The following is a 230,686-nucleotide window of genomic DNA, read 5'->3' as shown; positions in this document are numbered from 1 at the left end:
CTCCGCCGGTGCCGCTGGATCGCGACGGCGTGCCGGTGCTGACGGCCGACCTCAAGGACCAGGAGACGATGGTCGAGACGGTGCACAACATCGACAAATACGTCGTCAGCAACGCACCGGCGATCAAGCAAGCGCTGCAGACGTTCGAAACGGAGACCGCCTCGCTGCAGGCCAAGACCGCCGCCTTCGACTCTGCGATCGACAAGGCCGAGGATGTCTTCAAGGGCTTCGATACGCTGGTCACCAAGATCGACGGAGCCATTCCCGGGTTCGCGGACGGCAATCCGGGCCAGCTGTTCGATCAGATCAAGTCCATGCGCGAGCTCGTCGACAGCTTCAAGCGCAAGTCCGCCAAGGTGATCGACGAGAGCCGCAAGACGCTGGTCGACATCAGCGACGGCGCCAATGCGATGAGCGTCAAGTTCGGCGGCCAGCCCGCGCCGGGACCACGCCGGGTGCCGGCCTCACGCTGAGGGGCGGACACGCCGCCCCTCGCGTTCGTTCAGTGGCTGATCATCCAGGGGCGCGCCGTCGGAAAGCCCTTGGCGCCGCTCCTGGTCTTGGTCATCAGCCGCGGCGATTTCTTCGGCGAGCAGCAGCCGCAGGCCGGCCCATGCTTGGCCTTGTACTCGGCAACCGTCTGCGGCGCGTGGCGGCTGCGCTCGTTGGTCGCGTGCGCCGTACGCCGCTCCGCCGGCATGCAGGCGAAGGCGGGCGCGGTGAGGATTACCCGCGGCGCCATGTCCTGGCATTGCGGACAGACCTGCGGCTCATCACATTCCGACATCGGGCGCATGTCGGTGAAGGGGCCGCATTCGTCACAGAGATATTCATAGACCGGCATTGTCTCGTCTCCTGCGCAACATCGTCTCTCTCGTCCGCGCGGCGGATGCGGGGCGGCCAAATACGCGGCCGTCCCGCATCCCGTCGCACAGGGAGAGGGTTATTTGTCCGGCGAGATCGGCATCTGGATATCGCCGGTGATGTGCTTGATCGGGCCTGCCGCCGACGGCATCACGTCGAAGTCGAAGATCTCGGTCGGCAGCCACAAGGTCGCGCAGGCATTGGGCACGTCGACCACGCCGGAGATGTGACCCTGCACCGGCGCGGTGCCGAGGATCGAATAGGCCTGGGCGCCGGAGTAGCCGAACTTCTTCAGGTACTCGATCGCGTTGAGACAGGCCTGCCGATAGGCGATGTGGACGTCGAGATAGTGCTGCTTGCCGGCCTCGTCGACCGAGATGCCCTCGAAGATCAGGTAGTCACGATAGTTCGGCGTGATCGGCGACGGCTTGAAGATCGGGTTCTTAATGCCGTACTTCGCGACGCCGTCCTTGATGACGTCGACCTTGATGTGCAGCCAGCCCGCCATCTCGATGGCGCCGCAGAAGGTGATCTCGCCGTCGCCCTGGCTGAAGTGCAGATCGCCCATCGAGAGGCCGCCACCGGGCACGTAGACCGGGAAGTAGATCTTCGAGCCGCGCGACAGGTCCTTGATGTCGCAATTGCCGCCATGCTCGCGCGGCGGCACGGTGCGGGCGCCCTCGGCGCCGATCTTGGCCTTGACGTCGCCCTTGGCCTGGCCGGCATGCGCGGTCGGTGCGAACGGCGGATTGGCGAGGCCCGGCACGCGGGTCGGGTTGGTCGCGATCAACGCCGTCTCACGCTCGTTCCAGGTCGCCAGCAGCTTCGGATCGGGCAGACAGCCAATCAGGCCGGGATGGATCAGGCCGGCGAAGTTCACGCCGGGCACGTGACGCGACGAGGTGTAGAGGCCCTTGATGTCCCAGATCGACTTCTGCGCCAGCGGGAAGTGGTCGGTCAGGAAGCCGCCGCCATTCTGCTTGGAGAAGAAGCCGTTGAAGCCCCACAGGCTCTCCTTCAGCGGACCGACGTCGAGCAGGTCGACGACCAGCAGGTCGCCCGGCTCGGCGCCCTTGACGCCGATCGGGCCCGAGAGGAAGTGCACGATCGACAGGTCGATGTCGCGCACGTCGTCGGCCGAGTCGTTGTTCTTGATGAAGCCGCCGGTCCAGTCATAGGTCTCGATGATGAAGTCGTCACCGGGGTTGACCCACTCCACCATCGGAATGTCCGGGTGCCAGCGATTGTGCACCTTGTCGTTCTCGTAGGCCGACTTGGTCAGATCGACCTTGATCAGTGTGTCAGGCATCAAGAGCTCCCCTTTACCTTTGCTTGGACGGAGTGGTTAGACGGACAGATATTTCGAGACCTGCGCGGCATCGACGGAGTCGCGCGGATCGTCGCGGACGATCTCACCGTTCTCGATCACCAGCACGCGGTCGGCGATGTCGAGCGCGAAGCTCAGCACCTGCTCGGAGACGACGATCGACAATCCCTTCTCGTCACGGATGCGCTTCAAGGTGCGCGCCATCTCCTTGATGATCGACGGCTGGATGCCCTCGGTCGGCTCGTCGAGCAGCAGCACCTTCGGCTTGGTGGCGAGTGCGCGCGCGATCGCGAGCTGCTGCTGCTGGCCGCCGGAGAGATTACCGCCGCGGCGGCCCTTCATCTCGAGCAACACCGGAAACAGCTCGTAGATGTCGCCGGGCACCTCGGACTCGCCCGAGACGACGAGGCCGGTCTCGATGTTCTCCTTGACTGTCATGGTCGAGAAAATCATGCGGCCCTGCGGCACATAAGCGAGGCCCTTGGCGACACGCTCGTAGCTCTTCAGGCCCGACAGCTCGGTGCCGTTCATGTCGATGGAGCCGCTCTTGGACGGCAGGATGCCCATCAGCGACTTCATCAGCGTGGTCTTGCCCATGCCGTTGCGCCCCATGATCGCAACGATCTCGTTGGGCGCGACCTTGACATTCAGGCCATGCAGCACCTCGCTCTGGCCATAGGCGACATGGAGATCGGAGATTGCGAGCATCAATGGCTCCTGCAAAGTGATGAATTGGGACGAGGCTGCAGCAACATCGGCAGTGCGCTCCCTCCCCCCTTGTGGGGGAGGGTTGGGGAGGGGGGTAGCCCCAAGCGATACTGCCGCCGTGGGCCCCCTCCCCTAGCCCCTCCCCACAAGGGGGAGGGGAACGCAGCGTCACTCGGAGCAAACAAGATCGCGATCATCGCTCAGTGCCCCAGATAGACTTCGACGACCTTGGGGTCGTTCTTGACCTTGTCCATCGTGCCTTCGGATAGGATCTGTCCCTGGTGCAGCACGGTGACCTTGTGGGCGATGTCCTCGACGAACTTCATGTCGTGCTCGATGACGAGCACCGAACGGTCCTTGATGATGCGGTTGAGCAGCTCGGCGGTCTTGGCGCGCTCGCTGACGCTCATGCCGGCCACAGGCTCGTCGAGCATCAGAAGGTCCGGGTTCTGGATCAGCAGCATGCCGATCTCGAGCCACTGCTTCTGGCCATGGCTGAGCTCGGCCGCCGAGGTCTTGAGACGATCCTTCAGGAAGATCATCTCCGCGACCTCCTCGACGCGATCCTTGACGACCGCGTCGCGCTGGAAGGTCAGCGAGCCGAACACGGTGCGGCCGCGCGGAAAGGATATCTCGAGATTCTCGAACACGCTGAGATCCTCGAACACCGATGGCGTCTGGAACTTGCGGCCAACACCGGTCTTGACGATCTCGTTCTCGCGCAGCTTGGTCAGCTCCTTGCCGCGGAACTGGATCGAGCCCGAGGTCGCTTTGGTTTTGCCGCAGATCAGGTCGAGCACCGTGGTCTTGCCGGCGCCGTTCGGGCCGATGATGACGCGGATCTCGTTCTCTTCGACGTAGAAGGAGAGATCGTTGACCGCCTTGAAGCCGTCGAACGAGACGGTGAGGGCTTCGACCGCGAGCAGGAATTCCTTGGGCTGATGACCGATGAGCATCGCTGTCTCCTCACTCTGCGGGGGCGCCGTTGGCGACCAGGCCGCCATTGCCGGGCTTCTTGCTGCGGGACGCCAGCAGCCGGTCGATGCGCGGCTGCACGTAGTCACCCCAGATTCCGGCCAATCCGTTCGGGAAGCCGAGAACCACGGCGATGAACAAGGCACCCAAGCCGAACAGCCAGAGCTGCGGGAAGGTCTCCGACAGGCTGGTCTTGGCGAAGTTGACGAGGAGCGAGCCATAGACCGCGCCGAAGATCGAGAGCCGGCCGCCGACCGCCGTGTAGATCACCATCTCGATCGACGGCACGATGCCGACGAAGGACGGCGACATGAAGCCGACCTCGAGCGTGAACAGCGCGCCGCCGACCGCGGCGAATACCGCCGCGGCGCAGAAGGCGAAGATCTTGAAATTGGCGACGCTGTAGCCGGAGAAGCGGACCCGGTCCTCCTGCTCCCGCATCGCCACCAGGATGCGGCCGAGCTTGGTGAGACGGATGAACTGCGCGACCAGGATGGCGGCGAACAGGAAGAACACCTCGACGAAGTAGAGGATGTATTTGGCGTGATCGGTGCGGATGTCCCAGCCGTGCAGGGTGCGCAGGTCGGTGATGCCGTTGATGCCGCCGGTGTAGCCCTGCTGTCCCACGATCAGGATGGTCATGATGGCCGCGATCGCCTGGGTGATGATGGCGAAGTAGACGCCGCCGACACGCCGCTTGAACATCGCAGCGCCGATGATAAAGGCGAAGATCGCCGGCACCAGGATGATCGCGGCGAGCGCGAACGGGAAGCTCTGGAACGGCTTCCAGAAGAACGGCAGCTGCGTCAGCTGATTCCAGTCCATGAAGTCGGGAATGCCAGGGGTCGACTGGATCTTGGTGTTGGCGACGCTGGAGGCCTCAAGCTTGAGGAACATTGCCATGCAGTAGCCGCCGAGGCCGAAGAACACACCCTGCCCCAGGCTCAGAATGCCGCCATAGCCCCAGCACAGCACCAGGCCGATGGCGACGAAGGAGTACGTCAGGTACTTCGCGACCAGGTTGAGGCGGAAGATGTCGACCGCCAGCGGCAGGATGACCACGAGCAGAAGCAGCAGAGAGACGAAGCCGATGAGCTCGGAGCGATTGAAGAAGCGCGTATTGATGATCATGACGGTGCTTTCTGATTCCCGATTCCTGCGCGTTCCGGCTATTTGCGGACCTTGAGGGCGAACAGGCCCTGCGGCCGCAGCATCAGGATGGCGACGATCGCCAGCAGAGTGAGCACCTTGGCCATCGAGCCGGACATGAAGAACTCCATCGTCGACTGCGCCTGGGAGATGGTGAAGGCAGAGGCGATGGTGCCGATCAGGCTGGCGGCGCCGCCGAACACGACGACCAGGAAGGTGTCGACGATGTAGAGTTGGCCGGCGGTCGGGCCGGTCGAGCCGATCATCGTGAAGGCGGAGCCGGCGACACCGGCGATGCCGCAGCCGAGACCGAAGGTGTAGCGGTCGACCTTCTCGGTGTTGATGCCGACGGCGCCGGCCATCACGCGGTTCTGCACGACGGCGCGGACCTGCTTGCCCCAGCGCGACAGGAAGAGGACATAGGCGACCACGATCGTGATCAGAATGGTCAGGCACATCACGAACATGCCGTTGATCGGAATCTGGATCGCGTCAGTCGCCTGCCAGGAGCCCATCATCCACTCAGGCAGTTCGACGCCGACCTCGCGCGCGCCAAACACCGAGCGATAGGCCTGCTGCAGGATCAGGCTGAGGCCCCAGGTCGCGAGCAGCGTATCGAGCGGCCGCTTGTAGAGCCGGCGAATCATCGCCCACTCGACCAGCATGCCGAGCGCTCCGGAGGCGATGAAGGCCAGCATCATCGCGACGAAGAAGTAGCCCGGAAACAACGACGGCAGGAAATGCTGGAAGGCGTTCGAGGTCATCCAGGTGACGTAGGCGCCGAGGATCATGAACTCGCCATGCGCCATGTTGATGACGCCCATCTGGCCGAAGATGATGGCAAGCCCCAGCGCCATCAGCACGTAGACCGAAAACAGGATGAGGCCTGCGAACCCCTGCATCGCGAAGATAGCCCCGAGGTCGCCGATGGAATAGTCACCGAACATGATCCGTCCTCTCGTGATGCGTGGTGTCGGTGCGCACTGACTTGCGATGCGCGTTGGCGCCCGCAGCATTGCCGCCGGTAAGGTCGTTCCCTCCCCCCTTGTGGGGGAGGGCCAGGGAGGGGGGTCCACACGACGAACTGTGGGTGGGGTACCCCCCTCCCCAACCCTCCCCCACAAGGGGGGAGGGAGCGCACTGGTTGTGCGGCAACGGCGTCGCTTCATCGGCCGTCGCAATGCGCGACTCGCGACTTACTGATAGCCCTTCGGGAACGGATCGGGCTCGACCAGGTCGGCGGTCTCGTAGATCAGCTCGTACTGACCGTCCGCCTTGGCGCGGCCGACGCGGGTCTTGGACCAGAGATGGTGGTTCTCATGGATCCGGACATAGCCTTCCGGCGCGCCCTTGAACTCGATGCCGGGCGAGGCGGCGGCGACCTTGTCGATGTCGAAGCTGCCGGCCTTCTCGACGGTCAGCTTCCACAGCCACGGACCGAGATAGGCGGCTTGCGTCACGTCGCCGATCACGGTCTTCTCACCCCACATCTTCTTGAAATCGGCGACGAAGGCCTTGTTGTTGGGGTTGTCGAGCGACTGGAAGTACTTCATGCAGGCATAGGCGCCCGCGATGTTCTCGCCGCCGATGCCGTCGATCTCGTCCTCGGTCACGGAGATGGTGAGCAGCGTCTGCTTCGACATGTCGATGCCGGCCGCCTTGAGCTGCTTGTAGAACGCGACGTTGGAGCCGCCGACGATGATCGCGTAGATCACGTCCGGCTTGGTCAGCTTGATCTTGTTGATGACCGAGTTGAACTGGGTGTGGCCGAGCGGGAAGTATTCCTCGCCGACGACCTTGCAGCCCTGCAGATGGCCCTCGATGTGCTTGCGGGCGATCTTGTTCGAGGTGCGCGGCCAGATGTAGTCGGAGCCGAGCAGATAGAAGGTCTTCGCACCCTTGGTCTTGTTGACCCAGTCGAGGCCGGCGATGATCTGCTGGGTGGCTTCCTGGCCGGTGTAGATGACGTTCTTGGACTGCTCGAGGCCTTCGTAGAAGGTCGGGTAGTACAGCATGCCGTTGTACTGCTCGAACACCGGCAGCACCGCCTTGCGCGAGGCCGAGGTCCAGCAGCCCATCACGGCGGCGCACTTGTCGTTGACCAGGAGCTTCTTGGCCTTCTCCGCGAAGGTCGGCCAATCCGAGGCGCCGTCCTCCTGGATGTACTTGATCTTGCGGCCGAGCACGCCGCCGGCGGCATTGATCTGCTCGATCGCGAGCTTCTCGGCCTGCACCGACCCGGTCTCGGAGATCGCCATCGTGCCGGTGACCGAATGCAGGATGCCGACCGTCACTTCGCTATCGGTGACTGCAAGTCCGGTGGTGTTGACAGCGGAGGTTGCGGGACCGGCGCCAAAGGACGGCCGCGGCATCATGGCCAGCGCCGGGATTGCGGCCATTCCCATCAGCAATTGGCGCCGAAGCGGCGACTTCAGGCCCTTTTTGGTTTCGTCTGACATGAGCACCCCATTCATTGGTTCGAGGACACGCGTTGGGTCAGACGAAGGATGGCGCGGTTTGTGCAACGCACGGATACGCAAGATTGCGTATACTGCACCGCAAAAGCGCGACGTAGGCTCTGCGTAGGTCTTGCGAGGGGCAGGCGAGTTGCGGACAAGCGCCCGCGGGTGAGGAGTTCGAAAGTGGCAGGGCGGCAGCGGATCGACCGCGTCAGGCGCCAGTACAACCAGTGGGTCGCCAACCAGACGTTGGAGGACTATGCGCTCCGCTTCACGGCCAAGAGCGCGCGGCGCTGGTCGGCCGCCCGCGTCGCCAACACCGCGCTGGGCGCAATCTCGTTCCTGGCGCTGGAGGCCATCGGCGGCACAATCACCTTGAACTACGGCGTGACCAATGCGACCGCCGCCATCCTGGTCGCCAGCGTGATCATCTTCTGCTGCGGCCTGCCGATCGCCTATCATGCAGCGAAATGCGGCATCGACATCGACCTGCTGACGCGTGGCGCCGGCTTCGGCTACATCGGCTCCACCATCACCTCGCTGATCTACGCCTCCTTCACCTTCATCTTCTTCGCCATCGAGGCGGTGATCCTCGCCTCCGCCCTCGAGATGTGCTTCGGCATTCCGCGCCCGGTCGGCTATCTCATCAGCGCCGTCGTCATCATCCCGCTCGTGACCTACGGCATCACGCTGATCAGCCGCTTCCAACTGTGGACGCAGCCGCTGTGGGTCGTGCTGCACGTCCTGCCCTTTGCCGCAATCGCCTATGCGAGCCCGCACTCCTTCGCCGATTGGCTGCAGTTTCCCGGCGAGCATGGCGATCCCATGGGCCATCTCGATCTGGCGCTGTTCGGGACCGCGGCGGCGGTCGTGTTCTCGCTGGTCGCCCAGATCGGCGAGCAGGTCGACTTCCTGCGCTTTCTGCCGCGCGATCGCCGCACGTCGAAACGGTCATGGTGGATTGCGCTGTTATCCGCAGGCCCCGGCTGGATCGTGCTCGGTGCGCTGAAGCTGCTGGCGGGCTCGTTCCTGGCCTACTTCGCGCTCAGCCATGGAGTCTCGGCCGACCGCGCCGCCGAACCGGCACACATGTATCTCGAGGCGTTCCGCTACGTGCTGGCCCGGCCGGACCTGGCGCTTGCGCTGACAGGTACCTTCGTGATCGTGTCCCAGATCAAGATCAACGTCACCAATGCCTATGCCGGCTCGATCGCCTGGTCGAACTTCTTCTCCCGCCTGACCCACAGTCATCCGGGACGCGTCGTGTGGCTGGTCTTCAACGTCGTTGTCGCGCTGCTGCTGATGGAGATCGGCGTCTACAAGGCGCTGGAGCAGACGCTGGCGCTGTACTCCAACATCGCCATCTCCTGGGTCGGCGCGCTGGTCGCGGACCTCGTGATCAACAAGCCGCTGGGCCTGCGCCCACCGCAGATGGAGTTCAAGCGCGCCCATCTCTACGACATCAATCCGGTCGGCGTCGGCGCGATGACGATCGCCACGATCGTCTCGATCTGCGCCTTCTATGGCCTGTTCGGTCCGACCGGAAAGGCGCTGTCGACTTTCGTCGCGCTCGGCGTCGCGCTCGTCACGGCGCCCGCGATCGCCTATCTGACCGACGGAAAGTACTATCTGGCGCGCAAGCCGAAGCGGAGCTGGCAGAACATCGAGCAGATCCAATGCTGCATCTGTGAGCATCATTTCGAGCCGGAGGACACCGCCTCCTGCCCGGCCTATGCCGGCCCGATCTGCTCGCTGTGCTGCTCGCTCGACGCTCGCTGTCACGATCTGTGCAAACCGCACGCGCGGGCGCAAGCCCAGGTCGCCGCGGCGCTTGGCGGCATGCTGCCGGGGTCGGTGCTCGCCAAGATCAACTCGCAGCTCGGTCACTATGTCGGTGTCTTTCTGACATCGGCCGGACTCGTCGCGCTGACGCTCGGCATGATCTATCTGGAGACCTCGGCGGCGCTGCCAGGATTCAAGGGCATCATCTCCGACGTGCTGTGGAAGGTGTTCTTCGCTCTCTCCATCATCATCGGCGTCGTGACCTGGCTGTTCGTGCTGGCGCAGCAGAGCCGTCGCGCCGCCGAGGCCGAGACACGCCGGCAGACGCAGCTGTTGATTCAGGAGATCGAGGCGCACAAGCGCACCGACGCCGAGCTGCAGCGCGCCAAGGAGGTTGCGGAGTCCGCCAACCTCGCCAAGAGCCGCTATGTCGTCGGCCTCAGCCACGAGCTGCGCTCGCCGCTGAACGCGATCTCCGGCTATGCGCAACTGCTCGAGCAGGACACGAGCCTCGCACCGAAGCCGCGGGACCAGGTCCGCGTCGTCCGCCGCAGCGCCGATCATCTGTCCGGCCTGATCGACGGCATCCTCGATATCTCCAAGATCGAAGCCGGGCGGCTGTATCTGTCGCGCGACGAGGTCCGTCTCAGCGAATTCCTCGACCAGCTTGTGGGCATGTTCCGATTGCAAGCCGCCGCCAAGGGCGTCGACTTCGTGTTCAAGCGGCCGGCGGTGCTGCCGCTGGTCGTCTACGCCGACGAGAAACGGCTGCGCCAGATCCTGATCAACCTGCTGTCGAATGCGATCAAATTCACCGCGGAAGGCAGCGTCCAGTTCGTCGTGCATTATCGCAGTCCGGTCGCGGAGTTCGAGGTGATTGATACCGGGCCCGGCATCCAGCCCGACGACCTCGAGCGCATCTTTGCGCCGTTCGAGCGCGGCGCGCTCGGGGCCGCTCAACCGCAGACCGGCACGGGACTGGGCCTGACGATCAGCCGCCTGCTCGCCGGGGTGATGGGCGGCGACATCAAGGTCGAGAGCAGGGTCGGCACCGGCAGCACCTTCAAGGTCAAGATCCTCCTGTCCGAGGTCACCAACCCGACGCGGCATGCGCCGGTGAAGGCGCCGGTCGCCGGCTATCTCGGACCGCGCAGGACGATTCTGATCACCGACGACGATCCCGTTCATCGCGACCTCCTGCGCGAGGTGTTGACGCCGCTCGGCTTCATCCTGCTGAGCGCGCCCGACGGTCCCGCCTGCCTCGCGCTCGCACAGCACTGCCAGCCGGACCTGTTCATTCTGGACATCTCGATGCCCGGCATGGACGGCTGGACGGTGGCCGAGACCTTGCGCAACAGCGGTCATCATCAGGCCCGGATCCTGATGACATCTGCGAGCGCGCTCGAAGCGCATGGCCGGCCGCTGGCGCAACCATTCCACGACAGCTACCTAATGAAGCCGATCGACATCCCAAGGCTGCTGGAGGCGATACGTCAATTGCTGAAGCTCGAATGGAGCTACCAGACCGACATCCCAGTGGCGCCGCCACGCTGGCGGCCGGACACCGGGTCCCGGCCCCCGCTCAACTATGTCGAGGAGCTGATGAGCCTCGGCCAGATCGGCTACATCAGGGCCATTCAGCTCAAGCTCGACGACATCAGCAACGCGCATCCGGAGCATGCCGACTTCGTCGCCCAGATGCGCACGCTTATCGACCGCTTCGATCTCGATCAGTACATGGCCACTCTGAAGACCTTGCATGCCTATGAGCACTGACAGCAGGAAGCGCGACGTCGCGCTGGTGGTGGACGACTCGCCGGAGACGCTTCGGCTGCTCACCGACGCGCTGGATGGTGCCGGCATGACGGTCATGGTCGCACTCGATGGCGCCGCGGCCATGCGCATCATCGACCAGATCACGCCGGACATCATCCTGCTCGACGCCGTCATGCCCGGCATGGACGGCTTCGAGACGTGCCGCAAGCTCAAGCGCGAGACGGGTCTCTCCAACGTCCCCGTCATCTTCATGACCGGGCTCGCCGATACCGAGCATATCGTGAAGGGACTGGAGGCCGGCGGCGTCGACTACGTCACCAAGCCGATCGCCGTCTCGGAGATGCTGGCGCGCATCCGCGTGCATCTCGCCAACGCCCGGATGACGCAGAGTGCGCGCGCCGCGCTCGACGTCTCCGGCCGCTTCCTGCTCGCCGTCAACCGCGAGGGACGGCTGATGTGGGCAACGCCGCAAGCGCAGAAGCTGCTGTCGGACAGTTTTGGCACCGCCGAGGAGCTCGTTCTTCCCGAAGCGCTGCGGCTCTGGCTGGATCAGGCGCAGAACGGCGGCGGGAAGGCCGCCGCTTCGATCCCCGATCATCCCGAATTGCGCCTCTATTACATGGGCGGAGCCGGGCCCAACGAGTTCCTGCTGCGGCTCGCCAAGGAGTCCTCCGGTGAGTTGCCCAAGGAATTCTCCAGCGAGTTCGGTCTCACCACGCGCGAGGGCGAAGTGCTGTCATGGCTGTCCAAGGGCAAGACCAACCGCGACATCGCGCAGATCCTGGGGCTGAGCCCGCGGACCGTCGACAAGCACCTCGAGCAGATCTACGCCAAGCTCGGCGTCGAGAACCGAACCGCCGCCGCGGCGATCGCGACGGGGGTGACGCGGCGGGAGGGATGAGACGGGCGGCGCACTCAGAAGCGCGCTCTGAAACTCGCTGTCGTTCCGGGCAAGCCCGCTGACGCACAGCGTCAACGGGCGCCGGCCCGGGACCCATACCGCGTGATCTCGCTTGGGGCAGGATGTAAGCTGGCGTCGTGCCTCACATATCCGGCTGTGGTTATGGATCCCCGCGTTCGCGGGGATGACACCGAGGTTAGAGCGACAGCGAGTACTCCACCCCTCGGCGCTCACCCATATACGAACGCCGGATCATCCAGATCGATCGCCGGAATCTGGTCCTTCTCGCTCCAATAATCCTGGCTGTGCTGCCACTCCGGCTTGTCGCCGCGCTTGGGCAGCAGATGCATGTTGCGCATCATGTAGCCGGGATTGAAGTTTTCCGGGTCGATCCATGGCAGCAGCGGCATGTTGTGATCCTCCGGGCGCAGCGCCGGCACGACCTTGCTCACGCCCTTCTCCTTCATGTGCGCGAGCAGGCGGCACACGAAATCCGCGACCAGATCGGTGCGCAACGTCCAGCTGGCGCGGAAATAGCCGAACACCCAGGCGAGATTCGGCACGCCGGTGAACATCATGCCACGATAGGTCACGGTGTCGGCGAAGTCGAGCGGCTTGCCGTCGATCGAGAATGCAATGTCGCCGAGCACGCAAAGATCAAAGCCGGTGGCAGTGATGATGATGTCGGCCTTGAGCTCGTCGCCGGACTTCAGCTTGATGCCGCCTTCGGTGAAGCGCTCGATCTCGTCGGTCACGACCGAGGCCTTGCCGCTCTTGATGCCCTCGAACAGATCGGCATCCGGCACGAAGGCGATGCGCTGTCGCCACGGCCGATAGCTCGGGGTGAAATGCTTGGCCGCCTGTTCGGGGCCGATGATGGCGCTGATCTGGCCGATCAGCTCCTTCTTGACCTGCTCGGGCTCCGTCAAGCAGCGCTTGGTGAACCAATCCTGCTCGAACAGGATCTTGCGCCTGACGATCTCGTGGATCCACTCCTCCTTGACATCAAGCCGACGCAACTCCTCGGCCAGCTCGATCGCGTTGCGGCCGATGCGGAAGTAGGTCGGCGAGCGCTGCAGCATCGTCACATGCGCGCATTTTCCGGCGATCGACGGCAGGATGGTCGCGGCCGTCGCACCGGAGCCGATGACCACGACCTGCTTGCCGGTGAGATCGAGATCCTCTGGCCAGAGTTGCGGATGCACGATGCGGCCCTTGAATTTCGCCATGTCCGGCCACTCCGGCGTGTAGCCCTTGGAGTGGCGGTAGTAGCCCTGGCACATCCAGAGGAAATTCGTGGTGAAGGTGACGGGCTGCTGATCCCTGCCCTTCACGGCTTGGACCGTCCAGAGATTGGTCGCGCTCGACCAGCTGGCCGACACGATGCGATGGCCGTAGCGGATGTGGCGGCCGAGATCGTTCTCTTCAATCACCTCGCCCATGTAGCTGAGGATTTCTTCCGCGGTCGCGATCGGCGGCCCGACCCACGGCTTGAAGCTGTATCCAAATGTGTGCAGGTCGCTGTCGGAGCGGATGCCGGGATAGCGGTGCGTCCGCCAGGTGCCGCCGAAGCCCTCCTGGCTCTCCAGGATCACGAAGCGCTTGTCGGGCATCTGCCTGGTCAACTGATAGGCGCTGCCGACACCGGAGATGCCGGCGCCGACGATGAGCACGTCGAAATGTTCGGTCGCGTGAGAGGACGCGGCCTCCCGGATGGGCGCGATGACGTTCATGGGAGTCCCTGGGCTTTGGTCTTGATGTTGTTTCCTCGCGTGACAGGCTGAACCCGATCACAGCGACGGTCAACCCATCGCGAAGCGCGGCGTCGTGAACGCTGCGCCTCAATTTCCGCCGAGCGGCATGCCCCACTGCCGCGCGGTCTGCACGACCCAATCGCGATACAACGTGAGCGGCGTGACGCCGGTCATGCCGCCGCAGCCATCGCCGAGATTTGGCCCGGTCGACCATGAGATGACGCCGATCAGCACCTGTCCTTGCGCCTGCGTCTCGAATGCAGGCCCGCCGGAATCCCCGGTGCAGCCACCGAGCCCGGACCGCACGCCTTGCGTCGCCGGATCGACCAGCCGGATCTGCAACGTGCCCGGCCTGCCTGTGGCCACCAGCGCCGCGCCGCGCACCACGCCCCCGCTCTTGCCGTCGCCGGGGACGGCGACACCGATGCCTGCGACCGTGAATGCGTTGCCGGCGGCAAGCGGCGGCTGCGGCACGCCGAGCGCCACCGGCACGCGCTCCTTCGTCGGCGCCTCCAATTCCAGCAGCGCGACATCGGCGGTGGCGCGATGCGCCAGAATGGCCTGCACGCTGAAGCTGGGATGCACCGCCACCCGCCGGACCGTCTTGAGAACCGGCCTGCGGTCGCGATCGTATTCCACGATGCGGTAATCGAGACCCGGCTGCACGCAATGCCCGGCGGTCAGCACCAGCTTCGGGGCAATCAGCGCGCCGCTGCAGAAATTGCCGCGCGAGCCGACGATCGTGACCACGGCGCGGCCGATGCCATCATTCAGCGCCGGCGCATTGCCGACGATGGCCAGGGCCTGGGACGGCGCCAGCAGAGCGGCGGCTGCAATGATTGCGTGAGACGGCTTCATCGCGGCAGCAATAGCGGCTGACGCCGAGGTCGCCAAGTGCGACCGAGGTCGCCAAATGCGGCATCCCATGCTAGCGATCATCCAGGGATCAAGGAAGGACGGGACTGACATGGTCGAGGCGGTGATCTTCGATTTCGGTGGCGTGCTGACGACATCGCCGTTCGAGGCATTCGCACGGTTCGAGAAGGAGCGCGGCTATCCCGTCGACATCATCCGCAACACCAATGCCGCCAACCATCTCGAGAACGCCTGGGCGAAATTCGAGCGGGCCGAGATCGACCTCGACACTTTCGACCGGCTGTTCGCCGAGGAGTCGCTGGCGCTGGGCGGCGCTGCGGTCAGCGGGCGCGAGGTGCTGCCGCTGCTCACCGGCGATCTCCGGACCGACATGGTCGAGGCGCTCCGCCGCATCAAGGCGGAGTGTAAGACCGGCTGCATCACCAACAATCTGCCGGCGAACGCAATCGGCAGCCAGGGCGGCCGCTCGTTGTACGTCGCGGAGGTGATGGCGCTGTTCGATCACGTGATCGAGTCGGCCAAGATCGGCCTGCGCAAGCCCGATCCCCGGATCTACCAGATGATGACCGAGACGCTCGGCGTCAGCCCCGCGGACTGCGTCTACCTCGACGATCTCGGCATCAACCTGAAGCCGGCGCGCGAGATGGGCATGACGACGATCAAGGTGGTCAGCGCAGCGCAGGCGATCGCCGAGCTGGAAGCCGCGACGGGTCTGAGCCTGCGCTGATCGTCATTGCGAGGCATCCTTGCGCCGAAGCAATCCGAAGGCTTCGTGGGATTCTGGATTGCGTCGCTGCCCTCGCAACGGCGCTGATCCTAATCGTTCGTCTGTTTGGCCCGCTCCGGAAATGCCGCCGCCAGTGCCGCGCCGTCGGCCCGCAGCACGCCGCGCTCGGTGATCAGCCCGCTCACCAGCCGCGCCGGCGTGACGTCGAAGCCGTAGTTTGCGACCGGCGATCCCGGCGGCACGATGCGCACGGTCTCGATACGGCCGTCGGCGGTGCGGCCGGTCATCTCGGTCACTTCCTGCGCACTGCGCTGCTCGATCGGGATCTGTCGTCCCTCGGCGACCGCGAAATCGATCGTCGGCGACGGCAGCGCGACATAGAACGGCACGCCATTGTCGTGCGCCGCGAGCGCCTTGAGATAGGTGCCGATCTTGTTACAGACATCGCCGTTGGCGGCGACGCGGTCGGTGCCGACGATGGCGAGATCGACCATCCCATGCTGCATGAGATGGCCGCCGGTGTTGTCCGGGATGACGGTGTGCGCCACGCCATGGTGCCCGAGCTCCCAGGCGGTCAGCGACGCGCCCTGATTGCGCGGCCTGGTCTCGTCGACCCACACATGGATCGGAATGCCGCGATCATGCGCGAGATAGATCGGCGCGGTCGCCGTGCCCCAATCGACGGTCGCAAGCCAGCCGGCATTGCAGTGGGTCAGCACGTTCACGATTTCGCCCGGCTTCTTGCGCGCCGCGGCCGCCTCGATCAGCGCGAGACCATGCGCGGCGATGCCCTGGTTGATCGTGACGTCCTCGCCGGCAATGTCGACGGCGCGGGAATACGCCGCATCCCGCCGCTCCGACGGCGCCAGCCGGCGAAGCATCGTGCCCATCGTGTCGAGCGCCCATTTCAGGTTGATCGCCGTCGGCCGCGTCGCGATCAGCATCTCGTAGGCGCGGTCGATGCCGGGATCGGAGCGGTCGTCGCGCATCGCCAGCGCCATGCCGAAGGCGGCGGTGGCGCCGATCAGCGGCGCGCCGCGAACCAGCATGCCGCGGATCGCGTCCGCCGCCTCCTCGCATGTCGTGATCTTCGCCACCACGAACTCGTGCGGCAACCGGCGCTGATCGATCGCGCAGACCGACCAGCCGTCGGAGTCGAGCCAGATGCTGCGATAGTGCCGGCCGTCCACCTTCATGTTCGATCCCCCTTCAACCGCGCAAGATACGGCCTGCGACCGCATCGAGCTTGTTCAGAAGCTCGGGATCGCGCGCCTCCGGCGCAGTGATCAAGGCGGTGTCGAGCGCACGGTCGGAGCCGATCGGGCACGGTTCGTGCTCGCGCGGAAACTCGCGGGCGAGCCGCGCCACCAGTGATTTCGCCTTGTCGGCGTTGGTGGTGAGCACGCGAATGATGTCCTGCACGGTGACGGCGTCGTGATCCGGATGCCAGCAGTCGAAGTCGGTCACCATCGCGACCGTCGCGTAGCAGATCTCGGCCTCGCGAGCGAGCTTCGCCTCCGGCATGTTGGTCATGCCGATCACCGAATAGCCCGACGCCTTGTAGGTTATACTCTCGGCATAAGTCGAGAATTGCGGTCCCTCCATGCAGACATAGGTGCCGCCGCGCGCGATCGCGATGCCTTCGGCCTCGGCCGCCGCCGCCAGGTGAATGCGCAACCGCGGTGAAACCGGATGCGCCATCGAGACGTGAGCGACGCATCCCCTGCCGAAGAACGAGCTCTCGCGCTTGTAGGTGCGATCGACGAACTGATCGACCAGCACGAAGGTGCCCGGCGGCAGCTCTTCCTTGAACGAGCCGCAGGCCGACAGCGACACCAGGCCGGTGACGCCAGCGCGCTTCAGCACGTCGATGTTGGCGCGGTAGTTGATGTCGGACGGGGACAGCCGGTGTCCCTTGTCATGGCGCGGCAGGAACACGATCGGCAGCCCCGCGATCGTTCCCCGGCGCAATGGCGCCGACGGCTCGCCCCAGGGGCTCGCGATCACCTCTTCGCGGGCATCTTCCAGTCCCGGCAGATCATAGATGCCCGAGCCGCCGATAATGCCAAGCACAGCCTTCGTCATGACGTCCCCATCTCCAACGGAGACGAGAATGCCAGCTTTGCGACGGATTGAAAACAGCGACGCGGGAAACCGCGGGGCGTGGCAGCCGGGTCAGGCGGCCTTGGCTGCCGCAAGCTGACCGCTCACCAGACGCTCCAGCGTGGCGACAGACTGGAAGTTCTCCGGCGTGATCAGCTCCTGCGGAATGGTGAAATCGAACTCCGATTCGAGCGCCAGCATCAGGTTGACCATGTCCATGGACGTCAGCCCGATGTCGACGAGCTTTGCATCCGCCGTCACGTCGGTAGAACTGGCGTTCTGCGCGAGGATATCGCGCACGAGCGCCATGATCCTGTGACTGACATCGACATCGAAACTCGGCATGGGGACCTCTTCACTCGCGGCTTGTTCCGGCACGTCGAATTTAATCGACGCTCGCGCAAGGAGATAACGCAATCCGGCGGCGAAAGAGTTACGCCGCATCCCCGTTCCAGGTCTGAACTCGTCTTAACGCTAACGGCTTGGCCCGAAATTCTCGGACCGAAACAACCAGGAATTAACCCCCACCCGTCGATCGCACAGCGTTTACCCTGAATTTCGTCGACGTATTTGAATCAAATCCATACCCTGCGTGCAGCCCAAAAAAGAAGGCGCAGTGCATCTGTCCTGATCTTGCGAGGACGCACGTGCCGATCTCTCAACGAGACAAAATCCGGAGTATCGATCGGTCATGACTCTCCAGGGAACCGCGCTTCGCAACCCGATCCCCGATGATGGCGAGAGCCTTCTGCTCGATCGCAGCTCCTTGTTCCTGCAGCGGACCGCCGCTGTTGCCGCGCAGGCCGCCGCGGAAGCCGACGAGGTCGACAGTGACGGCCGCTTCCCCAAGGCCGCAATCGATGCGGCACGCGAGCACAAGCTGCTCGGGATGCAGATCCCGGTCGAGTTCGGCGGCTTCGGAGCCTCGATCCACGACATCGCCGACGTCTGCTATGCGCTCGGCCGCGCCTGCGCCTCCAGCGCCATGATCTTCGCCATGCACCAGACCAAGGTCGCCTGCCTTGTGCGTCACGGCCGCGGCAGCGGCTACATGGAATCCCTGATGCGCCGTATCGCATCCGAGCAGCTGTTGATGGCCTCTTCCACCACCGAGGGACAGAACGGCGGCAACATCCGCGCCAGCGCCGCGGCCGTCGGCCACGACGGTAACCGCATCTCGCTGAAGCGCGACGCCACGGTGATCTCCTATGGTGCCGAAGCCGACGGCCTCGTCACCATTGCCCGTCGCGCCGACAGCGCAGCCGCCTCTGATCAGGTGTTGCTGGCGCTGACGACGGACGATTATACGATCTCGCGTACCCTTGGCTGGGAAACGCTGGGCATGCGCGGCACCTGCTCGACAGGATTCGCGCTGGAGGTGAGCTGTCCGTCCGACCGCATGTTCACCGAATCCTATGACCGCATCCACGGCCAGACGATGACGCCGTTCGCGCATCTCTGCTGGTCATCGGCCTGGGCCGGCATTGCTGCGGCCGCGGTGGAGCGCGCCCAGCGCTTCCTGCGCAAGGCCGCTCGCGGCGCCGGCGGACAGATGCCGCCGGCAGCTGCACATTACACCGCGGCTAAGATGGCGCTGGCCCGGCTGCGCGCAATGATCGTCACCAACATGGATGCCTTCGTCGCCCATGAATATGACGAGCGGGCGCTGAGCTCGCTCGACTTCCAATCCTCGATCACGCTGTTGAAGGTGCAGGCCTCGGAGCTTGCCGTTGAGACCGTGATGCATGCGATGCGCGCCTGCGGGCTCTCGGGTTATCGCAACGACGGCGAGTTCTCGATCGGCCGCCACCTGCGCGATGTTCTGTCGGCGCCGATCATGATCAACAACGACCGTATTCTCACGAACATTGCCACGGCCAATTTGATGAGCACGGTACCGGCCTCGCTCCATGAATGACCGCGCCGATCGCAGCCATTGCCTCCACCCAGGATTTGCACAATGACGATTCCCGTTCTCCCGCAGTCGCCCGAGATTGCGCCCCAGCCGGCCGACGCGCTCGATCATCTGACCGACGCCCTGTTCCACCGCATGGGCGCGGATGGCGTCTATGCACGGACCGCGCTGTATGAAGGTGTTGTGGAGCGGCTCACGACGCTCATCACGCGGCATCGTGAGCCCGGCACGGAGGTCATGCGCTTCCCGCCGGTCATGAGCCGGACGCAGCTTGAGAAGTCCGGCTATCTCAAGAGCTTTCCAAATCTGCTCGGCTGCGTCTGTGGCCTGCACGGCACCGAGCGGGACATCCACGAAGCCGTGGCACGTTTCGACAAGGGCGGCGACTGGACCACCTCGTTGTCGCCGGCCGACCTCGTGCTGTCGCCCGCAGCCTGCTATCCGGTGTATCCGATCGCGGCGAGCCGTGGTGCACTGCCGGTCGGCGGCCTACGCTTCGACGTCGCGGCCGATTGCTTCCGCCGCGAGCCGTCGCGGCATCTCGACCGCCTGCAGTCGTTCCGTATGCGCGAATATGTCTGCATCGGCACACCCGACGACGTCTCGGCATTCCGCGACCGTTGGATGGTGAAGGCGCAAACGATCGCCCACGATCTCGGGCTGTCGTTCCGCGTCGATCACGCCAGCGACCCGTTCTTCGGTCGCGTCGGCCAGATGAAGGCGGTCAGCCAGAAGCAGCAGGCGCTGAAATTCGAGCTCCTGGTGCCGTTGCGATCGGAAGAGCAGCCGACCGCCTGCATGAGCTTCAACTATCACCGCGAGCATTTCGGCACGACCTGGGGCATCGACGACGCCGACGGCGCGCCGGCGCACACCGGTTGCGTGGCCTTCGGCATGGACCGCCTCGCGGTCGCGCTGTTCCACACGCACGGCATCGATCCGACGCGCTGGCCGTCGCGCGTGCGCGACGCGCTGCTGGTGGAGCGTCAGCCCGACGTCGTCGGCTGACGTCCTACCGCCATCGTCGGGAGATCGGCAGGCAATCTCATGACCGCGCGCAAGCCGCTGATCCGCTGCCGGGAGATCGGGGAGCCCGATCTCGACGCGGTCGCCGATCTGCTCACGCGCGGATTTCCGCGGCGGTCCCGCGCGTATTGGGCCACGGGCCTGCACCGACAGACGACGCGTCCGGCGCCCGAAGGCTATCCCCGCTATGGCTATCTGCTCGAGAACGACGGCGCGGCCGTCGGCGTGTTGTTGCTGATCTACAGCAACCGGGGCACACCCGCGCAGCCGCAGATCTGGTGCAACCTGTCGAGCTGGTATGTCGAGCCGTCGTTTCGCAACTATGCGACGATGCTGACCCGGATCGCACAGCGTTTGCCTGAGGTGACCTACATCAACATCAGCGCCGCGCGCCAGACATGGCCGATCATCGAGGCGCAGGGCTTTCGTCCCTATTGTCACGGCTTGTTCTTTTCAGTGCCCGCCATGTCATTTGCCGGCCGCGGCGCGCAAGTGGAGCAGGTCGCCGCTGACGCCCAGGCGCTCGATGGACTTCCGCCCAGCGAGGCCGACCTGCTGATCCGCCACGCACGCTATGGCTGCCTCAGCATCGTGGTCCGGTCGAAGCATGGCCCGGTTCCGTTGGTGTTGCAGCAGCTCCGGGTCCGGCAAGGACGGTTCGCATTGCCGGCAATGCAGCTGATCTACTGCCGCGGCACCTCCGACTATGTTGCCTGCGCCGGCGCCGTGGGCCGTTTCCTGCTGCCGCGCGGACGCGTGTCCGTCGTCGTCGACGCCGACGGGCCGATTGCCGGGCTCTACGGCGTCTACACCGAACGCCGCGGCCGCAAATACATCAAGGGACCGGAGCCGGGGCGGCTCGGCGAGCTCAGCGATACCGAACTTCCCGTCTATGGGTCCTGACCTATGCCGCGGCCCTGACCCGGTGGGCATAGTCCCAGTACAGCCTGCGTGCGCGGCTGAAGACGGGACCGATTGGCAGCGTCCGGTCGTCGATGCGGATCACCGGCGCGACCTTGGCGAAGTTGCCCGACGAGAAGATCTCGTCGGCGTTCAGGAAATCGTCATATCGGAGCGTCGTCTCGACCACACTGACACCATCGCCTCGCAGCAATTCGATCACGCGCTGTCGCGTGATCCCGTTGAGGAAGGTTCCGTTCGGCACCGGCGTGAAGACAACGCCGTCCTTGACCATGAACACGTTGGCATTGCCGAACTCCGCGACGTTGCCGAGCAGATCCAGCATCAGGCAGTTGTTGAAGCCGCGCGAGGCCGCTTCGATCAGCGCGCGCGAATTGTTCGGATAGAGGCAGGCCGCCTTGGCGTCGACCGGCGCGCATTCGGCCGTCGGCCTTCGGAACGGCGACAGCGTGATGGCGTTGCCCGTCGGCTGCGGCATCGGCGCCTCATAGATGCACAGGCACCAATTGGTGGTGTCGGGATCGAACAGGACACCGCCGCCGGCGCCATGCTGCGCCCAGTACATCGGGCGGATGTAGAGCTCGGCTCCCGCTCCGAACCGCGCGATCCCTTCCCGCGCCAGCCCCATCCAGGTCTCGACGTCCACCACGGGTTTGAGCCGGAAATTGATCGCGGACTGATTCACACGCGCGCAGTGCCGATCGAGATCGGGCGTCACGCCTTCGAACGCGCGCGCCCCGTCGAACACGGTCGATGCGAGCCAGGTCGCGTGGGTCCGCACGCCCATGATCGGCGCATTGCCCTCGCGCCATTCGCCGTCGAAGAAGGTCCAGGTCTGCGAGTAGCTGACAGGCTTGACGATGTGGGTCATGGCGGCGCTCCCGTTCGGCATCGATCGTATCTGCACTTCTGGCTTGAAGATTTTAAGGATTTCCCCGCCGCGGCCTGCCGCTCATGATCGATTCACTGCTGATGGGCACAATGGTCGCTGCCTTGGTTAACTGGAGCTGTCATGCCGCTCGACCCTCGCGCCCAGCGCCTGCTTTCGATGGTAGCTGCCGCTATGCCGGAAAGCCGCCAGCATCCGAGTGTCGGGCAACGCCGGCAGTCGCTGGCCAAGCTGATGCAGTTCGCGCGGAACGACTGCGGCGCCGTCATCACGCGGGATGGCGATTTCTCCGGTCCCTCCGGGCAGCTTCGCTACCGCCTGTACACGCCGGCAGCGGGCCCGGACGATCTCGGGATGCCGCCTGGCTTCGTATACTTTCATGGCGGCGGTCTCGTGGCGGGCAGCATCGACACACACGACAAGGTCGCCGCTGCGCTTGCCGCCGCCTCGCGCTGCCGGCTGCTCTCGATCGACTACCGCCTCGCGCCCGAGCACCCGTTCCCGGCAGCGATCGAGGATGCGATCGCTGCCGTTCACTTCGCGATCGATCACGCGGCCGCACTCGGCATCGACGGCAATCGCATTGTGCTCGGCGGCGATTCCGCGGGCGCCACGCTCGCGGCCGCCGTTTGTCAGCAGGCCGCCGGCGACAGCCCTCTCAGAATCGCGCTGCAGTGCCTGATCTGCCCGGTGCTCGATTTTTCCAGCCCCTGGCCGTCGCGCGAGCTGTTCGGCACCGGCTACCTGATCAACAGGGCGACCTGGCAGGCCGACCTCGGCGACTATCTGGACGGCAAGACCGATGTCGCGCATCCACTGATATCGCCGCTGTGCCGCGAGACGCTGGCCGGGCTTCCGCCCGCCGTGATCCACACCGCGGAGTTCGATCCGATGCGTGACGAGGGCAACGCCTACGCGGCACGGCTCGCGGAAGCCGGCGTCACGGTCGCGCATGTCTGTCACGACGGCATGGTCCACAATTTCCACGCGCTCGGTGCGATCCTGCCGCAGGCCAAGGTCGCGCTGGAGCTGGTCGGGCAGCAGATCCGGTCGCTGCTGCGGGTTTCTTCTATGCGCTAATTCGAAGTTCTTCGGCCACATCTCGTTAGGGTTATTTCGTCGTTGTTGTCGCGAATTATTGCCCGCTTTACGCCTGCGCTCCTACAACGGCACCACTCGCCGAATACGAGCAGCTCGCCGCATTGATCGAAGCGAGCGTGGAGATCGCCGATGCGCAACGAGACGATTGCAATCCACGCCGGCTATGAGCCGGAGGCGACCACCAAGGCCGTCGCGGTTCCGATCTATCAGACCGCCGCCTACGCCTTCGACAGCGCCGACCACGGCGCCGCGCTGTTCAATCTCGAAGCCGAGGGCTATCGCTACAGCCGGATCTCCAATCCGACCACGGCGGTGCTCGAGAAGCGCGTCAGCGAGCTCGAGGGCGGCGTCGGCGCGCTCGCCGTCGGCACCGGACAGGCGGCGCTCCACTTTGCATTCGTCAACCTCGCCGATGGCGGCGGCAACATCATCTCGGTGCCGCAGCTCTACGGCACCACGCACACGCTGCTCGGTCACATCCTGCCGCGCCAGGGCATCACTGGACGCTTTGCCGACAGCGATGCGCCCGACGCCATCGAGCGTCTCATCGATGACAACACCAAGGCCGTGTTTGCCGAAACGATCGGCAACCCCGCCGGCAATGTCTGCGACATCGAAGCGTTGGCGAAGGTCGCTCATCGCAACGGCGTGCCACTGATCGTCGACAACACCGTCGCAACGCCGATCCTGCTGCGGCCGTTCGACTACGGCGCCGACATCGCGGTGCATTCGCTGACCAAGTTTCTCGGCGGTCACGGCACGACCCTGGGCGGCATGCTGGTCGACAGCGGCAACTTCCCCTGGAAGGATCACGCCGACCGCTTTCCCGCCTTCACGCAGCCCGACGCGTCCTATCACGGAATGGTCTACACTGATCATTTCGGCCGCAGCGCCTATATCCAGCGCGCGCGCAGCGTCTATCAGCGCACGATGGGCGCGGTGCTGTCGCCGTTCAATGCCTTCCTGCTGCTGCAGGGCATCGAGACCGTCGCGCTGCGCATGGAGCGTCACGTCGAGAATGCGCGCAAGGTCGCCGAATTCCTCCGCAACGATCCGCGCGTGGCATGGGTCAACTACACCGGCTTCGCCGACAGCCGCTATTACCCGCTGGTCCAGAAATATCTCGACGGTCGCGCGTCGTCGCTGTTCACGTTCGGGATCAACGGCGGCATGGAGGCCGGCAAGGCGTTCTACGACGCCCTGAAGCTGGTCACGCGGCTGGTCAATATCGGCGATGCGAAGTCGCTGGCCTGCCATCCCGCATCGACCACGCATCGGCAGATGCCGCCGGACGACCAGCGCAAGGCGGGCGTCCTTCCCGAGACGATCCGGCTGTCGATCGGCATCGAGCATGTCAGCGACATCATCGAGGATCTCGACCAGGCGCTCGCCCAGGCCTGCCCTCGCCCGCGTCAATTGGATGCGGCGGAGTAGAGCGATCAGCCGATGACCCTGCTGTTCGACCGACATCGCAGGATCGCGAGCCCTGCCCTCGCGCCCGCCGAGTTCGACGACCGGGGCCGGCGCCCGATCGAGCTTTCGATCGGCCTCGTCAACAACATGCCGGACAGCGCCTTGAAGGCGACCGATCTCCAGATCGCCCGCCTGCTGCAACAGTGCGCGCCGCGGCACGTCCGCATCCGCCTGCACTGCTTCTCGCTGCCCTCCATCATGCGCTCGCAGGCGGCGAGGCACCACGTCGCCCAGTCCTACGCCGACATCGGGTCGCTCGACCGGCTCGGCATCGACGGCCTGATCGTGACCGGCGCCGAGCCCGTCGCGGCGGCCTTGCGCGACGAGCCTTATTGGTCGGACCTCACCTCGGTCATCGACTGGGCCAGAACCAACACCCGCTCGACGATCTGGTCCTGTCTCGCGGCCCACGCGGCCGTGCTGCATCTCGACGACATCGAGCGGCAGCGGCTGGCGAGCAAATGCTCCGGCATCTTCGACTGCGAGAAGGTCCAGGACGACTGGCTCACGCACGGCATCCATTTGCCGCTCCAAGTGCCGCACTCCCGCCTCAACGCCGTCAACGAGCCGCTGCTGGCGGAGCGCGGCTACGACATCCTGACCCGGTCTGACGAGGTCGGCGTCGACATCTTCGCGCGCTCGATGCCAAGCCGGTTCGTGTTCTTCCAGGGCCATCCCGAATATGACGCGCTCTCCCTACAGCGCGAATACATGCGCGACATCGCGCGGTTTCTCGCCGGTCAGCGCGACGACTATCCGCGGCTGCCGAAATCCTACTTCAGCGCCGAGAGCGAGGCGGTGCTCAACGCGTTCGAGTGGCGGGCCAAGGAAAGGCGCGACCCGACGCTGGCGGCCGAGCTTCCGGGGTTGACGTTGCGGCCTGACCTCGCCGCCGAAAGCGCTGCACAGACGCTGTTCAGGAACTGGATCGCCCATCTCGGGCAGACCGGCTAACGCCAAAGTCCGCCCGATATCGGATCGATCGCGCATCGGCGCGCCTTCTGTTAGATTGGTGCGACACGCCTCCTCTGCAAGGTTCCGATGGCCCGACGTACCGGCAGCGCCGATCTTCCGCTCCATTCCGGACGCGTGCCGGCCTGGCTCGGCATGCGCATGGCCTCGCTTGGCGCCATCATCACCCAGGCGATCGTGCATCATTACGGCCGCGACGAATTCCTGGCGCGGATGTCGCATCCGTTCTGGTTCCAGTCGTTCGGCGCCGTGATGGGCATGGACTGGCATTCCTCCGGCATCACCACCAGCGTGATCGGCGCGCTGAAGCGCGGACTGAAGCCGCTGTCCGGCGAGCTCGGCATCTACGTCTGCGGCGGCCGCGGCGAACACTCGCGCAAGACGCCCGACGAGTTGCGCCTGCTTAGCGACCGGCTCGGCCTCGACGGCGAGGAGCTGGTGCGGACCAGCAAGCTGGTCGCCAAGGTCGACAGCGCCGCGGTGCAGGACGGCTTCGACCTCTATCTGCACGGCTTCTTCGTCACTGCGGACGGCAAATGGACCGTGGTGCAGCAGGGCATGAATGGCGGCACCCGCCAGGCCCGGCGCTACCATTGGCACTCGCGCGAGCTTGCGAGCTTCGTCGACGCGCCACACAGCGCCATCGATGGTCCCGTCCAGGGCGAAATCGTCAACCTCACCGACAAGCGCGCCGCGCCGTCGCGCAACGCCCAGCTCGAACTGCTCACCGAGCTTGGCCCCGACCGCGTCGTCACCGAGTTCGAACGGCTGAGCACGCCGGAGCCGGCGCAGGGCGTCCTGCCGCATCTGGTCATGCCTGCGCATCACGACGTCAGGCCGAAGGACGTGTTCGCCCGCCGGCTGCACGGCACGCTCGCGGCCGCAGCCGAGCGCGGTCCGGTCGACTTTCCCGACCTGCTGCTGACGCCGGGCGTCGGCGCCCGCACCGTGCGCTCGCTCGCCATGGTCGCCGAGGTCGTGCACGGCGCGCCCTATCGATTCAGCGATCCGGCGCGGTTCTCGCTGGCGCATGGCGGCAAGGACCGGCATCCCTATCCGGTGCCGATCAAGGTCTATGACGAGACCATCCGCGTGCTCAAATCCGCCGTCGGCAACGCCAGGCTCGGCCGCGACGAGGCGCTGTCGGCGCTGAAGCGGCTCGACGACCAGGCGCGCCGGCTTGAGCGCAGCGCGACCGGCCCCTCGCTCGACGCCTTCATCGCGACCGAGCGCGCCGCCTCGCCCGAGCTCGACGGCCGCTCGGTGTTCGGCTGGGAGCGCGACCTCATCCAGCGCACCGGCGAGGCGTAGCGGCATGCCGGCGCGCAGCGCGGGCGTGCTCGCGTTTCGCAGGACCGCCGACGGATTGGAAGTACTGCTGGTGCATCCCGGCGGACCGTTCTGGCGCAACAAGGATGCGGGCGCCTGGTCGATCCCGAAGGGCGAGTTCGGCGCCGACGAGGCGGCCGAGGCGGTGGCGCGGCGCGAATTCGCCGAGGAGCTTGGCACCGCGCTGACGGTGCCGCTCGTCCCGCTCGGCGAGATCAAGCAGCGCGGCGGCAAGGTGGTCGAGGCATTCGCCGCCGAGACCGATCTCGATGCCGCCGGCATCACCAGCAACGCATTCGAGCTCGAATGGCCGCCGCGCAGCGGCCGTATCCAGCGTTTTCCCGAGGTCGACCGCGCCGCCTGGTTCGACCTCGCCGAGGCGAGGGTCCGGATCAATCCGGCCCAGGCCGCACTGCTCGACCGTCTCGTGGCGATCGGCGGAGGGTGAGCTGTCACCATCCGCCGCCGGCGTCACGCCGCGCGGACGTTGCCGAGGAATCGTCCGGTCTGGGTCTTGAGCTGATCCGACTGACTGCCGAGCTGGGAGGCTGCGCTCAGCACCTGCGCCGCCGCGGCGCCGACCTGGCCGGATGCCTCGCGCACGCCGACGATGTGCTGCATGACCCCCTGCGTGCCCTGCGCCGCCTGCTGCACGCTGCGGGCGATTTCCTTCGTCGCCGCGCCCTGCTCCTCAACCGCGGCCGCGATCGCGTCGGTGATCTCGTTCATCTGGCCGATGGTCGCGCCGATCTCGCGGATGGCGTTGACGGTGGAGCCGGTGGCGTCGCGGATGGCTTCGATCTGGCTGGTGATCTCCTCGGTCGCCTTGGCGGTCTGCGCCGACAGCGCCTTGACCTCGTTGGCGACCACCGCGAAGCCCTTGCCGGCCTCGCCGGCACGCGCCGATTCGATGGTGGCGTTCAGCGCCAGCAGGTTGGTCTGGCCGGCGATGGTCTGGATCAGCGCCATGACCTCGCCGATCTTCTGCGAGGCGTGGACCAGCCGGTCGACCATCGCCTCCGTCCGCGTCGCCTGCCCGACCGCGTTCTGGGCGATCGACGACGACTGCGTAACCTGCTTGGCGATCTCCTGGATCGATGACGACAGTTGCTCGGCGGAGGCCGACACCGTCTGCACGTTCCTGGCGGTCTGCTCCGCGGCCGCGGCCACCTTCGCGCTCTGGTCGGTGGTGCCGGAGACGATGCTCGACATCGACTGTGCCGAGGTCTGCAGCTCGCCGGCGGCGGTCGCGGTGGTCTGGATCACGCCCCCGATCGAGCGCTCGAACTCGTCGGCGATCCGCACCAGCACCGTACGGCGCTCCTCGGCGGCCTGCTGCTTGGACTGCTCCTGCTCGGCCCGGAGCCGCTCGCTCTCAGCGAGATGCTCCTTGAAGATCTGCAGGCTGCGCGCCATGCGGCCGATCTCGTTCCGGCGGTCGGTGAACGGCACCTCGAAGCTCAGATTGCCCTTGCTCAGCTCGTCCATCACGGCGCAGGTGCGGTCGAGCGGAACGACGACGCTGCGTCCGAGCCAGAAGGCGACGATCGCGGCGACCAGCAGACCGGCAAGCGCGCCGAAGCCGGCCCACATCGCGCGCTGATAGACGACCGCATCGACGTCGTCGACATACACGCCAGCCTGGATCGCCAGCATCTTGTCTCCGCTGCCATAGGCGCCGACATAGGACATCTTCGGCAGCTCGGTCGTGCCCCCGGCACGCGGCACCTTGTACTCGACGAATCCACCGCCGGCGCGCGCCATGCGGACGATGTCCTGGATCAGGAGCTTGCCGGTGGAATCCTTGAAGTCCCAGCGGTTGACGTTGATGTATTTCGGGTTGGCGTGGACATAGGTCACGCCCGCATCCGACGATCCTGTTCCGTAGACGCCGAGATAGTCGTTGTATTGTCCCCATCGCATGGCGCCGATCGCGGCATAGGCCTGCTGCCGCGCCTGCTCCGGCGCCATCTTGCCGGCGGTCGCCGCGGCGTCATAATAGCTCAGCACCTTGACGGCGGACTCGACGAGGTTCCGGACCATGGTCTGCCGCTCCTCGAGAACGGTTCCGCGCAGCATCATGATCTGCATGGCGGAGACGGCGAACAGTGCGATCGACATCACGGCGATGATCGCCGCGAGACGCTGATAGACAGTCAGGTGTCGCATTTTCTGGTTCTCGTTGCGTGGACTGTATGCACGATACCAACCGTACATTAATGGTTTGCTATCCGTGCCGCCCGAACACCGGCGAACTAATTAGTTTTTGGACGAATCATGTCCACTCACGCGAACCCATGCCAGAGAACAACCAACGCGACCCGAGGTGGCGATCGCTCGAATTAACATGCGATATCAGAGGTATCGTCCAAGGGGACGGCCGGTTCCCTGCCAGTTCCGGTGGGTCAGGTGTCGAGTTCCCACGGAGTTTCGTCGTCGCGACGCGTCAGGCGCCCGAGCTTTGTGCAGCGAAGCCCTCACGTCATCGAGGGCGCAGGGAAGACCAGGCATCGGCTGATTCCTGCGGCCCCCGTGCGGAAAGGAATGCACGGGGCAGGAACCACAGGTTCAGCCGGGTTTGCCCGGCCTTCCCTGCGCAATGGTGTTACGGCTGCTTCGCACTCTCCCCGGGGACCGGCGTTCTTGCCCCCGTTTGCGACGACGCGCCAAAGGCGCCACGCAGGCATCAGCGTCGGGATGCCAGGACCATGCGACTTGACCGTCCGTGCCGGCGCCGCTCGTCAGTCGGCGCCCGCCCGTCCATCACATCCCACCCCAACGCTCCTGACGATGCGCAGCGCCCCTCGTCGATGAGGCGGGACGGCGATAGAGAGCCATAAATTCCGATAAAACGAAAGAACAAAATTTGTGCAGGCGGCCGTGGCTGCGGCGATCTCGTTGGAGCAACGGATGAACTTCGTGTTTTGGCGCAGGACGGATGCGGACTGGTTCGGCGCTCCCGCCGAGCCCATGACCGGCCCGACGGGCGACTCAGTCGAACGCCTCAGGACGAGACCGCCGCGCGCATCGGACGGCGCCGCCGCAGCAGCAGCAGGATGACCACGGCCGCGCAGGAGCAGGCCAGGCTCAGCGCCAGCGGCGCGTTGCTGCCGTAGCGGGTCAGGAGCTCGACCAGGATGGGCGCCGACACCGCCGACAGCAGGTTGAGCGGCAGTCCGATCTGGGCGGACGCCTTGGCGAACGCGGCCTTGTCGTAGAACACCAGCGGCATCGTGGCCCGCGCCACGGCGAGCGCGCCGCTGCCGAGGCCGTAGATCAGGATGAAGCCGCCGATCGCCGCGTGTGAGCCGTCGCTCAGCATCAGCAGCAGCATCGCCACCGGCAGCGCCAGGCCGGCGACGATCGCGGTGCTGATGCCGTCCCAGCGGCCGCCGCCGAGAAAATCGATGGCGCGGGCGCTGATCTGGATCACGCCCAGCATCGAGCCGAACCCGACCGCCTCGGCCGCCGAGAGGCCTTCGGCCTTCAGCAGTTCGATCAGCACCGCTCCCATCCCGAACGCGACGAAGGCGTTGAGGCCGGAGGCGCCGACCAGCAGATAGAAGGTGCTACGCGTCGGCGTCGATGCGGGGGCGGACGCTGCCGCATCCGAGGACGGCGGCAGATGATCGCGGACGCGCCGCGGCAGCAGGAACACGAACAGCGGCAGCGAGATCAAGAGCAGCAGGCCGGCATAGACGAGACAGGTGCTGCGCCAGCCGATATGTGCCGAGAGCGCCGAGGTGACCGGCCAGAAGATGCTGCTCGACAGGCCCGTGACCAGCATCAACGCCCCGATGGCGCTGCGCGCACGCAGGCCGGCGATCTCGTTGAGCACGATGTAGGAGGCGGTCGAGAGCGTGGCGCTGCCGGCCACGCCGAGCAGCAGCCAGGCGGCATAATAAGTGAGCGGGCCCTGCGCAGCCGACAGCAGTGCATAGCCGGGCGCCGCCAGCAGGGTGCCCGCGATCATCACCCGCCGGCCGCCATGCTTGACGAACGGCCGCGCCAGCAGCGGCGAGCACAGCCCCATCGACATGTACAGCACCGTCGTGCTGGCGAAGACCGCCGTCAGCTCCATCTCCAGATCCGCCGCCATGGCCCGGCCGATCACCGCCGGCAGGCTGAGCGTGCCCCAGGCGATGAGCTGCGTGACGGCGAGGACGATCAGGACGCGCAGGAGGGAGGGATCGGCGATGACGGGGGGCATTTCTGGGCGAGGGCACTACAGGAGAGGGCGCGCGACACGCGCCACAGTGCTGGTTTTAGAGCATTCGAGCCGCACGAGCCCCGCTGTTTCGGAATTGCGTCCCGTCACCGATGAGGGGGCTCGGACCACGTGCCGGCCATGACATGCGCCGGTCGCCGCCGGCGAAGCAGCAACAGCATGAGCGGGGCGACGGAGGAGCAAGCGAAGGTCACCCCGGCGACGCGTTGCCGCCATAGCTGGTGAGCAGCGCAGCCAGGACAGGCGCCCAGACGGCCGACAGCAGATTGAGCGGCAACGCGATCTGCGCCGACGCTTTGGCAGACGCCGCCTTGTCGTAGAACACGAGCGGCATGGTCGCCCGTGCCACCGCCAGCGCGCCGCTGCTGCTCCATCTCGATGATCCATCGAAGAACAGAGCCAGGAGCGGCCAACCACACCAAGCTCCGCTGTACTGCGTACGATAGCGTACCGACTATTCCACTTTGCATCCTATAAGCGCTGTTGCTGATAGCCTGTAAAATTTGTCCATGCGTTACCAACGTGCAACAGGACGCTCGATCAGCGAAGTTGGTCCACCTCATGAGAACCGCCTTGATTTCCGGCGCCGGGATCGCAGGGCCTGCGCTCGCATATTGGTTGAAGGCGGCCGATTTCGAGCCGACGCTCGTTGAGCGGGCCCCGGCCTTGCGCCAAGGTGGCTATGTCATCGACTTTTGGGGGCTTGGCTATGATCTCGCGGAGCGCATGGGTCTGCTCGGCGACATCAATCGCGTCGGTTATCATATGCGGGAGATGCGCATTGTAGACGGCGGGGGCCGGTCCGTTGCCGGATTCGGCGCAGCGATATTCTCGGAATTGACTGCCGGGCGCTATGTGACGCTCCAACGAAGCGACCTTTCCCGGCTGCTGTTTGAGAGATCACAGGGACAGGTCGAAAGCATCTTCGGCGATACGATCGTCGCCTTGGAAGAGCAGGCGGATTGCGTCCGGGTCCGGTTCGAGCGCGAGCGTGAACGACGATTCGATCTCGTGATTGGCGCGGACGGATTGCATTCGCGTACGCGCGCACTCGCCTTCGGACCGCAATCCAGGTTCGAAAAGCACCTGGGCTATGCCGTCGCGGCGTTCGAGGCGCGCGGCTATCGCCCTCGCGACGAGGATATTTATCTGATGTACGGACGACCGGGCCGGATGCTCGGTCGTTTCACGTTGCGCGACGATCGCACGCTGTTTCTGTTTGTTTTCCTTTCGACGAGAGAGGAGTTGCCCACCACGATGGATGCCCAGAAGGCGCTCCTCGACGACCTCTATCGGCACGATGGCTGGGAATGCTGCAAGATTCTGGCCGAACTCGAGCAAACTGAGTCGCTCTATTTCGACAGCGTCAGTCAGATCCAGATGCAAAACTGGTCCCACGGCCGCATCGCGCTGGTGGGAGACGCGGCATTCTGCGTCTCGCTGCTGGCCGGGCAGGGCTCGGCGCTGGCAATGATCTCGGCTTACGTCCTTGCCGGTGAACTCGCAGCTGCAGACGGGCAGTATCAACTCGCATTTCGGAGATACGAAACATTGTTGCGAAGCTACATCAATGCCAAGCAGCGTGGAGCCGAGCGCTTTGCCGGTGCTTTTGCACCGAAGACAGAGTTCGGGCTGCGATTCCGCAACTTGGTGGTCAAAGCGTTTGCTCTTCCCGGCCTGGCCAGGCTCGCTATCGGGCGTGACATCACAGATTCCTTGGAACTTCCGCAGTATAGTTGGCCATTGTTCAGCAGAAGGGCGATCGATTAGCACTTGCCCTGACGCTGCACTCTGCGTCAAAGCCGTCCAAGTCCCTGTTGCCCAGTGCGGACGGCGTCCGGAACGCTTTTATGGCCGACCAGTCCGTATCTTGCGATCCCCACCTTGAGCCATTTCGTGTGACCCGGATGCCCACAGGACTGACTTCCGACAATATCAAAGCGATCGCAGCCGGCGGCCGCAAATCGCTGCTGGAGGAACGGCGGGTGAGCCTGCTCGTTCTTTGTGGCCTCGCCTTGGTTATCGGGGTGATGACTGGACTAGGCGCGGTTGTGTTCCGCGCCCTGATCGGCTTCGTGCACAACGTCTCTTACAATGGCAGACTCAGTTTCGTTTACGACGCCAATATCAGCGAGGGTCCCAGCCGCTTTGGCGACTTCGTTCTGTTGTCCCCGATGGTCGGGGGCCTGATTGTCGTTTTTCTCGTGAGGCGCTTTGCTCCCGAAGCAAAGGGACACGGCGTCCCCGAAGTGATGGATGCGATCTTCTACAAGCGCGGCAATATCCGCGGCACGGTCGCCGTGATCAAGGCGCTGGCCTCCGCAATATCGATCGGTAGCGGCGCCGCCGTCGGGCGCGAGGGGCCGATCATCCAGATCGGCTCGGCGCTTGGTTCGGCCTTCTCTCAATTCATCGGACTCTCCACGCGGCAGAAGATAACGCTGTTGTCCGCGGGCGCCGGCGCGGGCATCGCCGCAACGTTCAACACGCCGCTTGGCGGTGTGCTGTTCGCCCTCGAAATTCTCCTGCCGGAAGTGTCGAACCGCACCTTCCTTCCCGTCGTCGTGGCGACGGGCGCTGCGACGACGATCGGGCGAATTCTCATCGGCCCGGACCCGGCCTTTGCGGTGCCGGACGTTCAATTTCCCATGGTTGCGTCGTTCAATCCGCAGGAGGCGGTTGCGTTCGTCCTGCTTGGAGTGCTGTGCGGCGCAGCAGCCTGGTCGTTCATTCGGCTGCTCGTTTTCATGGAGGATGGATTTCCGAAACTGTCCGGAAACGAGTACGTCCAGAACATCGTGGGCATGGCTGTGATCGGCCTGATGATGGTGGGACTCAGTCACGCGTTCGGCCATTCCTACGTCGATGGGGTTGGCTATTCGGTCATTCAGGACATCCTAGACCACAAGATGACCGCGACGGGTCTTCTTGCGCTGCTATTCGCGCTGAAGCTGCTCGCCACCACCGTCAGCCTTGGCTGCGGGGCCTCAGGCGGGATCTTCTCTCCCTCGCTCTATCTTGGCGCCACTCTTGGCGCGGCATTTGCGACCGGGACCAGTTCGATCTTGCCTCATTCCGGGCTGACGCCGTCCTCGGCCGCTATCGTTGGAATGGCGGCCATGGTCGGCGCGGGAACCGGCGGCGTGATGACGGCCATCGTCATGGTGTTCGAGATGACGCGTGACTACGCGATCATTGTGCCGGTGATCGTCGCGGTGGCGCTGGCTGCCGGCGTAAGGCGCGCGCTCGTCAATGAGACGATCTACACGGTCAAGCTGCGTCATCGCGGCCACCGTATCCCCAAGGAGCGGCATATCAATCTTTACCTGGTTAAGCAGGCGCAAGACATCATGGAGCGTCGCTTTATCGTAGCCAGGGCCGGCACAACGCTGAAGCAAGCCTTGCCCGCGGAAGATACCGATGACGCTCGAGCCATCGTCGTCGAGCGGGATGGCCGGATCGTGGGGCTGATTCCGCCGCGTTCGGGTCTGTGGATGGAATCTCAAACCAACCCTGACCTGTTTGTCGAAACCTTTGCCGAACGGCGGATGGTCATTTGTCGCGATCAGGACCTCCTGAGCCTGGTGTTTGCGAGACTCAAGCGCCACGGCGCCGGTGCCGCCATCGTCTTCCAGGGCGGCTCCCGCCCGCGGGTGAATGACATCGTCGGCATCGTCACCAAGCGTACGATCGCTGACGCGGTCATCGACAGCTACGAGGACTGATCCGCGCGGGGATCTGAAGCACGGCAGCCGCTGCGCCGATGCGCTCGACGCTCACAAGCAGCTACCGTTAATTCCGGCCGTTCTGCGCGGGCTCGCCGCCGCCACGGGGTCGTGGGCCGGCCCGACCGGCCCGGAGCGCATCTCCGAATAGTTGAACAGTCTCGGATGCGTTCAACTTTCAAGACGATTGGAAAGCTATGGCCGCCGCGGTGATCTACAGCCTCCATGTTTCGTGTTGCCGAAGGATCACCACATACAAAGTCAGTACGATAGCGTACGACTCCTCGCGGAGGTCATCTTCAAAGTCGCCTCAAGGAAGAGAGAAGTGAAGGTTGTGGGGACAGGGGGCGATTCGTGGACTCTTCAAGAGAAATTGCGTTGCGATTGCCGCAGGCATATTGCGAGTCATGTACGATGAGGACCCCTCACGTCCACGAACGGTTAGCCATCAACGGAACTCAAGTTGCACGTTCGGTCTGTTTCGCATGCAAGAGCGAGCGGCCAAAGGAACAACCGCAACAGCCGCGGTCGTAGCTCGCAACTTCACAAATAGGCCAGCACCGATCATTTCGGCGTGCGGCATTAGCAGGAGTCGCCAAGCCGACCGTCATACGGAGAAGCGCTCATGACCGCGAATGTTTTCGACGAGCACGAAGGCCGCGTGAGGTTCATCACTGCGATTGCCATGGAGGTGAAAGCCCTTACTCTGAGCGAATCCAGAGATGAGATGGTCTCGATGATCGATCCAGGCGCCGAAAAGTTGGTTTATGCCAAGGCTTACCAAGCCTGGGCTGATTGCAAGATCGAAGGGACGGCAGACGACATATTTGAGGCAGTCCAGGAAGTGCTGGACGTCTGAAGATGCGTCGTGTGAGCGAAATATCCTGAAGACTGTCATCCTCGGCATGGAAAAACGGAGAGCCACGGGAGCGCAACCCTGCGCAGTCTGCCGAAGGGCACCTACAAGATGACTCTCTGCCAGCTTTCGCCCCATCGACGCCGCGCGGTTCGGCCAAGACCGCTCTGAGCTTGAGCGAGCATCGCGAAGTTCACCTCCTGGATTTCTCCCGCCGACGTGTGCCAAACGGCCGGGGCTGCTCGGTCCACTCCAATGAGGTTGTGCGGGATGATCCGATCCCGTTGGCGACCTTGGGGGAAGACCGTCTGGATCGAGGAGAAGTTGAGCCTTCCGTTAAAGGACGGGAATTGGCTCGCCCCAAGCCGAACGTTCGAGTTCCGCCATGCAACGAGCGGACGCCGCCTATCGAAGGCCCGCCATAGCGCAGTTTGGCGTAGAAAATCGTGCAGCTGGCGGAGAGAGTGTCCGCGAATCAACGCAAGATATCGCTTTATTATCAACCGGTTGACTGATTTGTACGCTAGCGGTTCCACAGAATTACCCCCAACCACTCGGCGGATTGGAGCGGAAACAGACGGACAACCGCGGCCAAGTCTCACGAAGTGTAATCAGATCATCCCAAGCCGGTGACCTCGCTTGCTTCGCGTTCGGAAGGATTTTTGGAGCCTTATCTGGCCTTGTCCTCGCCGAGTTGCGTTCGGAGAGCGGACGGAGCGCGTTGAGATCGCCCGGGTCTACTACCGGACTTGGTACGGACGCTTTGGGGCGCAGCCTGCGCTGCCCACTCCTTGTCCGCGTGGGCACCGTTGAGATCACCGGTGGGTCCAACGAACTGGCCTGCCATGACGTCACAGACCTGTTGCTTAGACTGGGTCGAGCAGAGCAGTTTAATCAGGCAGCCCTCTACCTTCACCCGTTCCGTCGAGTCGCGCCACAGCGCGACCGAATAGGGCTTGCCGCCCTCAGCCTTGCAGATCTCACCCTCAGTCCGGCCCCGGGACGTCGGCTTCAATCCCAAAGATGAGTCGATGACCGAGTAGCGTGCGCGATCGCTTCTCTGGATCGGGAATATTACTGTCGCGGCCGGGGGCGACCTCTTTCATCGTTGGGACTCTTCAGCCAGGCGAGATAGCCACAGATCACGTCCTGTGCCGCTCCGCAGCGTTCAATGCGATCGCGGGCCCGCCCGTCTTCGATGGAGAATGTTCCGCTTGGGTCCGCAACACCTGCCGCCTGGGCTCGGCAGCAAAGAGCCATCGTCGCGGACAAGCGCGTCTTGCCGCGACGACCAGGGACAGACTCTCACCTACAGTAGACCATCTTCGGACGCCTTAGTCTCAAGGGATTGCGCGAACACAAAGTTGAAGGCAGAGTACACGTCGGCATTTGATCTTTTCAGTTGCTGGAGATTCAATAACTCATGGATGCCCCCCCGAATCAGATCACGCGCGCCAACTACCAGCCGTGGCTAAAAGCAGCTCTTGGAGACAGCTACACGCCGAGCGCGTTCTATGGCATAATGTTCGACTGGTACGATGCTCAACTCCGAAGCCCGTTGCCATCGGCGGTGTTTGCCGATCCTGAAAAACTTTACGTCAGAACTGACGTCGCTCTTCAGCAGACCATCGCACTTGAGGAAGCCGGCGAAATCGAACAAGGAAATACGATAGGCTTCGACGCCTACGGCCGAGTGAACGTGACGATCGACCTGCTTCTTGAGACCAATCTATACTTTTGCGGCAAGCCGATTGGCAAAGATGAAGGCGAAACGAAAGTCCGCGATACCGTGTTCGCCAGCGTCCGCTGCAAGATCGTTGAGAAGTGGGGAAGGGGCAATTATCTTTCCAGCATGGCTCAGACTGGCGGCGGCATCGTGCAAGACCTGCACGATGACTATTTTGTTCTGGTGCGCGGTAACGCGGTGGACGGATATTCCGTGTTCATGAGTTTTGTGGCACCCACACCGGGTCAGAGGACCGCAAGTGACAACCATTTTTCGATAATGATGATGAAAGGCGGTCCAAGTGGCGCAACCGACTTTAGGCAATCGCTGCGTCGTAGTGGACAAAGCTACAAGGCACTGGGGCTCGAGTTCGGTCGTAGGAATTTCGCATTCAACGCTGGCCGCTTTCGTACAGCCGAGAGCGGATTTATCGCCGCCGCGGCGCAATTGAGAGACACCGGAAACATTACGCCATAGCGTGGGGGACAAGCCAGCATCGGTGGCACTGCATTGATAGCGAGGATCACGCAGGGTTCCGAGAACAAACCGGAGCGCCACGCCGGGACAATCACGTTCCCCAACCACCACGCATTTTTCGAGGCTGAGCTTCGCAGCAAGAGAGGAACTCCCACACCGAGCGGTAGTCGACCTTCAGTCCGCGCCCATCGAGCTTGGCAACGAGCTCGGGGGCGAAATCGCCGGTTTTGATCCGCTGCGATAACCACGGCGCATGCTCCCCGAAATCGCCTTCGGCTTGTGGCCGCCCAACTGACCGGGAGCAATGCTGCGGTCTACTCCACCCGCCGCTTCCGACCAGTCACCCGTGCTGATCGCGACCTCAGACTACTTTGCAGCTTGATTGCGCGAAATACCGCCCTCAATTCCCGCCATAACAAGTTTGCGAAGATAAAGTACGGCTCCCCCCATCCATGCTGGTCTCCTTCTCAACCAGCATAGTGAACCAGAAACCGACTGATTTGGGAATCTCAAATCGATTCCAGTTAAGCTCATACCGCTTTGATCTGGAAAATATTTGTTGGAAGCCGCGCGGCGAGGGTTGACGGCCGACGGTGTTTTTGAGCCGGACACGACAAGTTGTTTTTCGAGGTGGAATTGGCCCCCCCTGGCCCAGAAAAGGCGACGAAACATCACTGTTTCTAGTTCCGTGCGAGACGAGACGAAATTCAAATCGATAGAGTTCGTTCCATGGAAGGTTCCGTCTCAAGACGCTTAGTCGTAAACACATCAGCCATAAGCCTCCCGTCGCTTTCCGCAATAATCTGACACCAGTGACGGAACGTCCGCTCTACGTTGGTGGAAGTCTGTCCCCCACGCAAAATAACCGTTACCTTCTCGCCAAGATCTAGATTGCTATAGAAAAATAGATCTCTTCTCTGAGTATGCGCAATGGCATCCGGCTGATGATTCCACTCCCACTCGGCTCGATCAATAATGCTTTGAAAACTAGCAAAATAGAGAAAGGCCGCGCCGTTGAAGTCCGTGTGCGGGCATGGCAGATAAGAAAATCGCTTTAAATCGTCCGAAATTGCATGCGAAAAGCCGAGATACTCCTCCCATTTACCCAGACGCAATTGATGGGCGGTACTTGGAAGATCACTTATTGACAGCCCAACTGTCACTAAATTGCTCTGTTCACCAACAACGTATCCACGTTGAATCCGACTGTTGCGACCGGGAATGGTGCGCCGCAGGAATGCTGATACCATCTCTACGTGCGCGACTGCTTTGTCGTTATGACGGATAACGTGTCGGCTCAGATGTTGGCTGCGTGAAATTTGGTCGAGACTCGTTGCAAGGCTTATCTTTTCGTTCTCGTGAATTGTACCCAATTGAGCATCTACGACGCGACAAGCGACAAACGCGGCGTACAGCTTATGCCCATGTCGATCTTGGAAATCCGGAGTGGGTTGGCCGAACAAACTAGCTAAAGCCAGCCAGTGACGGTGACCGCACTCCTTGAGCAACCAGTTTTCCGAAAGGCCTCCATACGAAAGTTGGGGCATACCTACCAGAAGAGTTTGGTTCGAATCAGTCGAAGGCGTATCTTGGTACTTTGGACTTGCTTGTAGCGAATGCTCTTCGTGCGAACTGCACATTAGCGACAATCTCCATTACTTTCGACGATCAATCGCTCTTTGCGAGCCATAGCTTGAGAATCTCCACATGGCCAGCCCCGGGCGTCCCGCAGGCGAAGCCGATGCATCAAGCCCTCCCGGCAAATTAACTGCCGCTCGTTGAGCCATGAGGAAACCGGCTCTGTCAAGGACCACACTTACTGGCCCGGGACATGCGAGCGAACTCATGGAACTGTCCAATTCAGTTGCACATTCAACTCGTGTCGAGGTACTGCCACTGCCACCGCCAAGGCGTGCGTCGCGGTCGGAAAGTAACGCTCGAACGACCAACATGCGGGGTCGTCTCGGCAGTCGTCATTGAAAATCACACAGGGTCGTTTACCCGAGAGATCGAAAGCGAAGCTATCAAGCGTTAGCGAGAGCTCCATGCCACGGGCCTTGATGTATGCCTCCTCAAGAGTCCAAAGAGCAAAAAACATATCTCGGCGGTTTGATTTCGTACTGCTCTCAAGCGCCACGACCTCAGCGGGCGCAAATACCATGGGCGCGATTTGTGCGATATCGACATTCCGCGACACTTTCTCGACGTCGACCCCAACATCAGAATCCCTTGCGACGGCGAGAACTACAAGCCCCTCTGTGTGAGACAAGTTGAATCGAAGATCGAGCGCAGACGTGGGCGAAGTAATATGCGGTCGTCCATAGGTATTCGTATCAAACTTCCAGTCCTCTGGCTTAACGTTGGCATAACGAGATAAAGTTGTCCGCAGCGGCGCTCTCGCGACTACGTGCTGCAGCTTCGGCTGCGGCACATCGAACCGTACCCATCGGGCGCGCTCGTCGGAGCTCATTATGGACCCGTAGTTCCGCAGTTCGTTCGCGCCAATTTGATCCAGGTCAGTAAGCCAGACGTCTACCTGGCCGAAAGCGAGCCCTCTGGTGGCTTTATCGCAACCAACACAAGGTGACACCAAAACTGGCCTTCCTGTTACCGCGCACCTAAGCGGCTAAAAAATAACTATTCAATCGAATGAGGCGCCGTTGCGCAATGTAAGTTATGAAGCTCCTAGCAGTCTAGAGGGCGACATCGATTCTCGGCCATGTATCCGCCGCCGCTTCTAACGCAGAACCTCGCCGCCGTAACTAAGCGCCCCCACCAAGGGGCCGATCTTTAACCGAAAATATGGTCTCTCCCTTTTGCCCGCGATGCCAGTCATAAGGTTCTCGCCTAGGCCTTTGTGGCGCCCTCTCTGCCTAGCAAGTACGCTGAGCTCATATCAGCATCAGCACTTTTAGGTTGAACAATGCGCCTTCCATGATATACTTCGTATGGTCATTGTTCAGGAGAACAAGTGGCTGCGCGGGCAAATATTCTCGATATTCTTGCTGCACACGTCAGAAATGACGAAGACGGCGAGCTCTTTCGCTTTATTCAGGCGCGGCAATCAACGCCAGAGAGCTTGACCTACGGTGCTCTCTATAGACGTTCCGCAACGGTCGGAGCTTTACTTCGCGAAAGAATACGGCCGGGTGACACCGCCATAGTGCTGCATCCGGCTGGCTTGGAGTTCATCGCAGCTTTTTTTTCCTGCCTTGTTGCCGGCGTCATTCCCGTTCCGCTGTATCCCCCGAAACGAGAGGCCGATTTCGTGCGAGTTTCGGCAATCGCCCAGACCGCCGGGTCGCGATGCATCCTGACGACTTACCGCGAGGTAGAGAGGCTTCGCCACCGATTGGTCGTGAACGAACTCATCGCAACCGACCTGATCGAGACAGATCAATCCCACGGAATCAAGACCTCGCATTCTGAAAGCGGCCCACTAGCATATCTGCAATTCACATCCGGCTCGACCGGACATCCGAAGGGGGTCGCGATCACACACGACAATCTTTTGGACAATCTCGCGGCGATCCGCGACGTGTTTGGGCACACGCAAGAATCGCGGGGCGTGGTCTGGCTGCCGCCCTATCACGACATGGGCCTCGTCGGTGGAATCCTACAGCCGATCTTCGCCGGATTTCCATGTACACTTATGGCTCCGGCAACTTTCGTGCAAAAGCCGACGCTCTGGCTGAACGCCATTTCGGAGCAGCGCGCAACGACGGCGGGCGGCCCCAATTTCGCATTCGAACACTGTGTTCGCGCAGTGTCCGACTCTCAACGTGTCGGCCTCGACCTGTCGAACTGGAAGAATGCGTTTGTCGGAAGCGAGCGCATTCGCGCAGACACGCTCGATCGATTCACGAAAGCGTTCGCGCCTTATGGCTTCAACCCCGGCGCCTTCTTGCCATGTTACGGCCTCGCGGAGGCAACGTTGATGGTAAGCGGCGGTCCAGGGGGCCGGAAGCCGCGCACGTTGGCATTGGATCCTGGTGAACTCGCGAATCGGCGGGTGCGGGAGGTGTCACGGTCGACAGCGTCAGGCGTGCTCCTCGTCGGCTGCGGCAAGCCTGTTGGAGGTCATAGCGTGGCGATCGTCAATCCCGATACCGATGTATGCGTCGGTCCGGATCTTATCGGCGAAATCTGGGTCAGAGGCCCAAGTGTGGCACGAGGCTATTACGGCGAACCGCAATCGTCGGGCAAACGATTTCAGCGAAGACTTGCCGACGGTCGAGGACCTTTTCTCGCAACGGGCGATCTTGGGTTTCTCTTGGATGATTCGCTTTTTATTGTTGGCCGTGCTGATGACCTCATTATTATTCGCGGCAAGAACCATTATCCCGACGATATCGAGCGTACGGTCGAAACCTCACATCCGGCGATCGGCCCGGGGAGGGCCGTCGTGTTCGGCCATTCGGTTGAACCGTCATCCGACGGTGGACAACTCGGTGTGGCCATCGAAATCGATCATCGCGCATCTGCGGCGCCGGCTCAGGATGTCCTCGCGGCGGTTCGAAACGCAGTAGCGGAAGCGCATGAACTGACAGTCGCGAACGTCGCCATCGTTCCATTGGGAAGATTGCCGCGAAGCTCGAACGGAAAGATTCAGCGACAGAAAGCATTGCAACTCTTCATGAACAGCAACCCCGTAGACGCCAGGACCATTCGAGCTACATCACTTTCCAAAGTTTCACCGCGCGTCGATCCAAAGCCAGCGGACGCCCCGACAGTAGAGGGCTTGATCCAATGGGTGCGTGACTATGCGGACAGGCGCTTCGATCCGGTCTGGATGCGCGAACGTCGAACCATTCCTCCGCACCTCGTGCTCGATTTTGGCAACCGCGGTCTGTTTGGGTTGCAAGTCTCGCCGTTGCTCGGGGGCATCGCATTGACGACGACCGATACGATGCGCGTATTGGAGCAGTTAGCTGCCATCGACTTGACGCTTGCGACGATGGTCGGGTTACACAATGCGCTCGCGATACGGCCGGTGCTCAACTATGCGCTCGAAAATGTCCGGCAGCGAGTTCTGCCGCTATTGGCGAGCGGCCGTGAACTCGGTGCTTTCGCGCTGACGGAGCCGGGCGCCGGCGCAAACCCCCGCCTCGTCAGTGCAACAGCCGAAGAACTTGCAGACGGCCGGTGGCGGCTGAACGGACGCAAATGGTGGGTTGGCTCCGCCGCTTGGGCCGCCAGCATCCATTTCTTTGCTCGCTCCTTCGATCGCTCGGGCCGTGAACTCGGCATGAGCGGTTTCATGTTGAGCGACGGCACGCCGGGTTTGCGACTCGGCCCCGAGGCACTCACCCTCGGCGTTCGAGGGATGGTCCAGAGTGAAGTCATCGTCGAGAGCGCCGTTGTCGAAAGGGATCGTCTGCTCGGTGAGCCCGGACAGGGAATAGCGATTGCGCAAGATGCGATGATGCATGGCCGACTGGGACTCGGCGCCCTCAGTATTGGTGGGATGAAACGGTGCGCACAGCTCATGGCGCGCTATGCTGATCGTCGCGCGTTTAGCGGCGCGAAACTGATCGACCAGGCGTTCGTCCGAGCGCGGTTGACGTCGCTCGTCGCTGCGACCACGGCGCTTGAGGCTCTGGTTCGCCGCCTCGCCGCCATGCTGGACGAGGGTGGCGAGGTACCACAAGAAGCGTTCATAGCGGTCAAGGTGGTGGCGCCGGAGCTGCTTTGGCGGGCGGCTGACGATCTCGTGCAGATCCTCGGCGGCCGAGGGTATGTCCATCCGAACCTTGCGCCAGGCTTGTTCGAAGACGCGCGACTGTTCCGCATTTTCGAAGGGCCGACGGAGGCAATGGCGGCATTTCTCGGCGCGCGCGCCCTGAACGAGCCCGAGGGTCTTTATCGCTTCATATCGGAAGACCTCGGCGCGCCCGAACGGGCTTCCGCAATCGCCACGGCGGCGCGACAGGCAGCCGCTCGGGGCGCCGATTGCCACGTAGCGCTGGGCAAGGCGATCGGTTTCGGTATCCTGGAGGCAGCGGCCCGGAGTGCGGCGTTCGCCTCTGCAGACCTCGCATGCGCGTGGGCGCGTCGGGAATTCGGCGCGGCACTTGCCGAGGCCGACCACATGGCACTCCCGTCCACGATGCTCAAGGAAACGATTGATTCGTACGCGAGTGGCATCGGCGATTTCGAGCCAACGCTGCCCGGCGTCGGGCAGACAATCGATCCGTTGCTCGCGCGCACAGACTCTGCCGTGCATATTGAAGCGTCGAACATCGGCGATATGGCGATGCCGGCTGACGTCGAGTCTGCTGCGGATCTCGAGGCCTGGCTTATTGGCTGGGTCGCGGCGCGAACTCGGCTCCCGATTGACAGCATCGACAAGGTCAAGCCGCTGACAAGCCTAGGCATGGATTCGCTTATGGCGCTGGAGTTCGCCGCCGCTATCGCGGCCAAAACCGGCCTCGATATCCCCGAATCTATGATCTTCGAGCTTACAACTATCCGGGCCATAGCCGAGCAGCTTTCGAAGCCGATCCATCGCTCCGACGAAAGACAAGGTCCGACGCGTCGCGACGGCGTGCAATGGGAAAGCATTCGCATATGACGACGGAACAGTTGCTCGCAGATCTCCGTCGGCGTGGCGCAGTGCTTTCCGCCGACAATGGCGAGATTGTCGTGCACGCCAGGCCAGGCACCTTGACACCGGATCTGATTGATCAGTTGCGTAGCCACAAGCGGGAAATTTTGGAAAAGCTTCAGTGCGAGCGTGTGACCTTTCCGTTATCCGACATTCAACGTGCGTATATCGTCGGCCGTCACCTCGTCTCTGAAATCGGCAATGTTGGATGCCACTTCTATTACGAGTTCGATGGCGGCCCGTGGGACCTCGCGCGCCTGTCGGACAGTTGGAATGCGGTGATCGAGCGGCACATCTGTCTGCAATCGACTCTTGCGTCGGATATGACGGCGATGATTTGCAAACGCAGGGAAAGATTCGAGATAGCTGTCACGGACTTGCGGAACTGCAGCATCGCTTCCGCCGAGGCGGTTCTACTGGCAACGCGCTCCACGATGTCGCACAAACTTTACGATCTGTATTCATGGCCGCTGTTCGACATTCAGGCGACGTTGCTACCCGACGGCCGCGCGCGACTACATGTGAGCCTTGATCTCATTGTGGCCGATGCGGCCAGCATCGTGCAATTGATGCACGAATGGAACAGTCTCTACCACCAAATGCCGCTACCAACGGCACGGGCAAGCTATGACCAATACGCTGCGCGGGCGGCGGATTTGGAACGATCTGAGCAATTTGCTGCCGCGAAACAATACTGGCGGGATCGCGTGCCCAACCTTGCGCCTCCGCCGGCATTGGCGCTCGACTGCTCTCCAGCACAGATCGAGCATCCTCGTTTTCACCGCAGGATCGGAATGCTGCCGGCCGCACAATGGCGAGAACTGAAGCAGCGCGCTGGCGAGGCGGGGCTTACCCCTTCGGTGCTTCTCTGCGCTGCTTTCGCGGATATGTTGCGAATCTGGACCGGCCAGGACGAATTCACACTGACAATGACGTTATTCAATCGCCTGCCCGTGGTCCCAGACGTCGAGAGCGTAGTCGGCGATTTTACCTCGACGCTGTTGTTGCAGGTGCCCGATGGAGACACGTTCCTTGCGCGCGCCCAAGCGTTGCAACAACGCTTGCGGGCCGATATGCAGCATCGCCTGTTTTCAGGCGTGCGCGTGTTGCGGGAACTTCAGGCCAGCGCGACCGAACCCGTTCGTATGCCAGTGGTCTTTACGAGCTTGCTCGCGCAGCAAAATCGAGCAGGTGGCACGGACCTCGGCACCGACTGGCTCGGAGAACGCGTGTTCGGAATCAGCCAAACCCCGCAGGTGTGGCTCGATCATCAGATCACTGAGGAACGCGGCGCGCTGCTGTTCAACTGGGACGCCGTCGATAAGTTGTTTCCCCCGGGTTTGCTCGACGCGATGTTCTCGGCCTATTCGGAATTCGTATCACGGCTCGCGACCGGCGAGAGCGGACTTAAAACGCCATGTCCGGTCCAGTTGCCGAACGAGCAGGCCCGGCGGCGCAAGGACTACAATGCAACGACCAGGATGGAAGACAGCGGTTTGCTGCAGGATCGCTTCCTTGCCCAAGCTACGCATAGCCCGGACAAAACCGCCGTTGTGAGCTCCTTGACGACGCTTTCTTACGATACTGTACGGCGGCGAGCGAACGCGGTTGCCGCGCGACTTTGCTCGTTAGATATTGGCCCGGGCGATCTCGTTGCCGTGGTGATGGTCAAGGGCTGGGAGCAAGTGGTCGGCGTGTTCGGCACCCTCTTTGCCGGCGCTGCGTTCCTGCCGATCGACGCAACGCTGCCACAGGCTAGGATCGCGGCGATGCTCGCGATCGGTCGCGTGCGTGTAGTCCTCACTGAGGCTCACTCGGCGAATATCGCGTGGCCCGAAGGGATTGTTACAATCGTAGTCGATGATGGTTTGGAGGCTGAGCATGCGCCGCCGCAACCACGGGCGAGTCAGGAGGATCTCGCCTATGTGATCTACACATCAGGATCGACCGGGGTACCCAAAGGGGTCATGATTGATCACAGAGCCGTCGTCAACACAATTTCCGATATCAACCGTCGTTTTTCGATCTGCAGTGCTGACTGCGTGCTTGGTCTAAGCAACCTCTCGTTTGATCTTGCCATCTACGACGTGTTCGGCGTGCTGGCCGCCGGCGGCACGCTCGTTTTGCCCGATCCGTCACGGCTGCGCGATCCCGCGCACTGGCTTTCGCTGATGTGTGAGCATCGCGTGACGATTTGGAATTCCGTGCCAATGCTGATGCAAATGCTGATCGAGCACACTCGTGGTCACACCAGTTCGCTCCAGCACTCATTGCGACTCGTCATGCTGAGCGGAGACTCTATTCCGCTCGACGTGCCGGATGCGATCCGGTCGCTGGCGCCCCACGCGCAGGTGATGAGCCTCGGCGGCGCGACGGAGGCATCGATCTGGTCGATTTTCTACGAGATCGACGCCATCGATCCGACGTGGCGAAGCATTCCTTACGGCTTCCCGATGGCTAACCAACGCATGCATGTCTACGACGGACGCATGCGGCCCTGCCCGGAATGGGTCGAAGGTGATCTCTATATTGGCGGCTTGGGGCTGGCTAAAGGCTACTGGGAAGATCCCGAGAAGACCGCCAAGCAGTTCGTCAACCATCCGGACACAGGTGAGCGGCTCTATCGCACTGGCGACAGAGTTCGCTTTCTGCCGCAGGGATATTTGGAATTCCTTGGGCGGCGGGACTTCCAAGTGAAGCTTCGCGGCCACAGGATCGAGCTTGGCGAGATCGAGCGAACCTTGCGAGAGCACCCACTGGTCGCCGACGCCGTTGTCATCGCCGAGGGCGGCGCGAACTCTCGCGCGTTGATCGGGTATGTGGTACCAGAACAACCATCCGTCCTGCTGTCGCTGGATGTGAGGTCAGCGCCCTGGCGCGATTTTCCGCTACTCTCGGCTGAAGTTCGTCAAATGCACGTTGAACTCGCGCCGTCGCTTGCGCCCTTCCTGCGCGAAACACATGCGCTCGAGCGCGAAAGCACTGATGCCATCTTCGAAGCCTTACACGCCCTTGGCTTGTTCAGCGCCGCTGGAGAAAGACGGACGCTCGAGGAGATCGTGACCCTCGGCAGGGTGCATCAAAAGTTCCACGGCCTGCTTGCGCGCTGGCTGCGGTGTCTGACCGAGGACGGGCTGCTAACGTGCGATGGTGGGCGATACCGCTGCGCCACGCCGGTCAGGAAAGAAGCCGCTGATCCCTTCGCTGATATTAACCTGCCAGACAATCCACTCATCGAATACTTCACCAACTGTCGCCGTCACCTAGACGCGCTGGTGCGCGGCGATATCAATCCTATCGCCATGCTCTTCCCGGGTGGTAATTGGCGTTTCGCGGAAGCGCTGTACGAACACAATCCTATTGCACGGCTCCTTAATGCCCAGGCGGCAAGAGCCATCCAGGATCTCGTCGCCGGAACTACTGGCCCGATTCGCATACTCGAACTTGGCGGCGGGGTCGGTTCGACGACAATGTCGCTGCTGCCGATGCTTCCTAAGGGCCGAACGCAGTATCTATTTACCGACGTCACGCCGTTCTTCCGCGACGTTGTCAAACGCAAGTTTTGGCAATTCGGTTTCGTCGAATACGGAGTCGTCGACGCGTTACGGGATCCATTGGTCCAGGGACTGCAGCCCTACAGCTTCGATCTGATCGTCGCCGCCAACGTAATGCACAACGCCGAGGAACCCGCCGCGGCGCTCGCTCGTCTCCGGCCGCTGCTGGCGCCACGAGGCGTACTGCTACTGATCGAGGCAACTCGCAACACGCGCGCGCATTTGGTCACGGTCGGATTGATCGAGGGCCTGAACGTCGTGGACGGTGAGGATCGTCCGTTCCTGCCGCTTAAGCGCTGGATCGCCGAACTTCTGGAGGCTGGCTTTAGTGAGATCGCGACTGGTCGAGATAGCGAAGACTTGGCAAACGATTTCGGGCTCGATCTGATCTTGGCCCGCGCAGAGCCGCCTTCGGTAGCCGAGCAACGGATCGCATATGACACGGCTAGGGAATGCCTCGGCGCAGCCTCACTACAGAGTTATCTCTCTCGTCACCTGCCGCCTTACATGGTTCCCAGAGACATCGTAGTTCTCGAGCATCTTCCGCTGACGGCGAACGGAAAGCTCGACCGTTCCGCCTTGCACGTGCCTGCCAAAAGCAAGGCTCGACGGGAGGCGCAGCGCCACTTTACGGAAGCCGAAGACCTCGTCGCTGAAATTTGGCGCAAGGTGCTAAATCGAGATGACGTAGGCTTGAACGACAACTTCTTCGATCTTGGCGGGGATTCTCTGCTGATGGTTCAACTGCAGCAAGCGCTCGCCGCGCGACTTTCGCGCGACATTGCTATTGTCGATCTATTTGCACATCCGACCGTCGCGGCCATGACGGCGGGCATGTATGGAGCCGACGAGCGCGAGCGACCAATGCAACTCTCCAAGATGGAGCGGAGGGTTGCACAACGCCGCGCGGCAAGGATTCGCCGACGCGAAACGCACGAGGAAACGCCGCAATGAAGCCAGTCGACGAATCCCTTGAGGCAGATGAGGGAATCGCCATCATCGGCATGGCAGGGCGCTTCCCCGGAGCCCGTTCGGTTGATGCCCTTTGGTCCATGCTGCGGGAGGGGCGCGAAGGAATTCGTTCGTTCAGCGTGGACGAATTGCGTGAGGCGGGAGTCGCTGAAGCGTTGCTCTGCCTACCAAACTATGTGCGAGTCGCACCGGTGGTAGATGACTACGACTGCTTCGACGCGGAATTCTTTGGTTATAGTGCGCGCGAGGCCGCGCTCATCGACCCGCAACACCGACTGTTCCTAGAAGAGGCATGGGCTGCGCTCGAGAGCGCTGGTTACGATTGCCGACGAACTACGGCGCGAATCGGCGTCTACGCTGGCGCGAACATGAGCTCTTATCTTCTGAAGAATCTCGAGCTTGACGGCGACGTGTCGACCCTCGTGCGCCGTATCGAGATATTCACCGGAAACGACAAAGATTATGTCGCAACGCGCGTGTCATACAAGCTCGGGCTTACAGGCCCGAGTCTAAACGTCAGCAATGCTTGCTCCACATCGCTGGTGGCAATCATCGTAGCTTGCCAGCAGCTGGCCGACTACAACTGCGAAATTGCGCTTGCAGGTGGCGTGGCGGTCGTTGTGCCACATCATTCCGGCTACCTCTATGAGGAGACCAATGGCGGGTTGTCGTCGGACGGCCATTGCCGCGCTTTTGACGCCCGTGCCGACGGTTGCGTGTTTGGAAGCGGTGTCGGAGTCGTAGCGCTTAAGCGCCTCGCGGATGCCAGGAAGGATGGCGATCACATCTACGCTGTGATTCGCGGACACGCCCTCAATAACGACGGCGCGGCGAAAGTCGGCTTCATGGCACCGAGCGTGGACGGCCAAGCAGAGGTCATCGCCGAAGCACAGAGGATGGCCGGCTTCGATCCTTCCACGATCGGTTTCATCGAAACCCACGGCACCGGCACCGCGCTTGGCGACGCCATCGAAATCGCAGCACTGAAGCGAGCCTTCACGGGTCACGACGGGCGCAACGCCTGCGCGCTCGGCGCCGTCAAGACTAATATCGGGCATTTAGTCGCCGCTGCGGGCGTGACCGGTCTGATCAAGGCAGCGCTTGCATTGCATCACAAGGAAATTCCGGCGACGCTGCACTTTGCGCAGTCGAATCCTCGCCTGGGCCTGGAGGCGAGCCCTTTCTACGTCAACAATCGGCTGACCCCATGGAACATCGGAACAACACCGCGTCGTGCCGGAGTGAGTGCCTTCGGCGTCGGCGGCACTAACGCACACGTTTGCATGGAGGAGGCACCATTGCCGCCGGCACCGGCTCGTGACCGACCTCACCAGCTCCTGATTTTTTCCGCTCGGAATCCCGCTGCGCTGGGTCGGCTGTCCGACTCTATGGCCGCCCACTTTGCGGCCGCTCCTGCCGAGCAATTCCCAGATACCGCCTTCACCCTACAGACAGGCCGAAGCGAAATGCGCGAACGGCGCTGCATCGTTAGCGACAGTTTCGATGATGCTTCCCGACGGCTGCGCACGATGGAAGGCCAGCGCGTGTTCGACGGCCACGCCGGTGAGCGCAAGCGACCACCGATCTTCATGTTCGCGGGAGCGGGTGCCGCCCGCGGTGAGTCGATCGCGGCAATCTATTCGGCTGAGCCAGTTTTTCGGACAGCTGTTGATACGTGTGCGGCAATTCTGAGACCTGAAATCGGAATCGACCTCTCAGCGTTGATGCGGCCGGAAGGTGAAGGCGTTGCGGGCGCCACGATGCAAACCGCATTCGACCGCGGCGCCGTGGGCTTGCCGGTGCTTGTCACGCTGGAGTATGCGCTCGCCACGCTTTGGAAGAGTTGGGGCGTGATTCCGGACACGGTCGTTGGCTACAGTACCGGCGAGTATTTGGCCGCACATTATAGCGGCGTCTTCGATCTGGAGACGCTGCTGAAGATCACCGCTTACCGCGGCCGCCTGCTCGACGAAATTGAGGGTGGTGGCATGATGCTCGTGCAGGCGGGCGAGGTCGAAATTGCATCCCGCCTGCACGATGGACTCGTGGTCGCAGCGGCGAATACACCCCGGCAAAGTCTCGTCTCCGGGCCGGCTACCTCAGTGCGGGCGCTCGAGCGTCAGTTGAAGCAAGACGGTATCGCATGCCTCCTCTCCCCGATCGCGGCAGCCGCGCACTCACCATTGGTCGAGCCAATCCTTCACCGCTTCCATAGCTTTGTCGCAGGATGCCGTCTGCGCGCGCCCGACAAGCCGTACCTATCGACCGTGACAGGAACTTGGATTGAAGACGAACAGGCGACCAGTCCGGATTTCTGGACTTCGCACGTTCGAAAGTCAGTTCGGTTCACGGATGCCGCCAGCAAGCTGCTCGAAATGCCCGGGCAAGCATTCATTGAAATTGGCCCGAGCGATCATCTTTGTTCGATGATGCGCGCGCAGCCCGGCTTCAACGAAACGCAGGTCGCGTTGCCGTCGATGCGCCATGTCGCCGGGCGCGTTCCGTCCAATGCTCATTTGCTCGAAACCTTGGGACGTCTATGGACCAGCGGCGTCGAGGTAGACTGGTTGAAATTTTCGCAATCGAAATTGAGGCGGCGCGTGCCGCTGCCTACTTATTCATTCGAACGAACGCGCCACTGGGCAGAACCGCAAATCGAATCCGAAACGCCGTCAGCGATCGGGTCCGCGCGGGAGGGGACTGCGGGCTGGTTGCATGTGCCGAGGTGGCGAGCGGTGTCGCTGGCGCGTGCGACCGAACCGAGACGCGATCGCTGGCTTCTGTTCGCGGACGAAGCCGGGCTTGGTGGCGCCTTGGCCGAGCGGCTTCAATCAATTGGATCTAACGTCACCCTTGTATATCCAGGCCGTCCCACATCAGCAGAGCCCGACGACGGCCGATGGCTGATCGACCCGTCGAATGGCGAGCACTATTCACAGCTAATGGGAGCGCTCGCCGAACGCGGCCAATTTCCCGATCGTATCGCCTATTGCTGGTCGATCGCGCCGGCGGCAAATGATGGCGACTGGTCAGCGCTTCCGCCACTGCTCACTCTGCTTGCGGCGCTGGACCGACATGGTTCGGGTAACCCTGTCCGGCTATCCATCATTACTACCGAAACGCAGGACGTCCTGATGGATGGCCGGGTTGCTCCGGGAAAAACAACCCTCCTTCCTCTGTCCAAGGTCGTGCCGCGCGAAACTCCCCACATCAAGGTGCAGACTATCGACATCGCGCTGCCGGAGGCCAGGACCGTGCCGGGCGCCTTAGTCGAGCAGCTGATCGCCGAAATCACCTCGCCGCTACTCGACCCCGCGGTCGCCTATCGTGGTCCGGGCCGCTGGATCGAGGATTACGAGCCCGCGCCACCGGCGCTCGAAACAAACTACTGTCCTTACCGCGAAGGCGGCGTCTATCTCATTTTGGGCGGCCTCGGCCGTATTGGGCTTTCCCTCGCCGAACATCTCTTTCATGGCTTTAAATGCAGACTGATCCTCGTCGGTCGCACCGGCCTACCGGACCGACCCCAATGGGACGCCTGGATCGCGGAGCATGACGACCGCGACATCATCTCCCAGCAGATGCATCGCATACGGCAGATAGAGGCGGGTGGCGGTGTAGTAGAGGTGGAATCCACCGATGTTGGTGATCGTGAGGCAGTGACGAGCCTCATTCGTCGATTGCGTGAACGCGGCATCAAACTAGACGGCGTCTTTCATCTCGCCGGTGCCATCGAGCGTCAGAGCTTTGAGCTCGCCGCTGACACAACGCCTGAAATTCTTGCCCGCAATTTTCGCGCCAAGGTAGACGGCACCGTGGCGTTGGCGGACGCGCTGCGGCCTGATCCACCGCGATTCTGCCTGCTCGCTTCGTCGCTCGCCGCGGTCTTCGGGGGTCTCGGCAATGCCGCTTATGCGGCGGCCAATCAATTCATCGATGCCTTCGCGCGTCGCGAACGAGCGCGAACTGGAGCCTTATGGTCATCTATCAATTGGACCTACTGGATGGACTCTGAAGCGGTTGATGCAACAACCAACGAATCGCACCGCAAGAACCTCGAAAGGATGCTTAGCGACCGCGGAATTTCTTCCACAGAAGGCCTCGCACTGATTCAACATGTACTCTCGGTGCCAGCCGAGCCGCAATGGGTGGTCTCGCGCGAGGCGCCGATCGCGCGAATAGCTGCGCAAATTGCTTCGCCTCAGCAACCGTCGCCCCGCGCCGCGGTACCGGTGCGGCGTCCCCAATTGCAGACGCCTTTCGTCGCACCGCGCAACGAGAACGAGAGGATCGTCTCCGAAATCTGGCAGGAACTGCTCGGCTTCGAACAAATAGGCATTCACGACAACTTCTTCGAACTTGGCGGCGACTCGCTGACGGCTGTCCGTCTTGCCGCACGCATTCGCGAACGGCTCCACGTACAGATCCAACTTCGTCGTCTGGTCGAGGAGCCTACCATCGAGCGCACTGTGCATGCGATCGAAGCCGCTGAGACCTTCGCCGCAGGCGGACCCGCGTTGCTCCAGAATTTACGCACCAGCATCACATCCGACCCCATAGCCAACCGGACCCTTGTCTGCGTACCTTACGCTGGCGGCAACGCCATCATGTACAAGGCGATGGCGGATGCGCTGCCGGCAAGTTTCACGGTTTTTGCCCTGGACATTATGGGCCAGGACTATGGCGACGTGCAATCATCGACCGCCGACATCGAAGACATCGCGCGGGCTTGCGTGCATGAGGTTGAACACCGGGTCACCGGGCCAATCGAGATTTACGGACATTGCGGCGGCACTGTTCTAGCGCTTGAGATCGCCCGCCAGCTTGAGAGCGCAGGTCGCAACGTGACGACGGTTTTTGCCGGCGCGGTGGTGCCGTTTAGCAGTAACGGCGCAGAGGAGCGGCGCTACATGAATCGCCTCGAAGGGATGTCGGACGACGCGCTGCAAGCGTTCCTCAAGATACTCGGCGGCATTGACGAGACGCTTGATCCGGAGGCTACAAAATTCGTGGTCGCGAGCTTCCGCCGCGATGCGCTTGCGACATTCGATTACTATCGCCGGCTAAACGAACGGTCCATCAATCGGAAACTCAATGCGTCGATATTTTGCTTAGTGGGCGACGCCGATCCGTTGGTTAACGGTTATCGCAAGCGTGTCAAGCATTGGGCGCAGTTTACCGATTCCGTCAAACTTGCAGTCTTAAAGAGCGGCGGACATTATTTCGTTCGGCATCAGCCCGTCGAAGTTGCCGCGTTGATTGCTGATACGCGGCGTTTTGAGCCTATTGACGGGAGTTTCTAGACCAATGATCGAGACGGAGGCGTGGGTTCTCCATCAGGGAGACGGATCGCGGCAGCCAGGACAATTGGTGCTCGAGCAATTTTCATTTTCAGAACCTGACGATACCGAAGTGCTTGCAGAACCGTTGTACGGCACTTGGGAAGGCAACATGACACATGCAATGACACGTAACCCCGTCGATGTGTGCCGCCTGCGTATGGAACGACGGATCGTGCTCGGCAATGCGGGCGTGGTCCGGGTGGTCGAAACCGGTAAGAACGTTACGCGCTGTCGCCCGGGCGACGTTTGCGTCGTGATACCAATTGGCAAACCTGATTCACAAGGCTATCCGATTGAGGTTTACGGCTACGACAATCGGGGTAGCGTCGGCCTTCTCGCAAAGCGGACGAAATTGCGTGAGGATCAGCTGATCCCATTGCCGCGTGAAACCCGTTACAGCTTGCTGCAATGGGCAGGCACCTCCGTACGCTACGCGACCGCTTGGGACAACTGGCGAGTGACCTGGGCCTGTTGGCGCAGCCAGTGGACGAATGGGATTGCGCCGACACCGCATGTCTGGGGATGGGGCGGCGGGGTCGCGCTCGCCGAGTTGCTTCTGGCGAAGCGCGCCGGTTGCAGGGTCGCGATGATTGCCTCGAACAGTGAAAGACTCCGACAGATCTCTGCGCTCGGAATTACTCCCGTCGATCGTCGCGAGTTTCTAGAGCTTTCGTTCGACGCCGCGCGCCACGGTGCCGACATCGACTACCGCACCGCTTATGCTGCCGCGGAAGTGGCCTTTCTCCGAAAAGTGCGTCAGCTTACGGATGGACAACGCGTCTCGATCTTCATCGACAATATCGGCACGCCGGTACTGCGCGCAACGCTGAAGGCGCTGGCCCGCTATGGTGTGCTCACGACTGTCGGATGGGAGGGCGGCACCGACATGCAGTTCAGGCGCCCGACGGAATGCATAGGCAGACATATCCACATCTTCACCCATGGCTCGTCTTACGAGGGGGGAGACGCGGCGATCGCCGACGCGGAGGCTGCCGGGGAAATCCTTCCGGTTGGCGACGACGTCTACGACTGGGCGCGGATTCCACAGCTCGCCGAGGATTTCGCAGCCGGCCGCATCCGCGGCTATTTCCCGATCTACAAGGTGAATGGAGCCTAGTCGCAATTGTAGCGCTGCGAGGAGCGATTGAAGATGTCGGAATTACGACTGGAGCTGCGCAAGATGATAGCTCAGCAGATAGGAGTTTCGGAAGCGATCTTGAAGGATGACGTCGTCCTGGCGGACATCGGCTTGGATTCGATGCAAGTTGCCGAAATCGTGATTGCCATCGAGCGGCGGGCGATGAGGCCCTTCGACATGTCCGATCTGAGTGATCAACTCGATGCCGATTGCAGTCTAGGTGAGTTTATGCACTTGATAGAGCAGAAGCTCAAAGACGATGGTGTTTCGACAATGCCTATTCCCAATGGCTAGTTCGGAGACTTCGATTCTCCGTGTAGGCGACGGGAAGCTGGACCCGGGGTTCTTCACCCGCATGGGTACACGGTTAAGCGGCTCAAGTGAGGCCTCCCATGCGGCTTCCGATCTCGGTCGCAGTCGGGGTCTGACGCATGCATTCGTCGAGTTGGCCAATTGCGCATCGGCGCGCGTGCTTGACAGCCTCTGTCACGACAGCCTCGATAGACACCATCACGGCTGTGCGATGTCGAACGGCCGTCACGCCCTGAGTTGGCGCGGCGATTTGGTCAGTGGGGTTTGCGATGTCATGGTCGGCGCCGCGACCGCTGACGCTTTCCTCGTACTTTTGCCCAACGGTCGCGACGATGCAAAGCTCGCCTTGATCGAACGCAGACATCCCGGTCTGTCCGTTGAGCCGATCAGCTCCCTCGGTTTGTCCGATGCTCAGCTGGCGCGCCTGCGTTTCGACAACTGCAACCTCCGCCAAGGGGTACTTCTGTTTGGCGGCGCAGCCGATGCAGCCTATCTCGCGAGCGAAGTCGAGTTTGTTCTGGCCGCCTGTACCGCAGTGGTGACGCAGGTGGACGAGGCGGTGCTCACGACCGGCAAGTTCGCGGTCGAACGCGGGCTCATCGAACATCAGGTGGTGCGCCATCGCCTGGCTGACCTCTCCGCGCAAGCCAGCATCTTGCGGGCGTTCACCAACCGTACTTGGCGGGGTAGCGAGCCCGCTCATGGATTTGATGGAGCTGCGGTGCGCGCGCTGGCGATGTTGGTTGCCGAACAAGCACAGCAGATTGTCGATAGTTGTCTGCAGTTGTTCGGCGGCTTGGGATATATGGCCGACCAGTGGATATGCCGCATCTACCGGGAGACAAGGTCGCTGCATCTCGTGCTTGGACGCGGTGCCAATTGGGAAAGCCACTCGCGTCCGCGGAACCCGTCCCAATCCGGCGACATAGACGACTTCAAGCGCCAAGTTTCTGACTTTATTGCACGCCGGATTGCGCCGCAACTTAACGAATGGCACGAGGCCGGAACGGTGTCGCGCAGCATGTTCGAGGACTTCGGTTCGGCCGGCTATCTGGGTTTAGTCGTGCCGCGCGCAATGGGCGGTGCTGGGCTAGATCTCCGCTACAACCTGGCTTTGCTCGAGGCGCTGATGGATTGGCGCATGGGCAGTATCGCCGTCAGTCTGATGATGCCCGCAAACACGATCTCTCCACTGCTCGTCCGCTATGCGACGACGGAATTGCGGGAATATTTGCTGCCGAGGATCATCGCTGGAAAAATGATTCCAAGTCTCGCGATCACCGAACCGGGCGGGAGTTCCACAATGGTCCGGACGCTAAGAACCGTCGCAGAGGATGACGGCGATCACTGGATCGTCAGTGGTGAGAAGATCTTTATCACGAACGGCCCGATCGCGGACGTTGTCTTCGTGCTCGCCCGGACCAAGATCGATCCAGGTCCCATGAGCATGACGATGATCGCAGTGCCGACCAACACGCCCGGTTTCGCTGTGGTCGAGCACCAGTCCAAGCTTGGAAATCATATCTCGCCTACGGGCCGGCTTCGCTTCGAACAATGCCGGGTGCCGAAACACTTCACGGTCGGCCTCGTTCATCACGGCTATGCTTATTTCAACGACGCCATTTCGGAGGAGCGGCTGTTGATCGCGGTCGGCTCGGTCGCCTTGGCGCTGTCGTGCCTCAGCGAAACCGCCAAGCGGACAGGCGAGTCCGCACAGGGTGAACTTGCACTGAGGGCGGCGCACATGCGGGCCTGCCGCGAGTTATGTGGCGAGGTGGCTGACGCATTGTGCCGAGGCGAGCAAGCGATGATGGACTGTTGGCTCGCCAAATTCGCCGTCTGCGGCGCAGCGACTGCTGCGATCGAATGTTGTGCGCGTCATCTTACGGACGTGAAGGATCGCGCCTGGATCGAAGGCGTGCTTTGCGACGCCCGCGTCCTAACAATATTCGCGGGCGCTTCCGACGTCATGCGAGACCTGTATTCGGCGCGTCTAGCCACGCGCTTCAAACTCATGCACCGCCTGGGAGGCGAGCAGCGATGATCCCCGAACCTCGTGTCTGGCGCGACGCTACGTTCACGGCGGCTCTGCGTCACCATGCCCGGCTGAGGACGGGTCCGGCGATTCGCCTCATGCGCGGTGGTAGCGAAAGCGAGGATCTCGATTATTCACGACTTGCCGCTCTTGCTGGAGGCACCGCCTGTGCGCTTACAGATGCGGGGGTACGCGCAGGCGATCGCGTGGCCGTCGTCATGACCAGCAGCCTACCGGTAATCGTGGTGGTCAACGCGCTTTTCGCCATCGGAGCGGCGCTGCTGCCGATCGCGCATCGTCCGGGCCTAAAGTCGGGTTCGCACCAGTTTGACGCTATCATCGCATCTTTGCGGGCGGGGATGCCCAGTTGCGTGTTGCTGCCGAAGGATGCCATCGACACCTATCAGTCGCTCGTTGCGAGGTCCGGAATCGAGCGATGGATCTGCTTGGACGAGTTGGTCGGTACAGAATCCGAACTTCCGCCTCAATCTGACGCCGACGCGCCGAAACTGATCCAGTTTTCTTCCGGTACCACGTCGGCACCGAAGGCAATTGTGATCAGTGAGGACAGGCTGATCAGCAACGTCAGAGCTATCCTCGAGCGAATAGAGGCTTCCGCCAACGATCGCCTGTATTCCTGGCTGCCGCTCTATCACGACATGGGGCTGGTGGGCGGCCTGCTCACTACTTTGTATGTCGGCGCCTCGATGACGCTGGCTTTGCCGTTCGGCTTCGTTCGCAATCCGCTGAGTTGGGCGGAGTCGATATCGCTCCACCGCTGTACGCTCACGCTCGGTCCGCCGAGCGCCTTCGCGCTGCTTGCAGCGAAGGGCAAGGTCAATCCGGACCGGGTCACATCGCTCGATCTATCCTCGCTCCGTCTTGCCATGACCGGTTCTGAGATGGTCCCACCTGATCTGAGTTCGGATTTCCAGAGCGCATTTTCGGCTGCGCGGCTACGGGACCACGTGCTGCAGCCCTGCTATGGCCTCGCGGAAAACGCAGTCGCGGTCACCCTGCGGCGCCCCGGTCAACCCTGGAGCGTCGCGCACTTCGCCCGAACGGCGCTTCACGAATCAAGGGTTGAACTGCGGGCCAGCGCCGGCGATGACAGCGTCACGCGTGTTGGGAATGGTGGTCCGGTCGAGGGGACCGAGGTGATGATCGGTCGCATTCAAGACGGCGCGATCGTCTCATCTGATTGCGGCGATCTTTTCATCCGCGGCACCTCGACGGCAAGCGCCGTCATCGATCACAGTGGCGAGCCTCTTCCCCCGTACAAGGGGGGCTGGATAGCTACGGGAGATCTTGCGGTCATGATAAATGATGAGTTGTTCATCGTCGGTCGCACTAAGGAACTCATCAAGTACGGTGGCCAGAGCTTTGCACCGACGGATGTCGAACGCTCGATCGCAGCCGCATGCGGCCTTCGCGACGATACCGTAGCGGTGGTTCCGATTTTCGACCAACCGGACGGGCGAGAAAGTTTTGCGATTTTCATCGAGGCGCCGAATTCGGTGGACAATGATGCCTTGGTCGTTGCCGCGCGACAGGCTGTTGTCTCGGCCTTTAAGATGGCCGCCAAGAAAGTCATCCTGTTGCGCAGTGGCGAATTGCCCCGTACGTCCAGCGGCAAGATCAAGCGCTCTCTGCTCGGCTCTAGCCTTGCATTGCCGCAGGGGTGAACATCACGGAGTATTGTCGGGCGAACGGGATTGCGTCGCGCTGTCGGCACGATCCGCGATGTCGTCAGCAGTCTCATGCCGAAAGGCATCAGAGAATTGTTGCTGGGAGCGCCCGACAACATCTGCCAGATCGCGGATCGCGCGATTGGCGGATTCGACCACGTTGACCTCGGCAACCATCTCGTGATCTGCGTCGCGCCGGGTCCGCATTGGCCGCGTCACCGCCGTCGCCAGATCTGAGGCGAGATTGGCGAACACCTGTATCGATCCAGCGACCACTTCTGCCGTCGAGGCCGCGCATGCCTGGGTCAGCCGTGTAACGTTGTCGGTCAAATTTTCAGACTGCCTCTGGATATCGTCCTGTTCCAAACGGGCAGATGACCTCGATCCGCGCCTCGTTGTCTTCATGAGAGCACCCATGGGTTGAGCCGATCACAAACATATACGACAATTGTGGACGCCACGCGATATCAATTTATGCGCTTTTACCCTCCATAGCAGCAAGAGCCGTCAGTGCGAAAGGGCCAGAACTGACACGCTAACCATCACAATCGCGAGCGCTATCGTCAGCACCTGCCTTTTTTTCTTACGGGAGGCGTCTGACTGCCGACCCACCGTCCGCCACAGTATGGTAGGCCTGTCGCACGCAAGAACTCTCAAGAGCGCGTCGGCTGCGTCCGAAGGCGCACCGGGCTCTGCCACCGGACACCGCGGGAAACTATTTCGGTGCTCTTCAAAGAACTCGCGGATCAAGCCAACGACGTCAGCCTGCCGATCGAGACTGAGCGCGAGCGAATCGAGGATATAGAGCAGGCGATAAAACAACAGCAGGTCGGTATCTATGCGAATACTGTACTTGCGCAGCAAGCCAGTAGTGCGAAGCATCAATGTCCCGAGATGGCGATCCACGAGGTCGCCGTAGCCCGCCATCGAGGTGGTACGCCAGTCCCGCATCATGCGGATCATTTCCTGCTTGAAGGCAACCTTGTTGGTCGCTGGCGTCGGAATCAGCAGCCGGTAGTAGTGATGGAAGCTATCCTCGTAGTCCCCTGACGCGAGGCCGCGCATGTATCCGCTGCAGTGACGCCGCTGCTTCTCCGTCAACTCTCCGAAAATCCCGAAATCGACGAACGCGACGCTGCCATCCCGCCGCACGAGAATGTTGCCGGGATGCGGATCAGCGTGAAAGTAGCCATCGACGAAGACATGCTTGAGGCACGCCTTGGCGATGGTGGCGATGACCTTATCACGCTTGATGTCTGCCGGGGCAGTCGCGCCCTTCGGTAAACCCTCGTCCTCTGCCACGATATCCGTAAGGCGCGTTCCCTCGATATATTCCTCCGCCAACACGCATGTCGTCGTGAGATCCCAGCGTACCGCAGGCACGTATTCATTCCGGATACATTCAAGGCGAAGGCGTGTGGCGACATGCGCCTCGATCAGGAAGTCGGTCTCCCGGCGTGTGAAGTCCTCGAACTCATGCAGGAACTCCGCCGCTGATAGTACGCCGAGCAGGCCGAAGCAGTCGATCAGCCAGGCAAATACGCGGCCGATACGGATGTCTGCTTCCAACGCCGATCGGGCCTCCGGGCGCTGTATCTTGATGGCGAGGCGCTCACCGTCGAGCGAGACCGCATGATGGACCTGCGCCAGTGAGGCCGCCGCGAGCGGCGCGCGATCGAAGCTCGCAAAGCACGCGGCGAGCGGCGCGCGTAGTTCCGCCTCCACCACGCGGCGCACGGTCTCGAACGCCAATGGCCGCGCATCGTCGAACAAGCGGCCGAGTTCATCGCAAACGATCTGAGGCAAAAGGTCGAAGCGGAATGCAAGGAACTGGCCGAACTTGATGTATGTAAAACCCATAGATTCGAGAAACGCCCGCAGGATGACGGCGGTGCGTGCAATCCGCTGCCCGCGCGGATGCCATAGCAGCAGCAGCAATTGGGCGCAAAGGTGAATTCCGCGCAGCAACAGGAAGGCCAGTCGATAAAGCAGAAATGCCGCTGCAGGCAGCGCTTCCGATTGTGCAGGGCGCGAAATCCCCGGCAACGAAATCATCAAGGGGCCGCCGCCGGCGCATGGTCAAACACGCCGTGTTTGTTAAAAATGTGGACGACCGCATCCGTCAGGCGAGCGGCAACAAACGAAAAAATGTCGCGCTCCGCGCCGGTCAGCCGCATGCCGTACTCCTCCTCGAACAGAACGAGGATGAGGTCGCACGCATAGGCCTGCTTCTCGGCGCCGCTCATCTCTGTGAAATGTTCGGCTTCGGAACAGGCCGTCGATACGATTTCGGAAATGGACGCCACCTCGTGCCGATGCGCAGATACAAACGAGACGAACTCCGCGGCCTTCGTCACAAGGATAAAAGGATCGGCGGCAGGAACGGCGAGGATCTTGTTAACGCTCGCGAGCATTGCGGGCGAAAGTTGCGCCGGCGGCTCAAGCCATCGATGAATTGCCTCGAAAACTACCAGCGCTCGTTTCAAGATCCAGCGCCATAGTCTACTCGTCCAGGTCGGTTCTGGCTTCGCTACCTCTCGGCCGACCCACAAACCCTCGCGATTGAGCAGCATCACCACGAAATCGATTGTTAGATCGATGGTTGCCGAAATAAGGGCAGGATCGAACTGGAGCGCCAGGAACGAAGGGTTGCGCGACAAGAGGTAGTTGATCGCCGCCTTGACCTGCTCTGCCTTGTAAGCGCCGAGTCCCGGCCGCGATCCGAAGCGCTGCTCGGCGTCCTGAGCAAGGGTCTCGATCAGGTTGATCCAAAGCGGAAATCCTCGGCTGGCCGAGCCGATTCCGTCCGAGAGGCGAGAGATGACCCCCGCAAGCACGCCGCCACCTTCGCCACCAGTTGCATTATCGTAGGCGCGGCGCAAACGCCATACGGTCTGTCGCAACTGCACAAGCCGCGCGTCATCCTCGGTATCCCGGGGGTTCGCGCAAGGCATGGGCCCCAAGATTTGGGATGAGTTGCTTATAAGAGCAACGATGCCTCTCGCAAATTCGGAAACAGGTTCGCTGTTCATCGCAGCCGAGCCCACATATACACGATGGCCGCAAACCACCCGCAAAGCATGACCGCACCGAGCGTGCGCAGCGTCCACGGCCCAACGATTTGATCCGGCAAGCCACTGAAGATTATTGCACCACCCACGAACAGAATAGCCGCGACGAGCAGGCGCGTTCTGGCGTTGGAGGCACGCCTTTCCTCTGGGGCTTCGCTGGTCTGGGTGCGAAGCACGAAGCGATCGTCGGCAAGGTCGGACAACAACCGGGAGAGTTGGCCCGGGGTCTCGCGCAACAGCGTGACGAAGCTGGCACTTAGCATCTGCAGCCGGTGCGGGGAAAATTGCTCGAACATAGCTTCAAATTGAAGTTGAGTGAAAAACGTACGGGCTTCCTGCCGGAGCCCGACTTCGTCGTTGCTCAAGATGAATGCGATCGACTCTGCGGCGAGCAGAGCGCGGTACATGGAGAGGATCTCGACGGGCACGTGCGCACGATTCCGGCGCGCTGATTGCATCATCTGTATCAGGTAGATCGCCAGTGGCGATCGCTGCCGCTCGCCGGGAAGATCCCGGTCGCGCCGCCAGCGTCGCATGCCCTCAAGGAAATCGGCGCGGAAGACATCAAGACCGTCGGCGCTTTCAAAGACGAGCATATCGCTCATCGCCTTAAGAATAACTTCGGTATCGCCAGAGAACACCGCCGACACATAGCGCAACTGATTGTTGCGGAGGCGTTCGTCGAGCCGGTCGGCAATGCCAAAATCGACGAAGCCGACCACGTCATTGCTGAGCACAATCAGATTTCCGGGATGCGGATCGGCATGAAACACAGGCGCGGAGAAGACTTGATAGAGCATCGCGCGGATCAGGTTTCGTGAAAACGCGATCCGGTCGATTCCAAGGGTTTCAATTTGATCTTCACGCCCCTGACCAACCAGGCGAATCAATTCGCTGCAAGGCACACCGCGCAAGAACTCCTGCGTCAGCACCCGCCGACCGCAAAGTGCTTCGACGGGCCGCGGCACGCGAAACTCATTGCGAAAGTTGGCCGTCTCATACAACGCAAGGGTATTTCCGAGTTCGCGCGCGAAGTCGAGTTCCTCCATTAGCCAGCGCTCGATCTCGCCTGCAAGGGCTTTTCGATCGACAGCGGCGAGGCTGCCCACCGCTGGCACGATGCGTAGAGCGCGTCTCATTCGCTTCAAATCGCGAACTACCCGTATGGTGACATCGGGGCGCTGTACTTTGACCGCCACCTCGTCGCCCTCGAAGGTGCGCGCGCGGTGCACTTGGGACAGCGAGCCGGCGGCAACTGGCCGAGGATCAATCCACGCAAAAACCTGATCCGGCGAGCGCTGGAATTCTTCGGTGAGGATACTTCTGATCGACGGCCAAGGTACGGGTTCGACATTGTCGACGAGGTGCAGAAGCTCGTCACAATACTCCTGCGGCAAGAAATCTGGTCGCAGCGATAGGTACTGTCCGATCTTGATGAATACCGGTCCGAGCCGTTGCAGGATTGTCCGAAGCCGTACAGGTCCCGACGAGGCTGAGGCCGATCTCGCTCCACGGATATTGTTAAGAACGGCCCTGCGGTTCATTGACTGCCCGGTCCGCCTAGCGCGCGCGCAAATCAAGGCGCGAACATCCGTTGCCCTCCGGCCATTGTATTTTGCGCCTTGTCTCAGGTCAACACCGGAACCACGTCGGGCGACGGTGCTTCACCGTCGTTTCAAGTATTGAACTGTCAAAGACTGTTGGGCTTATCGCCATGCCCACGCATCTAACGGGCGCTCCATTCGGCGCTTCCAATTAGTCCCAATCGCGGTACGATTCATATTCCGGAGCCCGACTGTAGCATGTCAGCGACCGCTTTGCGCCAAGAGCTACCCTCCCGGCGGGGCGCGTAATCTGCGCTAACGGACACGTCGGCGGACGACGAGCAGCAACACCCAAAACAAAGTTTTGCTGGGCGCGGCTGCAAGAATATCACAAGCGCGGCGCCGGCAGGTGCCGTGGGAGTGCGACACCACTTGCACTACCCTGCTTGAGAATGGCGCAGATGTTTAAGAAGGTCTTCCGAAGCCGCGCAACATCGATTCGCATGTCCAACCTATGATTCTTGGCAGAGGTCACTAACCGAAGGCTGAAGAGCCCAGGTGGACGAGCTTTCTCAAAATGACGAGCTCGATTCGGGTTGCCGAGCGCCTATCGAACTAGAGCGTCTCCTCAAGTCGCCCGTTTGCACAGCCGTTCGCGGGCGAGCTGCGGAAACGTTGCCAGTAAGCATTCCATATGCCAAATTGGAGGGCCCCAGGGGCTACACCAGAGGCCTCTGGCGTGCAGTAAGGCCTGATTTTACGGGGCTTCCTCGAAGCCGTTTTTATTATGGCGGAGAGGGAGTCCGCGCCATGAACCGCGATTTTCATTTGTCTTCAGTAACTTAGATAGCCGTCCGCGCCAGCCACCCATTGTTCCACCCGCATCAGAACGACGGATTGTAGCGGAGAAAGACGAACGATCACGGGCGAATTACAGGCCGGTTCGCGGAGGCCGACCGGTTGCGGTCGGAGCCTCAAAACGCTGTCCATCTAAAGGTTTGCCGCCCTCTAAAATCTCCGTACGCCGACGGTCTGTTCAGTGATCGGGCAGTTCGCCGTTACTGTGCGCCCCGCGCCAGACGGCCTGATCAAGGGATGGCCTTTTGACGTTAATCTTGGCGAGATCGACATCTGACAAGCTCTGGAAGATGACGAACGCAGCCATTCGGTGGGAGCCGTCGATCAGACTCATCCCGTCAGGGCGCTGGATCGTGACGAGTGGGCGCGGGAAGCTCCCGTTGTCGCGAATGTATATCCATGGCTGCGCAACCCTTTTCTTGGTCACGGCATCGGCTCTGCCCGCGTTGAACTCGGTAACTATGTCTGAGACATCCGCCTTCGCCTTGGCAGCTAGATCGTCAAGGGTGCACCGGGCAGTCACCTCTTTCCAGGAGACTTGCTTCCACCACGACAATGGCTTCCCACCCAAGAGCCCGGCCCAGCGGTGACAGCCGAGCGGCTCAGGTGGTGGCCAGCCGCAATCAGGTTCGTTTGCGAAGTAGTAGAGCCATTGCTCGACGACGTCATCAGGCCATCCGGGCAGATCTTTCTTTATGTCCGCAACGGAAACCATGTGCCCTCCGGGATCGCCGAATATTGGCCTAGTTCAACTTCGTTGCGCATTGTACTATCTTGAGACCGTAATCATCAATGTGCTTCAACCTCGACATCTCCGAAGCCGTAACGTGGCGGCTGCTCAGCGCTATTTTCGAGAGGCCGCGAATTGCGACGCACATGCGGGCGCACGGGATGCCGGCACTGCCTTTTCTTCTGTTCCCGCAAAATGACAAAGGCACGATAAGCAGCCCGCGTCGGATACCGCGCACCTGGCAAGGTCCTGGCCACGATCAAATGGCAGCGCTACTATGAATTGCAAAGAGAGAGGACTTGGCTTGGCGGAGATGCTCTCCCGGTTACACACATTATTGCGCGAAGTGCGCAATGAGGCAGGAGACTCATTTTCAGGGATCGGCCTTCTGGTCAGTTCCGTACCCGACGACCTCCCGACCATACCACTGAGACAAACGCACTTCCTGCCGGATCGACGGTCCACCCTTGATCGTCTCGTTGAAATATCCGACCAGACAAGCGAGTTCCATGACGGCTTTCATATTCTATCACCCGAACTCGATCTCGAGCGAGTGTCGTTGTATTTTTCTCCGCCCATCGTCGCGGGACTCGGCACCGACCCGATCCGTCGCGTGGGAGGCCGCTACATGGCCGCGCTCTTCGGGTCGACGCTGACGGGGATCATCGCGACGGGAGTGGCCAGCCCCCGCTACGGCGTGGCCGTATTTCACCGCGGCAAGGAAATTAGCGTCGAACCATGACAGCCGACGAAGACCCAGCTCAGAACAACGACCCGTGTTATTCTTCGCTCTCGGCTTCTTCGAGCGACACACCCTTGCCCGACATTTCCGGCGAGTGGACGATGAATATTCATTGGCAGCGTGGGGAACACACAGGAAATCTGACGGCTTCTGCGATAATTCGACAGGATTTCGGTCGGATAAGCATGGAGGTTCAATCGAGGGGATCCGACTCTCATACGCTGTTAGCGCAGCTCGGTCGCGAAAAGTCCGGGAGCCCAGTGCTCCACTACCTGTACGAAGTCGACCCCAAAGCGATCGGTTCGGACGCCGAGGGTCCATACAAAGGGGCTGCAATCCTCCGCTTCTATTCCGACTCGGAGTCCTTGAGAGGAAACTACTGGACCAGTCAGTTGACTAAGGGACATTTCGAGCTCAGGCGAAAAGTGAAAACACGCAAGGTGGCTACCAACACAGACGCCATTGACGTCGTGCTGGTGACGGCAATTCGGGAGGAATTCGACGCCGCGAAATCGGTGTTCTCGGCAGCATCCGCCAGAGAGGACGGCGTGCGAGAATGGACCAGTAGAAAGACAATTTCTAGCGCGCCGCATGAGGTCGGCATATTCTTCAGAAACAACGCCCCTCTCTTCGTCGTGGCCATCGCCAAGCCGACAAGAATGGGGGCAAATCGCACGGGGCACGTCGCGACGGTACTGGTCGAAAGACTCCAACCTAAGTGCTTGGTCATGTGCGGCGTTTGCGCAGGCAATCCCGGAGACCTCGCACTCGGTGACATAGTCGTATCGGAACTGACTTATCAGTACGACGAAGGTAAGCTCGAGCCCGATGGATTCGTCGGCGATCACCGTCAATCTCCGATATCCCGGAGCTGGCTTAGAGCCGCGGAGTCCCTTAAGCCGGAACAGTTACCGAGCTATGGTCGTCCCACAGCGCAGGATGCACGCTATTGGCTGCTTGAACGCCTTCTCGGCGGCGATGATCCGCGGAATCACCCCGCCCGCAAGCGCTACTTCGGCACAGGCGAGTGGCCGACAGCGATCGGCGAGTTGGAAAGGCTGGGTCTATTGAGCATCGACGGATCGGTGCTTCGCTTGACCGCCGCGGGAAAGGCGGAGGTGGAGAGATCGATACTGATGGATGTCGATCCACCGCTGAGGCTTCCCCTCGCCATCAAGACCGGCCCAATCGCGAGCGGCAACGTGGTCGTGAAGGACGGTCTGACCTGGGACAAGCTCAAGCGCATGGGCGTACGCACCGTTCTGGGTCTGGAGATGGAAGCGGCCGCGATCGGCGAGGTCGCACACGCGAGCGGCGTCGAGGAATGGGTCGTGATCAAAGGCGTGATGGATCACGCCGATCCGAAAAAGGATGACCGCTTCAAACCGTTTGCAGCCCGCGCCTCCGCTGAAGCACTTCGCATGTTTCTGATCGATCGCTTCGGTGAGATCGCGCAGGGCGCGCGGACCGGCGAAGGCTCCGGCGCGTCGTCCGCGAGTCCAGCACACTCGGCCTGGCGCCCCCGCATCTTAGAAGGACGGTTCTACGACGAACTAAGCGCGGCTATCGAACGACACGCGCCGAGGTTCAAGGGCTTGTTTCAATTGGCGCTCGAAAAGGCCAAAGAAGCGCGGGCCGCCTCCGAACAGGCGTACGAAGTGTCCGAGCAGGTCCGTGTCGCATTGGGTGGCGCGATCGCCAAGACCCATGTCGGGCGGCTCAATAAAGGGGCCAAAATTCTGAGAGTCGAAAACGGCCCGAAAGGAAGCGCGAGACCACTGATCGCAAAGATATGGAACAGCCACGACGAGTATACCGGAGAAGCAGCGGGCAACGAGGCCGACGGTTTCGGTGTCCTCAGGCTCTATCTGGTTTCTGAGGAGATCACTCCCAGCCTTCGGTCCTCCTACGCAGGCCTGCACGAGGCCGGTCGATATGGGCCGCTCGGCGTCTACACATTCCCCGGCCAAGAACAGTTTGCCGGACAATGGACAGGAGGACATCCGAGCCTCGGTTACCGCGAGTTTGTCGGCAATCGCGGCAAGCTGCAGTGCGACTTTTATCTGGGCTATATGAATTTCACCTCCGAGAAGTTTCAGCCGCTTTGGCGTCCGCATGGCGAAGGAATCGCGGTGGACGCCAGCCTGCGGCGCGTACGCTGCGGCATGTTGGTGGACGGCGTCTTCGATCACATCGCTGCGGAGTTCAGCTTTTAGGGCTCCCGCGCCGCTCTTCGAGATTTCCAAAAACTAATGACCGCCGCCTGCAGTCTAGCGATGAAACGACGGCTCCGGCCGGCGGTAAGCCAGCATCTCGATGACCTTCGGATTGTTGCTCAACGACTGATAGCAGCCTTCCGCCATGCCGAGCAGGGTTTGGCGGCGACTCGCCGTCGCAAGATCCAGCCCGAGATCGGCAGTTTGTTCGGGCGACGGCTGCTCGTCGAACCTGACGTACCGGTCGCCAAGCTGGTGCTTCAGCATGAAGTCGACCAGTTGCTGCTGCGACGACAGGATAGTGGAAACCAGCCGACTGTTTTCGAGCCAAAGTTTCTGCCCGAAATCCCGGCCGAGCGAGCTTGGCAACGAGAACTTGCTCGTCGTGGTGCCGACGCTGAGGACGCTGATGTCCTCCATCTTCTGATCCAGGAAATGAACCGCTTCATGGACGGCGCACATGTCCGGAGCATTGGCGACCACGCCGCCGTCGATGAAGTTGCTGTTTTCGACGCGAGCCATCGGAAAGTACAACGGGGCCGCCGCGGTCGCCATCGCGACATCCACCGCCGATAGCTTGTAGTCGTTCATGTAATTCGGATGATGCGCCGTCTTAAACATCTGGACGCTACCCTTCGTCATGTTGACAGAGGGAATTAGAAGCCGCGTCCGAGCGTCGCCGAGCCTAGTTTCCTTGCCGAGGATGGCCTCGATCCTATCCCGCAGCACCGTCCCGTCGTATTTCGGACGACACCATTGCGAGTAGATAGCCCTGTACTTCTCCAATCGCGACCGGGGTGGTTCGCCCCGGGTGAAGATTTCCTCGCCGTGGTCGAGAAACTTCGTGCGGATCGATCCGGCACTCTTGCCGAGGGCAAGTCCGAGGGCAATTACGCCACCGATCGACGTGCCGGCGATCAGGTCGAAACATTCCGCCAGCGGCCTTCCCGCCTGCTCTTCGAGCTTTGTGAGGATCGCGATTGTGAAAAGGCCCCGATAACCGCCCCCGCTAAGTGCAAGTATCTGAAAAGTCATCGCAATTCCTCAGAATGCAATATTCCCGGACCTACCGTTGAACCAGGGAAATCGTTTTCCCATATGGATGTTCGATTTATGTTCTGCAACATTTTAGCGACTCAGAGTAGACTTCGATAACCGCGCGGTTGTGCGACATGGGCTAAGCCCATTTCAAATCCTCCCTCGGTTTGATGAGGGAAAGGATTCGATGGCCAACATATCCCGACTACTTCACCGCCGCGGAGAAACGCCGTCGTTCCTCAGCAACCTTGAGATCACTGAGGAATGCCACGCCGAGTTGAGAGCCGCGCGGACCAAGATCCGACAGTGCCTGCGAGGCGAGTTCGTCAAGGGCAGCAAGGCCGACGTCGGCTTCACGGTCCGGCCACGCTTCTTCACTCAAGGTAGCTTCGCGTACAAGACGATCAACGATCCGGCGTGGACGCCGCCACAGCAGATGGACCTGGACGACGGCACATATCTACCGATGACTTTCGTGCAGGGCGCGAAGCCATCGGTCGCCGCAGCCGCCTTCTTCGCAATCGTCGACCGGGCGCTGCAAGCTTTGGCGAAAGCCGAAGGCTGGACCTTCGTCAGGAAGCCGACATGTGCACGGCTGATTATATCGGAATATGCGCACATCGACGTTCCGCTATACGCCATCCCCGATGCTGAATTCGAACGGCTGGAAAAGGCCGCGCAGTCCAGAGCTTTCGACGGAGCTTTCGAGGCGCGGGCGGACAGCATCGACCGCTGGGATGCTCTACCATCCGACTGCGTGCTGCTGGCTCATCGCGAGGAAGACTGGGTGGCTTCGGACCCGCGTCAGATCAACGACTGGTTCGTCGAGGCCGTCGTCGTTTATGGCGAGAGGCTTCGCCGGATCTGCCGGTATCTGAAGGCCTGGCGCGACCACAACCAGCCTCATCTCGACCGAGTTTCCTCGATCCTGCTCATGGTTTGCGCCTGGCGGGCGTTCGACGATTTTGGCCGGTCGAACGTTCCTGACCGGGACGACGCGGCGCTTCTGCTGGTCGCCCGGCGCCTCCCGGTGCTGCTGGCCGGCCCGGTCGAGAATCCCACGGACCCTGACGAGAAGATCGACAGCCGCCTCGGCGATGCGGACAGGCGCGCAGCGATCAAGGTGGCCGAAGGCCTCGCGGCCGACTTGGCCTGGATTGTCGAGAAATGCTTCGACCCGCAGGAGGCCGTCATCCGACTGAAGGACCTGTTCGGCGAACGCATCCCGAGCCGCCCGGATCTGGTCGACGTTACCAAGGCTGCCCATGCTGAAGTGCGGTCGCATGAGCGCAGGATCTCCGCCGCTCCCGTCGTCGGCAAGTCCACAAGTGCCTGACAAGCGGACGCGATCCGTTCGAGCCGTTCACGACGCGCTACGGCAACGCCAGTTCGTGCGAGATCATTCAGGTCCAGGTCTACGCTACAGAGGTGTTTTCGACGAAACGGGACTGAGGATTCCGGTGGTGGTCACCGTGACCGACCTGGATTTCGTCACGCCGCCGGTCATCCGACTCGTCGACCCCGAAGCCGGGTCCAAGGGTCAGATTCCGCATGTCCTGCGGTCGGACGGCACATTCTGCTATCTGGACGGTAAAGCGATCGTGCTCGACAGATACAGGCCCGCCGAAACGATGATCCAGTGCCTCGAACAGGCCGACAAGGTGCTGCGGGACGCCGTCCGCGGGCGCCTCGACGAAGATCTGATCGGCGAGTTCGGCGCCTATTGGGCCGACGGCACCGTGCTGATGGATCTGCCGCCGACGTTCGAGGGCGACGCGAAGATTCAGATCCTGAGGTTCGACCGCCGTTCCGGCCGCGAGACGATCTTGGTATCCAACGGCGCCTCCCGCTTGCTCGACCTACACACTCGAAACGGAGGCAAGAAGCCCGAAGGAGTCCTCTGCCCCGTCCTACGCGTGCCGGCGCTGTCGTTCGATCCGAAACAGTCCTGGCCACCCAAGAACCTTGCGGAATTGAACTCCTGGATGAAGGCCGCCGCGCCTTCCGCGGTTGGGGCGGTCGAAGAAGCGTTCGCCCGCTCCCAAGAGTACCGGCAGTGGATCTGCCTTTCGGCTCCAAACGGGCGCTTCTTCGTGTCGGCCGAGATCGCCCCAGCATACAGGACGCCGGAAATTCTAATAAATCGCCGCGCCCATCTCCGTGAGACGCTCCAATATCTTCAGGGCGCCGTGAAGATCTCTGGCTATGTCGGCATACCGGTGGACCAGGAATACGTTTTCTCTAGGAACATGGGCGCGATGACCAATCTATCCGGCAAGAGGATACTCGTGGTCGGGTGCGGCGCGGTCGGAAGTTTCCTCGCGCAGAACCTCGCGCAAAGCGGCGCTGGTGCCGAAGGCGGGACACTCACCTTGGTCGATAACGACAAGCTGAAGGGCGCAAATCTTGGACGGCATTTGCTGGGAGCGCCGTATCTCGATCGGAACAAGGCCGACGGCTGCGCAGACCTGCTTCGCGAACAACTTCCGTATCTCGAGATCATCAGCATCTCCCGCTCGATCATGAGCGACATCAGCCTTCTCCGCAGGCAAGACTTGGTGATCGACGCGACTGGCGAGGAATCGCTGTCCATCGCCATCAACGAACTCGCCGTGAACGGCCGTCCGAACTTCCCGCCGATCCTATTCGGCTGGTTGCAGGGAAACGGCGCCGCCGCCGTTGCCTTCCTTGCCGGGGACCCCGACCTTGCCTGTTTCAAATGCCTGAAAGTCGAACTAGCCGGCCAACCCAGATTCCGGATAATGCGTAGCGAGGTTCAGATCGAGACGGGACGCAATCTGGCATGCGGCGACGCTCACTACATTCCGTTTCCGGTCTCGCGGGCGACGATTTCGGCGGGTCTGATTTGCGACATGGCGCTCGATTGGGCGAACGGCGGCGCTGGCGCCAAGTGGCGATCGATCACGCTCGACCAGCGTCGTGCAAATCACCGCAAGGACGGAAATCCGAAGCGCATCAAGACGTGCCCAGCATGCGGTAACATCTGACGATGATTTTCCTTACGGGCGGTCATCTAGTGATCTTCTCGGATGAAGTCGTCGCCAAGATGACGCGTTTCGTCGCGCCCCCTGAATCGAACTTAGAGGCGGGTGGCATACTGCTCGGATGCCATCGCGGTCCTCACGTCGAGATTCTGGAATGCACAGTGCCCATGCGCCAAGACCGGCGTAGCAGGTCAGGTTTCGTTCGCCGGGACCCAGGCCACCAGCGCGTCGCCCTCGCGGCTTGGCAGACAAGCAGCCGCACGGTAAATTTTGCTGGCGAATGGCACACGCATCCCGAAGAAAATCCAATCCCGTCACGCGTTGATCGTAATACTTGGGCTCAACAGATGGCTCGGCGTAGGAGTGATCCGCTTGTTTTCGTGATCGCCGGAAGCGGGACCGTCTATTGCGGCTTAGGTCTCGAAGGTCATCTGACAAGGATGAACGTCGTGGCGACCACGCCCGGCGGCACTGGCAGGCTCTAAGCCGCTCTATCTCGCAACTGACTGCACCGACCTTGATCCGCTGAACGCGGATCATGCGCACACGATCCTGAGCGGCTAGCGACAGTAGTCGAGGGTACCGAGTTGCTGCGTACCCATGTCGGTGACGCTCACAGCCGCAAGCGCAGTTCCAGGAGGATCGATCGCGGGATCGCGAGCCTTGCGATCCATTCGGCTGGCACAGTCGCGCTTTTCCCGATCGAGACGTGGCAGAGAAGATATCCGCCGCAGTTACTCAAGCGGCACAACGTCGGCCGAACAAAATTCGCAGATTGGGCGCACGTCGCCTCAGGCACGCCCGTGGCTCAGTTGACACACTATGTCGCCCATCAACGACGAAGTACAGGACCAATCTGATCAGTCGGGCCGTGAGGCGCCGACTCCGCCTCGAATGCTTGCTTCCCCTTTGCTAGCCACAGCGCTCGCGCCTGTTCGCGCTGATCGCCTTTAAGCTTGTCGGCCATCCAAAGCAGCGCGCCAAGGATGGTGGCGCGATCATCGTTGGTCAAGTCCACGATACCGGCTTTGACGACGAGGCCACCAAGTTCGATGAGATTCCGCGTGCGTTTGCGGCGCTCGACCTGCCACGTACGCATGTCACGCCGTGCCTTTGCGAATTGATGTCGATTGCGCATTACCTGGTTGCGCCAGAGGGCCGTCCGGGTTGCGGTCAGTCCTTGGAGCAATTCGCCGCGTCCGGCTTTGAAAGAACGCGGCCCCGCGCTTGGCCCATGCCTCCCCTTTCCCGGCCTCTTTCGTCTCGACTAGGACGATCAGCGCGCCGGCGAGTTCTTCAGCGCTGAGTGTGTCCGCTCCAGTGGCGATGACCAATTCGCCGAGCTGACGCACCTTGCGAGTTTTCAGCCCACGCGCCTTGTCTTCGAGTGCCTTTAAGTCTGCGTCGAAGTCCCTTGGTTTGCGCATCGTCGCCTCCATGAGTGTCGATGGAGAAATGATAGTTGAGCACCAGGCACAATGCTGCAGGGTCATCGGGACAAACTGAGACGAGGTAATCCCTCCCGAGATTTTTTCGAGGGAGGGCGCGCTTATACGTCGTTCCGACGTGCGCTTCGCTGTGTCAGTGATTCGATCGCGATGGCGATCTATCACCTTCACGTCAAGGTCATTGGCCGGAAGGCCGGGAGCAGTGCGGTGGCGTCGGCCGCCTACCGCTCGGGCTCGCGGCTGCGCGACGAGCGGCTTGGACGTGATCAGGATTTTTCTGCCAAACGAGGTGTCGTTCATTCCGAGGTGATGCTGCCAGACAACGCGCCGCTAGCATGGAGCGACCGCGAGCGGCTCTGGAACAATGTCGAAGCGTCCGAGGTCCGCAAAGACGCCCAGCTAGCGCGGGAGGTCGAGTTCGCCCTTCCACGCGAGCTGAGTGAGGCGCAGGGCATCGAGCTAGCCCGGGAATTTGTTCAGGGCGAGTTCGTGGGTTTGGGCATGATCGCCGATCTCAATGTGCATTGGGACAGGGCCGAGGACGGACTGCCCAAGCCCCATGCCCATGTCATGCTGACGATGCGCGCGGTCGACAAAAGCGGCTTTGGCCAAAAGGTGCGGGACTGGAACCGCACCGAGCTGGTGGAGCGCTGGCGTGAACGCTGGGCGGAGCTTTCCAACGAGCGGCTGGCCGAGCTCGACATCGACGTGCGGATCGACCATCGCAGCCTGGAAGCCCAGGGCATCGCGCTGGAGCCGCAAAGCCAGATCGGCGCACCGGCCAAGCGTATCGAGGGTCGGGGCATCGCAGGCGAAGGCGGTGAGGCGGACCGCGCCGAGATGCACCGCGAGATCTCGCGAAACAACGGTGCGCGGATCATCGCCGATCCCTCCCTTGGACTGGACGCCATCACCCAGCAGCAATCGACCTTCACACGCCGGGACCTGGCAAAGTTCGCGCATCGACATAGTGACGGGCTCGACCAGTTCAACGACGTCATGGGCGCGATGCAGGAAGCGCCCGATCTGATCGAACTCGGCAAGGACGCCCGCGGCGAGGACCGGTTCACCACCCGCGGAATGGTCGAGGCAGAGCAGCGCTTGTATCGCGCTTCAGAGCTGCTGGCGGACCGAGAGTACCACAAGGTCCGTGAAGCGGACCGCGAGGCCGCTTTTGCGCGTGCGGAAGCGCGCGGCCTGGTGCTGTCGTCCGAGCAGGCCGAGGCGCTGGCTCATGTCACGGACCGACGCGGTCTGAGCGTCGTGGCGGGCCATGCCGGGACGGGAAAGAGCGCGATGCTAGGGGTGGCACGAGAGGCCTGGGAAGCGGCAGACTTCGAGGTCCGTGGTGTGGCGCTGTCCGGCATTGCAGCCGAAAACCTCGAAAGCGGATCGGGCATTGCGTCGCGCACGATCGCCAGCCTGGAGCATGGCTGGGGACAGGGCCGTGATCTGCTCAAATCGAGCGACGTGCTTGTCGTCGACGAGGCGGGGATGGTCGGCACGCGGCAGCTCGAGCGCGTGCTGTCCCATGCCGCCGAGGCTGGAGCCAAGGTGGTGCTGGTCGGTGATCCGCAACAGTTGCAGGCCATCGAAGCCGGCGCGGCGTTCCGGTCAATTTATGAGCGTCACGGCGGTGCCGAGATCGGCGAAGTGCGCCGTCAGCGAGAGGACTGGCAGCGCGGCGCCACACGCGATCTGGCGACTGGCAAGGTGGGCCACGCGCTTGAGGCGTACCGCGCCCACGGCATGGTGCATGAGGCCGAGAGTCGCGATCAGGCGCGCGGCGATCTGATCGATCACTGGGATCGCGACCGGCAGTCATCACCGGATCGGAGCCGGATCATCCTGACCAACACGAACGACGAGGTCCGCATCCTGAACGAGGCAGCGCGCGAGCGGATGCGGGCAGCGGGAGATCTCGGCGACGAGATGGGGGTGACGGTCGAGCGCGGCGCGAGGAACTTTGCCAGCGGGGATCGCATCATGTTCCTGCAGAACGAGCGCGGCCTTGGCGTGAAGAACGGCACGCTTGGAACCGTCGAGCAGGTCAGCGCCCAATCCATGTCCGTGCAGACCGACGATGGCCGATCCGTGCGCTTCGACCTCAAGGATTACAATCGGCTCGACCACGGCTATGCGGCGACGATCCATAAGGCGCAGGGCATGACGGTCGACAGCGTCCATGTGCTGGCGACGCCCGCCATGGATGCCCACAGCAGCTATGTCGCCTTGTCGCGGCATCGCGACGAGGTGGACCTGCATTATGGTCGCGATGATTTTGCCAATGCGGACCGGCTCACCCGCGCCCTGTCGCGCGACCGCGCCAAGGATATGGCCTCGGATTATGAGCGCGCCGATCCGGTCCAGAGATATGCCGAACAGCGCGGGATCACGTTCCGCGATCGCGTGGTCGAGATTGTGCGCAAGATCGTGCCGGAGAAGTTGCGCGAGATGTTCGACGGCCTGCGCTCGCCTGCAGATGCCCTCGGGCCGGATGGCGGACGCAAGCCGGAGCAGGCATCGCCGGAAAGGGAAGCGGGGCAGACGGGAGCCGACCGGCGCGACATCGAAGCGCCGGAAAGGCAGGTGGCTGAAGAGCCGGGCCAGGAATTGCGTCGCTTGCGCACTCGGGCACTCGTCCGCCATGCCCGCGCAGTCGATGCCATCGTCACAGCGCAGGAGATGGGCGGCGCGGCTACACCTGCCCAGGTCAAAGAGCTGCAGAAGGCTCGGCAGGCCTTCGAGCAGGTGCGACCCTTTGGCCCACATGACGCGGAGTCAGCCTACAAGCAGAACCCCGAGCTGGCCCGTGAGGCCGCCGGCGGACAGGTCGGGCGCGCCGTGCGCGCACTCCAGCTCGAGACCGAGCTGCGCACCGATCCAAGCCGCCGCGCGGACCGCTTCGTGGAGCGTTGGCAGAAGCTCAGCCAGACCAGCCAGCGCCAGTATCAGGCTGGTAACATGTCCGGCTACAAGGCCACCCGCTCTGCGATGGGCGACATGGCCCGAAGCCTCGAACGGGATCCGCAACTGGAATCCGTCCTCGCCAGCCGTAGGAATGACTTTGGCATCGCCTTCGAATCAGGTCGCCGTATCGGTCAGGCACTGGCCTTCGCCCACGGCATCGATCTCGGCAGAGGCCGTAGCATCGGAATTTGACCCATCCTGTTTTTCGCCGGCTCTACGCTACACTCGGCAACATGCAAGATCCTGTTGTCCGCATCTAACTGTTGGTCTGTCTGGTTGCAGAAGCATCCAGCAAGAGGCAGCGCGGCCATGCGCGAACCAGAGCGTATCATCCGTCTAAAAGCCGTCCTCACCAGGACCGGACTCTCCCGGTCCACCATCTACCGAAAGATTGCGGAGGGTACATTCCCCGCGCAGCTCAAAATCAGTATCAACGGGTCCGGCTGGCACGAATCCGAAATCAACCAGTGGATCGCAGATCCCATCGGATGGCGTCCGATTGACGGAACCGATGAGGTCCCTTGAGGTCCACGGCTGCCATCGGTCGGCTCCTGGATCTGGCCCGTCCACGTGCTTTGTGAAAGCGGATCGACCGGCTTTCTGCGGTTTAGGCGGGGGTCAGGCGCCAGAGTTAGGACCTGTGAATAGTGTGGGATCAGGCAACCAGGCTTCAGAACATATACGGAACATGATATAGTTGGGTGTAGTGCCGAGTCGCAACCCAACTAACGATAGGAGGTTGAATGTTGAAATCGCAGGCGCGCTCAACGCGGCGCCACTGGGAAACGTTGACCGATGACCAGCTCCTCGAAACGGAGCTAATGACCGACGACCCCGAAAGCCTACCAAACCTCGTCTATGAACTTCCGGCCGGCGACGAGGAGCCGTACGTGGAATACAAGTACGATCTCCGAAAATCCGAGAGGGAGATGTTTTCCTGCGTGCACGGCCATCATCAACACCTTGCGGGCTTCGTGATGCGCAAGGGCGCGTCTCGCTTCTTGGTCGGCTGGATGTGCGCCAAGAGCATCTACGGCGAAGACTTCGAAAAATACACCGCCGACTTCGATGCCGCGGTCAGTCGACAAGATGCGCTCAGGCGCGTACTTGAGATCAAGGCCGCCATAAATCCATTTGTTGAGTATCTGAACGCGATCTCAAACTCAGATGTGTTCAAGCACTTCAATAGAGTCCGCGGTCAGCTTGAGACTCAGATGCCCTGGGTATTTGATGTACTGCCTGCGGCTGCGTCGATTGACCGTCACATCATAGGAGCCTCGCTTCCGAAGAGATTGTGTGCGCCCGGCCTTGATGTTCGCCAAGAGTACACCCGCCTCATGGCAGACTTCGCTGCTACGCAAATCATGCTCGCCGGAGAACCTGAAAAGGCCGCAAAGCTGATTGGACTCATCCGCACGAGGATGGAAGGACTCGCGAAGCGGATGGAAGGAATCCTCGACACAATCCGTGAGGTGGAGACGTTCTTTCAACCTGCTGTTTTAGCTGCGATCTGCAAGCTTGCCAACGAGCATGACAACCCAAAGCGTCGAAAGTACGAGGCAGGCCTGTTATCGATTACCTGCAAGCGGGATCGTGATAAGACCGTCATCACAATGCCAAAGGGGTTTGAGCTTCCGTCTCCACGGCCCCTCGAAGCATTCCGGTCGGCATTGGCCGGAGTAAATGTCTAAGCAGAGTAGGAACGACTCCTCGTTTTCGGGAAATCCACGAAGGTTAGCTCCGCACTCAATATTTCGACTATTTTCGATTGCCACGAGAATACTGCAGCATGTCACCTGAACGCGATTGAGGAGCGTAGATAGTGACTGACGCCAAAGCTGTAGGACCGCGCAAGCATCACTACGTGCCGCAATTCTACTTGCGTGGGTTCGTTGACGAGAAAGGCAAACTACTCGTCACCGACCGCGCCAGCGAGAAGGTCTTTCGAACAAACCCCGCTAACGTCGCCGCTCAGCGTGACTTCAACACTATTGAGGGCAAAGATCCCCACGCGGTCGAAAAAGCGTTGTCCGAGTTTGAGGGCAAGGTAGCGCCAGCCCTTGAGCGAATCAAACAAACCAAGTCGCTTTCAAACGCTGAAGACCGCAACGCTTTGATGAACCTGATCTGCAGCTTGGCCATCCGCAACCCGCGGCAGCGCGCCACGATCAACGACTTCACCGCCGAGGTAATGCAGATGATGCTCGAAATGGCTGTCGCAACGAAGGAACGGTGGGACAGTCAGGTAGCGCAAATGAAAGCTGAAGGTGTGTGGGACCAGAAAGAGAACATTAGCTTCGAGGACATGCAGACCTTCGTGAAGGAAAAGAATTATACCATAGGACTAAAGCAGGACTTCAATATCGAGGTGGAGATTAAGCAGCACGATCGTTTACTGCAGCATATCTCCGCCCGGAAGTGGCAGATGATCACCGCAAAGCAGGATTCGGGTGGTTTTGTTACTACCGACGTTCCCGTTACGCTACGCTGGTCCGACGATAAGGATCACGGCATGTTTGGACCGGGGTTCGGGGTCGCTAGCACGACGGTCCTCTTTCCCATCTCTCGCGACATCTGCTTGCTTGGCAGGTTTGAAGGCGAAGAAGACACCATCAAGGGTGACCTATTTACGGTCGGCCGCATCAACTCCGAAATCATCAGCAATACCCGCAATCAGGTTTACTCAAGAGATCACAAGTTCAATTATATGCGACCCTTCCCGCAGGAAATCGGCAGCGGCTCTACGCTCATACAAGACAAGAATTTCCTGAACGCGGGGAGGTCAGAGACGCGTAAGATCGTGCCGCTGAGGACCAATTAGCGGCGAACAGACAATGCACTTCAGACGGCCTTCCTTCTCGCGTTGCTGGCTCTCGATCGACCGACCTCAGGAGGCTCGGGGCACCACTTTGAGACCGCGGCTTCTTCCGCGAAGTCAACCGACAACACCAAGTCGGAGCGGAATTTCATTCAATGAGTAAGAGCGCCGAGGGTGGAGCCGTGCTACCAAATGTATCGACAAGAAAGCTGCGTCGATCATTTCGCGCTGACGCGCCGTAAAGTTCACTTGCGGCTCAGTTTCCTCACCACGTCGACCGGATCGAACCCCAGGATCTTCCCCAGCTCGATCAGCTCGACGACGTCAATTCGACGCTGGCCAGATTCCATGTGGGTCACCCAGGACTGGTAGACACCCATCTTTTCAGCCAGATCGACCTGTCTCATCCCCGCAGCCTTCCTGTGCTCGACCAGCATGGTGGCAAGCTTCTTCTGCAGCGGTGATGTTACCGTTTTCGGCATCCTGGCCTCCCGAGGGGGCCAGAGACATAAAACGACTTTTCAGATACCGATAAATTCGGTATTCTACGGGAACGACTCTATTTCCTTTCCGGAGTCTCCAATGAGAATGCCGACTTTCGTATGCAGCGGGTGGCTGCGCCGGCTACGCTGGCGCACACCATGACCAGTAAGCGCAACTTCCCCGGAAATCAGTGTTCAAGACGAATGGGCAATGTATCGTCAGAGCAGGCGGTGAATTCCACGACCTCTCCGAGAGCAAAGGAACTGGCTCCTCGGAATGAGTCCTCAGCGGATCGGAGGATCCCAGCTGAACAACTTGGGCCCGATTTCGCGCTTGTCCAGCTAGACACGGCCTTCGTCACGCTCTTGTTGGAGATTTCCGCGATCGAATCCCAGCAGGATGATAATCGGGAGCCGCCAGACGCGGAGAACGTTCGCTTGGATGAGGCCAGCCGAACACAGAAAATCGAGTCGGTCTTGGCTCGCTTGGCCCCGATTGAGCGGGCTATTGTGTTTACGCCGGCGCAGACGATCGTAGGTCTGGGCATAAAGGCTCGCCATGCAGCCTACGTAGTGTCAGAGCATTGGAATGTGCCTGTCGATCAAATGGAATGGGATGCCCGATCCGTTCGCCTCCTGATTGAAGCAGTCTGCGATGTTGCCGGCGTTCGGTTGCCATTTTCGAGCGAGGCGTACGATGCCTGTCTTAACGGTCTGAGAGGCCCAACTTTCTGACGGCCCGTCGCACGAGAGCAATTTGTGGCTCGTTTGCCTGTGCGCTTCGGATCGAGACCACAAGCATGAACTAAACCGATCCCGATGAATACGCCGCTGCGGAGGTAGGTTCCGCACACAGCGCTTGTTCCAGCTGCCGATCGCTAGCTTCAGCGCGGCGCCGCGTGCGAACTGTATCGGCCAATTTTGGCGAGCGCCATCCAATCGATGGGGGGCAATTCAGGCGCGAATTGAGATGATCTTTTGATCGGCGCCGCCACTTGAGGCACAAAATGTTGCCCAATCCGACATCAACGCTTTTCGCTTATCGAACAGGTCCCCTCGGCGGTAAGCAGCCTCGACCTTACTGCTGATCGTATGGGCGAGTGCCATCTCGACCACTTCGTTCGGATGGTTTGTGCACTCGGCGGCCCAGTCACGGAAGGTCGAGCGGAAGCCATGGGCGGTCAGGTCCGATCGTCCCATCCGGTCTAGCAGCGACAGCATGGCCATGTTGCTGAGCGGATTATCGCGCTTTCCACCCGGAAACAGATACACGCCACCCTGCTCCTTGCGCAGCTTCTCAACCATGGCGAGCGCCGCGACCGACAACGGAACGCGGTGCTCCTTGGAGGCCTTCATGCGTCCGGCCGGCACCGTCCAGACGTTGTCTTTGATTTCTTCGGGTCGTGCGCCGATCACCTCTCCGGTGCGCGCGGCCGTGAGGATCAGGAATTCGAGCGCACGTGCTGCGACACCCTCTTGGGCCCGCAGGGCGGTCATAAATGCGGGGACCTCATCAAAGGGCAAGGCGGCGTGGTGCTTGACCTTGCGCACCTTGGCACGTGCCGGCAGCAGCTTATCGAGATGGCCACGCCACCGAGCTGGATTTTCACCTTGGCGAAAGCCGCGCACGGTCGCCCAATCGAGCACGGCTTCAATCCGGCCTCGTAGCCGCGACGCAGTTTCGGGCTTCTTCGACCACAGTGGCTCGATGATTTTCATGACTAGCGCTGTGTCGATGGCGTGAACCGAGAGCGAACCAATCACCGGCTCGGCATAGGCTTTCAGCGTCGAGCTCCATTGTGCCGCGTGCTTGGCGTTGCGCCAGCCGGCGCTGTGAGCCGCGAGATACTGCTTGGTGCACTCCTCGAAGGTGAGCGCGGCGGCGGCCTTCAGCGCAGCTTGGGCGCGCTGCGCTCGTCGCGCCTCGATCGGATCGATCCCTTCGTAGACCTGCCGTCGATACTCGGCTGCCTTCGCCCGCGCTTCGCCCAACCCAAAGATCGAGAAGGAGCCAAGGCCCATTTCGCGGGAGCGGCCGCGAAGGGTGAAGCGGAAGATCCAGGACTTGGCAGGGGTGCTTTGGCCGTCGCCCGTGACCTGCAGATAGAGGCCGGCGCCATCGGCGTACATACCGGGCTTCTTGACCTTGATTACCTTCAGTGCCGTCAGGCGGCCCACCAGATGCGCCATCTCTGCCTCGCAGCCTTACCCACGATGCTACCCACATCCTGCACGCGCATACCCACGTTCTGGGGCGAACCCGCGCGGACGCCGGAAAGCATCAAACGCCAAAATTGCGGCGATTTTTCAGGGGGGTGGCGGACGATAGCGAACAGATGCGAACGCTGGGATGGCGGAGAGAGTGGGATTCGAACCCACGGTACGGTTTCCCGCACACACGCTTTCCAAGCGTGCGCCTTAAGCCACTCGGCCATCTCTCCGGCGGCCCTCTCTTGGCGGGGTCGGCGGCGTTTTGCAAGCCGGGCGGGGGCCTCGGCGGCAAATTTCCCCCAAATCGCTGATAAAAATCATCAATCCGCCCTGGTTGCGGGCTCGATCTGGCATCGCCCCCGCCCGGCCGGCCCCACCGTGAACCGGCCGGGCGGACGGCACGACCACTGATTTGCGGCCTCGATCCGGCTGCCCATGAGGGACCTCGCCATGCCGCCATCCTCCCCTGCCTGTCTCGCCATCCTGCTGGCCGCGGCGTTCAGCCTCGCCGCCGCCGGGGCGGCGCGTGCCGATCAATGCACCAAACAGGGGGTCGACGTGACCTGCGACGACGGCCGCAAGGGGATCTGGCAGGGCGACGCGATCCTGTGGCCGGACGGGACCAGGTCCAGCCTCAACCCGCACCCGTCCGTCATCGTCGGCAACAAGGCCTCGGTCGTCGTCGGGCCGGGCGTGTTCGTCGGCCAGGGCAAGGGCATGGTGCCGATGGACAATCCGAGCTCGCCGAACAAGCTGCGCTGCGCGGTGCTCGACGGCGTGTCCTACTGTCATTGAGTCTCGCCGCCCTGGGGCGGCGAGAGGCAACGCTCGGTCAGTGATAGCGCGCACCGGGCGAGAGCATGCGGCCGGCCAGGAAGCCCGCGGGCGCCGCAGGCAGGGGTTCGATCTCGACCTCGGCGGCGTCGCCGTCCTGCAGGGTTTCGACGAAGTCGGCAAACCATTGCTGGATCGAATGGCGGCGCAGCTTCGTCATCATGATCTCGTAGCGCATGCGGCGCTCGTTGAGCGGCATCGACAACGCCGTCGCGATCGTCCGGGCCATGCCATCGATGTCATGCGGATTGACCAGGAGTGCCGCGTCGAGCTCGTTGGCGGCGCCGGCGAATTTCGACAGCACCAGCACGCCCGGATCGACCGGGCTCTGCGCGGCGACATACTCCTTCGCCACCAGGTTCATGCCGTCGTGCAGCGGCGTGACGACGCCGACCTGGGCGCTGCGATAGAGTCCGGCCAGCACACCCTGGCCATAGCCCTTGTTGAGGTAGCGGATCGGCGTCCAGTCGACCTCACCGTGGCGGCCGTTGACCTCGCTGACGAGGCGCGCGACTTCGCTCTGCAGATTGCCATAGGCCTCGATCGATTCGCGCGAAGGCGTCGCGATCTGCAGCAGCGACGCGGCACGCAGCAGGCTCGGGTGCATCGTCCACATGCGATCGAAGGCATTGACGCGGTTGACGAGGCCCTTGGAGTAGTCGAGCCGGTCGACGCCGATGGCGAGCTTCTCGCCATTCAGGCTGCGGCGCAGCCGCGACACGTCCGGATGCGCCACCGCCTTCGCCGCCTGCTGCGCGAACTTGTCGGCGTCGATGCCGATCGGGAACACGGCCAGACGCGTGCGGCCGTGCAGCGACCTGACCACGCCGTCGCGCACCTGAAGGCCGAGATCGGTGCGGATGCAGGCGGTGAAATTCTCCCGATCATCCTCGGTCTGGAAGCCGATCAGATCATAGGCGAGCATCGCGGTGACGAGATCGCGGTGATTCGGCACGCTGTCGATGACGCAGCGCGCGGGCCACGGCGTGTGCAGGAAGAAGCCGATCGGGCTCTTCACACCGAGCGTGCGCAACTCCGCGCCGAGCGACAGGAAGTGATAGTCCTGGATCCAGAACAAGGTGTCCGGCTTCTGGAATCGGAGCAGCGCGCGCGCCACGAAGGCGTTGACCTCGCGATAGGACCGATAATCATCATGCGAGACGCTGATCAGATCGCTGCGCGAATGCAGCGCCGGCCACAGCGCCGAATTGGCGAAGCCTTCGTAGTAGCCGGCGTAATGCGCGGCTGGCAGATCGAGCAGCGCCAGCGCGCCTTCACCGATCTGCTCGATCTCCGCAATCGGTTCCGTCTGCGCGCCGTCACGCACACGTCCCGAAGACCCCACCCATACTGCCCCCGATTTCTCCACAACGGGCAGCAATGCTGCCGCAAGTCCGCCGGTCATTGGCTCGTTGGCTTTGCCACGGGCCACCCGATTCGAAACCACGACGAGGTTCACAGCTCCCTCCTGTTGGTCATGTCGGTTAACAGCTGTTCATCAATATGGTTCCAGGCCACCCTTTCAACCAAATGAAACCAAATTCGGGCATTCGCGCGGTGTAATCACAGCGTCAATCAAGTCAGAACGTTTCTAATCAAGAGCGACGCATGCAACATGCGAATGCATGGCGAATGGAACTAATAACGCGGCGATGCGGAACCCCTGCGCGGACTGCTAGGTCGACTAATTAGTTCCGCCGTCGGCGAGGCGCGCCAGGAACGCGCGCACGTCGTCCGGTGCGTCGAAATGTCCGTCGACACCGAGCGCGCGGCGGCCGACCGAGAACGACAGGCCGGCGAAATCCGGCATGATCGCGAACACCGTCTCGTCGGTGACGTCGTCGCCGATGAAGAACGGCTTGCGTCCCTTGAACGGCGCGTGCCGCATCAGCTCGCGCACGCCGCTCGCCTTGGTGAAGCCGGCGTGCTTGATCTCGCACACACACTTGCCTGGCAGCACCTCGATCGGCGCCCCCGGCAACTCGGCGCGGATGCGCGACACCTCCTCGTAGATCGCTTTCTCCGCCTGCGGCGCGAGGCGATAATGCAGCGCCAGCGAGTACCCCTTGTCCTCGAGCAGAATGCCGGGGCTGAGCTTGGCGATCGCGGCGAGCCTGCGCTTCAGCTCCTTGTCCAGCGGCGGCGCCTTGATCGCGTCCGCCTCGCCGCCGCCGCCGAGCCGCATCTCCGCGCCATGGCCGCCGACGGCGGGGTAGACCTCCGGCGCGAAGATGAGATCGATGTCGTTGAGCGAGCGGCCCGAGACCAGCGCCAGCGCGCCGGAGGTTCGTTGCAGCAACGCGTTCAGTGCCTCGGCAAGGCCCGGCGGCACCCACACCTCGCGCGGCGTCGGCGCAAGATCGAGCAGGGTGCCGTCGATGTCGAGCAGGATCGCGACCTCGCGAAGATGCGGCACGAGACTCACCGGCGTCGGAACGATCTCGGCGGGCTCCGACGCAGGCGAAGCGATCAGATCGGAGTTGTCGGACATCATCATCTACTCCATGACAGCGAGCGGACGCGCCACCTGCTCGAGCGATTTGCGCTCGGCCGCGATGGCATAGCGCCAAGCGACGAGCGCCGCCACCAGCATCAGCGCGGCACCGAACAGATAGCCCCCGAACACCGCGCCGCGCGCCCCGCTGTCGAGCAGCACGCCGAACAGCGCGGGTCCCGCCACGCCGCCGATCCCGGTACCGATGGCGTAGAACAGCGCGATCGCGAGCGCGCGCACCTCCAGCGGAAAATTCTCCGACACGGTGAGATAGGCGGCGCTCGCCGCCGGTGACGCGAAGAAGAAGATCACCATCCAGGCCGCGGTCTGGGTCGCTGCGCTCAGCACGCCGATCGAGAACAGATAGCCGGTGAGCGCAAGCAGCACGCCGGAGACGCCATAGGTGAAGGTGATCATGGCGCGACGGCCGAGCGTATCGAAGAGGCGACCGAGCAGCAGCGGCCCGAGCACGTTGCCGGCCGCGAAGGGCAGGATGTACCAGCCGACGTGATCGGACTTGATGCCGTAGAAATCGGTCAGCACCAGCGCGAAGGTGAAGAAGATCGCGTTGTAGAAGAACGCCTGCGCGATCATCAGCGTCAAGCCGACCAGCGAGCGCTGGCGATAGACCGAGAACAGCGTGCGCGCGACCTCGGCGAGCGGCGTGTGATCGCGCATGCGCAGGCGAATCTTGGGCAGGGATTTGGCGCGCTCCTCGCAGTCGTGGCCGGTGACGTCGCGCTCGATGGCGGCGACGATGTCGTGAGCCTGGTCCGGATGACCATGGATCATCAGCCAGCGCGGGCTTTCCGGAATCCACATCCGCATGATCAGCACGACCAGGCCGAGACAGGCGCCGATGCCGTAGGCCAGCCGCCAGCCGACATCGGGGCCGGCGAAGGCGGGATCGAGCAGCACGATGGCGCCGACGGCGCCGAGCGCGGCGCCCAGCCAGAAGCTGCCGTTGATCATGAGATCGGTCCAGCCGCGATAGCGCGCCGGCACCAGCTCCTGGATCGTCGAGTTGATCGCGGTGTACTCGCCGCCGATGCCGGCGCCGGTCAGGAAGCGAAACAGCGCGTAGGTCGCGACATTCCACGACAAGGCGGTGGCGGCCGTCGCGGACAGATAGAGCGCGAGCGTGATGAAGAACAGCTTGCGGCGGCCGATGCGGTCGGTCAGCCAGCCGAAGCCGAGCGCGCCCAGCACGGCCCCGGCGAGATAGGCGCTATTGGCAAGCCCGATCTCGAGATTGGAGAAGTGCAGCGTCGGGCTCTGCTTGAGCGCGCCGGACAAGGCGCCGGCGAGCGTCACCTCGAGCCCATCGAGCACCCAGGTGATGCCGAGCGCCAGCACGACGCGGGTGTGGAAGACGCTCCAGCGGAGGTCATCGAGCCGGGCCGGGATGTTGGTTTCGATGATGCGATCCTGGCCGGCCGTATCGCCCGGCGGCGCGCTGGATGGCGGCGCTGACGTGATGACGCGGAGGTGCGGAAAGGATGCCTGTCGGGGTGCCATGGAATCCCATTGCGACGGCGCGGGTCGCACCGCATGCTCGACCGAGAGGATGAAGCAAATGCGGCAGCGAAACCCTGCCGCTGCGACCCAACGTCTCGGCCAGCGCTGGGTTCCCCCAAGCGGGGTGGGGAACCTACTCTCGGCACCAATCAGGCCGGGTCAGACGGTCGCGTAGCGGGCCCCAAATGCCGCCTCACACTTGGCTGTCGTCCCGGGCAAGTCCGCTGACGCAAAGCGTCGGCGGACGCAGACCCGGGATCCATACCGCGTGATGCCAATTTGAGGTACGCGATCAATACCGCCCGTCCCACGACTGCTGCGGCGTATGGGTCCCCGCGTTCGCGGGGACGACAGCGGAATGTGCAGCCGCGGCCTCGGCATACCATCGGCCGATCGAGTGCGACCGGCAAAAGTCCTGACGATTTACGCCGCGCGGATGTTGGCCATGAAGCGGTTGAGCTCCGCGCGCAGGCGGGCGCTCTCCGAGGACAGCGACTGGGCCGAGCGCAGCACCTCCTCCGAGGCTTCGCCGGTCTGGGTCGCGCCGCGATTGACCTGGGTGATGTCGGTGGCGGCGGCCTGCGTGCCCGCAGCGACGCTCTGCACATTCCTGGCGATCTCCTGGGTCGCGCCGCCCTGCTGCTCGACCGCGGTCGCGATCGACGAGGCGATGGTCGAGATCTGGCGGATGGTGCCGCCGATCTGCTTGATCGCGGTCACCGACTCCTGGGTCGCCGCCTGCATGCCTGAGATGTGGTTGGAGATGTCGTCGGTCGCCTTGGCGGTCTGCTCCGCCAGCGACTTGACCTCGGAAGCCACCACCGCAAAGCCGCGGCCGGCATCGCCGGCGCGGGCGGCCTCGATGGTCGCGTTCAGCGCCAGCAGGTTGGTCTGCTCGGCGATCGCGGTGATCAGCTTGACGACGTCGCCGATCTCCTGCGCCGCGCGCGACAGCTTGCCGATGCGCCCGTCGGTCTCCTCGGCCTGGGCCACGGCGGATTCCGCGATGCGGCTGGACTCGCGGACTTGGCGGCCGATCTCGTCGACCGAGGCCGACAGCTCGTCGGTCGCGCTCGCCACCGAGTGGATGCGGCCGGTGGCCTGGTCGGAGGTGCCGCTGACGCGGCTCGCCAGCGACTGCGTGGTCTCGGCGGTGCGCGTCAGCGTCGAGGCCGCCTGCTCGAGGTGCTCGGCCGAGGTCGAGACGTTGGACACGATCGAGCCGACGGCGGTCTCGAACTCGTCGGCGAAGCGGATGAGCTCGGCCCGCCGCGCGGCGCCCGCCGCCTTGTTCTGGGCGTCCTGCGTCGCGGCGTCGCGCTCGGCCTTGGCCACCGCCTGCACTTTGAACTCCTCGACCGCCGCCGCCATCTCGCCGATCTCGTCGCTGCGCCCGAGGCCGGGCAGCCGGACGTCGAAATTGCCCGAGGCAAGCTCGCGCATCGCCTTGCACATCGTGATCATCGGCCTGGAAATGCCGTTGCCGAGCATCAGCGCCAGCACGGCGCCGAGCGTCAGCCCGCCGATCGCCAGCATCGCGATCAGCCGCTCGATGTCCGCGATGGTGGTGTTGGCGGCGGCCTCGATGCGCTGCTGGTCGGAGGCGACCTCGGATTTCAGCCCGTTCGACAGCGCGATGATCTCGGTCCCGACGAGGCCCATTTCCTGTTCGAGCTTGCCGAGCGCCTTCATGTTCTCCGATAGCTTGATGAAGGCGGCGCGATACTGCTTGATCAGGTCGCCGAGCTCGGCGACGCGCTGGGTGATCTTCTCGTCATTGGCATAGATCGTCACCAGCGAGGTTTCCAGGAAGCGCGTGCGCGCGATGGCGCCGTCGGCGGTCTTGGCATCCGGCTTGGCGATATAGGTCCCGACCAGCGCGGACACGGTCAGGTACTGGCCGGTGAGGTCCTTGGCCGTCGTCTGCACCGACGGCAGGCCGGCGAGCGCGGCAGTGTCCGCCAGATCATCGAACTTGAAGCGGATCTTGTTGCCGATGATGCCGATCTGGTCGGTCGCCAGCTTGGCGTTCTCGCGGGTCAGGGCAACGATGCTCGAGAACGTCTTGGCGAAGGCCTGAAACTGCGCCTGCAACTTGCCGACCTGCGCACGCCGCTCGGCGCCGGTCGCGGCCATCGATTTGTCGATCGCGGCCTGGAGCGCCTGCTGGGCAGCGGTGGCCGCCGCCTCGTCCTCGGCTTTGCCGGTCAGGGCATAATAACGGGCGAGCGCCTGGTACGAGACCAGCTCGCGATCGACGGTGCGGGCGGTGTCGGCTTCCGCAACGCTGCCGCGATAGGCCGCCACCGCCGCGGCGACCCGCTCGAACCCCAGATAGGAGAAGCCGATGCTGGCGGCGGAGATGGCCAGCACCACGGCAAAGCCGAGGACGATCTTGCCGCGAAATCGCAGGGTCAGAAAATTGGCACGCCGCGACTGCGGCGCAAGCTGCGCAGACATTCCCACCCCCGACACGCCATTCTTTAATATTGGCCACAAACCAACCCGCCCGGCGGCAACGCACCAGAGCGTGATCAAAACTACGTCACAATGGCTAAGGGGCGGTAAATGGGCGGCATCGGCCTACGGCCTGCGCTCTCACCTGTGCCGGTGCCGCCTCGCATGGCGGGCCACATGCGACCGAATCGCCGAGGCCGCGCGCAAGACGTCGCAATGACATCAGAGACGAAAATTCGAGTTGCAAAGTCCTGAGGGCGCTGTTTCTAATCAGAATAAGAAAAATTCATCGGGAGGTTACTCGTGTCGACAGTCAAACTGACGGTGAACGGCAAGGCGGTCTCGGTCGAGGCCGAGGATCGCACCCTGCTCGTTCACCTCCTGCGGGATCATCTCAATCTCACCGGCACCCATGTCGGCTGTGACACCAGCCAATGCGGCGCCTGCGTCGTCCATATCGACGGCCGTGCCGTGAAATCCTGCACCGTGCTCGCCGGCCAGGCTGCCGGCGCCAACGTCACCACCATCGAAGGCATCGCCAAGGGCGACGAGCTGCACCCGATGCAGGCCGCCTTCCGCGACAATCACGGCCTGCAATGCGGCTATTGCACGCCGGGCATGATCATGTCGGCGATCGATATTGTGCACCGCCACGGAGGCGAGCTCGACGAGAGCACGGTGCGTGAGGAGCTGGAAGGCAACATCTGCCGCTGCACCGGCTATCACAACATCGTCAAGGCCGTGCTCGACGCTGCCGGACGGATGAAGGTCGCGCAAGCTGCCGAATGAGGCGGGCGAGAGCCGCCGTTTACCGCAATACCGAGACCACGACCGCTGCGCGCGATGGCCGCGGCGGGACAATAGAACTCCGGTAGGGGAGAGATTCGCATGGGTATGGAAGGCATTGGCGCCAGCGTCGTCCGCAAGGAGGACAAGCGTTTCATCACCGGCAAGGGCCGTTACGTCGACGACGTCAAACTGGTGGGCATGACCTTTGCCCATTTCATCCGCAGCCCGCACGCGCATGCCAAGGTCAAGAGCATCGACTCCTCGGCCGCCGAGGCGATGCCGGGCGTGGTCGCGGTGCTGACCGGCAGGCAGATCGTCGACGACAAGGTCGGCAACCTGATCTGCGGCTGGGCGATCACCTCGAAGGACGGCTCGCCGATGAAGATGGGCGCATGGCCGGCGATGGCGCCGGAGACCGTGCGGTTCGTCGGCCAGGCCGTCGCCGTGGTGATCGCTGAGAGCAAGAACCTCGCCCGTGACGCGGCCGAAGCCGTCGTGGTGGAATATGAAGAGCTGCCGGCAGTGGCCGACATGCCCTCCGCGCTGAAGCCCGGCGCGCCGCAGCTTCACCCGGAGGCCCCCGGCAACGTCGTCTATGACTGGCATATTGGCGACGAGGGAGCGGTCAACGCCGCCTTCGCCAAGGCCGCCAACGTCGTCACGCTGGAATTGACCAACAACCGGCTCGCACCCAACGCGATGGAGCCGCGCGCGGCGATCGCCGACTACGACGCCGCCGAGGAGCACTTCACGCTCTACACGACGTCGCAGAACCCGCACGTCGCCCGCCTGGTGCTGTCGGCGTTCTACAACATCGCGCCGGAGCACAAGCTGCGCGTCATCGCGCCCGACGTCGGCGGCGGCTTCGGCTCCAAGATCTTCATCTATCCCGAGGAGATGGTGGCGCTGTGGGCCTCCAAGAAGGTCGGCCGCCCGGTGAAGTGGACCGGCGACCGCACCGAGGCGTTCCTGACCGACGCGCACGGCCGCGACCACATCTCCAAGGCGGAGATGGCGCTCGATGCCGACAACAAGATCCTGGGGCTGCGCGTCAAGACCCACGCCAATTTCGGCGCCTACATGTCGCTGTTCTCGTCCTCGGTGCCGACCTATCTGTACGCGACCCTGCTGTCGGGCCAGTACAACATCCCGGCGATCTATGCCGAGGTGATGGGCGTCTACACCAACACCACGCCGGTCGACGCCTATCGCGGCGCCGGACGCCCTGAGGCGAGCTATCTGCTGGAGCGGCTGATGGAGACCGCGGCGCGCCAGCTCAAGGTCGATCCGGCCGAGCTGCGGCGCAAGAACTTCATCACCCAGTTCCCGCACCAGACCCCGGTGATCATGGCCTACGACACCGGCGACTTCAACGCCTCGCTCGACGCGGCGCTGAAGGCCATCGACTATGCCGGCTTCGCAGGCCGCAAGGCGGCCGCCAAGGCGCAGGGCAAGCTGCGCGGCATCGGCTTCTCCTGCTACATCGAGGCCTGCGGCATCGCGCCGTCCAAAGCAGTCGGCAGCCTTGGCGCCGGCGTCGGTCTGTGGGAATCGGCTGAGATCCGCGTCAATCCGGTCGGCACCATCGAGGTGCTCACCGGCTCGCACAGCCACGGCCAGGGCCACGAGACCACCTTCTGCCAGCTCATCGCCGAGCGCCTGGGCGTGCCGATCAGCCAGGTCTCGATCGTTCATGGCGACACCGACAAGGTGCAGTTCGGTATGGGCACCTACGGCTCGCGCTCGGCCGCAGTCGGCCTCACCGCGATCCTCAAGGCGATGGAGAAGGTCGAGGCCAAGGCCAAGAAGATCGCAGCGCATGCACTGGAGGCCTCGGAAGGCGACATCGTCATCGAGAACGGCGAGTTCAAGGTGACCGGCACCGACAAGTCGATCGCGCTGCCGATGGTCGCGCTCGCCGCCTACACCGCGCACAACCTGCCGGACGGCATGGAGCCCGGATTGAAGGAGAGTGCCTTCTACGATCCGACCAACTTCACCTTCCCGGCCGGCACCTATATCTGCGAGCTCGAGGTCGACGAGGCCACCGGCAAGACGTCGTTCGTCAACTTCGTGGCGGCGGACGATTTCGGCCGGCTCATCAACCCGATGATCGTCGAAGGTCAGGTCCACGGCGGTCTCGTCCAGGGCATCGGCCAGGCGCTGCTCGAGCACGCGATCTACGATAGCAACGGCCAGCCGGTCACGGCGTCCTTCATGGACTACGCGATGCCGCGCGCCGACGACGTGCCGTCCTTCAAGCTCAGCCACACCACGACCCTGTGCCCGGGCAATCCGCTCGGCGTGAAGGGCTGCGGCGAGGCCGGCGCGATCGGCGCATCCGCCGCCGTGATCAACGCGATCACGGATGCGATCGGCAACAACAAGCTGGAAATGCCGGCGACGCCGGACCGCGTGTGGCACGCGATCCATGGCAACGCCTGATCGAACGGAGGAGCAACCATGTACCAGACCACTTATCACCGTGCCTCCTCGGTCGACGAGGCCGCGGCGCTGTTCTCCAAGGGCAGCGAAGCCAAGTTCCTGGCCGGCGGTCATACCCTGATCCCGGTGATGAAGCAGCGGCTTGCTGCTCCGTCCGATGTCATCGACATCGGCAAGATCAAGGACCTGATCGGCATCCAGTTGACCGGCGACACGCTCACCATCAAGGCCGCGACCACCTACTACGACATCATGACCAATGCCGATGTGAAGAAGGCGATCCCTGCCATCGCCCATCTCACCTCGGTGCTCGGCGATCCCGCGGTACGCTCCCGCGGCACGATCGGCGGCTCGATCGCCAACAACGACCCGGCAGCGGACTTCCCCGCGGCGCTGGTCTCGCTCGGTGCAACCGTGAAGACCAACAAGCGGTCGATCGCGGCCGGTGATTTCTTCAAGGGCCTGTTCACGACGGCGCTCGAGGACGGCGAGATCATCACCGAGGTGTCGTTCCCGGTGCCGGAGAAGGCCGGCTACGCCAAGATGCGCCACCCCGCGTCGCGCTTTGCGCTCACGGGTGTGTTCGTCACCAAGACCAAGGGCGGCGACGTCCGCGTCGCGGCCACCGGCGCCTCGCAGAGCGGCGTGATGCGCGTGCCCGCGATCGAGGCGGCTTTGAAGTCGAACTGGTCGGCGTCGGCGATCGACGGGGTCAGCATCCCGGCGAGCGGCCTGCTCAGCGACATCCACGGCTCGGCCGATTATCGCGCCAATCTGGTGAAGGTGATGGCGCAGCGCGCGGTGCAGGCCGCGGGCTGACCTCACAACGCGGATCATTCCGCGCAACGGCACGACAAATTCCATGCGGCGCGCAGCAATGCGCGCCGTTTTGCTTTGCGGCATACGGCGCGCTTGCGTTGGCCTGATGCACGCGGGACAATTGCGGATCAGAACGCGATCCGAAAAGACGCGTGAATCAAGGACACAACGACGTGCTCGACAAGACCGCTCCTCACAACCAGACCCGCGCCACCGGACCGCTCGCAGGCTTCCGCATCGTCGAGTTCGCCGGCATCGGACCGGGTCCGTTCGCCTGCATGCTACTGGCGGACATGGGCGCGGAAGTGGTGACGCTGGATCGTGTCGGCGCGCGCAAGACGATGAAGTCGGTCGCCGGCCGCGGCCGCAAGGTGATCGAGCTCGATCTCAAGGACAAGTCGGTCATCGCCGAGGTGCTCGATCTGCTCGCCGATGCCGACGCGCTGATCGAAGGCTTCCGGCCCGGCGTGATGGAGCGGCTCGGCCTCGGCCCCGACGCGGTGCTCGCGCGCAATCCGAAGCTGGTCTACGGCCGCATGACCGGCTGGGGCCAGGAGGGACCGCTGGCGCATGCGGCCGGTCACGACATCAACTATATCTCGATCACCGGCGCGCTGGCCGCGATCGGACCCCGGGAGCGCCCGGTGCCGCCGCTCAACCTGGTCGGCGACTTCGGCGGCGGCGCGCTCTACCTCGTCGTCGGTGTGCTTGCCGCGCTGCTGGAAGCGTCAAAGTCCGGCAAGGGACAAGTGGTGGACACCGCGATGTGCGACGGCGCGGCCTCGCTGCTCGCGATGTTCTTCGACCTCACCGCGATGGGCCGCTGGACCGAGGGGCGTGAGCGCAACTTCCTCGACGGCGGCGCGCATTTCTATGGCGTCTACGAATGCGCCTGCGGCAACTTCATCTCGATCGGATCGATCGAACCGCAGTTCTACGCGCTGCTGCGCCAGCACGCCGACCTCTCCGACCCCGCCTTCGACGCGCAGATGGACCCGCGCGCCTGGCCGGCGCTGAAGGAGAAGCTGGTCAGCGTGTTCAAGAGCAAGACGCGCGAGGAATGGTGCGCGATCATGGAAGGCACCGACATCTGCTTCGCGCCCGTGCTGACGATGTCGGAGGCACCGAGGCATGCGCACATGGCCGCGCGCGGCGTGTTCGTCCAGCGGCACGGCGTGACGCAACCCGCGCCAGCGCCAAGGTTCTCACGGACGCCGTCGACCATCCGTGAGCCGGAGGTGACGGAGATCGGGACGCTGGTGAATGCTTGGAAGGCTGGGCGTTAAGCGGACGGCTGCGGTCGCGCCGACGGTGCGCTACGCGACTATTCCGATCTGAATGAGTTGGCCACGCCCCCTCCTCAAACGCGGTGTCGTCCCGGCGAACGCCGGGACCCATAGCCACCGGCCGTCGTGTGGCGAAAATTATCGATGACTGTGCCCGATCGATACATCACGCGGTATGGGTCCCGGCGTTCGCCGGGACGACACTGTCTGTGGAGCGACGGCGTGCGTCCCACACACACACCGTCATTGCGAGCGCAACGACTTGTCCGCCGAAGCTCGAAGAGCGAAGGCGGAAGCAATCCAGGGCTACAGCGGAAGTCTGGGCTGCATCAGCGAGAGCAACACACACCGATGAGCGGCCCTACTCCGCCGCCTCCACCTTCAGCACGCCGCGGCGGATCTGGTCCTCCTCGATCGACTCGAACAGCGCCTTGAAGTTGCCTTCGCCAAAACCGTCGTCGCCCTTGCGCTGGATGAACTCGAAGAAGATCGGGCCGATGGCATTGGCCGAGAAGATCTGCAGCAGCACCTTGGTGTAACCGCCGGCAACGACGCCCTCGCCGTCGATCAGGATGCCGTTTCTCTGCAGCCGGGCGAGGTCCTCGCCATGCTTGGGCAAACGCGCGTCGATGCGCTCGAAATAGGTGTCGGGCGGCGACGGCATGAACGGCAGGCCGGCGGCGCGCAGGCCCTCGACGGTTGAGTAGATGTCGCGGGCGCCGCAGGCGATGTGCTGGATGCCTTCGCCGCGATAGATCTTCAGATACTCCTCGATCTGCCCGGAATCGCCAGCGTCCTCGTTGATCGGAATCCGGATCTTGCCGTCGGGGCTGGTCAGCGCGCGCGAGAACAGGCCGGAGGCGCGGCCCTCGATGTCGAAGAAGCGGATCTGGCGGAAGTTGAACAGCTTTTCGTAGAAGCCGGCCCACACGTTCATGCGGCCGCGATGCACATTGTGGGTCAGGTGATCGATATAGTAGAGGCCCGAGCCCGCGGGCCGCGGGTCGCGCGCGCCGGTCCAGTCGAATTCGAGATCATAGGCCGAGCCCTTGGCGCCATAGCGATCGACCAGATACAGCAGGCTGCCGCCGATGCCCTTGATCACAGGAACGTCCAGCGTCTTCTGCGATGCGGGCAGGTCGGCCGGCTCCGCGCCGAGCGCGATCGCGCGCGCGTAAGCCTTGTTGGCATCGACCACGCGGAACGCCATCGACGGCGCGCAGGGGCCGTGCGCGGCGACGAAGTCGTGACCGTGGCTGCCGGGCTCCTCGTTGACGAGATAGTTGATGTCGCCCTGGCGATACAGCGTGATCGCCTTGGTCTTGTGGCGCGCGACCGCCACGAAGCCCATCAGCTTGAACAGGGCATGCAGCTCGCCGGCGTCGGGATGCGCATATTCGACGAACTCGAAGCCATCCGTGCCCATCGGGTTGTCGGCGGAGATGGTGGCAGGCGGCGCATCGTGAGGAAACGGACCCATGGCAAGCTCCTAGGCTGATTGGATTCATGATCTCCCCAATTCGGTGCATGGAGCATGCAAACCATTGTCATTTTCGCCGAGATATGCACGATCCGTGCATGATTAGGGGAGATAGCGCATGAACTCCGTCGATAGCTTCGATCTCCGCATCTTGGCCGCGCTCCAGGATGACGGTCGCCTGACCAACCAGGAGCTGGCCGAGATCGCCGGGCTCTCGGCCTCGCAATGCTCGCGGCGGCGGATGCGGCTGGAGGAGGACGGCGTCATCGCCGGCTACCGCGCCCAGCTCGCCAGCCAGGCGCTCGGCTTCGAGCTGATCGCCTTCATCCAGATCACGCTGGCGACGCATTCGCCCGACAACGCCGAGAAGTTTCGCGCGCTGGTGAACCGCATCGACGACATCCAGGAGGCCTACGCGCTGACGGGCGATTCCGATTACCTGCTGAAGGTGGTGCTGCGCGACCTCAAGAGCCTGTCAGACATCGTCAACAACGTGCTGATGCCACACCAGAGCGTGGCGCACGTGCGCTCCTCGATCGTGCTCGACCGTCTCAAGGAAAGCGCCAAGCTGCCGCTGGCGTCGTTGTCGACTGGCTGAGCTTTCGCGGCGCGAATCGAGGGAAATGCGCCCTTCAACATCATCATTGCTTTTGCGACAGTGATCGCGTCCCTGACCTGCGAGACGCCCATGGCCCTGCAGCTTCGGCCCAATTGCGAATATTGCGACAAGGACCTGCCGCCGGCCGCGCAGGACGCGCGCATCTGCTCCTATGAATGCACCTTCTGCGCCGACTGCGTCGAGACCAGGCTGTTCAACGTCTGCCCGAACTGCGGCGGCGGCTTCGCGCCGCGGCCGATCCGGCCGGCGCGGCAGTGGCGGCCGGGGGTCTGCACGGTGAAACAAGTGCCGTCGGACAAGCGCGTTCACCTGAAATATGCGGCCGAGGATGTTGCCGCCTTCGTCGCCGGCGTGAAGCACGTGCCGCCAGTGGAGCGTTGAGCTCTCTCCCCGTCATTATGGATTCCGGGCTCGGCCCTGCGGGCCGCCCCGGAATGACGGCAGTGGATGGGGCGGCTACTCCGCTGCGACGATCGTGCCTTCGACCTCGCCGAAGCCGACGCGATAGCCGTTGCCCTGGCACCAGCCGCGCATCACCAGCGAATCGCCGTCCTCCAGGAACGTGCGCTTCACGCCGCCGGCGAGTTCGATGGGCTCGGTGCCGTTCCAGCTGATCTCGAGCAGGCTCCCGCGCTGGTGCTTCTCCGGGCCGGAGATGGTGCCACTCCCCAGGAGATCGCCGACGCTCATGACACACCCTGACGAGGCATGGTGCATCAGCTGCTGCACGCTCGACCAGTACATGTACTTGAAATTGGTCTGCGCGATGGTCTGCGCGGCGTTGCTGCCCGACGCACGCAAGGCGACGTCCAGCGCGAGATCGTAGTTCTGCGCGGCCTTCTGCTGCAGGTAGGGCAGCGGCACCGGGTCCTGCGTTGGCCCGGCCACCCGGAACGGCTCCAGCGCCTCTGATGTCACCACCCATGGACTGATCGAGGTCGCGAACGCCTTGGCCTGGAACGGCCCGAGCGGGACGTACTCCCATTGCTGGATGTCGCGCGCGCTCCAGTCGTTGAGCAACACGAAGCCGAAGATCATCGCCTCCGCCTGCGCCTCGGTCAGCATCTCGCCGAGCGGAGATGATTGGCCGATGACGACGCCCATCTCCAGCTCGAAATCGAGCCGCTTGCACGGGCCGAAGCTCGGCACGTCGGCGCTCGGCGGCTTCAGCTGCCCGCGCGGCCGGCGCACCTTGGTGCCGGAGACGACCACGGTCGACGCGCGGCCGTTATAGCCGATCGGCATGTGCAGCCAGTTCGGCTGCAGCGCGTTGTCCTTGCCGCGGAACATGACGCCGACATTGGTGGCGTGCTCCTTCGACGAATAGAAGTCGGTGTAGCCGGCGACGTGAAACGGCAGGTGCAGGTTGACGTCGTTGCGCGGCAGCAGCGCGCGGCTGCGCAGCGGCTTGTCGTCACGCAGGCGCGGATTGTCATGGCGCAGCAGTGCGCTGATCGCCGCGCGGGTCTTCGACCACACGGCGGGGCCGAGCGCCATGAAGGCATTCAGCGAGGATTGCGCGAACACCTCATAGGCCGGCGACAGGTCGAGCAGGCCCTCATCTTCGAGCACGGAAAGATCGAGCACGAAATCGCCAATGGCGACACCGACGCGCGGCTTCGGCGAATCGGCGGCGGAGAACACGCCATAGGGCAGGTTCTGGATCGGAAAGTCCGAGGCCGGATCGGCCGGAATGAAGGAGCGGAGTGAGGGGTCGTTGGGGTGGGTCAAAATGCTTCTCCAAACCGGGTCGCCATGCCCGGGCTTGACCCGCCTGCGCGGCCGAAGCCGCTTCGGCGCGGCGAAGGCCCGGGCATCCATCTAGCCGGCGGGACGATAGACGTGGATGGCCGGGGTCAAGCCCGGCCATGACGGCATTGACATAGTTCGCGCTAAGGCCTGTTCGGATCAAACCGCTTCTCCAGTCCGTTCCAGCAATCGGCATAGTCAGGCTGCAAGGTGCCGGACTCCGCTGCGTGCCTGGTGATCCGCTGCGGGAAGCGGGTCTCGAACATGAACGCCATGGTGCCCGTCAGCTTGACCGGCTTCAGCTCGCCATTGCTGGCGTGATCGAACGCCTCGCGGTCCGGGCCGTGCGGCAGCATGCAATTGTGCAAGGACATGCCGCCCGGCACGAAGCCCTGCGGCTTGGCGTCGTAGACGCCGTAGATCAGGCCCATGAACTCCGACATGATGTTCATGTGATACCACGGCGGGCGGAAGGTGTTGTCGGCGACCATCCAGCGCTCCGGGAAGATCACGAAGTCGATGTTGGCGGTGCCCGCCGTCTCCGACGGTGAGGTCAGCACGGTGAAGATCGACGGATCGGGATGATCGAAGCCGATCGCGCCGACCGGCGAGAAGGTGCGCAGGTCGTATTTGTAGGGCGCGTAGTTGCCGTGCCAGGCGACGACGTCGATCGGAGAGTGCTTCAGCTCGGTCTTGAACAGCGCGCCGCCCCACTTCACATAGAGCTCGGTCGGGGTGTCCTTGTCCTCATACGACGCCACCGGCGTCAGGAAGTCGCGGGCATTGGCAAGGCAATTCGCGCCGATCGGGCCGCGCTCCGGCAGGGTGAAGGCGCCGCCGTAGTTCTCGCACAGATAGCCGCGCGCAGGTCCGGCCGGAATCTCGACCCGGAACTTGACGCCGCGCGGGATCACGACGATCTCGCCGGGCTCGGCATCGATGCGGCCGAACTCCGTGACGAACAACAGGCGGCCCTGCTGCAGCACGAACATCAGCTCGCCGTCGGCGTCGTAGAAGTGCTGATCGACCATCGACCTGGTGATGACGTAGACGTGCGTCGCCATGCCGGCCTGCGTCGCCGCATCGCCCGCCGTCGTCATGGTCTGCACGCCCTGCAGGAACGTCACCTCGCCCGACGGCATCGGAGTCGGATCCCAGCGCAGCTGCTGTACCGTGATCTCCTGCTCGTGGCAGGGCGCGGTGCGCCACAGCCCGGCATCGACGCGTGTGAAGCGGCCGGAATGCTTCACCGACGGACGGATGCGATACAGCCATGAGCGCTCGTTGGACCCGCGCGGCGCCGTAAACGGCGAGCCCGAGAGCTGCTCGGCATAGAGACCATAGGCGCAGCGCTGCGGCGAGTTGCGCCCGATTGGCAGCGCACCAGGCAGCGCTTCGGTCTCGAACGAATTGCCGAAGCCGGACATGTAGCCCGGCGTAACCTGCCCTGTGGCGCGGTTGAGCTGGTCAGGCGATGTGTTGACGTTCATCATCCTTCTCCTTGCAGGCGGGCCCACATCTCGCGGTCGCGCTCGGCGGTCCAAATCACGGGATCGTCGATGCCGCTGGCCTCGTCATAGGCGCGCGACACGTTGAACGGCAGGCAGTGCTCGTAGATCGCGAAGCTCGAGAACTTCGGGTCCATCACGTCGCGCGTGGCGGCCATGGATTCCTTCAGGCTGCGTCCCTTCGCGACCGACATCTCGGCCGCGCCGTACAGCGAGCTGACGAAGTCGCGCGTCATCGCGATCGCCTCGCGCACGGTGGCCTCGCCTTTCAGCGCCTCGCCGCGACCGGGCGCGATCGCCTTGGGATTGAAGTCGCGGATCTCGTTCAAGGTCGACGGCCATTCGCGCAGATAGGCGTCGCCGCAATAGCAGGCCGAATGATATTCGATGAGGTCGCCGGAGAACATCACCTCGGCGTCCGGCACCCAGGCGACGATGTCGCCGGAGGTGTGGCCGGCGCCGAGCTGGATCAGCTGCACCTCGCGCTTGCCGAGATGGATCGTCATCTCGCCTTCGAAAGTCAGCGTCGGCCAGGTCAGGCCGGGGATGCTCTCGGCGTCCTGGAACAGGCGCGGGAAGCGGCCGTATTCGGAATCCCAGTCCTGCTGGCCGCGCTCGACGATCAGCCGGCGCGTCTCCTGCGACGCGACGATGCCCTGGGCGTGATAGGCCGAAGCGCCAAGCACGCGCACCGCGTGGTAATGCGACAGCACGACATATTTGATCGGCTTGTCGGTGACGGTCTTGACGCGCTCGATCACCTTGTTGGCCATCGCCGGCGTCGCCTGCGCATCGAACACGATGCAACCGTCATCGCCGACGATCACCGCCGAGTTCGGATCGCCCTCCGCGGTGAAGGCATAGAGATCCGGGCCGATCTCGGAGAAGGTCACCTTCTTCTCGGTGAGATCCGTCGTGGATGCGAAACCTTTCGCCATCAGTTCATTCCTTGTGTGCGCGGCAGCCTATTGCTGCTGTTGTTGTTGCTGTTGACCGGCATCAGCCATGCTGCGTTTCGCCAGCGTGATCGCGTCGCGCAGGACGCCGATGTCGCCGATGTGATTGGCGAGGATCAGGACCAATGCCGCATCGAGGTCGGCGCTTTCGAGGTCCGAGAGGCCGCGATGGGCTTCGACAATGGCGCGGAAGGCATCGTCGGGCTTGGGGAAATTGGAGGCGGTCGAGAGCGTCATCGTTGCGGCTTCCTCAGTTCAGGCCGCAGGCGCGTGCGACCGCCGCCGCGATCGCGGCGCGGCTCGGGTGCCGGAAGCGCGCCGCGACATAGCCATCCGGACGCAGCAGATAGGATGTGCCGGGTTTGACACCGTAACGCTTGACCGCGAAGCCCTCGCCATCGGTGAGGCCATTCGGGTCGCCGACGCGGATGACACCGACATCGTCGGGCACGTCGATCGCCTCACCATTGGCAAACGACAGCAGCGTGAAGCGCCGGCCCTGAGCGTTGAACGCATCGGTAAGATGGAGGTGCCGTCCGTCGGCTGCCTTCAGCGGCGCATCCGGCATCGATGTCCCCGGGCGCGGTCCGGTCTCCCAGGCCTCGTCATCTTCGGTCGACAGCGGCGTCTCGTAGACCGAGGGAACCGACAGCCGGCCGCCATTGACCATGCGCTTGCCGAATTCGGTATCCCGGGCGAGCGCGAGCACCACTTTGCGCAGCCGCGCCTCCTGGTGCGAGTTCGGCGCCATGAAATCCGTCGCGCGCGTCGACTCGCGAATGTTCTCGTCGGCCGCCGCGCTTCGCTCCAGATGGTAGGTGTCGAGCAGCGCCGCGGGCGAGCTTCCGCGCAGCACGCGATCGAGCTTCCAGGCCAGATTCTCGGCATCCTCCAGCCCCGAATTGGCCCCGCGTGCGCCGAACGGCGAAACCTGATGGGCAGAGTCGCCGGCGAAGACGACGCGACCATGAATGAAGCGCTCCATGCGCCGGCACTGGAATTTATAGAGCGAGATCCACTCGAATTCGAACTGGTCATGGCCGAGCATGCGCGCGATCCGTGGCCGCACATTCTCCGGCTGCTTCTCGACGTTGGGATCGGCATAGCGGCTGAGCTGCAGGTCGATGCGCCAGACATTGTCCGGCTGCCGGTGCAACAGCGCCGAGCGTCCGGCGTGGAACGGCGGATCGAACCAGAACCAGCGCTCGGTGGGGAATTCGGCCGTCATCCTGACGTCGGCGATCAGGAACTGATCCTCGAACACCTTGCCGGAGAAGCCCGCGCCGACCATCTGGCGCAGCGAGGAGCGCGCGCCATCACAGGCGATCACATATTGCGCCGACAGCCGATACGGGCCGTCCGGCGTCTCGATCGTCAGCACCACGTGATCATTGCGCTGTTCGAGCGCGGTGACCTTGTTGCGCCAGCGCAGCGAGATCGCCGGCAGCGCGTTGACGCGATCGACCAGATAGGCCTCGGCGTAGAACTGCTGCAGGTTGATGAAGGCCGGCCGCTTGTGCCCGGGCTCCGGCAACAGGTTGAACTGATAGAGCTCGGACGGGCCGTGGAAGATGCGGCCGACGTTCCACACCACGCCCTTGTCGACCATCCGGTCGCCGACGCCGAGCCGATCCCAATATTCCAGCGAGCGCTTCGAAAAGCAGATCGCACGCGAGCCCTCGCCGATACGATCGGCATCATCGAGCACGACGACCGCATGGCCGCGCTGCGCGAGATCGATCGCGAACGACAGCCCGACGGGACCCGCACCTACGACGACGACCGGATGCGCGGCCGGCGTGGCCTGATCCTGGTCTTCGTGCCGATGATAGCCGAACTGAACCTTCGCCTGGCCCGCGCCCTGCCCCGGATTGGCCTGCACCATGGCTTGCTCGCCTTGTGGTTTTCTTGGACTTTTCGACGCGACGATTTTCGAAGCGACCGACATTTCCTCGGGCGAGGCCATCTGGCCGTCTTGCCAGATAGTCTCACCTGCAACTATTCTAAAGCCGACGGCTTCGGCCGCGTCAACTCAAAAATCGGAGCGCGATCTTGGCGAAGCCATCTCCCGCGGCGTCCAGGCAGCAGGCGAAGCCGGTCGAGGATGACCGAAATGCCGCGGTGCCGCAGGACGACGAGCGGCTCGACCTGTTCAAGTTCGCGCCATTCCGGCTCAACCGTCTGGCCGCGGAGGTCAGCGCGGCGCTCGCCGTCGAGTATCGCGAGCGCTATGGGCTCGACATTCCGGAATGGCGCGTGCTGGCGACGCTCGGCTTCCGCCGCGAGGCCTGCAGCGCGCAATATGTCGCAGCGTGCACCCGCACGCACAAATCGACCATCAGCCGGGCCGTGACGTCGCTGCTGGAGCGGCGGCTGATCGAGCGGGTCGAGAACACCGAGGATCGCCGCGAGTTCCGCCTGCGCCTGACACGGAAGGGCAAGACGCTGTACGAGGAGTTGATCCCGCGTTTGCAGCAGCGCGAGCGCGAAATCATGGCATGCCTGTCCGCCGACGAGCGCAGGACGTTCGACCGCCTGATCGGCAAGATCGAGGCGAGCCTCGACCTGATTCAGACGAGCGAGGAGGCCGACGCGAAGCAGGCCTATTAGTTGCCAAGGTGTAGAGTGGGCAAAGCGCCGCCGGAGGCGGCGCGTGCCCGCCGTTCTTCGTCGGATTGAGACGGTGGGCGCGGCGCGTGAGACTGCTGCCAAGCAACAAGCACCGCCCAGGCGCCTTTGCCCACCCTACTTGTTGGTCGCCGACGAACGCCGCGGCTCCGCTGGGACGTCCAACACGTCGATACCCTCTCCCCGCCAGCGCAAAATCTCCATCGCCAGCACCGGGTGGTTGAATCCCTTCAGATGCAGGTCGTCGATCGGCCTGGCGTCGACCGACTGTTCGACCACGCCGTAGACACGACGCGACACGATCACCTGTCCCGCCTTGGCCTCGTCGCAAAGCCGCGAGGCGAGATTGGTGACGCTGCCGATCGCGGCATATTCCAGCCGGTGCTCGAAGCCGACCTGGCCGAGCGTCGCATATCCCAGCGCAATGCCGACGCCGAACCCCAGGCTGTGGCCGCGGTTTTTCCAGCGCTCGGTCAATTGTCCGATCTCTTCGCGCATTTCGAGCGCCATCCTCACCGCGCGCGTGGTGTGGTCCTCGAACGGGATCGGCGCGTTGAACAGGATCATCACGCCGTCGCCGGCATAGCGATCGAGCGTGCCCTCATATTTGAAGATGAGCTTGCCGAGCGCGGCGTGATATTCGCGCAGCACGTTCATCGCCTCCTCGGGCTCGGTGGTCTCGGTGAACGCGGTGAAGCCGCGCAGATCGCAGAAAACGACCGTGACCTCGCGGCGGTGGCTTTCCAGCAGCGCATCGTGACCATCCGACGACGCGATGATCTGGGCCACCTGCGGCGCCAGGAAGCGCTCCAGCCGTCTGATCCGCTCGATCTCCGCGAGCTGCTTCTCGACGCGCTCCTCGAGCGACTTGTTCCACTCGCGCAGCTGCTCGGTCTGCTCGGTGAGCTTGGCGGCCTGCTGCTGCACGGTGGCGTGGGTCAGCGCCAGCTCGCGGCCCTTCTGGTCGACCTCGGTGAACAATCGCGCATTGCGCATCGCCAGCACGGCCTGGTTGGCAAATGTCCGCATCAGTCCGATCAGGTTCGGCGGGAACGTGCCGGCCGCCCGCCGAAGCACCACCAGCGCGCCGAGCACGCCCTGCTGATCGACCAGCGGCGTGAACAGCACGGCGCGGAAGCCGGCGGCGACGGCGACATCGCGCAGCGGGTGATCGGGTGCGCTTTCAAGCTCGGCGATCGCGATCGGCTCGCCGCTGCGCACGGAATCGGAGAGCAGGCTCGTGCGCTCGTCGAGCACATTGTGCGCGCCGTCCCGGTCGACGCCCTTGGCCTCCACCAGCCTGAAGCGGCGTTCCGCGGCATCGTAGGAATAGATCAGCACGGCATCGGCATGCGTGATCTCCAGCGCGCGCGCCGCCACCGTCGGCAGCACGGCATTGAGATCGAGCGAGGAGGCCACCGCGCGTCCGACCTCCTCGAGCACCTTCAGCTCATTGATCGACTGAGCGAGATCGCGCGTCCGCTCCTCGACCTTGGCTTCCAGCACGGCATAGGACTGCGCGAGCTGGCCGGCCATGCTGTTGAACTGATCGGCGAGCTCCTCCAGCTCGTCATGCGTCTTCACCTCGATGCGCTGGGCGAAGTCACCCGCGCCGAGCTTGCGCGCGCCGGCGCGCAATGCGGTGATCGGAACGAGCATGCGGCGCGCCAGCAGCGAGCCCGCGAGGATCGCCACGGCAAGACCGAGCGCGATCAACAGCGCCCCACGCAACAGCTGGTCCCGGATCGGCGCCAGCGCGTGCGCAGTGGACTGCTCGAAGAACACGGACCAGCCGAGCTTGGGGAGCGTCGCGACCGCCGAGAGCACGGCGTGCCCGGCGCTGTCCGCGCCGGAGGCCAGCGGCTGGCCATCCGGCGCGAGCACCGCCGCGACCTGCGGCAGCTTGGCGAGGTCCTGGCCGACGGCCGGCCCTTTCGCGGAGCTCGCCAGCACCTGGCCGCGCGGATCGACCACGTAGGCGGTGCCGACCTTGCCGACCTGTGCCTCGGTCATGAAGTCTTCGAGAAAGTCGAGATCGATGTCAGCCACGGTCACACCGGCATTGAAGCCGGAATGCGCGACCGAGATCGACATCATCGGCTGCGCGCCCTTGAAGGTCACGGCCGAGAAGCTGCTTCCATGCGTGACGGTGTCGGTGAAGCGCAGATCGCGCGACAGGTCGTTGCCCGAGGAGAACGAGATCGAGGTGCGCGATACCCTGAGCTGCTCGCGGCCCTGTCCGTCGAGCTGATACAACTGCCGCACGGCCGGTGCCTGACTCAGCAGCTGCACATAGTCGGCGCGGCGCAGCTCCAGCGTGTTGGCGCTCGCCCGCGTCACCCAGCTGATCTGCCGCTGCAGATCCGAGAGCGCCTGATCGATCCGCCGGGCGCTGGCGTCGGCCTTTTCGGCCATGGCGGCGGTCAGGCTCGCCTTGGTGGACTGATAGCTGATCCAGGTTTCGGTCGCGCCGTTCACGGCCAGGACGAACACGACGAGCCCGACCAGCGACACGACGTATTTGGCGAACAGGCCCTGCCGCAACGACCAGCCTCTGTTCTCGACCTCGCTCATCCGGACCCCTCACGCGCATCATCGCCGAGGTCAGCCTCGGACAAGCGCGTCCGCTGCCGTCCTCGCGGCAGCAACACCTCGGAGACGGGACCGCTCGGGTGCGAGACGATCCGTCGCCGGCATCCGTTTAGCACAGAATGGCATGCACAGCGGCGCCCACGCCGCGCGCGCTCGCGCGCCTCGTTATCGTGCGGCTGGCCCTGAATTGCATCCACCGCTCGGGGGACATCCTTCGCGGACTCGGCCGGTCGCGGTCATATATTACCTATTGAAGATGCGCTTCAGAACGTCGTTCATCGGCTGGCTGTCCTGGGCACCGTCCTGCAAGGGCTCGGCGGGAGCGGCCTCTGCCGCGCCCTGGCCGGCGTCGCCCGGAGGCCGCGAAACAGCGCCGTCCTGGGGCGCAACCAGCGTACGGCCGCGGCTCTTGGCGGGCGGCGACGCGCCCTGCAGTCCTTGCTGAATCAGATTGCCGATCGCCGATCCGAGATCGCCGCCAAGCAGGTCGGATTGGCCGGGGGCCGGGGCCTGCCCATTCGGGGCTGCCGCTGACGGCGCGCCGTTCGGACCAGCAGCACCGGTGGGCGCAGAATTTCCGATCAGGCCGCCGATGCCGTTGATCAAATTGTTCAGCCCGGCTCCGTCCTTGCCGAACAGGCCCTGGCCCATCTGCTTGAGCCTGGCGTAGGCCGCGTCCGGATTGTCCAGGATGCCGGCCATGTCGGGGTAGAAGCGCGGCTGACTCCAGGGGCCGTCGATGACGACGGGAATCCCAAGGCCGATCGGCTCCGAGGTGCGGCCCTGGCCCTCGGTCGTCATCACGAGCTTCGGCTCGACCCGCATCGCCAGCGCCCGATTGCCCAGATCGATCGTCCCCGTACCGGCGACCTTGACCAGCGGTCCGACCAAATTGAGGTCACTGGTGGCGGCCTGCCCGCGCTCGACCTGAAACGAGGCCGAGAGCTGCGTGAGATCGGTCGTCAGTTCCTTCGAATCCTGCCATCCCGACAGCGGATTGGATGTCAATGAGCGGATCATCTGCGCAACGTTGATGCCGCGGATCGCGCCGTCCTGGAACAACAGGAACGCCGAGCCGCTCAGGTTGCTCATGATCGCCTGCTGGCTGGCGCCATTGGAGCGCAAGGCGAGCTTGCCTTGCATCCGCGCATCGAGCTTGTCGAATCCGGCGACGTTAGAGAGCAGCGGCAGCGCCCGGATGCCGACGAGATCACAGTGCATCGCATAGGCCGGATTGCCCGTGGAGGCGTCGATCACGACCTCGCCACTGGCCTGCCCCTCATAGGCGCCGAGATTGGCGATGGTCGCCTTCAGCAGGCCACCGGCCAGCGAGGCTTCGAGATCGAGCGGACCGAGGCGGGCCCCGGAGAGAACGACGTCCGTCGCCGACAGCTTCACACGGGCATCGACGTAGTTGAGACCGCGCAAGTCGATTGCCGCCGTGCTCCATCCCGACGCGCCGACAGGGCCCTGCGCGGCAGGCGCTCCCAAGTCGAGCCGGCGAACGTCGAGATCGACCTTCACCAGCGGCTTGCTCGCCAGATCGACCGAGGCCCAGCCGTTGAAATCGCCATCGCCGAGCGTTCCGCTGAGACCGTTGATCATCACCACCGGGCCATTCAGGCGAACGTCGGCGCGGCCGGCAAGACCGCCGCGGAATGCATTGGCCACGTCGATCTTGAACTCGACCGGCAGGGTCTGGCGGTCAATCGGCAGCGCCGGCGCCGGCGCTGTGACGTCGAACGTGACCGGGCGGTCGCCGGCCCGGGCCGTACCCGTGATCTTGACCTTGCCATCGGACAGAGACGCCGTCGCGCCGATGCCCTCGAGACGATTCTCGACGCGGTCGCGCGGGTTGGACAGGATGACGGCGCCGTCCCTGACGGTGACCCGTTCGATCCGGGCCGCAGGCGCCGCTTCTGGCTTCGCCGAGGCACGGCTGCGCGGCGCATTATCCCGCAGCCGCTCGCGCAGCAGCGGCAGATAGAGTGTGGGCTTGTCGATGATGATCTCGCCGATGTCGGGCCGGCCGGACCACAGGCTCGACAGCGCCACGTCAGCCTGCAGCTTGCCGATCGTCAGCCGATTGTTGCCGTCCCGCTCCTTCGGATCCTGCACGGTGATGTCCGTCAGGGTTGCATGCAGCGACGGCCACAGGCTGACGCTTGCCGAGCCGGCGATGCTCAGGCGATAGCCGGTGTCACGTTCGACGCGGTCCTGGATGGCCACCGTAAGGAAGCTCGCCGGAAGTCCAAAAGCCAGCGCCAGAGCCAGCACGACGATGACGGCGCCAATCAAACCGCCTGCGATCTTCAATGCCTTCATGTCGATGTCCCAAGCGCGAGGCGCGAGCGGTCTCCACCGGTTAGCGTGCGGCAATGCCGACCCGGTTCAATCCGAAATTTTCTCGGAACGAAGACCGCTCCCAGCGCGACCAAAATAGTCGGAAGCCCGTGCGTCATTATGTGACTTATGACACACTTCCGACCGGGGGGTTTCTGTAACTGAGGCTTTGAACCATTGCCGAAGGTATAGTGATGAGCAAGCAGGCCGAATTTGCGGTCATTCTGAAGATGAACCCGATGTTCGCCGACCTCGGTGCGGACGAGTTGCAGCGAATCTCGGGCCTCTGCCACACTCAGCATCTGTCGTCGGGCGAGGTACTGTTCCAGAAGGGCGACCCCGGCAATGCCCTGTTCGGGGTGCGGCGCGGCCAGATTCGCATCGAGACCGGTGCCACTGACGGCAGCCGGCTGACGCTCAACTTCATGGGGCCCGGCGATCTGTTCGGCGAGGTCGCCGTGCTCGACGGGCAGGAGCGCACGGCGGACGCCACCGCCGGTGAAGCAACCGAGCTGTTCGTGCTCCGCCGCGAGGATTTCCTCAGTTTCCTGGAACGCGAGCCCAAGGTGGCGATCAGGATCATTCAGCTGCTGTGCCAGCGCATCCGCTGGCAGAGCGAGCGCATGGAGGAATCCGTGCTGCAGCCGCTGCCGGTGCGGCTGGCACGCCGGCTGTGCGCGCTGGCGGAGGATTTCGGCTCCGAGGTTCACATCTCGCAGGAACAGCTCGGCGTCTTCGTCGGCGCGGCGCGCGAAAGCGTGAACCGCCAGTTGCAGGCCTGGCGCAAGGACAAGATCCTGGATCTGCAACGCGGCCGCATCCTGCTGCATGACCTGACCAGGCTGAACACGATCGCACGCAACGATTAGTTGGCCGAGCGCGGCAAGCGCGCAGCGTCGTTCACCGCGAATTTGTCGATTGCGGGTCCAGTCCATGGCGGGAACTGCCCGTCGTGCATCGTTTCGTATCAGCATCGGCCAAAGATGATCGCAATTGGGCCACCACGCCTCACAATTTGCGACATGAACTCTTTTTAACAGTTCTAACAGGGTTCAATCCGGCAGCGATGAACTCCACGGGCTCGCGCACGGACGGTGCGCGGGGTGGGGCTTTGCGCGCCAGACAAGCGTGGTGGAAGCGAAGTCATGAGTCTTGCGTTGCCGGCGATCGCGATCGAGGCCAGTGGTTCGGTAGGCCGGTGGCGCAGAGCTCTCACGATCTGGATCGACGCCGTGGAGGACGGTTGGGCCGTTCCGGCCCTGATCGTCGGGTTCGTCGCGGTCTGGATGGTGTATTTCTCGGTCGCCTATCTGGGGGGCGATCTCCATCAGGATGTGATCGAGACCTGGTCGCTCGGACGCAGCTTCGACTGGGGCTCGACCAAGCATCCGCCGCTGATGGGCTGGGCCGCGCGGGCCTGGACCACCGTGTTTCCGCTGACCAACTGGTCGTTCAACCTGCTGGCGCTGACCAACGCGGCGGTCGGCCTCTGGGCCGTCGACCTCATCACCCGGCGTTTCGCGCGCGGTGACAAGCGCCTGGTCGTCCTGCTGCTGCTCATGCTGCTGCCGGTCTATCAACTGCACGCGCAACGCTTCAACGCCAACGCCGTGCTGCTGTCGAGCTGGCCGCTGGCGACCTGGTGTTTCCTGCGCTCGTTCGAGACACGTCACGTCGGCTGGGCCGTCGCGGCCGGCCTGACCGCGGCACTCGCCATGCTCGGCAAGTACTACTCGGTCTTCCTGATCGCGGGCTTTGCGGTCGCGGCGTTGTGCCACGGCGAGCGTCGGGCCTATTTCACCTCGTCCGCGCCTTGGATCGCGGCGCTGTCCGGCCTGGTCGCGCTCGCCCCCCATATCTATTGGCTCGCCACGACCGGCGCCCAGCCGTTCTCGCATGCGATCGAGCATCACGTCGGCAAGACCGCCTCGGCCGCCCTGGTCGAGGGCAGCGGCTTCCTGTTGGCGATGGCCGGCATCGCCGGTATCCCCGGCCTCATATGGCTCGCCATGACCCGGCCCCGCGCCACCCGCGTGCTGAACGATTCGCTCAGCCTCGACCCCGGACTCCGGCTGCTGGCGATGATCAGCATCGGGACCGTGGTGTTCCCCGCGCTGGTCTCGATCGTGTTCGGCACCGACATGCCGCCGCTCTGGGGCCTGCAGGGCGTCTTCCTGTTCGTCATCGTGATCGTGTGTGGCGCGAGCTATCACGCCCCCCGCGACGTCACGATCAATCTCGCCGCTGCGACGATCGCGATCGCGGCATTCGCGGCCACAGTCGTAGCGCCCTTCCATGCCTTGTACCGGAACTACGTTCCGTTGAACGAGGGCCGCGATTTCTACGAGCCGGCCGTGACCGAGCTCGACCGCCTGTGGCATACGGCGTCGAACGGAGCCCTTGTCGCCGTCGGCGGCGATGACGGCCTCGCCTTTGCCGCCGCGTTCTACAGTCCCGACCACCCGCACTATGAAATGGCGCTTGTGCACCCGCACGAGCTGCACCCTCCGTCGGAAGAGCTGACTGCGCAGGGCTGGGCGGCGCTGTGCTACGACACCGACACCTCCTGCATCTCCGGCATGCAAGCCGCGGCAGCGCAGGCGCGACGTTCGGTACGGGCCGATTTCACGCTCCGGACCAAGCTGTTCGGCCTGGAGGGCGCGAGCCAGGGCTTCGTTGCCCTGATCGTTCCGCCTGAGACCACCGCGCCAGTCGACAGCGCGCCGAACGTGGCCCACGATCTCAGCGCGCGCCGCCGTACGCCCTCGACCGCGAACTGAAACAGCACGTTCCAGCACGTCATCTCATTCCGCAGCCGGCGACATCGCCGACGGCGGCGGCTTTGGCTGATGCCCCGCCTCCGGCCCATGGCCGGACTGCGCCTCGTCGGCAGTCTCGCCGGAGGAGACGATCAGCTTGCGGCCGAGGCGGGCGAACAACGCGCCGACGTCGTCCATCACCAGGAACATCGCCGGCACGAACAAGAGCGACAGCACGGTCGAGAACACCAGGCCGCCGATCACCGCGAGCGCCATCGGCGAGCGGAACTCGCCGCCGGCACCGACCGCGAGCGCGCTCGGCATCATGCCGGCGACCATCGCGATCGTGGTCATCACGATCGGACGGGCCCGCTTCATGCCGGCGTCGATGATCGCCTCGTCGCGCCTGACACCGGCATGAATCGCTTCGACCGCGAACTCGACCAGCATGATCGCGTTCTTGGTCACGATGCCCATCAGCATCATCATGCCGATATAGACCGGGATCGTGAGCTGCTTGCCCGTCAGCATCAGCGCGCCGATCGCCCCGCCGATCGACAGCGGCAGCGAGAACAGGATCGTGATCGGCTGCAGGAAGGTGCCGAACAGCAGCACCAGCACGGCGTAGACGATCATCAGCCCTGCCGTGATCGCCGTGATGAAGCCGGACGCCAGCTCGTTCAGGCTCTCGGCATCATCCGAAGGGATCAGCTTGACGCTGGCCGGCATGCTCTTTCTGACCGGCAGCTCGTCGATCTGCCTGGTCGCATCGCCGAGCGCCGCAAGTCCGACGAGGTCGGCCGCGACGGTGGCCTGCCGCCCGCGATCGTAGCGGCTGATGCTGGTCGGGCCCTGATCGAGCTTGATATCGGCGACCACCGCCAGCGGCACACCGCCCTTTTCGCCGTACTGCCCGAGCGGCACCCGCAACTGTTCGAGGATCTTCACGTCGCTGCGCGCCGCATCCTCGAGCTGCACCCGGATCGGGACGAGGCGGCCGCCGGCATCGTATTTCGCCAGCGCGGGACCGACATCTCCGATCGTGGCGACGCGGATGGTCTGCGACAGGCTTTCTGTCGACACGCCCAGACGCGCGGCCAGGTCGGCGCGCGGCTGCACCCGCAACTCCGGCCGGTCGAGCGAGGTGTCCGACACGACGTTGGAGATGATCGGAATCCGCTTCATCTGCGACGCGAGCTCGCTGGCAACGTTGTCGACCAGCTTGGGATCCGAGCCCGTCAGCACCAGCTTGATCGGGCGCAGACCATTTTCGTCGGTGAACCAGAAGCGGATGTCCGGAATGCTCTCGAGATCCTTGGTGATCTCGAGCTCGAGCTCCTTCTGGGTGATCTTGCGCTCGGTCTTCGGCGTGTAGTTGACGATCATCCCGGCGCGGCGAACCTCCATCGCGCCCTGAAGCCGGCCGCCGTCAACGAACACGCTGCGGACCTCGGGCCGCTTGCGCAGGCGCGCGACGATGTCCTCGGTCACCTTCTCGGTGTAGGCGAGCTGCGCCCCGGGCGGCAGCTCGATCGCGAGCAGCGATCGCGCGGCGTCCTGCGCCGGCAGGAACCCCTGCGACAGCAGGGTCGTGCTCCAGATCGAGCCCGCGAAGATCCCGATGCCCAGGAGAACCGTGATGAAGTAGTGCTTCACCGACCATGTGACGATGCGCTGATACGCACGCAGGATGAAACCGGGCGGCGGATCGTCATGGTCGTGATGCTTGAGGAAGTAGGCCGCCAGCATCGGCGTGACGAAGCGCGCCGCCAGCAGCGAGAAGAACACCTGCACCGAGACGGTGATGCCGAACTGCTTGAAGAACTGTCCGGCGATGCCGGACATGAAACTGGCCGGCGCAAAGATCGCGATGATGGTGAGGCTGATCGCGATGACCGCGAGCCCGATCTCGTCCGCGGCATCGAGCGCCGCACGATAGGGCGACTTCCCCATCCGCATGTGGCGCACGATGTTCTCGATCTCGACGATGGCGTCGTCGACCAGAATGCCGGTCGACAGCGTGATCGCCAGGAACGACACCATGTTCAGCGAGAAGCCGAGAATATCCATCGCCCAGAAGGCCGGAAAGATCGACAGCGGCAGCGAGATCGCCGCGATCATCGTGGCGCGGAAGTCACGCAGGAACAGCAGCACGATGATGACGGCGAGGATCGCGCCCTCGAACAGGGTCGAGATCGCCGCTTCGTAATTGCCCTTGGTGAAATCGACCGACGTATCGATCAGCTTCAGCTCGACATCGGGATGGGCGGCTCTGACCTGGTCGATGCGCTTCTGGACCGCGGCGGCGACGACCACGTCGCTGGCACCCTTGGCGCGCTTGATGCCGAGTGCGACCACCGGCTCGCCGTTGAAGCGCGCAAAGGTGCGCCGATCAGCGATCGTGTCGGTGACCGTCCCGAGATCGGCGAGCCGGACCTCGCCGCCGCCGAACAAGGGAATCATCGTGTTGGACAGCTCGTTCAGCGTCTTGGCGCCGGCAAGCGTGCGGATCGCCTGGTCGTTCTTGCCGATCTCGGCGCGGCCGCCGGCGACGTCGACATTGGTGCCGCGCAGGCTCTGGCTGACATTGACGGCAGTAAGGCCCATGGCCTGCAGCCGGTCGGGATCGAGCGAGACCAGAATCTCGCGCTCGACGCCACCGATGCGCTCGACCTGGCTGACGCCGCGCACGCCCTGCAGCTCGCGCTTGACCACGTCGTCGACGAAGAACGACAGCTGCTCCGGGGTCTTGCCCGGCGAGATCGCCGCATAGGTGACGATCGGCAGCCCGATCTTGTCGACGCGCGAGATCAGCGGCTCGGTGACGTTCTGCGGCAGGTCGGAACGGACCCGGGTGACGGCGTCCTTGACGTCGTTGATGGCGCGATCGGTGTTGGTCTCCAGCGCAAACGTAATCGTCGTCACCGACAGGCCGTCGGTGATCAGCGACTGGATGTGGCGCGCGCCCTCGACGCCGGAGACGCCGTCCTCGATGATCTTGGTGACCTGGGATTCAAGCTCCGACGGCGCCGCGCCGAATTGCGCCACCGCGACCGAGATCACCGGAATGTCGGCGTTCGGCAGCCGGGTCACCGCGAGCTTGGTGAAGCTCATCCAGCCCAGGATCAGCAGGATGATGGAGAAGAGGATCGACGGCAGCGGGTTCCGGATCGACCATGCCGAAATATTCAGTGCCATCAGCGTACCCGCGTGCGATCGATGTCTTCGGCAAACATGGTCTTGATCTGGTCGCCATCGTGCAGCGAGCTGCCGGCGTCGGCCACCACGATTTCTCCCTCTGTCAGCCCGTCGAGGATCTCGCTCGACGTATCCGACACCAGGCCGACCCGCACCCGGCGGGTCTCGATCGTGTTGCCCTTCACGACCTGGATGGTGAGATGATCGATCGCCGTATTGGGCACGGCGACGCCGCAGCTCCGCCGGGCATCGATATTGGCGCGCGCGAACATGCCGGGCTTGAGCGACGGATTGCTGGTCAGCGCGATGCGCACATGGCCCAGCTGGGTGGTCCGGTCGACCTGCGGCGCCACCACGCGCAGGCGGCCGACAATGTCGGGAAGGTTGTCACGAGTGATGCGCACCGGCGCGCCCGTGCCGAGCTTCAGGAGATGAACGCTCGGAACCTCGGCGTCGAGCTCCAGCTCGTTGTTGACGGCGATGCGGAACATCGGGCCGGCCTGCGGCGAGGCCGGCGCACCGGCGATCGTGCGGACCTCGGTGACGAGTCCTGCGGCCGGCGCACGCAGCGACACCGGCCGGCTCGCGGCCGCTGCCGGCGCTCCCGGCTGCTGCGGCGGCGGCGTCAGGCGCGCCAGCTCCTGGTTCTCGGTGACGGTGTCGCCCTCCTTGACCAGAACGTCGATGACCCGCGATCCCTCCTGATCGGCGCCGACCACCGCCTCGCGGCGGGCCACGACGAAGCCGGTGACGCGCACGAGATCCGAGAAGCAGGCTTTCACCGCCTTGGTCACAAGCACCTGGGCCTGCATCGGCGGCTCCTCGGCAGTGTGATGGGGACGATGCTCGTACCAGTAATAGCCGGCGAACAGGGCCACGAAGACGACCGCGCTGGCTGCGGTTTTAAGGGATTTTGGCAGCTTCATCGGCAGGGGGATCCGGTCGGCGCGAGATGCGGGTTATGGATGCTGCGAATTTGGCGCGGGACGCTCCGACAAGGCGATGCGCCCCGCAATCCTGCGGGACGCATCCGGCCACCTCGATCTCCGGCCACGCGACCTCCGACGGCGCTTGATGGACGCGGCGCTACTTGGCCGCCGCCGTCTTGCTCTGCATGTTGACGACCTGGACGCGGCGGTTCACCTCGGCGAGCGGCTGGCTCGGATCCTTCAGCTTGCTCTTGCCGTAGCCCACCGTCACCAGGTCGGCGCCGGCGATGCCGAACTTCTCGACCAGATAGCGCTTGATCGAATCGGCGCGCCGCTCCGAGAGATCCTGATTGTAGGCCTCGCCACCGGCGGCATCGGTATGACCGGCGACGACGAAGGTCGACCCTTTCAGCTCGGCATTGGTCAGCGCCCGGCCCAGCGCCTGCACCGACGGCAGCGACTTCTGGCTGATGTTGGCGGAATTGTAGTCGAAGGTGATCTCGAGATCGATGTTCGGCTTGGTCTTGGCGACCGCCGCGATCTCCTCGCGCTCGGCAGTGGACAGCGATCGCGTCGAGCGGCCGCGAATGCTCTGCAGGAACTTGTCCTGCTCCGGCGAGACGGCGGGCGCGGCCTCCGACGGCGGCGACATCGACAGCCCCCGGGTCAGCGGCTTCTTCTGCCCGGCCAGGGCGCGGACGATCTGATCCTCGCTGACGTCATCGGCGGCGAAGGCCGGCATCGCGACGAGCGACGCGGCTGCGCTCAGGACCGTCGCGGCCAGGAGAGCCGTCAGGCCGGCGGTCATGGTCGAATTCGTTTTCGGTGCGGTCATTGCCAATCCCTCCTCACGCGAACTGATCGTCCCGGTCTCCGCCGCGCCCACACGCGACACCCGGCTGTTCGCTGTTATGTCGGTCCGGCCTGCCGCATGGTTCGAGGCGGCCGGCCGACGCGCGCAACAAATCAGCGCACGCCGTAAGCTTCGAACTCGCGGACGATGTTGGGGTCCATCGCCTTGGCGTTGGCGATGTCGAGCGCGCCCTCCTGCGCGGCGCCGTTACGCTGCTTGGCGAGACCTCGGCCGTACAATGATGACGTCAGACGCGGATTGATCTTCAGCGCCGCATCGAAATCGGCGATGGCGTTCTTGACCGCGCCGCTCTTGAGGTTGACCAGCCCGCGGCTGTCGAGCGCGTCCACGAAATTCGGCCGCAGCCGCAGCGCCTCGTTGCAGTCGCGCAGCGCAGGCTGCAGCTCGCCGACGACCGTGCGGGCCCAGCAGCGGTTGTTGAGCGCCTCGACGTCCTTCGGATTGATCCGGATGGTGTCGTCGAAATCGCGGATCGCCTGCGCGTAGGCGCCCTTGCTCGCATACACCTGGCCGCGCCGGTACAGCGCGCCGGCATCCTCCGGATTGGCCGCGATCTTGGCGGTCAGGCTCTTGATCGTGGGATCGTCGGCAAACGCATCCTCCGCCGGAGCAGCGGGGGCCGCGGGCGCAGCAGGCGCGGCGGGCGCCACGTTCGCGATCACGGGAGATGGCGCGGGCGCCGGCGGCGCCGGAGCAACCGGCGGTGCCGGCGGAGTATCCACCTTCTGCACCGGCGTCGGCTGCGGCGCGGGCGGAGCCGGCGGCAGCGGCGACGGCACCGGCGGCGCCACCACGACCTGCGTCGGGGTCGGCGCAGGGACAGGTGGTGCCGGAATCGGCGCGGCATTGCTCTCGGCCTGCGGCGGCCTGACGCCGCCATTGCCCGGCACGAAGGAGAAGTCCTCCGCCAGCGACGACGAGATCCACGGCACCTGCTCGCTGCGCGACGCGCGGGTTACGCCGACGCGGGTGCGGTTCAGCGTCTCCTCTGCGGTGAGGTCGGGAACGCGGATCTCCTTCAGCAGCTCCTGCACGAACAGGCTGTGATCCCGGCCGCTGTCCGACACGACGGCGGACAGCGCGGCCGAGTACATCACCAAAGTACCGCTCGGTGCGATGACCGGCGCGAGCCCAGCCGAGGCGGTGCGGAACCTGCGCTCATAGGGATTGCGCCGGGAGGCATCGAGCAGCGCGATCTTCACGCCGGCGCCGCGGCTGTTGATCTCCTGCAGCACCTGCTCGAGGCCGATGCCGTCGCGCCGCACGTCGGCCTCCTGCCAGATCTGCGCATCGACCGGGATCATGTAGCTCTGCCGGCTCGACTGGATGCCGTAGCCGGAGAAGAACAGCAGCGCCACCGAGCCCGGCTTGAGCTTGCCATAGAGCCGGTCGAGGCCGCGGCGCATCGCGTCGCCGCCGGCATTTTCCAGGGTCTCGACGCTGAAACCGTCGCGCTTCAACTCGTCGGTGAGATCGCGGGCATCGTTGACCGGTTCCTTGAGCGGCGCCTCGGCATCCGGATATTTCGCATTGCCGATGACCAGCGCGAAGCGGTCGCCGGCCGCGCGCGCGGGCCAGGAGACCACGGCCGAGAACGCGACGGAGAACATCAGGCCGAGCGGCAGCAGCAGGCGGAAAGTCATCACGATGGCGGTCCAGCGGTCAGCAATCAGGCGCCGTCCAGCTTGCGCCGCGGCGACCATATCCCACGCGTCAGGCATTATCAAATCGCCGTGACGGTCCGTCAACCGCTTGCGGCAGTTGAAGAATCGTCTGAGGCGGCAACCGCCCGCAGGAGCCTGTTGCGAGCTGCTTGCCATGACACGAGCGGACCATGCAACGATCCCGATGTGTTGAAATGTGAGATGCCTCACGCTGTGTCGCGGCAGCGCACCGTCCGGTTCGACGGGCACCGCGATTGACCTCGATGCGATTGACCTCGATGCCTGCCGATGGCTCGATGGCTGCCGTGCCCAACCAACGAGAAGGCCATCATGGGGAACGCCACCGAGATCTACGCGCTGCGCTATGCAACGATGTCGCCGCGCACGCCGCACATGAACTTCCTGCAGCCCGACCCGCACGACAGCACGGCGCAGGATCTCGACTATTTCGTGTGGCTGATCCGCACTGACGGTCGCGACATCCTGGTCGACACCGGCTTCAACGCCGCGGAGGCCGAGATCCGCCACCGCACCCTGACGCGCGATCCGATCGATGCGCTCGCGTCCTTCGGCGTCGCGGCCGCCGATATCCGCGACATCATCGTGACCCATCTGCACTACGATCACGCCGGCAATCTCGACCGCTTCCCGAACGCGCGCTTTCATCTGCAGGAGCGCGAGATGGCCTATGCCACGGGCCGCTGCATGTGCAACGGCATGCTGCGCTACCCGTTCACGGTCGAGCACGTCACCACCATGGTGCGCCACGTCTATGGCGACCGCGTCACCTTCCACGCCGGCGACGGCGAGGTCGCGCCCGGCGTCACCGTGCACCGGGTCGGCGGGCATTCCGACGGGCTGCAGGTGGTGCGCGTCGACACCGCGCGCGGCCCCGTCGTGCTCGCCTCCGACGCCGCGCATTACTACGCCAATCTGCAGCGCCGTAGCCCGTTTCCGATCGTCTACAACATCGGCGACATGGCGCAGGGCTGGGAGATCATCGAACGCCTCGCCGGCCATCCGGATCGATTCATCCCAGGGCACGATCCGCTGGTGACCGAGTTGTATCCTCGCGTGAGCGACAAGCTCGACGTCTATGCGCTGCATGTCGCACCGTCGCGGTCGTTTGCGACGTAGCGGCGGAGACCTGTTCTTCTGATGTAATTGTCAAACAGCCCACGCGGTTGCAGGTCCGCGGTCTCGCGGCGCGTTTTGCGTTCGAGCTGTGATCATCGGGACACCCTCTTTTGTGAGAGGGCGCAGGGAGAGCCAGGCCTCGGCTGAGGCCTGCGGCCCGCCTGCGAGAAAAAATGCAGGCGGCAGAACCACAGGTACAGCCGGAACGACCCGGCCCTCCCTGCGCGATGGCTTTACGATTTATACGCAGTCTCCCCGGTGACCGGCTTGTTTGCCACCGTGGCGACAACGCGCGCATCACGCACGTTGCGCGGACCTCAGCGTCGGGAGGTCAGGACCCTGCGACTTCACCGTCCGCGGCATGGCGTACGTCGGCATGCTTTGAGCACGCTGCCCCATCTCGCGGCCATCGCATCCCACCCCAACGCGTCGTGACGTTCGCGCAGCGCCCCTCTTCAATGAGGCGGGACGGGCGGAAATTTCCACCTGATTTGCCCGACGGCGCAAGGGAATTCTTTTTATCGGAATATCTGGACAAGCCCGATCGGCTTGGCATTACTCGTTAAATTCGCCGCGGCGCGCAGGAAAGACGATGCGGCCGGTAGGGTGGGCAAAGGCGCTGGCACGTCCTCGCGACACGCACGATGGCTGCGCGCTTTGCCCACCATACGCGGTGAATTGGTCGTTGCAGCGATGCTGCTGTACTCCGCCACTCGCCGTCCCGAGCAAGTAGCGACGCGCGATCGCGTGGTTGCGATGCCGACCCGAGACTCATACGCGGCGGCGGTCGCGATGGGCGAACTGTCAATGACCGGCCTGCCTCAAACCGCTCCCTGGGGTTATGGGTCCCGGCGTTCGCCGGGATGACGGCGGTGGGTGTGGATCGAGCCGGGTCACGTCGTTCGGCCGGGATGATGGCGTAGCTTCGCCAGGCAACGGTGCCCGCTCAATGCAGCTCCACCTTCGCCTTCTTCGACAGGTGGTCGCCGAGGAAGCGCACGTCCCAATTGGTCAGACGGACGCAGCCGTGCGATTCCGATTTGCCGACCTTGGACGGCTCGGCGGTGCCGTGGATGCCGTAGCCGTCGCCGACCGACAGGCCGATCCAATAGGCGCCGACCGGATTGTTCGGGCCGGGCTTGATGGTGAACGGCTTGCGCGACTTGACGCCCTTGAACTCGTAGTCCGGATTGTAGCGGTAGTTGGGATCGGCATCGCGCGAGGTGACCTTGAAGGTGCCGTCGGGCGTCGGTTTCTCCTCGCTGCCGACGGTGGCCGGAAACACCGCCACCAGCCTGCCGTCCTTGTCGAATGCCTGCACCGTGCCAACGTCCTTGCTGATGTCGAGCCGCATGATCTCCGGCGCCTTCTCGTCCGGCCGGATCACGTTGGCGACGGCGATCTGCTCGCCCTCCTTGTCGAAGCTGGCCTTCGGGTTCAGCGCCGACAGCAGCTGTTCGCTCATGTGGAATTTCTCGGCCAGCGCCTCGCGCGGCGACGTGTAGCCGAGCGCCGGCAGGTCCTTCATGTCCTCCATGTGCTGCGGCAGCTTCTTCAGGAACGGCCCTTTCACATCGTCGCGGGTGATGGTGTAGGAGACGATCGCCGGCGCCTGGTCGCCGCGCAGCAGCGCGTCCCACAGCTCGGGCGTCAGCTTCGCATCACCGGCAAGCCCCTTGGCGCGCGCGAACGCGGCGAGCGCCGTGCGCGCATTGTCGCCGAAGCGGCCGTCGATCTCGCCGGGCGAGATACGCGCGCGATCGAGCAGCACCTGGGCGCGGATCGCCACCGGGTCCATCTTCTCCTCGGCCGGCGGCCGCTTGCGCAGCTCGGCGCCGTTGACGGCGTCGGCGGTGAGCTCGGCGGAGACCGCCGGCGTGACGAGGGCGGCGCAGAGCAGAAGTGGTATCCAGAGCCGAAGCATGATCGTGAGTCCCAAATAGAGATGGCCGACATTCGGCAGCGTCAACGTGGACCCTGCCGAGAAAGTTCGGGGGTCCTCCGCTGAACGTCGCAGCATGCTGGCGCGACTACCAGGGACGCGGGTCGGCTGGCCCGGCGGCTGCACGTCTGCTATCCCGACTTCAGCCGTTCAATTGACGTGAGTTCGCGAGGATCGGTTTCGCATGCGACATGCCGCAATTGCCACGATGCGCCGGATGCCGCTATTGGCCGCGGCCGGCGTGCTGGCCCTGATGCAGCCGGCGCTGGCAGCCGACGACAGCGCGCCGAAGGGCGCCGCGGTCAGCGTGCTCAAGGCGACCAAGGCCTGCTTCGACAACACGGTCGAGGTGTCCGGCATGGTGCTGGCGCGCAACGAGACCGCCGTCAGGCCCGACCGTCCCGGACTGAAGGTCGCGGAGGTGCTGGTCGATGCCGGCGACAGCGTCACGGCCGGACAGAACCTGGCGCGGCTGACGCCGCCGGAGGGCGGCACGATCATGATCCAGGCGCCGGTCGCGGGCACCATCCTGTCGTCGAGCGCCACCATCGGCGCCTTCGCCTCCGGTCGCGGCGAGGCGCTGTTCTCCATTCTCGCCCGCAACGAATATGATCTCGTCGGCCTGGTGCCATCAGCGCAGCTCGGCAAGCTCGCGGTCAACCAGACCGCGCGGATCCGCATCGTCGGGGCCGGCGAGGTCGAGGGCAAGATCCGAAGGGTGGCGCCGACCGTCGAGCCGAACAGCCAGCTCGGCCAAGCCTTCATCGGCATCAACGGCACGGCGCGGCTGCTGGTGAATTCGTTCGGCCGCGCCGTGATCAAGATCGGCCAGAGCTGCGGCGTCGCGGTGCCGCTGACCGCCGTGCTGTACGATCCGGACGGCACCGTGGTGCAGGTGGTGCGCGCCCAGCGCATCGAGACCAAGCGGGTCGAGATCGGCCTGATGGCCGGCGGCCAGGTCGAGATCCGCGACGGCCTCGCCGAGGGCGACGTCGTCGTCACCCGCGCCGGCGCGCTGCTGCGCGAGGGCGACCCGGTGCGGCCGGTGATGGCGAGCAATTGAGGGCGGCGGCCGAGTCCTGCGGGACGGATGAAATGGGCAGGTCGCGCCAGTGGCGGTCGGCTCCCCTCCCCCTTGCGGGGAGGGGTCGGGGGTGGGGGTTCTCCGAGTCGCGCTCGACGTGATTTGCGAGCCCGCTCCTGGGAGGGTTTCAGCGATCCAAGGCAGCGCCATGCGGGAGGATCGCTCCCGCATCCGCCAAAGCAGGATGTTTGCAGCGAAGGCTCAAGCCAACGACGCGCAGCGCCCGTGGACCTCCACCCCCGACCCCTCCCCGCAAGGGGGAGGGGAGCTGACCGTCAGCTTGGTGAGAGGGGGGCAAACGCTCAGGCGCTCTGAGCGTCAGACGCGTTGAACGAGAGATGGAAACCCCAGGCCTCAGCTGCCGGCGTTGGCGACGTCGGCGCTGAAGCGGATGTCCTCGACCAGGGAGGACGACACCATCGGCACCTGCTCGCCGTCGGAGCTGCGCGCGATGGCGTTGCGGGTCTTGTTGAACACGGTCTCGGCGCTCGGGCTCTTGCCGAGCTGGTTGAGCAGCTCGCCGACCAGCACGCTGTTCTGGCCCTTCGGATCGTCCAGCACCTTGCCCGGCGTCGCCGACGACAGGATCAGCGCATTGGCCGGTGCGTTGATCGGCGCGAGGCCGTGCGAATAGGCGCGGAAGCGGCGTTCATAGGGATTGCGGCGGGAGGCGTCGATCACCACCAGCTTGGCGCGCGCGCCCTGCTCGCGGACCGTATCGAGCAGACGCTCGATGCTGGTCCCCTCGCGGCGCACGTCGGATTCCCGCCAGATCTTGGCGTCGACCGGGATCATGTAGCTCTCGCGTCCCGCCTGGATGGCGTAGCCGCCGAAGAACAGCATCACGACCGAGTCGGGCTTGATCCTGGCCTTGAGGCGCTCGACCGCGCGGGTCATGTCGTCCTTATTGGCATCCTCGACGACATCGACATCGAAGCCGTCGCGGCGCAGCGCGCCGGTCAGCGCGCGGGCATCGTTGATCGGCTGGACGAGCGGCGCATTCGCATCGGGATAGTGACCATTGCCGATGACGAGCGCGAGGCGCGCGCCGTTGCCGGTCGCCACGCTGCTCTGCTCGGAGGCGGCCGCCTTGGGCGCCTCGAGCGAACGCTTGTTGAGGGCAGCATGCGCGCCGATCGCGAGCGACACCGTGCAGAGAAGCGCGGCGGCGATCACGGCCGATCGGCGGGAAAGAGAAGGCTGCCTTGCGGTCATCACGTCAATCCTGGTCCGAGCCTGCCCGTCGATGCCAAAGGGGTGCACCCTTTGGTCGCGCTGGCGCCTCTGAGGTTTGAGGGGTTGCGAGACGATGTGTCGTCCCAATGCGCGCAAATTGCGGCGCCGCAACGAAGAAAGGATTAACCCGAACGAGCACCCAGGGCAACATCGGAACACCATTGACTTTTCAAGCACTTGAAGAGAAACGCAAATTTAACCATGGCGGCGATCTCCAAACGGCCCTGGGCGGACCGCCGGGAGGCCACATTGCCGCCAAATCCGCCTCCCGCGCCGTGACCGCCGTCACGTTGTCTTTGGCGGTCGAGCGTGTCAGTTTGCCCCATGCATGCGCACGGCGCGCCGTTTGTGGGGCGTTTCGAGCAGCGCATGCCGTTCGTCCCGCCTCCGACAACCCGCGAGTCCTCGCTTGAGTTTCCAGTATTTCGCCGGCGCGGCCTGTCGCGCACTGACGGCCCGGAAGGATGGGCCCTCGCTGTACGAGGTCTGCGACCCCATCCTGCGCCGGCCCGGCAGCGGCGACCCGCATCTGTCGAAATTCTACCGGACCGCGCTGGGGAACCCGGCGCTGCGCGCATTGCTGCGCCGTGCCGGCCTGCCCGAGCTGAACGATCCCGCTCGCCTCAATGCGCTGCGCGACGCGCTGGTTCTCGCCCGCGACAATCCGACGCCGGACTGGGAGCAGGTCGGCCGCCCGGTCGCCGATCTGGTCGACAGCATCGCCTTGCACCACCCTGCCCCGCCGCGCCGGACTGCGGCGGCGGCCATGCCGCCGGCCGGCGAGATCGACCGGGTGATCCGGGCCTGCGGTGCCGACCTGCTCGGCTCGTTCAGCCGCAATGGCTTCATCCCGACCTATGCCGCCTTCAACCTGATCGGCGATCCCGACATGAAGGGCTCCGAGGTCCAGATGGCGCTGCAGGGGCTCGACGCGCGCGGCTACAAGAACTCGACCCTGCTGTTCAACCTCGCCCGCGTCTTCATCGCGCGCTCGCCGGCGGCCGCGGTGATCAATCCGCCGTGGCGCGGCATCGCCGAGCCGATGTGGGAGCCGGTGCAGATCCGCCACCGCTCGGCGTATTACGACGCGTTCTTCACCGAGGCGCTGCTGAGCTATCTGGAGACCGGCCTCGCCTCATCGGAGCAGACGAGCGCGGCGCGCGGCGCCATCGCGGCGATGGTCGAGTTCTGCCTGACCATCAGCCGCGAGCAGGTGCGCGGCGCCGACGGCAAGAGCTACGACGTCGTCACCGCGCTGGCGCCGCATCCGCATCCGCGGTTCTCGCGCTTCTTCACCCAGATCAAGCAGGACCTCGGCTTCGGCGTCTACGTGCCGGATTGCGACACCACGGCATGCTCGTTCTCGGCGGCGACGCAGGCCGGATCGGACGATCCGATGCTGAGCCAGCCGCTGCTGGATTTCTACGCCGGCTACCAGGTGCGCGCCGGCGGCAACGAGCCGCGCGTGACGGTGCCGATCAACGACAACGTCGACTACGAAGGCGGCGTCGCCACCTGGATCGACAGCCTGGCCGGCGAGCGGCCCTACGGCAACGATCTCGATCCGACGCTGAATCTCGACGTGCTCGAGGTCTCGTTCCGCAATCTCAAGCGCTGGCAGGTCCTGGAGACGCAAGCAAGACTCGACGTCGTCAGGCGGATCGTCGGCTTCCAGCAGCGGCTGGTGCTGAGCGGCGCCTTCGCCGACCCACGCTCGCACATCTATTATTTGCCGGAGCTGTACTGCGCCTATTTCGGCCGCTGCTACCACGCCTTCATGGCGCTGCCACCGGCGGCGCGGCAGGCGATCGATCCCGACGGCGCGTTCGAGCTCATTCGGCTGCGCGTGCTCGCTTATGTCGAGGACGAGCTGATCGGCCGCGAGATGAACCCGTTCGACGCGGCGCTGGCGCTGATCGCGCTCGGCCATCTCGGCGGCGCTGCAGCGAGCTTCGCGCCCGCGGTGCATTGCATCGTGACGTCGTTCGGCGAGGGCGGCCGGCGGCATCCGTACCGCGCCTATGAGTGGAACAAGATGAAGACCCCGACCCGCATCCTGGTCGGCGGCCCCGAGGTGACATCCGCGTTTGTGCTGATGGGCCTGGCGCTGGCCCGGCGGGTGGCGGTGAACTGATCGAGCGCGATCTCGGCGGCAAGGGCGGTGCGCTCCCCCCCCCTTGCGGGGAGGGGAGCAGAGCGACGCCTTGGCCATAGCTCGGCTCCTACTTTCGGCCGCCATCGCGCGAAGTTGAGCGACTCAGGCAATCGCGGCGCTGGAACTGGCGGGCGATCCGCCGCACTATCGCTGCTATTGCCCATCCCCAAGGACGACCCGCGCCCGTTGATGTCGATGAAACCAGCCCTGCTCGCGCTCCTCCTGCTACTGCCCTCCGTCGCGTCCGCGGCCGACATCACCGGGATTCCCAAGATCCGTGAGGCCGACGGGATCACGATCGGGGCCACCCGCATCCGGCTCGGCGGCATCGACGCGCCCTCCGTGGATCAGCTCTGCCTCAACAAGAACGGCGAGCGCTGGACCTGCGGCGTGGCCGCGCGTGACGAACTGATCAAGCACGCGGACGGCAAGAGCTGGACCTGTCATCCGCGCTCGATCGATCGCCGCGGCCGCCAGGTGGCGCGCTGCGACGTCGACGGCGAGGACATCCAGAAATGGCTGGTGCGCAGCGGCTGGGCGCTGGCCTATCGCACCCTCTCGCGCGACTACGAGCCCGATGAGGCAGAGGCGCGGGCCGCCAAGGCCGGCATGTGGCAGGGCGCGTTCATCGCACCATGGGACTGGCGCGTGCGCAACAAGAAGACTGCGATCCTCGGCGCCACCAAGCCGCCGGAGGGCGCGCGCAAGATCCTGCTCGCCTCGGCTTCGGGCCCGGTCGCGCCCTCGCCGGACTGCACCATCAAGGGCAATGTCAACGGCGCCGGCGAATGCATCTATCACACGCAGAAGAGCCGCTGGTACGCGCAGATCAAGATGCACGTGTCGAAGGGCACGCGCTGGTTCTGCTCGGTCGAGGAGGCCGAGGCCGCCGGCTGCCGCGAGACCCGGCGCTGAGCCCCGCCGCGCCGGCCCGCCGGGGCATGACAGCCCCCCGGGTTCTCCGGCTTTTCTTATGCGGCGCCGCCACGTAAAACGGCGCTGGGCCGGCCGTGTGCGAGAGCCCATCACCACCCTCAACCGCCAAACCACATCGCCGAGGACACTGACAATGACCGTTCGCGCGGGCCGGGAGTTTCTGGCCATCCCGGGACCCACCACGATGCCCGACGAGGTGCTGCAGGCGATGCACCGCCCCGCGCTCGACATCTACTCCAAGCAGATGGTCGAGCTGACCGACGGCATCATGTCCGACCTCGGCCGGCTGTTCGCGACCAAGGGCAAGACCTACATCTACATCGCCAACGGTCACGGCGCCTGGGAGGCCGTGCTCTCCAACGTGCTGGCGCGCGGCGACAAGGTGCTGGTGCTGGAGAGCGGCCGCTTCGCGATCGGCTGGGGCAATGCGGCACGCGCGATGGGCGCCGACGTCGAAGTGCTCCGTGGCGACTGGCGCCGCGCGGTGCGGCCGGCCGAGGTCGAGGCGCGGCTGCGCGCCGACAAGGAGCACTCCATCAAGGCGATCGTGGTGGCGCAGATCGATACGGCGTCGGGCGTCGTCAATGACGTCGAGGCGATCGGCCGCGCCATCAAGGCCGCAGGCCATCCGGCGCTCTACATGGTCGACACCGTCGCTTCGCTCGGCTGCATGCCGTTCGAGATGGATGAATGGGGCATCGACGTCGCGATGTCCGGCTCGCAGAAGGGCCTGATGACGCCGCCCGGTCTCGGCTTCGTCGCCGCGAACGCCCGCGCGCTCGAGGCGCACAAGCGCGCCAACATGCGCACGCCCTATTGGGACTGGAGCGAGCGCGAGGGCACCGAGCACTATCGCAAATATGGCGGCACCGCGCCGGTGCATCTCTTGTTCGCGCTGCGCCAGGCCATGGACATGCTGTTCGACGAAGGGCTGCCGCACGCCTTCCGCCGCCATGAGCTGCTCGCCGAGGCCGTGCGACGCGCGGTGGCGAAGTGGAGCGAGGGCCAGGTGATCGGCTTCAATATCGCAGACGCCGCCGAGCGCTCCAACACCGTGACCACGGTGCTGGTCGGCGGCGGCCATGATCCGGCGGTGCTGCAGACCTACTGCAAGGAGCAGTGCGGCGTCGTGCTCGGCACCGGGATCGGCGACCTGCAGGGCCAGGCGTTCCGCATCGCCCATATGGGCCATGTCAACGCGCCGATGGTGCTGGGCACGCTCGGCGTGATCGAAATGGCGCTGGTGGCGTTGAAGATCCCGCACGGCCGCGGCGGCCTCGACGCCGCGATCCAATGGCTCGGCGAGAGCGTGACCCCGTAAAGGACGAGATGACAGACAGCAGCAAAACAGCGCCGGTGGCGCCGCGCCATCAGCACAGCTTCACCCGCCACGGCATCACCGTGCAGGACGACTATGCGTGGCTGAAAGACGCGCGCTGGCAGGAGGTGCTGCACGATCCGTCGCTGCTGGATGCTGATATCCGCGCCTATCTCGAAGCCGAGAACGCCTATGCGGAATCCGTGCTCGGCCACACCTCACCGCTGCAGAAGAAGCTCGTCGCGGAGATGCGCGGCCGCATCAAGGAGGACGATTCCTCGGTGCCGTCGCCGGACGGGCCCTACGCTTATTTCCGCAAGTACCGCGAGGGCGGCCAGCACGAATTGTTCTGCCGGACGCCGCGCAACGGCGGAGCGGAGACCATCGGGCTCGACGGCGACGCGCTGGCGCGCGGGCATGAGTATTTCAAGTTCGGCGGCAGCCGGCATTCGCACGACCACAAGCGCGTCGCCTGGAGCGCCGACACCAAGGGCTCGGAATACTTCACCATCCGCGTGCGCGACTGGGATGGCGGCGATGATCTCGCCGACGTCGTCGAGGAGACCGACGGCGGCGCGGTGTGGTCGCGCGACTGCACGAGCTTCTTCTACGTCAAGCTCGACGACAATCACCGCCCGATGCAGGTGTGGCGGCACAGGCTCGGCACCAGGCAGGCCGATGACGTGCTGGTGTACGAGGAGAAGGACACCGGCTGGTTCACCCATGTGCACGAGTCGACCTCGGGCCGGTTCTGCGTCATCGCCGGCGGCGACCATGAGACCTCCGAGCAGCGGCTGATCGATCTCGACCATCCCGAGGCGCCGCCGCGGCTCATCGCCGCCCGCGAGAACGGCGTGCAATATTCGATCGCCGACCGCGGCGACGAGCTGTTCATCCTGACCAATGCCGATGGCGCGATCGACTTCAAGATCGTCACCGCGCCGCTGTCCGCGCCCGGGCGCGCCAACTGGCGCGACCTCATTCCGCACCGCGCCGGCATCTACGTGCTCGACCACGATCTCTATGCGGGCCATCTGGTGCGACTGGAGCGCGCCAACGCGCTGCCGTCGATCGTGATCCGCGACCTGACATCCGGCGAGGAGCACGCGATCGCCTTCGACGAGGGCGCCTATTCGCTCGACGCGATGGGCTCCTACGAGTTCGATACGACCAACCTGCGCTTTGCCTATTCGTCGATGACGACGCCGTCCGAGGTGTGGGACTACGACATGGTGACGCGCGCGAAAACCTTGCGCAAGCGCCAGGAGATTCCGTCCGGGCACAATCCCGCCGACTACGTCACCACGCGCATCATGGCGAAGGCCGATGATGGCGCCGAGGTGCCGGTGTCGCTGCTGCACCGGCGCGACTTCAAGGCCGACGGCTCGGCGCCGCTGCTGCTCTATGGCTACGGCTCCTATGGGCATGCGATGCCGGCGTCTTTCAGCACCAACCGGCTGTCGCTGGTCGACCGCGGCTTCGTCTACGCCATCGCCCATATCCGCGGCGGCACCGACAAGGGCTGGGGCTGGTACCTCGACGGCAAGCGCGAGAAGAAGACCAACAGTTTCGATGATTTCGCGGCCTGCGCGCGGGCGCTGATCGCGGCCAACTACACCAGCGCGAAGCGCATCGTCGGCCATGGCGGCAGTGCCGGCGGCATGCTGATGGGCGCGGTCGCCAACCGTGCAGGCGAGCTGTTCGCCGGCATCGTCGCCGAGGTGCCGTTCGTCGACGTGCTGAATACGATGCTCGACGACACCCTGCCGCTGACGCCGCCGGAATGGCCCGAATGGGGCAACCCGATCGAGAGCGAGACGGATTTCCGCACCATCCTGTCCTACTCGCCGTATGAGAACGTCGCGGCCAAGGACTATCCGGCGATCCTGGCCATGGCCGGCCTGACGGACCCGCGCGTCACCTATTGGGAGCCGGCAAAGTGGATCGCGCGGCTGCGCGCGACGATGACCGGTGGCGGGCCGGTCCTCCTGCGCACCAACATGGGCGCCGGCCACGGCGGCGCCTCCGGGCGCTTCAACCGGCTGGATGAGGTCGCGATCGTCTATGCGTTCGCGCTATGGGCGGTGGGGCTGGCGAATCGGACGGCGTGAGCGCGGCCGACGCCGGCAATTGCCGGATGTGGCGCGGGATCGCACCCCATCGACGGTGTCGTCCCTGCGAACGCATGCGTTCGCAGGCACGACACCGGTTGTGGAGCGGCAGCCGGGCACACCGCGCCGGCTAGACCATCTGCTCGGCGACCACCATGTAGTTCACGTCCATGTCGGTCGACAGGCTCCAGCGGTCGGCGAAGGGGCTGTAGACGACGCCGCTCTGCTCGGTGATGACCAGGCGGTTGTCGAGCAGGTATTTGGTCAGTTCGTCCGGCGTGACGAACTTGCTCCACTCGTGCGTGCCGCGCGGCAGCCAGCGCAGCACGTATTCGGCGCCGACGATGGCGAGCGCAAAGCTCTTCCAGTTGCGGTTCAGGGTCGAGACCACCATCATGCCGCCCGGCTTCAGCACCGCGGCACAGCGGCCGAGGAAGGCACTGACGTCGGTGACGTGCTCGACGACCTCCATCGCCAGCACGATGTCGAAGCGCTCGCGCGGGTCCATCTCCTCGATCGTGGTGCAGCGGTAGTCGATCGACAGATGCCCCTTCTCGGCATGCAGCCTGGCAGCGGCAATGTTGCTGGCCGAAGGGTCGACGCCGACGACCTGCGCGCCCAGCCGTGTGAACGGCTCGCACAGCAATCCCGCGCCGCAGCCGATGTCGAGCATGCGCAGCCCCGACAGGCAGTTGAGGCTCTTGGCGTTGCGCTCGAATTTCCGGCAGGCGGCATCGCGGATATAGGTCAGGCGCAGCGGGTTGATCTTGTGCAGGGGCGCCATCTTGCCCTTCGGGTCCCACCAGGTCTCGGACAGTTTCGAGAACTTCGCGATCTCGGCCGGATCGACGGTCGAGCCGGAGGGAACAGAAGGGCTGCGGGAATCCTGAGGCATTGTCATCGCTGAATACTCAATGATCGAAGCTGCGGCGCCGTACCGGGCTAACGCGCCGTGATGGCGTTCCGGAACGCCAGCGGCTCCGCGATGGTCGAAATGGTTTCCTTGCCCTCGCCCACACCCAAGATGGTGACATCGCCGTAATTGAGAACCCGTCCCATGATGGTCTGGTTGACGTCGACGCTCTCGACCTTGTCGAGGGCCATCTCGAAGGTACGGCGCTTGATGAAACCGGTTTTGTGCACGACGCGGCGATTGGTGACGTCCGTCTCGGTGGTGAGACGATGGAACCAGGCCCGGACCGTCCAATACAGCGCAACAATGGCGATGACGGCGGCGGTGGCCAGGCACAGCATGACCAGATTGTCGTTCACGGTCATGCGGGTGAGGACGAGCAATCCGAACACGACGATCCAGGCCCCGATCGCCGGAAGGTAGAACATCCAGTGCGCATTGGTCGAATACAGCACCTTCTCGCCGGGTTGCAGGATTTCGTCGATGTAACGCGCCATTCCAAGCCTCTAACCTGACCCTGTAACCTGACCCTGTCACCACAAGGAACCGTCTTGCCCCCAGCCGCGGCGCTATGTATACGCGCGTTTCGGCTGGCGCGCCTCCGGTTTCGCGCTCAGCCGGTCAACTTATCCTCCTGATGGGAATGAGCGCGTCGTCATGGGTCGCCTCGTGCTGAAATTCGGCGGCACCTCCGTCGCCAACATCGATCGCATCCGCAACGTCGCGCGCCACGTCAAGCGCGAGGTCGATGCCGGTCATGAGGTCGCCGTGGTCGTCTCGGCGATGTCGGGCAAGACCAACGAACTGGTCGCCTGGTGCACCGAGGCGTCGCCGATGCACGATGCGCGCGAATACGACGCCGTCGTGGCCTCGGGCGAGCAGGTCACGTCCGGCCTGCTGGCGATCGTGCTGCAGGGCATGGGCATCCAGGCCCGCTCGTGGCAGGGCTGGCAGATCCCGATCAAGACCAGCGATGCCCATGCCTCGGCGCGAATCGTCGATATCGACGGCTCCGAGCTGATCCAGCGCTTTCGCGACCGCAAGGAGGTCGCGGTCATCGCCGGCTTCCAGGGCATCAACGCCGAAACCGGGCGAATCACCACGCTCGGCCGCGGCGGCTCGGACACCTCGGCGGTGGCGATCGCGGCCGCCATCAAGGCCGACCGCTGCGACATCTATACCGACGTCGACGGCGTCTATACCACCGATCCCCGGGTGGTGCCGAAGGCCAAGCGGCTCGACAAGATCGCCTTCGAGGACATGCTGGAGCTGGCGTCCCAGGGCGCCAAGGTGCTGCAGGTCCGCTCGGTGGAACTGGGCATGGTCCACAACATGCCGATCTTTGTCCGCTCCTCATTCGACAAGCCCGAGGATATCGACCCGCACGCCAACCAGCCGCCGGGGACGCTGATCTGCAGCGAGGAACAAATCATGGAAAATCACGTCGTGACCGGCATCGCCTTCTCCAAGGACGAGGCCCAGATCTCGGTGCGCCAGATCGAGGACAAGCCGGGTGTTGCCGCCTCGATCTTCGGACCACTGGCGGATGCCAACATCAACGTCGACATGATCGTCCAGAACGTCTCCGAAGACGGCAAGACAACCGATCTCACCTTCACGGTGCCGGCCACCGATTACAATCGCGCGCGCGAGACCATCACGGCGGCCAAGGACAAGATCGGCTATCAGCGCCTGGATACCGCGACCGACGTTGCCAAGGTCTCGGTGATCGGCTCGGGCATGCGCAGCCATGCCGGCGTCGCCGCCAAGGGATTTGCTGCGCTCGCCGCCCGCAACATCAATATCCGTGCGATCACGACCTCCGAGATCAAGTTCTCGGTGCTGATCGACGCCGCCTACACCGAGCTCGCCGTCCGCACGCTGCATACGCTCTACGGACTGGACCAGGCCTAGAAAATCCTCCTCCGCGACCACACCTGTCCCGTTATGTGACAGCGGGACGGGCCGAAGATCGTTCGAAAGCCGTTGACGCCGCCCGCGGTGGCAGGCGTTTTGCTTGGCAAAACAAGCCCTAATTCGCTATACGCCATCGCAGGATGGCAGCCGCAAACTGTGCTCCAGTGATGGTTGTTCTGGTTCGGGCCGGCACTCTGAGCGTGCGATAGTGCCGAATCGAGAAAGCTGTTCGATGCCGCGAGTTTAGCGCCAGATCCGGCCGCGTGCCGGGCTGGCCCCAGGAAGGGGGATTGTGCCACATGCGAAGCGCGTCGGGAGGCCCCCGCGTCCTGCTCAGACGGCTTCGCGAGACCATGGCGGAGCAGGTCTCGGCACAGGAGCGGCTCGACAAGATCGTGGTGCTGATCGCGGCCAACATGGTCGCTGAGGTCTGCTCGGTCTATGTGCTGCGCGTCGACAACACGCTCGAGCTCTACGCTACCGAAGGTCTGAACCGCGACGCCGTGCACATGACCGTGCTGAGCGCGCATGAGGGCCTTGTCGGCCTCGTCGCCAGCGAGGCCACGCCGCTCAACCTGAACGACGCGCAGAGCCACCCCGCCTTCTCGTATCGCCCGGAGACCGGCGAGGAGATCTACCACTCCTTCCTCGGCGTGCCGATCCTGCGCGCCGGCAACACGCTCGGCGTGCTGGTGGTGCAGAACCGCGCCAAGCGCACCTATGTCGAGGAAGAGGTCGAGGCGCTGCAGACCACCGCGATGGTGCTCGCCGAGATGATCGCCTCCGGCGAGCTCGCAGCGCTCGCCCAGCCCGGCGCCGAGCCGGCGGCGCGGCACTCGATCCACAAGACCGGCACGGTGCTGTCCGATGGCATCGCGCTCGGCCATGTCGTGCTGCACGAGCCGCGCGTCGTCATCAACAACTACATCGCCGAGGACCTGCCCAAGGAGATCAAGCGGCTCGACGCCGCGCTTCTCAAGCTGCGCGCCGACCTCGACCGCATGCTGGAACGCGGTGACGTCGCCGATGGCGGCGAGCATCGCGAGGTGCTCGAAGCCTATCGCATGTTCGCCAACGACCAGGGCTGGTCGCACAAGCTGCACGAGGCGGTCGCGACCGGCCTCACGGCCGAAGCCGCCGTCGAGCGCGTGCAGTCCGACACCCGCGCCCGCATGCTGCGATCGACCGATCCGTATTTGCGCGAGCGACTGCACGATCTCGAGGATCTCGGCTACCGGCTGCTGCGCCAGCTCGTCGGCCAGGATCACGCGCCGCGGCGCGAGCACCTGCCCGACAACGCCATCCTGATCGCGCGCGCGATGGGTCCGGCGGCGCTGCTCGACTACGACCGCAAACGGCTGCGCGGCCTCGTGCTCGAGGAAGGCACCGCCAACTCGCATGTCGCGATCGTGGCGCGTGCGCTCGGCATTCCCGCCGTCGGCGAGGTGCCGAACGCGCCGGGCATCGCCGATCCCGGCGACGCCATCATCGTCGATGGCACGTCGGGCTCGATCTACGTTCGGCCGTCCTCCGAGATCGAATCCGCTTATGCCGAACGGGTGCGCTTCCGCGCCCGCCGCCAGGCGCAATATGGCGAGCTGCGCAACAAGCCCTGCGTGACCAAGGACGGCCAGCCGGTCGAGCTGATGATCAATGCCGGCCTGGTCATCGACCTGCCGCATATCGAGGACACCGGCAGCGCCGGCATCGGCCTGTTCCGCACCGAGTTGCAGTTCATGGTGTCCGCCAGCCTGCCGCGCTCCAGCGACCAGCTGGCGCTGTATCGCACGGTGCTCGACGCCGCCGGCCACAAGCCGGTCACGTTCCGCACGTTGGACATCGGCGGCGACAAGGCGCTGCCCTACATGGAGACCGTGATCGAGGAGAATCCGGCGCTCGGCTGGCGCGCGATCCGCCTCGGCCTCGACCGTCCGGGCCTGCTGCGCGGCCAGATCCGGGCGCTGCTGCGCGCCGGCGGCGGCCGCTCGCTGCGCATCATGTTCCCGATGATCTCGGAAGTCGCCGAGTTCGACACGGCCAAGGCGATCGTCGAGCGCGAGCTGACCTATCTGCGCCAGCACGGCCATACGCTGCCGGAGCGCGTCGACGTCGGCACCATGCTCGAGGTCCCGGCGCTGCTGTATCAGCTCGACGAGCTGCTTTCGAAGGTCGATTTCATCTCGGTCGGCTCGAACGACCTGTTCCAGTTCCTGTTCGCGGTCGATCGCGGCAACGCCAAGGTCTCCGAGCGCTTCGACACGCTGTCGACGCCGATCCTGCGGGCGTTGCAGCAGATCGTGCACAAGGCCAAGGCGGCGAAACGGTCGGTGTCACTGTGCGGCGAGATGGCCTCCAAGCCGATCGGCGCATTGGCGCTGATCGCGCTCGGCTACCGCTCGCTGTCGTTGTCGGCCACCGCGCACGGCCCTGTGAAGGCGATGATCCTCGAACTGGACGCCGGCAAGGCGGCGACGAAGATGGCCGAATGGCTGGCCGCGCCGGCCGGCAGCTTCTCGATGCGGCAGAAGCTGACCGAGTTCGCCGAGAGCGAAGGCCTCGCGCTGTAGCCGGCCTGTCGCGCCGGCCGCCTTCCGTCCGTATCGTTTGCTCCTAGATCAGATTGCAACATGTCGTCGCTTCCCGAAGCCAAACTCGATGTCCTACTCGCGCATCACGCCTCGCTCGAGGCGGAGCTGCTCGGCCAGGTCAATTCCGACCGCTACGTGCAGATCACCCGCGAGCTCGCCGAGCTCAATCCGCTGATCGACGCGGTGAAGGCTTATCGTGCAGGAGTCAAAGAACTCGCCGACACCGAGGCGCTGATCGCCGATCCCGCCACCGATGCCGAGATGCGGGCGATGGCCGAGGCCGAGCGCGACGAGCTGATCGCGCGCCGCGGCGAGCTCGAGCAGAAGATCCGTGTCGCGCTGCTGCCCAAGGACGCGATGGACGACCGCAACGTCGTGCTCGAAATCCGCGCCGGCACCGGCGGCGACGAGGCCTCGTTGTTCGCCGGCGATCTGTTCCGCATGTACGAACGGTTCGCCGCCCTGCAGGGCTGGAAGGTCGAGGTGATCTCGGCGTCCGAAGGCACCGTCGGCGGCTACAAGGAGATCATCGCCGAGGTGCAGGGCCGCGGCGCCTTCGCCAAGCTGAAGTTCGAATCCGGCGTGCACCGGGTGCAGCGCGTGCCGGATACCGAGACGCAGGGCCGCATCCACACCTCGGCGGCGACGGTCGCCGTGCTGCCCGAGGTCGAGGATGTCGACGTCGACATCAAGCAGGACGATTTGCGCATCGAGACCATGCGCGCGCAGGGCGCCGGCGGCCAGCACGTCAACAAGACCGAATCGGCGATCCGCATCACCCACCTTCCGACCGGCATCGTGGTGATGATGCAGGACAGCCGCTCGCAGCATAAGAACCGCGCCTCGGCGATGAACATCCTGCGCTCGCGCATCTACGACGCCGAGCGGCAGAAGGTCGACGCCGCGCGCTCCGCCGACCGCAAGGAGAAGGTCGGCTCCGGCGACCGCTCGGAGCGCATCCGCACCTACAATTTCCCGCAGGGGCGCGTCACCGACCACCGCATCAATCTGACGCTCTACAAGCTGCCGCAGGTGATCGCGGGCGAAGCGCTGGGCGAACTGATCGACGCGCTGACGACGGAGCATCAGGCGGCACAGCTTGCCGCGCAGGGCGCTGCGGCGTGAGCGGCGCCTGCGCGCTGCCAACCGAAGCGCGACCGTGTTGCGGCACATCAGCTGTCGTCCCGGCGAACGCCGGGACCCATCACCACAGGCATCCGTGGCTAGCAAAGGCTGCAACTCCGACCTTCCGCCTCGCAACGGCACGGCGTATGGATCCCCGCGTTCGCGGGGATGACCCGTGGAGAGAGCGCGGGCGATGACCGAGATCATCGCCGGCGCAAACATCGACTCGGCGCGGCGCGCGGTTGCGGCCCGCTTTGCAGCCGCCGGTCTCGATTCGCCGGAGCTCGATGCGCGGCTGCTACTGGGCCATGCGCTTCAGCTCGACCTCACCGGTCTCGTAATGCATGGCCAACGGCAGCTATCCCACGCGGATGCGCAGCGTCTGGAAGCGCTGGTGCAACGCCGGCTGGTCGGCGAGCCGGTGGCGCGCCTCCTCGGAGCCAAGGAGTTCTGGGGCCTGCCGCTGCAGCTCTCGGCGGATACGCTGGTGCCGCGGCCGGACACCGAGACCGTGGTCGAACTGGCACTCGAGCATCTCGCCGCCGGCGGCGCCCTGACGCGCCCCTTGCGCATCGCCGATCTCGGCACCGGCTCCGGCGCGATCCTGCTGGCATTGCTGTCCGAGCTGCCACGGGCCCATGGCGTCGGCACCGACATCATCGTCGGTGCGCTGGCCACTGCGCGGGACAATGCGCGCGCGCTCGGATTGGCCGACCGCGCCGGCTTCGTCGCCTGCTCCTATGCAGCAGCGCTGTCCGCTGGCTTCGACCTGATCGTGTCGAACCCGCCCTACATTCCGTCGTCCGAGATCAGCGAGCTCGACGTCGAGGTGCGCAGTCATGATCCGCTGCGCGCACTGGACGGAGGCAAGGACGGGCTCGACGCCTACCGCGCGCTGATCCCGCAGGCAGCGGCCCTGCTTCGGCCGGGCGGCGCTGTCATCGTGGAGGTCGGGCTTGGCCAGAGTGACGGCGTCGCTGCATTGATGGTGAGGGCTGGCCTGGCGGCCGATTCCTCCACGATCCGGGCCGATCTGGCCGGTATACCCCGAACCGTCATGGGCCTAAAAAAGCTCCGGTAAAGGTCCGGGGATACGGAAAAAGCTCTTGGAATATCCCCCGGGAGCGACTACGTTCCATTCACAGCACCGGTGCAGGCCACGACGAGCGGTATTCACGGAACACCGCCGCGGTCAGATGCCAGAGAGCCACGCCGGGCGATAGGTTCCAGAACGCAGATCTGCTGAGCGCGAGAGCCGGATGGCTGCGCAGCCCGCGACTGCAAAGCGAACGAAAGCCTGACTTTGCACTTGAGGTCTTACGCTAAGCAAACTGGGTGGTCGTGGCGCATGTCGCCTTGGCTGGCTGAATGACGTGGTTCGCCGGTCCCAGGGGCTGGCGGGTGGGGAACGCGTTTTGAACGCGCTTTTGTCGAGAGAATCGGCTGTCGATCACATCGGCATGGATCAAACCGGCATGTCGGAACCGACATGGGTCGGATGGGACCATTTGGACCGCGCGCGAGGCGTCCGAGCCCAGCGAAGGTATTTCAATACGCTCTCGGTATTCCGATAACAATCAGTGCATAACAATCAGTGCTCAGACAATCGGTGCTCCTAACGCAGGGTTGGAATAAAGGCAGGACATGAGAAACGGTCAGAACAACAAGCGGATGCGCAACCGGAACAGCGGTAACAACAATAATAACCGGCGCGGCCAGAATCCGCTGACCAGGGTGTTCGAGTCCAACGGGCCGGACATCAAGATCCGCGGCACAGCCTCTCATGTCGCCGAGAAATATGTCCAGCTTGCCCGCGACGCCCGCTCCTCGGGTGACCCCGTTGCCGCCGAAAATTACTACCAGCACGCCGAGCACTATTTCCGCCTGATTGCCGCCGCGCAGGAGCAGTTCCGCCAGAACCAGCCGCAGCAGCCGCGCAACACCGAGGACCTGACCGTCGACGACCTCGATGATGACGGCGAGAGCTTCTCGCATTTCGGCCAGGAGCCCGGCTTCGTTCCGGCGCAGCCGCAGCCTCAACCCCAGCCCTTCATGCGCGACCGCGAAGGCGGCCAGCGCGAGCGCGGCGACAACCAGCCCTATCAGCGCGAGCAGCAGCCGCGTGAGCATCGCGAAGCGCGTGAGCATCGCGAGCCGCGCGAACACCGCGAGCCGCGGGAGCACCGTGAACCGCGGGAGCATCGCGAGCGGGAGTCGCGCGAGCACCGCGAGCGTCCGCAGCCCGTCCAGTACCAGCCGCAGCCGCAACCCCAGCCCGTCATCGCCGACAGCGGCGTCGATCGGCTGCCGTCCTTCATCACCGGTCCGCAGCCGCAGATCGCCAATCCCCCGGCCGCCTTCGAGGGCGCTGCCGAGCGCTATCCGCGCCGCCGCCGGCGTCCGCATGGTCCGCGCACTGAAGCGGCCGCTGCTGCACCGGCGCCGAGCGAGGATCTCAATCCGGGCGAATAGCGATTACGCTCCATCATGACGAAACGGGTGGGCTCAGAGCCCACCCTTTTTTTTGTGCGGGAGGCGCGCAGGAGAACGGCCCGGGATCATCCCTCGCGCGACGGCGGACCGGCCTCGCGGCGACCGGAGCCACTGGATCCGGGGGCCGACGGCGACGGCGCCAGCACCGGTTCGAGCCGCGGGATCAGCCGGATGCGCTCGCGGCGCGCCGGGATCACCCGGTAGACCTGCTTGGTCGCCTCGACGATGTGGACACCGGCGAACGGCAGCGACAGCGCCGCGCCGACGCGCTCCCAGGCCATCGCCGATTTCAGGAACCAGCCGCCAACCGGGGGCATGAACAGCGCCTCGCCCCAGCCGGTCGGCGTGAACCAGGTCTGCCGCAGCAGCTGCGTGATCTGCGAGCGCGAATAAGGCCGGCCATGGCCGAACGGCGTGTTGTCGGTCCGCGTCCAGACGCCGCGCCGGTTCGGGATCACGATGATCATGCGTCCCGCCGGCGCCAGCACCCGCCACATCTCGCGCAGCAGCCCGGCCGGGTCGTCCGACATCTCCAGCGCATGCACGATCAGGATGCGGTCGACCGCCGCATCAGGCAGCGGCAGCGAGAATTCGTCCACCAGCGAGGCCAGCGTCGGCCGTGCCGTCGGCCATTTCAGCACCCCCTGGGCCGCCGGCATGAAGGCGATGCAGCGTTCGGAATCCTCGCGGAACAAGCCGAGATAGGGCGTGGGATAGCCGATGCCCAGCACCCGCTGCCCGGCCGCGCTCGGCCAGCGCGCGCGGATACCGCGGTTGATCAGGAGCCGCGCGACGATCCCGAGGCGACCCGAATAGAAATTTCGCAGATCGATCACGTCCATGACGTCAATGTATCATGCGGGCGCGCGCCGCCGCGCGCCCAATATTGCGTTGCGCCTCCAGCGTTAACGCCATATCTCTGCCCGGCACATCGGAGGCCGCCCGCAACGCCGCGCCCGGGCTCCGCCTCCACGACCTCTTGGCTTCGCGAGCGCGACCATCGTGCCTCGCCCGGTCCCGCCGACGGAGACATCATGGCCGCCGACATCCGCGCCTTCACCTGCCTGTCCGACAATTTCGGCTATCTGATCCATGACCCTGCGACCGGTGCGACTGCCTCGATCGACGCCCCCGAGGCCGGACCGATCGTCCGGCAATTGGACGCCGAAGGCTGGACGCTCACCGACATCCTGATCACGCATCATCATCACGACCACGTCGGCGGCGTCGCCGAGCTCAAGCAGAAATATGGCTGCCGGGTGGTCGCGCCGCACGACAAGACGACGGCGATCGCCAACGTCGATCTGCGAGTCGCCCATGGCGATGTCGTGAAGATCGGCGAACTGCTAGCGCGCGTGCTGGAAACGCCAGGCCATACGCTCGACCACGTCTCCTACGTGTTCGATGCCGACAAGGCGTTGTTTGCGGCCGACACGCTGTTCTCGGTCGGCTGCGGCCGCGTGTTCGAGGGCACCTATTCGATGATGTGGGACTCGCTGCTCAAGCTGCGCGCCCTGCCGGACGATTTCAGGCTGTATTGCGGCCACGAATACACCGCATCGAACGTCAAATTCGCCCTCACCGTCGACGGCGACAACGAGGCACTGAAAGCCCGCGCCGACGAGGTGGGACGGCTCCGTGCCGCCAACCGGCCGACCATCCCGTCGCTGCTCGGCGACGAAAAGAACACCAACGTGTTCCTGCGCGCCGACGATCCGGCCGTCGCGCTGCGGCTGCGCATGAAGGGCGCGAGCGCCGAGCAGGTGTTCGGCGAGTTGCGCGAGCGCAAGAACAAGTCGTAGGGCTGAGGACGATGGCTACGCTCTCGGCTGCCGACATCATCGCGCGTCTCGGTCTGCAGCCGCATCCGGAGGGCGGACATTTTCGCGAGACGTTTCGCGATCCGGCCGTCGACGCCTCCGGCCGCGCCGCATCGACGCTGATCTATTTTCTGCTTGCGCGCGGCGAGCGTTCGCATTGGCATAGGGTCGATGCAGTCGAGACCTGGCACTTCTATGCCGGGGCACCGCTGACCTTGCGGATCGCCGCCGAAGGCCAGGCGCCGCAAACGACGACGCTGGGCATCGACCTCGCAGCCGGCCAGCAACCGCAGGCGGTGGTGCCCGCCCATGCCTGGCAGGCCGCCGAGAGCAGCGGCGATTGGACGCTCGTCGGCTGCACGGTGGCGCCGGGCTTCATGTTCGAAGGATTCGAACTCGCGCCGCCCGGCTGGGAGCCGGAGGTCTGAGTCAGGCGCTCGCGCCGACGACCTTCGCGGCCGGCTCGGCGAAGCGCTCGCGCTCCTGGGCGAGGAAGCCGGAAACCGCATCGGCCGGCATCGGCTTGGCGAAGTAGTAGCCCTGGATGTAGTCCGCGCCCAGACGCCGCAGGCTGTCGAGCTGCTCCTTGGTCTCGACACCTTCGACTACGCACGAAATTTCCATGTCGGCGCAGAGGCCGGTCAGCGACTTGATGATCTTGTGGCTGATCGGATTGGCATTGACGTCGCTCACGAAACTGCGGTCGACCTTGAGCTTGTCGAGCGGCAGCCGGTGAACGTGGCTGAGCGACGAGTAGCCGGTGCCGAAATCGTCCAGCGAGATGCCGCAACCGATCGCCTTCAATGCCGCGATCGACTGCTCGGCGCGAGCGAAATCGAAGGTGACGGCGGTTTCGGTGATCTCGAACTCGATGCGGCGCGGCGGCACACCGCTGGCATGGATGACGGCCAGCAGCGGAAGAACGCCGTCCGGAGAACAGATGTCGTGTGCGGAGAGATTGAACGACACGCGAATGTCGTCCGGCCAGGTCCGCGCCGCGGCGAGCGCCTTGACCAGGAGACAACGCGTCAGGCTGCGGATGACGCCGATCCGCTCGGCGGCCGGGATGAAGCTCGCGGGCGACACCGTGCCCAGCTTGGGACTGTGCCAGCGCGCCAGGACCTCGAAGCCGGTGGTGCGTGCGTTCGTGGCGTCCATGATCGGCTGAAACGCCAGATCCATCTCGGCGTCGAAATCGGCCGTGCGCAACAGATGCTCGATCACGCTGCGGCTGCGGATCTCCGCCTCGAGCTCGGTCGAGAAGATGATGGCCTGGCCGCGGGCGCGACGCTTGGCGTGGTAGAGCGCATAATCGGCGCATTCGTACAGCGCATCCGCAACCATGGCCGAGCGCGGATACAGCGCAAAGCCGGTCGAGCACGACAGGCCCGTATGAGTCGTGTCGAACTGATAAGGCAGCTTGATGAGGTCGGTGATCTGCCGTCCGAGGTTGAGCAGATCGTCGTCCGTTGGATTGCCGGCGACCACCAGTCCGAACTCGTCGCCGCCGAGCCGGGCGAGATGGACCTGGCCGCCATGGCCGGCACAGGCGTCGCCGATGCGGCGCGCGGCCTCCATCAGCACGCGGTCGCCGACCGTATGCCCATAGGTGTCGTTGATCGGCTTGAAGCCGTCGAGATCGATGATGCCGACGGCAAGCCGCGTGCCGTCCCGCTCGGCCTCGGCGAAGGCTTGCGTGAGCTCCGAGAAGAAGCGACGGCGATTGGGCAGATCGGTCAGCGAATCCAGATTGGCGAGCCGGAAGTTCTCATCCGACAGCGCTTGCGTCGCGGCCTGCTCCGCGAGCAGCGATTTGCGGCTGGCAACCAGCGCAGCGAAATCGCGGTAGTAGATGAACAGCACCGTGACCATGGCGCCGGACACGAGCAGCTGATTGACAGCGATCGCCCGCAGCGCGTGAACGCCCGTGGACATGAAGAAGACGACATAGGGGACGATGACCACGAGGGTCACGATCAGCGCCGCGGAGCGCAGATGCATGAGGCAGAAGATGATGCCGATGACCGTGACCGCCATGTAGAACGCGACCTGCCCCTTGGCGAACGGATCGCCATAGGGAAACAACGCGAACGACCAGACGACGAACAGCGCTCCGATCGGACCGGCAATCCGGTTGGTGACACGGAGGTTGCGCAGCACCTCGGCGTCGCTGCTGGCGGACTCGCCCTGCCGCAGCCACCACAGCATGCGAACGCCGGTAATCGTCGACAGCAGCGCCGGCACTGAAATCGTCAGCCACGCCGGCGCCACCGGCAGGAACGTGTAGGCGAGCGCCAGACTATTGGTGATGAGAATGAAATAGAGCAGCGGCACCTGCTTGGAGAACGCCTGGAACTGCGCACGCGTCAGCTCGGGATTGTCGGCGGGAACGCGAAACAACTCCGCCGCGCGGGCCATGTAACGTCTCACGTCCGGCATTGCCGCCCCGTTGTCAGCACCATTCCGCAGGGACTATCGCTCAGGACGGGTAAAGGGCGGGTTAGGTGCAGAACGCGTCAAACTGTAATCGACGGTTGTGAGCTACCGGCCGGCGCGCTGGTTTTGCGCACGGTTAAGTGCGCATCAAGGATAACCGTCGGATTGGGCCGCCGAAGTTCGCATGCGAGGCCTGACTCCGCTCACCTCGCCCTTCACCCGAGCGCTCAGCGCTTGCGCAGAAGGAACATGTCCTTGGCCGCGACCAGACCGCCACCGGCGATCAGCAGCGCCGCCACGGCGATCGTCGCGCTCGGCCGCGCGTAGCCGGCAACGATCAGGAACGCCGTCGACAACAGCGGCGTCGCATAGGACGCCGCACCCAGCACCCGAATGTCGCCGCGCTTCATGCCGATGTCCCAGGCATAGAACGCAGCACCGACCGGACCGATGCCGAGACCGGCAACAGCGAGCCACTGCATCGGACCGTCAGGCCAGACCGTTCGCTCGACCGCAACATGGACCAGAGCCGCGAGAGCGGACGTCGCCAGGCAGAAGCCGGCGACGGCATCGGTCGGCACCGCCTTCAGACGGCGCGAGAGCACCGAATAGATCGCCCACACGAACGCCGCGACGAAGGCGGCCGCAAGCCCCGGCAACTGGCTCGCAGCGAAGCTCGCACCATTGCCGAGCAACAGCAGCGCGGTGCCGACGAGACCGATCCCGGCACCGATCACGTGATGAACCGCGAGCCGCTCGCCCGGCAGAAAGGCCGAGAACAGCACGATCAGCAGCGGCCAGAGATAGTTCAGCAGCCCGGCCTCGGCCGGTGGCGCGAAGCGCAGCGCCAGAAAATAAAGCGCGTGGTAGCCAAACAGCCCGCCCACGCCCACGACCCACGCCGCCACCGGCTGCCGCAGCACCTCCAGCCCGGCCGCTCGGCGGATCAAACTGGCCAGGCCGACCGCACCGCCGATCGCGAAGGTCATTGCCGCCAGTTGGAAGGCGGGAATCGTGCCGGTCGCGACCGTCAACAAGGCGAGCAGCGACCACATCAGGATCGCGGTCAGACCGATCAGGGTCGCAGTGCGCTGGGACATCAGGCGGCAGGCTCCGTCACGGCCGGCTCATGCCGGCCACCCACGCCTGCGTCCGTGCGGGGAGCGTCCAAGACGTGAATGCCCGCGGCGAGCGCGGGCATCACGTTTTCCTTAGCCGCAGACGGCGGCCGGAGGCAACGCCGCCGGCGCAGATCACACCATGTACTGGCCGCCATTGACCGACAGCGTCGAGCCGGTGATGGCCCCTGCCTCGTCGGCCGCGAGGAACACCACGGCGCGCGCGATCTCCTCGGGCTCGCCGAGGCGCCCCACCGGAATCAGCGGCAGGATGGCTTTCTCGAGCACGTCCTTCGGCACCGCCTGCACCATCTCGGTGTTGATGTAGCCCGGGCAGATCACGTTGACGGTGATGCCGGCCTTGGCAGTCTCCAGCGCGAGCGCCTTGGTGAAGCCGATGTCGCCGGCCTTCGCCGCGGAGTAGTTGACCTGGCCGAACTGGCCCTTCTGGCCGTTGATCGAGGAGATGTTGATGATGCGGCCGAACTTGCGCGCGCGCATGCCCTCGATGACCGGGCGGGTCATGTTGAACAGCGAGCCGAGATTGGTGTTGATCACCGCGCTCCATTGCTCGAGCGTCATCTTGTGGAAGGCGGTGTCACGGGTGATGCCGGCATTGTTGATCAGGACATCGACGGGACCGAGATCGGCTTCGACCTTCTTGATGCCCTCACCGCAAGCCTCGAACGAGCTGACGTCCCATTTGTAGACGGGGATCTCGGTCTCGCTCTTGAACTTCTCCGCAGCGGCATCGTTGCCGCCGTAATTCGCCGCGACCTTATATCCCGCCGCCTTCAGCGCCTTGCTGATCGCCGCTCCGATACCGCGCGTTCCCCCCGTCACCAACGCCACACGTGCCATGTCGAATCCTTCCCTCGATGACTGATCGCACAGGACAACCTCTGGCTGCCACCGTGCCTACCGTTGTTATTGGATCATGAACCTCCGCGCGACCATCACCTTGCCGCACGACCATCCATGCTCGCTCAACTCCATTTTTTTAGTGGTCGATTATGCGACGTGTTTGACGGACATCAAGAACAAAACGCCCGGCGAGATCGCCGGGCGTTGATCTTTAGTTGAGCTGGACGCGATTGCGAAGGCTGAACGGTTCGCAGTCACTGCCGGCTTTTTAGTCGCGTGCGACGCACAGCGCGATGCCCATGCCGCCACCGATGCACAGCGTCGCGAGGCCCTTCTTAGCGTCGCGCTTCTGCATCTCATGCAGCAGGGTCACGAGCACGCGCGCGCCGGATGCGCCGATCGGATGGCCGATCGCGATCGCGCCGCCGTTGACGTTGACCTTGGCCGGATCCCAGCCGAGGTCCTTGTTCACGGCACAGGCCTGCGCGGCGAACGCCTCGTTGGCTTCGATCAGGTCGAGGTCGGCGATGTTCCAACCGGCCTTCTTCAGCGCCGTGCGCGACGCCGGGATCGGGCCGGTGCCCATGACCTTCGGATCGACGCCGGCCTGGCCCCAGGACACGATCCGCGCGAGCGGGGTCTTGCCTTCCTTGGCCGCCTGCTTGGCGGTCATCAGCACCACGGCCGCTGCGCCGTCATTGATGCCCGACGCGTTGCCGGCTGTGACCGTGCCGTCCTTCTCGAAGGCCGCGCGCAACTTGGCCATGGCCTCGATCGTCGCGCCATGACGCGGATATTCGTCGGTGTCGACCACAGTGTCGCCCTTGCGGCTCTTCACCGTCACGGGCGCGATCTCGTCCTTGAACCTGCCGGCCTTCTGAGCCGCCTCGGCCTTGTTCTGCGATGCAACGGCGAACTCGTCCTGCTGCGCACGCGTGATCTGATATTGCTTCGCAACGTTCTCGGCGGTGTTGCCCATGTGATAGCCATTGAAGGCGTCCCACAGGCCGTCCTTGATCATCGTGTCGACCAGATCGAGCGAGCCCATCTTCACGCCGGCGCGCAGATATTGCGCATGCGCCGCCATGCTCATCGACTCCTGGCCGCCGGCGACCACGATGTCGGAGTCGCCATTGACGAGCGCCTGATAGCCGAGCGCAACGGAGCGCAGGCCGGAGCCGCACAGCTGGTTGATGCCCCAGGCCGGGCTCTCGACTGGAATGCCGGCGGCGATCGAGGCCTGGCGCGCCGGGTTCTGGCCCTGCGCCGCAGTCAGGATCTGGCCCATGATGACCTCCGAGACGCGGCCGGGCTCGACACCGGCGCGCTCCAGCGCGGCCTTGATGGCCACCGCACCCAGCTCATGGGCCGGGACACTGGCGAAGGCACCGTTGAAACTTCCAACCGCGGTGCGGGCGGCGCTGACGATGACGACATCGTCTGACATGAGCATCTCCTGGGGTTCTTGATCTTGGACGTGGAAACGAGGGCTTGAGAGATCGGGCGTATTTGAAATCAAACCGAATTTCTTCGTTCACGGTCGCGCCGGCCGTCCGCAAGCCTCGGATTGGCAGATGCGCAACCTTCGCACTTCATCCTGTTAACGTCGTTGCGACATGTCAATTGGCGGCATCAGCGATTCCTGTTGCAGCGCATTCAAATTGGCACGCTTGGCGGTTTCGTGAGCAGGAATTCTGCTGCGGGATTAACCGTTCCGCACAAAACCGTAGCCGAACTCGCCCGAAAGTGATTACGTTATTGCATTGCGTAGCTCTTCGCCCTGCGGCGACGCCGCCGGGTTCCCTGTTCTCGGTTTGCATGTGTGAGCTCATGGCGAAATCTGACCAACCCACCACGATCAAGAAATACGCGAACCGGCGGCTCTACAATACCGGGACGAGTACCTACGTGACCCTCGAAGATCTGGCCTCGATGGTTAAGAACGGGGAGGATTTCCTGGTCTACGACGCCAAGACCGGCGACGACATCACCCGGTCCGTGCTCGCCCAGATCATCTTCGAGCAGGAGAACAAGGCGGGACAGAACCTGCTGCCCACCACATTCCTGCGCCAGTTGATCCGCTTCTACGGCGACAGCATGCAGATGGTGGTACCCAAATACCTGGAGCAGTCGATCGACACACTGACCAAGGAGCAGGAGAAGTTCCGCAAGCAGATCGCCGACACCTTCAGCGGGACGCCTTTCGCGCCTCTCGAGGAGCAGGTGCGCCGCAACATGGAGCTGTTCCAGCAGACCTTCTCGATGTTCAAGCCGTTCGCGCCTGGTGCGGTCCGCGCCGAGGAGAAGGCCGCCGAGCCCGCTGCTGCCGCCGCTGACGACAACATCGACGAACTGCGCCGCCAGATGAAGGAAATGCAGGACCGGCTCGACCGCATGTCGGAGCCGAAGAAGGACGAGCAGCAAGGCTGACGCTTGCCGCTTGATCCGCGATTGGAGGCCGGCGGCTGATCAGCTCGCCGCCGGCAATTCTGCCCTGCCGTGCTCGATCCACGGCCGATCGACCGAGGCGAGGCCGATCACCCGGCCCTGGATGTAATCGCAGCCCCAGTCGCGCAGCAGCGCGACCGACGCCTCGTCCTGCACCCATTCCGCGACCGTCTTGATCTGCAGCCGTCGCGCCAGCTCGACCAGCGTCTGGACGAAGGCGCGGTCGTCAGCCGAGCGCACGAGATTCTGCACGAAGGCGCCGTCGATCTTGACGATGTCGACGCCGAGCTTGCGCAGATTGCGGAACGAGGTGTGCCCGGCGCCGAAATCATCGATGGCGATTCGGCTGCCGAGATCCTTCAGCCGCGTCACGAAGCCGCGGAGATCGTCGACGTCCTGGATCTCGACCGTCTCGGTGATCTCGACGATCAGCCGTTCGGCGACCCCAGGATGGGCGCGCATCATGGATTCGATCGAGGCCCACCAGTCCGGATCCATGGTGGTCTCAGGCGAGATGTTGAGGCTCAGGGTGACGTCGGGCGTGCTCGCGAGCTCAGCCACCACCAGCTCCAGAATGCGGTGATCGACCAGACGGATCAATCCGAGCCGTTCGGCGACAGGGACGACGTCCGGCGCCAGCAAGGCCCGGCCGTCATCCTGGCGCATCCGCACCAGGCATTCATAGAAGGCGGGCGCAAGCGTGTTGGCATTCACCACCGGCTCGAACGCCGTAACGATGCGCCGCTCATTGAGCGCCGTCACGATCTCGTCGGTGACGCGGATGTTGACCTTGCGCTGCGCGTCGCGCTCCACGTTCGGCCGCCAGGTCGAGAACGATCCGATGCGGCGGCGCTTGGCGGCGTCGAGCGTCTCATGGGCGCGGTTGACCGCTTCCTCGACCGAGCGGGCGTGACGGGGAACGCTCACTGCGCCGATCGTCGCGGTGACGGCGACCGGACCTGACTTGGTCGGCACCACCTCGTCGCGCACGGTCGCGAGAAAGCGCTCGGCGGCGGTGGTCATGTCGTCCATCGTACAGTTCTTCAGGATCAACCCGAACTTGTTGCCCGAGAACCGCCCGAGCGTGTCGCCACCACGGAGCCGGCCCCGGATGCGCTGCGCGATCTCCAGCACGACGCCGTCGGCGACGTCGAAGCCGAAGGCGTCGTTGATGCGCGCGAGATGATCGATGCCGACCAGCATGAAGGCGCAGGAGAAGCGGAACCGCTGCGCCTCCTCGATCACCTCGGCAAGCGTCGCCAGCAGATGCGTCCGGTTCAGCTCGCCGGTCAGCGGATCGTGCCGTGACAGCTTGAGCAGTTGCTCCTCGCGGGCGTGGCGCTCGTTGTTGATCCGGACGATGCCCTGGGCGCGGGCCGGCCGCCCGTCGGAGCCTGCGAACCAGCAGCCGGTTTCCTCGACCCAGATCAGCGGCGCCCCGGCGTGGGTGCGCACGCCATATTCGATCCGGTACGGCGTGCCGCTGGCGCCGTATAGCGGTGCCGTCTGGAGCATGATCTCAGTGCGGATGCCGCGGTCCGGCTCGATCAGCTTGCTGAACTCGGCCCCATTGCAGAGCTGCGGCAACGGAACATCGGCAAACACCGCCCCGACGTGATCGCTCCAGACGATCACGTCGCTTGCCAGGTCCCAGACGAAGGCGGCTTGGCCCAGGGACGCCAGGATCATCGCGGTCTGTGGCAATTCGGATGTCAAGGTCGCCTCGTTTCGGCACAGGCCGGCAGGACCGGCGCTGATTTGGGAACGGCCGACGCGTACCCGCGCGAGCGGCGGCGGCCGACTTCGCGAATCAGACTACGCATCTCTGGTTAACGGAGAGCATGCCGAGGCGACGAGCGCGTGTCCGAGACGCGTCAACCATGTTTGGAACATGCAGCGCCCAGCGACGCTTGGGACGGCATTGCTTTTGCGAGATCGAGGAGCGAAAGGTACCGGCGTCCCAGAACGTGACAATCGCGCCGGCGATGGTTGGACAATGTTAACGATTGATCAGGACGGCGGTCGCCTGGACGGGTTGGAGGAGACCTCCCGCTCGGTGACGCTGCTGCCGAGCGATGCGAGCCATGACCGTCGCGCGCGGATCATTCGCGCAGCCCGCCCCGATGCCGGCTTCGTGACCCATCTGATCGCGACCGCCGAGCAGCTGCCGCAGACCCGCACGCTCAGGCGCGCGGCCGCTGCCGACGTCCACAGTGCCTATGCGGCGAGGCTTCAGCCGGCCACGCGTGCCGGCGGCCGGACCCGAGAAATGATCTAAGCGCGCGCTCCTGCGTCTCAGGGCTTCAGCGTCTCGGGCTTGGGCGGCTCAGAAGCGGTCGGAGCAGCGGCCTCGGCCTCCTTCGGCTCCGCGACCCAGCCGGTCGTCGGCGCGGGAGCCGGCCGAGGGACCGAGCGGTCGAGCAGGACGGATTCGGCGACCGAAGCAGCCGCCGGCACCGCATCGGTCGGCTCTTGAACGACGGGTGCAGCAGCGTCCGCGTGCTGGACCTCCGGCTCCTGAATTTCCGTCTTGGTCGGTTCTTTGACCGCTTCCCGGGCAGGCTCTTCGACAGGCTCAGGTTCTGGATCCGCCACGGGCGCTTCGACGGGAGCCGGCATGGGTGCGGGGGCTGCGACGACGGCGCGGGCGGCGCGCTTGGTGCGCAGCGAGACTCCGCTGAAGAAATCGACCATCGCCAGCAGGGTCAGCAGCAGGAAGGTCGAGTTCCCGAACTTCTGCCACATCGCGAATTCGGCGGCGGCGCCGCCGAAGACCAGCAACGACAGCAGGTGGTCGGTGAGATATTTGCCGTTCGGCTTCGCCGCCTTGATGATCTCAAGCAGCAGCAGCAGCACGCCCAGGGCCAGCAGCATGTCGCCGAGCGAGATCGTCCAGAGCTCGCCGGACGGAAGCTGAAGGCGCAGCAGCGTCTCGCTGAAGGCGACCCCCGGCATCAGGAAGACGATCATGTTGTAGATCGCCAGCGGGATCAGCAGCAGCGGGAAACCGACCATGGACATCGGTTGAAGCCTTGGATGGCGCGGGCGGCGGCCCGGCGCAAAATCAATCGGTGCGAAGAAGATGACAGCGAGACGGGATCACGCGGCACAGATACGCAACGGTCCCGGCGAATCACGTCGCACGGGACCGCTTTCAACCCCATCGATGGCCGAATTCGGGCGGCTTGGAAAGCGGCCCGCGCGGACAATCAGGCGTCTTTCTTCTTCAGGACCTGGCGGCCCTTGTACATGCCGGTCTTCAGGTCCAGGTGGTGCGGACGACGCAGCTCGCCGGAATCCTTGTCCTCGACATAGGTCGGCTTCTTGATCGCGTCAGCCGAGCGGCGCATGCCGCGGCGCGACGGCGAAGTTTTTCTTCTGGGGACGGCCATATCGGTATCCTCTAGGGTATTTTTGCAAGGCATCGTCCGCAAAGGACGGCTGCAGCCATGAAGCTGGCGAGCCCGGATGCCGATCAAGGCCGCGCTTATAGAGGAAGGGGTGCGGCATGGCTAGGGCTCTCCGAGGCATTTTTGGCCAAAATTGCGCCCGCTCGGACCTTACCGCCGCTCCCCCCAGCAGGTCTGCAGGCCGGAGGACTGCGCCCGCATCATATAGGTTGCGGACAGCCGTCTCACGCCGGGGCCGGGCGTGCGGGCACTGCGCCGGACCGGGTTCGGCAGGATCGAGGCCATCAGCGCCGCCTCGCGCGGGCCGAGCCCCGCGGCCGAGCGGTTGAAGGCGTAATTCGCGCCGGCTTCGGCGCCGAACTGGCCGGACGGGCCGAGCTCGGCGATGTTGAGGTAGATTTCGAGGATGCGCCGCTTGCCGAGGACGAGGTCGATCCACAGCGCCAGCGGCAGTTCCAGCGCCTTGCGGACATAGCTGCGGCCCTGCCACAGGAACAGGTTCTTGGCGACCTGCTGGGTGATGGTCGAGCCGCCGCGGCTGACCTCGCCGTCCTCGGCATCGTCCATAACCTCGCGCAGCGCGCCCCAGTCGATGCCGTGATGGCTGCAGAATTTGGCATCCTCCGCCGCCACCACCGAGCGCGGCAGATACGGCGACATCGCCGAGAGGTCGATCCAGTGCCGCGTCACCGGCTGCCCCGTCACCGACCGCCACAGCATCAGGGTCGAGACCGGGTGGCCCACGGCATAGAACGGCGTCAGCGCGTAGGGCACGAGCAGCACCAGCACGGCGATCACGAGGAGGGTTCTGACGGTACGCAAGGGCAGGCGCCGCTCGGTTGGGACCGCCGTGGGGGCGGCCAGTTGGCCGGGATTATCCGACATCTCGATGTGGTTTCCTGCTTTTTTCCGCCGTTGCGGCTGAAAGCCGCCACCGCCCCGGCAATTGACGAAGTCGCCGCCATCAACGATTGTCCGGCGAATTTCGCCTCCCTGGAGCTCTTCTTAAATGACTGCGACGGCCACCGACTTCACCCAACGCCTGGACAAGACCGCGGAGGAGACCGAAGCGCTGCTCGGGGAGCTCCTGTCCGATGCGCCGATGGCCGACGAGATCATCAGGCCGAAGCGGCTGATCGAATCGATGCGCTATTCCAGCCTGAACGGCGGCAAGCGGCTGCGCCCGTTCCTGGTGGTCGAGAGCGCCGCCGTGTTCGGCGTCCCGCGCCGGGGCGCGCTGATGGCCGGCGCCGCACTCGAATGCATCCACTGCTACTCCCTCATCCATGACGACCTGCCGGCGATGGACAATTCCGATCTGCGCCGCGGCCGCCCCACGCTGCACAAGGCCTATGACGACGCCACCGCGATCCTGGCCGGAGACGCGCTGCTGACCATCGCCTTCGACATCATCACCCGCGACGAGATTCATCCCGATGCCGGCGTCCGCCTCGCTTTGACCCGGGCGCTGGCCCGCTGCGCCGGTGTCGGCGGCATGGCCGGCGGCCAGATCCTCGACCTCGCCGGCGAGGGCCGGTTCGGCGACAGCGGCCCGGTCGACGTCGCCCGCGTTCAGCAGATGAAGACCGGCGCCCTGCTCCGCTTCGGCTGCATCGCCGGCGCCCTGCTCGGTCAGGCCTCGGCGGCCGAGTACCAGGCGCTCGACGATTACGGCCGCGCGCTCGGAGAGGCCTTCCAGATCGCCGACGACCTGCTCGACGTCGAGGGCGATGCGGCGACGCTCGGCAAGCCGGCCGGCGCCGACGCCGAGCTCGGCAAGACCACCTTCGTCACCCAGCTCGGCATCGAGGGCGCCAGGCAGCGCGTCCGCGACCTGCTCGCCCGCGGCGATGCCGCGCTGTCGGTCTTCGGCGCCAAGGGCGACGTGCTGCGCGCCGCCGCCCACTTCGTTGCCGAACGCAAGAGCTGAGGCGAGGCGTTGGCCGGAGTCCATCCTGACGATCCGGACCTCGCCCGCTTTGCAAGGCTGCCAGCTGCGCTGCGCGTCATCTATGCGCGGCCGCGCACCTTCATATCGCTGGGCCTCGCGAGCGTCGCGTTCTTCCTGCTGCCGCCGGCGCTCCGCCTGATCACGCGGCTGCTGATCGGCTGGGACATCTTCACCGCGATCTACCTCGTGCTGGTCGCGGTGATGATGCTGCGCAGCGAGCATCATCACATCCGCCGCAAGGCGGTCATGCAGGACGATGGCCGCTTCGTGATCCTGATGGTGACGGCGCTGGGCGCCTTCGCCAGCATCGCCGCGATCGTGCTCGAGCTCGGCGCTTCCAAGCGCGACGCTCCGGCGCTGACGCTGGCGCTGCTCACCGTCTCGCTGTCCTGGGCCGCGGTGCATGCGACCTTCGCCCTGCACTACGCCCATGATTATTACCGCGGCGCCAAGCCTGGGGGCCTGCAATTCCCCAGCGGCGACAAAGACGAGCACGCCGACTACTGGGACTTCGTCTACTTCTCCTTCATCATCGGCATGACCGCCCAGGTCTCCGACGTCGGCATCACCGACAAGATCATTCGCCGCACCGCGACCGTCCACGGCATCATCTCGTTCGTCTACAACACCGCGCTGGTCGCCCTGATGGTCAACATCGCCGCCAGCGCGATCTCCTCCTGATCAGTTGCATACCTCGACGCTGGCATTGTTGGCCGGCCCGCCGCCGCCGCGATATTCGAGCCGGCAGCCGGGCCGGACGGTGCGGCACAGATAGGCGTCGCAATAGATCTGCCCGCCCGACTTCGCGGGCCGGGCCGCCTGCGTCTGCGGCCTGGTGTAGCCCGGGGCCGCCCCGATGCCGAGACCGCCACCACCTCCGATCCCCACCCCGACGCCCGTACCGGGAGCCGGCATCGGCAGGCCGGCGTCCGGTGCCGCACGGCCGCGGCGGCGCGACGGCACATCTTCGTCGCTGCTGTCGCGCTTGGCGACCGGCTTCCGGTCGCGCCGCTTCTCGCATTCATTGTCGTCGTTGACGAACGAGCCTTCGGCACAGACGATGCGGGTGCAGCGGTCGCCGTCCGGCTTGCTGCCATGCGGGCAGACCAAGGGGCACACCCGCGCCTGCTTGAGCTTGATCGCCTGGAGCGCATCGGCCGATGCCGCCTGGGTGTCGAGCTTGGTGCCGGCATAGCGGTTGAACTGCGACAGCGAGCGGCGCGAGGCTGAGCCCCAGTCACCATCGGCATCCTCCGTGAGGCAGCCGACCCGGCGCAGCTCGAGCTGCACCGACTTGGTGAGATCGGCGGGCTGCGCGGCCGGGGTGAGCGCGGCCACCTGCGGCCCCTGCTGCGGCGCTGCGGCCGTCGGCGTGCCGGGCGATGTCGCCGCGCGCGGATTGTCGACCGCCGCGAGCTGCTGCTCCCCGCGCTTCTTCTCGGCTTCGGCCGCCTGCTGCTGCGCGATCTGCGTGGCCTTCTCGGCTGCGATCCGCGCCTGCTCCGCGGCCTTGGCCTCGGCCTCCGCCTTGGCGAGCGTCTCCTTGCGCGCGCCCTCGGCGGCGAGCCGCGCCCGCTCGGCCTCGGTCGCGCGGGCTTTCTCGGCGGCGACCACGCGGTTCTCCTCGGCGGTCAGCTTTTCGAGCTGCAGCTTGGCGAGGCTCGCATAGAAGCCGTCGGGGTACTGCGCCAGGAAAGCGTTCAGCGCGCCCTTGTTGCCGACCTGCATCGCGAGCTCGTAATCGCGCCGGATGTCGGCCTGAGGGTTCGGCGGCGGCGTCACCGGCATCTGCGTCACGACGCGCGGCACGCCGGGAACCAGCGGCACGTCCTCGCCGCCGAGCGAGCCGTACACGAACGGTTCCTGGCGGTTGGCGGTCGCCTTCAACACCTCGTCGCGGACGAAGCCGAACGCCTTGCGGACGTCGAGCCCGGGCGTCGCGATGTGCCGCGACAGCGCCAAGGTGAACGGTGAGTTCTTGCCGTCGCCGTCCTGCGCCGTCGAACCGGCCTTGGCGGAATAGGCGATCAGCGTGTTCGGGCTGGTCGGCTCGACCTTGGCGAGGCCGCGGCCGAGGCTGCGGGTCGCCACCGTCCGCTGCATGTTGCGGGTGAACGGGTTGTCACGGCAGGCATCGAGAATGACGAGGCGCAGCTTCTTCGCCGGCTCGACGGCAACCAGAATGCGGTCGAGCGACAGCGTCTCGTCGTAGACATCGGTGTCGCGCTCGAGCCGGGCGTCGATCGGGATCAGATAGTTCGACCCTTCGACCTCCATGCCGTGGCCGGCGTAGTAGACCACCGCGATATCGGCATCGCGGGCGGCATCGGCGAAATCGCGCAGTGCCCGGCGCGTCTCCCGCGCGGTGAGATCGCGCCGGTAATCGACGACATCGAAGCCCGCGCTCTTGAAGGTCGCCGTCATGACCGCGCCGTCATTGACCGGGTTCGTCAGTTGCGGCACGTTCTGATAGGCGGAGTTGCCGATGACGAGCGCCACCCGCTTCTCCGCCATTGCCGGGTGGCCGGCCAGCAGCAGCGCTGCCGCCATGAGAAAACCGCCCAATCGAACTGACCACGACATCGTATCTACCCCATAGCCCTGGGAAACATGCTCGGTCTGCTAGCAGATTGCGGCCGTTCGGCTTGTGACCGGGATCACGCAAGGTTCGGTCCGGGGACATCCCGCCTGGGCCACGATATTTCTGTCGACGGAGCATCATCCGCAGTTCATGGCTTGCCAAGCCCCGTTTTGCATCGAAAATGCGATCCTTGTTTGTCCGCGGTTCCCCAGGGAGTTGGCCATGAGCGCAGACCGTTCCACCGTCGAGGCCGTCGTGCAGGGCTATTTCGACGCGCTCTACGAGGGCGACGCCGACAAGCTCGGCGCCGTGTTCCACCCCACCGCGGACCTGCGCTGGGTCGACAACGGCGAGCTCAAGATCCTCACGGTGCCGGACTGGCTGGCCTGGGTGCGCAAGCGCCCCTCCGCCAAGGGCGAAGGCAAGCCGCGCGAGGACTTCATCGTCACCATCGACCGTTCGGACGACAAGACCGCCTTCATCAAGGTGCGCTGCCAGCTGCCGCCGCGCTATTTCACCGATTACCTGGTGGCGATGAAGCTGAAGGACGGCTGGCAGATCGTGTCGAAGTCCTACCGCTACGACCTCCGGGATTGAGGCCGGCGCAAGGACGCCCGGCTGTTTCAAATGGAAGCCCATTTTCAGACCTTCCTGATCCTGCTGGCCGTGCTGGCGGGAACCGCCCTTCTTGCACGGCGAGCCAACCTGGCGCCGGCGATCCTGCTGATGCTCGCCGGCATCGCGCTGGCCTTCGTGCCGGGCATGCCCGCCTTCGCGCTGCCGCCGGAGTTGGTGCTGCTGGTGGTGTTGCCGCCGCTGATCTATTCGTCGAGCGTCGCGATGAGCTGGCGCGAGTTCAAGCGCAATCTGCGGCCGATCGTGCTGCTCGCGGTCGGCTGCGTGATCTTCACCGCCTCCATGGTGGCGATCGCGACCCACTATCTTCTCGGCCTGCCCTGGAGCCTCGGCTTCCTGCTCGGCGCCATCGTGGCGCCGCCCGACGTCGTGGCGCCGCTCGCCATCGCCCGGCGGCTGCACCTGCCGCGCCGGGTGATGGTCATCCTCGAAGGCGAGGGCCTCGCCAATGACGCGACGGCGCTGATCCTCTATCGCTTCGCCGTAGCCGCCATCACCACCGGCGCCTTCTCCTTTCCGGTCGCGGCCGGCGAGTTCGGCCTGATCGTGGTCGGCGAGATCGCGTTCGGCATCGGCGTCGGCTGGCTGATGCTGCGCGCCCGCCACTACGCCCGGGATCCGCAGGTCGAGATCACGCTGTCGCTGCTGACACCCTATCTCGCCTACTGGATCCCCGAGCATGTCGGCGGCTCCGGCGTGATCGCGACGGTCGCCTGCGGGCTCTATATGAGCTGGAACGGGCCGCTCTGGATCTCCTCCGCGACCCGCCTGCAGGGCGTGTTCTTCTGGGACCTCGTCGTCTACCTGATCGAGGGCATGCTGTTCCTCTTGACCGGCTTCCAGATGCGGCTGATCTACGAGAAGTCGAAGGCGTTCCCGCTCGACGAAATCATGATCGCCACCGCGCTCGTGGTCGCGATCGTCGTGATCGCACGCTTCGCCTGGACCTTTCCGGCAACCATCCTGCCACGCGTGCTGAGCCCCTCGCTGCGCGCCAGGGATCCGCTGCCGCCGTGGCAGCAGACCTTCATCATCGGCTTCACCGGGGTCCGCGGCACGGTCTCGCTCGCCACCGCGCTGGCGCTGCCGCTCACGCTCTCGACCGGTGAAGCCTTTCCCTATCGCGACGAGATCCTGTTCATCGCCTTCGGCGTGATCTTCTTCACCTTGATCGGCCTCGGCCTGACCCTGCCGATCGTCGTGCGCCTGCTCGGCGTCTCCAACACCGGACGCGCCGAGCATGTGCGAGAGCACGAGCAGGAGATTGCGGCACGGCGCGAGGGGCTCGACCGGGCGCTGAAGTCGCTGGAGATGATGACCAGCGACCGCGAGGTGTCCGACGAGGTCATGCGGCTGCTGCGCGCTCGACACGAGGTCCGCGTCAACCAGCTGCCGGCCGCGTTCGACGCCGACGAATACGACGCCTCCGCGCTCGGCATCGAGCTGACCCGCGAGCTGATCGGCGTGGAACGCAAGACCATTCACGTCATGCTCCGCGACGGCCAGATCACCGACGAAACCCGCCGCCGCATCGAGCGCGATTTGGATCTGGAAGAGGCGAGCCTCGCCAACCGGGAATACGGGGAGTTGCCGTTGTAGAAGTGGATTGTTGAGCGCAATCGCTCATCAACACGCACGCCGTCATTGCGAGCTGCGCTCGCAATGACGTGGATGGAGCGGGGGTACAGATACGGCGACTGAATTTGTAGACACAGCATTGTAGACACAGCATCTCATCCTCGCACCCGCGTTTCGCGTCCGAGCATTGATGTCTCTCTCGCCCTCTCTCAACAGAGGGCGCAGGGAAGGCCGGGCCCCGACTGAGGCCCGTGGCCCGCCTGCGAAAAAAATGCAGGCGGCAGGAACCACAGGTTCAGCCGGACAGACCCGGCCCTCCCTGCGCAATGGTTTTAACGGCTGCTTCGCACTCTCCCCGGGGACCGGGCTTTCTTGCCCCCGTCACCAGCGGATCATCACCGCCAGCTTGGCATCAGCATCGGGATGTCAGGACCATGCGACTTGACCGTCCGCGCCATGACGTTCGTCCGCAAGCACCGAGCTCACTGCGCCACGTCGCGTCCACCGCATCCCGCCTCCACGTTCGTGACGACCGCGAAGCGCCCCTCGTGAGCGAGGCGGGACGGGCGGAAACATCGATCTGATTTGCCCGACGGCACAAGGCCTGACGGCTGCGACATGGTAACGCGACGGGCAAAATTTGAGATTCGTAAGTGCTGGCGGCTTGCCGAGCGAAGAACGGCCGATATGACCGATAGCCGACCACATCCTCCGCTGTCGTCCCGGCCTTGAGCCGGGACCCATAATCACAGGGCAGGGTGATAGCGAAGAAAGCAGCGGCAGCCTGCTCGACAACTGAGGTCGGTGGTTATAGGTCTCGGCTCAAGGCTGGGACGACACTGTTGGCGCGGTAAGATCTCGCCAACAAACTTGCTCTTGTCTCACGTGGTCCGATCCGCCGCCCATCGCCGGTTCTCACCGCGCTCAACGTGGCAGCCTCTCTCACCGCTCGATCATCCAGCGCGTCACCGCCTGGTGGTAGTTCATCGGGCCAGGCACGGTCTTGTAGGTCTTCAAGTAGCGGAAACCCGCCGTCTGCAGCGCGCGGTTGGGGGCGGTGTTGTAGGCGTGCGGCTCGCAGAACAACTGCTTGAGCTGCAGCTTCTCGAAATACAGGTCGACGCTGCGGCTGACGCATGCGGCGCCGAGGCCGCGGCCGCGCAGCTCCGGCTCGGTGACGTGCAGATGCATGTGGGCGCGATTGCCGTAGACGATGCGGTCGCAGCTGGAGAAGCCGATCGGCCGGCCGTCGAGCCGCCAGATCACCAGCAGCGCCGCGCGCTCGGCGAGCGGCGTCGCGTAGAGCGTCTTGAACAGGCTGCTCCAGACCGCCCTGGTCGGCATCCGGGTCGGATCGATGCCCATCAGGTCGAGCTGCTCGATGCTCGACGCATAGAAGTAGTCGATGACCAGCGAGGTCTCGGCGAGCTCCATTTCACGGATATCGAGAGTCATCGAGGCGTCCCTTTTTCAGCAGGCCTCAAGGTGCTGATCATGCGGGCAGCAGTGGGGCGTGGCCGGCGGATCGTGCCGGTCACGGCAGCGGCGCGTAGCGGCTGATCCACGGATGAAAATTCCAGACTGAGGCGCGCGGCACAAGCAGCTGACGGTTGCAGGGCTGGCCGCTCTCAAGGTTGCACTTTGAAGAGGAGGTCGCTTTGCCGGCTCTTCCTCGTGCTTTCGGCGCCCTGCGCCACGGCGAACGCGTATGCCGCGACCTGAATGATGCGCACGCTTGCTTCCCCATCGTCATGGCCGGGCTTGTCCCGGCCATCCACCTCGTTCGGCATCCTGGGAAAGACGTGGATGCCCGGGACAAGCCCGGGCATGACGGAGAAACTAATAAGCAGATGCTCGGGCAGCGATATGAAGCACAGCGCAATCATCCCAGAGACGCAGGAGGCGCCGCCGATTCAGATCCGGGCGCCCCTACTCCGCCGCGGTCACGCTTTCCGCAGCCTTGGCTCCGCTGCCGTAGCGCTGGTCGATGTAGTCGATCACCAGCGCCTTGAAGTCGGCGGCGATGGTCGGACCGCGCAGGGTGCGGAACTTCTTGCCGTCGACGAAGACGGGCGCGGCCGGGGCCTCGCCGGTGCCGGGCAGCGAGATGCCGATATTGGCGTGCTTGGATTCGCCGGGGCCGTTGACGATGCAACCCATGACGGCGACGTTGAGCGCTTCCACGCCCGGATATTGCGTCTTCCAGGCCGGCATCTCCTCGCGGATGAAGTCCTGGATCGAGCGCGCCAGCTCCTGGAACGTGGTCGAGGTGGTGCGGCCGCAGCCCGGGCAGGCCGCGACCAGCGGCACGAAGGTGCGGAAGCCCATGGTCTGCAGCAGCTCCTGCGCGACCTGGACCTCGAGCGTGCGGTCGCCGCCGGGCTCCGGGGTCAGCGAGATGCGGATGGTGTCGCCGATGCCCTGCTGCAGCAGGATGCCGAGCGCGGCCGAGGAGGCGACGATGCCCTTCGAGCCCATGCCGGCCTCGGTGAGGCCGAGATGGATGGCGTAGTCGGAGCGCGCGGCGAGGTCCTGATACACAGCGATCAGGTCCTGCACGGCCGAGACCTTGGCCGACAGGATGATGCGGTCCTTCGGCATGCCGAGCTCCTGCGCGCGCTCGGCCGAGTGCAGCGCCGACTGCACCATCGCCTCGCGCATCACCGCGCGCGCATCGCGCGGGTTCGCGGAGGCCGCGTTCTCGTCCATCAGCTTGCTGAGCAGCTCCTGGTCGAGCGAACCCCAATTGGCGCCGATGCGCACCGGCTTGCCGTATTTGTTGGCGAGCTCGATGATGGTCGAGAACTGGGTGTCGCGCTTGTCCTTGAAGCCGACATTGCCGGGATTGATGCGGTATTTCGCCAGCGCCTCGGCGCAGGCGGGATAGTCGGTCAGCAGCTTGTGGCCGATGTAGTGGAAGTCGCCGATCAGGGGCGTGGTGATGCCGCGCTTGTCGAGCTGCTCACGGATGTGCGGGACCGCGGCGGCGGCCTCGTCGCGATCAACGGTGATGCGGACCATCTCCGACCCGGCGCGCGCCAGCGCTGCGACCTGGGCCACCGTCTGCTCGACATCGGCGGTGTCGGTGTTGGTCATGGACTGGACCACGATCGGCGCCCCGCCGCCCACGGCGACGTTGCCGACCATGACTTTGGTGGTCTGATGCCGGGGAGCGGGTCCGGCGACATCGGTCTGGGTCAGTGTCTCGGGCTTGTTCATGGGCGCTCGGATATCAGGTTTTGGTGACATTCAGCAATGGATCAGTCGCGGCCAGGACCACGCGGTTCGGGCGGTTTACGAGAAAAAGCCCAACGATCACAAGCACGGCGGCGAGGCCAAAGGCCAGCGTCAGGGCGTCATGCAGGATGAAATAGCTCGCCACCACCCCGAATAAAGGGGTGATGAAGGTAAATGCCGACAATTTGCTGGCCGAATAGGCCTTCACCAGCGCGAACCACAGGGTAAAGGTGGTCCCGACCACCCAGATCGACTGGTAGGCCATCAGGCCGATCACGAACGGGCTGGGAACCTGATGGAGCCGTTCCCCGGCCAGCAGGGCTGCCGCCCCCAGGATCGGAATCGACATGGCAACCTGGTAGGACAGGGCCTTCTCCGGGGGGGCGAAGCGGAGCCGGGTGCCTTTTGCGACGACCGTGGTCGCGCCCCACAGCAACCCGCCCCCGACCACCATGAGGTCGCCGAGCAGCACGGTTCGATCGACATTGGCCTGGGGAACGCCGATCGCCAGCGCCACGCCCGCGAAACTGAGCGCCAAGCCCGACCATTGCATGGCGCCGAGCCGCTCGCCCAGGAAGCGGTAGGAGCCAAGCGCGACGAAGAACGGCGCGGTGTACAGGAACACGACCGCGCGAGAGGCGGACGTCAGCAGCAATCCGCCATAGATCAGCACGAACTCGACGCCGAACATCGTGCCGGCGATCAGGCCGGGGACGAGCGTGCCGTCGCGCTCGAACATCCTCACGCCGCGCACCCGGGCGATGAGCAGGAGGACGGGCAGCGCCCCGGCCGAGCGCAAGGTCGCCTGCAGCATCGGCGGAATCTCCGGTAGCGCCAGCTTGACCGCGATCTGGTTGAAGGCCCAGGAGATGCAGAGGACGAGAATGACTGCGATGGCGCCGGGGCCAAGGGGCCGGCTCGCGGCTGACGAGGTGGACGTTGCGGACACGAGGACGTGGACTCCCGAAAGCGTTTCCTTGTTGGACCGCGATTGAACCTGCGGTCAGCGTAGCCGCCAACCACCCGAGACGAGGCTGATGTGGCTGCTGCAACGGCACTGGTCACCTCGCCCCGCTGGCGGGGAGAGGGGCGCACCAGCCTCGCGGCAAGGTCATCGCATACGACGGTCGGTCACATGTGTACAGCTGTGCGACTTGAGCTCCAGTGACCGACCTCACGCCGCCTTCTGGCAATGGGCGCACAGCCCGGTGATCTCGACGACCGACAGTTTCGGCGTGAAGCCCGATGCCGCGGCGGCCAGCTTCAGGCTTTCCGAGATCGGCGCTGCCGGAACCTCGCCGACGGCGCCGCAGCTCTCGCAGATCAGGAACGCCACCAGCGCCGTCTGCTCGTGGTCATGGGCACAGGCGAGGAAGGCATTGCGGCTCTCGATGCGGTGCACCAGGCCGTTCGCCATCAGAAACTCGAGCGCGCGATAGACCGTGATCGGCGCCGGCCGCGCGGCGACCTTGGCGAGTTCCTCGATGATCTCGTAGGCGCCGAGCGGCCGGTGGCTCGACAGCAGCGCCTCCAGCACCTGGCGGCGCTGCGGCGTGAACTTCTGGCCACGCTGGGCGCAGATGCGCTCGGCATGGTCCAAGGCATCGGCCGCGCAGCGGCCATGATCGTGGTCCGGCGCCGGGAAGGTGGGTTTTGCGAGGGTCATTGGCGACAATCTAGCATCTCGGGCCGCTCTCGCCAAAGGCCGCGGCCGAGCCATGCATCCTGAGCGGAGCGGGTGCGCTCGGCGGGGCCATGAAATATTCATAAGCTTGCTTATTATATCCGTGGCTCATTACAGCCAAAGCTTAGTTCCCTCCGATCCCGAATCGAGACCGCCATGAGCCGCACCTCCGCGGACGCCAACTTCCTGTTTACGCTCGGCGAGCTGCAGCGCCTGATGCGCGCCTATGCCGACAAGGAGGCCGCGCGCTTCGGCATGACCCGCGCGCAATGGGCCGTGCTGGCCAAGGTCGAGCGCAACGAGGGGATGAAGCAGTCGGAGCTGGCCGAGCAGCTGGAGATGCAGCCGATCACGCTGACACGGCTGATCGACAAGCTCGCCGAAGCCGGGCTGATCGAGCGCCGCGGCGACGACACCGACCGCCGCGTCAACAGGCTCTATCTGAAGAAGGCCGCCCGCCCGCTGCTCGCCAAGCTCGGCGTGCTCAAGGCCGAGCTGACCGACACCGCCCTTCAGGGCATCAGCGCCGGTGATGCCGAGCGGCTGATGACCCATCTCGAAGCCATCAAGGAAAACGTGAGAAACGCCCTGCAGTCGCTGTGCGACGAGCAGCGAAAGGAACAGCGCTATGGCTGAGCCCGCCCTGAAACTCGCCCCTGAACAGAAGGCCAGCCCCGATGCGGCGGCGCCCGCGGCCGCGGCCGCGAAGCCGGCGCGCCCCGGATTCCTGCGCCGCTACCGCCGCATCTTGCTGCTGGTCGTGCTGCCGCTCGTCGCCGCCATCGGCGGCCTCGTGCTGTATCTCAATGGCGGCCGCTACGTGACGACCGACGACGCCTATGTCGGCGCCCAGAAGGTGCTCATCACGCCCGATATCTCCGGCAAGATCGTCAAGGTCGTCGTCAAGGAAGGCCAGCAGGTGCAGAAGGGCGACGAGCTGTTCGAGATCGACCCCATGCCCTATCGCCTGGCGGTCGACCAGGCCAAGGCGGCGCTGGAGCAGGCGCGGACGAGCTATGAGAATCTCACCGCCAACATCAAGATCTACGGTCAGATGCTCGACCTCGCCCAGCAGGGCATCGAGCTCAAGCAGAAGGACGTCGAGCGCAAGCAGACGCTCGCCAAGAACAATTTCGGCTCGCAGCTCGACCTCGACAACGCCGCGAACGCGCTGGTGACGGCGAGCGCGCAGGCGCAGTTCATCAAGCAGCAGCTGTCGAATGCCAGGACGCAACTGCTCGGCAATCCCGAGCTGCCGCTGGAGCAGTTCCCGCCGTATGTCCAGGCGAAGGCCAAGCTCGACGACGCCCAGCGCGACCTCGACCACACCACCTTGCGCGCGCCGATGCCGGGCATCGCCACGCAGGTCGACCAGATCCAGCTTGGCCGCTTCGTCACCGCGGGCACGCCGGTCTTCTCGGTGATCGACATCGCCAATCCCTGGGTCGACGCCAATCCGAAGGAGAGCGACTTCACCTATGTCGCGGTCGGACAGCCGGTCGAGCTCGACGTCGACGCGTTCCCGAACCACCGCTTCAAGGGCACGGTCGGCTCGCTGTCGCCGGGCACCGGCGCGCAGTTCGCAATCCTGCCGCCGCAGAACGCGACCGGCAATTTCGTCAAGGTCGTGCAGCGCGTGCCGGTCAGAATCCATTTCGACAAGTCCGACAAGTTCGTCGCGAAGCTGAAGGCCGGCATGAGCGTCAACGTCTCGATCGACACCGGGCATGAGCGTTCGCTGGCCGGGCTGTTCGGATCGGCGCACGCGGCGGACAAGGACGAGTAGCGTCATGACCGCGCCGGCAGCCTCATCGGCGGTTCCGGGCCTGCGCCGGAACATGGTGACGATCTGCGCAATGACGGCGACGATCATGCAGGCGCTCGACACCACCATCGCCAACGTCGCGCTGCCCTACATGCAGGGCACCCTGTCGGCGTCGCAGGACCAGATCAACTGGGTGCTGACGTCCTACATCGTCGCCGCCGCGATCATGACCGCGCCGGTGGGATGGATCGCCAACCGCTTCGGCCGCAAGCGCACCTTCATCGTCTGCTCGGCCGGCTTCACCATCGCGTCCGTGATGTGCGGGCTGGCCCAGGACATCACGCAGATGGTGCTGTTCCGCCTGCTGCAGGGCGTGTTCGGTGCCTCGCTGGTGCCGCTGTCGCAGGCGGTGATGCTCGACTCCTACGCGCTGCATGAGCGCGCCAAGGCGATGGCGATCTGGGGCATGGGCGTGATGCTCGGCCCGATCATGGGGCCGTCGCTCGGCGCCTGGCTGACCGAGACCTATTCCTGGCACTGGGTGTTCTTCGTCAACCTGCCGTTCGGCGCCGTGACCGTGCTCGGCCTGATGGCGTTCATGGAGGAAACCAAGCCGAACGCGGAGCTGACCTTCGACTGGTTCGGCTTCGCCGCGCTCGCCATCGGCATCGGCTCGCTGCAGATCGCGCTCGACCGCGGCGAGGATCAGGGCTGGCTGGAGAGCAACGAGATCATCATCGAGTTCATCGTCGCCGGCGTCGGCTTCTATTATTTCCTGGCGCATTCGCTGACGACGCGGCGCCCGTTCATCCAGTTCGCGCTGTTCAAGGACCGCAACTTCGTCGGCGGCTGCGTGTTCATGACGGTGATGGGCTTGGTGCTGTTCTCGACCATGGCGCTGTCCTCGCCCTATCTGCAGAACGTCATCGGCTATCCCATCATCACCGCCGGCGTCCTGCTCGCGACCCGCGGCTGCGGCACCTTCGTCGCGATGATGCTGGTCGGCCGCCTGCTGCGCTACATCGAGGCGCGGACCTTGATCGTGGTCGGGCTGGCGCTGACGGCGCTGTCATTGTTCCAGATGACGGCGTGGACCGACCAGACCGGCGTGCCCGAGATCATCACCATCAGCATCATGCAGGGGTTCGGCTTCGGCCTCGTCTTTGTGCCGCTGTCCACCGTCGCGTTCCTCACCCTGCCGGGCGCGTTGCGCACGGATGGAACCTCGATGCTGACCCTGGTGCGAAATGTCGCAAGCTCGATCGGCATCTCCATCGCGATCGCGCAGCTCACCGAGGGAACGCGGCGCAACCACGCGATCCTGGTCGAGCACATCAATCCGTTCAATCACGCCCTGCAGATGCCCAATGTCGCCGGCCTGTTGAACCTGTCCACCGATGCCGGGCGCGCAATGGCCGACGCGATGGTCATGGTGCAGGCGCAGATCCTGGCCTTCTCGCACGACTACCAGCTGGTCATGACGTTCATCCTGGTGTCGATCCCGCTCGCGGTCATGATCGGCTCGACGCGCAGCGCGCTGCGCGCCCAGTCTGCCCCGGCCGACCACGCCGTGATGGAGTGACGCTTCCCCGTGACGGAAAATTCGCGTGCTGTTGAGACGCAGCGGGACCGGGATAGCAAAAAGGTGACCACGACGTGATGGATTTGTAACTTCAATCCGGCGCGTTTCCGGCTATCTTCTGTTCACCCCACTCGGTTCTCTGCGTATGAGTTGCGCGCAGAGACTGCACCTCATGAGCGCCCCACTCGTGATGTGCCGGGCGGGGGCGGTGGCTCCTCCAGCGCCGCCCCCAGCCCCGGGGCTTCCCTTTCTCATGTGTCTTGCTTACGGCTTCTGCAGTGGCTCGATCTTCGGCCCGGCAGCGGTATTCGTCTCCGTGGCCGGCACGATCACACCCGCCAGCGCCTGCACCGGATCGTCGCCGGGCTTGAATCCGGACTGCACCAGGATCTCGTCGATCAAGGGCTTCAGCGCGTGCACGCGCAGCAGCTCGCCGGCGAGGCCTTCGCCGAAGCCGACATTGCCGCCAGCGCCGACATTGCCGTTGCCGCCGAAGGCGCCACCAGTGTGCAGGATGCGGACGTCCTTCAGGTTGGCGATCGGCTTGACCATCTCGCCGAGCGCGGCGGGCATGGTCGCGATGCGCTGCTTGGCGAGCTCGAAATCGATCACGTTGCTGCCGAGCTTGTTCTGCGCCTCGTTCTTCATCAGGATCACCGCGGCTTCCGCCTCGCCGATCTGGCGCACGCCGACGGCCTTGATCTTGTTGGCCTCGGCCTCCGCTTCGGCCAGGGTCTTCGCCGCCGCGCCGCGATCGACCGCGGCGCGCTTCTCGGCCTCGGCTGCAACGGTGATGCCGGTCGAGCGCTGCTCGGCCTCTTTCCGCGCCGCCATGACCGCGGTCTGACGCTCGCGATCGGCGATCTCGATGGCGCGTGCCGTCGTCACCTTTTCCTCCGCGGAGACCGCGAGCGCCTCGGCCGCCTTGGCGACCGCGCGGGCCTCCGAGGTTTCCTTGCTCTTGGTCGCGATCTGGATGTCGTTGTCCTGGGTGGCGATCTGGATCTCGCGGTCGGCGTCGGTCTTGCGGCGGTTGATCGCGAGATTGCTTTCGATCGCCGCGGTCTCGCGCACCTTCAATGCCTCGGCTTCGCGCTGGGCGATCTTCTGCTGCGCCTCGATGCGGGCATTCTCCTCGGTCTGCCACGCGGTCTGGGTGGCGCTCGCAACCTCGGCGCGGGTGCTCGCCGTCTTGTTGGCGATGTCGCGCTCCTGGCTGAGCTCGGCCTCCTTCTTGGTGCGCTCGATCGTCAGGGTGAGCTGGCGCGCCTCGAGGTCCTTCTGCGCAATCGCGACCTCGTTGTCGCGCACGATCGCGTTGCGGTCGCGGCGGCGGGTCTCGGTGACCGTTTTCAAGAGAGTGAGGCCTTCGGCGTCGAAGAAGTTCTCGGCGTTGAAGAACGAGATGTCGGTCTGGTCGAGCTTGGTCAGCGACACCGATTCCAGCTCCAGGCCGTTGGACTGCACGTCGGCCTCGACCGCGGCCTGGACGTGCTTGACGAAATCCGAGCGCTTCTCCTGCAGGTCCAACAGCTCCATCGTCGCCGCGACCGAGCGCAGTCCGTCGACGAACTTGGCCTCGACCTGGTCGCGCAGCAATTCGGCATTGTTGGTGACGGCGCCGAGCGTCTGCGCGGCGAGCGCGATCGAATCGACGTCGGGTTTCACGCGCACGTAGAATTCGGCGTCGATGTCCACGCGCATGCGGTCCTTGGTGATCAGCGAATCCTTCTTCGAGCGCTCGACGCGCAGCCGCAGCGTCTTCAGATTCACGCGCGCGATGGAGTGGAAGATCGGCAGCACCACGGCGCCGCCGTCGAGCACCACCTTCTTGCCGCCGAGGCCGGTGCGCACGAACGCCTCGTCGCGGGTGGAACGATGGTAGAGAACGGCAAAGACAGTGCCGAGAACGACCAGCAGCACAACGCCGATCGACGCAGGCAGAACCAGATCAAACATGGGATTTACTTTCGGGTTGAGGAAAGTGTCTTGGGCTAAAGTGTCTTGGAGCTCGTGAGCTCGTCGGCTGCGGCGATCGCGATGAAGCGACCGTCCTTGCGGTCGACGAGGAGAACCGACGCGCCCACCGGCAAGGCCGGTGAGTCCGGCGCGGCCGAGGCCGTCACCATGTGCCAATTGCCGTGGACGTCCTTGACGCGGACGCGGCCGGGCAGCCCGCCGTCGAGCGGGCCGACCGCGACCTCACCGGCGCGGCCGACGAGATCGGACAGGCCGACCGCATAGCTCTCATCCTGCGGGACCAGCCGCGCCGCATAGCGCGTCGAGCTGCGCAGCAGCGGCACGGTGACGACGGCGGCGAGCATGCCCGCGGCCGTTGGCGGCAGCGCCACCGCTACCAGCCGCGCGGCATCCTGAATGAGAAAACCCGTGATCGAGAAGATGCCGAGCGCGAGCAGGATGCAGATCATCAGCGGCACACCGCCGACATTGATCCAGGACAGCACGTGACCGACGCTGGTGCTGTCGCCGTCGTGACCGAGATCGACGGTCTGGCCGAGCAGCTCGCTGATCGACAGGCCGATCAGCATCGAGCCGATCTCGACGCCGCCGACCAGCACGATCATCACGGCGGCGATCGCGAACGGCCGCACCTCGGGTTGCATGAAATGGTCGACGATGGTCATGGGACGACGCGCCCCTGCCCGTTCAATTATGCGATTTCAGCCGTGCCAGCCGCTCGGCAATGTCCTTGTCGCGCTTCAGCTTCGACAATTCGTCGATGTCGGGCGACGGCGCGATGCCTTCCGGCACGCCGGTCGCGCGGGCGATGACGCGGGAGGCGCGCGCGGCCCTGGCGAGGCCGGTATCGCCCGACTTGCGCGATGTGGCCTTCGGCTGCTCGGCGAGCGCCTCGCTGCGCTCGAGCTCGACGAGACGCGCCTGCGCGTCCTGCAGGCTCGACAGGATCGCACGCAGCGTCGTGAGCACCGCATCGACGCGCTCGGCATTCTCGTCGATCGCCTTCGACAGCACCTCGAACTGGGCTTCGAGATCCATCTGCCGGGCGATGCCGGCGCGGGCGAGATCGTCGCGGTGCTCGGCGATGGCGACGCGGATCTGCTCAGCCAGCACGGTCGTCTCGCGCTCGATCTCGGCGCGGCGGGCGTTGAGCCGATATTCCTCGGCGCGCGCATGCGACAGGCTCTCGCGCGATTCGCGCTCGGCCTGCTCGATCTCGCGGATCGCCTGGCTGACCAGCGCGACCCGGTTCTTGTCCTCGGCCTTTTCGATCGCTCCATAGGCGATGCCGGCGATGAGGCGCCCGGCGCGTGACAGGAGCGTGTCGGGAGCCGGCGCGTGTTCGGCGAGCATGACGTGGTCCTTTCCTGGGCTGATGGTCGGATGTGAGCTGGCGGTGACGCCGAAACGGACTTCGACGTCGCCATTATCGGTGCGGACGAGTTGCGCCGGCGTCGCGTGCGTCCAGCCCGCGGCATAGCCGGTGACCTCGAACGGGATGGTGAAGCGGCCGAGCGCGGTGCCGAGCGACAGCGTGCCGGCGTCCCGAACATTCACCAGGCGGTCGTCGAGCGGCAGTCGCGGGGTCGATGCGGCGCGATAGGCGGCGCGGTCGCGCAGGCCGAGCGTGACCAGGCGCGAGGGCAGCCGGGTGGCCTTGCGGACCGGCCCATAGGCATGGCCGTGCAGCGCGACCAGATTGGCGCCGATGCCTTTGGCGGCAGCGATCTCGTCGAGCATGTCCATCATCCGGGCATAATCGGCGAAGGTCGCCTCGATCGCCGCCCGCGCCTCGGAGTTGGGGACGAGACGGTAGCGAACAGCCTGATCGTAAATTCCGGCCATGAGGAACATCAAAGCACTATTTTCGTGCTTTCGCAAGCCACCCTCTACCCCTGGGGAGCCGCACCTTTCCGTGACCACGCCGAACGCCGTGCACATGCAGATATGTCGCGCCGCCCCCATCCGGCGGTTTAAGGCCGATGAACAATCTCTGGTGATCGTTAAGACGGCTGATAACGGCAGCGCCAAAAGCACGGCATTGACGTGCAACGTCGCGATGAACACGCCTGACGTGCAGCGACCTCAGTGGATGTCGGGACGATCAGTCCAGCAGATCGCGGCAGCCGAGGTCGTCGATGGCGCGGAAGATGCGCTCCAGATGAGCCCACCAGATCAGCGGCGGGATCTCGATCGCCCATTGCCAGACCGGCTTGGTGATGTGCCACAGCACGGCGTAACGATAGTCCCGATCGAGCGCCGCGCGGTCATAGCCGGTGACACCATGCGCAACCAACGTCTCGTGATAGCAGTCGAGCAATGGCCGCTCGACGACGGAGCGGCGCTCGGGAAAGAGATGCAGCGCGATCATGTAGGCGAGATCCTGCGCCGGCACGTTGATCCGCCAATGGTCGAAATCGAACACACGGACGTCATCGCTGCCTGCGGCCTTGGGCACGAGGAAATTCCAGACATGCGCATCGCCATGGGCGATGCTGAGATTTCGCCGCGAATGATAGCGCTCCAGAAGCTGTGGCGTGGCCGCGAGGAAACGCTCGTAGATGGCGCGACGCTCTGCGCTCAGCCGGTCACCCAGCTGATCGGCGAAGCGCGCGTAGTGGCCGGCAAACTCGCTGACATTCGCCGCCGTCTGCTCTGGTGTCGCGAAGCTACCGACGCTCACGCCGAGCCGCGGATCGTCCCACCACGCCGCATGCAGCCGCGCCAGCGCGCGCACGATTCGCTCGGCGTCCGGCACGGTCGGCGGCAGCGGCCATTGTGTCGCCATCCGATGGGTGTCGGTGAGATCCTCCAGCAGCAGGTGCCAGGTCATGGCGCCTTCGTCCCAGGCACCGCCGAAGCCGCCCGGCACGAGGCGCGGCGGCATGACCCGTGCCAGCTCCCGATAGAAGGTGACCTCGTGGCGGCCGCCCTGCCACAGCGTCTTGGCAAAGGCCGGCAGCGGGGTCTTCAGGATCAGCGTCTTCGGCGCATCCGGCGCGGCGCCATCATAGGTCAGCCCAAGACGGATGATGCGCGACACCAGCATCGGGCGGTCGCTGATCACGGTGACATCCGACACCGTGCCAGAATCGAGCACGCCCGCGTCGCGCATCGTGGCCGTCAACGCGGCAGGCTCGGCAGCGGAGGGCAAGTCGGTTGAGGCCATGCGGGCCCTATCCCTTCAGGGTTGCAGCCTGGCCCACACTAGCATGGAAGTCGTTGAGCGCTACTTGATCGGCGCCCGCGGCAGTACGGTGTCGCCGGCTTCCATCCGGTAGACGTGATCGAGCGAGTACCAGGGCGCGGTGATATCGACCTCCGTCGGGTGCGGCGCATCGTGGCGAATGAAGTTGCCGAGCAGCGCCTTGGTCACGCCGAACTGCACGTCGCTGTCGATGTGCGGGTCGTTGGGGTCGTAGACCTGCGAGATCAGGACCTTGAAGCCGGGCTTGACGATCAGCGCATGCAGATGCGCCGGGCGATAGGGATGGCGGCCCTGCGCCTTCAGGAGACGGCCGACGACGCCGTCGGTCGGGATGGGGTAGCCGACCATCATCACCGAGCGAAACCAGAAGCGGCCGTCGGCGTCGGTCACGAGCTTGCCGCGCAGGTTCATGTCGGCCTGCTCCGGATCCTGGTTCTCGTAATAGCCGACCGGCGAGGCGTGCCAGACGTCGACCTCGGCGCCGGCAATCGGCGCGCCCTTCGGATCGACCACGCGCCCGTGCACGAACAACGCCGGACCCAGCGTCGCCGAACGCACGATCGAGCCGCCGTTCTCGGTAACAGGCGAATTCAGCCGCCAGAACGGGCCAAGCAGCGACTGCGCCGTCTCTGTGTTGCCGCCATCGCCATTGTTGAGCAGGCAGACCAGCGGCGAGACGCCGAGCGAGCCGGCCATCAGCACGACTTCGTTATGCGTGTCGTTGGTGCGCTGTCCGAGCTCGGCAATGATGGCGGCGGCTTCGCGAAATTCCGCCTCGGTCAGCCTGACATCGCGGACGAAGCCGTGCAGGTGCTTGATCAGCGACACCATGATCTCGCGCAGCCGCGGATTCTCGGTGCGCTCCATCACCGCCAATACGGCCGGCGTGACGTCCTGTTCGCGGGAGATGGTCATGGCGGCGCTCTCCGCTGTTTCCCCTCATGGTGAGGAGGCGCGAAGCGCCGTCTCGAACCATGAGGCCAGTGCCGGGCCTCATCCTTCGAGACGCCCGCCAAGAGGCGGGCTCCTCAGGATGAGGGTTTGGGATCAGTTGATCATCTCGACCGCCAGCGCGACGCCCTGACCGACGCCGACGCACATCGTGGCCAGCGCACGCTTGCCGCCGCGCACCTCAAGGCCGTGCACCGCGGTCATCGCGATGCGCGCGCCGCTCATGCCGAGCGGGTGTCCCAGCGCGATGGCGCCGCCATGCGGGTTGACGAAATCGGCGTCCTCGGCGACGCCGAGCTGGCGCAGGCAGGCGATGCCCTGGGAGGCGAACGCCTCGTTGAGCTCGATCAGGTCGAAATCGCTGATCTTCAGGCCGAGCCGCTCCATCAGCTTGCGCACCGCCGGCACCGGGCCGATGCCCATGATGCGCGGCGGCACGCCGGCGGAGGCGAGACCGAGCACGCGCGCGCGGGGCGTGAGGCCGTGCTTCTTCACCGCCGCTTCCGAGGCGAGAATCATGGCGGCGGCGCCGTCATTGACGCCGGAGGCGTTGCCGGCCGTGACCGTGCCGGGATTGCGCACGATCGGCTTCAGCTTGGCGAGGCCTTCGAGCGTGGTCTCGGGGCGCGGATGCTCATCCTTGTCCACCGTCACAGGGCCGGCCTTGCCGCCGGGCACCATGACCGGCGTGATCTCGGCGGCGAAATAGCCCGACGCGATCGCCTTTCCAGCGCGCTGCTGGGAGCGGATCGCGAACGCGTCCTGGTCGGCGCGCGAGACCTGGAATTCCTCGGCGACGTTCTCGCCGGTCTCCGGCATGGAGTCGACGCCATACTGCTGCTTCATCAAGGGATTGATGAAGCGCCAGCCGATCGTGGTGTCGAAGATCTCGGCCGAGCGCGAGAACGCCTCGGTCGCCTTGCCCTGCACGAACGGCGCGCGCGTCATGGATTCGACGCCGCCGGCGATCGCCAGATCGACCTCGCCGGCGCGGATCGCACGTCCCGCCGCGCCGACCGCGTCGAGACCGGAGGCGCAGAGACGGTTCAAGGTCTGGCCGGGAATGGAATCCGGCAGGCCCGCGAGCAGCAGCGCCATGCGCGCGACGTTGCGGTTGTCCTCGCCAGCCTGGTTGGCGCAGCCGAAGAACACCTCGTCGACGGCAGCCCAGTCGAGATTGGGATGCTTCGCCTTGAGCGCCTTGAGCGGGGTGGCCGCGAGATCGTCGGTGCGCACTTTGGCCAGCGCGCCGCCGAAGCGGCCGATCGGAGTCCGCACCGCATCACAAATGAACACGTCTCGCATCGCTCTCTCCCGAACTTTCGTGTTTCTGGTCAGAATTGACGGCGGTTTTAGGAGTGCCCTGGAGGCAGGTCAAATGACGGGGACGCGGGGTGCTATGCGCCGACAATGGCGTGCGCACACCGTCTCCCCGCACACGGTGCGCCCCCTCCCCCGCTTGCGGGGGAGGGTTGGGGTGGGGGCCGCCCCAAGCGCCACTCGTCGTGTGGAGAGACGTCCCCCACCCGTATCGCATCTTCGATGCGATACGACCTCCCCCGCATCCGCCTTCGCTCCTCGAGCTACGGCGGACAAGCGCGGGGGAGGCGCAACGACTTTCACTGCCCGAACCGCAAGTTTGGCGAACACCGTCGCGCCACACTCGCCATCATTCCGGGGCGGCGCGCGCAGCGCGGCGAGCCCGGAATCCATCCGGCTGCGCGTGATGCCGCACGATGGATTCCGGGTTCGTGCTGCGCACGGCCCGGAATGACGAGAGGAGAGAGCGGCGCCCCTCACAAGCGGTCGATCAGGGCAAGAATCGCCATCGTGGAAAACCGGGACATCGCCTGCAAAGCGGTAGGACCGTCCGGGCAAATTGGCTAGTTTCCGCGCCATGACGATCCAGCAACCCATCTCCGCCCCGGTTCCGCCTGACACCGCGCCCGCCGAGGCGCCGGCCAAGCTCACGCCGATGATGGAGCAGTATCTCGACATAAAGGCAGCGCATCCGGGGCTGATGCTGTTCTACCGGATGGGCGACTTCTACGAGCTGTTCTTCGAGGATGCGGAGGTCGCCTCGAAAGCGCTCGGCATCGTGCTGACCAAGCGCGGCAAGCACCTGGGCCAGGATATCCCGATGTGCGGCGTGCCGGTGGAGCGCTCCGAGGACTATCTGCATCGCTTGATCGCGCAAGGCATCCGCGTCGCCGTGTGCGAGCAGATGGAGGATCCGGCGGCGGCGCGGGCGCGCGGCAACAAGAGCGTGGTCAAGCGCGGCGTGGTGCGCGTGGTGACGCCGGGCACCTTGACGGAAGACAATCTGCTCGACGCGCGCGCCAACAACTATCTGCTGGCGATCGCGCGCAGCCGCGGCTCGTCCGGCGGCGACCGGCTCGGGCTCGCCTGGATCGACATCTCGACTTCGGACTTCATCGTCACCGAATGTGCCTTTGCCGAGCTCACGGCGACGCTGGCCCGTATCAACCCGAACGAGGTCATCGTCTCCGACGCGCTGTATTCGGACGCGGCGTTCGAGCCTGTGCTGCGCGAGCTCACCGCCGTGACGCCGCTGACCCGCGACGTGTTCGACGGCGCCACCGCAGAGCGGCGGCTGTGCGACTATTTCGCGGTCGCGACCATGGACGGGCTCGCGGTGCTGTCGCGACTGGAGGCGACCGCCGCCGCTGCCTGCGTCACCTATGTCGAGCGCACGCAAGTGGGCCAGCGCCCGCCGCTGGCGCCGCCAGCGCGCGAGGCGACCGGCAGCACCATGGCGATCGATCCGGCGACCCGCGCCAATCTCGAATTGACGCGCACGCTCGCCGGCGAGCGGCGCGGCTCGCTGCTCGACGCCATCGACTGCACGGTGACCTCGGCCGGCTCGCGCCTCCTCGCGCAACGCCTCGCTGCGCCGCTGACCGAGCCCGCGCAGATCGGGCGAAGGCTCGACGCGGTCAACGTTTTCGTTGCCGATAGCGCCGCGCGCGAGGACATCCGCTCGATCCTGCGCGGCGCGCCCGACATGACCCGCGCGATGGCGCGGCTCTCGGTCGGCCGCGGCGGCCCGCGCGATCTCGCCGCTCTGCGCGATGGCATCCTCGCCGCCGACCAGGCGCTGGAGCGGCTGTCGGCGCTCGACCAGCCGCCGCAGGAGATCGCCTCGGTGATGGCCGCGCTGGCGCGGCCGGCGCGCGCGCTGGCCGACGAATTCGCCCGCGCGCTCGACGAGCAGCTGCCGCTGATCAAGCGCGACGGCGGCTTCGTTCGATCAGGCTATGATGCGACCTTGGACGAGACGCGCAATCTGCGCGACGCCTCGCGGCTCGTCGTCGCCTCGATGCAGGCGCGCTACGCCGACCAGACCGGCGTCAAGGCGCTCAAGATCCGGCACAACAACGTGCTCGGCTATTTCGTCGAGGTCACCGCGCAGCACGGCGACAAGCTGATGACGGCACCGTTGAACGCGACCTTCATCCATCGCCAGACGCTGGCCGGCCAGGTGCGTTTCACCACGTCGGAGCTCGGCGAGATCGAGGCCAAGATCGCCAATGCCGGCGAGCGCGCGCTCAATCTCGAGCTCGAGATCTTCGACCGGCTGTATGCGGCCGCGCTCGCGATCGGCGACGATCTGCGCGCCGCCGCGCATGGCTTTGCGATGCTGGATGTCGCCACCGCCCTCGCCAAGCTCGCGGTCGACGACAACTACGTCAGGCCCGAGGTCGATGGCTCGCTCGGCTTTGCCATCGAAGGTGGCCGCCATCCGGTGGTCGAGCAGGCCCTGAAGCGCGAGGGTCAGCCGTTCATCGCCAATTCCTGCGACCTGTCGCCGACGCCGGGACACAAGAGCGGCCAGCTGTGGCTGCTCACCGGTCCGAACATGGCGGGTAAATCGACCTTCCTGCGTCAGAACGCGCTGATTGCCTTGCTGGCGCAGATCGGCAGCTTCGTGCCGGCGAGCCGCGCCCGCATCGGCATCGTCGACCGGCTGTTCTCGCGCGTCGGCGCCGCAGACGATCTCGCGCGCGGACGTTCGACCTTCATGGTCGAGATGGTCGAGACCGCCGCGATCCTCAACCAGGCCGGCGAGCGCGCGCTCGTGATCCTCGACGAGATCGGACGCGGCACCGCGACGTTCGACGGTCTCTCCATTGCCTGGGCGGCGATCGAGCATCTGCACGAGAGCAACCGCTGCCGCACGCTGTTCGCCACGCACTACCATGAGCTGACAGCCCTCGCCGCCAAGCTGCCGCGGCTGTTCAATGCCACGGTGCGGGTCAAGGAATGGCAGGGCGACGTGGTGTTCCTGCACGAGGTGCTGCCCGGCTCGGCCGACCGCTCTTACGGCATTCAGGTGGCGAAGCTCGCCGGTCTCCCCCCGGCGGTGATCAGCCGCGCCAAATCGGTGCTGGCGAAGCTGGAGGCTCAGGACCGCGGCCAGACCGCGCGTGCGCTGGTCGACGACCTGCCGCTGTTCGCGGTGCCGTCGCGCGCGGCCGTGGAGCCTGCGATGTCGAAGGAAGCGGAAGAGCTGATCGCCGCGGTCAAGGCGCTGCATCCCGACGAGATGACGCCGCGCGAGGCGATGGACGCGCTGTATCGGCTGAAGGCGAAGCTGCCGCGCAACTGATTTGTTTCTCCGTCATTCCGGGGCGCGCATCAGCGCGAACCCGGAATCCATCTCTCGTCAGCGCACGCGGCCCAATGGATTCCGGGCTCGCGCTTCGCGCGCCCCGGAATGACGGCGGTGGGCTGGGAGGCGGCTGCTCCAGACTGTCCGTCATTGCGAGGCGCCCCCGCGCCGAAGCAATCCAGAGTCCCACCTGAGCCCTGGATTGCTTCGCTTCGCTTGCAATGACGGCGGAGAGAGCCGTAGGGTGGGCAAAGACGCGCAGCGTCGTGCCCACCATGTCGAGCACGTGGCGCAGAGTGGTGGGCACGCTGCGCTTTGCCCACCCTACGCGACCCGCCTCGCCGCCTTCCGCCGACCCAGCCACCACAGGCCGAGATTCCAGCCGACGCAGGTTGCGAGCGCGCCGCTCAATCCCACTGTAGCGCCCAAATGCAGGCTGCCGAGATGCAGCACGACGACGGCGAGCGAGAAGCCGATCAGGCCCCAGGCACCGTTGGCCAGCACGGCCGCGGTCGCGGGTCCGCCGATGCGCGGCTGCAGGATCAGCATCATCGAGGTGAAGACGATCGGAAACAGCGCCAGGATGCCGGAGACGCTCGGGCCGGCCCAGCCCGACACCGAGGTCACGGTCGCAACCAGCGTCGCGACCAGCGAGGCGCGTAAGGGAACGTCGTACCAGCGCCGTGTGATCAGCGGCATCTTGGCATGACGGTAGCGCGCGAGCTGCGGCAGGCAGATCGCAAAGGTCACGACGTTGGCAGCGATGCCCATCGACAGTGTCCACTCGACGCTCTTGATTAGGGCGGCGAGACCAAGCCACACCGCGACGGCGGTGGCGCTCGCCACCCCCACGCTGTGGCGCTGCGCCAGCACGGCATAGGCGAGACTGAGGAAGATCGTCGCGGCATTGATCGGCAGGCTGGTCAGCGCGCCCTGCGCGATGAAGGCGGCGTCGTGGTCGAGCGCGAGGAACACGTAGGTCGGCCCCGCCGAGATCGGCAGGGTCGCGACTAGCGCGCCAATGACCGGTCCCGTGCGCTCGGCGATCATCGACGCCGAGACCACGAATGACGCGGCGATCGCCATGCGCAAGGCCAGCAGCAGCAGGAAGGAAGGATCGAGGGACATCAGCTCATGCCGCAGCGGCGGTGGGCTCCCTCTCCCGCTTGCGGGGGAGGGCCGGGGTGGGGGCGCGGCTCGGGTGGTGCACGTCGTGTGGAGAGAATTCCCCCACCCGCCTCGCATCTGCGATGCGACCTCCCCCGCGCGCGGGGGAGGCGCAGACCGAGCGCGCCTCGCCGGCTCGCGCTCACCAACGGCGGGACACAGAATGAACGAAGGGCTACGCCGCCACCCGCTTCAGACTGACCGACACCTTCGGGCCGTTCTTGATGGTCTGATAGACCACGCAATAGCGCTCGGTGAGCTTGAGCAGCAGGTCGAGCTTGTCCTGCGGGGCGTCGGTGTCGACCTCGAAGCGCAGGCGGATCTCCTGGAAGCCGACCGGGGCCTCCTTGTCGACGCCGAGCGTGCCGCGGAAATCGAGATCGCCTTCGGCCAGCACATGGCCGCTCTTGAGCGGCACCTCGACCGCGGTCGCGACCGATTTCAAGGTGACGCCGGCGCAGGCGACCAGCGCCTCCAGCAGCATGTCGCCGGAGCACAGCTCGAGCCCGGAGCCGCCGGTTCCCGGATGCAGACCAGCCACGGCAAGCGCGCGCCCGGTCTCGAGCTTGCAGGTCAGCCCCTCCTGCCCGACCTCACCCTTGGCCTTCAAGGTGATCACGGCGGCGGACGGGTCGGCCTTGTAGCGTTCCTTGATCGGCGCCTGCATGGCGCGCAGCTCGGCAGCATCCATTTGTCGTTCTCTCCCGGATTTATTTCAGACGAGATGTACCGGGACCGGCTGCCGCTGTCACCACCACAGGCCGCCGCCGGGCTCACCCCTGCCCTGCGCGTCCGGCATCGTCCGGTCGAGCGAGCGGTCCAGCGCGGTCAGCACGTGGCGCTTGAAGTGGTCGAACAAGGGCGCGTTGCGGTCCCGCGGCCGCGACAGATTGATGGTGATCTCCTCGAACAGCCGGCCGGGATGCGGCTGCATCACCAGCACGCGGTCGGCCAGCACGAGTCCAGAGATCGAGAAGATGATCCTGCAGGTCCTTGCGGGTGAGGGCGTCGAGCGCCGAGAACGGCTCGTCGCGGCAGAGCGCATGCGCGCCGCAGACCTCATTCACCGGCTCGGCCGCGCGTAAAGCGTCGCCCCCCAGTAGAACCACGGCCGCAACCGCAGCAAATCCGCGGCCCCGACAATCACCCGTCGCAGCTCCCTTGGAGCCTCGGAAATCTCTCTTTTATTACAAGAGTTTACTCCGGAAGCGCGCGAGAATTGCTTTTCCTTTCGACGGCGCGGTTCAGAACGATCATCATCCCGTGACCACCGATGACAGCATGGATCGATTGTTGCATTGGAAGTTTCGTGACAGCACAGGCCTTGTTCGATATCCGGTTGCAGCCATGGACAGCGTCGCCCCCCATTCCCACCCTGATAGCATTTCCGATTTCGACAGCGCCGGCATCGCGGCTGCGGTCGACGCGCTGGCCGCGCAGCATTCGGGACGCGAGGACATGTTCCGCGCGGCCGTGGTGCAATTCCTCAAGGCCGAGCTGGTCAAGGCGCGCGCGGCGGCCCAGGCGCAACTGCTGAAGGACCGCCACGGCCGGCGCTGCGCCGAGCAGCTCTGCTTCGTGCAGGACGAGATCATTCGCATCCTCTACGCCGCGGCCACCCAGCACCTTTATCGCTCGCAGGTGCCGAGCGGCGCCGAGCGCATGGCGGTGGTCGCCACCGGCGGCTATGGCCGCGGCCTGATGGCGCCGGAATCCGACATCGATCTGCTGTTCATCCTGCCCTACAAGCAGACCGCCTGGGGCGAGCAGGTCGCCGAGGCCATCCTGTATTCGCTGTGGGACATGGGGCTGAAGGTCGGCCATGCCACCCGCTCGGTCGACGAGTCGATCCGCCAGGCGCGCGGCGACATGACGATCCGCACCGCCATCCTGGAGACCCGCTATCTCGCCGGCGACCGGCCGCTCTATGACGAGCTGGTCGCACGCTTCGACACCGAAGTGGTGCAGGGCACCGCAGCCGAATTCGTCGCCGCCAAGCTCGCCGAGCGCGAGGAGCGGCACCGCCGCGGCGGCCAGTCGCGTTATCTGGTCGAGCCCAACGTCAAGGACGGCAAGGGCGGCCTGCGCGACCTGCACACGCTGTTCTGGATCGCCAAATACGTCTACCGCGTGCGCGAGACCGCCGAGCTGGTCGAGCGCGGCGTGTTCGACGCGCATGAATACCGCACCTTCCGGCGCTGCGCGGACTTCCTGTGGTCGGTGCGCTGCAACCTGCATTTCGTCAGCGGGCGTCCGGAAGAACGGCTGTCGTTCGACCTGCAGCGCGAGATCGCGGTGCGGCTGGGCTACACCAGCCATCCCGGCATGCAGGATGTCGAGCGCTTCATGAAGCACTACTTCCTGGTCGCCAAGGAGGTCGGCAATCTCACCGCGATCCTGTGCGCCAAGCTCGAGGACCAGCAGGCCAAGCCGGCGCCGGTGCTGAGCCGGATGATCTCGCGCCTGACCACCGGCTCGACCTGGCGGCGCGTGCCGGAGAGCGACGACTTCATCGTCGACAACAACCGCATCAACCTCGCCGCGCCCGACGTCTTCAAGCACGATCCGGTCAATCTGATCCGCATCTTCCGGCTGGCGCAGAAGAACAACCTCGCCTTCCATCCCGACGCAATGCGCGCGGTCACGCGCTCGTTGAACCTGATCAACACCGAGCTGCGCGACGATCCCGAGGCCAACCGGCTGTTCATGGAGATCCTGACCTCCAACGATGCCGAGGTCGTGCTGCGGCGGATGAACGAGACCGGCGTGCTCGGCCACTTCATTCGCGCCTTCGGCCGCATCGTCTCGATGATGCAGTTCAACATGTATCATCACTACACGGTCGACGAGCACCTGATCCGCTGCATCGGTTTCCTGCAGGAGATCGAGCGCGGCGGCATCGACGAGTTCACCCTGGCCTCCGACCTGATGCGCAAGATCCGGCCGGAGCACCGCGCCGTCATCTACATCACCGTGCTGCTGCACGACGTCGCCAAGGGCCGCCCCGAGGATCATTCCATCGCCGGCGCCAAGATCGCGCGCCGGCTGTGCCCGCGGCTCGGCTTCAACAATGCCGACACCGAACTGGTCGCCTGGCTGATCGAGGAGCATCTGACGATGTCGACGGTGGCGCAGTCGCGCGACCTGTCGGACCGCAAGACGATCGAGAATTTCGCCGCCGTGGTGCAGTCCGTCGAGCAGATGAAGCTGCTGACCATCCTGACCACCGCAGACATTCGCGGCGTCGGCCCCGGCGTCTGGAACGGCTGGAAGGCGCAGCTCCTGCGCACGCTGTATTACGAGACCGAGCCGGTGCTGACCGGCGGCTTCTCCGAGGTCAACCGCGCCAAGCGCATTACCGCGGCGCAGGCCGAATTCCGCAACGCCTTCACCGACTGGCCGGAGGACGAGCTCAACACCTATATCGGCCGGCATTATCCGGCCTACTGGCTCAAGGTCGAGCTGCCGCGCAAGATCCGCCATGCCCGCTTCGTGCGATCGAGCGAGGATGCGGGACACAAGCTCGCGATCAATGTCGGCTTCGATCCGGCCCGCGCCGTCACCGAGCTGACGATCTTCGCGATGGACCACCCCTGGCTGCTATCGATCATCGCAGGCGCCTGCGCCTCGGCCGGCGCCAACATCGTCGACGCCCAGATCTACACCACGACCGACGGGCGCGCGCTCGATACCATCGCGATCTCCCGCGAGTATGAGCGCGACGAGGACGAGGGCCGGCGCGCGACCCGGATCGGCGAGACCATCGAGCAGGTGCTGGAAGGCAAGCTGCGGCTGCCCGACGCGGTGGCGCGGCGCACCACGCGCGGCAAGCAGCACAAGGCGTTCTCGGTCGAGCCGGAAGTGACCATCAACAATCAATGGTCGGAGCTCTACACTGTCATCGAGGTCTCCGGCCTCGACCGGCCCGGCCTGCTCTACGAGCTGACCACGGCGATCTCGAAGCTGAACCTCAACATCGCCTCCGCCCATGTCGCCACCTTCGGCGAGCGCGCCCGCGACGTGTTCTACGTCACCGACCTGCTCGGCGCGCAGATCAACGCGCCGACCCGGCAGGCCGCGATCAAGAGCGCGCTGCTGCATCTGTTGGCGAACGACGAGACGGCGGCGCAGCCCGCGGCGTGAGGCGATGAGGGGGCGTCTGCGGATGGGGGTGCCCGTCGGGATAGGGCGGAAAACACGGTCCGGCATCACCGCCGGTCAGAGTAGGCTTGGGGGAGCCGAACCATGGCATTGCTTGCAAACATCGTCGTCGGCCTGATCGGCCTGCTGCACATCTACATCCTCGTGCTGGAGATGTTTCTCTGGACCAAGCCGGCCGGCTTGAGGGCGTTCAACAACACGCCGGAGCGCGCGGAGCAGACCAAGGTGCTCGGCGCCAATCAGGGCCTCTACAACGGCTTCCTCGCCGCCGGCCTGTTCTGGGGCCTGGCCCACCCGACGCCGGCCTTCGCGTTCCAGATCAAGATCTTCTTCCTGCTCTGCGTGCTGGTCGCCGGGCTTTACGGCGCGGCCACCGCGAGCCGCAAGATCCTGTTCATCCAGAGCGTGCCGGCCGCGATCGGCCTCGTGCTGGTCTGGCTCGCGGGCTGACCATCGAGTCTGCGGCCGTCCTTCGAGACGCCGGCCTCCGGCGGGCTCCTCAGGACGAGGGCGGAATTCGCGGCGCAATCTCCACCCTCATGGTGAGGAGCGCCGCCTTTGCGGCGCGTCTCGAACCATGAGGCCAATGCTCTCGCCGAAAGGCGACGAAATCAGCATACGCCCCCGCCCCGCGGAACCGCCCCACCCGCGCTCCCCTCGCCTTGCGTCCGCCAAGCCGTTCCTCCACACTGCCTTCCAGCGATGGCGCCCATTGGGCAGACCAGCCGCACAACAAATCAGGAGGAACGATAGACCTCATGCGACAGGGATATTTCCGTCTTGCAGGGGCGGCCGCTCTGGCCGTCACCCTCTCCGTCACGTCAGCCTCGGCCCAGAAGAAGTACGATCCCGGCGCTTCGGATACCGAGATCAAGATCGGCCAGACCGTGCCGTTCTCGGGTCCCGCCTCGGCCTATGCCTCGATCGGCAAGACCCAGGCCGCCTATTTCAACATGATCAACGAGCAGGGCGGCATCAACGGCCGCAAGATCAAGCTGATCCAGTATGACGACGCCTACTCGCCGCCGAAGGCCGTGGAGCAGGTGCGCAAGCTGGTCGAGGACGACGAGGTGCTGCTGACGTTCCAGATCATCGGCACGCCGTCCAACGCCGCGGTCCAGAAATACCTGAACGCCAAGAAGGTGCCGCAGCTGTTCGCGGCCACCGGCGCCACCAAGTTCACCGATCCGAAGAACTTCCCCTGGACCATGGGATACAATCCCAACTACTTCACCGAGGGCCGCATCTACGGCCAGTACATTCTGAAGGAGCACCCCAATGCCAAGGTCGGCGTGCTCTATCAGAACGACGATCTCGGCAAGGACTACCTCAACGGCATCAAGGCCGGCCTCGGCGACAAGGCGGCGACGATGATCGTGTCGGAGGCCTCCTACGAGGTCTCCGACCCCACCATCGACTCCCAGCTCCTCAAGCTCAAGGCGGCCGGCGCCGACCTCTTGTTCTCGGCCGCGACGCCGAAGCAGGCGGCGCAGGCGATCAAGAAGCTGCACGAGCTCGACTGGCATCCGGTGCACATCGTCGACATCAATGCGACGTCGGTCGGTGCGGTGCTTCAGCCGGCCGGTCTCGAGGCGTCCAAGGGCGTGATCTCGGTCAATTACGGCAAGGACCCGCTCGATCCGCAGTGGAAAGACGATCCGGGCATGAAGCGCTATTTCGAGTTCATGGCCAAGTATTATCCTGAAGGCGACAAGAACTCGAACTTCAACACCTATGGCTACGGCAACGCCGAGCTGCTGGTGACCATCCTGCGCATGTGCGGCGACAATCTCACCCGCGAGAACGTTATGAAGCAGGCGACGTCGCTGAAGGATGTCGTCGGCGACCTGTCGCTGCCGGGCATGAAGATCAACACCTCGCCGACCGACTACCGCGTCAACAAGCAGTTGCAGATGATGAAGTTCAACGGTGAGCGCTGGGAGCTGTTCGGCCCGATCCTGGAGGACAAGGGCGCGGCAGGTTAAACGCTTGAGTTCATCTCCATCCACACCGTCATGGCCGGGCGTCGTCCCGGCCATCCACGTCGTCCGGCATCCTCGGAAGGACGTGGATGCCCGGGACGGAGCCCGGGCATGACGACGCGGAGATAGTCACGCAAAGAAATCGAAGCGGTAAAGGGCTGCGCGCACGCGCGGCCCTTTTGCGTTGCGGCACGGATTGCGCCGGTTGGTCGCTCCAACAAGCGTTGCCTTGTCGACTTGCTTCCTCCACACTCGCGTGCAGCGATGGCGACATAACAACCAGGAAGAACCATCGACAACATCACCGGAGGGAGGACTCGCATGAGAACGTCACTGTTCGGTCTCGGCGGCGCCAAGACATGTGCAATCGCACTTGTTGCGTCGCTTGCCATTGCTCTGCCCACATCATCCGCCGACGCCCAGAAGAAATACGACACCGGCGCGACCGACACCGAGATCAAGATCGGCCAGACCGTGCCGTTCTCCGGCCCGGCCTCCGCCTATGCCGGCATCGGCAAGACGCAGGCCGCCTATCTGAAGATGATCAACGACAAGGGCGGCATCAACGGCCGCAAGCTCAACCTGATCCAGTATGACGATGCCTATTCTCCGCCTAAGGCGGTCGAGCAGGTGCGCAAGCTGGTCGAAGGCGACGAAGTGCTGTTCACCTTCCAGATCATCGGCACGCCCTCGAACGCCGCCGTGCAGAAATATCTCAACGGCAAAAAGGTGCCGCAGCTCCTGGCATCGACCGGCGCCTCGCGCTTCACCGATCCGCAGAATTTCCCGTGGACCATCGCCTACAATCCGAACTACCAGTCGGAGGGACGGATCTACGCCAAATACATTCTCGCCAACCACCCCAATGCCAAGATCGGCATCCTCTACCAGAACGACGATCTCGGCCGCGACTACATCGCCGGCCTCAGAAGCGGCCTCGGCGCCAAGGCCGATACGATGATCGTGTCGGAAGCATCCTATGAGCTGTCCGATCCGACGGTCGACTCGCAAATCGTCAAGCTGAAGTCGTCGGGCGCGGACCTGCTCTACGACGCCTCGACGCCGAAATTCGCGGCGCAGGCCATCAAGAAGCTCGCCGATCTCGGCTGGAAGCCGGTGCACATCCTCGACATCAATGCGAGCCCGGTGTCGGCGACCTTGAAGCCGGCCGGCCTCGACATCTCCAAGGACATCATCAGCACCAACTACGGCAAGGACCCGGCCGACCCGCAATGGAAGGACGATCCGGGCGTGAAGGCCTATTTCGAGTTCATGGACAAGTATTATCCGGAGGGCGACAAGCTCAACACCGTCAACACTTACGGCTATTCGACCGCGGAGCTGCTGGTGCAGATCCTGCGCCAGTGCGGTGACGACCTGACGCGCGAGAACGTGATGCGCCAGGCCGCCAGCATCAAGGGCTTCGTGCCCAGCCTCGCGCTGCCCGGCCTCTCGATCACGACGTCGCCGACCGACTTCCGCATCAACAAGCAGATGCAGATGATGAAGTTCAATGGCGAGCGCTGGGAGCTGTTCGGCCCGATCATCGAGGACACGGGAGCCGCGGGGTAAGCCCCCGCGACTAAGCGCAAGAGGCAACAAATCGTGCCAAAACCTCAACTCCGCTCCCTCCCCCCTTGTGGGGGAGGGTTGGGGAGGGGGTAGCCACGAAGACGGTCGCCCGGAGCTACCCCCCTCCCTAGCCCTCCCCCCACAAGGGGGGAGGGAACGGACGATTTTCGTGGCAAAGCATAATGGCCCACGCGACGCTAACGAGCCTACGCTGCCCTCACCGGCCGCGGCCGCTCGGGTCATCACGGCGGCCTCTGGAATACTAGGTCACCCGCCTTCGGCGGATGACGACACTCGTCGCGACAGCAACCACCGTCGCCTCACAGGCGCATCAATCGCTGCTGACGCTACCCAGGTCCCGCTGCTTCACGACCCGGTCGATCAAGCCCCACTGCAGGCCTTCATCCGCGGTCATGAAATGATCGCGATCGAGCGTACGTTCGACATCCTCGTAGCTGCGTCCGCAATGCTCGGCATAGAGCCGGATCATGCGGCGCTTGGTCTGCTCCATCTCCCTGGCGTGGATCAGGATGTCGGACGCCTGGCCCTGGAAGCCGCCGAGCGGCTGATGCACGTGAAGGCTCGCATTGGGCAGCGCGGTGCGCTCGCCAGGCTCCCCCGCCATCAGCAGGAACGACCCCATCGAGCGCGCCGTTCCCATGCACAGCGTATGCACCGGCGCCTTGACGAATTGCATCGTGTCGTACATCGCGAGCCCGCTGGTGATCACGCCGCCGGGCGAATTGATGTAGAGGTGGATCGGCCGCTTCGGGTTCTCCGCCTCGAGAAACAGCAGTTGCGCGCAGACCAGGGCGGAGACGGTGTCGTTGACCTCGCCGTTGAGGAAGACGATCCGCTCGCGCAGCAGCCGCGAATAGATGTCGAAGGATCGCTCTCCCCGGCTCGACTGCTCGATGACCATGGGGACGAGTTGCATCGTGTCGCGCATGCGCGAGCTCCCGTTCAGTGAGTTGCTGATGAGTTGAAGCGTCAGGCCGCGCGCATCAGACTGCGCGTGTTGCCGTTCGCCGCCGGCGGCGTTCGCCGCATCAGCGTCGCCGCGGCCAGCCCGTGGATGATCCTGAGCCGCGTGCCGCCATCGGCGTTGGGCATGACCTGGAACGTCACGATGCTTTCGAGGTAGGGCGGCTCGTCGTCGCGCATGCGGTAGCGCACTTCCTCGCCTGGCGTCGACGAGATCGGCGCGGCATCGGCGAGGTCGCCGGGCGGCAGCCAGGTGTCGCGCAGCGCCGGACTGCTGATGGCACGCCAGACTTTCTCCGGCGGCGCATCGAGCTCGTAGTCGAGCACCAGTTCATCGCCCTGCGCGTCAGCCTCGAGATCGGTCATTGGTCCATGTCCTTCAGCAGGGTTTTCAATGCATCGACCCGTGACGGCCAGAAGGCGCGGTACTTCGCCAGCCAGCGCGCGATGTGCGCCAGGCCATTCGGATCGACCTCGTAGTTGACGAAGCGGCCCTGCCGCTCTTCCCGCACCAGCCCTGCGTTCCGCAGCACCGCGAGATGCTGCGACATCGCCGGCTGGCTGATCGTCAAACCTTCGCGAAGGGCGCTGGCATTCATGCCGCCGGCCGCGAGCTTCTCGAAGATCGCGTAGCGCGTCGGATCGGCCAGCGCCTTGAAGATGTCACTCTCGATCATGACGACACATAAGCATAAACTTATGCGTTGTGCAAGCGTCGACGACGTGGATGTTGGCGTTCCCTATCGCCGTCCACCGCCGCGCTCCCTCCCCCCTTGTGGGGGAGGGTTGGGGAGGGGGTAGCTCCGGGCGACCGTCTTCGTGGCCACCCCCTCCCTAACCCTCCCCCACAAGGGGGGAGGGAACCTACCGCCGATGGGGCGTCGACTTCGACCAACACTGCTGAGAAAAAACTACGCCGGCACCTCGCCAAAGTTCTTCCCCACCGGCAGTACCGCATGCCGGATGAGCCGCGAGTCTTCCACCGCCGCCTGCCTGTGCTTCACCGCTTCGCGGTAGACGGGATCCCGGATCATCTCGACGAACGCCTGCACGGACGGATATTCCGCGATGAAGCAGTGATCCCAGCGCTCCTCCTGCGGGCCGATCAGCATCAGCTCGAAGCGGCCCTGCCAGATGATGCGGCCGCCGAGGCGCTCGAACACCGGGCCGCTCTCGCGGCCATAGGCGGCATAGGCTTCCGCGCCGCTGACCTTGCGTCCGTCGGGATAGGCCGCCTCCTTGCGCAGTCGCACCAGGTTCAGCATGTGGATCGGACCCGGGCGGTCGTTCTCCCGGAACTGCGCGAACACCTCCTTGGTGGGATCGATATGGCCCATGAACTCCCTCGTCTGTTGCTGTTTACCTTGGCTTAACCATAACGCGGCGTTACGAGCGCGAAACTCCTAATCGCGCGTTAAGCTCTTCCTAACTGCCCCTTAAACTCCGGACATTACCGTGGTCGGACAGCGGGATCGCGGGCTCGGGTTGCGTATGGCGCGGGGACGGAAACAGGGCGGCGGACGCAAGGAGCCGCGATTCGGTCTTGCGGCCGCGATGGCCGATCTGCGCCTCGACCCCAAGGATCGCATTCCCTCCGACAACGCGCCCAAGAAGTCCGCTGCAAAGAAAAGGCCGGTCGAGCCGGACGACGAGGACGATGTGCCGGCGCGCGCGCCGAAAGCCACCCCACCGAAACCGAAGCCTGCCCGAGCCAAGTCACGCTGGGGGATGTCGGTCGGCCGCATGTTCTACTGGGCACTGGTTTGCGGCCTGTGGGGCGTGATCGCGCTGGTCGGCGTCGTGATCTGGGCCGGCGCGCATCTGCCGCCGATCCAGTCGCTGGAGATCCCGAAGCGGCCGCCGACGATCGAGATCGTGGGCTATGACGGCAGCATGCTGGCGCAGCGCGGCGAGATGGCGGGCGCCAATGTCGCGCTGAAGGATCTGCCGCCCTATCTGCCGAAGGCCTTCATCGCCATCGAGGACCGCCGCTTCTATCAGCATTTCGGCATCGATCCGATCGGCATCGCCCGCGCCGTGGTCGCCAACGTCCTGCATCGCGGCGTGTCGCAGGGCGGCTCGACCCTGACGCAGCAGCTCGCCAAGAACCTGTTCCTGACCCAGGAGCGTACGCTGGCGCGCAAGCTGCAGGAGGCCGAGCTGGCGCTGTGGCTGGAGCGCAAATATTCCAAGCGCGAGATCCTGGAGCTGTATCTCAACCGGGTCTATTTCGGCTCCGGCGCCTATGGCGTCGAGGCGGCGGCGCAGCGCTATTTCGGCAAGTCGGCGCGGCAGGTGACGATCGGCGAGGCCGCGATGCTCGCAGGTCTCGTCAAGTCTCCGTCGCGGCTGGCGCCGAACCGCAACCCGGAGGGCGCCGCCAAGCGCGCGCAGACCGTGCTCGCGGCGATGGCCGACGCCAAGTTCATCACCGACGCCCAGGCGCAGGCCCAGATCGCGCACCCTTCCGTCGCAGTGAAGCCGGCGGGCGCCGGCACCATCAACTACGTCGCCGACTGGATCGGCGAGGTGCTCGACGATCTCGTCGGCCAGGTCGAGGAATCGATCGTGGTGGAGACCACGATCGATCCGAAGCTGCAGAGCGTCGCCGAGGCGGCCATCATCGACGAGCTCGCGGCGAAGAGCGTCAAGTTCAACGTCAGCCAGGGGGCGCTGGTGGCGATGACGCCGGACGGCGCCGTGCGCGCCATGGTCGGCGGCCGCAACTATTCCGACAGCCAGTTTAACCGCGCCGTCACCGCCAAACGCCAGCCCGGCTCGGCGTTCAAGCCGTTCGTCTATCTCACCGCGATCGAGCAGGGCCTGACGCCGGACACGGTCCGCCAGGACGCGCCGCTCGATCTGAAGGGCTGGAAGCCGGAGAACTACACCCGCGAATATTTCGGCCCGGTGACCTTGACCCAGGCGCTGGCGATGTCGCTCAACACGGTCGCGGTGCGCGTCGGCCTCGAGGTCGGGCCGAAGAACGTGGTGCGGACCGCGCACCGCCTCGGCATCGCCTCCAGGCTCGATCCCAACCCGTCGATCGCGCTCGGCACCTCCGAGGTGTCGATGATCGAGCTGGTCGGCGCCTATGCGCCGTTCTCGAATGGCGGCCTCGCCGTCTCGCCGCATGTGGTGACGCGGATCAGGACGCTCGACGGCAAGCTGCTCTACATGCGCCAGACCGAGCAGCCGGTGCAGGTGATCGAGCCGCGCAACGCGGCGATGATGAATCAGATGATGCAGGAGACGCTGATCTCCGGCACCGCGAAGAAGGCCGAGATCCCGGGCTGGACCGCTGCCGGCAAGACCGGCACCAGCCAGGATTTCCGCGACGCGTGGTTCATCGGCTACACCGCGCATCTCGTCACCGGCGTCTGGCTCGGCAATGACGACAACTCGCCGACCAAGAAGGCGACCGGCGGCGGCCTGCCGGTCGAGGTCTGGACGCGCTTCATGCGATCAGCGCATCAGGGCGTGCCGGTGGCGGCGCTGCCGAATGCACAGAGCCCCGGCGTGGTCCCGACACTGGCGCAGATCGCCTCACAGATCACGGCGCCGACGGCCCCTGCCCCCAATGCCGCCTACTCCGCGCGCTCGGCGCCGCCGCCAAGCCGCAACAATGTGCGGCCGGAGCCCGCCGCCGGCCTCGATGGCTGGCTGGTCGACCGGCTGTTCGGTGGTCGGCGCTGAGCTGAGCTCATCGCGTGACGACTTGCGCCACGCCCACCGTCATTCCGGGGCAAGGCCGCAGGCCTTGAACGCGGAATCTCGACGTGGCTTGGCTGGCGTTCGTTCAACAAGCTCGGCTGAGGATGGATGGAGCCCGGCTGGCTCAGCCGGCCGCCTTGGCGATCGGAAGCGGAGCCGGGTCAACCGCCCCAGAACCAGCCGTCTGCGCCAAAACGCGTCCGATCTGCCGCAGCATCAGGCTCGCGCGGTGGGCGCTGTAGTCCAGCAGCCAGCGGCTGAAGGCACTGGCGGCCATCGGCCGCGCGAACAGGAAGCCCTGCATCGCATCGCAGCCGAGCTCGGCCAGCAGCTTGCGCTGCGGCTCGGTCTCGACCCCTTCGGCGACCACGGCCACGTCGAGGCTCTGGCCGACGCGCACGACCGCGGTCACGATCGCCCGCGTGCCGCTGTCGTTCTCGAAATCGCGCATGAAGCTGCGATCGATCTTCAGCTCGTCGATCGGCAGCTGGGCCAGCCGGCTCAGGCTGGAATAGCCGGTGCCGAAATCGTCCAGCGACAGGCCGACGCCCATGTTGCGCAGCTCGTTCATGGTCGCGATCACCGTGGCGCGCTCGTTGAGGATCACCCCTTCGGTGATCTCCAGCATCAGCATCTTCGCCGGCAGGTCGTTGGCGGCCAGGATCTGCGCCACCATCGCCGCCAGGTTGACGTTCTGGAAGTTGATCGGCGACAGGTTCACCGAGATGCAGGGGATATCGAGACCGGCACGCCGCCACGACGCCATCTGCTGACAGGCCAGCTTGATCGACCACACACCGATCTGCTCGATCAGACCACATTCCTCGGCAAGCGGAATGAACTTGGCGGGCGAGACCTCGCCGAGCACCGGATCGTGCCAGCGCGCCAGCGCTTCGACGCCGTGGATCGCGCCGTCGCGGGTGCGGATCTGCGGCTGATAGTGCAGGGTCAGGGCCTCGCTGGCGATCGCCTCGCGCAGCGCGGTCGAATGCATCAGCCGCTCTTCGGCGAGCTTGTCGATGTCGGCGCTGAAGAAGCGGTAGGTCGCCCGTCCCCCGCGCTTGGCCTTGTACATCGCCGCATCGGCCTGCTTGATCAGGGTCTCGATGTCCTTGGCATTATCAGGATAGAGGCTGAGCCCCATGCTCGCCGACATCGGCACCTGCCGCTTGCCGATCGTCAGCGGCATGGCGAGCGCCGCGGTGATGCGCGCCGCGGCCAGCGAGGCCTCGAGCGGATCGCGGTTCTGCAGCACGATCACGAACTCGTCGCCGCCGAGCCGGCCCAGCATGTCGCCGGCGCGGATCTGCGCCCGCAGGCGGTTGGCGAAGCCGACCAGGAACTCGTCGCCGGCGGCATGGCCCAGCGTGTCGTTGACGTCCTTGAAATTGTCGGCGTCGAGGAAGGCGACGGCGACGTGTCCGCCTTCCGGACAGGCCTTGATGGCCTCGGCGATCAGCGACGGGATGCGGGCACGGTTGGGCAGGCCCGTCAGCATGTCGTGATAGGCGACCTGCGAGATCGTCGAGCGGACCTCCTGGCGCTCGATGGCGAGCGCACCGAGCTGGACGCAGGCGGCGACGATCTGCTCGTGCCAGGGGCTGGGGCCGCGGCATTCACGGAAGTAGAAGGCAAAGGTGCCGATGACGCGGCCGTCCTTGCCCTTGATGGGCGACGACCAGCAGGCGCGCAGGCCGGCGGCGAGCGGGCCGGCCTTGTAGGGCTGCCAGCGCGGATCATTGTCGATGTCGCGCGACAGCACCGGCTCGCAGAGATAGGCGGCGGTGCCGCAGGAGCCGACGTCCGGCCCGATCGGGATCCCGTCGAGGCTGGCGGAAAAATCGGCCGGCAGGCTCGGGCCGCCGAGCGGATGCACGTGCCCATCGGAATCGACGTGCAGGATCGAGCAGACGACGTCAGGGGCGAGCTCTTCGACCCGGCGGCACAGTTGATCGGCGATGGTCGTGATCGAAACGTCGGACGCCAGCGACGCCATGATCAGCTGCTGCAGCGAGCGCAGCTGCTTGGTCTCCCGGATGTCCGTGAGCAGCCCGAACAGATATCTGACCTTGCCCCGCCTGGTCCGGTGCGCCTTGACATAGGCGGTCGTCCAGATCTCGCGGCCGTCCTTGTCGTAGACCAGCACGTCCTCCTCGATGCCGCGGTCGTCCTCGAGGCATTGCCTCAGCCGGTTGACGATGGCGGGATCGGTGCAGGGGCCGGTCAGCAGTTCCTCGGCGCGGCGCCCGATCGCCTGTTCAGGCGTGTAGCCGAACAGGCTGGCAAAGGCGGCGTTGGTGTACAGGACGTTGAGATGGCGATCGGTGACGATGACGGCCCGGTTGGTCCGATCGGCGACCGATGTCAGCAGCGCATTGCGCTCGCGCATGTCGACTTCGGTGGTCACGTCACGAATGAACAGCAACGAACGGACCGGCTCATCCTCCCGGCCCGGCGGGAGCGCGCACAACGACAGGCGGAGGCGGGTCCGCCCGCCGTCGGCATGGCGCATCGTCATTTCGCGGGCGTCGGACTGGTCCGGCTCCTGCTGCGCGTCGGTCGCCTCGGCGCACGGGGTCGCCGCGATCAGATCCGCGGGCAGACCCAGGCTTTCGAGGTCGGCGCCGACCAGAGCGGCCGGCTCACGCCGCAGCAGCACCGACGCCGCCTGATTGGCGTGCTGGACGTGACCCTGCGCGTCGAGAAAGAGAATCGCCTCGGAGGCACCGTCGAGCGCGGCAGAGAGCAATTGTGTGGATGCGGCCGGTTGAAACTCGCTTGCAAACATCGTTCGATTCGAGGCGCGCTGCACGTTTCGAGAGAAACGATCGGCGCTTTGGTTGCAGCGAACGGCCCGGCAGCTCGCTGGGACGTCACCTTGGGTTGATTGCGGTAAATCTGGCGAGCGCAGCGTTACAGCCACGTTAAGGCGCCGCCGATTTGGGCAATATCCTGCGACTGCAGGCGAGAAGGCTTAAGAATTCGATAGTCCGCAGGCGGGTTCTGAGTTCATCGATGCAGATTGGAACCCGACGAAGAAATGGCCCGGACCAGAAGGCCGGGCCATTGGGACTCACATCGTCGAGAGGTCTGTCGTCGAGACCTCAGTCGTCGATGCCATAGCGATGCAGATCGTTGCCGCAGGTGTCGAGCCACTTCTTGGCGCGCTCGACCGAGGCGCAGATTCTGCCGCACACCTTCCAGAACCGCGGCGAGTGGTTCATCTCGATCAGATGCGCGACCTCGTGCGCGGCGAGATAGTCGAGCACGAAGGGCGGCGCCAGGATGAGACGCCACGAGAACGACAGCGAGCCGGCCGAGGTGCACGAGCCCCAGCGGCTCGACTGGTCGCGGATCGACAGCCGCTTGACCTTGACGCCGAGCTGCTCGGCATAGCCGTCGGCGGCCTTCTGCAGGTCACGGCGCGCCTCGCGCTTGAGGAAGTCAAGCACGCGGCGTTCGGTGTGCTCGATCCCGCCGGCCACGCACAGGATCTTCTCGCCGCTGTCGCGCGTCTCGGTCCACACCGTGCCGCGCTCGCCGGCGCGATGCACGATCTTGTGCGGCACGCCGCGCAGCGGCACCAACGTGCCCGGCAGGAATGGCGCCGCCTTCGGCAGACGGCCGAGACGCGCCGCGATCCACGCGCCGTGACGCTGCGCGAAGTCTTTCGCTTCGATGATGGTGCCGCGCGGAGGCATCGTCAGGATCGCTTCGCGATCCGACGGATGAATTCTCAGGGTATAACGTCGCGCACGACGGTGACGCCGCAATCTAATCGAGTAGATTTGCGAGCCGTGCTTGACGAGAAGACGCGAGGGTTCGGCGGGCCGCCGATAAAGTAGCGCGCGAGTGGCCATTTCTGTCAGTCCGGGGGGTAAGAACTCGCCCGGATTTTGCCATATCCACCGCCAGGGAAAGCGCTCGGCGCAAAAACAAATCATTTGCCCAACATACAGGGGTTCCGAAGGTTCCGCACCCCAGCAGTTGGGCCTCTCAGGCTCCCGAAGATATGAATTCAGATTCAAAAGCATCGCTCAAGGAGCGACGCCACATTCACTGCTTGAGTCACTCCTGAATTCCGGTTTCTACCGTCCCTTCAAAGAGTTACCGCGCAGCCGGATTCGGATGCGCGGTGAATGTGATTGTCGCTCATTCAGCCGCAATGGCGAGCAGCGACTTGGGATCGGCCGCCGACAACATGAAATCGTTGATGCGCGGCACGATCTCCGACTTGAATCGCGAGCCGTTGAACACGCCGTAATGACCGACACCCGGTTGCACGTAGTGAACCCGGCGATGATCCGGGATCGACGAGCAGAGTCCATGCGTCGCTTCGGTCTGACCGAGACCGGAGATGTCGTCCTTCTCGCCTTCGACGGTCATCAACGCCACACGCGTGACCTTCGACGGGTCGACCAGCGTGCCGCGATGGGTCATCTCGCCCTTCGGCAGCGCGTGTCGGATGAACACCGTCTCAACCGTCTGCAAATAATATTCCGCAGCCAGGTCCATGACGGCGAGATACTCGTCGTAGAAGTCGCGATGCTTGTCGACCTGGTCGCCATCGCCCTTCACCAGATTGGCGAACAGCGCCTTGTGGGCGTCGACATGGCGGTCGAGGTTCATGCTGATGAAGCCGTTCAGCTGCAGGAAGCCCGGATAGACGTCGCGCATCACGCCGGGATGCGGGAACGGCACCTTGGTGATGACGTGGTTGCGGAACCAGTCGATGCCGCGCTCCTGGGCGAGATTGTTCACGCCGGTCGGATTGCGCCTGGTGTCGATCGGGCCGCCCATCAGGGTCATCGAGATCGGTGCGAACGGATCGCGCTCGGCCTCCATGACCGACACCGCGGCCAGCACCGGCACCGCCGGCTGGCACACCGCCATGACGTGCATGTTGGTGCCGAGGAAGCGCAGCATCTCGATGACGTAGTCGATGTAGTCGTCGAGGTCGAAACGGCCCTCGGCCAGCGGAACCATCCGCGCGTCGGACCAGTCGGTGATGTAGACCTCGTGGGTCGGCAGGAACGCCTCGACGGTACCGCGCAACAGCGTCGCGTAATGGCCGGACATCGGCGCCACGATCAAGAGCCGGGGCTGGGGCGCGCGCAGAGGGCGGGTCAGCTTGCGGTCGAAATAGAGCAGCCGGCAGAACGGCTTTTCCCAGATCGCGCGGACCTCGACCGGGGTCCGGATGCCGTTGACCTCGGTCTCGTCGAGGCCCCATTCGGGCTTGCCGTAGCGGCGCGTGGTGCGCTCGAACAGCTCGCAGGCCGCCGCGACCGACTTGCCCATCTCGGTATGCGCCCAGGGATTGAGCGGGTTCTGAAACAGGATCTTGGTGGCATCGGTGACAGCGCGCGCCGGATTGAGCGAGGCATGCGCCATTTCGTACATCCAGTACATCGGCGTCGTCAGGACCGGACTGCCTTCCGACGCCAGGGGCGGTGCACCGCCAAACTCACCTATCGGCATTCTCGTTCAACCTCTCTGCAACGCAGCATACTGCCGAATGCGTAATTAAGCGTCAATGCGGTGTTGTACGTGTCAACGCCGCAAAGCGACGAAATGAGCCCGGAAATCCACGGGAAAAGCGCAATTATTCCCCTGCCGCCAGCAGCGAGCCGGCGCGGCGCGCGCTGCGCAAAAGAGCAATGAATGCCGCAAACGACGCCAGCAGCAGGGCGGCATTGAGCCCGAGCGCGGTCAGCATCAGGTCGGACCGGAAGACGTGATCGGCCAGCAGCGCGCGCATGCCTTCGAACACGTAGGTCGGCGGCAGCGACCAGGCGACGAGCTGCAGCCAATGCGGCAGCACCTGGACGGGATAGTACACGCAGGCCAGCGGCATCAGCGCGAACATCAGCGTCCAGACGATGCTCTCGGCGCCGAGCCCGTTGCGCAGCACCAGCCCCGATACGAAGATGCCGACCGCCCATGAGGTGAAGATCAGGTTGCAGAAGAACGCGATCAGCGGCAGGCCGAGGCTGTAGAAGTTGAAGTCGAAGAACCAGATCGCGATCAGGGTCATCGGAATGATGCCGATGGCCAGCCGGATCAGGCTCATCGTCATCAGCGCCAGCAGGAATTCGACCGGGGTCAGCGGGCTCATCATCAGGTTGCCGATGTTGCGCGCCCACATCTCCTCCAGGAAGGAGATCGAGAAGCCGAGCTGGCCGCGAAACAGGATGTCCCACAGGATGACTGCGCCGATCAGCGTGCCGCCGGCTTTGGCGAAGAAGCCGGCATTGGCGGTGATGTAGGTCTGCAGGAACCCCCAGGTGATGATCTGCAGGGTCGGCCAGTACATCAGCTCCAGCAGCCGCGGCCAGGACGACAGCAGCAGGTACCAGTAGCGCAGGATCATCGCGCCGATGCGGTGCGGCGAGATGTGGAGGGAAAGATCGTTCATTGCGCCGCCTCCCGGTCGCGGCCGCGGGCGACGTCGAGAAACACCTCCTCGAGCGTCGAGCGGTTGTAGCGCGCCATGATCTGCGCCGGGCTGTCGTCGTCCTCGATGCGGCCGCGCTTCATGATGATGACGCGGTCGCACAGACGCTCGACCTCCAGCATGTTGTGGGAGGCGAGCAGGATGGTGGCGCCGCGGCGCTTCCGGTAGCGCTCGAGATGGCCGCGCACCCAGTCGGCCGTATCAGGATCGAGCGAGGCGGTCGGCTCGTCCAGGAGCAGCAGCTCGGGATCGTTGATCAGCGCCTTCGCCAGCGCGACGCGCGTCTTCTGCCCGGCCGAGAGCTTGCCATTGGCGCGATCGATGAAGTCGGTGAGGTCGAGCTGCGACGCGAGTTCGGCGATCCGCTCCTTGAGGTGGTCCACCGCATAGAGCCGGCCGAAGATGGTGAGGTTCTGCCGCACCGTGAGACGCATCGGCATGTCGACATAGGGGCTCTCGAAGTTCATCCGCCCCAGCACGGCCGCCGCCTCGTCCGGCATGCTGTGGCCGAGCACGGCGACCTCGCCCGAGGTCGGCTGCACCAGCCCCATGATCATGGCAATCGTCGTGGTCTTGCCGGCGCCGTTGCCGCCGAGCAGCCCGGTGATGCTGCCCCGCCGGATCGCAAAGGAGATGCCGTCGACGGCCGTCGTCGTCTTGTAGACCTTGGTCAGCCGCGACACGGCAATCGCGGGCGAAACCGAGCCGGAATCGGATGAGAGGGTCGGCACTGCGTCATCTTGCGTCATGGGAGGGGTTCATTGAGGCATTGTGCCGCAAACCGCAACAGGCCACCAACGGCCGCCCAGATTTGTCGCCGCGCCTGCGCGGCATTAGGTTCCCGTCATGACCGACGACGCCCTGATCATCGACACGCCCGACACCGACTATCGCCATCCGCGCCAGCGCGTCCGGCTCGACACCATCCTGCGACTGCGCTGGCTGGCGGCGCTCGGTCAGTTGAGCGCGATCTTCATCGTGGTGCAGGGGCTGGAGTTCGACCTGCCGGTGGTGCCCTGTCTGGCGGTGATCAGCATCTCGGCGCTGCTCAATCTCGGCCTGCAGATCGCCTTCAACCCGATGCAGTTGCTGGAGCCGGCCCACGCCGGTGGCCTGCTCGCGCTCAACATCATCGAGCTGACGGTGCTGCTCTATCTCACGGGAGGGCTGGAGAATCCGTTTTCCTACATGTTCCTCGCGCCGGTGCTGATCTCGGCGACCGCGCTGCCGGTCCGCCTGACGATCATGCTCGGCCTGCTCGCCGTCGCCTGCGCCACCGCCTTGTTCTTCATGCACCTGCCGCTGCCGTGGGAAGGCGAGGAGCCGCTGATCTTCCCGCCGATCTATCTGTTCGGCGTCTGGCTCTCGATCGCGCTCGCGATCGGCGTCACCAGCCTCTATGCGTTCCAGGTGACCGAGGAGGCGCGGAAGCTGTCGGACGCGCTAGCGGCCACCGAGCTGGTGCTGGCGCGCGAGCAGCACCTCACCCAGCTCGACGGTCTCGCGGCGGCCGCCGCGCACGAGCTCGGCACCCCGCTCGCGACCATCGTGCTGATCTCGCGCGAGTTGGAGCGCGCCCTGCAGGACAACAGCCAGGTCACGTCCGACATCAAGACCCTGCGCGAGCAGGCGCAGCGCTGCCGCGACATTCTCGGCAAGATCACCCAGCTGTCCTCGATCGGGTCGATGTACGACCGGATGAAACTGTCGACCTTGATCGAGGAGACGGTCGCACCGCATCGCGACTTCGGCGTCGACATCAAGGTGCGCGTCGCGGTGGCCGCAGCCAAGGAACCGGTCGGCTCACGGAATCCTGCGATCCTCTATGGCGTCGGCAACATCCTGGAGAATGCCGTCGATTTCGCGCGCAACGCCGTCGAGGTGAACGCCTGGTGGAACAACGAGACGGTCGAGATCGTGGTGTCCGACGACGGCCCCGGCTTCGCACCTGATATCCTGAAGCGGATCGGCGAGCCCTATCTGTCGCGGCGGCCGAGCGTCGAGGACGGCCCGGGAGGTAACCAGGGCGGCGGACTCGGGCTCGGCGTGTTCATCGCCCGCACCCTGCTGGAGCGGACCGGGGCCAAGGTCTCGTTCAGCAATCGCACCTTCCCCGACCACGGCGCCGTGGTCCAGATCGTCTGGCCGCGGCGGCGCTTCGAGGCCAGCGAGGATGACGATGGCGAGGCGGAGCCGGAATGAAACCTGCGGGGCAGCCGCCGCTGGCGCGGTCCTGGCATACGGCACACCGGCCCCGCGCGGCGTCACGCCGCAGACTGCGGCAACCCGCGATCTTGGCAGCGGCGACTCGGCAGACCATATGAGGATGGACCAGATCGTCTCGCAACCATCGAGCCATCTTCTCAAGGATATATGACCGTGGGCGCCATCGCCGAACTGACGAACCACCCGGACCGCTCTCTCCTCATCGTGGAGGACGACAAGCCGTTCCTGGAGCGCCTGTCGCGCGCCATGGAGACTCGCGGCTTCACCGTCACCTCCTGCGAAAGCGTCGCCGAAGGTATTTCACAGATCGGCAAGGCGGCGCCGGCCTTTGCCGTGGTCGACCTCCGGCTCGGCGACGGCAACGGCCTCGACGTGGTGTCGGCGCTGAAGCGCAAGCGCCCCGAGGCGCGCGCCATCGTGCTGACCGGCTACGGTAACATCGCGACCGCGGTGACGGCCGTGAAGATGGGCGCGGTCGACTATCTCGCCAAGCCGGCGGATGCCGATGACGTGGTCGCGGCGCTGCTGTCGACCACCAGCGAAAAGTCCGAGCTGCCGCAGAATCCGATGTCGGCCGACCGCGTGCGCTGGGAGCACATCCAGCGCATCTACGAGATGTGCAATCGCAACGTCTCGGAAACGGCGCGCCGCCTCAACATGCACCGCCGCACCCTGCAGCGCATCCTCGCCAAGCGCGCGCCGAAGTAAGGCCGAAGTAAGCGAGCGCTTGCTCGCTCCGGCGTCAGTGCGACTTCACGAACGCCTGCAGCGCATGGAACACGGTGCGCCGCGGGTTGCGGCTGCACCAGTTGCGCATCCAGCTGTCGACCTCGGTCAGATCGAGCTTGATCTGCCGGCCCTCGTCGCCGCGGTCCGCATTGATGGCCGAGACGTAGCCCATCATCCATTGCTGATATTTTGATATGGCGTTGACGTAGGGCTCGTCGCCATTGCTGATCGCCTTGTAGGTGCCGGGTGGCTGCTCCTCGGCAGCGGCGATGAAGCGCTCGCAGGAATCGGCGCCCGCGCCCAGGACGTAGAACGCCTTTTCCTCCGCGCGGACTCCAGTCGCGAAGAGCAGTGCCAACGCCAAGACCACCCGTCGCATCTGTCGTCCCTGTCCGCACCCCTGGGCTGGATACTGCTCGAACCTTAAAATTGTTCCGGCATGTTGCGCCCTATGCGGGGCAATTATCGGGCAAAGCCGGGGAAATTGCCGGGAGGCCAGACGGGTCGATGCTGTCGCCCTGGCAACAGTCCTGAAGCGGGCGCGGTGCATGATAGGCTGATAGGCGCCACGATTCGCCGGCTCGCGTCAGCTCTCCCCGGCCAGCCGGGAGAAATCGGCCAGCACGGCGGCGATCAGCTCTCGGTGCCTGGTATCCTGTTCCGCAAGACTCGCGGCATAGAGGTTCAGCAGATAGCGCGCCTTCGCGGCAGCTTCCGGCCACGACGCAGCCGCGTGGGCGAGCAGGTGCTGCTCGAGAACCGCCTGGCGCTCGCGCAGGTCCCGTGCGTGAGTTTCGGCCTCCGCCAACGCGCGACGCAGGTCCACGGCCTTCTGCGCGCTCATCCCGCGGTGGCTGTCGAGATCGAGCGGTTCGTCAGTCATCCGATGCACTCGCGTCGATACGCTGCGCGTCTGCAAGATCGGCCGAACTGATGGATACCATCTCGACGGCACCAGAGTGCGGACGGTCGGCGGGCAGCATCATCATCGTCGCGACCCGGCGGTAGGCAGCAAAGGACAGCCCCTCGATCATCTCTTCGTCCGTGACCACCTCATAGGTGCCTTCCGGCAGGAGACGCTCGATGCTTCTGATCCGGAACGGATGTCTGAAGGTGACGAATTCGCGCCGCGAGCGAATGCTCATCTGCGCCTACCTTTCGCAACAGGCCCGCTGTCGCTGTCGCAACCTCAAGGCTTCTACGAAGCATGCGCCTTGCGGCCGGCAATAGCCACCGCTTTCTCGTCAGCACGACGGATGAGCGGCTGGGCCGTCATCGCACCGTGTCGCTGCGCTTTGGTGCTCGCTATTACAGGAGCCAGGGTGTATCAATGGTGATCACCGCCATTCCGACGGCATTCACCGGTGACTGAGGGTCACGAGCGCTCCCGCCGCAAACCACGCGAGGGATAGCCAATGCCGCAGTTTCGTCTGAGCGAGTGGATCGTTCCACCCATCATCGTGCCGCTGCTGCTGATCCTTCTCGCGCTCGCAACTGCCGCGCTGCATTCGTAGATCACACCGCCGTGCGCCCCGTCGGCGTCGGTGGACGATGGCCACCCGCCGACAAGGCAGTGGCGCCGCGCACGCAGGATCGAGACAGCGCCTTCGTTCGATGCGCTGAACCAGCTCCAACCCGAGTCGAGGAGACCGACATGGCCAAAGGTCAGCAAAAAAGCAATCGGGAAGCCAAGAAGCCCAAGAGGGAGAAGCCCAAGAGCATTGCCGCAGCGCCGAGCCAGAAGGCCGGAGCATGGCAGCCGGATTTTTCCAGCGACAAAAAGAAGCGCTAGGGGCTTTCCGGTCTCATCAGTCTGGATGGTTCTCCCGCACGCAAGGCCGCGCGCAATGCGGTGACGATGCGGCTGACCGTACTGGCAGCGCAAAGGACAGAGCATGGCGCGCGAAACGATCTATTTCGTCCAGGCGTTCAGCACCGGCCGGGGCGGACGCCCGAAAGCCGAGACGCCGATCGCCTGCAAGACGGAATCGAGCGCGCTCCGAACTGCGGAACGACTGGTGTCGAGCAAGGCAGGCGTCGTCGCCTTCTCGTCATCGGGCGATCCCGACATGGGCGACTATGACGATGAGCCGACGGTTTTCTTCCGCCACGGCGAGTTGCCGTCGGCTTTCGATTGAGATGCGCACCCGCTTTGCCGCCGGCAACCACCGCCGAGCGCCCCCTTGGATGACGTCCGCCCATCTGCGGCGCCCTTCGAACCTGATCGGACACACACATGATTGAGTTTCCAAATCACAGCCGCTCCTATGATCGCACGCGACGTGCCGTACGGTTCTGGGGCTACGACAGCGCGATCGAAGCGTCGTTCTTCGTCGACGAGGGCGCGTTGAGACGCCTTCAACCCGACACCTGTCCGGACGAGTCGGGCTTTCTGACTGCGTTCGATTCCAACCGTGAGCGCATCTGCGCCGCCGCCGCCAAGGTCTATGTCCGAGGAAGCCGGGGATCCTACGATCTCGTCGCTGCAAATTTTTGACGGCGCTGCCTGCGGATCGGCTCTCAGCGATGCGATGTCTCTCATCTCGAGAGTCGTGACCTGACGGAGCCTGCGTCACCTACCTAGGCAGGGAACCCCGTCCAGTGGAGCGCACTTAAGGATTCTCTAGAGGTCCGCGTGGCCCTGCGGGTCGATCAGCCGGTTGATCCGCTGCGCCGCCGCGAGCCCGAAGCGCACCGTCATCAGCTTGCGCGTCGGCGCCGGCAATCTGTGCTCAGGCGCCTCGCAATGCAGGTGGGCGCCATAGGCATCGGCCACGATCAGGCCGGTGTCCTGCGGAAAGATCTCGCACGGCAGATCCTGCGTGAAGGCGAAGAACAGCCGGTCGCAATGCAGCCGATAGTCCTCCCATTTGTGATCGGCGCGCAGATCCTCCAGCGACGACTTGATCTCGACGATCCAGATCTCGCCGCGCTCGTTCAGCGCCACCAGGTCGGCGCGACGGCCCGACGGCAGCGGCAGCTCGCTGATGGTGGCAAAGCCGAGCGAGCGCAGCAGCCGCGAGGTGCCGCGCGCAATCGCCAGCGCCGTCTCCGACTGGCGGCGGTCGACGGGGACGAGGCTGATCCTGGCGGCTGACGAGTCCATCGCTGCAGCATAGCCGATTCCAGGCGTCTCCCAAGCCCGGTGACGCCCCGATGCGGGCCGCTGCAGCGCGGAGCTCTGCACCCGACAGCCGCCTTTTCACTTGGCGCACTGCGAAAAATCGGCATGCTGGCGCCCATGACCGAGCAGAACCAGACTAGGGCGAAGGCCGGCGCGATGATCGTGCCCGTGACGGCGTTCGAGCAGAACTGCACCATCCTGTGGTGCGAGGCGACGAAGAAGGCGATCGTGATCGATCCCGGCGGCGACGTGCCGAACATCCAGGCGGCGATCGCGCAGGCCAAAGTCACCGTCGAGAAGATCTGGCTGACGCATGGCCATATCGATCACGTCGGCGGCGCGGCCGATCTGCGCGACCAGCTGAAGGTGCCGATCGAGGGACCGCATGTCGCCGACAAATTCCTGCTCGACAACGTCGTCGCCAGCGGTGCGCGCTTCGGCATCACAGGCGTGCGCGACGTGACGCCCGACCGCTGGCTCGAGGAAGGCGATACGGTCGAGATCGGCGAGCTCGTCTTCGACATCCTGCACTGCCCCGGCCATTCGCCGGGCAGCATCGTGTTCTTCAACAAGGACATGCGCTTCGCCCATGTCGGCGACGTCCTGTTCAACGGCTCGGTCGGCCGCACCGACCTGCCCGGCGGCAGCCACGACACGCTGATCCGCTCGATCAAGGACAAGCTGCTGCCGCTCGGCGACGACGTCGGCTTCATCTGCGGCCACGGCGCCGGCTCGAGCTTCGGCCAGGAGCGGATGACGAACCCGTTCCTGACGGGGATGGCCTGAGACGAACTACTTCAGGCCGGCCGCCTGCAGCGCGCGCTCGATCACCGCGGCCACGTCGATCACACGGCGCCGCTTCTGCGGCGGCGCCTGCGTCGGGACGGCGGTCGCGGGCTTGAGAACCGGCGGCGCGTCGGCCGGCGTCATGTCGACCGCCTTCGCGCCTGACGGCCTTGGAGCTGAAGGCTTGATTTCGACCGGCGTAACGGCCGGCTTCGCGGCCACCGCTTGCGCGACCACCGGCGCCGATGGCCTGGATCCCGGCAACTCGGTTTTCGGCTTCGCGGCCTTGCCGGGAGCAGACCGCGTCCCCTTCGCGCGCGCCGGCGGCCGCGCCGGTGTCGGCTTGACCGGCGCCGCCTTAACCGGTGTCTCCGGCACGGGCTTGGCCTCGGTCGGCTCAACCGCGGCCGGCGCATCCGGCCGCCGCAGCATCTTCGTCAGGGCCGGCAGCGCCGAGATCGGCGACACCTCGGGAATGAGCTTCGTGCTCGGGGAGGTCGCGGCGGGCTTCGGCTGGCGGATCCAGTCGGTCACGCCAAAGAACTTCGCGATCAGATACGACGAGGAGATGCCGGCTTCGAGCAGGAACGGCCCGGCCTTGCCATAGCGCTTGTCGTTGGCCGCGACGCCGATTGGCGTGCCATGCGCCATGTTGGAGATGGTGAAGGATTCGACCACGGTCTCGCCATCGGCATTCCACCACTGCTCATGCGGATAGCCGTTGACCTCACCTGCGGCCATCGGCGCCAGCGGCAGGTGATGCAGGTCGAGCCATTGCTTGACGATCTCGCCGGCATTGTCCGGATGCACCGTATAGTCGGCGGTGCCGTGCCACACCGACAGCTTCGGCCATTTGCCGCGATGGCTGGAGGCGCGGCGCACGAGATCGCCGAGCTCGCCGGCCGGACGCGCCGGCGGCATCCGCATCTGCAGGATGGCGTCGCGCATGTTGCGCGCGGTGCCGAACGGCAACCCGGCGATCACGGCGCCGGCCGCGAACACCTCCGGATGCGCCGCCAGCATCGCCATGGTCATGGCGCCGCCCGCCGACAGGCCGGTGACGAAGATGCGGTTCGCATCGATGGCGTAGTCGGCCACCATGCGGGCGATCATCTCGCGGATCGAGGCGACCTCGCCCTGGCCGCGCGTGATGTCCTCGGGCTGAAACCAGTTGAAGCAGCGCTGCGGATTGTTAATGCGCTGCTGCTCCGGCATCAGCAGCGCGAAGCCGAAATGCTTTGCGAGCGTCGACCAGCCGGCGCCGAGATCATACTCGGCGGCGCCCTGCCCGCAGCCGTGCAGCACGACGACGAGCGGCAGCAGCGGCTGTCGCTGCGCCGGCACATGAGCGAACATCTTCAGACGACCGGGATTGCCGCCGAAGCTCTCGACCTCCACGAGCGGACATTCCGGCGCCGGACGGGACTGGCGGTGGAAATCTGCGAATCCGGTGATGCCATTCAGCTCGCGCAGCCGTCGCAAATACTCAACATTTTCAGCGAGGGACAACGGCAGCTCCTTGGCAGTCACGGATCAAACCCACCATCACCCAGATGGTTGCTGCAGCGCAAAAGAAAAAGCCCGCGAGATTGCGGAGCTCGGCAATTTGATTGCGAATTTCGCTCTTGCTGCGATCTAAATGCCACGCCGACGCGGCTCTTCACGCAGCAATCACCGAAATGCGAACCGACGAAACGTTCGATCGCCGCAAGCGTGAAAACGACACGCGACGCAACCCGGAAAGGCAGTGACCGCGTTCGGCATGTCGCCATTGCAGCCACAGGTCAACGAATCGACAACCCCGCGCCGAGTGTGAGCACCGATCGGTGATCAGTAAACAAACAAATGGCAGCCATGCACCGGTCGTCCCGCGCGGCAAGATGATTGCCTCGCACCGAGGCGCCAATTAGCCTGATTGGTAAGCAACAACGAATTCCGCCTGGGAGAAAACACATGGCGCGGCTCAAATTCGGCGCGTTCCTCGCTCCGCATCATCCGATCGGCGAGCATCCGATGCTGCAATTCCGCCGCGACCTCGATCTGGTCTCGCAGCTCGACGAGCTCGGCTATGACGAGTTCTGGTGCGGCGAGCATCATTCCAGCGGATGGGAGACGATCGCCTCGCCCGAGATGTTTCTCGCTGCTGCCGGCGAGCGCACCAAGCGCATCAGGCTCGGCACCGGCGTCATCTCGCTCCCCTACCATCATCCCTACAACGTCGCGCAGCGCATGGTGCAGCTCGATCACATGACCGGCGGCCGCGCCATCTTCGGCTCGGGGCCGGGCGCGCTCGCCTCCGATGCCCACACGCTCGGCATCGATCCGATGACGCAGCGTGACCGTCAGGACGAGGCGATCGCGGTCATCCGCCGCCTGTTCAACGGCGAGCGCGTCACCGCCAAGAGCGACTGGTTCACGATGAACGACGCGGCCTTGCAGATCCTGCCCTTGCAGGAGGAAATGCCGTTCGTCGTGGCGTCGCAGATCTCGCCGTCCGGCATGACGCTCGCAGGCAAATACGGCATCGGCATCATCTCGCTCGGCTCGATGTCGACGCAGGGCCTGATGGCGCTGCCGCAGCAATGGGAGTTCGCCGAGGACGCGGCGAAGAAGCACGGCACCAATGTGAGCCGCGCCAATTGGCGCGTGCTGCTGTCGTGGCACATCGCCGAGACGCGCGAGCAGGCGCGCCGCGAGGCCGGCCCCGGGCTGATGCGCTGGCACAACGAATATACGGTCGGCACCCTGATGCGGCCGGGTTTGAAACCATTCGCCTCGCCGGACGAGGCTGTCGACAAGACCGCCTTCGTCGAGGGCGCGGCGTCGACGATCGGCACGCCCGACGATCTCGTCAAGACGATCAAGAACCTGATGCAGGTGTCGGGCGGTGTCGGCCACATCATCGGCTTCGTGCACGACTGGGCCAATCCGGAGAACACGCGCCGCAGCTGGGACATGGTCGCGCGCTATGTCGTGCCGGAGATCAACGGCTACGTCGACGGCCTGCGCCGCTCGCAGAAATTTGTCATCGAGAACCGCGACATCTTCGAGCGCGCGGGACAGGCCGTGATGGCCAAGATCATGGACAACGACAAGGCCGCCGCGGCGCTGTCGCAGACCGGACCCGGCCGCATCGCGATTCCCGCGGTGAATGCGCCGGATCTGCAGGAAGCGGCGAAGCGGAGGGGATGAGAGTGTAGGGCGGATTAGCGCAGCGTAATCCGCCACATCCGGCGTAGTCGGATCCATGAAGCCGCTGAGACGCACAAATCGAGAAGGCCCGTAATTGTCGGCGGATTACGCTGCGCTAATCCGCCCTACGCACGGCTACCTCACCGCCGCGACCAGCCTCTCGCACTCAGCGAGCGTCGCGATCTGCTTCAGCGTCTCGCGCAGCGCCGGCAGGTCGACGGGCTTCTGGAATTGCGGATAGACCACGAGCCCGAGCACGGTCCCAAGGCGAACGTGCTCGTCGCGCGTGGCGTCCTCGGCGCCGCTGATGAAGATCACCGGCGTGCGCGATTTCAGCTCGTTGAGCAGCAGCAGGATGTCGGCGCCGCAGCGATCGCCGAGCGACAGATCCAGCGTGATGCAGTCGAAGGTCCGCCGGCGCAGCAGATCGGCCGCCGCCTCGACCGACGTCACGCAGGTCGCCTCGTAGCCGCACTGCGCGGCGATCTTGCGCAGAATCGAGAGATGCACCTCGGCATCCTCGATCACCAGCAACTGATTGCTCATGCCCTTGCCCTCGTCGCACGTTGACCCGACGTCAAGTCAGGCCGTTGCTAGATGCCGCCGATGGCCGCGAGGTAAACATTCGGCTCCGTGGATTTACGGGTGAAGGGGACGCGGGGGCCGCCTGGGGCGAGGCAGACCTGATGACGTGCGGCCAGCCGGAGCAGGCTCGCAGCGATCGTATGGTCATGGATGCCGACTCGGTGCCATCTCGTCGAGCGCCGCCTCAACCAGGCGACGTATCCCGCCAGCAACACCATGAACTTTTTGATCCAGCCAATCGCGATGCAATTGCCGCGTTCGATGCAACCGGCGATGGTGCCGCAACCATGTCGAATCGACGTCGCGCGCTGGGGCAAAGCATGACGAAATCTGGAGTGGCCGGGATTGCGGCCGCGTTGGCGAGCATTGTCCTCGCGAGGTCAGCGCTGGCGGCCGACCTGCCCGTGAAGGCATCGCCGGTTGTCGCCGCGCCGTCGTGGACCGGCGTTTATGCCGGCGTGTCGATCGGCGCCCGCTGGGCCGACAATGATTGGCGGACCAGCGACATCTCGCCGAACTTCGGGGCCGGCGTGTTCGTGCCGACGGCCGGCACCGGCGGCGCCATGGACAGCGTGGCGGCCAGGATCGGGGGCTACCTCGGCGTCAACTGGCAGTTCGCCCCGTCATGGGTCGCAGGACTCGAGGGCGACCTTGGATGGGCCGACAACAAGACGACCGCGAATCCCCTGCCGGGAACCACCGGGCTGTTCTTCGGCGCGCCGCTGGTCGGCCTTCCCACCGGCTCCGTGAAGGAGACGTGGGACGGCAGCGTACGCGCCCGGCTCGGCTATCTGGTTGCACCGGACACGCTCGTCTATGGCAGCGGCGGCGTGGCGTGGCAGCGCCTCGAGCTGAACGCCAACTGCACCGTCGTTCCGGGCAACGCCTTCTGCTTCGGCAATCCGCACAACGAGACCCAGGCATCGACCAGGGTCGGCTGGACCGTCGGCGGCGGCGTCGAGCACATGATCGGCGGCCACTGGATCGTGCGCGCTGACTACCGCTACGCCGATTTCGGCACCTGGACTCAGCCCTTCTTCGTCGCGGGCGGCGTCGGGGTCGGCTTCGACGACCGCTTCACCGCGCACGTTACGACGCGCACTCACACCGCGACAGTGGGACTCGCCTACAAGTTCTGAGGCGCGGTCGGGGGTGAGGAATGCAGGGTGGGCAAAGCTGCCGCCGCAGGCGGCTGCGTGCCGACTATTGATCTAAGAGCTCCTCAGCAAGATCGTGGGCACGGCGCCACTGCAAGCGGGCCCGTGGAGCGATCGACGGATCGCCTTTGCCCCCAGGGCGGCGTCATCGGCGGCGATATCAACCTATGACTTGCCGGCTCTTGGTCCCACAGTCTGATCTCCCGGAGATGGGGCGCCAGCGACCGCATGGCGGACACCGGCGCAGCGAGCGTCACGAAAATTTTCTTAACCCGGACCTGCTACCTCTCGCGAGTAGGACACCTCACTGCCCGCCGTCTCGACCCGGCGGGCTTTTCCGTGGGAAAGCTCGCCAATGTCACTCTCGTCAGCCAGGAACTACGCGCTGCGCGCCGAACGGTCGCAGGATCCCAAGGAGGCCGCCGATCTCCTGGCAAAGGCGATCCTGGAGCTGGCCGCCTCGATCGAGGCAACCGACGCCAAGGTGAAGAAGATCAACAAATCGGGCGGCTGACGGTCTCGACGTCCAGATCGGAACGCGTGGCGGCTTCTGCTTGCTCGCCTCGAAAGATGATCCGCTGATCCTGCGTCGATAGACCGCCGATATCGCGGCATCACTCGCGAGCGACAGCAGTAAATAATGGCGCCCGTCCGGGCCGACGGGCAAATCGCTTCCAGCAAAGCGCCTTTGAGAACGCGAAGCCGCACCGCGACGGCCTGCCGGTCGCAGGCTCATCACCATAAGGCGATGCGCGCCGAAAAACTCATTTCACGAACCAGCTCAATCACATCACCCCTGTCCAGTCCCGCGCGCAAAAATATTCTGCTTTCGTTTTTCCGAATCTCGCATATCGTCACGTCGTCCCGTCTCGATCAGAGGGGCGCTTCGCGGTCGTCACGAACGTTGAGGCGGGATGCGGTGGGCGCGTCGATGTTGCAGCGTGCGGTGATCCCGCGCCGACGAACAGCAGAGATGCGCACGGTCAAGTCGCGTGGTCCTGGCACCCCGATGCTGGTGTCCCGCGTAACGCGCGCAAGCGCGTTGCGCGCACGGTGGCCAACAAGCCCGGCGCACCGGGGAGATCGCGAAGCAGCCGTCAAAACCATCGCGCGGGGAATGCCGGGATGCCTCGGCTGAACCTGTGGTACCTGCCGCCTGCATTTTTTTCTGCAGGCGGGCCATGGGTGCGGCCAGCGCCCGGCATTCCCCGTGCCCTCTTCCCAAGGAGGGCAGCAAGTCCAGCAGGACTCGGACGCATGAAGCGCGTCGCGAGATCGCGAACGCGTGCGATGCAGCACAACTACACCGAGACGAAATAACGCAGCGTATTGCATGATGGCTGCAACCGCCCTTCAATGATGTGCCGGCGCATCGCCGCGCCCCGCCGATCCGAAAACGGAGCCTCCTTGATGTCGATGCAAAGTGTGGCCACGCCATCGTTCCGCCTGACCTCGCCGCGGCGCAACTCGCTGACCCATATTCCGGGCGACGAAGGCTGGCCGATCATCGGCAAGACGTTCGAGACCCTCGCCGACCCCAAGGGTCACGTCGAGCGTAACGCCAGGAAGTATGGCCCCGTCTACCGCACCCACATGTTCGGCGACGTCAACGTCGTGCTGCTCGGCCCCGAAGCCAACGAGCTGGTGCTGTTCGACCAGGCCAAGCTGTTCTCCTCGGCGCATGGCTGGGGCCACATCCTCAATTTGCTGTTTCCGCGCGGCCTGATGCTGCTCGATTTCGACGAGCACCGCATGCACCGCAAGGCGCTGTCGGTCGCCTTCAAGGCCGGGCCGATGAAGTCCTATCTCGCCGGCCTCGACCGCGGCATCGCCGCGCGCATCGCGCAGTGGAAGGCAAATCCGGGCGAGATGCTGTTCTATCCGGCGATCAAGCAGCTCACGCTCGACCTCGCCGCGACGTCCTTCCTCGGCACCGAGATCGGACCGGAGGTCGACGCCATCAACCGCGCCTTCGTCGACATGGTCGCAGCCTCGGTGGCGCCGATCCGGCGGCCGCTGCCGGGCACGCAGATGGCGCGCGGCGTCAAGGGTCGCCAGCGCATCGTCGCCTATTTCTCCGAGCAGATCCCGCTGCGCCGCGCGAAAGGCGATGGCGACGACCTGTTCTCGCATCTGTGCCGCGCCACCGACGACCACGGCGCCCTGCTGTCGACACAGGACATCGTCGACCACATGAGCTTCCTGATGATGGCGGCGCACGACACGCTGACCTCGTCGCTGACCTCCTTCATCGCCCAGCTCGCCGCGCATCCGCAGTGGCAGCAGAGGCTGCGCGAGGAGGTCGCCAGCCTCGGCCTCGCCAAGGACGAACCGATGACCTCGGAGCATCTGGAGAAGATGAAGCTGACCGAGATGGCGTTCCAGGAGACCCTGCGGCTGATGCCGCCGGTGCCGTCGCTGCCGCGCCGGCCGATCCGGGATTTTACCTTCAAGGGCTACGCGATTCCCGCCGGCACCGGCGTCGGCATCAACCCGATGTACACCCATCACATGCCGGAGATCTGGCCGGAGCCGGAGCGGTTCGACCCGATGCGCTTCACCGACGAGGCCCAGCGCGGCCGCCACCGCTTCGCCTGGGTGCCGTTCGGCGGCGGCGCGCACATGTGCCTCGGCCTGCACTTCGCCTACATGCAGGTGAAGTGCTTCGCGCGGCACTTCCTCGCCAACCTCGAGGTCTCGTTCGCCCCCGGCTATCAGCCGAACTGGCAGGTCTGGCCGATCCCGAAACCGCGCGACGGTCTGAAGGTGATGTTGAAGGCGGTGTGATCGGTCCGCATAGATGCAGCAAACGCGCCAAGGATCTCGGTTTGTCGCGGACTCGTTCCTCCTCGTCATGGCCGGGCTTGTCCCACGGCTGTCCGGTTCAAGACAGACTGGACATGGTGCATGGCGTGGATTCTTCTGCGGTCTTGAGCATCGCCAAATGTTCGAGACACACCAGGAAGGTCCCGCCATGCCGCATCAGAATACAGTATTCCGAGACATTCTGAAGTTGGTCCCCTGGCATCGCTTCGAGGCGCTTGTGGACGAGCATGGCACGGACGCGCGGATTCGACGGCTTTCCACCAAAGACCAATTTGTGGCGCTGCTGTACGGTCAGCTTTCGGGGGCTTCCAGTCTGCGTGAGATTGTCACCGGGCTGTCGAGCCACACCGCGCGGCTTTATCACCTGGGTGGGGGCCCTGTCCGCCGCTCGACTTTCGCGGACGCCAATATGAATCGGCCTGCGGAGATGTTTGCCGCCCTGTTGGCCATCATGATGAAGCAGGCCCATCGCCGGTTACGCCGCAAGCTTGCCGAGACGACGTATTTGATTGATTCGACCAGCGTACGGCTGACAGAAGCCAGCGCTGGCTGGGCACGGTTCTCTACCGGTGTCTGCGGTGCCAAGGTGCATGTGATCTATGATGCCGACGCCGACCGGCCGATTTATGCGGCAATCAGCGGAGCCAACGTCAACGACAATACTGCAGCGCATCAGATGCCCATCGAGCCGGGAGCAACCTACGTCTTCGATCTCGGCTATTATGAATATGCTTGGTGGGCTCAACTGGACGCCGCCGGTTGTCGAATCGTGACCCGGTTCAAATCCAATACGCCGCTGCGGGTCGTGGAGGAGTTGCCTGTCATCGCGGATGGCAACATCCTCTCCGACCGCATCGGCTTCCTTCCACAACGCCAAGCCTACAGCCGCCGCAATCCAATGCAGACTGCGGTGCGCGAAGTGCGCGTCACCTTGGAAACGGGAAAGATCCTGCGCATCCTGTCGAACGACCTCGATGCCAGCGCTCAAGAGATCGCCGACCTCTATCGTCGCCGCTGGGCCATCGAGTTGTTCTTTCGTTGGGTCAAGCAGACCCTCAAGATCACCAGGTTCCTCGGGACTTCTGAGAACGCCGTTCGTATCCAGATCGCCGTTGCCCTGATCGCCTTCCTCTTGCTTCGCCTCGCGCAAGACCTTCAGAAGGCAATCCAAAGCCCCTTGGTCTTTGCCAGATTGGTCCGCACCAACCTCATGCATCGCCGCCCCATCGATCAATTGCTCACGGGGCCACCCCAACTTGCCAAAAACCCACAACAGTTGAGCCTCGCAATATGCGGAAGCTGAACCGGACAGCCGTGGGCTTGTCCCGGCCATCCATCCTGCAATCCGCGGACGGAGAGACGTGGATGCCCGGGCCTTCGCCGCGCCGAAGCGGCTTCGGCCGCGCAGGCGGGCCAGGCCCGGGCATGACGAAGTGTATACTTCACCATCCCCTACTCCACTGCGTCCCCGAGCAGCTTGCGCATCGCCTGATAGCCTTGCTGCTGCTGGCTCCAGTTGCGGCCGCCGGTGATGGCGCCGTCGATGACGAGATCATGGCCGTTGATGAAGCTGGATTCGTCGCTGGCGAGGAACACCGCGGCATGCGCGATGTCGTCGGGCAGGCCAGCGCGCGGGATCGGCTGCGCCGTGGCATAGGCGTTGCGGATCGTCTCCGGCGTCTTCTCGGCCGCCTCGGTCGACAGTCCGAGCGCCTTGCCGAAGATGCCGGTCGCGATCAGTCCGGGCGAGATCGAGTTGACGCGCACGCCGGATTCGCCAAGCTCCATCGCCACGCATTTCGTCAGATGGATCACCGCCGCCTTCGCCGTGCTGTAGACCACCGAGGTGGAGAAGCCGGCGAGCCGGCCGGCGATCGAGCCGTTGTTGATGATGCTGCCGGCACCCTGCCGCTTCATGTGGGGCGCGGCGTATTTCATGCCCAGCATGACGCTGCGCACCAGTACCGCCATGGCTTGGTCGAAGCGATCGGCGTCGAGGCCTTCGATGCCGCCGGTCTGCGCCGGACCGCCGGCATTGTTGAACACGCAATCGAGCCGGCCGAAGCGCTCGACCGCGCCATCGATCAATGCCCGCATCTGCGCGTCGACCGTGACGTCGGTCTGCCGGAACACACAGCTCGCTCCGAGCCGGCTCGCCAGCGCCTCGCCCTCCGCGCTGCGCCGGCCAGCGACGACGACCTTCGCACCCTCGGCCACGAAGATTTCCGCCGTGCGCAGGCCGATGCCGCTGGTCGCGCCCGTGATCACGGCGACCTTGCCCTCCAACCGTCCCATTCCCTACTCCTTGCGTTGCTGCTACGTGCTCGTTCTTGGCGGCGGAATAATAAGCGCCCGAGTTCCGCCGCGGAACCGTCATCGTGCGCGCCAAACGGCAACACACGCAAGACGGCTTCCATCAACCGGACAAATTACCGCCACGTCGGCCTTAATTTGGTTGCGCAGTTGAGGCTCATGGATGTCCATGACGCGACTCATCGACGACATCAAGCGGATCTGGCGCGGCGAGCAGCAGCCTTCCCTGACATGGAGCTGCATGTTTGCCGCGATGTGCCTGCTCGCAGCCACGGCGATCCGCTACGGCATGGCGCATCTGCGGCCCGACGTGTTCTTCACGCCCTACATGCCGGCCGTCTTCTTCGCCACCGCGATGGGCGGATCGGGCGTCGGCCTGGCGACGGCGATCGCAGGCGCAGCGCTCGGCCTGACGCTCGATTTTGGCGGCGGTCCGGCGGATGGCGCCCGGCTCGCGCTGATGGCGATGTATATGGTCGTGGCGCTGCTGGTGATCTGGGGCGTCGATCACTACCGGCGGCTGGCCGGCAAGCAGCGCGAGATCGCCCGGCGGCTCACCGAGGAGGAGCAGTATCGCAAGCTCCTGGTCGACGAGCTGCATCACCGCCTCAAGAACAAGACCTCGACCATTCACGCCGTGCTGCATCAGGTGCTGTACGACCAGCCGGAGGTGTGGAGCCGCATCGACCAGCGCATCCGCGCGCTCGCGACCGCCGACGATTTGGTCGCGCGCGCCGAAGGACAGGGCTGCGACCTCAAGGACCTGCTGGTGTCGGAGCTCGGGCCTTATGGCCAAGTCCGCTTCGAGCTCCACGGCCCGCCGCTGTTCCTGCCCGCCAAGCTGGCCGTCAGCCTCGCTTTGATCTTCCACGAGCTGGCGACCAATGCCGGCAAATACGGCGCCTTCGCCTCGCCGCGCGGCTTCCTTCAGGTGTCATGGACGATGCAGGAGGACCGGCTCCATCTGACCTGGGACGAGGCCGCGGGTCCGCCGATCGGTCCGGTCGGCATGCCCGGTTTCGGGAGCAAATTGCTCAAGGCCGCGTTGTCGTCGTTCGACGGCAGGACCGAGACCAGCTTTCTCGAATCCGGCCTTCACTGCACCTTGCAGTGTCGCGTGCCACCGAACTGAATTGGCCGCCGGGCGGCCATTCCTGCCTGCGACTTTCGCCGCATGGGTCCGGTCGCGTCGTTCGTCCGATTCAGGAACGGTTAATGACGCCGCGGCACAAAGCTCCGTTCTTTCCAAGACTTGGCGCGCGCGTTCCGGGTTTCTACGTAGCGCTTAACTAAAATGAAGCGGGAACTTTGCACAATCGGCGCATGTACAGCAGCGACCGATTCAACTTTTCTCCCGGACCGAACGAGGGGCTGGGCTCGACCGAGGCCGAGTTGCGCTTCCTGCGCACCGTCCTCAGCCAGCTTCCCTCGGGCGTCACGGTCCAGGACGAGCACGGTCGCTTTCTGCTGGTCAACGATACGGCCGCCGTCCAGCTCGGCGCCGCCGCCAACAGCATCGACGGCCTCTCGGCGCCGCATCTCCACAACAGGCGCACGGCCTGCCGCGAGATCCTTGGCCGGGGACGAACGGTGATCGGCGAGGAAAAGGTGGCAGGCGAGCGCGGCGGGCAGACCCTGCTGACAGCGCATCGGCCGGTTCGCATCGGCGACCAGAGCGTCCTCATTTCCAGCTCGGCCGACATCAGCGAGCAGAAGGAGTTCGAGGACCAGCTGTTTCGCGCCGCCTATTATGACGAGTTGACCGGCCTGCCGATGCGCCGCGTGGTCGAGCATCGCGCCGACCTCCTGGTCCGGCGCGGCCGCGTCGACGGACGCTTCGCGCTCGCCTTTCTCGACCTCGATAATTTCAAGTACATCAACGACTATTACGGCCACGCCACCGGCGATGCGCTGCTGGTCGAGCTCGCCAAGCGCATCAGCCGCGACCTGCGCGAGTCGGACCTGCTGTCGCGCATCAGCGGCGACGAGTTCCTGCTGCTGCTGCATCCGATCGAGCGCGCCGAGGAGGTCGCCGAATTCCTGCACGAGATGCTGGACCGCCTGAACGCGCCCTTCTTCATCGACGGCGCGGAGGTGTTCGCCTCCGCGTCCGTCGGAGTCAGCCTGTTTCCCGAGCATGGCGCAAGCTACGACGTGCTGCGCCAGAACGCGGATCTGGCGATGTACCGCGTCAAGAACAGCGGCAAGGGCACGCTTGCCTTCTTCTCCAGCGCGATGGAGCACGAGGCGCTGGCGCGCATGAAGGTCGAGCAGTCGCTGCGGCTCGCGATCCTGGAAAAGCGCTTCTGCTGCGCGTTCCAGGCCAAGGTCGACATCCGCACCGAGGAGATCAAGGGCATCGAGGCGCTGGTACGGCTGCGCGACAATGAAGGCGTGATCCAGGCGCCAGGCTCCTTCATCAATCTCGCCGTCGAGCTCGGCCTGATCGACGAGCTCGCCCATCTCGTGCTGGACGAGATCGTCAAATCGATCGATCTGATCAACGACGCGTTTGGACCGGACGCGACGATCAGCATCAACGTCGCGGCGAAACAGGCGTCGAATCCGGAATTCATGCAGCCCTTCGCGCTGGCGATCGCGGCGACCGGCTTTCCCAAGCGGTTCATGATCGAGGTCACCGAGGACGCGTTCGTGACCCGCAGCCATTTCCAGGATGAGATCGTGCCGCTGCTGCGCGGGATCGGCGTCGGCATCTCGATCGACGATTTCGGCATCGGCTATTCGTCGCTGTCGGCGCTCGCCGACATCACGGCGGACGAGATCAAGATCGACCGCTCCTTCATCACCGACATTCATAAGCGGCCGCGCAGCCAGGGCATCCTGCGCGCGATCGAATCCCTGAGCGAGGCGCTGGGCATGACGGTGATCGCGGAGGGCATCGAGTCGTTCGAGGAGCTCGCCTATCTGCAGGCCGCGACCAAGATCCGCTATGCGCAGGGCTACTACTTCTCGCGTCCGATCTTCCTGGAAGAGCTGAAGCCGGCGGCCCCGCTTGCAAGCGAAGCGCGCATCAGTCTCGCCAGTCGCCCTGTGCAGGAAAATCGCCAGGCCTATGCGCGCAGCAGCCGCTATCGGCGTTGACCTCTCGGAGGACGGAGCCCTTCAGCACAAAATATGAGCGTCACCGGCTGACGCTGAAAGCGCCTTGACCCAGGCTGAGCCTGCACACTATCAGTTGCAGGCAACAGCCGCCGGTAGCTGGGAGGAAGGCTCGTGAAGACGTCACATATTCTCAAAGGTATTGTTTCATCATTGACTGCCGCCCTGCTGGCCACCGCTGCCCAGGCCGACGATCTGAAAATCGCTCTCATCTACGGCAAGACCGGCCCGCTCGAGGCCTACGCCAAGCAGACCGAAGCGGGTCTCCGCCTCGGCTTCGAATATGCCACCAAGGGCACCAACATGATCGACGGTCGCAAGATCGTCATCATCACCAAGGACGACCAGGGCAAGCCCGATTTGTCGAAGGCCGCACTGTCCGAAGCCTATCAGGATGACGGCGCCGACATCGCGATCGGCACGACCTCCTCCGCCGCGGCGCTCGCGGACTTGCCGGTCGCCGAGGAGAACAAGAAGATCCTGATCGTCGAGCCGGCGGTCGCCGACCAGATCACGGGCGAGAAGTGGAACCGCTACATCTTCCGCACCGGCCGCAACTCGTCGCAGGATGCGATCTCCAACGCGGTCGCGATCGGCAAGCCGGGCGTCACGGTCGCCACGCTGGCGCAGGACTATGCTTTCGGACGCGACGGCGTCGCCGCCTTCAAGGAGGCGCTGGCCAAGACCGGCGCGACGCTGGGGGCCGAGGAATATGTGCCGACCAGCACCACCGACTTCACTGCCGTCGGTCAGCGCCTGTTCGATGCGCTGAAGGACAAGCCCGGCAAGAAGATCATCTGGGTGATCTGGGCCGGCGCTGGCGATCCACTGACAAAGCTGCAGGACATGGATCCGAAGCGCTACGGCATCGAGCTGTCGACCGGCGGCAACATCCTGCCGGCGCTTGCCGCCTACAAGCGGCTGCCGGGCATGGAAGGCGCCACCTATTACTATTATGACATTCCCAAGAACCCCGTGAACGACTGGCTGGTGGCCGAGCACCAGAAGCGCTTCAACGCGCCGCCGGACTTCTTCACCGCTGGCGGCTTCTCGGCCGCGATGGCCGTCGTCACCGCCGTCACCAAGGCCAAGTCGACCGACACCGAGAAGCTGATCGCGGCGATGGAGGGCATGGAGTTCGATACGCCGAAGGGCAAGATGATCTTCCGGAAAGAAGATCACCAGGCGCTGCAAAGCATGTATCACTTCCGCGTCAAGGTCGATCCGAACCTCGCCTGGGCCGTCAACGAGCCGGTGCGAGAGATCAAGATCGACGAGATGGCGGTGCCAATCCGCAACAAGCGCTGAGATGATGAATTGCGTGCCCGGCCCTCGCGCCGGGCACGTTCTTACTGGCACTGACAAGCTGGCGACATGGCCCTTACCCTCGAAACCCGCGACCTCACCATCCGTTTCGGCGGTCATGTCGCGGTCAACAGCGTCAGCTGCAGCTTCAGGCCGGGCGAGCTGACCGCCATCGTCGGCCCCAACGGGGCCGGCAAGACCACCTATTTCAACCTGATCTCCGGCCAGCTGACGGCCTCCTCGGGCTCCATCCTGTTCGACGGCCGCGACATCACCAGTCTCTCGGCACCCCTGCGCACCCGCGCCGGCTTGGGACGCGCGTTCCAGCTCACCAACCTCTTTCCCAATCTCAGCGTCGAGGAGAACGTGCGGCTCGCTGTGCAGGCACAGAGCGGCGTGCACTATGACCTGCTCCGCCCCTGGATGGCGCGACGCGACCTGATTGCGCGAGCGGACGCGATCCTCGACCAGGTCGCGCTCGGCGGCCGCCGCAGCGTCACCGCAACGACGCTGTCGCATGGCGACCAGCGCAAGCTCGAAGTCGCGCTGATGATGGCGCTGGAGCCGAAGGTTTTCATGTTCGACGAGCCGACGGCGGGCATGAGCATCGACGAGGTGCCGGTCGTGCTCGACCTGATCGGCAGGCTCAAGCAGGACAAGAGCAAGATCATCCTGCTCGTCGAGCACAAGATGGACGTCGTGCGCTCGCTCGCCGACCGCATCATCGTGCTGCATAACGGCCAGCTGGTGGCCGACGGAAAGCCCGCGGAGGTGATCGCCTCGCCGATCGTGCAGGAAGCCTATCTGGGCGTCGCCCCGCGGAGCGCGGCATGAGCAAGCTACTGACGCTGTCTGCCGTCGAGACCTATATCGGGCGTTATCACATCCTGCAGGGCGTGGATTTCGAAGTGCCGGAGGGGCAGACCACGATGCTGCTCGGCCGCAATGGCGCGGGCAAGACCACGACGCTGCGCACCATCATGGGGCTGTGGCAGGCTAGGAATGGAACGATCGCGCTGGCCGGCGAACCGATCGAAAAACTGGCGACGCCCGACATCGCCCAGCGCGGCGTCGGCTACGTACCCGAGAGCATGGCGGTGTTCTCGGACCTCACCGTCAAGGAGAACCTGGTGCTCGCGGCGCGCAACGGCCCGCTCGACGATGCCCAGCTCGCCTGGATCTTCGGCTTCTTCCCTGCCCTGAAGAAGTTCTGGCTGTCTCGTGCAGGCAGCCTGTCCGGCGGCCAGAAGCAAATGCTGTCGATTGCGCGCGCGATCGTCGAGCCGCGCAAGCTGCTGCTGATCGACGAGCCGACCAAGGGCCTGGCGCCGGCGATCGTGGTGTCGCTGATCGAATGCCTCAAGGAGATCAAGCGCCGTGGCGCCACGATCCTGCTGGTCGAGCAGAATTTCCACGCCGCGCGCGAGCTCGGCGACCAGGTACTGGTGATGGACAACGGCACCATCGTCCATCGCGGCGAGATGGCCGCGCTCGCGGCCGACGTGCCGCTGCAGGAGCGCCTGCTCGGCCTCAGCCTGGAGGCGCATCAATGAGCGAGATCGCTGCGACCGAGGCACTGCCGAAACCGAAGCGCGACATTGCGCCCCTGCTGCTGCCGGTGGTGCTGGCGCTGCTGATGATCCCGCTGGTGGGATCGACGAGCTCCTGGGTGACCCTGACGGTCGCCAGCCTGGCGATGGGCATGATGATCTTCATCATGGCGTCCGGCCTGACGCTCGTCTTCGGGCTGATGGACGTGCTCAATTTCGGCCATGGCGCCTTCATCGCCGTCGGCGCCTATGTCGCGACGCTGGTGCTGCTGCCGCTGGCGAGCTGGGCCCAGTCCGACTCACTGCTGACCAACCTCGCCGTCCTCGTCCCCGCAGCGCTGCTGTCGATGGGCGTCACCGGCGCGCTCGGCCTCGTCGTCGAGCGCGTGCTGGTGCTGCCGGTCTACGGCCAGCACCTCAAGCAGATCCTGATGACCACCGGCGGGCTCATCGTCGCCGAGCAGACGCTGTATGCGCTGTTCGGTCCGCAGATCATTCCGCTGCCGCTACCCAACGCATTCCGTGGCTCCTTCATCATCGGCGACGTCGCGATCTCGAAATACCGGCTGCTGGCCATGCTGGTCGGCCTGGCGATCTTCGTCGCCATCGAGCTGGTGCTGAACCGCACCAAGCTCGGTCTCCTGATCCGCGCCGGCGTCGAGAACCGCGAGATGGTCGAGGCGCTCGGCTATCGCATCCGTCGCCTGTTCCTCGGCGTCTTCATGACGGGATCGGCGCTGGCCGGGCTCGGCGGCGTGATGTGGGGGCTGTATCGCGAGCAGGTGCACGCCTCGCTCGGCGACGAGCTCACCGTGCTGGTGTTCATCGTCGTGATCATCGGCGGGCTCGGCTCGATCACCGGCTGCTTCATCGGCGCGATCCTGGTTGCGATGGTCGCCAACTATGGCGGCTTCCTGGTGCCCAAGCTCGCCCTCGTCTCCAACATCCTGCTGATGGTCGCTGTGCTGATGTGGCGGCCGCGCGGTCTCTATGCGGTGACCAGCCGATGATGATCCTGTCCGGCGATCCGCCCCGCAGCCGTGCGCTGTCGATCCTGCTCGTCGTCATCATTCTGGCGCTGCTGGCGACGCCCTTCATCTTCCCCGGCGCCAAGGCGCTCAACGTCGCCGCCAAGATCTGCATCTTCGCGGCGCTGGTCGCGTCCTACGATCTCCTGCTCGGCTATACAGGCTCGGTCTCGTTCGCGCATACGATGTTCTACGGCATCGGCTCCTACGCGATCGCCATCGCGCTCTACGGCCTCGGCCCAAACTGGACCTCGGTGGCGGTCGCCGTCGCCGCCGGGCTGCCGCTCGCTTTGCTGCTCGCGCTCGCGATCGGGCTGTTCTCGCTGCGCGTCGAGGCGATCTTCTTTGCGACGATCACGCTCGCCATCGCTTCCGCGTTCCTGGTACTGGCGTCGCAATTGTCGTGGCTGACGGGCGGAGAGGACGGCCGCAGCTTCCAGCTGCCCGAGCTGTTGCGCCCGAGCACCGCGTTCATCGGCAAGGACTGGTTCGGCTTTCCGATCAACGGCCGCATTCTGACCTATTACCTGGTGCTGTCGGCCTGCGCGCTGATGATCCTGGCGCTGCTGCGCGTCGTCAACTCGCCATTCGGCCGCGTGCTGCAGGCGATCCGCGAGAACCGTTTCCGCGCCGAGGCGCTCGGCTATCGCACCGTCTTCCATCTCACCTACGCCAACTGCATCGCCGCGGTGATCGCCGCCTGCGCCGGCATGTTGAACGCGCTGTGGCTGCGCTATGCCGGGCCCGACACGTCGCTGGCGTTCTCGATCATGCTCGACATCCTGCTGATGGTCGTGATCGGCGGCATGGGCACCATCTACGGCGCCATCATCGGAGCTGCGATCTTCATCCTGGCGCAGAATTACCTGCAGGCTCTGATGGGGATCGCTTCGACCGCGGCTGCTGACGCCGGATTGCCGCTGCTGCCCGGCCTGCTGCACCCCGACCGCTGGCTGCTGTGGCTCGGCCTCTTGTTCATCGCCAGCGTCTATTTCTTTCCGACCGGCGTCGTCGGCCGCCTCCGCAACAGGCCGGGTGCGGCGCGCTGAGCTGCAAGTACCCTTAAAATTCTGCGCAACGGCGCCGCCGCAGCCTCTGCCGCACGGTATTCGCATGCAGAAATTATCGTTTGCCGCGAAGTTTCGGCGCGCGCCTTAAGCGACGGCTAACCGCATTTCCTAACCGGTCCGGCACCAGTGCCTTGTTATCAAGCTGGCTTGCAACAAGTCATTTCCTCCCGGGTCGATCAAGGCATGCAAGGCGCAGCAGATACGTCAGGGACCGGTAGCGAGCCGGAACGGATTGGCACGTCCCTCTGGCGCGGTCCGGTGCCATGGCTGATTGCGTGCGGAGCGCTTCTCATCGCAGCCATCGTCATCGGGACGATCGTCATGGCCAGCGGCTTTCGGGCGCGTGCGATCGCCAACAACGAGCGCGAACTCGAGAACACCGTGCTGCTGTTGAGCCGGCATTTCGCGCAGCAGTTCGAAGATGCGGAGACCGCGGTATCGCACGCGATCGGCCGCATGCAGCTCGCGTCGATCGCTTCGCCGGAGGCATTCCGGGCCGAGATGGCAAAGCCCGAGATCAGCGAGATGCTGCGCTCTCAGGTCAATGGCCTGTCCTATATGGGTGACCTCACGATCGTCGACGTCGACGGCAATTTCGTGAACTGGTCGTCCAACGACCCGCTGCCGGCCATCAACGTCGCGGACCGCTCCTACTTCAAGGACCTGCAATCGACATCGCGGCCGGACAGCTTCGTGATCCTGCCGGTCATGAGCCGCGTCACCGGCGGCTGGGCGACCATCGTCGCGCATCGCCTGAACGGCGCGAACGGGGAATTCCTCGGCTTGCTGACCCGCCGGGTGGATCCGCACACTTACGAGACGTTCCTGGAATCGATGGCCCTCGGGAAGGGCTCTTCGATCATGCTGGTCCATTCCGACGGCGCCGTGCTGGCGCACTACCCGCACGCCGAATCCCTGATGGGCGCCAGGATCGGGAACGACGAGTTGCTGAAGGGCGTCGCCGAGAGTGGCCTGCGCACGACCCTGCTCACGAGCTCCGTCGACAACCTGGAGACGATCGCGTCGGCTTCCAGGATCGGGCGCTTCCCGCTCGTCATCTCGGCCAACAGGCCGGTCGACGCCGCGCTCGCGGACTGGCGATCGCAGATGGTGCTGCTCGTGGGTGCGGCGGTGCTTGCGATCGCGGTCATCGCCGTGACGTTCAGCCTGATGATCCGGCAGATCGTGCGGCAGGGGCGTGCGGCAACGCGTCAGCTGGAGACCGAGAAGGAAAGGGTCGAGACTGCGCTGGACAACATGACGCAGGGGCTGATCTCATTCGACGCGAATGCATGCGTCGTGATGTTCAATCAGCGCTTCATCGACCTGCTCGGCCTGTCCACGGACGTGATCAGGCCCGGCGCCCATCTCAGCGAAGTCATCGCGCACTGCAAGGCGCGCGGATCCTTCAACGGCGACGTGACCGACCTCTGCGCCGACATCATCGACAGAGCCGCGGCAGGCGGCACGTCGCAGATGATCGCGGCGGGCGGAGCCGGCCGCTTCTTCAACATCATCGACAAGCCGCTGGCCTCGGGCGGATGGGTCACGACGATCGAGGACATCAGCGAACATCGCAGGCTCGAGCAGGAGCGCGACCGCAACTACGCATTCCTGCGCGAGATCATCGACCACATCCCGTCGCACATCATGGTCAAGGACGTCCGCGACCGCCGCTATGTGCTGGTCAACCAGTCGACCGAGCAACGCTTCGGCGTGCCGCGCGAGGAGATCGTCGGCAAGACGGCGTTCGACCTGCTGCCGCGATCGGTCGCGGAAAAGGTGACCGCGGACGACGACCGGGCTCTGGAGCAGTCGGACGGGCTGTTTCTCGCCGAACACCCCTGGCAGAGTCCGGGGCTGGGATTGCGTTACATCACGTCGCGGCGCATCGCCGTCGCCGACGATGCGCGCGAGCCGCGCTATCTGATCAATGTGATCGAGGACACCACGGAGCGGCGGCTGGCCGACGAGAAGATCGCCCATCTCGCCCATTTCGACGCATTGACCGAGCTGCCGAACCGCGTGCTGTTCCGGGAGCGCATCGACGAGGAGCTGGAGCGCGCGCGTCACGGCACCTTCTTCGCGCTGCTCTACATCGACGTCGACGAATTCAAGGGAATCAACGATTCGCTGGGCCATCATGTCGGCGACGAGCTGTTGAAGACGATCGCGCGCCGCATCGAGGGCTGCCTCGCGCCGGAGGATATGGTGGCCCGGCTCGGCGGCGACGAATTCGCGGTGCTGCTGACCACCGTCGCGGACCGGGACGCGGTCATCGTGGCCGTGAAGGAGGTTCTCGAGGCCATCCGCGAGCCCTATCGCTGCCTGGGTCACCAATTGTCGACCGATGCCAGCATCGGCATCGCGCTGGCGCCGCAGGACGGCGTCGAGCGCGACCAGCTGACCAAGAATGCCGATCTCGCCATGTATGCCGCCAAGGCCGGCGGCCGCCGCACTTTCCGGTTCTTCGAACCGTCGATGGACGAAAACGCGCGCGCGCGGCTGCAGTTGCAGCAGGATCTGCGCCGGGCGATCACGGAAGGCCAGTTCGAGCTGCACTACCAGCCGCTGCTCGGCTTCAGCGAGAACATCATGACCGGCTGCGAGGCGCTGCTGCGCTGGCGTCATCCGGAGCGCGGCATGGTGCCGCCGCTCGACTTCATTCCGCTCGCCGAGGACACCGGGCTCATCAACGAGATCGGCGACTGGGTGTTGCGCACCGCCTGCGCCGAGGCCGCGCATTGGCCCGCCGGCATCCGCATCGCCGTGAACGTCTCGCCCGTGCAGCTCAAATCGCCGACCCTGGCGCTGCGGATCGCCGGCGCGCTGTCGGCGGCCGGACTCGCGCCCGAACGGCTCGAGGTCGAGATCACCGAGGCGGTGCTGATCAGCGACGACGACGTCGCGCTCGGCATCCTGCACCAATTGCACGACATGGGCGTGCGCATCGCGCTCGACGATTTCGGCACCGGCTATTCGTCGCTGAGCTATCTGAAGCGGTTTCCGTTCGACAAGATCAAGATCGACCGCTGCTTCGTCAGCGACATCGGCGCCGGCAGCTCGTCGGCGATCGTCCAGGCGGTGGTCAGCATCGCCGCCGCCAGCAACATGACGACCACGGCCGAGGGCGTCGAAACCGGAGCGCAGCAGACGGCACTGCGCCAGCTCGGCTGCACCGAGATGCAGGGCTACCTGTTCAGCGCCCCGAAGCCGGCGGCCGAGCTGCGCAAGCTGTTCGCTCCGGACGCGGCGGCAGGGAGCCTGCAGGCCGCCGGCTGAGCCGGCTTTCCGGCACCCTCAACGCCGGCCGCCCCGGCCGAGCCTGCGGCGCGAGGCCACGCAGATTTCGGCGCCTGGCCCGCTACCGGCCTTGGCGCCGCGTTCCTATATCCGGAGCGGCAACAACGGAGTTGGCAGGTCGTCATGCAGCCGGTTTCCATGCTTCTGAACATCCTCTGGATCCTGTGCGGCGGCGCCTACATGGCGTTCGGGTGGCTGGTCGCTGCGGTCGTGATGGCGATCACGATCGTCGGCCTGCCCTGGTCCCGCGCCGCCTTCAACATCGCCGCCTATACGCTGCTGCCGTTCGGCTCGCGCGCGGTCCGCCGCGACGAGCTCACGGGCATGGAGGACGTCGGAACCGGCGTTCTCGGCCTGCTCGGCAACATCATCTGGTTCGTGCTGGCCGGCTGGTGGCTGGCGCTCGGCCACCTCCTGACCGCAATCGTGCTCGCGGTGAGCATCATCGGCCTGCCCTTCGCCTGGGCCCATCTGAAGCTCGCCGGGCTGGCACTGTGGCCGATCGGCAAGACCATCGTGCCGGCGTAAGGCGGGGCGGCAGGAGCGGCTGGGCCGAGCGACCCCGCGGAATTGCCTCGCGGCGCGAGCGGCCGTCCGCCCGGTCCGGGAGCATCCAAGGCCGTTGCCGTCGCCCAGGCAATCGGCTAAACGATTGGCCGTACGCACCCGTAGCTCAGCTGGATAGAGCGTTGCCCTCCGAAGGCAAAGGTCACACGTTCGAATCGTGTCGGGTGCGCCAGCCCTATTCCGGTCTCGCCCGCGTCTGGTCTCAGCCGCGCACCACGCCGGCCCGCGCCTTCAGAAACTCGCGCGCGACGATCAGCTTCTGCACTTCGGTCGCGCCTTCGTAGATGCGCAGCGCGCGGATCTCGCGGTAGAGGCTCTCCACGATCTCGCCTTTGCGGACGCCGCGGCCGCCGAACATCTGCAGGGCGCGGTCGATGACGCGTTGCGCGGTCTCGGTCGCGGTGAGCTTGGCCATCGCGGCCTCGCGGGTGGTCGGCAGCTTCTGGACGTCGCGGCGCCAGGCCGCGCGATAGGTCAGCAGCGCCGCGGCGTCGGTATCGGTCGCCATCTCGCCGAACGCGGCCTGCGTCATCTGCAGGTCGGCCAGCGCGCCGCCGAACATCTGCCGGCTCGAGGCGTGCGCCTGCGCCTCGTCGAGCGCGCGGCGGCCGAAGCCGAGGGCGGCAGCCGCCACCGATGAGCGGAAGATGTCGAGCGTCTGCATCGCCAGCTTGAAGCCGCCGCCAGGCGCGCCGAGCCGGCGGCTGGCCGGGATGCGGCAATTCTGCAGGCGGAGCGTCGCCAGCGGGTGCGGTGCGATCACCTCGATGCGCTCGGCAACGGAGAAACCGGGATCATCGGGAAACACGACGAAGGCGGAGATGCCGCGCGCGCCGGGCGCCTCGCCGGTGCGGGCGAACAGCGTGTAGACGTCGGCGATGCCGCCGTTGGAGATCCAGGTCTTCTCGCCATCGAGCACGTAGGTATCGCCGTCCAGCCGCGCCGCGCAGGCCATCGCGGCGACGTCGGAGCCCGCCTCCTTCTCGGACAACGCGAAAGCGGCGAGCCATTCGCCGGCGCGCACCTTCGGCAAGACACTGGCGCGCAGCTCCGGCGAGCCGCCGAGCGCGATGGCGCCGGAGCCGAGGCCCTGCATGGCGAAGGCGAAATCGGCCAGACCGTCGGCATAAGCGAGCGTCTCGCGCGACAGGCAGATCGCGCGCGAGTCGATCGCGCCGGCATCCGCATCGGGCGCCACGACGGCGCTGTCGAGCAAGCCTGCGGCACCAAGCGCACGCACGATCTTGCGGCAGGCGGTGTCGACGTCGCCGTGATCGACCTCGTCGAGAACGCCCGAGCCGACGAAGCGGTCGAGCTGGTCGCACAGGGCGCGGTGACGCGGCTCGAAGAACGGCCAGTCGAGCCAGTCGCGGGGGATCACCTTCGCCGATGCACTCATGACAAAACCTGTCCGCCAATTATTTTAAGTATAAAATAATTCGCGGACGATCGATCTGTCAAGCTTGCGGCGGCCGCACGCGCCGCCGCATTCGCTCACTCCGCCGCCTTGCCGAGCCTGCCGAAAGCGCGCGTCGGCGCCGGGAAGCCGCAGGAGGTGCCGTCGGTGATCTTGACCTGATCCTCCCAGGGCAAGCGATAGGTGCCGGCGACCATGTCATGCATGAAGGTGTAGGGACAATCCATCGCGCCGCCCTTCACCGCGACATAGCCGCGGTGCCAGAGCTGATAGATGTTGTTCTCGACGCCCCAGTTGATGCGCGCCTCGCGCACGAGATCGGGGCGCACCTCCGCGGTGATGATCTCGTCGGCGCGCCCCGTCGTGCCGTGCGCGATGATGCTGCCGTCGAAATTGACGATCATGCCCTCGCCCATCGAATCGAACGAACCGTCGGAGCCGCACATGCAGACATTGGCCGTCACCATCAGGTTCTGGAACGCGTTGGCCTGGTTGGTGAAGCGCCAGCTGTCGCGGATCGGCGCGGTGTAGCCGGCGGTGCGGATCATGATCTCGGCGCCCTTGTAGGCGCATTCCCGCGCCATCTCCGGGAACATGCCGTCATGGCAGATGATGAGTGCGATCTTGGCGCCGCGCGGTCCCTCGATCACGGGGATGCCGAGATCGCCGGGCTCCCACGGCTCGACCGGAATCCATGGATGCAGCTTGCGGTAATACAGCTTGATGTCGCCGTGGTCGTCAATGATCAGACCCGAATTGTAGGGATTGCCGTCGGGGTTGTGTTCCATGATCGAGAAGCAGCCCCAGATCTTGTTGTCGATGCAGGCCTGCTTGAACGCGGCGACCTCCGGCCCGTCGAGCCGGCACATGATCTCGGGATTGGTGTCCATCGACAGCCCGTGCAGCGAATATTCCGGGAACACCACGAGGTCCATGGTGCCGAGATTCCGCCGGGCCTTGCCGACCATCCAGACGATCTTCTCGGTCTGCCGCGCGAGGTCGTCCTTGGTCACGACGACCGGGAGCTGCAGCTGCACCAGGCCGATGACCACGCCGTTGTCGGATTTATTGAGACCGCCTAACCCGTTCATGCCGGACCTCCCTGGTGTCGCCGCTGCTCGAGACGTTGCCCAAGACAACCACGATTTCACGAGAGCCGCGCGCCGATATTTCAGCCCGCCATTTGCCGCTTGCGGAGGCAGCGGCCGCCGGCGTTTCGAGAGTCAGACGACGGATGATCGTTGCAGGCGCGCTTGGAACCGCGTCAGCGCGCGGCCGAAAACGGCCGCCTCACCGGTTGCGCGCGACAGCACCAGTGCACCCTGGATGCCGAGCACCACCTCCTCGGCGCCGTCGGCGGCCTGTGCCGCCGGCCAGCCGTCGCGGATCAGCGCATCGCGCAAGGCCTCGATCCAGCTCGTGAAGTAGCTGGCGATGGCGGCGGCGAAGCGATCCCGCGTCTCGTCGAGCGCGAACGCCCCGACCAGGCAGACGCGGCGGCCGGAACGGAAGTAGTCGTCGACGCCGCGCCACATCCGCGCGATCGACTGCTCCGGCGGATCATCGCGCAGCGGCGCATAGATCTCGCGCTCGAACCAGGCGTCGACATGCGCCAGCACCGCGCGCGCCATCTCGTCCTTTCCGCCTGGAAAGAAGTGATAGAGGCTGCCTTTGCCCAGTCCCGTCGTCTCGGTGATCCGGCTGAGCGAGGTGCCCTCGAAGCCGAATTCGCGGAACACCTCGGCAATCAGCGGGACGACGTCGGCGCGCTCGTTGAGCGTCCGCATGGCTCTCCCTGCTTCAAAGTCCCAATTCGGTCAGGCCGGGATGATCGTCCGGCCGGCGCCCGAGAGGCCAGTGGAATTTGCGATCGGCCGCCTTGATCGGCAGGTCATTGATGCAGGCGTAGCGACGCTGCATCAGCCCCTGCGCATCGAACTCCCAGTTCTCGTTGCCGTAGGAGCGAAACCAGTTGCCGCTGTCGTCGTGCCACTCATAGGCGAAGCGCACCGCGATCCGGTCGTCGCTGTGGGCCCAGATCTCCTTGATCAGGCGGTAGTCGAGCTCCTTGGCCCATTTGCGGGTGAGGAAGGCGACGATCTCGGCGCGGCCGGTGATGAACTCTGCGCGATTCCGCCACCGGCTGTCGGGCGTGTAGACCAGCGACACCCGCTCGGGGTCGCGGCTGTTCCAGCCATCCTCGGCCATGCGCACCTTCTGGGTGGCGGTCTGCAGCGTAAACGGCGGGGCGAGAGTGCTCACGGGACATCTCCTTGTATACCATTCGGAATACTATGTACCGATCGGTACAAGCCGTCAAGCCGCGCATGTTAAAGAGAGCTCCCGGCACAAGCTCAGCCGTAAGCAATCGGATCGACGCGGCGCCCACCATGCTTGCGGTGCCCGTTTACCGAATGTGTGTGTCGCGACAGTGAGAACCCTTGTGTGCTCAACGGAAATTCGATGATCTGCTAAGGGAACCGGCCGAGCCGCGGGGGCGACACGGTCCGTCGGCTACATGTTTTGGGGAAATCGGACATGTCGATGCTCACGCCGCATGGCGAGTGCCTGCTGTGGACACCTGAGCTGATATGGGTGAATACGGTGTCCGACATCCTCACCTCGTTCGCCTTCTTCACCATTGCGTTCGTGCTTGCCTTCATCGTCTATCGCCGCCGCGACTTTCAGTTCAGCTACATCTTCTGGGCCTTCGCGTTGTGGGTGTCCTTCTGTGGGATGACGCGGCTGATCGA

At 64.6% G+C, this 230,686-nt stretch carries 182 protein-coding genes, 2 tRNA genes and 3 pseudogenes (2 of these 187 cut by a window edge); 94 read left to right on the top strand and 93 right to left on the bottom strand.

The window, feature by feature from the left end:
- On the top strand, positions 1-473 hold the 3' portion of the coding sequence (locus QX010_RS10770) for an MlaD family protein (protein WP_316179356.1). The gene continues 349 nt to the left of window position 1, outside the view; only the last 473 of its 822 coding nucleotides appear in the window; the start codon falls outside the window, past its left edge; the stop codon is at positions 471-473.
- 29 nt (positions 474-502) lie between these two features.
- Here the strand turns inward: QX010_RS10770 and QX010_RS10765 are convergent, their stop codons facing one another.
- From QX010_RS10765 to urtA, 7 genes are all read right to left on the bottom strand, one after another.
- Complete coding sequence (locus QX010_RS10765; protein ID WP_315801681.1) at positions 503-844, bottom strand: zinc ribbon domain-containing protein; 342 nt, start codon at positions 842-844, stop codon at positions 503-505.
- Between the two features lie 99 nt (positions 845-943).
- A complete protein-coding gene (gene fmdA, locus QX010_RS10760) occupies positions 944-2,173 on the bottom strand; it encodes a formamidase (protein WP_035648524.1) in 1,230 nt (409 codons plus the stop codon).
- Positions 2,174-2,209: 36 nt separating this feature from the next.
- Positions 2,210-2,899, bottom strand: coding sequence for an urea ABC transporter ATP-binding subunit UrtE (gene urtE / locus QX010_RS10755; protein WP_316179352.1), 690 nt, complete (start codon positions 2,897-2,899; stop codon positions 2,210-2,212).
- 200 nt (positions 2,900-3,099) lie between these two features.
- On the bottom strand, positions 3,100-3,855 hold the full coding sequence (gene urtD / locus QX010_RS10750; protein WP_315801683.1) for an urea ABC transporter ATP-binding protein UrtD: 756 nt from the start codon (positions 3,853-3,855) through the stop codon (positions 3,100-3,102).
- A gap of 10 nt (positions 3,856-3,865) precedes the next feature.
- Entirely contained in the window at positions 3,866-5,005 is a 1,140-nt protein-coding gene (gene urtC / locus QX010_RS10745) for an urea ABC transporter permease subunit UrtC (RefSeq protein ID WP_316179351.1), read from the bottom strand.
- A 38-nt stretch (positions 5,006-5,043) separates the two neighbouring features.
- Positions 5,044-5,970: an urea ABC transporter permease subunit UrtB gene (urtB, locus tag QX010_RS10740; protein WP_315801685.1), complete on the bottom strand. Its 927-nt coding sequence runs from the start codon at positions 5,968-5,970 to the stop codon at positions 5,044-5,046.
- Positions 5,971-6,219: 249 nt separating this feature from the next.
- Complete coding sequence (gene urtA / locus QX010_RS10735; RefSeq protein ID WP_315801686.1) at positions 6,220-7,482, bottom strand: urea ABC transporter substrate-binding protein; 1,263 nt, start codon at positions 7,480-7,482, stop codon at positions 6,220-6,222.
- Positions 7,483-7,665: 183 nt separating this feature from the next.
- Between urtA and QX010_RS10730 the strand changes: the two genes are divergently transcribed.
- Entirely contained in the window at positions 7,666-11,040 is a 3,375-nt protein-coding gene (locus QX010_RS10730) for an ATP-binding protein (protein ID WP_315801687.1), read from the top strand.
- A complete protein-coding gene (locus QX010_RS10725; protein ID WP_316179431.1) occupies positions 11,030-11,941 on the top strand; it encodes a response regulator transcription factor in 912 nt (303 codons plus the stop codon). Before QX010_RS10730 ends, QX010_RS10725 begins: the two co-directional genes overlap by 11 nt.
- A 230-nt stretch (positions 11,942-12,171) precedes the next feature.
- On the opposite strand, the gene QX010_RS10720 is transcribed toward QX010_RS10725, so the two are convergent.
- A complete protein-coding gene (locus QX010_RS10720) occupies positions 12,172-13,674 on the bottom strand; it encodes an NAD(P)/FAD-dependent oxidoreductase (protein WP_316179348.1) in 1,503 nt (500 codons plus the stop codon).
- A gap of 108 nt (positions 13,675-13,782) precedes the next feature.
- Positions 13,783-14,553 (bottom strand): S1 family peptidase, encoded by a 771-nt coding sequence (locus tag QX010_RS10715; protein ID WP_316179346.1) that lies wholly within the window; start codon positions 14,551-14,553, stop codon positions 13,783-13,785.
- A 109-nt stretch (positions 14,554-14,662) separates the two neighbouring features.
- Between QX010_RS10715 and QX010_RS10710 the strand changes: the two genes are divergently transcribed.
- The gene (locus QX010_RS10710) at positions 14,663-15,298 is read left to right on the top strand and encodes an HAD-IA family hydrolase (RefSeq protein WP_316179345.1); all 636 of its coding nucleotides are present in this window, start codon (positions 14,663-14,665) and stop codon (positions 15,296-15,298) included.
- 89 nt (positions 15,299-15,387) lie between these two features.
- Here the strand turns inward: QX010_RS10710 and mtnA are convergent, their stop codons facing one another.
- The 3 genes from mtnA to QX010_RS10695 all read right to left on the bottom strand — a co-directional run bounded on the left by mtnA (position 15,388) and on the right by QX010_RS10695 (position 17,746).
- Positions 15,388-16,494, bottom strand: coding sequence for an S-methyl-5-thioribose-1-phosphate isomerase (gene mtnA, locus QX010_RS10705; protein WP_316179343.1), 1,107 nt, complete (start codon positions 16,492-16,494; stop codon positions 15,388-15,390).
- A gap of 13 nt (positions 16,495-16,507) precedes the next feature.
- On the bottom strand, positions 16,508-17,383 hold the full coding sequence (locus QX010_RS10700; protein WP_316179342.1) for an S-methyl-5'-thioadenosine phosphorylase: 876 nt from the start codon (positions 17,381-17,383) through the stop codon (positions 16,508-16,510).
- 90 nt (positions 17,384-17,473) lie between these two features.
- Positions 17,474-17,746 carry a phosphopantetheine-binding protein gene (locus QX010_RS10695; protein ID WP_316179429.1) on the bottom strand — a complete coding sequence of 91 codons (273 nt, stop codon included), beginning with the start codon at positions 17,744-17,746 and terminating at the stop codon, positions 17,474-17,476.
- A 346-nt stretch (positions 17,747-18,092) separates the two neighbouring features.
- On the opposite strand from QX010_RS10695, the gene QX010_RS10690 reads away from it, so the two are divergent.
- The 3 genes from QX010_RS10690 to QX010_RS10680 are packed head-to-tail and all read left to right on the top strand — an operon-like array spanning position 18,093 to position 21,245.
- A complete protein-coding gene (locus QX010_RS10690) occupies positions 18,093-19,319 on the top strand; it encodes an acyl-CoA dehydrogenase family protein (protein ID WP_316179340.1) in 1,227 nt (408 codons plus the stop codon).
- A gap of 42 nt (positions 19,320-19,361) precedes the next feature.
- A complete protein-coding gene (locus tag QX010_RS10685) occupies positions 19,362-20,324 on the top strand; it encodes an amino acid--[acyl-carrier-protein] ligase (RefSeq protein WP_316179339.1) in 963 nt (320 codons plus the stop codon).
- A gap of 39 nt (positions 20,325-20,363) precedes the next feature.
- Entirely contained in the window at positions 20,364-21,245 is an 882-nt protein-coding gene (locus tag QX010_RS10680; RefSeq protein WP_316179337.1) for an acyl-CoA acyltransferase, read from the top strand.
- 1 nt (position 21,246) lies between these two features.
- Here QX010_RS10680 and QX010_RS10675 read toward each other — a convergent pair whose 3' ends face one another.
- Positions 21,247-22,134: a branched-chain amino acid aminotransferase gene (locus tag QX010_RS10675; protein WP_316179334.1), complete on the bottom strand. Its 888-nt coding sequence runs from the start codon at positions 22,132-22,134 to the stop codon at positions 21,247-21,249.
- Positions 22,135-22,275: 141 nt separating this feature from the next.
- Here QX010_RS10675 and QX010_RS10670 point away from each other — a divergent pair, with 141 nt between their 5' ends.
- From QX010_RS10670 to QX010_RS10650, 5 genes are all read left to right on the top strand, one after another.
- The gene (locus QX010_RS10670; RefSeq protein WP_316179332.1) at positions 22,276-23,232 is read left to right on the top strand and encodes an alpha/beta hydrolase; all 957 of its coding nucleotides are present in this window, start codon (positions 22,276-22,278) and stop codon (positions 23,230-23,232) included.
- Positions 23,233-23,382: 150 nt separating this feature from the next.
- Positions 23,383-24,687 carry an O-acetylhomoserine aminocarboxypropyltransferase/cysteine synthase family protein gene (locus QX010_RS10665; protein ID WP_316179330.1) on the top strand — a complete coding sequence of 435 codons (1,305 nt, stop codon included), beginning with the start codon at positions 23,383-23,385 and terminating at the stop codon, positions 24,685-24,687.
- 12 nt (positions 24,688-24,699) lie between these two features.
- Positions 24,700-25,680, top strand: a complete 981-nt coding sequence (locus QX010_RS10660; RefSeq protein WP_315801698.1) for a homoserine O-succinyltransferase — start codon at positions 24,700-24,702, stop codon at positions 25,678-25,680.
- 87 nt (positions 25,681-25,767) lie between these two features.
- Positions 25,768-27,009 (top strand): DUF763 domain-containing protein, encoded by a 1,242-nt coding sequence (locus QX010_RS10655; protein WP_316179328.1) that lies wholly within the window; start codon positions 25,768-25,770, stop codon positions 27,007-27,009.
- Positions 27,010-27,013: 4 nt separating this feature from the next.
- Entirely contained in the window at positions 27,014-27,475 is a 462-nt protein-coding gene (locus tag QX010_RS10650; RefSeq protein WP_316179326.1) for an NUDIX domain-containing protein, read from the top strand.
- A gap of 23 nt (positions 27,476-27,498) precedes the next feature.
- Here the strand turns inward: QX010_RS10650 and QX010_RS10645 are convergent, their stop codons facing one another.
- The 3 genes and pseudogenes from QX010_RS10645 to QX010_RS10635 all read right to left on the bottom strand — a co-directional run.
- Complete coding sequence (locus QX010_RS10645; protein ID WP_315801701.1) at positions 27,499-29,196, bottom strand: methyl-accepting chemotaxis protein; 1,698 nt, start codon at positions 29,194-29,196, stop codon at positions 27,499-27,501.
- Positions 29,197-30,031: 835 nt separating this feature from the next.
- Positions 30,032-31,237, bottom strand: a complete 1,206-nt coding sequence (locus QX010_RS10640) for an MFS transporter (RefSeq protein ID WP_316179324.1) — start codon at positions 31,235-31,237, stop codon at positions 30,032-30,034.
- A gap of 104 nt (positions 31,238-31,341) precedes the next feature.
- Positions 31,342-31,619: pseudogene (locus QX010_RS10635) on the bottom strand (MFS transporter); the annotation flags it as partial.
- A gap of 209 nt (positions 31,620-31,828) precedes the next feature.
- On the opposite strand from QX010_RS10635, the gene QX010_RS10630 reads away from it, so the two are divergent.
- From QX010_RS10630 to QX010_RS10615, 4 genes are all read left to right on the top strand, one after another.
- Positions 31,829-33,025: an FAD-binding domain gene (locus tag QX010_RS10630; RefSeq protein WP_316179322.1), complete on the top strand. Its 1,197-nt coding sequence runs from the start codon at positions 31,829-31,831 to the stop codon at positions 33,023-33,025.
- Positions 33,026-33,105: 80 nt separating this feature from the next.
- Complete coding sequence (locus QX010_RS10625) at positions 33,106-34,980, top strand: chloride channel protein (protein ID WP_316179320.1); 1,875 nt, start codon at positions 33,106-33,108, stop codon at positions 34,978-34,980.
- A 625-nt stretch (positions 34,981-35,605) separates the two neighbouring features.
- Positions 35,606-35,839, top strand: coding sequence for a hypothetical protein (locus tag QX010_RS10620; RefSeq protein ID WP_316179318.1), 234 nt, complete (start codon positions 35,606-35,608; stop codon positions 35,837-35,839).
- Between the two features lie 1,420 nt (positions 35,840-37,259).
- Entirely contained in the window at positions 37,260-38,039 is a 780-nt protein-coding gene (locus QX010_RS10615; protein ID WP_316179317.1) for a hypothetical protein, read from the top strand.
- A 707-nt stretch (positions 38,040-38,746) separates the two neighbouring features.
- Here the strand turns inward: QX010_RS10615 and QX010_RS10610 are convergent.
- Positions 38,747-39,679: a Pnap_2097 family protein gene (locus QX010_RS10610; RefSeq protein WP_316179315.1), complete on the bottom strand. Its 933-nt coding sequence runs from the start codon at positions 39,677-39,679 to the stop codon at positions 38,747-38,749.
- Between the two features lie 203 nt (positions 39,680-39,882).
- Positions 39,883-40,629 carry a 4'-phosphopantetheinyl transferase family protein gene (locus tag QX010_RS10605; RefSeq protein WP_410051939.1) on the bottom strand — a complete coding sequence of 249 codons (747 nt, stop codon included), beginning with the start codon at positions 40,627-40,629 and terminating at the stop codon, positions 39,883-39,885.
- Positions 40,630-41,010: 381 nt separating this feature from the next.
- Between QX010_RS10605 and QX010_RS10600 the strand changes: the two genes are divergently transcribed.
- From QX010_RS10600 to QX010_RS10570, 7 genes are all read left to right on the top strand, one after another.
- The gene (locus tag QX010_RS10600; RefSeq protein ID WP_316179311.1) at positions 41,011-44,613 is read left to right on the top strand and encodes an AMP-binding protein; all 3,603 of its coding nucleotides are present in this window, start codon (positions 41,011-41,013) and stop codon (positions 44,611-44,613) included.
- Positions 44,610-49,154 (top strand): non-ribosomal peptide synthetase, encoded by a 4,545-nt coding sequence (locus QX010_RS10595; RefSeq protein WP_316179309.1) that lies wholly within the window; start codon positions 44,610-44,612, stop codon positions 49,152-49,154. The genes QX010_RS10600 and QX010_RS10595 overlap by 4 nt, the downstream gene beginning before the upstream one ends.
- Positions 49,151-54,475: an SDR family oxidoreductase gene (locus QX010_RS10590; protein ID WP_316179307.1), complete on the top strand. Its 5,325-nt coding sequence runs from the start codon at positions 49,151-49,153 to the stop codon at positions 54,473-54,475. The genes QX010_RS10595 and QX010_RS10590 overlap by 4 nt, the downstream gene beginning before the upstream one ends.
- Positions 54,476-54,479: 4 nt before the next feature.
- Positions 54,480-55,631 carry a zinc-binding dehydrogenase gene (locus QX010_RS10585; protein WP_316179305.1) on the top strand — a complete coding sequence of 384 codons (1,152 nt, stop codon included), beginning with the start codon at positions 54,480-54,482 and terminating at the stop codon, positions 55,629-55,631.
- Between the two features lie 33 nt (positions 55,632-55,664).
- The gene (locus tag QX010_RS10580) at positions 55,665-55,946 is read left to right on the top strand and encodes an acyl carrier protein (protein ID WP_316179304.1); all 282 of its coding nucleotides are present in this window, start codon (positions 55,665-55,667) and stop codon (positions 55,944-55,946) included.
- Positions 55,947-56,175: 229 nt separating this feature from the next.
- Positions 56,176-58,008: an acyl-CoA dehydrogenase gene (locus QX010_RS10575; RefSeq protein WP_316179303.1), complete on the top strand. Its 1,833-nt coding sequence runs from the start codon at positions 56,176-56,178 to the stop codon at positions 58,006-58,008.
- Positions 58,005-59,684 carry an AMP-binding protein gene (locus tag QX010_RS10570; RefSeq protein WP_316179302.1) on the top strand — a complete coding sequence of 560 codons (1,680 nt, stop codon included), beginning with the start codon at positions 58,005-58,007 and terminating at the stop codon, positions 59,682-59,684. The genes QX010_RS10575 and QX010_RS10570 overlap by 4 nt, the downstream gene beginning before the upstream one ends.
- A 3-nt stretch (positions 59,685-59,687) precedes the next feature.
- Here the strand turns inward: QX010_RS10570 and QX010_RS10565 are convergent, their stop codons facing one another.
- From QX010_RS10565 to QX010_RS10545, 5 genes are all read right to left on the bottom strand, one after another.
- Positions 59,688-60,017, bottom strand: coding sequence for a hypothetical protein (locus tag QX010_RS10565; protein ID WP_316179301.1), 330 nt, complete (start codon positions 60,015-60,017; stop codon positions 59,688-59,690).
- A 177-nt stretch (positions 60,018-60,194) separates the two neighbouring features.
- Positions 60,195-61,742, bottom strand: a complete 1,548-nt coding sequence (locus QX010_RS10560) for an ABC1 kinase family protein (RefSeq protein WP_316179299.1) — start codon at positions 61,740-61,742, stop codon at positions 60,195-60,197.
- Entirely contained in the window at positions 61,742-62,719 is a 978-nt protein-coding gene (locus tag QX010_RS10555) for a hypothetical protein (protein ID WP_316179297.1), read from the bottom strand. The genes QX010_RS10560 and QX010_RS10555 overlap by 1 nt, the downstream gene beginning before the upstream one ends.
- Complete coding sequence (locus tag QX010_RS10550; RefSeq protein WP_316179296.1) at positions 62,716-64,155, bottom strand: AarF/ABC1/UbiB kinase family protein; 1,440 nt, start codon at positions 64,153-64,155, stop codon at positions 62,716-62,718. Before QX010_RS10550 ends, QX010_RS10555 begins: the two co-directional genes overlap by 4 nt.
- Positions 64,156-65,338: 1,183 nt before the next feature.
- Positions 65,339-65,875, bottom strand: a complete 537-nt coding sequence (locus tag QX010_RS10545; protein ID WP_316179294.1) for a hypothetical protein — start codon at positions 65,873-65,875, stop codon at positions 65,339-65,341.
- 319 nt (positions 65,876-66,194) lie between these two features.
- Between QX010_RS10545 and QX010_RS10540 the strand changes: the two genes are divergently transcribed.
- Together QX010_RS10540 and QX010_RS10535 are read left to right on the top strand one after the other, a co-directional pair.
- On the top strand, positions 66,195-66,632 hold the full coding sequence (locus QX010_RS10540; protein ID WP_316179292.1) for a hypothetical protein: 438 nt from the start codon (positions 66,195-66,197) through the stop codon (positions 66,630-66,632).
- The gene (locus QX010_RS10535; RefSeq protein ID WP_316179291.1) at positions 66,629-68,848 is read left to right on the top strand and encodes a hypothetical protein; all 2,220 of its coding nucleotides are present in this window, start codon (positions 66,629-66,631) and stop codon (positions 68,846-68,848) included. The genes QX010_RS10540 and QX010_RS10535 overlap by 4 nt, the downstream gene beginning before the upstream one ends.
- 54 nt (positions 68,849-68,902) lie before the next feature.
- On the opposite strand, the gene QX010_RS10530 is transcribed toward QX010_RS10535, so the two are convergent.
- Positions 68,903-69,883, bottom strand: a complete 981-nt coding sequence (locus QX010_RS10530) for a CBASS cGAMP-activated phospholipase (protein WP_316179289.1) — start codon at positions 69,881-69,883, stop codon at positions 68,903-68,905.
- Between the two features lie 190 nt (positions 69,884-70,073).
- Here QX010_RS10530 and QX010_RS10525 point away from each other — a divergent pair, with 190 nt between their 5' ends.
- The 4 genes and pseudogenes from QX010_RS10525 to QX010_RS33045 form a co-directional block, all read left to right on the top strand.
- On the top strand, positions 70,074-71,222 hold the full coding sequence (locus QX010_RS10525; protein ID WP_316179287.1) for a CBASS cGAMP synthase: 1,149 nt from the start codon (positions 70,074-70,076) through the stop codon (positions 71,220-71,222).
- Complete coding sequence (locus QX010_RS10520; RefSeq protein ID WP_316179285.1) at positions 71,152-72,894, top strand: ThiF family adenylyltransferase; 1,743 nt, start codon at positions 71,152-71,154, stop codon at positions 72,892-72,894. The genes QX010_RS10525 and QX010_RS10520 overlap by 71 nt, the downstream gene beginning before the upstream one ends.
- Positions 72,895-72,896: 2 nt before the next feature.
- Positions 72,897-73,376, top strand: a complete 480-nt coding sequence (locus QX010_RS33050; RefSeq protein WP_410051938.1) for a Mov34/MPN/PAD-1 family protein — start codon at positions 72,897-72,899, stop codon at positions 73,374-73,376.
- A gap of 87 nt (positions 73,377-73,463) precedes the next feature.
- Positions 73,464-73,751 (top strand): annotated as a pseudogene (locus QX010_RS33045) (hypothetical protein); the annotation flags it as partial.
- Here the strand turns inward: QX010_RS33045 and QX010_RS10515 are convergent.
- On the bottom strand, positions 73,724-73,990 hold the full coding sequence (locus tag QX010_RS10515; protein WP_316179283.1) for a conjugal transfer protein TraD: 267 nt from the start codon (positions 73,988-73,990) through the stop codon (positions 73,724-73,726). The pseudogene QX010_RS33045 and the gene QX010_RS10515 sit on opposite strands and share 28 nt — an antisense overlap.
- A 1-nt stretch (position 73,991) precedes the next feature.
- Entirely contained in the window at positions 73,992-74,318 is a 327-nt protein-coding gene (locus QX010_RS10510) for a conjugal transfer protein TraD (RefSeq protein WP_316179427.1), read from the bottom strand.
- A gap of 171 nt (positions 74,319-74,489) precedes the next feature.
- On the opposite strand from QX010_RS10510, the gene traA reads away from it, so the two are divergent.
- The 4 genes from traA to QX010_RS10490 all read left to right on the top strand — a co-directional run bounded on the left by traA (position 74,490) and on the right by QX010_RS10490 (position 80,130).
- A complete protein-coding gene (gene traA / locus QX010_RS10505; RefSeq protein WP_316179282.1) occupies positions 74,490-77,501 on the top strand; it encodes a Ti-type conjugative transfer relaxase TraA in 3,012 nt (1,003 codons plus the stop codon).
- Positions 77,502-77,618: 117 nt separating this feature from the next.
- On the top strand, positions 77,619-77,834 hold the full coding sequence (locus QX010_RS10500) for an AlpA family transcriptional regulator (RefSeq protein WP_316179280.1): 216 nt from the start codon (positions 77,619-77,621) through the stop codon (positions 77,832-77,834).
- A 218-nt stretch (positions 77,835-78,052) separates the two neighbouring features.
- Positions 78,053-79,000 (top strand): hypothetical protein, encoded by a 948-nt coding sequence (locus QX010_RS10495; RefSeq protein ID WP_316179278.1) that lies wholly within the window; start codon positions 78,053-78,055, stop codon positions 78,998-79,000.
- A 131-nt stretch (positions 79,001-79,131) separates the two neighbouring features.
- Positions 79,132-80,130, top strand: coding sequence for a DUF4238 domain-containing protein (locus QX010_RS10490; protein WP_316179276.1), 999 nt, complete (start codon positions 79,132-79,134; stop codon positions 80,128-80,130).
- A gap of 242 nt (positions 80,131-80,372) precedes the next feature.
- Here the strand turns inward: QX010_RS10490 and QX010_RS10485 are convergent, their stop codons facing one another.
- The 3 genes from QX010_RS10485 to QX010_RS10475 form a co-directional block, all read right to left on the bottom strand.
- Entirely contained in the window at positions 80,373-80,609 is a 237-nt protein-coding gene (locus QX010_RS10485) for a helix-turn-helix transcriptional regulator (protein ID WP_316179274.1), read from the bottom strand.
- A 954-nt stretch (positions 80,610-81,563) separates the two neighbouring features.
- Positions 81,564-82,799, bottom strand: a complete 1,236-nt coding sequence (locus QX010_RS10480; RefSeq protein ID WP_316179273.1) for a tyrosine-type recombinase/integrase — start codon at positions 82,797-82,799, stop codon at positions 81,564-81,566.
- 161 nt (positions 82,800-82,960) lie between these two features.
- Positions 82,961-83,050: transfer RNA gene (locus QX010_RS10475), tRNA-Ser, on the bottom strand.
- Between the two features lie 220 nt (positions 83,051-83,270).
- On the opposite strand from QX010_RS10475, the gene QX010_RS10470 reads away from it, so the two are divergent.
- A complete protein-coding gene (locus tag QX010_RS10470; protein ID WP_316179272.1) occupies positions 83,271-83,615 on the top strand; it encodes a hypothetical protein in 345 nt (114 codons plus the stop codon).
- Positions 83,616-83,652: 37 nt separating this feature from the next.
- On the opposite strand, the gene QX010_RS10465 is transcribed toward QX010_RS10470, so the two are convergent.
- The 4 genes from QX010_RS10465 to QX010_RS10450 form a co-directional block, all read right to left on the bottom strand.
- A complete protein-coding gene (locus QX010_RS10465; RefSeq protein ID WP_316179270.1) occupies positions 83,653-85,113 on the bottom strand; it encodes a trehalose-6-phosphate synthase in 1,461 nt (486 codons plus the stop codon).
- Between the two features lie 225 nt (positions 85,114-85,338).
- Entirely contained in the window at positions 85,339-86,151 is an 813-nt protein-coding gene (gene otsB / locus QX010_RS10460) for a trehalose-phosphatase (protein ID WP_316179268.1), read from the bottom strand.
- Complete coding sequence (locus tag QX010_RS10455; RefSeq protein ID WP_316179267.1) at positions 86,152-87,666, bottom strand: MFS transporter; 1,515 nt, start codon at positions 87,664-87,666, stop codon at positions 86,152-86,154.
- A gap of 423 nt (positions 87,667-88,089) precedes the next feature.
- Positions 88,090-90,126: a methyl-accepting chemotaxis protein gene (locus tag QX010_RS10450; protein ID WP_316179265.1), complete on the bottom strand. Its 2,037-nt coding sequence runs from the start codon at positions 90,124-90,126 to the stop codon at positions 88,090-88,092.
- Positions 90,127-90,426: 300 nt separating this feature from the next.
- Here QX010_RS10450 and QX010_RS10445 point away from each other — a divergent pair, with 300 nt between their 5' ends.
- The 4 genes from QX010_RS10445 (at position 90,427) to QX010_RS10430 (ending at position 95,462) form a co-directional block, all read left to right on the top strand.
- The gene (locus QX010_RS10445) at positions 90,427-90,912 is read left to right on the top strand and encodes a (2Fe-2S)-binding protein (RefSeq protein ID WP_315717018.1); all 486 of its coding nucleotides are present in this window, start codon (positions 90,427-90,429) and stop codon (positions 90,910-90,912) included.
- Positions 90,913-91,011: 99 nt separating this feature from the next.
- Positions 91,012-93,357: a xanthine dehydrogenase family protein molybdopterin-binding subunit gene (locus tag QX010_RS10440; RefSeq protein WP_316179263.1), complete on the top strand. Its 2,346-nt coding sequence runs from the start codon at positions 91,012-91,014 to the stop codon at positions 93,355-93,357.
- 18 nt (positions 93,358-93,375) lie between these two features.
- On the top strand, positions 93,376-94,176 hold the full coding sequence (locus tag QX010_RS10435; RefSeq protein WP_316179262.1) for a xanthine dehydrogenase family protein subunit M: 801 nt from the start codon (positions 93,376-93,378) through the stop codon (positions 94,174-94,176).
- A gap of 173 nt (positions 94,177-94,349) precedes the next feature.
- Positions 94,350-95,462 (top strand): CaiB/BaiF CoA-transferase family protein, encoded by a 1,113-nt coding sequence (locus tag QX010_RS10430; protein ID WP_316179426.1) that lies wholly within the window; start codon positions 94,350-94,352, stop codon positions 95,460-95,462.
- A 361-nt stretch (positions 95,463-95,823) separates the two neighbouring features.
- Here QX010_RS10430 and hppD read toward each other — a convergent pair whose 3' ends face one another.
- On the bottom strand, positions 95,824-96,942 hold the full coding sequence (gene hppD, locus QX010_RS10425; protein WP_316179260.1) for a 4-hydroxyphenylpyruvate dioxygenase: 1,119 nt from the start codon (positions 96,940-96,942) through the stop codon (positions 95,824-95,826).
- A 118-nt stretch (positions 96,943-97,060) separates the two neighbouring features.
- Here hppD and QX010_RS10420 point away from each other — a divergent pair, with 118 nt between their 5' ends.
- Together QX010_RS10420 and QX010_RS10415 are read left to right on the top strand one after the other, a co-directional pair.
- Complete coding sequence (locus QX010_RS10420) at positions 97,061-97,540, top strand: Lrp/AsnC family transcriptional regulator (RefSeq protein WP_315801713.1); 480 nt, start codon at positions 97,061-97,063, stop codon at positions 97,538-97,540.
- A gap of 90 nt (positions 97,541-97,630) precedes the next feature.
- Positions 97,631-97,942 carry a DUF1272 domain-containing protein gene (locus QX010_RS10415; RefSeq protein ID WP_315801714.1) on the top strand — a complete coding sequence of 104 codons (312 nt, stop codon included), beginning with the start codon at positions 97,631-97,633 and terminating at the stop codon, positions 97,940-97,942.
- Positions 97,943-98,017: 75 nt separating this feature from the next.
- Here the strand turns inward: QX010_RS10415 and fahA are convergent, their stop codons facing one another.
- The 5 genes from fahA to QX010_RS10390 all read right to left on the bottom strand — a co-directional run bounded on the left by fahA (position 98,018) and on the right by QX010_RS10390 (position 103,659).
- Complete coding sequence (fahA, locus tag QX010_RS10410; RefSeq protein WP_316179257.1) at positions 98,018-99,292, bottom strand: fumarylacetoacetase; 1,275 nt, start codon at positions 99,290-99,292, stop codon at positions 98,018-98,020.
- 161 nt (positions 99,293-99,453) lie between these two features.
- The gene (gene hmgA, locus QX010_RS10405) at positions 99,454-100,800 is read right to left on the bottom strand and encodes a homogentisate 1,2-dioxygenase (RefSeq protein WP_316179256.1); all 1,347 of its coding nucleotides are present in this window, start codon (positions 100,798-100,800) and stop codon (positions 99,454-99,456) included.
- Complete coding sequence (locus QX010_RS10400; protein WP_316179254.1) at positions 100,800-101,756, bottom strand: MBL fold metallo-hydrolase; 957 nt, start codon at positions 101,754-101,756, stop codon at positions 100,800-100,802. Before QX010_RS10400 ends, hmgA begins: the two co-directional genes overlap by 1 nt.
- Before the next feature lie 27 nt (positions 101,757-101,783).
- On the bottom strand, positions 101,784-102,011 hold the full coding sequence (locus tag QX010_RS10395; protein ID WP_315801718.1) for a DUF2783 domain-containing protein: 228 nt from the start codon (positions 102,009-102,011) through the stop codon (positions 101,784-101,786).
- Positions 102,012-102,024: 13 nt separating this feature from the next.
- The gene (locus QX010_RS10390) at positions 102,025-103,659 is read right to left on the bottom strand and encodes an FAD-dependent oxidoreductase (protein ID WP_316179252.1); all 1,635 of its coding nucleotides are present in this window, start codon (positions 103,657-103,659) and stop codon (positions 102,025-102,027) included.
- 167 nt (positions 103,660-103,826) lie between these two features.
- Here QX010_RS10390 and QX010_RS10385 point away from each other — a divergent pair, with 167 nt between their 5' ends.
- Positions 103,827-104,384, top strand: a complete 558-nt coding sequence (locus tag QX010_RS10385) for a MarR family transcriptional regulator (RefSeq protein WP_316179251.1) — start codon at positions 103,827-103,829, stop codon at positions 104,382-104,384.
- Positions 104,385-104,519: 135 nt separating this feature from the next.
- Here the strand turns inward: QX010_RS10385 and QX010_RS10380 are convergent, their stop codons facing one another.
- Both QX010_RS10380 and QX010_RS10375 read right to left on the bottom strand, forming a co-directional pair.
- Positions 104,520-106,976: an adenylate/guanylate cyclase domain-containing protein gene (locus tag QX010_RS10380; RefSeq protein ID WP_316179249.1), complete on the bottom strand. Its 2,457-nt coding sequence runs from the start codon at positions 106,974-106,976 to the stop codon at positions 104,520-104,522.
- 261 nt (positions 106,977-107,237) lie between these two features.
- Positions 107,238-109,319 carry an AsmA family protein gene (locus QX010_RS10375; RefSeq protein WP_316179247.1) on the bottom strand — a complete coding sequence of 694 codons (2,082 nt, stop codon included), beginning with the start codon at positions 109,317-109,319 and terminating at the stop codon, positions 107,238-107,240.
- 212 nt (positions 109,320-109,531) lie between these two features.
- Here QX010_RS10375 and QX010_RS10370 point away from each other — a divergent pair, with 212 nt between their 5' ends.
- Together QX010_RS10370 and QX010_RS10365 are read left to right on the top strand one after the other, a co-directional pair.
- Positions 109,532-110,206, top strand: a complete 675-nt coding sequence (locus QX010_RS10370; RefSeq protein ID WP_316179246.1) for a Crp/Fnr family transcriptional regulator — start codon at positions 109,532-109,534, stop codon at positions 110,204-110,206.
- Positions 110,207-110,482: 276 nt separating this feature from the next.
- Entirely contained in the window at positions 110,483-112,117 is a 1,635-nt protein-coding gene (locus QX010_RS10365) for a glycosyltransferase family 39 protein (protein ID WP_316179244.1), read from the top strand.
- A 24-nt stretch (positions 112,118-112,141) separates the two neighbouring features.
- On the opposite strand, the gene QX010_RS10360 is transcribed toward QX010_RS10365, so the two are convergent.
- From QX010_RS10360 to QX010_RS10345, 4 genes are all read right to left on the bottom strand, one after another.
- On the bottom strand, positions 112,142-115,294 hold the full coding sequence (locus QX010_RS10360; RefSeq protein ID WP_316179242.1) for an efflux RND transporter permease subunit: 3,153 nt from the start codon (positions 115,292-115,294) through the stop codon (positions 112,142-112,144).
- The gene (locus tag QX010_RS10355; protein WP_316179240.1) at positions 115,294-116,220 is read right to left on the bottom strand and encodes an efflux RND transporter periplasmic adaptor subunit; all 927 of its coding nucleotides are present in this window, start codon (positions 116,218-116,220) and stop codon (positions 115,294-115,296) included. The genes QX010_RS10360 and QX010_RS10355 overlap by 1 nt, the downstream gene beginning before the upstream one ends.
- A 160-nt stretch (positions 116,221-116,380) precedes the next feature.
- Positions 116,381-117,058, bottom strand: coding sequence for an OmpA family protein (locus QX010_RS10350; RefSeq protein WP_316179238.1), 678 nt, complete (start codon positions 117,056-117,058; stop codon positions 116,381-116,383).
- A gap of 131 nt (positions 117,059-117,189) precedes the next feature.
- Positions 117,190-118,740 carry a caspase family protein gene (locus tag QX010_RS10345; protein ID WP_410051941.1) on the bottom strand — a complete coding sequence of 517 codons (1,551 nt, stop codon included), beginning with the start codon at positions 118,738-118,740 and terminating at the stop codon, positions 117,190-117,192.
- A gap of 351 nt (positions 118,741-119,091) precedes the next feature.
- Here QX010_RS10345 and QX010_RS10340 point away from each other — a divergent pair, with 351 nt between their 5' ends.
- A complete protein-coding gene (locus tag QX010_RS10340) occupies positions 119,092-119,898 on the top strand; it encodes an N-acyl homoserine lactonase family protein (protein WP_316179236.1) in 807 nt (268 codons plus the stop codon).
- 946 nt (positions 119,899-120,844) lie between these two features.
- On the opposite strand, the gene QX010_RS10335 is transcribed toward QX010_RS10340, so the two are convergent.
- A complete protein-coding gene (locus QX010_RS10335) occupies positions 120,845-121,822 on the bottom strand; it encodes a L,D-transpeptidase (protein WP_316179235.1) in 978 nt (325 codons plus the stop codon).
- Between the two features lie 202 nt (positions 121,823-122,024).
- Here QX010_RS10335 and QX010_RS10330 point away from each other — a divergent pair, with 202 nt between their 5' ends.
- The gene (locus QX010_RS10330; protein ID WP_316179234.1) at positions 122,025-122,903 is read left to right on the top strand and encodes an efflux RND transporter periplasmic adaptor subunit; all 879 of its coding nucleotides are present in this window, start codon (positions 122,025-122,027) and stop codon (positions 122,901-122,903) included.
- 375 nt (positions 122,904-123,278) lie between these two features.
- Here the strand turns inward: QX010_RS10330 and QX010_RS10325 are convergent, their stop codons facing one another.
- Complete coding sequence (locus tag QX010_RS10325) at positions 123,279-124,139, bottom strand: caspase family protein (protein ID WP_316179233.1); 861 nt, start codon at positions 124,137-124,139, stop codon at positions 123,279-123,281.
- Positions 124,140-124,569: 430 nt separating this feature from the next.
- Here QX010_RS10325 and QX010_RS10320 point away from each other — a divergent pair, with 430 nt between their 5' ends.
- The 4 genes from QX010_RS10320 to QX010_RS10305 all read left to right on the top strand — a co-directional run bounded on the left by QX010_RS10320 (position 124,570) and on the right by QX010_RS10305 (position 130,680).
- A complete protein-coding gene (locus tag QX010_RS10320; protein ID WP_316179231.1) occupies positions 124,570-126,294 on the top strand; it encodes a hypothetical protein in 1,725 nt (574 codons plus the stop codon).
- 210 nt (positions 126,295-126,504) lie between these two features.
- Complete coding sequence (locus QX010_RS10315) at positions 126,505-127,230, top strand: thermonuclease family protein (RefSeq protein WP_316179229.1); 726 nt, start codon at positions 126,505-126,507, stop codon at positions 127,228-127,230.
- 154 nt (positions 127,231-127,384) lie between these two features.
- On the top strand, positions 127,385-128,572 hold the full coding sequence (locus QX010_RS10310; protein ID WP_315801732.1) for a pyridoxal-phosphate-dependent aminotransferase family protein: 1,188 nt from the start codon (positions 127,385-127,387) through the stop codon (positions 128,570-128,572).
- Positions 128,573-128,580: 8 nt separating this feature from the next.
- The gene (locus tag QX010_RS10305; protein ID WP_316179227.1) at positions 128,581-130,680 is read left to right on the top strand and encodes a S9 family peptidase; all 2,100 of its coding nucleotides are present in this window, start codon (positions 128,581-128,583) and stop codon (positions 130,678-130,680) included.
- Between the two features lie 130 nt (positions 130,681-130,810).
- Here the strand turns inward: QX010_RS10305 and ubiG are convergent, their stop codons facing one another.
- Positions 130,811-131,575, bottom strand: coding sequence for a bifunctional 2-polyprenyl-6-hydroxyphenol methylase/3-demethylubiquinol 3-O-methyltransferase UbiG (gene ubiG, locus QX010_RS10300; protein WP_409997904.1), 765 nt, complete (start codon positions 131,573-131,575; stop codon positions 130,811-130,813).
- A 47-nt stretch (positions 131,576-131,622) separates the two neighbouring features.
- On the bottom strand, positions 131,623-132,090 hold the full coding sequence (locus QX010_RS10295; RefSeq protein ID WP_315801735.1) for a PH domain-containing protein: 468 nt from the start codon (positions 132,088-132,090) through the stop codon (positions 131,623-131,625).
- Between the two features lie 160 nt (positions 132,091-132,250).
- Here QX010_RS10295 and QX010_RS10290 point away from each other — a divergent pair, with 160 nt between their 5' ends.
- The 5 genes from QX010_RS10290 to QX010_RS10270 all read left to right on the top strand — a co-directional run bounded on the left by QX010_RS10290 (position 132,251) and on the right by QX010_RS10270 (position 139,695).
- A complete protein-coding gene (locus QX010_RS10290) occupies positions 132,251-133,507 on the top strand; it encodes an aspartate kinase (RefSeq protein ID WP_315801736.1) in 1,257 nt (418 codons plus the stop codon).
- A 302-nt stretch (positions 133,508-133,809) separates the two neighbouring features.
- Positions 133,810-136,077 (top strand): phosphoenolpyruvate--protein phosphotransferase, encoded by a 2,268-nt coding sequence (ptsP, locus tag QX010_RS10285; RefSeq protein WP_315715187.1) that lies wholly within the window; start codon positions 133,810-133,812, stop codon positions 136,075-136,077.
- Between the two features lie 60 nt (positions 136,078-136,137).
- Positions 136,138-137,223 (top strand): peptide chain release factor 1, encoded by a 1,086-nt coding sequence (gene prfA / locus QX010_RS10280; RefSeq protein WP_316179225.1) that lies wholly within the window; start codon positions 136,138-136,140, stop codon positions 137,221-137,223.
- A 193-nt stretch (positions 137,224-137,416) separates the two neighbouring features.
- Positions 137,417-138,304: a peptide chain release factor N(5)-glutamine methyltransferase gene (gene prmC / locus QX010_RS10275; RefSeq protein ID WP_316179223.1), complete on the top strand. Its 888-nt coding sequence runs from the start codon at positions 137,417-137,419 to the stop codon at positions 138,302-138,304.
- A gap of 563 nt (positions 138,305-138,867) precedes the next feature.
- Positions 138,868-139,695 carry a DUF4167 domain-containing protein gene (locus tag QX010_RS10270; RefSeq protein WP_316179221.1) on the top strand — a complete coding sequence of 276 codons (828 nt, stop codon included), beginning with the start codon at positions 138,868-138,870 and terminating at the stop codon, positions 139,693-139,695.
- Between the two features lie 86 nt (positions 139,696-139,781).
- On the opposite strand, the gene QX010_RS10265 is transcribed toward QX010_RS10270, so the two are convergent.
- Positions 139,782-140,558, bottom strand: coding sequence for a class I SAM-dependent methyltransferase (locus QX010_RS10265; RefSeq protein WP_315801740.1), 777 nt, complete (start codon positions 140,556-140,558; stop codon positions 139,782-139,784).
- 192 nt (positions 140,559-140,750) lie between these two features.
- Here QX010_RS10265 and gloB point away from each other — a divergent pair, with 192 nt between their 5' ends.
- Complete coding sequence (gene gloB / locus QX010_RS10260) at positions 140,751-141,518, top strand: hydroxyacylglutathione hydrolase (protein WP_315801741.1); 768 nt, start codon at positions 140,751-140,753, stop codon at positions 141,516-141,518.
- An 11-nt stretch (positions 141,519-141,529) separates the two neighbouring features.
- Positions 141,530-141,964, top strand: a complete 435-nt coding sequence (locus tag QX010_RS10255) for a cupin domain-containing protein (protein WP_315801742.1) — start codon at positions 141,530-141,532, stop codon at positions 141,962-141,964.
- A 1-nt stretch (position 141,965) separates the two neighbouring features.
- Here the strand turns inward: QX010_RS10255 and QX010_RS10250 are convergent, their stop codons facing one another.
- The 4 genes from QX010_RS10250 to QX010_RS10235 form a co-directional block, all read right to left on the bottom strand.
- A complete protein-coding gene (locus tag QX010_RS10250; protein ID WP_316179219.1) occupies positions 141,966-143,975 on the bottom strand; it encodes a putative bifunctional diguanylate cyclase/phosphodiesterase in 2,010 nt (669 codons plus the stop codon).
- 224 nt (positions 143,976-144,199) lie between these two features.
- Positions 144,200-145,072: a DMT family transporter gene (locus tag QX010_RS10245; RefSeq protein WP_316179217.1), complete on the bottom strand. Its 873-nt coding sequence runs from the start codon at positions 145,070-145,072 to the stop codon at positions 144,200-144,202.
- 153 nt (positions 145,073-145,225) lie between these two features.
- Positions 145,226-145,951, bottom strand: coding sequence for a beta-ketoacyl-ACP reductase (locus QX010_RS10240; protein WP_316179215.1), 726 nt, complete (start codon positions 145,949-145,951; stop codon positions 145,226-145,228).
- A 271-nt stretch (positions 145,952-146,222) separates the two neighbouring features.
- Positions 146,223-147,401, bottom strand: coding sequence for an acetyl-CoA C-acetyltransferase (locus QX010_RS10235; protein ID WP_315801746.1), 1,179 nt, complete (start codon positions 147,399-147,401; stop codon positions 146,223-146,225).
- Between the two features lie 383 nt (positions 147,402-147,784).
- Between QX010_RS10235 and phaR the strand changes: the two genes are divergently transcribed.
- A complete protein-coding gene (phaR, locus tag QX010_RS10230; RefSeq protein ID WP_257167926.1) occupies positions 147,785-148,384 on the top strand; it encodes a polyhydroxyalkanoate synthesis repressor PhaR in 600 nt (199 codons plus the stop codon).
- Positions 148,385-148,423: 39 nt separating this feature from the next.
- On the opposite strand, the gene QX010_RS10225 is transcribed toward phaR, so the two are convergent.
- A complete protein-coding gene (locus QX010_RS10225) occupies positions 148,424-150,091 on the bottom strand; it encodes a bifunctional diguanylate cyclase/phosphodiesterase (protein ID WP_316179424.1) in 1,668 nt (555 codons plus the stop codon).
- Between the two features lie 367 nt (positions 150,092-150,458).
- Between QX010_RS10225 and QX010_RS10220 the strand changes: the two genes are divergently transcribed.
- The gene (locus QX010_RS10220) at positions 150,459-150,680 is read left to right on the top strand and encodes a hypothetical protein (RefSeq protein WP_316179212.1); all 222 of its coding nucleotides are present in this window, start codon (positions 150,459-150,461) and stop codon (positions 150,678-150,680) included.
- 17 nt (positions 150,681-150,697) lie between these two features.
- On the opposite strand, the gene QX010_RS10215 is transcribed toward QX010_RS10220, so the two are convergent.
- The 3 genes from QX010_RS10215 to mtgA all read right to left on the bottom strand — a co-directional run bounded on the left by QX010_RS10215 (position 150,698) and on the right by mtgA (position 152,634).
- Positions 150,698-151,423: a hypothetical protein gene (locus QX010_RS10215; RefSeq protein ID WP_316179210.1), complete on the bottom strand. Its 726-nt coding sequence runs from the start codon at positions 151,421-151,423 to the stop codon at positions 150,698-150,700.
- Between the two features lie 188 nt (positions 151,424-151,611).
- Complete coding sequence (gene rpmF, locus QX010_RS10210; RefSeq protein ID WP_006610266.1) at positions 151,612-151,794, bottom strand: 50S ribosomal protein L32; 183 nt, start codon at positions 151,792-151,794, stop codon at positions 151,612-151,614.
- Positions 151,795-151,962: 168 nt separating this feature from the next.
- On the bottom strand, positions 151,963-152,634 hold the full coding sequence (gene mtgA / locus QX010_RS10205) for a monofunctional biosynthetic peptidoglycan transglycosylase (RefSeq protein ID WP_316179423.1): 672 nt from the start codon (positions 152,632-152,634) through the stop codon (positions 151,963-151,965).
- Positions 152,635-152,821: 187 nt separating this feature from the next.
- On the opposite strand from mtgA, the gene QX010_RS10200 reads away from it, so the two are divergent.
- Together QX010_RS10200 and QX010_RS10195 are read left to right on the top strand one after the other, a co-directional pair.
- Positions 152,822-153,742, top strand: coding sequence for a farnesyl diphosphate synthase (locus QX010_RS10200; protein ID WP_316179209.1), 921 nt, complete (start codon positions 152,822-152,824; stop codon positions 153,740-153,742).
- 9 nt (positions 153,743-153,751) lie between these two features.
- Entirely contained in the window at positions 153,752-154,444 is a 693-nt protein-coding gene (locus QX010_RS10195; RefSeq protein ID WP_316179207.1) for a DUF1345 domain-containing protein, read from the top strand.
- On the opposite strand, the gene QX010_RS10190 is transcribed toward QX010_RS10195, so the two are convergent.
- On the bottom strand, positions 154,445-156,346 hold the full coding sequence (locus QX010_RS10190) for a caspase domain-containing protein (protein ID WP_316179205.1): 1,902 nt from the start codon (positions 156,344-156,346) through the stop codon (positions 154,445-154,447). It abuts the gene before it with no gap.
- A 220-nt stretch (positions 156,347-156,566) separates the two neighbouring features.
- Between QX010_RS10190 and QX010_RS10185 the strand changes: the two genes are divergently transcribed.
- On the top strand, positions 156,567-156,941 hold the full coding sequence (locus QX010_RS10185; RefSeq protein WP_315801752.1) for a nuclear transport factor 2 family protein: 375 nt from the start codon (positions 156,567-156,569) through the stop codon (positions 156,939-156,941).
- Between the two features lie 30 nt (positions 156,942-156,971).
- Positions 156,972-158,579, top strand: coding sequence for a Na+/H+ antiporter (locus tag QX010_RS10180; RefSeq protein WP_316179203.1), 1,608 nt, complete (start codon positions 156,972-156,974; stop codon positions 158,577-158,579).
- Between the two features lie 921 nt (positions 158,580-159,500).
- Here the strand turns inward: QX010_RS10180 and QX010_RS10175 are convergent.
- The 5 genes from QX010_RS10175 to QX010_RS10155 all read right to left on the bottom strand — a co-directional run bounded on the left by QX010_RS10175 (position 159,501) and on the right by QX010_RS10155 (position 163,461).
- Positions 159,501-160,013, bottom strand: coding sequence for a GNAT family protein (locus QX010_RS10175; protein ID WP_316179201.1), 513 nt, complete (start codon positions 160,011-160,013; stop codon positions 159,501-159,503).
- 173 nt (positions 160,014-160,186) lie between these two features.
- The gene (locus QX010_RS10170; protein WP_316179199.1) at positions 160,187-160,444 is read right to left on the bottom strand and encodes a hypothetical protein; all 258 of its coding nucleotides are present in this window, start codon (positions 160,442-160,444) and stop codon (positions 160,187-160,189) included.
- 43 nt (positions 160,445-160,487) lie between these two features.
- Complete coding sequence (gene ispG, locus QX010_RS10165) at positions 160,488-161,777, bottom strand: flavodoxin-dependent (E)-4-hydroxy-3-methylbut-2-enyl-diphosphate synthase (RefSeq protein WP_315803808.1); 1,290 nt, start codon at positions 161,775-161,777, stop codon at positions 160,488-160,490.
- Positions 161,778-161,790: 13 nt separating this feature from the next.
- The gene (locus QX010_RS10160) at positions 161,791-162,744 is read right to left on the bottom strand and encodes a DMT family transporter (protein WP_316179196.1); all 954 of its coding nucleotides are present in this window, start codon (positions 162,742-162,744) and stop codon (positions 161,791-161,793) included.
- A 225-nt stretch (positions 162,745-162,969) separates the two neighbouring features.
- Positions 162,970-163,461, bottom strand: coding sequence for a Fur family transcriptional regulator (locus QX010_RS10155; protein ID WP_316179194.1), 492 nt, complete (start codon positions 163,459-163,461; stop codon positions 162,970-162,972).
- Positions 163,462-163,635: 174 nt separating this feature from the next.
- On the opposite strand from QX010_RS10155, the gene QX010_RS10150 reads away from it, so the two are divergent.
- The 3 genes from QX010_RS10150 to QX010_RS10140 are packed head-to-tail and all read left to right on the top strand — an operon-like array spanning position 163,636 to position 166,826.
- Positions 163,636-164,115: a MarR family transcriptional regulator gene (locus tag QX010_RS10150; protein ID WP_315803810.1), complete on the top strand. Its 480-nt coding sequence runs from the start codon at positions 163,636-163,638 to the stop codon at positions 164,113-164,115.
- Positions 164,108-165,265: an HlyD family secretion protein gene (locus tag QX010_RS10145; protein ID WP_316179190.1), complete on the top strand. Its 1,158-nt coding sequence runs from the start codon at positions 164,108-164,110 to the stop codon at positions 165,263-165,265. Before QX010_RS10150 ends, QX010_RS10145 begins: the two co-directional genes overlap by 8 nt.
- A gap of 4 nt (positions 165,266-165,269) precedes the next feature.
- Positions 165,270-166,826 (top strand): DHA2 family efflux MFS transporter permease subunit, encoded by a 1,557-nt coding sequence (locus tag QX010_RS10140; protein WP_316179188.1) that lies wholly within the window; start codon positions 165,270-165,272, stop codon positions 166,824-166,826.
- A 264-nt stretch (positions 166,827-167,090) separates the two neighbouring features.
- Here the strand turns inward: QX010_RS10140 and QX010_RS10135 are convergent, their stop codons facing one another.
- The 6 genes from QX010_RS10135 to pcaF all read right to left on the bottom strand — a co-directional run bounded on the left by QX010_RS10135 (position 167,091) and on the right by pcaF (position 174,270).
- On the bottom strand, positions 167,091-168,785 hold the full coding sequence (locus QX010_RS10135) for a flotillin family protein (RefSeq protein WP_315803813.1): 1,695 nt from the start codon (positions 168,783-168,785) through the stop codon (positions 167,091-167,093).
- 35 nt (positions 168,786-168,820) lie between these two features.
- The gene (locus QX010_RS10130) at positions 168,821-169,471 is read right to left on the bottom strand and encodes an OB-fold-containig protein (protein ID WP_316179186.1); all 651 of its coding nucleotides are present in this window, start codon (positions 169,469-169,471) and stop codon (positions 168,821-168,823) included.
- A 22-nt stretch (positions 169,472-169,493) separates the two neighbouring features.
- The gene (locus tag QX010_RS10125; protein ID WP_316179184.1) at positions 169,494-170,660 is read right to left on the bottom strand and encodes a PspA/IM30 family protein; all 1,167 of its coding nucleotides are present in this window, start codon (positions 170,658-170,660) and stop codon (positions 169,494-169,496) included.
- Positions 170,661-170,910: 250 nt separating this feature from the next.
- Positions 170,911-171,975 (bottom strand): phosphotransferase, encoded by a 1,065-nt coding sequence (locus QX010_RS10120; protein WP_316179183.1) that lies wholly within the window; start codon positions 171,973-171,975, stop codon positions 170,911-170,913.
- 60 nt (positions 171,976-172,035) lie between these two features.
- Positions 172,036-172,929 (bottom strand): dioxygenase, encoded by an 894-nt coding sequence (locus QX010_RS10115; RefSeq protein ID WP_316179181.1) that lies wholly within the window; start codon positions 172,927-172,929, stop codon positions 172,036-172,038.
- A gap of 132 nt (positions 172,930-173,061) precedes the next feature.
- Positions 173,062-174,270, bottom strand: a complete 1,209-nt coding sequence (gene pcaF, locus QX010_RS10110) for a 3-oxoadipyl-CoA thiolase (protein WP_315803817.1) — start codon at positions 174,268-174,270, stop codon at positions 173,062-173,064.
- 592 nt (positions 174,271-174,862) lie between these two features.
- On the opposite strand from pcaF, the gene mutS reads away from it, so the two are divergent.
- Complete coding sequence (gene mutS / locus QX010_RS10105; protein WP_316179179.1) at positions 174,863-177,595, top strand: DNA mismatch repair protein MutS; 2,733 nt, start codon at positions 174,863-174,865, stop codon at positions 177,593-177,595.
- A 327-nt stretch (positions 177,596-177,922) separates the two neighbouring features.
- Here mutS and QX010_RS10100 read toward each other — a convergent pair whose 3' ends face one another.
- The 3 genes and pseudogenes from QX010_RS10100 to QX010_RS10090 form a co-directional block, all read right to left on the bottom strand.
- Positions 177,923-178,726: a hypothetical protein gene (locus QX010_RS10100; protein ID WP_315803819.1), complete on the bottom strand. Its 804-nt coding sequence runs from the start codon at positions 178,724-178,726 to the stop codon at positions 177,923-177,925.
- Positions 178,727-178,940: 214 nt separating this feature from the next.
- Complete coding sequence (locus tag QX010_RS10095; protein ID WP_315803820.1) at positions 178,941-179,456, bottom strand: OsmC family protein; 516 nt, start codon at positions 179,454-179,456, stop codon at positions 178,941-178,943.
- A 57-nt stretch (positions 179,457-179,513) separates the two neighbouring features.
- Positions 179,514-179,868: pseudogene (locus QX010_RS10090) on the bottom strand (ABC transporter ATP-binding protein); the annotation flags it as partial.
- Positions 179,869-180,112: 244 nt separating this feature from the next.
- Between QX010_RS10090 and QX010_RS10085 the strand changes: the two are divergent.
- The 4 genes from QX010_RS10085 (at position 180,113) to QX010_RS10070 (ending at position 186,480) form a co-directional block, all read left to right on the top strand.
- On the top strand, positions 180,113-182,908 hold the full coding sequence (locus QX010_RS10085; protein ID WP_316179177.1) for a [protein-PII] uridylyltransferase: 2,796 nt from the start codon (positions 180,113-180,115) through the stop codon (positions 182,906-182,908).
- A 102-nt stretch (positions 182,909-183,010) separates the two neighbouring features.
- Entirely contained in the window at positions 183,011-183,376 is a 366-nt protein-coding gene (locus tag QX010_RS10080; protein ID WP_316179176.1) for a DUF1304 domain-containing protein, read from the top strand.
- A gap of 308 nt (positions 183,377-183,684) precedes the next feature.
- Positions 183,685-184,911 carry an ABC transporter substrate-binding protein gene (locus tag QX010_RS10075; protein ID WP_315803823.1) on the top strand — a complete coding sequence of 409 codons (1,227 nt, stop codon included), beginning with the start codon at positions 183,685-183,687 and terminating at the stop codon, positions 184,909-184,911.
- A gap of 318 nt (positions 184,912-185,229) precedes the next feature.
- Positions 185,230-186,480 (top strand): ABC transporter substrate-binding protein, encoded by a 1,251-nt coding sequence (locus QX010_RS10070; RefSeq protein WP_316179174.1) that lies wholly within the window; start codon positions 185,230-185,232, stop codon positions 186,478-186,480.
- A gap of 331 nt (positions 186,481-186,811) precedes the next feature.
- Here the strand turns inward: QX010_RS10070 and QX010_RS10065 are convergent, their stop codons facing one another.
- The 4 genes from QX010_RS10065 to QX010_RS10050 all read right to left on the bottom strand — a co-directional run bounded on the left by QX010_RS10065 (position 186,812) and on the right by QX010_RS10050 (position 188,801).
- Positions 186,812-187,429 (bottom strand): ATP-dependent Clp protease proteolytic subunit, encoded by a 618-nt coding sequence (locus tag QX010_RS10065; RefSeq protein ID WP_316179172.1) that lies wholly within the window; start codon positions 187,427-187,429, stop codon positions 186,812-186,814.
- A gap of 41 nt (positions 187,430-187,470) precedes the next feature.
- On the bottom strand, positions 187,471-187,830 hold the full coding sequence (locus QX010_RS10060; protein WP_316179170.1) for a polyketide cyclase: 360 nt from the start codon (positions 187,828-187,830) through the stop codon (positions 187,471-187,473).
- Positions 187,827-188,141: a metalloregulator ArsR/SmtB family transcription factor gene (locus QX010_RS10055; RefSeq protein ID WP_316179168.1), complete on the bottom strand. Its 315-nt coding sequence runs from the start codon at positions 188,139-188,141 to the stop codon at positions 187,827-187,829. Before QX010_RS10055 ends, QX010_RS10060 begins: the two co-directional genes overlap by 4 nt.
- 234 nt (positions 188,142-188,375) lie before the next feature.
- A complete protein-coding gene (locus QX010_RS10050) occupies positions 188,376-188,801 on the bottom strand; it encodes a DUF1330 domain-containing protein (RefSeq protein ID WP_315803828.1) in 426 nt (141 codons plus the stop codon).
- A 154-nt stretch (positions 188,802-188,955) separates the two neighbouring features.
- On the opposite strand from QX010_RS10050, the gene QX010_RS10045 reads away from it, so the two are divergent.
- Positions 188,956-191,160, top strand: a complete 2,205-nt coding sequence (locus QX010_RS10045) for a penicillin-binding protein 1A (RefSeq protein ID WP_316179421.1) — start codon at positions 188,956-188,958, stop codon at positions 191,158-191,160.
- A 142-nt stretch (positions 191,161-191,302) separates the two neighbouring features.
- On the opposite strand, the gene QX010_RS10040 is transcribed toward QX010_RS10045, so the two are convergent.
- The 5 genes from QX010_RS10040 to QX010_RS10020 form a co-directional block, all read right to left on the bottom strand.
- On the bottom strand, positions 191,303-193,966 hold the full coding sequence (locus tag QX010_RS10040; protein ID WP_316179166.1) for an EAL domain-containing protein: 2,664 nt from the start codon (positions 193,964-193,966) through the stop codon (positions 191,303-191,305).
- Between the two features lie 316 nt (positions 193,967-194,282).
- Complete coding sequence (locus tag QX010_RS10035; protein WP_315803829.1) at positions 194,283-195,122, bottom strand: SprT family zinc-dependent metalloprotease; 840 nt, start codon at positions 195,120-195,122, stop codon at positions 194,283-194,285.
- Positions 195,123-195,330: 208 nt separating this feature from the next.
- Positions 195,331-196,659, bottom strand: a complete 1,329-nt coding sequence (locus QX010_RS10030) for a polyhydroxyalkanoate depolymerase (RefSeq protein WP_315803830.1) — start codon at positions 196,657-196,659, stop codon at positions 195,331-195,333.
- Positions 196,660-196,783: 124 nt separating this feature from the next.
- Positions 196,784-197,596 (bottom strand): ABC transporter permease, encoded by an 813-nt coding sequence (locus QX010_RS10025; protein ID WP_316179164.1) that lies wholly within the window; start codon positions 197,594-197,596, stop codon positions 196,784-196,786.
- Positions 197,593-198,384: an ABC transporter ATP-binding protein gene (locus QX010_RS10020; RefSeq protein ID WP_316179162.1), complete on the bottom strand. Its 792-nt coding sequence runs from the start codon at positions 198,382-198,384 to the stop codon at positions 197,593-197,595. Before QX010_RS10020 ends, QX010_RS10025 begins: the two co-directional genes overlap by 4 nt.
- Positions 198,385-198,481: 97 nt before the next feature.
- On the opposite strand from QX010_RS10020, the gene QX010_RS10015 reads away from it, so the two are divergent.
- Positions 198,482-199,837 carry an ActS/PrrB/RegB family redox-sensitive histidine kinase gene (locus QX010_RS10015; protein ID WP_316179160.1) on the top strand — a complete coding sequence of 452 codons (1,356 nt, stop codon included), beginning with the start codon at positions 198,482-198,484 and terminating at the stop codon, positions 199,835-199,837.
- A gap of 177 nt (positions 199,838-200,014) precedes the next feature.
- On the top strand, positions 200,015-200,569 hold the full coding sequence (locus QX010_RS10010) for an ActR/PrrA/RegA family redox response regulator transcription factor (protein WP_315715137.1): 555 nt from the start codon (positions 200,015-200,017) through the stop codon (positions 200,567-200,569).
- Between the two features lie 34 nt (positions 200,570-200,603).
- On the opposite strand, the gene QX010_RS10005 is transcribed toward QX010_RS10010, so the two are convergent.
- The 3 genes from QX010_RS10005 to QX010_RS09995 all read right to left on the bottom strand — a co-directional run bounded on the left by QX010_RS10005 (position 200,604) and on the right by QX010_RS09995 (position 201,735).
- Positions 200,604-200,969, bottom strand: coding sequence for a hypothetical protein (locus QX010_RS10005; RefSeq protein ID WP_316179158.1), 366 nt, complete (start codon positions 200,967-200,969; stop codon positions 200,604-200,606).
- Positions 200,970-201,176: 207 nt separating this feature from the next.
- The gene (locus QX010_RS10000) at positions 201,177-201,473 is read right to left on the bottom strand and encodes a hypothetical protein (RefSeq protein ID WP_315803835.1); all 297 of its coding nucleotides are present in this window, start codon (positions 201,471-201,473) and stop codon (positions 201,177-201,179) included.
- A complete protein-coding gene (locus QX010_RS09995) occupies positions 201,466-201,735 on the bottom strand; it encodes a hypothetical protein (protein WP_316179156.1) in 270 nt (89 codons plus the stop codon). The genes QX010_RS10000 and QX010_RS09995 overlap by 8 nt, the downstream gene beginning before the upstream one ends.
- A 62-nt stretch (positions 201,736-201,797) precedes the next feature.
- Between QX010_RS09995 and QX010_RS09990 the strand changes: the two genes are divergently transcribed.
- The 4 genes from QX010_RS09990 to QX010_RS09975 all read left to right on the top strand — a co-directional run bounded on the left by QX010_RS09990 (position 201,798) and on the right by QX010_RS09975 (position 203,087).
- Positions 201,798-201,962, top strand: a complete 165-nt coding sequence (locus QX010_RS09990) for a hypothetical protein (protein WP_315803837.1) — start codon at positions 201,798-201,800, stop codon at positions 201,960-201,962.
- A 282-nt stretch (positions 201,963-202,244) separates the two neighbouring features.
- Positions 202,245-202,382: a hypothetical protein gene (locus QX010_RS09985; RefSeq protein WP_315803838.1), complete on the top strand. Its 138-nt coding sequence runs from the start codon at positions 202,245-202,247 to the stop codon at positions 202,380-202,382.
- Positions 202,383-202,485: 103 nt separating this feature from the next.
- Complete coding sequence (locus QX010_RS09980; protein WP_315803839.1) at positions 202,486-202,728, top strand: hypothetical protein; 243 nt, start codon at positions 202,486-202,488, stop codon at positions 202,726-202,728.
- A 98-nt stretch (positions 202,729-202,826) separates the two neighbouring features.
- Complete coding sequence (locus tag QX010_RS09975; protein WP_315803840.1) at positions 202,827-203,087, top strand: DUF1488 domain-containing protein; 261 nt, start codon at positions 202,827-202,829, stop codon at positions 203,085-203,087.
- Between the two features lie 126 nt (positions 203,088-203,213).
- On the opposite strand, the gene QX010_RS09970 is transcribed toward QX010_RS09975, so the two are convergent.
- Entirely contained in the window at positions 203,214-203,696 is a 483-nt protein-coding gene (locus QX010_RS09970; RefSeq protein WP_316179153.1) for an MmcB family DNA repair protein, read from the bottom strand.
- A 135-nt stretch (positions 203,697-203,831) separates the two neighbouring features.
- On the opposite strand from QX010_RS09970, the gene QX010_RS09965 reads away from it, so the two are divergent.
- Positions 203,832-204,500 (top strand): MBL fold metallo-hydrolase, encoded by a 669-nt coding sequence (locus QX010_RS09965; protein WP_316179419.1) that lies wholly within the window; start codon positions 203,832-203,834, stop codon positions 204,498-204,500.
- 6 nt (positions 204,501-204,506) lie between these two features.
- Here the strand turns inward: QX010_RS09965 and QX010_RS09960 are convergent, their stop codons facing one another.
- Positions 204,507-206,009, bottom strand: a complete 1,503-nt coding sequence (locus tag QX010_RS09960; protein ID WP_316179151.1) for a PHB depolymerase family esterase — start codon at positions 206,007-206,009, stop codon at positions 204,507-204,509.
- A gap of 444 nt (positions 206,010-206,453) precedes the next feature.
- On the opposite strand from QX010_RS09960, the gene QX010_RS09955 reads away from it, so the two are divergent.
- Positions 206,454-207,692 (top strand): LLM class flavin-dependent oxidoreductase, encoded by a 1,239-nt coding sequence (locus QX010_RS09955; protein ID WP_316179150.1) that lies wholly within the window; start codon positions 206,454-206,456, stop codon positions 207,690-207,692.
- A 135-nt stretch (positions 207,693-207,827) separates the two neighbouring features.
- On the opposite strand, the gene QX010_RS09950 is transcribed toward QX010_RS09955, so the two are convergent.
- Positions 207,828-208,238, bottom strand: coding sequence for a response regulator (locus QX010_RS09950; protein ID WP_316179149.1), 411 nt, complete (start codon positions 208,236-208,238; stop codon positions 207,828-207,830).
- A 359-nt stretch (positions 208,239-208,597) separates the two neighbouring features.
- Between QX010_RS09950 and QX010_RS09945 the strand changes: the two genes are divergently transcribed.
- The 4 genes from QX010_RS09945 to QX010_RS09930 all read left to right on the top strand — a co-directional run bounded on the left by QX010_RS09945 (position 208,598) and on the right by QX010_RS09930 (position 213,563).
- The gene (locus tag QX010_RS09945; protein WP_316179147.1) at positions 208,598-209,416 is read left to right on the top strand and encodes an outer membrane protein; all 819 of its coding nucleotides are present in this window, start codon (positions 208,598-208,600) and stop codon (positions 209,414-209,416) included.
- 373 nt (positions 209,417-209,789) lie between these two features.
- Positions 209,790-209,948: a hypothetical protein gene (locus QX010_RS09940; protein WP_315803846.1), complete on the top strand. Its 159-nt coding sequence runs from the start codon at positions 209,790-209,792 to the stop codon at positions 209,946-209,948.
- Between the two features lie 896 nt (positions 209,949-210,844).
- A complete protein-coding gene (locus QX010_RS09935) occupies positions 210,845-212,221 on the top strand; it encodes a cytochrome P450 (protein ID WP_315803847.1) in 1,377 nt (458 codons plus the stop codon).
- A gap of 187 nt (positions 212,222-212,408) precedes the next feature.
- The gene (locus QX010_RS09930; RefSeq protein WP_315800429.1) at positions 212,409-213,563 is read left to right on the top strand and encodes an IS4 family transposase; all 1,155 of its coding nucleotides are present in this window, start codon (positions 212,409-212,411) and stop codon (positions 213,561-213,563) included.
- A gap of 149 nt (positions 213,564-213,712) precedes the next feature.
- On the opposite strand, the gene QX010_RS09925 is transcribed toward QX010_RS09930, so the two are convergent.
- Positions 213,713-214,555: a glucose 1-dehydrogenase gene (locus QX010_RS09925; RefSeq protein WP_316179145.1), complete on the bottom strand. Its 843-nt coding sequence runs from the start codon at positions 214,553-214,555 to the stop codon at positions 213,713-213,715.
- Between the two features lie 181 nt (positions 214,556-214,736).
- On the opposite strand from QX010_RS09925, the gene QX010_RS09920 reads away from it, so the two are divergent.
- The 10 genes from QX010_RS09920 (at position 214,737) to QX010_RS09875 (ending at position 226,688) form a co-directional block, all read left to right on the top strand.
- Positions 214,737-215,705, top strand: coding sequence for a sensor histidine kinase (locus QX010_RS09920; RefSeq protein WP_316179143.1), 969 nt, complete (start codon positions 214,737-214,739; stop codon positions 215,703-215,705).
- Between the two features lie 191 nt (positions 215,706-215,896).
- Entirely contained in the window at positions 215,897-217,675 is a 1,779-nt protein-coding gene (locus tag QX010_RS09915) for a putative bifunctional diguanylate cyclase/phosphodiesterase (protein ID WP_316179142.1), read from the top strand.
- 132 nt (positions 217,676-217,807) lie between these two features.
- Positions 217,808-219,001 (top strand): substrate-binding domain-containing protein, encoded by a 1,194-nt coding sequence (locus tag QX010_RS09910; protein ID WP_315715117.1) that lies wholly within the window; start codon positions 217,808-217,810, stop codon positions 218,999-219,001.
- Positions 219,002-219,067: 66 nt separating this feature from the next.
- Positions 219,068-219,832, top strand: a complete 765-nt coding sequence (locus tag QX010_RS09905; protein WP_316179140.1) for an ABC transporter ATP-binding protein — start codon at positions 219,068-219,070, stop codon at positions 219,830-219,832.
- The gene (locus QX010_RS09900) at positions 219,829-220,551 is read left to right on the top strand and encodes an ABC transporter ATP-binding protein (protein ID WP_316179138.1); all 723 of its coding nucleotides are present in this window, start codon (positions 219,829-219,831) and stop codon (positions 220,549-220,551) included. The genes QX010_RS09905 and QX010_RS09900 overlap by 4 nt, the downstream gene beginning before the upstream one ends.
- Entirely contained in the window at positions 220,548-221,558 is a 1,011-nt protein-coding gene (locus QX010_RS09895; protein WP_315803853.1) for a branched-chain amino acid ABC transporter permease, read from the top strand. The genes QX010_RS09900 and QX010_RS09895 overlap by 4 nt, the downstream gene beginning before the upstream one ends.
- Positions 221,555-222,625 (top strand): branched-chain amino acid ABC transporter permease, encoded by a 1,071-nt coding sequence (locus QX010_RS09890; protein WP_316179136.1) that lies wholly within the window; start codon positions 221,555-221,557, stop codon positions 222,623-222,625. Before QX010_RS09895 ends, QX010_RS09890 begins: the two co-directional genes overlap by 4 nt.
- Before the next feature lie 204 nt (positions 222,626-222,829).
- On the top strand, positions 222,830-225,928 hold the full coding sequence (locus QX010_RS09885) for an EAL domain-containing protein (protein ID WP_316179134.1): 3,099 nt from the start codon (positions 222,830-222,832) through the stop codon (positions 225,926-225,928).
- 144 nt (positions 225,929-226,072) lie between these two features.
- Complete coding sequence (locus tag QX010_RS09880; protein ID WP_315756821.1) at positions 226,073-226,477, top strand: YccF domain-containing protein; 405 nt, start codon at positions 226,073-226,075, stop codon at positions 226,475-226,477.
- Positions 226,478-226,611: 134 nt separating this feature from the next.
- Positions 226,612-226,688 (top strand) — tRNA-Arg (locus QX010_RS09875).
- Between the two features lie 30 nt (positions 226,689-226,718).
- Here QX010_RS09875 and QX010_RS09870 read toward each other — a convergent pair.
- The 4 genes from QX010_RS09870 to QX010_RS09855 all read right to left on the bottom strand — a co-directional run bounded on the left by QX010_RS09870 (position 226,719) and on the right by QX010_RS09855 (position 230,195).
- Positions 226,719-227,915, bottom strand: a complete 1,197-nt coding sequence (locus QX010_RS09870; RefSeq protein WP_316179133.1) for an acyl-CoA dehydrogenase family protein — start codon at positions 227,913-227,915, stop codon at positions 226,719-226,721.
- Between the two features lie 95 nt (positions 227,916-228,010).
- Positions 228,011-229,024 carry a formamidase gene (locus tag QX010_RS09865; RefSeq protein ID WP_315803859.1) on the bottom strand — a complete coding sequence of 338 codons (1,014 nt, stop codon included), beginning with the start codon at positions 229,022-229,024 and terminating at the stop codon, positions 228,011-228,013.
- Between the two features lie 132 nt (positions 229,025-229,156).
- Positions 229,157-229,720, bottom strand: a complete 564-nt coding sequence (locus QX010_RS09860; RefSeq protein ID WP_316179131.1) for a TetR/AcrR family transcriptional regulator — start codon at positions 229,718-229,720, stop codon at positions 229,157-229,159.
- A 13-nt stretch (positions 229,721-229,733) separates the two neighbouring features.
- Positions 229,734-230,195 carry a nuclear transport factor 2 family protein gene (locus QX010_RS09855; protein WP_315803861.1) on the bottom strand — a complete coding sequence of 154 codons (462 nt, stop codon included), beginning with the start codon at positions 230,193-230,195 and terminating at the stop codon, positions 229,734-229,736.
- 276 nt (positions 230,196-230,471) lie between these two features.
- Between QX010_RS09855 and QX010_RS09850 the strand changes: the two genes are divergently transcribed.
- A protein-coding gene (locus QX010_RS09850; RefSeq protein WP_316179129.1) for an ATP-binding protein crosses the window boundary here: on the top strand, positions 230,472-230,686 show its beginning. It continues 1,375 nt past the right edge of the window; only the first 215 of its 1,590 coding nucleotides appear in the window; its start codon is at positions 230,472-230,474; its stop codon lies off the right edge, out of view.

The organism is Bradyrhizobium sp. SZCCHNRI1009 (genome assembly GCF_032487575.1).
Taxonomy (GTDB): domain Bacteria; phylum Pseudomonadota; class Alphaproteobacteria; order Rhizobiales; family Xanthobacteraceae; genus Bradyrhizobium.
This window is presented reverse-complemented; position numbering and strand designations above follow the sequence as displayed.

Excerpts from the sequence above, each read along its gene's own strand:
- QX010_RS10415 (WP_315801714.1), top strand. The coding sequence starts at position 97,631 with ATGGCCCTGCAGCTTCGGCCCAATTGCGAATATTGCGACAAGGACCTG.
- QX010_RS10250 (WP_316179219.1), bottom strand. The coding sequence starts at position 143,975 with ATGCCGGACGTGAGACGTTACATGGCCCGCGCGGCGGAGTTGTTTCGC.
- phaR (WP_257167926.1), top strand. The coding sequence starts at position 147,785 with ATGGCGAAATCTGACCAACCCACCACGATCAAGAAATACGCGAACCGG.
- QX010_RS10225 (WP_316179424.1), bottom strand. The coding sequence starts at position 150,091 with ATGATCCTGGCGTCCCTGGGCCAAGCCGCCTTCGTCTGGGACCTGGCA.
- QX010_RS09955 (WP_316179150.1), top strand. The coding sequence starts at position 206,454 with ATGGCGCGGCTCAAATTCGGCGCGTTCCTCGCTCCGCATCATCCGATC.
- QX010_RS10055 (WP_316179168.1), bottom strand. The coding sequence starts at position 188,141 with ATGATCGAGAGTGACATCTTCAAGGCGCTGGCCGATCCGACGCGCTAC.
- QX010_RS10325 (WP_316179233.1), bottom strand. The coding sequence starts at position 124,139 with ATGACCGCAAGGCAGCCTTCTCTTTCCCGCCGATCGGCCGTGATCGCC.
- QX010_RS10040 (WP_316179166.1), bottom strand. The coding sequence starts at position 193,966 with ATGTTTGCAAGCGAGTTTCAACCGGCCGCATCCACACAATTGCTCTCT.
- QX010_RS10335 (WP_316179235.1), bottom strand. The coding sequence starts at position 121,822 with ATGCTTCGGCTCTGGATACCACTTCTGCTCTGCGCCGCCCTCGTCACG.
- QX010_RS10295 (WP_315801735.1), bottom strand. The coding sequence starts at position 132,090 with ATGGCGCGTTACATCGACGAAATCCTGCAACCCGGCGAGAAGGTGCTG.
- QX010_RS09935 (WP_315803847.1), top strand. The coding sequence starts at position 210,845 with ATGTCGATGCAAAGTGTGGCCACGCCATCGTTCCGCCTGACCTCGCCG.
- QX010_RS10390 (WP_316179252.1), bottom strand. The coding sequence starts at position 103,659 with ATGGTGCAGGCCAATCCGGGGCAGGGCGCGGGCCAGGCGAAGGTTCAG.
- QX010_RS10240 (WP_316179215.1), bottom strand. The coding sequence starts at position 145,951 with ATGGCACGTGTGGCGTTGGTGACGGGGGGAACGCGCGGTATCGGAGCG.
- QX010_RS10345 (WP_410051941.1), bottom strand. The coding sequence starts at position 118,740 with ATGACTTTCCGCCTGCTGCTGCCGCTCGGCCTGATGTTCTCCGTCGCG.
- QX010_RS10145 (WP_316179190.1), top strand. The coding sequence starts at position 164,108 with ATGGCTGAGCCCGCCCTGAAACTCGCCCCTGAACAGAAGGCCAGCCCC.
- QX010_RS10380 (WP_316179249.1), bottom strand. The coding sequence starts at position 106,976 with ATGAGCGAGGTCGAGAACAGAGGCTGGTCGTTGCGGCAGGGCCTGTTC.
- QX010_RS10665 (WP_316179330.1), top strand. The coding sequence starts at position 23,383 with ATGCGCAACGAGACGATTGCAATCCACGCCGGCTATGAGCCGGAGGCG.
- QX010_RS10510 (WP_316179427.1), bottom strand. The coding sequence starts at position 74,318 with ATGCGCAAACCAAGGGACTTCGACGCAGACTTAAAGGCACTCGAAGAC.
- QX010_RS10000 (WP_315803835.1), bottom strand. The coding sequence starts at position 201,473 with ATGACTGACGAACCGCTCGATCTCGACAGCCACCGCGGGATGAGCGCG.
- ptsP (WP_315715187.1), top strand. The coding sequence starts at position 133,810 with ATGCGAAGCGCGTCGGGAGGCCCCCGCGTCCTGCTCAGACGGCTTCGC.
- QX010_RS10155 (WP_316179194.1), bottom strand. The coding sequence starts at position 163,461 with ATGACCCTCGCAAAACCCACCTTCCCGGCGCCGGACCACGATCATGGC.
- QX010_RS10310 (WP_315801732.1), top strand. The coding sequence starts at position 127,385 with ATGACCGTTCGCGCGGGCCGGGAGTTTCTGGCCATCCCGGGACCCACC.
- mutS (WP_316179179.1), top strand. The coding sequence starts at position 174,863 with ATGACGATCCAGCAACCCATCTCCGCCCCGGTTCCGCCTGACACCGCG.
- QX010_RS10610 (WP_316179315.1), bottom strand. The coding sequence starts at position 39,679 with ATGTGCAGTTCGCACGAAGAGCATTCGCTACAAGCAAGTCCAAAGTAC.
- QX010_RS10025 (WP_316179164.1), bottom strand. The coding sequence starts at position 197,596 with ATGAACGATCTTTCCCTCCACATCTCGCCGCACCGCATCGGCGCGATG.
- QX010_RS10140 (WP_316179188.1), top strand. The coding sequence starts at position 165,270 with ATGACCGCGCCGGCAGCCTCATCGGCGGTTCCGGGCCTGCGCCGGAAC.
- mtnA (WP_316179343.1), bottom strand. The coding sequence starts at position 16,494 with ATGAAGGTGGACGGCCGGCACTATCGCAGCATCTGGCTCGACTCCGAC.
- QX010_RS10130 (WP_316179186.1), bottom strand. The coding sequence starts at position 169,471 with ATGACCATCGTCGACCATTTCATGCAACCCGAGGTGCGGCCGTTCGCG.
- QX010_RS10570 (WP_316179302.1), top strand. The coding sequence starts at position 58,005 with ATGATCCCCGAACCTCGTGTCTGGCGCGACGCTACGTTCACGGCGGCT.
- QX010_RS10720 (WP_316179348.1), bottom strand. The coding sequence starts at position 13,674 with ATGAACGTCATCGCGCCCATCCGGGAGGCCGCGTCCTCTCACGCGACC.
- QX010_RS09890 (WP_316179136.1), top strand. The coding sequence starts at position 221,555 with ATGATGATCCTGTCCGGCGATCCGCCCCGCAGCCGTGCGCTGTCGATC.
- hppD (WP_316179260.1), bottom strand. The coding sequence starts at position 96,942 with ATGGGTCCGTTTCCTCACGATGCGCCGCCTGCCACCATCTCCGCCGAC.
- QX010_RS10035 (WP_315803829.1), bottom strand. The coding sequence starts at position 195,122 with ATGATTTGTTTTTGCGCCGAGCGCTTTCCCTGGCGGTGGATATGGCAA.
- QX010_RS10120 (WP_316179183.1), bottom strand. The coding sequence starts at position 171,975 with ATGGCCTCAACCGACTTGCCCTCCGCTGCCGAGCCTGCCGCGTTGACG.
- QX010_RS10455 (WP_316179267.1), bottom strand. The coding sequence starts at position 87,666 with ATGGCACCCCGACAGGCATCCTTTCCGCACCTCCGCGTCATCACGTCA.
- QX010_RS10530 (WP_316179289.1), bottom strand. The coding sequence starts at position 69,883 with ATGACTTTTCAGATACTTGCACTTAGCGGGGGCGGTTATCGGGGCCTT.
- QX010_RS10290 (WP_315801736.1), top strand. The coding sequence starts at position 132,251 with ATGGGTCGCCTCGTGCTGAAATTCGGCGGCACCTCCGTCGCCAACATC.
- QX010_RS10370 (WP_316179246.1), top strand. The coding sequence starts at position 109,532 with ATGAGCAAGCAGGCCGAATTTGCGGTCATTCTGAAGATGAACCCGATG.
- QX010_RS10150 (WP_315803810.1), top strand. The coding sequence starts at position 163,636 with ATGAGCCGCACCTCCGCGGACGCCAACTTCCTGTTTACGCTCGGCGAG.
- QX010_RS10255 (WP_315801742.1), top strand. The coding sequence starts at position 141,530 with ATGGCTACGCTCTCGGCTGCCGACATCATCGCGCGTCTCGGTCTGCAG.
- QX010_RS10375 (WP_316179247.1), bottom strand. The coding sequence starts at position 109,319 with ATGAAGGCATTGAAGATCGCAGGCGGTTTGATTGGCGCCGTCATCGTC.
- gloB (WP_315801741.1), top strand. The coding sequence starts at position 140,751 with ATGGCCGCCGACATCCGCGCCTTCACCTGCCTGTCCGACAATTTCGGC.
- QX010_RS10710 (WP_316179345.1), top strand. The coding sequence starts at position 14,663 with ATGGTCGAGGCGGTGATCTTCGATTTCGGTGGCGTGCTGACGACATCG.
- QX010_RS10690 (WP_316179340.1), top strand. The coding sequence starts at position 18,093 with ATGACTCTCCAGGGAACCGCGCTTCGCAACCCGATCCCCGATGATGGC.
- QX010_RS09865 (WP_315803859.1), bottom strand. The coding sequence starts at position 229,024 with ATGAACGGGTTAGGCGGTCTCAATAAATCCGACAACGGCGTGGTCATC.
- QX010_RS09980 (WP_315803839.1), top strand. The coding sequence starts at position 202,486 with ATGGCGCGCGAAACGATCTATTTCGTCCAGGCGTTCAGCACCGGCCGG.
- QX010_RS09905 (WP_316179140.1), top strand. The coding sequence starts at position 219,068 with ATGGCCCTTACCCTCGAAACCCGCGACCTCACCATCCGTTTCGGCGGT.
- QX010_RS10060 (WP_316179170.1), bottom strand. The coding sequence starts at position 187,830 with ATGACCGATCTCGAGGCTGACGCGCAGGGCGATGAACTGGTGCTCGAC.
- QX010_RS09985 (WP_315803838.1), top strand. The coding sequence starts at position 202,245 with ATGGCCAAAGGTCAGCAAAAAAGCAATCGGGAAGCCAAGAAGCCCAAG.
- QX010_RS10765 (WP_315801681.1), bottom strand. The coding sequence starts at position 844 with ATGCCGGTCTATGAATATCTCTGTGACGAATGCGGCCCCTTCACCGAC.
- ispG (WP_315803808.1), bottom strand. The coding sequence starts at position 161,777 with ATGAACAAGCCCGAGACACTGACCCAGACCGATGTCGCCGGACCCGCT.
- QX010_RS10620 (WP_316179318.1), top strand. The coding sequence starts at position 35,606 with ATGACCGCGAATGTTTTCGACGAGCACGAAGGCCGCGTGAGGTTCATC.
- QX010_RS09895 (WP_315803853.1), top strand. The coding sequence starts at position 220,548 with ATGAGCGAGATCGCTGCGACCGAGGCACTGCCGAAACCGAAGCGCGAC.
- QX010_RS10500 (WP_316179280.1), top strand. The coding sequence starts at position 77,619 with ATGCGCGAACCAGAGCGTATCATCCGTCTAAAAGCCGTCCTCACCAGG.
- QX010_RS10315 (WP_316179229.1), top strand. The coding sequence starts at position 126,505 with ATGTCGATGAAACCAGCCCTGCTCGCGCTCCTCCTGCTACTGCCCTCC.
- QX010_RS10435 (WP_316179262.1), top strand. The coding sequence starts at position 93,376 with ATGTACCAGACCACTTATCACCGTGCCTCCTCGGTCGACGAGGCCGCG.
- QX010_RS09900 (WP_316179138.1), top strand. The coding sequence starts at position 219,829 with ATGAGCAAGCTACTGACGCTGTCTGCCGTCGAGACCTATATCGGGCGT.
- fmdA (WP_035648524.1), bottom strand. The coding sequence starts at position 2,173 with ATGCCTGACACACTGATCAAGGTCGATCTGACCAAGTCGGCCTACGAG.
- QX010_RS09945 (WP_316179147.1), top strand. The coding sequence starts at position 208,598 with ATGACGAAATCTGGAGTGGCCGGGATTGCGGCCGCGTTGGCGAGCATT.
- QX010_RS10695 (WP_316179429.1), bottom strand. The coding sequence starts at position 17,746 with ATGCCGAGTTTCGATGTCGATGTCAGTCACAGGATCATGGCGCTCGTG.
- QX010_RS10640 (WP_316179324.1), bottom strand. The coding sequence starts at position 31,237 with ATGCCCCCCGTCATCGCCGATCCCTCCCTCCTGCGCGTCCTGATCGTC.
- QX010_RS10075 (WP_315803823.1), top strand. The coding sequence starts at position 183,685 with ATGCGACAGGGATATTTCCGTCTTGCAGGGGCGGCCGCTCTGGCCGTC.
- QX010_RS10560 (WP_316179299.1), bottom strand. The coding sequence starts at position 61,742 with ATGATTTCGTTGCCGGGGATTTCGCGCCCTGCACAATCGGAAGCGCTG.
- QX010_RS09970 (WP_316179153.1), bottom strand. The coding sequence starts at position 203,696 with ATGGACTCGTCAGCCGCCAGGATCAGCCTCGTCCCCGTCGACCGCCGC.
- QX010_RS10180 (WP_316179203.1), top strand. The coding sequence starts at position 156,972 with ATGGAAGCCCATTTTCAGACCTTCCTGATCCTGCTGGCCGTGCTGGCG.
- QX010_RS09995 (WP_316179156.1), bottom strand. The coding sequence starts at position 201,735 with ATGAGCATTCGCTCGCGGCGCGAATTCGTCACCTTCAGACATCCGTTC.
- QX010_RS10675 (WP_316179334.1), bottom strand. The coding sequence starts at position 22,134 with ATGACCCACATCGTCAAGCCTGTCAGCTACTCGCAGACCTGGACCTTC.
- QX010_RS10080 (WP_316179176.1), top strand. The coding sequence starts at position 183,011 with ATGGCATTGCTTGCAAACATCGTCGTCGGCCTGATCGGCCTGCTGCAC.
- QX010_RS10265 (WP_315801740.1), bottom strand. The coding sequence starts at position 140,558 with ATGGACGTGATCGATCTGCGAAATTTCTATTCGGGTCGCCTCGGGATC.
- QX010_RS09880 (WP_315756821.1), top strand. The coding sequence starts at position 226,073 with ATGCAGCCGGTTTCCATGCTTCTGAACATCCTCTGGATCCTGTGCGGC.
- QX010_RS09975 (WP_315803840.1), top strand. The coding sequence starts at position 202,827 with ATGATTGAGTTTCCAAATCACAGCCGCTCCTATGATCGCACGCGACGT.
- QX010_RS10045 (WP_316179421.1), top strand. The coding sequence starts at position 188,956 with ATGGCGCGGGGACGGAAACAGGGCGGCGGACGCAAGGAGCCGCGATTC.
- urtA (WP_315801686.1), bottom strand. The coding sequence starts at position 7,482 with ATGTCAGACGAAACCAAAAAGGGCCTGAAGTCGCCGCTTCGGCGCCAA.
- QX010_RS10520 (WP_316179285.1), top strand. The coding sequence starts at position 71,152 with ATGCTGAAGTGCGGTCGCATGAGCGCAGGATCTCCGCCGCTCCCGTCG.
- QX010_RS10235 (WP_315801746.1), bottom strand. The coding sequence starts at position 147,401 with ATGTCAGACGATGTCGTCATCGTCAGCGCCGCCCGCACCGCGGTTGGA.
- urtD (WP_315801683.1), bottom strand. The coding sequence starts at position 3,855 with ATGCTCATCGGTCATCAGCCCAAGGAATTCCTGCTCGCGGTCGAAGCC.
- QX010_RS10400 (WP_316179254.1), bottom strand. The coding sequence starts at position 101,756 with ATGGCGAAAGGTTTCGCATCCACGACGGATCTCACCGAGAAGAAGGTG.
- QX010_RS10050 (WP_315803828.1), bottom strand. The coding sequence starts at position 188,801 with ATGGGCCATATCGATCCCACCAAGGAGGTGTTCGCGCAGTTCCGGGAG.
- QX010_RS10355 (WP_316179240.1), bottom strand. The coding sequence starts at position 116,220 with ATGAAGCTGCCAAAATCCCTTAAAACCGCAGCCAGCGCGGTCGTCTTC.
- QX010_RS10585 (WP_316179305.1), top strand. The coding sequence starts at position 54,480 with ATGATCGAGACGGAGGCGTGGGTTCTCCATCAGGGAGACGGATCGCGG.
- QX010_RS09950 (WP_316179149.1), bottom strand. The coding sequence starts at position 208,238 with ATGAGCAATCAGTTGCTGGTGATCGAGGATGCCGAGGTGCATCTCTCG.
- QX010_RS09965 (WP_316179419.1), top strand. The coding sequence starts at position 203,832 with ATGACCGAGCAGAACCAGACTAGGGCGAAGGCCGGCGCGATGATCGTG.
- QX010_RS10515 (WP_316179283.1), bottom strand. The coding sequence starts at position 73,990 with ATGCGTACGTGGCAGGTCGAGCGCCGCAAACGCACGCGGAATCTCATC.
- QX010_RS10450 (WP_316179265.1), bottom strand. The coding sequence starts at position 90,126 with ATGTCTGCGCAGCTTGCGCCGCAGTCGCGGCGTGCCAATTTTCTGACC.
- QX010_RS10170 (WP_316179199.1), bottom strand. The coding sequence starts at position 160,444 with ATGATTGCGCTGTGCTTCATATCGCTGCCCGAGCATCTGCTTATTAGT.
- prmC (WP_316179223.1), top strand. The coding sequence starts at position 137,417 with ATGACCGAGATCATCGCCGGCGCAAACATCGACTCGGCGCGGCGCGCG.
- QX010_RS10070 (WP_316179174.1), top strand. The coding sequence starts at position 185,230 with ATGAGAACGTCACTGTTCGGTCTCGGCGGCGCCAAGACATGTGCAATC.
- QX010_RS09990 (WP_315803837.1), top strand. The coding sequence starts at position 201,798 with ATGCGCCTTGCGGCCGGCAATAGCCACCGCTTTCTCGTCAGCACGACG.
- QX010_RS10020 (WP_316179162.1), bottom strand. The coding sequence starts at position 198,384 with ATGACGCAAGATGACGCAGTGCCGACCCTCTCATCCGATTCCGGCTCG.
- QX010_RS10580 (WP_316179304.1), top strand. The coding sequence starts at position 55,665 with ATGTCGGAATTACGACTGGAGCTGCGCAAGATGATAGCTCAGCAGATA.
- QX010_RS10175 (WP_316179201.1), bottom strand. The coding sequence starts at position 160,013 with ATGACTCTCGATATCCGTGAAATGGAGCTCGCCGAGACCTCGCTGGTC.
- prfA (WP_316179225.1), top strand. The coding sequence starts at position 136,138 with ATGTCGTCGCTTCCCGAAGCCAAACTCGATGTCCTACTCGCGCATCAC.
- QX010_RS10085 (WP_316179177.1), top strand. The coding sequence starts at position 180,113 with ATGGACAGCGTCGCCCCCCATTCCCACCCTGATAGCATTTCCGATTTC.
- QX010_RS10660 (WP_315801698.1), top strand. The coding sequence starts at position 24,700 with ATGACCCTGCTGTTCGACCGACATCGCAGGATCGCGAGCCCTGCCCTC.
- QX010_RS10545 (WP_316179294.1), bottom strand. The coding sequence starts at position 65,875 with ATGGTTTCCGTTGCGGACATAAAGAAAGATCTGCCCGGATGGCCTGAT.
- QX010_RS10625 (WP_316179320.1), top strand. The coding sequence starts at position 33,106 with ATGGCCGACCAGTCCGTATCTTGCGATCCCCACCTTGAGCCATTTCGT.
- QX010_RS09940 (WP_315803846.1), top strand. The coding sequence starts at position 209,790 with ATGTCACTCTCGTCAGCCAGGAACTACGCGCTGCGCGCCGAACGGTCG.
- QX010_RS10395 (WP_315801718.1), bottom strand. The coding sequence starts at position 102,011 with ATGACGCTCTCGACCGCCTCCAATTTCCCCAAGCCCGACGATGCCTTC.
- QX010_RS09870 (WP_316179133.1), bottom strand. The coding sequence starts at position 227,915 with ATGAGTGCATCGGCGAAGGTGATCCCCCGCGACTGGCTCGACTGGCCG.
- QX010_RS10680 (WP_316179337.1), top strand. The coding sequence starts at position 20,364 with ATGACCGCGCGCAAGCCGCTGATCCGCTGCCGGGAGATCGGGGAGCCC.
- QX010_RS10330 (WP_316179234.1), top strand. The coding sequence starts at position 122,025 with ATGCGACATGCCGCAATTGCCACGATGCGCCGGATGCCGCTATTGGCC.
- QX010_RS10470 (WP_316179272.1), top strand. The coding sequence starts at position 83,271 with ATGCCGCCATCCTCCCCTGCCTGTCTCGCCATCCTGCTGGCCGCGGCG.
- QX010_RS10015 (WP_316179160.1), top strand. The coding sequence starts at position 198,482 with ATGACCGACGACGCCCTGATCATCGACACGCCCGACACCGACTATCGC.
- QX010_RS09920 (WP_316179143.1), top strand. The coding sequence starts at position 214,737 with ATGTCCATGACGCGACTCATCGACGACATCAAGCGGATCTGGCGCGGC.
- QX010_RS10495 (WP_316179278.1), top strand. The coding sequence starts at position 78,053 with ATGTTGAAATCGCAGGCGCGCTCAACGCGGCGCCACTGGGAAACGTTG.
- QX010_RS10365 (WP_316179244.1), top strand. The coding sequence starts at position 110,483 with ATGAGTCTTGCGTTGCCGGCGATCGCGATCGAGGCCAGTGGTTCGGTA.
- QX010_RS10670 (WP_316179332.1), top strand. The coding sequence starts at position 22,276 with ATGCCGCTCGACCCTCGCGCCCAGCGCCTGCTTTCGATGGTAGCTGCC.
- QX010_RS10270 (WP_316179221.1), top strand. The coding sequence starts at position 138,868 with ATGAGAAACGGTCAGAACAACAAGCGGATGCGCAACCGGAACAGCGGT.
- QX010_RS09860 (WP_316179131.1), bottom strand. The coding sequence starts at position 229,720 with ATGCGGACGCTCAACGAGCGCGCCGACGTCGTCCCGCTGATTGCCGAG.
- QX010_RS10595 (WP_316179309.1), top strand. The coding sequence starts at position 44,610 with ATGACGACGGAACAGTTGCTCGCAGATCTCCGTCGGCGTGGCGCAGTG.
- QX010_RS10200 (WP_316179209.1), top strand. The coding sequence starts at position 152,822 with ATGACTGCGACGGCCACCGACTTCACCCAACGCCTGGACAAGACCGCG.
- QX010_RS10100 (WP_315803819.1), bottom strand. The coding sequence starts at position 178,726 with ATGTCCCTCGATCCTTCCTTCCTGCTGCTGCTGGCCTTGCGCATGGCG.
- rpmF (WP_006610266.1), bottom strand. The coding sequence starts at position 151,794 with ATGGCCGTCCCCAGAAGAAAAACTTCGCCGTCGCGCCGCGGCATGCGC.
- QX010_RS09925 (WP_316179145.1), bottom strand. The coding sequence starts at position 214,555 with ATGGGACGGTTGGAGGGCAAGGTCGCCGTGATCACGGGCGCGACCAGC.
- QX010_RS10650 (WP_316179326.1), top strand. The coding sequence starts at position 27,014 with ATGCCGGCGCGCAGCGCGGGCGTGCTCGCGTTTCGCAGGACCGCCGAC.
- QX010_RS09930 (WP_315800429.1), top strand. The coding sequence starts at position 212,409 with ATGCCGCATCAGAATACAGTATTCCGAGACATTCTGAAGTTGGTCCCC.
- QX010_RS10360 (WP_316179242.1), bottom strand. The coding sequence starts at position 115,294 with ATGGCACTGAATATTTCGGCATGGTCGATCCGGAACCCGCTGCCGTCG.
- QX010_RS10715 (WP_316179346.1), bottom strand. The coding sequence starts at position 14,553 with ATGAAGCCGTCTCACGCAATCATTGCAGCCGCCGCTCTGCTGGCGCCG.
- QX010_RS10215 (WP_316179210.1), bottom strand. The coding sequence starts at position 151,423 with ATGTCCATGGTCGGTTTCCCGCTGCTGCTGATCCCGCTGGCGATCTAC.
- QX010_RS10350 (WP_316179238.1), bottom strand. The coding sequence starts at position 117,058 with ATGACCGCACCGAAAACGAATTCGACCATGACCGCCGGCCTGACGGCT.
- traA (WP_316179282.1), top strand. The coding sequence starts at position 74,490 with ATGGCGATCTATCACCTTCACGTCAAGGTCATTGGCCGGAAGGCCGGG.
- QX010_RS10340 (WP_316179236.1), top strand. The coding sequence starts at position 119,092 with ATGGGGAACGCCACCGAGATCTACGCGCTGCGCTATGCAACGATGTCG.
- QX010_RS10190 (WP_316179205.1), bottom strand. The coding sequence starts at position 156,346 with ATGTCGTGGTCAGTTCGATTGGGCGGTTTTCTCATGGCGGCAGCGCTG.
- QX010_RS10115 (WP_316179181.1), bottom strand. The coding sequence starts at position 172,929 with ATGACCATCTCCCGCGAACAGGACGTCACGCCGGCCGTATTGGCGGTG.
- QX010_RS10485 (WP_316179274.1), bottom strand. The coding sequence starts at position 80,609 with ATGCCGAAAACGGTAACATCACCGCTGCAGAAGAAGCTTGCCACCATG.
- urtB (WP_315801685.1), bottom strand. The coding sequence starts at position 5,970 with ATGTTCGGTGACTATTCCATCGGCGACCTCGGGGCTATCTTCGCGATG.
- QX010_RS10005 (WP_316179158.1), bottom strand. The coding sequence starts at position 200,969 with ATGCGACGGGTGGTCTTGGCGTTGGCACTGCTCTTCGCGACTGGAGTC.
- QX010_RS10440 (WP_316179263.1), top strand. The coding sequence starts at position 91,012 with ATGGGTATGGAAGGCATTGGCGCCAGCGTCGTCCGCAAGGAGGACAAG.
- QX010_RS09885 (WP_316179134.1), top strand. The coding sequence starts at position 222,830 with ATGCAAGGCGCAGCAGATACGTCAGGGACCGGTAGCGAGCCGGAACGG.
- QX010_RS10245 (WP_316179217.1), bottom strand. The coding sequence starts at position 145,072 with ATGTCCCAGCGCACTGCGACCCTGATCGGTCTGACCGCGATCCTGATG.
- QX010_RS10480 (WP_316179273.1), bottom strand. The coding sequence starts at position 82,799 with ATGGCGCATCTGGTGGGCCGCCTGACGGCACTGAAGGTAATCAAGGTC.
- QX010_RS10305 (WP_316179227.1), top strand. The coding sequence starts at position 128,581 with ATGACAGACAGCAGCAAAACAGCGCCGGTGGCGCCGCGCCATCAGCAC.
- QX010_RS10135 (WP_315803813.1), bottom strand. The coding sequence starts at position 168,785 with ATGTTTGATCTGGTTCTGCCTGCGTCGATCGGCGTTGTGCTGCTGGTC.
- QX010_RS10125 (WP_316179184.1), bottom strand. The coding sequence starts at position 170,660 with ATGTTCCTCATGGCCGGAATTTACGATCAGGCTGTTCGCTACCGTCTC.
- QX010_RS10685 (WP_316179339.1), top strand. The coding sequence starts at position 19,362 with ATGACGATTCCCGTTCTCCCGCAGTCGCCCGAGATTGCGCCCCAGCCG.
- QX010_RS10655 (WP_316179328.1), top strand. The coding sequence starts at position 25,768 with ATGGCCCGACGTACCGGCAGCGCCGATCTTCCGCTCCATTCCGGACGC.
- QX010_RS10065 (WP_316179172.1), bottom strand. The coding sequence starts at position 187,429 with ATGCGCGACACGATGCAACTCGTCCCCATGGTCATCGAGCAGTCGAGC.
- urtC (WP_316179351.1), bottom strand. The coding sequence starts at position 5,005 with ATGATCATCAATACGCGCTTCTTCAATCGCTCCGAGCTCATCGGCTTC.
- otsB (WP_316179268.1), bottom strand. The coding sequence starts at position 86,151 with ATGATGATGTCCGACAACTCCGATCTGATCGCTTCGCCTGCGTCGGAG.
- ubiG (WP_409997904.1), bottom strand. The coding sequence starts at position 131,575 with ATGCCTCAGGATTCCCGCAGCCCTTCTGTTCCCTCCGGCTCGACCGTC.
- QX010_RS10575 (WP_316179303.1), top strand. The coding sequence starts at position 56,176 with ATGTCGAACGGCCGTCACGCCCTGAGTTGGCGCGGCGATTTGGTCAGT.
- QX010_RS10590 (WP_316179307.1), top strand. The coding sequence starts at position 49,151 with ATGAAGCCAGTCGACGAATCCCTTGAGGCAGATGAGGGAATCGCCATC.
- QX010_RS10725 (WP_316179431.1), top strand. The coding sequence starts at position 11,030 with ATGAGCACTGACAGCAGGAAGCGCGACGTCGCGCTGGTGGTGGACGAC.
- QX010_RS09915 (WP_316179142.1), top strand. The coding sequence starts at position 215,897 with ATGTACAGCAGCGACCGATTCAACTTTTCTCCCGGACCGAACGAGGGG.
- QX010_RS10185 (WP_315801752.1), top strand. The coding sequence starts at position 156,567 with ATGAGCGCAGACCGTTCCACCGTCGAGGCCGTCGTGCAGGGCTATTTC.
- QX010_RS10645 (WP_315801701.1), bottom strand. The coding sequence starts at position 29,196 with ATGCGACACCTGACTGTCTATCAGCGTCTCGCGGCGATCATCGCCGTG.
- QX010_RS10535 (WP_316179291.1), top strand. The coding sequence starts at position 66,629 with ATGACAGCCGACGAAGACCCAGCTCAGAACAACGACCCGTGTTATTCT.
- QX010_RS10555 (WP_316179297.1), bottom strand. The coding sequence starts at position 62,719 with ATGAACAGCGAACCTGTTTCCGAATTTGCGAGAGGCATCGTTGCTCTT.
- hmgA (WP_316179256.1), bottom strand. The coding sequence starts at position 100,800 with ATGAACGTCAACACATCGCCTGACCAGCTCAACCGCGCCACAGGGCAG.
- QX010_RS10030 (WP_315803830.1), bottom strand. The coding sequence starts at position 196,659 with ATGCCGATAGGTGAGTTTGGCGGTGCACCGCCCCTGGCGTCGGAAGGC.
- pcaF (WP_315803817.1), bottom strand. The coding sequence starts at position 174,270 with ATGCGAGACGTGTTCATTTGTGATGCGGTGCGGACTCCGATCGGCCGC.
- QX010_RS10700 (WP_316179342.1), bottom strand. The coding sequence starts at position 17,383 with ATGACGAAGGCTGTGCTTGGCATTATCGGCGGCTCGGGCATCTATGAT.
- urtE (WP_316179352.1), bottom strand. The coding sequence starts at position 2,899 with ATGCTCGCAATCTCCGATCTCCATGTCGCCTATGGCCAGAGCGAGGTG.
- QX010_RS33050 (WP_410051938.1), top strand. The coding sequence starts at position 72,897 with ATGATTTTCCTTACGGGCGGTCATCTAGTGATCTTCTCGGATGAAGTC.
- QX010_RS10525 (WP_316179287.1), top strand. The coding sequence starts at position 70,074 with ATGGCCAACATATCCCGACTACTTCACCGCCGCGGAGAAACGCCGTCG.
- QX010_RS10095 (WP_315803820.1), bottom strand. The coding sequence starts at position 179,456 with ATGGATGCTGCCGAGCTGCGCGCCATGCAGGCGCCGATCAAGGAACGC.
- QX010_RS10420 (WP_315801713.1), top strand. The coding sequence starts at position 97,061 with ATGAACTCCGTCGATAGCTTCGATCTCCGCATCTTGGCCGCGCTCCAG.
- QX010_RS10615 (WP_316179317.1), top strand. The coding sequence starts at position 37,260 with ATGGATGCCCCCCCGAATCAGATCACGCGCGCCAACTACCAGCCGTGG.